This is a genomic window from Streptomyces sp. NPDC016677, assembly GCF_055562815.1.
Map to the genome: position 1 here is coordinate 57,672 of NZ_JBVHEO010000001.1, position 225,562 is coordinate 283,233.

196 protein-coding genes, 6 tRNA genes, 1 other RNA gene, 1 pseudogene and 1 riboswitch (2 of these 205 only partly in view) are annotated in these 225,562 nt (G+C 72.4%); of the genes and pseudogenes, 117 read left to right on the forward strand and 87 right to left on the reverse strand.

What is annotated here, in order from left to right; all coding sequences use genetic code 11:
- Positions 1 to 1,742, reverse strand: partial view of an FHA domain-containing protein gene (locus ACZ3IG_RS00200; protein WP_467429127.1) — the 5' portion only. Its footprint begins 1,924 nt before the window's first position; only the first 1,742 of its 3,666 coding nucleotides appear in the window; it begins with the start codon at positions 1,740 to 1,742; its stop codon lies off the left edge, out of view.
- 445 nt (positions 1,743 to 2,187) lie between these two features.
- On the opposite strand from ACZ3IG_RS00200, the gene ACZ3IG_RS00205 reads away from it, so the two are divergent.
- The 4 genes from ACZ3IG_RS00205 to ACZ3IG_RS00220 all read left to right on the forward strand — a co-directional run bounded on the left by ACZ3IG_RS00205 (position 2,188) and on the right by ACZ3IG_RS00220 (position 7,419).
- A complete protein-coding gene (locus ACZ3IG_RS00205; protein ID WP_467427595.1) occupies positions 2,188 to 3,882 on the forward strand; it encodes a serine/threonine-protein kinase in 1,695 nt (564 codons plus the stop codon).
- A gap of 132 nt (positions 3,883 to 4,014) precedes the next feature.
- Positions 4,015 to 5,283: a serine/threonine-protein kinase gene (locus ACZ3IG_RS00210; RefSeq protein WP_467427597.1), complete on the forward strand. Its 1,269-nt coding sequence runs from the start codon at positions 4,015 to 4,017 to the stop codon at positions 5,281 to 5,283.
- A gap of 72 nt (positions 5,284 to 5,355) precedes the next feature.
- The gene (prfB, locus tag ACZ3IG_RS00215) at positions 5,356 to 6,462 is read left to right on the forward strand and encodes a peptide chain release factor 2 (RefSeq protein WP_467427599.1); all 1,107 of its coding nucleotides are present in this window, start codon (positions 5,356 to 5,358) and stop codon (positions 6,460 to 6,462) included.
- Positions 6,463 to 6,783: 321 nt separating this feature from the next.
- Complete coding sequence (locus ACZ3IG_RS00220; RefSeq protein ID WP_467427601.1) at positions 6,784 to 7,419, forward strand: hypothetical protein; 636 nt, start codon at positions 6,784 to 6,786, stop codon at positions 7,417 to 7,419.
- Positions 7,420 to 7,524: 105 nt separating this feature from the next.
- On the opposite strand, the gene ACZ3IG_RS00225 is transcribed toward ACZ3IG_RS00220, so the two are convergent.
- Positions 7,525 to 7,725, reverse strand: coding sequence for a hypothetical protein (locus ACZ3IG_RS00225; RefSeq protein WP_467427603.1), 201 nt, complete (start codon positions 7,723 to 7,725; stop codon positions 7,525 to 7,527).
- A 280-nt stretch (positions 7,726 to 8,005) separates the two neighbouring features.
- Between ACZ3IG_RS00225 and ftsE the strand changes: the two genes are divergently transcribed.
- The 5 genes from ftsE (at position 8,006) to ssrA (ending at position 12,053) form a co-directional block, all read left to right on the forward strand.
- Complete coding sequence (ftsE, locus tag ACZ3IG_RS00230; protein WP_215166898.1) at positions 8,006 to 8,695, forward strand: cell division ATP-binding protein FtsE; 690 nt, start codon at positions 8,006 to 8,008, stop codon at positions 8,693 to 8,695.
- Positions 8,696 to 8,747: 52 nt separating this feature from the next.
- Positions 8,748 to 9,665 carry a permease-like cell division protein FtsX gene (gene ftsX, locus ACZ3IG_RS00235; protein WP_215166899.1) on the forward strand — a complete coding sequence of 306 codons (918 nt, stop codon included), beginning with the start codon at positions 8,748 to 8,750 and terminating at the stop codon, positions 9,663 to 9,665.
- Between the two features lie 68 nt (positions 9,666 to 9,733).
- Positions 9,734 to 10,945, forward strand: coding sequence for a S41 family peptidase (locus tag ACZ3IG_RS00240; RefSeq protein WP_467427605.1), 1,212 nt, complete (start codon positions 9,734 to 9,736; stop codon positions 10,943 to 10,945).
- Positions 10,946 to 11,019: 74 nt separating this feature from the next.
- A complete protein-coding gene (smpB, locus tag ACZ3IG_RS00245) occupies positions 11,020 to 11,562 on the forward strand; it encodes an SsrA-binding protein SmpB (RefSeq protein ID WP_251074993.1) in 543 nt (180 codons plus the stop codon).
- Positions 11,563 to 11,652: 90 nt separating this feature from the next.
- Positions 11,653 to 12,053: a transfer-messenger RNA gene (gene ssrA, locus ACZ3IG_RS00250) on the forward strand.
- A 71-nt stretch (positions 12,054 to 12,124) separates the two neighbouring features.
- Here ssrA and ACZ3IG_RS00255 read toward each other — a convergent pair.
- Complete coding sequence (locus tag ACZ3IG_RS00255) at positions 12,125 to 13,090, reverse strand: LacI family DNA-binding transcriptional regulator (RefSeq protein WP_467427607.1); 966 nt, start codon at positions 13,088 to 13,090, stop codon at positions 12,125 to 12,127.
- A 137-nt stretch (positions 13,091 to 13,227) separates the two neighbouring features.
- The gene (locus ACZ3IG_RS00260) at positions 13,228 to 14,565 is read right to left on the reverse strand and encodes an MFS transporter (RefSeq protein ID WP_467427608.1); all 1,338 of its coding nucleotides are present in this window, start codon (positions 14,563 to 14,565) and stop codon (positions 13,228 to 13,230) included.
- A gap of 84 nt (positions 14,566 to 14,649) precedes the next feature.
- Between ACZ3IG_RS00260 and ACZ3IG_RS00265 the strand changes: the two genes are divergently transcribed.
- From ACZ3IG_RS00265 to ACZ3IG_RS00280, 4 genes are all read left to right on the forward strand, one after another.
- Positions 14,650 to 15,615: a LysR family transcriptional regulator gene (locus tag ACZ3IG_RS00265; RefSeq protein WP_467427609.1), complete on the forward strand. Its 966-nt coding sequence runs from the start codon at positions 14,650 to 14,652 to the stop codon at positions 15,613 to 15,615.
- A 187-nt stretch (positions 15,616 to 15,802) separates the two neighbouring features.
- Positions 15,803 to 17,164: a hypothetical protein gene (locus ACZ3IG_RS00270; protein WP_467427612.1), complete on the forward strand. Its 1,362-nt coding sequence runs from the start codon at positions 15,803 to 15,805 to the stop codon at positions 17,162 to 17,164.
- Positions 17,164 to 19,353: a polysaccharide deacetylase family protein gene (locus tag ACZ3IG_RS00275; RefSeq protein WP_467427613.1), complete on the forward strand. Its 2,190-nt coding sequence runs from the start codon at positions 17,164 to 17,166 to the stop codon at positions 19,351 to 19,353. Before ACZ3IG_RS00270 ends, ACZ3IG_RS00275 begins: the two co-directional genes overlap by 1 nt.
- On the forward strand, positions 19,350 to 20,612 hold the full coding sequence (locus ACZ3IG_RS00280; protein ID WP_467427614.1) for an acyltransferase family protein: 1,263 nt from the start codon (positions 19,350 to 19,352) through the stop codon (positions 20,610 to 20,612). Before ACZ3IG_RS00275 ends, ACZ3IG_RS00280 begins: the two co-directional genes overlap by 4 nt.
- A gap of 104 nt (positions 20,613 to 20,716) precedes the next feature.
- On the opposite strand, the gene ACZ3IG_RS00285 is transcribed toward ACZ3IG_RS00280, so the two are convergent.
- Complete coding sequence (locus tag ACZ3IG_RS00285) at positions 20,717 to 21,001, reverse strand: DUF397 domain-containing protein (protein ID WP_467427616.1); 285 nt, start codon at positions 20,999 to 21,001, stop codon at positions 20,717 to 20,719.
- Positions 21,002 to 21,126: 125 nt separating this feature from the next.
- Between ACZ3IG_RS00285 and ACZ3IG_RS00290 the strand changes: the two genes are divergently transcribed.
- The 3 genes from ACZ3IG_RS00290 to ACZ3IG_RS00300 all read left to right on the forward strand — a co-directional run bounded on the left by ACZ3IG_RS00290 (position 21,127) and on the right by ACZ3IG_RS00300 (position 24,423).
- Positions 21,127 to 22,479: a nitrate/nitrite transporter gene (locus tag ACZ3IG_RS00290; RefSeq protein WP_467427617.1), complete on the forward strand. Its 1,353-nt coding sequence runs from the start codon at positions 21,127 to 21,129 to the stop codon at positions 22,477 to 22,479.
- Between the two features lie 98 nt (positions 22,480 to 22,577).
- Entirely contained in the window at positions 22,578 to 23,729 is a 1,152-nt protein-coding gene (locus tag ACZ3IG_RS00295; RefSeq protein WP_467427618.1) for a uroporphyrinogen-III synthase, read from the forward strand.
- Positions 23,730 to 23,856: 127 nt separating this feature from the next.
- Positions 23,857 to 24,423, forward strand: coding sequence for a CGNR zinc finger domain-containing protein (locus tag ACZ3IG_RS00300; protein ID WP_467427620.1), 567 nt, complete (start codon positions 23,857 to 23,859; stop codon positions 24,421 to 24,423).
- 18 nt (positions 24,424 to 24,441) lie between these two features.
- On the opposite strand, the gene ACZ3IG_RS00305 is transcribed toward ACZ3IG_RS00300, so the two are convergent.
- A complete protein-coding gene (locus ACZ3IG_RS00305; protein ID WP_467427622.1) occupies positions 24,442 to 25,128 on the reverse strand; it encodes an SCO4225 family membrane protein in 687 nt (228 codons plus the stop codon).
- A gap of 191 nt (positions 25,129 to 25,319) precedes the next feature.
- Between ACZ3IG_RS00305 and ACZ3IG_RS00310 the strand changes: the two genes are divergently transcribed.
- The 5 genes from ACZ3IG_RS00310 (at position 25,320) to ACZ3IG_RS00330 (ending at position 31,502) form a co-directional block, all read left to right on the forward strand.
- Positions 25,320 to 25,907 carry a sigma-70 family RNA polymerase sigma factor gene (locus tag ACZ3IG_RS00310; protein WP_361159840.1) on the forward strand — a complete coding sequence of 196 codons (588 nt, stop codon included), beginning with the start codon at positions 25,320 to 25,322 and terminating at the stop codon, positions 25,905 to 25,907.
- A gap of 41 nt (positions 25,908 to 25,948) precedes the next feature.
- The gene (locus ACZ3IG_RS00315; protein WP_467427624.1) at positions 25,949 to 26,779 is read left to right on the forward strand and encodes a zf-HC2 domain-containing protein; all 831 of its coding nucleotides are present in this window, start codon (positions 25,949 to 25,951) and stop codon (positions 26,777 to 26,779) included.
- A gap of 59 nt (positions 26,780 to 26,838) precedes the next feature.
- On the forward strand, positions 26,839 to 29,163 hold the full coding sequence (locus tag ACZ3IG_RS00320; protein WP_467427625.1) for a HelD family protein: 2,325 nt from the start codon (positions 26,839 to 26,841) through the stop codon (positions 29,161 to 29,163).
- A gap of 336 nt (positions 29,164 to 29,499) precedes the next feature.
- Positions 29,500 to 30,918 (forward strand): NAD-dependent malic enzyme, encoded by a 1,419-nt coding sequence (locus ACZ3IG_RS00325; RefSeq protein WP_467427626.1) that lies wholly within the window; start codon positions 29,500 to 29,502, stop codon positions 30,916 to 30,918.
- Positions 30,919 to 31,220: 302 nt separating this feature from the next.
- On the forward strand, positions 31,221 to 31,502 hold the full coding sequence (locus tag ACZ3IG_RS00330; RefSeq protein ID WP_004987462.1) for an HU family DNA-binding protein: 282 nt from the start codon (positions 31,221 to 31,223) through the stop codon (positions 31,500 to 31,502).
- A gap of 97 nt (positions 31,503 to 31,599) precedes the next feature.
- On the opposite strand, the gene murA is transcribed toward ACZ3IG_RS00330, so the two are convergent.
- A complete protein-coding gene (gene murA / locus ACZ3IG_RS00335; protein ID WP_467427629.1) occupies positions 31,600 to 32,946 on the reverse strand; it encodes a UDP-N-acetylglucosamine 1-carboxyvinyltransferase in 1,347 nt (448 codons plus the stop codon).
- A gap of 254 nt (positions 32,947 to 33,200) precedes the next feature.
- Between murA and ACZ3IG_RS00340 the strand changes: the two genes are divergently transcribed.
- From ACZ3IG_RS00340 to ACZ3IG_RS00385, 10 genes are all read left to right on the forward strand, one after another.
- Positions 33,201 to 33,767, forward strand: a complete 567-nt coding sequence (locus ACZ3IG_RS00340) for a YqgE/AlgH family protein (RefSeq protein ID WP_403538312.1) — start codon at positions 33,201 to 33,203, stop codon at positions 33,765 to 33,767.
- Positions 33,768 to 33,797: 30 nt separating this feature from the next.
- Positions 33,798 to 34,088 (forward strand): DUF3039 domain-containing protein, encoded by a 291-nt coding sequence (locus ACZ3IG_RS00345; RefSeq protein WP_215165489.1) that lies wholly within the window; start codon positions 33,798 to 33,800, stop codon positions 34,086 to 34,088.
- A gap of 192 nt (positions 34,089 to 34,280) precedes the next feature.
- Positions 34,281 to 35,546: an extracellular solute-binding protein gene (locus tag ACZ3IG_RS00350; RefSeq protein ID WP_467427633.1), complete on the forward strand. Its 1,266-nt coding sequence runs from the start codon at positions 34,281 to 34,283 to the stop codon at positions 35,544 to 35,546.
- Positions 35,547 to 35,566: 20 nt separating this feature from the next.
- A complete protein-coding gene (locus tag ACZ3IG_RS00355) occupies positions 35,567 to 36,508 on the forward strand; it encodes a carbohydrate ABC transporter permease (protein WP_467429131.1) in 942 nt (313 codons plus the stop codon).
- Entirely contained in the window at positions 36,505 to 37,329 is an 825-nt protein-coding gene (locus ACZ3IG_RS00360; protein ID WP_467427636.1) for a carbohydrate ABC transporter permease, read from the forward strand. Before ACZ3IG_RS00355 ends, ACZ3IG_RS00360 begins: the two co-directional genes overlap by 4 nt.
- 11 nt (positions 37,330 to 37,340) lie before the next feature.
- Entirely contained in the window at positions 37,341 to 38,972 is a 1,632-nt protein-coding gene (locus ACZ3IG_RS00365; protein WP_467427638.1) for a beta-N-acetylhexosaminidase, read from the forward strand.
- A 231-nt stretch (positions 38,973 to 39,203) separates the two neighbouring features.
- Positions 39,204 to 40,097: an FAD binding domain-containing protein gene (locus ACZ3IG_RS00370; RefSeq protein ID WP_403538303.1), complete on the forward strand. Its 894-nt coding sequence runs from the start codon at positions 39,204 to 39,206 to the stop codon at positions 40,095 to 40,097.
- Positions 40,094 to 42,475, forward strand: a complete 2,382-nt coding sequence (locus ACZ3IG_RS00375) for a (2Fe-2S)-binding protein (protein ID WP_467427639.1) — start codon at positions 40,094 to 40,096, stop codon at positions 42,473 to 42,475. Before ACZ3IG_RS00370 ends, ACZ3IG_RS00375 begins: the two co-directional genes overlap by 4 nt.
- Positions 42,472 to 44,787 carry a xanthine dehydrogenase family protein molybdopterin-binding subunit gene (locus ACZ3IG_RS00380; RefSeq protein ID WP_467427640.1) on the forward strand — a complete coding sequence of 772 codons (2,316 nt, stop codon included), beginning with the start codon at positions 42,472 to 42,474 and terminating at the stop codon, positions 44,785 to 44,787. Before ACZ3IG_RS00375 ends, ACZ3IG_RS00380 begins: the two co-directional genes overlap by 4 nt.
- A gap of 566 nt (positions 44,788 to 45,353) precedes the next feature.
- Complete coding sequence (locus ACZ3IG_RS00385; RefSeq protein ID WP_467427641.1) at positions 45,354 to 46,016, forward strand: SUKH-4 family immunity protein; 663 nt, start codon at positions 45,354 to 45,356, stop codon at positions 46,014 to 46,016.
- 14 nt (positions 46,017 to 46,030) lie between these two features.
- Here ACZ3IG_RS00385 and ACZ3IG_RS00390 read toward each other — a convergent pair whose 3' ends face one another.
- Both ACZ3IG_RS00390 and ACZ3IG_RS00395 read right to left on the reverse strand, forming a co-directional pair.
- Positions 46,031 to 46,543, reverse strand: a complete 513-nt coding sequence (locus ACZ3IG_RS00390) for a hypothetical protein (RefSeq protein WP_467429132.1) — start codon at positions 46,541 to 46,543, stop codon at positions 46,031 to 46,033.
- A gap of 84 nt (positions 46,544 to 46,627) precedes the next feature.
- A tRNA-Cys gene (locus ACZ3IG_RS00395) sits at positions 46,628 to 46,699 on the reverse strand.
- Between the two features lie 184 nt (positions 46,700 to 46,883).
- Here ACZ3IG_RS00395 and ACZ3IG_RS00400 point away from each other — a divergent pair.
- The 4 genes from ACZ3IG_RS00400 (at position 46,884) to ACZ3IG_RS00415 (ending at position 52,102) form a co-directional block, all read left to right on the forward strand.
- Positions 46,884 to 48,320 carry an MFS transporter gene (locus ACZ3IG_RS00400; RefSeq protein WP_467427643.1) on the forward strand — a complete coding sequence of 479 codons (1,437 nt, stop codon included), beginning with the start codon at positions 46,884 to 46,886 and terminating at the stop codon, positions 48,318 to 48,320.
- Positions 48,321 to 48,512: 192 nt separating this feature from the next.
- Positions 48,513 to 50,309 (forward strand): DEAD/DEAH box helicase, encoded by a 1,797-nt coding sequence (locus ACZ3IG_RS00405; RefSeq protein WP_215165508.1) that lies wholly within the window; start codon positions 48,513 to 48,515, stop codon positions 50,307 to 50,309.
- Positions 50,310 to 50,634: 325 nt separating this feature from the next.
- On the forward strand, positions 50,635 to 51,276 hold the full coding sequence (locus tag ACZ3IG_RS00410; RefSeq protein WP_403538289.1) for an IclR family transcriptional regulator: 642 nt from the start codon (positions 50,635 to 50,637) through the stop codon (positions 51,274 to 51,276).
- Between the two features lie 46 nt (positions 51,277 to 51,322).
- Entirely contained in the window at positions 51,323 to 52,102 is a 780-nt protein-coding gene (locus ACZ3IG_RS00415; protein WP_467427645.1) for a YlbL family protein, read from the forward strand.
- A gap of 10 nt (positions 52,103 to 52,112) precedes the next feature.
- Here the strand turns inward: ACZ3IG_RS00415 and ACZ3IG_RS00420 are convergent, their stop codons facing one another.
- From ACZ3IG_RS00420 to ACZ3IG_RS00440, 5 genes are read right to left on the reverse strand one after another with little or no spacing between them, the layout of a single operon-like run.
- The gene (locus tag ACZ3IG_RS00420) at positions 52,113 to 53,072 is read right to left on the reverse strand and encodes a glycine betaine ABC transporter substrate-binding protein (RefSeq protein WP_467427647.1); all 960 of its coding nucleotides are present in this window, start codon (positions 53,070 to 53,072) and stop codon (positions 52,113 to 52,115) included.
- A complete protein-coding gene (locus ACZ3IG_RS00425; protein ID WP_467427649.1) occupies positions 53,069 to 53,908 on the reverse strand; it encodes an ABC transporter permease in 840 nt (279 codons plus the stop codon). Before ACZ3IG_RS00425 ends, ACZ3IG_RS00420 begins: the two co-directional genes overlap by 4 nt.
- On the reverse strand, positions 53,905 to 55,149 hold the full coding sequence (locus tag ACZ3IG_RS00430) for a betaine/proline/choline family ABC transporter ATP-binding protein (RefSeq protein ID WP_467427651.1): 1,245 nt from the start codon (positions 55,147 to 55,149) through the stop codon (positions 53,905 to 53,907). The genes ACZ3IG_RS00425 and ACZ3IG_RS00430 overlap by 4 nt, the downstream gene beginning before the upstream one ends.
- On the reverse strand, positions 55,142 to 55,789 hold the full coding sequence (locus ACZ3IG_RS00435) for an ABC transporter permease (protein ID WP_467427653.1): 648 nt from the start codon (positions 55,787 to 55,789) through the stop codon (positions 55,142 to 55,144). The genes ACZ3IG_RS00430 and ACZ3IG_RS00435 overlap by 8 nt, the downstream gene beginning before the upstream one ends.
- A gap of 30 nt (positions 55,790 to 55,819) precedes the next feature.
- The gene (locus ACZ3IG_RS00440) at positions 55,820 to 56,290 is read right to left on the reverse strand and encodes an Lrp/AsnC family transcriptional regulator (protein WP_403538453.1); all 471 of its coding nucleotides are present in this window, start codon (positions 56,288 to 56,290) and stop codon (positions 55,820 to 55,822) included.
- Between the two features lie 125 nt (positions 56,291 to 56,415).
- On the opposite strand from ACZ3IG_RS00440, the gene hppD reads away from it, so the two are divergent.
- A complete protein-coding gene (gene hppD / locus ACZ3IG_RS00445) occupies positions 56,416 to 57,561 on the forward strand; it encodes a 4-hydroxyphenylpyruvate dioxygenase (protein WP_467427654.1) in 1,146 nt (381 codons plus the stop codon).
- 82 nt (positions 57,562 to 57,643) lie between these two features.
- Here the strand turns inward: hppD and ACZ3IG_RS00450 are convergent, their stop codons facing one another.
- Complete coding sequence (locus ACZ3IG_RS00450; protein WP_467427656.1) at positions 57,644 to 59,041, reverse strand: tetratricopeptide repeat protein; 1,398 nt, start codon at positions 59,039 to 59,041, stop codon at positions 57,644 to 57,646.
- A gap of 99 nt (positions 59,042 to 59,140) precedes the next feature.
- Between ACZ3IG_RS00450 and ACZ3IG_RS00455 the strand changes: the two genes are divergently transcribed.
- The 3 genes from ACZ3IG_RS00455 (at position 59,141) to ACZ3IG_RS00465 (ending at position 63,091) form a co-directional block, all read left to right on the forward strand.
- On the forward strand, positions 59,141 to 60,550 hold the full coding sequence (locus ACZ3IG_RS00455; RefSeq protein WP_467427658.1) for an FAD-binding oxidoreductase: 1,410 nt from the start codon (positions 59,141 to 59,143) through the stop codon (positions 60,548 to 60,550).
- Between the two features lie 154 nt (positions 60,551 to 60,704).
- Positions 60,705 to 62,285 carry an RDD family protein gene (locus ACZ3IG_RS00460; RefSeq protein WP_467427659.1) on the forward strand — a complete coding sequence of 527 codons (1,581 nt, stop codon included), beginning with the start codon at positions 60,705 to 60,707 and terminating at the stop codon, positions 62,283 to 62,285.
- Between the two features lie 89 nt (positions 62,286 to 62,374).
- Entirely contained in the window at positions 62,375 to 63,091 is a 717-nt protein-coding gene (locus tag ACZ3IG_RS00465; protein WP_467427661.1) for an RDD family protein, read from the forward strand.
- A 100-nt stretch (positions 63,092 to 63,191) separates the two neighbouring features.
- Here the strand turns inward: ACZ3IG_RS00465 and ACZ3IG_RS00470 are convergent, their stop codons facing one another.
- The gene (locus ACZ3IG_RS00470; RefSeq protein ID WP_467427662.1) at positions 63,192 to 63,482 is read right to left on the reverse strand and encodes a hypothetical protein; all 291 of its coding nucleotides are present in this window, start codon (positions 63,480 to 63,482) and stop codon (positions 63,192 to 63,194) included.
- 382 nt (positions 63,483 to 63,864) lie between these two features.
- Here ACZ3IG_RS00470 and ACZ3IG_RS00475 point away from each other — a divergent pair, with 382 nt between their 5' ends.
- Both ACZ3IG_RS00475 and ACZ3IG_RS00480 read left to right on the forward strand, forming a co-directional pair.
- Positions 63,865 to 66,216 carry an immune inhibitor A domain-containing protein gene (locus ACZ3IG_RS00475; RefSeq protein ID WP_467427663.1) on the forward strand — a complete coding sequence of 784 codons (2,352 nt, stop codon included), beginning with the start codon at positions 63,865 to 63,867 and terminating at the stop codon, positions 66,214 to 66,216.
- A gap of 122 nt (positions 66,217 to 66,338) precedes the next feature.
- Positions 66,339 to 66,665, forward strand: a complete 327-nt coding sequence (locus ACZ3IG_RS00480; RefSeq protein WP_467427664.1) for a hypothetical protein — start codon at positions 66,339 to 66,341, stop codon at positions 66,663 to 66,665.
- A 4-nt stretch (positions 66,666 to 66,669) separates the two neighbouring features.
- Here ACZ3IG_RS00480 and ACZ3IG_RS00485 read toward each other — a convergent pair whose 3' ends face one another.
- Together ACZ3IG_RS00485 and ACZ3IG_RS00490 are read right to left on the reverse strand one after the other, a co-directional pair.
- Positions 66,670 to 67,257 carry an isochorismatase family protein gene (locus ACZ3IG_RS00485; protein ID WP_467427665.1) on the reverse strand — a complete coding sequence of 196 codons (588 nt, stop codon included), beginning with the start codon at positions 67,255 to 67,257 and terminating at the stop codon, positions 66,670 to 66,672.
- A gap of 79 nt (positions 67,258 to 67,336) precedes the next feature.
- Entirely contained in the window at positions 67,337 to 68,683 is a 1,347-nt protein-coding gene (locus tag ACZ3IG_RS00490) for a nicotinate phosphoribosyltransferase (RefSeq protein ID WP_467427667.1), read from the reverse strand.
- An 88-nt stretch (positions 68,684 to 68,771) separates the two neighbouring features.
- Here ACZ3IG_RS00490 and clpS point away from each other — a divergent pair, with 88 nt between their 5' ends.
- The 7 genes from clpS to ACZ3IG_RS00525 all read left to right on the forward strand — a co-directional run bounded on the left by clpS (position 68,772) and on the right by ACZ3IG_RS00525 (position 73,566).
- On the forward strand, positions 68,772 to 69,089 hold the full coding sequence (gene clpS / locus ACZ3IG_RS00495) for an ATP-dependent Clp protease adapter ClpS (RefSeq protein WP_467427668.1): 318 nt from the start codon (positions 68,772 to 68,774) through the stop codon (positions 69,087 to 69,089).
- Between the two features lie 53 nt (positions 69,090 to 69,142).
- Positions 69,143 to 69,751 (forward strand): DUF2017 domain-containing protein, encoded by a 609-nt coding sequence (locus ACZ3IG_RS00500; RefSeq protein WP_467427670.1) that lies wholly within the window; start codon positions 69,143 to 69,145, stop codon positions 69,749 to 69,751.
- A gap of 327 nt (positions 69,752 to 70,078) precedes the next feature.
- Positions 70,079 to 71,530, forward strand: coding sequence for an amino acid permease (locus ACZ3IG_RS00505; RefSeq protein ID WP_467427671.1), 1,452 nt, complete (start codon positions 70,079 to 70,081; stop codon positions 71,528 to 71,530).
- Between the two features lie 94 nt (positions 71,531 to 71,624).
- Positions 71,625 to 72,047, forward strand: a complete 423-nt coding sequence (locus tag ACZ3IG_RS00510) for a M67 family metallopeptidase (RefSeq protein ID WP_467427672.1) — start codon at positions 71,625 to 71,627, stop codon at positions 72,045 to 72,047.
- Between the two features lie 99 nt (positions 72,048 to 72,146).
- Positions 72,147 to 72,242 (forward strand): putative leader peptide, encoded by a 96-nt coding sequence (locus ACZ3IG_RS00515; protein ID WP_374198371.1) that lies wholly within the window; start codon positions 72,147 to 72,149, stop codon positions 72,240 to 72,242.
- Positions 72,243 to 72,331: 89 nt separating this feature from the next.
- On the forward strand, positions 72,332 to 72,610 hold the full coding sequence (locus ACZ3IG_RS00520) for a MoaD/ThiS family protein (RefSeq protein WP_215166482.1): 279 nt from the start codon (positions 72,332 to 72,334) through the stop codon (positions 72,608 to 72,610).
- 5 nt (positions 72,611 to 72,615) lie between these two features.
- Positions 72,616 to 73,566: a PLP-dependent cysteine synthase family protein gene (locus ACZ3IG_RS00525; RefSeq protein WP_467427676.1), complete on the forward strand. Its 951-nt coding sequence runs from the start codon at positions 72,616 to 72,618 to the stop codon at positions 73,564 to 73,566.
- 4 nt (positions 73,567 to 73,570) lie between these two features.
- Here the strand turns inward: ACZ3IG_RS00525 and ACZ3IG_RS00530 are convergent, their stop codons facing one another.
- Positions 73,571 to 73,987 (reverse strand): type II toxin-antitoxin system PemK/MazF family toxin, encoded by a 417-nt coding sequence (locus ACZ3IG_RS00530; protein WP_467427678.1) that lies wholly within the window; start codon positions 73,985 to 73,987, stop codon positions 73,571 to 73,573.
- 206 nt (positions 73,988 to 74,193) lie between these two features.
- Between ACZ3IG_RS00530 and ACZ3IG_RS00535 the strand changes: the two genes are divergently transcribed.
- Positions 74,194 to 74,946, forward strand: coding sequence for an MBL fold metallo-hydrolase (locus ACZ3IG_RS00535; protein WP_467427679.1), 753 nt, complete (start codon positions 74,194 to 74,196; stop codon positions 74,944 to 74,946).
- A 63-nt stretch (positions 74,947 to 75,009) separates the two neighbouring features.
- On the opposite strand, the gene ACZ3IG_RS00540 is transcribed toward ACZ3IG_RS00535, so the two are convergent.
- A complete protein-coding gene (locus ACZ3IG_RS00540; protein ID WP_467427680.1) occupies positions 75,010 to 76,260 on the reverse strand; it encodes a PTS transporter subunit EIIC in 1,251 nt (416 codons plus the stop codon).
- Positions 76,261 to 76,478: 218 nt separating this feature from the next.
- Between ACZ3IG_RS00540 and ACZ3IG_RS00545 the strand changes: the two genes are divergently transcribed.
- From ACZ3IG_RS00545 to rdgB, 4 genes are all read left to right on the forward strand, one after another.
- The gene (locus tag ACZ3IG_RS00545; protein ID WP_215166487.1) at positions 76,479 to 76,712 is read left to right on the forward strand and encodes a PTS sugar transporter subunit IIB; all 234 of its coding nucleotides are present in this window, start codon (positions 76,479 to 76,481) and stop codon (positions 76,710 to 76,712) included.
- A 76-nt stretch (positions 76,713 to 76,788) separates the two neighbouring features.
- Positions 76,789 to 77,526: a ribonuclease PH gene (gene rph, locus ACZ3IG_RS00550; protein ID WP_215166488.1), complete on the forward strand. Its 738-nt coding sequence runs from the start codon at positions 76,789 to 76,791 to the stop codon at positions 77,524 to 77,526.
- A 159-nt stretch (positions 77,527 to 77,685) separates the two neighbouring features.
- Positions 77,686 to 78,096, forward strand: coding sequence for a hypothetical protein (locus ACZ3IG_RS00555; protein ID WP_467427682.1), 411 nt, complete (start codon positions 77,686 to 77,688; stop codon positions 78,094 to 78,096).
- Positions 78,097 to 78,150: 54 nt separating this feature from the next.
- Positions 78,151 to 78,753, forward strand: a complete 603-nt coding sequence (gene rdgB / locus ACZ3IG_RS00560) for an RdgB/HAM1 family non-canonical purine NTP pyrophosphatase (RefSeq protein WP_462707708.1) — start codon at positions 78,151 to 78,153, stop codon at positions 78,751 to 78,753.
- 54 nt (positions 78,754 to 78,807) lie between these two features.
- On the opposite strand, the gene ACZ3IG_RS00565 is transcribed toward rdgB, so the two are convergent.
- The 4 genes from ACZ3IG_RS00565 to bcp all read right to left on the reverse strand — a co-directional run bounded on the left by ACZ3IG_RS00565 (position 78,808) and on the right by bcp (position 80,822).
- Positions 78,808 to 78,882: transfer RNA gene (locus tag ACZ3IG_RS00565), tRNA-Leu, on the reverse strand.
- A gap of 14 nt (positions 78,883 to 78,896) precedes the next feature.
- Positions 78,897 to 79,556, reverse strand: a complete 660-nt coding sequence (locus tag ACZ3IG_RS00570) for an HNH endonuclease signature motif containing protein (protein ID WP_467427685.1) — start codon at positions 79,554 to 79,556, stop codon at positions 78,897 to 78,899.
- Positions 79,557 to 79,564: 8 nt separating this feature from the next.
- The gene (locus tag ACZ3IG_RS00575) at positions 79,565 to 80,215 is read right to left on the reverse strand and encodes an HNH endonuclease signature motif containing protein (RefSeq protein WP_467427686.1); all 651 of its coding nucleotides are present in this window, start codon (positions 80,213 to 80,215) and stop codon (positions 79,565 to 79,567) included.
- A gap of 139 nt (positions 80,216 to 80,354) precedes the next feature.
- Complete coding sequence (gene bcp, locus ACZ3IG_RS00580; protein ID WP_467427688.1) at positions 80,355 to 80,822, reverse strand: thioredoxin-dependent thiol peroxidase; 468 nt, start codon at positions 80,820 to 80,822, stop codon at positions 80,355 to 80,357.
- A 98-nt stretch (positions 80,823 to 80,920) separates the two neighbouring features.
- On the opposite strand from bcp, the gene ACZ3IG_RS00585 reads away from it, so the two are divergent.
- From ACZ3IG_RS00585 to ACZ3IG_RS00595, 3 genes are all read left to right on the forward strand, one after another.
- Entirely contained in the window at positions 80,921 to 81,250 is a 330-nt protein-coding gene (locus ACZ3IG_RS00585) for a DUF3618 domain-containing protein (RefSeq protein ID WP_467427690.1), read from the forward strand.
- A gap of 24 nt (positions 81,251 to 81,274) precedes the next feature.
- A complete protein-coding gene (locus ACZ3IG_RS00590; RefSeq protein ID WP_215166495.1) occupies positions 81,275 to 81,631 on the forward strand; it encodes a GroES family chaperonin in 357 nt (118 codons plus the stop codon).
- A 95-nt stretch (positions 81,632 to 81,726) separates the two neighbouring features.
- Positions 81,727 to 81,792: riboswitch (guanidine-III (ykkC-III) riboswitch) on the forward strand.
- 30 nt (positions 81,793 to 81,822) lie between these two features.
- Positions 81,823 to 82,143 (forward strand): DMT family transporter, encoded by a 321-nt coding sequence (locus tag ACZ3IG_RS00595; RefSeq protein ID WP_467427692.1) that lies wholly within the window; start codon positions 81,823 to 81,825, stop codon positions 82,141 to 82,143.
- Positions 82,144 to 82,181: 38 nt separating this feature from the next.
- Here ACZ3IG_RS00595 and ACZ3IG_RS00600 read toward each other — a convergent pair whose 3' ends face one another.
- Complete coding sequence (locus ACZ3IG_RS00600; protein WP_467427694.1) at positions 82,182 to 84,572, reverse strand: transglycosylase domain-containing protein; 2,391 nt, start codon at positions 84,570 to 84,572, stop codon at positions 82,182 to 82,184.
- A 284-nt stretch (positions 84,573 to 84,856) separates the two neighbouring features.
- Between ACZ3IG_RS00600 and ACZ3IG_RS00605 the strand changes: the two genes are divergently transcribed.
- From ACZ3IG_RS00605 to ACZ3IG_RS00620, 4 genes are read left to right on the forward strand one after another with little or no spacing between them, the layout of a single operon-like run.
- Positions 84,857 to 85,657, forward strand: a complete 801-nt coding sequence (locus ACZ3IG_RS00605; RefSeq protein ID WP_467429135.1) for an ABC transporter permease — start codon at positions 84,857 to 84,859, stop codon at positions 85,655 to 85,657.
- On the forward strand, positions 85,650 to 86,507 hold the full coding sequence (locus ACZ3IG_RS00610; protein WP_467427696.1) for an ABC transporter permease: 858 nt from the start codon (positions 85,650 to 85,652) through the stop codon (positions 86,505 to 86,507). Before ACZ3IG_RS00605 ends, ACZ3IG_RS00610 begins: the two co-directional genes overlap by 8 nt.
- Positions 86,504 to 87,541, forward strand: a complete 1,038-nt coding sequence (locus tag ACZ3IG_RS00615) for an ABC transporter ATP-binding protein (protein WP_467427698.1) — start codon at positions 86,504 to 86,506, stop codon at positions 87,539 to 87,541. The genes ACZ3IG_RS00610 and ACZ3IG_RS00615 overlap by 4 nt, the downstream gene beginning before the upstream one ends.
- A 10-nt stretch (positions 87,542 to 87,551) precedes the next feature.
- Positions 87,552 to 88,346, forward strand: a complete 795-nt coding sequence (locus ACZ3IG_RS00620) for a DUF1707 SHOCT-like domain-containing protein (RefSeq protein WP_467427700.1) — start codon at positions 87,552 to 87,554, stop codon at positions 88,344 to 88,346.
- A gap of 37 nt (positions 88,347 to 88,383) precedes the next feature.
- Here the strand turns inward: ACZ3IG_RS00620 and ACZ3IG_RS00625 are convergent, their stop codons facing one another.
- A complete protein-coding gene (locus ACZ3IG_RS00625; RefSeq protein WP_467427701.1) occupies positions 88,384 to 89,802 on the reverse strand; it encodes an SGNH/GDSL hydrolase family protein in 1,419 nt (472 codons plus the stop codon).
- Positions 89,803 to 90,357: 555 nt separating this feature from the next.
- Between ACZ3IG_RS00625 and ACZ3IG_RS00630 the strand changes: the two genes are divergently transcribed.
- Both ACZ3IG_RS00630 and ACZ3IG_RS00635 read left to right on the forward strand, forming a co-directional pair.
- Positions 90,358 to 91,620, forward strand: coding sequence for a DUF445 domain-containing protein (locus tag ACZ3IG_RS00630; protein WP_467427704.1), 1,263 nt, complete (start codon positions 90,358 to 90,360; stop codon positions 91,618 to 91,620).
- A gap of 77 nt (positions 91,621 to 91,697) precedes the next feature.
- Positions 91,698 to 93,242, forward strand: a complete 1,545-nt coding sequence (locus ACZ3IG_RS00635) for an MFS transporter (RefSeq protein WP_467427706.1) — start codon at positions 91,698 to 91,700, stop codon at positions 93,240 to 93,242.
- Between the two features lie 29 nt (positions 93,243 to 93,271).
- Here ACZ3IG_RS00635 and ACZ3IG_RS00640 read toward each other — a convergent pair whose 3' ends face one another.
- Positions 93,272 to 93,577 carry a hypothetical protein gene (locus ACZ3IG_RS00640; protein WP_467427708.1) on the reverse strand — a complete coding sequence of 102 codons (306 nt, stop codon included), beginning with the start codon at positions 93,575 to 93,577 and terminating at the stop codon, positions 93,272 to 93,274.
- Between the two features lie 142 nt (positions 93,578 to 93,719).
- On the opposite strand from ACZ3IG_RS00640, the gene ACZ3IG_RS00645 reads away from it, so the two are divergent.
- The 4 genes from ACZ3IG_RS00645 (at position 93,720) to ACZ3IG_RS00660 (ending at position 96,512) form a co-directional block, all read left to right on the forward strand.
- Positions 93,720 to 94,142 (forward strand): Hsp20/alpha crystallin family protein, encoded by a 423-nt coding sequence (locus ACZ3IG_RS00645; protein ID WP_467427710.1) that lies wholly within the window; start codon positions 93,720 to 93,722, stop codon positions 94,140 to 94,142.
- Between the two features lie 106 nt (positions 94,143 to 94,248).
- Positions 94,249 to 94,767: a DUF2267 domain-containing protein gene (locus ACZ3IG_RS00650; protein WP_467427711.1), complete on the forward strand. Its 519-nt coding sequence runs from the start codon at positions 94,249 to 94,251 to the stop codon at positions 94,765 to 94,767.
- Positions 94,768 to 95,022: 255 nt separating this feature from the next.
- On the forward strand, positions 95,023 to 95,961 hold the full coding sequence (locus tag ACZ3IG_RS00655; protein WP_467427713.1) for an alpha/beta fold hydrolase: 939 nt from the start codon (positions 95,023 to 95,025) through the stop codon (positions 95,959 to 95,961).
- Positions 95,962 to 96,035: 74 nt separating this feature from the next.
- A complete protein-coding gene (locus ACZ3IG_RS00660) occupies positions 96,036 to 96,512 on the forward strand; it encodes a carboxymuconolactone decarboxylase family protein (protein ID WP_467427715.1) in 477 nt (158 codons plus the stop codon).
- Positions 96,513 to 96,602: 90 nt separating this feature from the next.
- Here the strand turns inward: ACZ3IG_RS00660 and ACZ3IG_RS00665 are convergent, their stop codons facing one another.
- Together ACZ3IG_RS00665 and ACZ3IG_RS00670 are read right to left on the reverse strand one after the other, a co-directional pair.
- A complete protein-coding gene (locus tag ACZ3IG_RS00665) occupies positions 96,603 to 98,288 on the reverse strand; it encodes a hypothetical protein (protein WP_467427716.1) in 1,686 nt (561 codons plus the stop codon).
- A 187-nt stretch (positions 98,289 to 98,475) separates the two neighbouring features.
- Positions 98,476 to 99,420: an SDR family oxidoreductase gene (locus ACZ3IG_RS00670; RefSeq protein ID WP_467427717.1), complete on the reverse strand. Its 945-nt coding sequence runs from the start codon at positions 99,418 to 99,420 to the stop codon at positions 98,476 to 98,478.
- A gap of 170 nt (positions 99,421 to 99,590) precedes the next feature.
- Here ACZ3IG_RS00670 and ACZ3IG_RS00675 point away from each other — a divergent pair, with 170 nt between their 5' ends.
- Positions 99,591 to 100,436, forward strand: a complete 846-nt coding sequence (locus ACZ3IG_RS00675) for a helix-turn-helix transcriptional regulator (RefSeq protein ID WP_467427718.1) — start codon at positions 99,591 to 99,593, stop codon at positions 100,434 to 100,436.
- 74 nt (positions 100,437 to 100,510) lie between these two features.
- Here the strand turns inward: ACZ3IG_RS00675 and ACZ3IG_RS00680 are convergent, their stop codons facing one another.
- The gene (locus tag ACZ3IG_RS00680; RefSeq protein ID WP_467427719.1) at positions 100,511 to 101,110 is read right to left on the reverse strand and encodes a TetR/AcrR family transcriptional regulator; all 600 of its coding nucleotides are present in this window, start codon (positions 101,108 to 101,110) and stop codon (positions 100,511 to 100,513) included.
- Between the two features lie 115 nt (positions 101,111 to 101,225).
- Between ACZ3IG_RS00680 and ACZ3IG_RS00685 the strand changes: the two genes are divergently transcribed.
- The 4 genes from ACZ3IG_RS00685 to ACZ3IG_RS00700 all read left to right on the forward strand — a co-directional run bounded on the left by ACZ3IG_RS00685 (position 101,226) and on the right by ACZ3IG_RS00700 (position 105,932).
- Positions 101,226 to 101,975 (forward strand): SDR family NAD(P)-dependent oxidoreductase, encoded by a 750-nt coding sequence (locus tag ACZ3IG_RS00685; protein ID WP_467427721.1) that lies wholly within the window; start codon positions 101,226 to 101,228, stop codon positions 101,973 to 101,975.
- 56 nt (positions 101,976 to 102,031) lie between these two features.
- Positions 102,032 to 102,787, forward strand: a complete 756-nt coding sequence (locus ACZ3IG_RS00690) for an SDR family oxidoreductase (RefSeq protein WP_467427724.1) — start codon at positions 102,032 to 102,034, stop codon at positions 102,785 to 102,787.
- A 383-nt stretch (positions 102,788 to 103,170) separates the two neighbouring features.
- Positions 103,171 to 105,282 (forward strand): hypothetical protein, encoded by a 2,112-nt coding sequence (locus ACZ3IG_RS00695; protein WP_467427725.1) that lies wholly within the window; start codon positions 103,171 to 103,173, stop codon positions 105,280 to 105,282.
- A 263-nt stretch (positions 105,283 to 105,545) separates the two neighbouring features.
- The gene (locus tag ACZ3IG_RS00700) at positions 105,546 to 105,932 is read left to right on the forward strand and encodes a hypothetical protein (RefSeq protein ID WP_467427726.1); all 387 of its coding nucleotides are present in this window, start codon (positions 105,546 to 105,548) and stop codon (positions 105,930 to 105,932) included.
- Positions 105,933 to 105,987: 55 nt separating this feature from the next.
- Here ACZ3IG_RS00700 and ACZ3IG_RS00705 read toward each other — a convergent pair whose 3' ends face one another.
- Together ACZ3IG_RS00705 and ACZ3IG_RS00710 are read right to left on the reverse strand one after the other, a co-directional pair.
- The gene (locus ACZ3IG_RS00705) at positions 105,988 to 106,200 is read right to left on the reverse strand and encodes a DUF397 domain-containing protein (RefSeq protein ID WP_467427728.1); all 213 of its coding nucleotides are present in this window, start codon (positions 106,198 to 106,200) and stop codon (positions 105,988 to 105,990) included.
- Positions 106,197 to 107,045, reverse strand: coding sequence for a helix-turn-helix domain-containing protein (locus tag ACZ3IG_RS00710; RefSeq protein ID WP_467427729.1), 849 nt, complete (start codon positions 107,043 to 107,045; stop codon positions 106,197 to 106,199). Before ACZ3IG_RS00710 ends, ACZ3IG_RS00705 begins: the two co-directional genes overlap by 4 nt.
- Positions 107,046 to 107,217: 172 nt before the next feature.
- On the opposite strand from ACZ3IG_RS00710, the gene ACZ3IG_RS00715 reads away from it, so the two are divergent.
- Positions 107,218 to 107,862, forward strand: coding sequence for an ATP-binding protein (locus ACZ3IG_RS00715; RefSeq protein WP_467427730.1), 645 nt, complete (start codon positions 107,218 to 107,220; stop codon positions 107,860 to 107,862).
- 15 nt (positions 107,863 to 107,877) lie between these two features.
- Here the strand turns inward: ACZ3IG_RS00715 and drmB are convergent, their stop codons facing one another.
- The 5 genes from drmB to ACZ3IG_RS00740 all read right to left on the reverse strand — a co-directional run bounded on the left by drmB (position 107,878) and on the right by ACZ3IG_RS00740 (position 119,924).
- Positions 107,878 to 109,743, reverse strand: a complete 1,866-nt coding sequence (gene drmB / locus ACZ3IG_RS00720; RefSeq protein ID WP_467427731.1) for a DrmB family protein — start codon at positions 109,741 to 109,743, stop codon at positions 107,878 to 107,880.
- A complete protein-coding gene (locus tag ACZ3IG_RS00725) occupies positions 109,740 to 112,982 on the reverse strand; it encodes a helicase-related protein (RefSeq protein WP_467427733.1) in 3,243 nt (1,080 codons plus the stop codon). Before ACZ3IG_RS00725 ends, drmB begins: the two co-directional genes overlap by 4 nt.
- Positions 112,979 to 114,883 carry a UvrD-helicase domain-containing protein gene (locus ACZ3IG_RS00730; RefSeq protein WP_467427734.1) on the reverse strand — a complete coding sequence of 635 codons (1,905 nt, stop codon included), beginning with the start codon at positions 114,881 to 114,883 and terminating at the stop codon, positions 112,979 to 112,981. The genes ACZ3IG_RS00725 and ACZ3IG_RS00730 overlap by 4 nt, the downstream gene beginning before the upstream one ends.
- Entirely contained in the window at positions 114,880 to 119,631 is a 4,752-nt protein-coding gene (locus ACZ3IG_RS00735; RefSeq protein ID WP_467427737.1) for a DEAD/DEAH box helicase, read from the reverse strand. Before ACZ3IG_RS00735 ends, ACZ3IG_RS00730 begins: the two co-directional genes overlap by 4 nt.
- Before the next feature lie 95 nt (positions 119,632 to 119,726).
- A complete protein-coding gene (locus ACZ3IG_RS00740) occupies positions 119,727 to 119,924 on the reverse strand; it encodes a hypothetical protein (RefSeq protein ID WP_467427738.1) in 198 nt (65 codons plus the stop codon).
- Positions 119,925 to 120,342: 418 nt separating this feature from the next.
- Here ACZ3IG_RS00740 and ACZ3IG_RS00745 point away from each other — a divergent pair, with 418 nt between their 5' ends.
- The 3 genes from ACZ3IG_RS00745 to ACZ3IG_RS00755 are packed head-to-tail and all read left to right on the forward strand — an operon-like array spanning position 120,343 to position 124,358.
- The gene (locus ACZ3IG_RS00745; RefSeq protein ID WP_467427740.1) at positions 120,343 to 122,490 is read left to right on the forward strand and encodes a helix-turn-helix domain-containing protein; all 2,148 of its coding nucleotides are present in this window, start codon (positions 120,343 to 120,345) and stop codon (positions 122,488 to 122,490) included.
- Positions 122,491 to 122,493: 3 nt separating this feature from the next.
- The gene (locus ACZ3IG_RS00750; RefSeq protein ID WP_467427741.1) at positions 122,494 to 123,489 is read left to right on the forward strand and encodes a hypothetical protein; all 996 of its coding nucleotides are present in this window, start codon (positions 122,494 to 122,496) and stop codon (positions 123,487 to 123,489) included.
- Positions 123,486 to 124,358, forward strand: a complete 873-nt coding sequence (locus ACZ3IG_RS00755; RefSeq protein ID WP_467427744.1) for a DUF6339 family protein — start codon at positions 123,486 to 123,488, stop codon at positions 124,356 to 124,358. Before ACZ3IG_RS00750 ends, ACZ3IG_RS00755 begins: the two co-directional genes overlap by 4 nt.
- 9 nt (positions 124,359 to 124,367) lie before the next feature.
- Here ACZ3IG_RS00755 and ACZ3IG_RS00760 read toward each other — a convergent pair whose 3' ends face one another.
- The 5 genes from ACZ3IG_RS00760 to ACZ3IG_RS00780 all read right to left on the reverse strand — a co-directional run bounded on the left by ACZ3IG_RS00760 (position 124,368) and on the right by ACZ3IG_RS00780 (position 129,139).
- Positions 124,368 to 125,909 (reverse strand): DNA cytosine methyltransferase, encoded by a 1,542-nt coding sequence (locus tag ACZ3IG_RS00760; protein WP_467427745.1) that lies wholly within the window; start codon positions 125,907 to 125,909, stop codon positions 124,368 to 124,370.
- Between the two features lie 46 nt (positions 125,910 to 125,955).
- Positions 125,956 to 126,942 carry a DNA cytosine methyltransferase gene (locus tag ACZ3IG_RS00765; protein ID WP_467427746.1) on the reverse strand — a complete coding sequence of 329 codons (987 nt, stop codon included), beginning with the start codon at positions 126,940 to 126,942 and terminating at the stop codon, positions 125,956 to 125,958.
- Between the two features lie 23 nt (positions 126,943 to 126,965).
- Positions 126,966 to 127,388, reverse strand: coding sequence for a very short patch repair endonuclease (locus tag ACZ3IG_RS00770; RefSeq protein WP_467429137.1), 423 nt, complete (start codon positions 127,386 to 127,388; stop codon positions 126,966 to 126,968).
- A 115-nt stretch (positions 127,389 to 127,503) separates the two neighbouring features.
- A complete protein-coding gene (locus tag ACZ3IG_RS00775) occupies positions 127,504 to 128,523 on the reverse strand; it encodes a hypothetical protein (protein WP_467427749.1) in 1,020 nt (339 codons plus the stop codon).
- Between the two features lie 319 nt (positions 128,524 to 128,842).
- The gene (locus tag ACZ3IG_RS00780) at positions 128,843 to 129,139 is read right to left on the reverse strand and encodes an SRPBCC family protein (protein WP_467427750.1); all 297 of its coding nucleotides are present in this window, start codon (positions 129,137 to 129,139) and stop codon (positions 128,843 to 128,845) included.
- A gap of 191 nt (positions 129,140 to 129,330) precedes the next feature.
- On the opposite strand from ACZ3IG_RS00780, the gene ACZ3IG_RS00785 reads away from it, so the two are divergent.
- The 3 genes from ACZ3IG_RS00785 to ACZ3IG_RS00795 all read left to right on the forward strand — a co-directional run bounded on the left by ACZ3IG_RS00785 (position 129,331) and on the right by ACZ3IG_RS00795 (position 131,524).
- Positions 129,331 to 129,651 (forward strand): DUF6412 domain-containing protein, encoded by a 321-nt coding sequence (locus ACZ3IG_RS00785; RefSeq protein ID WP_467427751.1) that lies wholly within the window; start codon positions 129,331 to 129,333, stop codon positions 129,649 to 129,651.
- A 157-nt stretch (positions 129,652 to 129,808) separates the two neighbouring features.
- Positions 129,809 to 130,531 carry a YidC/Oxa1 family membrane protein insertase gene (locus ACZ3IG_RS00790; protein ID WP_467427753.1) on the forward strand — a complete coding sequence of 241 codons (723 nt, stop codon included), beginning with the start codon at positions 129,809 to 129,811 and terminating at the stop codon, positions 130,529 to 130,531.
- A 135-nt stretch (positions 130,532 to 130,666) separates the two neighbouring features.
- Positions 130,667 to 131,524 (forward strand): fumarylacetoacetate hydrolase family protein, encoded by an 858-nt coding sequence (locus tag ACZ3IG_RS00795; RefSeq protein ID WP_467427755.1) that lies wholly within the window; start codon positions 130,667 to 130,669, stop codon positions 131,522 to 131,524.
- 16 nt (positions 131,525 to 131,540) lie between these two features.
- On the opposite strand, the gene ACZ3IG_RS00800 is transcribed toward ACZ3IG_RS00795, so the two are convergent.
- The 3 genes from ACZ3IG_RS00800 to ACZ3IG_RS00810 all read right to left on the reverse strand — a co-directional run bounded on the left by ACZ3IG_RS00800 (position 131,541) and on the right by ACZ3IG_RS00810 (position 134,092).
- A complete protein-coding gene (locus tag ACZ3IG_RS00800; RefSeq protein WP_467427756.1) occupies positions 131,541 to 132,416 on the reverse strand; it encodes an LLM class F420-dependent oxidoreductase in 876 nt (291 codons plus the stop codon).
- A 129-nt stretch (positions 132,417 to 132,545) separates the two neighbouring features.
- Positions 132,546 to 133,025: a heme-degrading domain-containing protein gene (locus ACZ3IG_RS00805; protein ID WP_467427758.1), complete on the reverse strand. Its 480-nt coding sequence runs from the start codon at positions 133,023 to 133,025 to the stop codon at positions 132,546 to 132,548.
- Positions 133,022 to 134,092, reverse strand: a complete 1,071-nt coding sequence (locus ACZ3IG_RS00810) for a Gfo/Idh/MocA family oxidoreductase (RefSeq protein ID WP_467427760.1) — start codon at positions 134,090 to 134,092, stop codon at positions 133,022 to 133,024. The genes ACZ3IG_RS00805 and ACZ3IG_RS00810 overlap by 4 nt, the downstream gene beginning before the upstream one ends.
- Before the next feature lie 55 nt (positions 134,093 to 134,147).
- On the opposite strand from ACZ3IG_RS00810, the gene ACZ3IG_RS00815 reads away from it, so the two are divergent.
- From ACZ3IG_RS00815 to ACZ3IG_RS00855, 9 genes are all read left to right on the forward strand, one after another.
- Positions 134,148 to 135,263 carry an ROK family transcriptional regulator gene (locus ACZ3IG_RS00815; protein ID WP_467427761.1) on the forward strand — a complete coding sequence of 372 codons (1,116 nt, stop codon included), beginning with the start codon at positions 134,148 to 134,150 and terminating at the stop codon, positions 135,261 to 135,263.
- Positions 135,264 to 135,522: 259 nt separating this feature from the next.
- Entirely contained in the window at positions 135,523 to 136,293 is a 771-nt protein-coding gene (locus ACZ3IG_RS00820; protein ID WP_467427762.1) for a hypothetical protein, read from the forward strand.
- Positions 136,294 to 136,390: 97 nt separating this feature from the next.
- Positions 136,391 to 137,149 (forward strand): GntR family transcriptional regulator, encoded by a 759-nt coding sequence (locus tag ACZ3IG_RS00825; protein ID WP_467427764.1) that lies wholly within the window; start codon positions 136,391 to 136,393, stop codon positions 137,147 to 137,149.
- A gap of 92 nt (positions 137,150 to 137,241) precedes the next feature.
- Positions 137,242 to 138,366 carry a TIGR03364 family FAD-dependent oxidoreductase gene (locus ACZ3IG_RS00830; RefSeq protein WP_467429139.1) on the forward strand — a complete coding sequence of 375 codons (1,125 nt, stop codon included), beginning with the start codon at positions 137,242 to 137,244 and terminating at the stop codon, positions 138,364 to 138,366.
- 5 nt (positions 138,367 to 138,371) lie between these two features.
- Entirely contained in the window at positions 138,372 to 139,100 is a 729-nt protein-coding gene (locus ACZ3IG_RS00835) for an HAD family hydrolase (RefSeq protein WP_467427765.1), read from the forward strand.
- Positions 139,100 to 140,146, forward strand: a complete 1,047-nt coding sequence (locus ACZ3IG_RS00840; protein WP_467427766.1) for an ABC transporter ATP-binding protein — start codon at positions 139,100 to 139,102, stop codon at positions 140,144 to 140,146. Before ACZ3IG_RS00835 ends, ACZ3IG_RS00840 begins: the two co-directional genes overlap by 1 nt.
- Positions 140,139 to 141,017, forward strand: coding sequence for a 2-aminoethylphosphonate ABC transporter permease subunit (locus ACZ3IG_RS00845; RefSeq protein ID WP_467427768.1), 879 nt, complete (start codon positions 140,139 to 140,141; stop codon positions 141,015 to 141,017). Before ACZ3IG_RS00840 ends, ACZ3IG_RS00845 begins: the two co-directional genes overlap by 8 nt.
- Positions 141,004 to 141,801: an ABC transporter permease gene (locus tag ACZ3IG_RS00850; protein WP_467427770.1), complete on the forward strand. Its 798-nt coding sequence runs from the start codon at positions 141,004 to 141,006 to the stop codon at positions 141,799 to 141,801. Before ACZ3IG_RS00845 ends, ACZ3IG_RS00850 begins: the two co-directional genes overlap by 14 nt.
- Before the next feature lie 53 nt (positions 141,802 to 141,854).
- Entirely contained in the window at positions 141,855 to 142,907 is a 1,053-nt protein-coding gene (locus ACZ3IG_RS00855; RefSeq protein ID WP_467427771.1) for a 2-aminoethylphosphonate ABC transporter substrate-binding protein, read from the forward strand.
- Positions 142,908 to 142,932: 25 nt separating this feature from the next.
- Here ACZ3IG_RS00855 and ACZ3IG_RS00860 read toward each other — a convergent pair whose 3' ends face one another.
- Positions 142,933 to 143,712: an HAD-IIA family hydrolase gene (locus ACZ3IG_RS00860; protein ID WP_215166535.1), complete on the reverse strand. Its 780-nt coding sequence runs from the start codon at positions 143,710 to 143,712 to the stop codon at positions 142,933 to 142,935.
- Between the two features lie 179 nt (positions 143,713 to 143,891).
- On the opposite strand from ACZ3IG_RS00860, the gene ACZ3IG_RS00865 reads away from it, so the two are divergent.
- The 4 genes from ACZ3IG_RS00865 to ACZ3IG_RS00880 all read left to right on the forward strand — a co-directional run bounded on the left by ACZ3IG_RS00865 (position 143,892) and on the right by ACZ3IG_RS00880 (position 147,790).
- On the forward strand, positions 143,892 to 144,494 hold the full coding sequence (locus tag ACZ3IG_RS00865) for a hypothetical protein (RefSeq protein ID WP_467427773.1): 603 nt from the start codon (positions 143,892 to 143,894) through the stop codon (positions 144,492 to 144,494).
- Positions 144,495 to 144,499: 5 nt separating this feature from the next.
- Positions 144,500 to 145,234: a class F sortase gene (locus ACZ3IG_RS00870; protein ID WP_467427775.1), complete on the forward strand. Its 735-nt coding sequence runs from the start codon at positions 144,500 to 144,502 to the stop codon at positions 145,232 to 145,234.
- Positions 145,235 to 145,304: 70 nt separating this feature from the next.
- Positions 145,305 to 146,375, forward strand: a complete 1,071-nt coding sequence (locus ACZ3IG_RS00875) for a glycoside hydrolase family 6 protein (RefSeq protein WP_467427777.1) — start codon at positions 145,305 to 145,307, stop codon at positions 146,373 to 146,375.
- 146 nt (positions 146,376 to 146,521) lie between these two features.
- A complete protein-coding gene (locus tag ACZ3IG_RS00880) occupies positions 146,522 to 147,790 on the forward strand; it encodes a vanadium-dependent haloperoxidase (RefSeq protein WP_467427778.1) in 1,269 nt (422 codons plus the stop codon).
- A 46-nt stretch (positions 147,791 to 147,836) separates the two neighbouring features.
- Here ACZ3IG_RS00880 and glxA read toward each other — a convergent pair whose 3' ends face one another.
- From glxA to ACZ3IG_RS00895, 3 genes are all read right to left on the reverse strand, one after another.
- Complete coding sequence (glxA, locus tag ACZ3IG_RS00885; protein WP_467427780.1) at positions 147,837 to 149,774, reverse strand: radical copper oxidase GlxA; 1,938 nt, start codon at positions 149,772 to 149,774, stop codon at positions 147,837 to 147,839.
- A complete protein-coding gene (locus tag ACZ3IG_RS00890) occupies positions 149,771 to 151,786 on the reverse strand; it encodes a glycosyltransferase family 2 protein (RefSeq protein ID WP_467427782.1) in 2,016 nt (671 codons plus the stop codon). The genes glxA and ACZ3IG_RS00890 overlap by 4 nt, the downstream gene beginning before the upstream one ends.
- 383 nt (positions 151,787 to 152,169) lie before the next feature.
- A tRNA-Lys gene (locus ACZ3IG_RS00895) sits at positions 152,170 to 152,243 on the reverse strand.
- A 195-nt stretch (positions 152,244 to 152,438) separates the two neighbouring features.
- On the opposite strand from ACZ3IG_RS00895, the gene ACZ3IG_RS00900 reads away from it, so the two are divergent.
- The 3 genes from ACZ3IG_RS00900 (at position 152,439) to ACZ3IG_RS00910 (ending at position 155,485) form a co-directional block, all read left to right on the forward strand.
- Positions 152,439 to 153,521 carry a peptidoglycan-binding protein gene (locus ACZ3IG_RS00900; RefSeq protein ID WP_467427784.1) on the forward strand — a complete coding sequence of 361 codons (1,083 nt, stop codon included), beginning with the start codon at positions 152,439 to 152,441 and terminating at the stop codon, positions 153,519 to 153,521.
- Positions 153,522 to 153,574: 53 nt separating this feature from the next.
- Positions 153,575 to 154,705: an SPFH domain-containing protein gene (locus tag ACZ3IG_RS00905; protein ID WP_467427785.1), complete on the forward strand. Its 1,131-nt coding sequence runs from the start codon at positions 153,575 to 153,577 to the stop codon at positions 154,703 to 154,705.
- Positions 154,706 to 154,888: 183 nt separating this feature from the next.
- Positions 154,889 to 155,485 carry a lytic polysaccharide monooxygenase auxiliary activity family 9 protein gene (locus ACZ3IG_RS00910; RefSeq protein WP_467427786.1) on the forward strand — a complete coding sequence of 199 codons (597 nt, stop codon included), beginning with the start codon at positions 154,889 to 154,891 and terminating at the stop codon, positions 155,483 to 155,485.
- A 48-nt stretch (positions 155,486 to 155,533) separates the two neighbouring features.
- Here the strand turns inward: ACZ3IG_RS00910 and ACZ3IG_RS00915 are convergent.
- From ACZ3IG_RS00915 to ACZ3IG_RS00955, 9 genes and pseudogenes are all read right to left on the reverse strand, one after another.
- Positions 155,534 to 155,607, reverse strand: a tRNA-Lys gene (locus ACZ3IG_RS00915).
- Between the two features lie 84 nt (positions 155,608 to 155,691).
- Positions 155,692 to 156,450, reverse strand: a complete 759-nt coding sequence (locus tag ACZ3IG_RS00920) for an IclR family transcriptional regulator (RefSeq protein WP_467427787.1) — start codon at positions 156,448 to 156,450, stop codon at positions 155,692 to 155,694.
- A gap of 199 nt (positions 156,451 to 156,649) precedes the next feature.
- Positions 156,650 to 157,444, reverse strand: coding sequence for an ectoine/hydroxyectoine ABC transporter ATP-binding protein EhuA (gene ehuA / locus ACZ3IG_RS00925; RefSeq protein WP_467427788.1), 795 nt, complete (start codon positions 157,442 to 157,444; stop codon positions 156,650 to 156,652).
- A complete protein-coding gene (gene ehuD / locus ACZ3IG_RS00930) occupies positions 157,434 to 158,084 on the reverse strand; it encodes an ectoine/hydroxyectoine ABC transporter permease subunit EhuD (protein WP_467427789.1) in 651 nt (216 codons plus the stop codon). Before ehuD ends, ehuA begins: the two co-directional genes overlap by 11 nt.
- Positions 158,081 to 158,788 (reverse strand): ectoine/hydroxyectoine ABC transporter permease subunit EhuC, encoded by a 708-nt coding sequence (gene ehuC, locus ACZ3IG_RS00935; protein WP_467427790.1) that lies wholly within the window; start codon positions 158,786 to 158,788, stop codon positions 158,081 to 158,083. Before ehuC ends, ehuD begins: the two co-directional genes overlap by 4 nt.
- Positions 158,785 to 159,714, reverse strand: a complete 930-nt coding sequence (gene ehuB / locus ACZ3IG_RS00940; RefSeq protein ID WP_467427791.1) for an ectoine/hydroxyectoine ABC transporter substrate-binding protein EhuB — start codon at positions 159,712 to 159,714, stop codon at positions 158,785 to 158,787. Before ehuB ends, ehuC begins: the two co-directional genes overlap by 4 nt.
- 93 nt (positions 159,715 to 159,807) lie before the next feature.
- Positions 159,808 to 160,299: a hypothetical protein gene (locus ACZ3IG_RS00945; RefSeq protein ID WP_467427792.1), complete on the reverse strand. Its 492-nt coding sequence runs from the start codon at positions 160,297 to 160,299 to the stop codon at positions 159,808 to 159,810.
- Positions 160,300 to 160,315: 16 nt separating this feature from the next.
- A complete protein-coding gene (locus ACZ3IG_RS00950; RefSeq protein ID WP_467427793.1) occupies positions 160,316 to 161,701 on the reverse strand; it encodes an amidase in 1,386 nt (461 codons plus the stop codon).
- 15 nt (positions 161,702 to 161,716) lie between these two features.
- Positions 161,717 to 162,339, reverse strand: a pseudogene (locus ACZ3IG_RS00955) (NAD(P)-dependent oxidoreductase).
- Between the two features lie 312 nt (positions 162,340 to 162,651).
- Between ACZ3IG_RS00955 and ACZ3IG_RS00960 the strand changes: the two are divergent.
- From ACZ3IG_RS00960 to ACZ3IG_RS00970, 3 genes are all read left to right on the forward strand, one after another.
- The gene (locus ACZ3IG_RS00960; protein ID WP_467427794.1) at positions 162,652 to 163,383 is read left to right on the forward strand and encodes a maleate cis-trans isomerase family protein; all 732 of its coding nucleotides are present in this window, start codon (positions 162,652 to 162,654) and stop codon (positions 163,381 to 163,383) included.
- Positions 163,384 to 163,690: 307 nt separating this feature from the next.
- Positions 163,691 to 164,497 carry a hypothetical protein gene (locus ACZ3IG_RS00965; RefSeq protein WP_467427795.1) on the forward strand — a complete coding sequence of 269 codons (807 nt, stop codon included), beginning with the start codon at positions 163,691 to 163,693 and terminating at the stop codon, positions 164,495 to 164,497.
- A gap of 927 nt (positions 164,498 to 165,424) precedes the next feature.
- A complete protein-coding gene (locus ACZ3IG_RS00970; RefSeq protein ID WP_467429141.1) occupies positions 165,425 to 166,525 on the forward strand; it encodes an LLM class flavin-dependent oxidoreductase in 1,101 nt (366 codons plus the stop codon).
- Here ACZ3IG_RS00970 and ACZ3IG_RS00975 read toward each other — a convergent pair.
- Entirely contained in the window at positions 166,501 to 168,381 is a 1,881-nt protein-coding gene (locus tag ACZ3IG_RS00975) for a putative bifunctional diguanylate cyclase/phosphodiesterase (protein WP_467427797.1), read from the reverse strand. The two genes, ACZ3IG_RS00970 and ACZ3IG_RS00975, sit on opposite strands and share 25 nt — an antisense overlap.
- Positions 168,382 to 168,644: 263 nt before the next feature.
- Between ACZ3IG_RS00975 and ACZ3IG_RS00980 the strand changes: the two genes are divergently transcribed.
- The gene (locus ACZ3IG_RS00980; RefSeq protein ID WP_467427799.1) at positions 168,645 to 170,021 is read left to right on the forward strand and encodes a M6 family metalloprotease domain-containing protein; all 1,377 of its coding nucleotides are present in this window, start codon (positions 168,645 to 168,647) and stop codon (positions 170,019 to 170,021) included.
- Positions 170,022 to 170,098: 77 nt separating this feature from the next.
- Here ACZ3IG_RS00980 and ACZ3IG_RS00985 read toward each other — a convergent pair.
- The 7 genes from ACZ3IG_RS00985 to ACZ3IG_RS01015 form a co-directional block, all read right to left on the reverse strand.
- Positions 170,099 to 170,172, reverse strand: a tRNA-Lys gene (locus tag ACZ3IG_RS00985).
- Positions 170,163 to 170,750, reverse strand: coding sequence for a bifunctional DNA primase/polymerase (locus tag ACZ3IG_RS00990; protein ID WP_467427800.1), 588 nt, complete (start codon positions 170,748 to 170,750; stop codon positions 170,163 to 170,165). Before ACZ3IG_RS00990 ends, ACZ3IG_RS00985 begins: the two co-directional genes overlap by 10 nt.
- A gap of 185 nt (positions 170,751 to 170,935) precedes the next feature.
- Positions 170,936 to 171,304, reverse strand: coding sequence for a hypothetical protein (locus ACZ3IG_RS00995; RefSeq protein ID WP_215167742.1), 369 nt, complete (start codon positions 171,302 to 171,304; stop codon positions 170,936 to 170,938).
- Between the two features lie 101 nt (positions 171,305 to 171,405).
- Positions 171,406 to 172,689 (reverse strand): AAA family ATPase, encoded by a 1,284-nt coding sequence (locus ACZ3IG_RS01000; RefSeq protein ID WP_467429142.1) that lies wholly within the window; start codon positions 172,687 to 172,689, stop codon positions 171,406 to 171,408.
- 110 nt (positions 172,690 to 172,799) lie between these two features.
- Positions 172,800 to 174,395 carry a hypothetical protein gene (locus tag ACZ3IG_RS01005; protein WP_467427803.1) on the reverse strand — a complete coding sequence of 532 codons (1,596 nt, stop codon included), beginning with the start codon at positions 174,393 to 174,395 and terminating at the stop codon, positions 172,800 to 172,802.
- Complete coding sequence (locus ACZ3IG_RS01010) at positions 174,386 to 175,579, reverse strand: hypothetical protein (protein WP_467427805.1); 1,194 nt, start codon at positions 175,577 to 175,579, stop codon at positions 174,386 to 174,388. Before ACZ3IG_RS01010 ends, ACZ3IG_RS01005 begins: the two co-directional genes overlap by 10 nt.
- A complete protein-coding gene (locus ACZ3IG_RS01015; protein ID WP_467427806.1) occupies positions 175,476 to 176,441 on the reverse strand; it encodes a phosphatase PAP2 family protein in 966 nt (321 codons plus the stop codon). Before ACZ3IG_RS01015 ends, ACZ3IG_RS01010 begins: the two co-directional genes overlap by 104 nt.
- Before the next feature lie 229 nt (positions 176,442 to 176,670).
- Here ACZ3IG_RS01015 and ACZ3IG_RS01020 point away from each other — a divergent pair, with 229 nt between their 5' ends.
- Entirely contained in the window at positions 176,671 to 177,267 is a 597-nt protein-coding gene (locus ACZ3IG_RS01020) for a histidine phosphatase family protein (protein ID WP_467427807.1), read from the forward strand.
- A 30-nt stretch (positions 177,268 to 177,297) separates the two neighbouring features.
- Here ACZ3IG_RS01020 and ACZ3IG_RS01025 read toward each other — a convergent pair whose 3' ends face one another.
- Entirely contained in the window at positions 177,298 to 178,773 is a 1,476-nt protein-coding gene (locus ACZ3IG_RS01025; RefSeq protein WP_467427810.1) for a hypothetical protein, read from the reverse strand.
- A gap of 319 nt (positions 178,774 to 179,092) precedes the next feature.
- Between ACZ3IG_RS01025 and ACZ3IG_RS01030 the strand changes: the two genes are divergently transcribed.
- Complete coding sequence (locus tag ACZ3IG_RS01030; RefSeq protein ID WP_467429144.1) at positions 179,093 to 179,476, forward strand: hypothetical protein; 384 nt, start codon at positions 179,093 to 179,095, stop codon at positions 179,474 to 179,476.
- 105 nt (positions 179,477 to 179,581) lie between these two features.
- Complete coding sequence (locus ACZ3IG_RS01035; RefSeq protein WP_467427811.1) at positions 179,582 to 180,451, forward strand: spermidine synthase; 870 nt, start codon at positions 179,582 to 179,584, stop codon at positions 180,449 to 180,451.
- Between the two features lie 45 nt (positions 180,452 to 180,496).
- Here ACZ3IG_RS01035 and ACZ3IG_RS01040 read toward each other — a convergent pair whose 3' ends face one another.
- Entirely contained in the window at positions 180,497 to 181,054 is a 558-nt protein-coding gene (locus ACZ3IG_RS01040; RefSeq protein WP_467427813.1) for a hypothetical protein, read from the reverse strand.
- Positions 181,055 to 181,151: 97 nt separating this feature from the next.
- Here ACZ3IG_RS01040 and ACZ3IG_RS01045 point away from each other — a divergent pair, with 97 nt between their 5' ends.
- The 3 genes from ACZ3IG_RS01045 (at position 181,152) to ACZ3IG_RS01055 (ending at position 184,969) form a co-directional block, all read left to right on the forward strand.
- On the forward strand, positions 181,152 to 181,859 hold the full coding sequence (locus ACZ3IG_RS01045) for a response regulator transcription factor (protein ID WP_467427814.1): 708 nt from the start codon (positions 181,152 to 181,154) through the stop codon (positions 181,857 to 181,859).
- Positions 181,856 to 183,421: a sensor histidine kinase gene (locus ACZ3IG_RS01050; protein ID WP_467427815.1), complete on the forward strand. Its 1,566-nt coding sequence runs from the start codon at positions 181,856 to 181,858 to the stop codon at positions 183,419 to 183,421. The genes ACZ3IG_RS01045 and ACZ3IG_RS01050 overlap by 4 nt, the downstream gene beginning before the upstream one ends.
- A 111-nt stretch (positions 183,422 to 183,532) precedes the next feature.
- On the forward strand, positions 183,533 to 184,969 hold the full coding sequence (locus ACZ3IG_RS01055; RefSeq protein WP_467427817.1) for a glycoside hydrolase family 18 protein: 1,437 nt from the start codon (positions 183,533 to 183,535) through the stop codon (positions 184,967 to 184,969).
- 135 nt (positions 184,970 to 185,104) lie between these two features.
- Here ACZ3IG_RS01055 and ACZ3IG_RS01060 read toward each other — a convergent pair whose 3' ends face one another.
- Together ACZ3IG_RS01060 and ACZ3IG_RS01065 are read right to left on the reverse strand one after the other, a co-directional pair.
- A complete protein-coding gene (locus ACZ3IG_RS01060) occupies positions 185,105 to 186,532 on the reverse strand; it encodes a GH1 family beta-glucosidase (protein WP_467427819.1) in 1,428 nt (475 codons plus the stop codon).
- A gap of 222 nt (positions 186,533 to 186,754) precedes the next feature.
- On the reverse strand, positions 186,755 to 187,795 hold the full coding sequence (locus ACZ3IG_RS01065) for a LacI family DNA-binding transcriptional regulator (protein WP_467427821.1): 1,041 nt from the start codon (positions 187,793 to 187,795) through the stop codon (positions 186,755 to 186,757).
- Positions 187,796 to 188,320: 525 nt separating this feature from the next.
- Between ACZ3IG_RS01065 and ACZ3IG_RS01070 the strand changes: the two genes are divergently transcribed.
- The 5 genes from ACZ3IG_RS01070 (at position 188,321) to ACZ3IG_RS01090 (ending at position 195,025) form a co-directional block, all read left to right on the forward strand.
- Entirely contained in the window at positions 188,321 to 189,640 is a 1,320-nt protein-coding gene (locus ACZ3IG_RS01070) for an ABC transporter substrate-binding protein (RefSeq protein WP_467427822.1), read from the forward strand.
- Positions 189,641 to 190,173: 533 nt separating this feature from the next.
- Entirely contained in the window at positions 190,174 to 191,166 is a 993-nt protein-coding gene (locus ACZ3IG_RS01075) for a carbohydrate ABC transporter permease (RefSeq protein WP_467427823.1), read from the forward strand.
- A 14-nt stretch (positions 191,167 to 191,180) separates the two neighbouring features.
- Positions 191,181 to 192,101: a carbohydrate ABC transporter permease gene (locus tag ACZ3IG_RS01080; RefSeq protein ID WP_467427825.1), complete on the forward strand. Its 921-nt coding sequence runs from the start codon at positions 191,181 to 191,183 to the stop codon at positions 192,099 to 192,101.
- A gap of 337 nt (positions 192,102 to 192,438) precedes the next feature.
- Positions 192,439 to 193,896 carry a GH1 family beta-glucosidase gene (locus tag ACZ3IG_RS01085; protein ID WP_467427828.1) on the forward strand — a complete coding sequence of 486 codons (1,458 nt, stop codon included), beginning with the start codon at positions 192,439 to 192,441 and terminating at the stop codon, positions 193,894 to 193,896.
- 73 nt (positions 193,897 to 193,969) lie between these two features.
- Positions 193,970 to 195,025 (forward strand): LacI family DNA-binding transcriptional regulator, encoded by a 1,056-nt coding sequence (locus ACZ3IG_RS01090; protein WP_467427829.1) that lies wholly within the window; start codon positions 193,970 to 193,972, stop codon positions 195,023 to 195,025.
- A gap of 57 nt (positions 195,026 to 195,082) precedes the next feature.
- Here ACZ3IG_RS01090 and ACZ3IG_RS01095 read toward each other — a convergent pair whose 3' ends face one another.
- The 5 genes from ACZ3IG_RS01095 to ACZ3IG_RS01115 form a co-directional block, all read right to left on the reverse strand.
- The gene (locus ACZ3IG_RS01095; protein WP_467427831.1) at positions 195,083 to 196,486 is read right to left on the reverse strand and encodes an RICIN domain-containing protein; all 1,404 of its coding nucleotides are present in this window, start codon (positions 196,484 to 196,486) and stop codon (positions 195,083 to 195,085) included.
- A gap of 36 nt (positions 196,487 to 196,522) precedes the next feature.
- Positions 196,523 to 199,006, reverse strand: coding sequence for a hypothetical protein (locus ACZ3IG_RS01100; protein WP_467427832.1), 2,484 nt, complete (start codon positions 199,004 to 199,006; stop codon positions 196,523 to 196,525).
- A 353-nt stretch (positions 199,007 to 199,359) separates the two neighbouring features.
- Positions 199,360 to 199,432 (reverse strand) — tRNA-His (locus ACZ3IG_RS01105).
- Between the two features lie 97 nt (positions 199,433 to 199,529).
- Positions 199,530 to 200,132 (reverse strand): oligoribonuclease, encoded by a 603-nt coding sequence (gene orn / locus ACZ3IG_RS01110; protein WP_467427833.1) that lies wholly within the window; start codon positions 200,130 to 200,132, stop codon positions 199,530 to 199,532.
- Between the two features lie 286 nt (positions 200,133 to 200,418).
- Positions 200,419 to 201,639, reverse strand: a complete 1,221-nt coding sequence (locus ACZ3IG_RS01115) for a helix-turn-helix domain-containing protein (RefSeq protein ID WP_467427836.1) — start codon at positions 201,637 to 201,639, stop codon at positions 200,419 to 200,421.
- A 906-nt stretch (positions 201,640 to 202,545) separates the two neighbouring features.
- Between ACZ3IG_RS01115 and ACZ3IG_RS01120 the strand changes: the two genes are divergently transcribed.
- Entirely contained in the window at positions 202,546 to 203,073 is a 528-nt protein-coding gene (locus ACZ3IG_RS01120) for a universal stress protein (protein ID WP_467427837.1), read from the forward strand.
- 240 nt (positions 203,074 to 203,313) lie between these two features.
- Here ACZ3IG_RS01120 and glmS read toward each other — a convergent pair whose 3' ends face one another.
- Together glmS and ACZ3IG_RS01130 are read right to left on the reverse strand one after the other, a co-directional pair.
- A complete protein-coding gene (glmS, locus tag ACZ3IG_RS01125; protein ID WP_467427838.1) occupies positions 203,314 to 205,131 on the reverse strand; it encodes a glutamine--fructose-6-phosphate transaminase (isomerizing) in 1,818 nt (605 codons plus the stop codon).
- A gap of 14 nt (positions 205,132 to 205,145) precedes the next feature.
- Positions 205,146 to 205,403, reverse strand: coding sequence for a hypothetical protein (locus ACZ3IG_RS01130; protein WP_215167748.1), 258 nt, complete (start codon positions 205,401 to 205,403; stop codon positions 205,146 to 205,148).
- Positions 205,404 to 205,568: 165 nt separating this feature from the next.
- Between ACZ3IG_RS01130 and ACZ3IG_RS01135 the strand changes: the two genes are divergently transcribed.
- Entirely contained in the window at positions 205,569 to 207,134 is a 1,566-nt protein-coding gene (locus ACZ3IG_RS01135; RefSeq protein WP_467427840.1) for a purple acid phosphatase family protein, read from the forward strand.
- 3 nt (positions 207,135 to 207,137) lie between these two features.
- Here the strand turns inward: ACZ3IG_RS01135 and ACZ3IG_RS01140 are convergent, their stop codons facing one another.
- The 7 genes from ACZ3IG_RS01140 to ACZ3IG_RS01170 all read right to left on the reverse strand — a co-directional run bounded on the left by ACZ3IG_RS01140 (position 207,138) and on the right by ACZ3IG_RS01170 (position 215,528).
- Positions 207,138 to 208,022 (reverse strand): DUF4429 domain-containing protein, encoded by an 885-nt coding sequence (locus ACZ3IG_RS01140; RefSeq protein WP_467427841.1) that lies wholly within the window; start codon positions 208,020 to 208,022, stop codon positions 207,138 to 207,140.
- Between the two features lie 46 nt (positions 208,023 to 208,068).
- Positions 208,069 to 208,575 carry a GNAT family N-acetyltransferase gene (locus tag ACZ3IG_RS01145; protein WP_467427842.1) on the reverse strand — a complete coding sequence of 169 codons (507 nt, stop codon included), beginning with the start codon at positions 208,573 to 208,575 and terminating at the stop codon, positions 208,069 to 208,071.
- A 133-nt stretch (positions 208,576 to 208,708) separates the two neighbouring features.
- Entirely contained in the window at positions 208,709 to 209,749 is a 1,041-nt protein-coding gene (locus ACZ3IG_RS01150; RefSeq protein ID WP_467427843.1) for an ABC transporter substrate-binding protein, read from the reverse strand.
- 116 nt (positions 209,750 to 209,865) lie between these two features.
- A complete protein-coding gene (locus ACZ3IG_RS01155) occupies positions 209,866 to 211,026 on the reverse strand; it encodes an acyl-CoA dehydrogenase family protein (protein WP_467427845.1) in 1,161 nt (386 codons plus the stop codon).
- A 5-nt stretch (positions 211,027 to 211,031) separates the two neighbouring features.
- Positions 211,032 to 211,976, reverse strand: a complete 945-nt coding sequence (locus ACZ3IG_RS01160; RefSeq protein ID WP_467427847.1) for a hydroxymethylglutaryl-CoA lyase — start codon at positions 211,974 to 211,976, stop codon at positions 211,032 to 211,034.
- The gene (locus ACZ3IG_RS01165) at positions 211,973 to 213,886 is read right to left on the reverse strand and encodes an acetyl/propionyl/methylcrotonyl-CoA carboxylase subunit alpha (protein ID WP_467427848.1); all 1,914 of its coding nucleotides are present in this window, start codon (positions 213,884 to 213,886) and stop codon (positions 211,973 to 211,975) included. Before ACZ3IG_RS01165 ends, ACZ3IG_RS01160 begins: the two co-directional genes overlap by 4 nt.
- A 22-nt stretch (positions 213,887 to 213,908) precedes the next feature.
- Positions 213,909 to 215,528: a carboxyl transferase domain-containing protein gene (locus ACZ3IG_RS01170; RefSeq protein WP_467427849.1), complete on the reverse strand. Its 1,620-nt coding sequence runs from the start codon at positions 215,526 to 215,528 to the stop codon at positions 213,909 to 213,911.
- Positions 215,529 to 215,609: 81 nt separating this feature from the next.
- Here ACZ3IG_RS01170 and ACZ3IG_RS01175 point away from each other — a divergent pair, with 81 nt between their 5' ends.
- The 4 genes from ACZ3IG_RS01175 to ACZ3IG_RS01190 all read left to right on the forward strand — a co-directional run bounded on the left by ACZ3IG_RS01175 (position 215,610) and on the right by ACZ3IG_RS01190 (position 219,314).
- Positions 215,610 to 216,227, forward strand: coding sequence for an SACE_7040 family transcriptional regulator (locus ACZ3IG_RS01175; protein ID WP_467427851.1), 618 nt, complete (start codon positions 215,610 to 215,612; stop codon positions 216,225 to 216,227).
- Between the two features lie 89 nt (positions 216,228 to 216,316).
- Complete coding sequence (locus ACZ3IG_RS01180; RefSeq protein ID WP_467427852.1) at positions 216,317 to 217,474, forward strand: acyl-CoA dehydrogenase family protein; 1,158 nt, start codon at positions 216,317 to 216,319, stop codon at positions 217,472 to 217,474.
- Between the two features lie 11 nt (positions 217,475 to 217,485).
- On the forward strand, positions 217,486 to 218,358 hold the full coding sequence (locus ACZ3IG_RS01185) for an acyl-CoA thioesterase (protein ID WP_467427853.1): 873 nt from the start codon (positions 217,486 to 217,488) through the stop codon (positions 218,356 to 218,358).
- Between the two features lie 5 nt (positions 218,359 to 218,363).
- The gene (locus ACZ3IG_RS01190; protein WP_467427855.1) at positions 218,364 to 219,314 is read left to right on the forward strand and encodes a cation diffusion facilitator family transporter; all 951 of its coding nucleotides are present in this window, start codon (positions 218,364 to 218,366) and stop codon (positions 219,312 to 219,314) included.
- A 52-nt stretch (positions 219,315 to 219,366) separates the two neighbouring features.
- Here ACZ3IG_RS01190 and ACZ3IG_RS01195 read toward each other — a convergent pair whose 3' ends face one another.
- Complete coding sequence (locus ACZ3IG_RS01195; protein WP_437087748.1) at positions 219,367 to 220,155, reverse strand: phosphatase; 789 nt, start codon at positions 220,153 to 220,155, stop codon at positions 219,367 to 219,369.
- 120 nt (positions 220,156 to 220,275) lie between these two features.
- Here ACZ3IG_RS01195 and speB point away from each other — a divergent pair, with 120 nt between their 5' ends.
- Both speB and ACZ3IG_RS01205 read left to right on the forward strand, forming a co-directional pair.
- On the forward strand, positions 220,276 to 221,244 hold the full coding sequence (gene speB / locus ACZ3IG_RS01200; protein WP_467427860.1) for an agmatinase: 969 nt from the start codon (positions 220,276 to 220,278) through the stop codon (positions 221,242 to 221,244).
- Positions 221,241 to 222,884: a thiamine pyrophosphate-binding protein gene (locus tag ACZ3IG_RS01205; protein ID WP_467427861.1), complete on the forward strand. Its 1,644-nt coding sequence runs from the start codon at positions 221,241 to 221,243 to the stop codon at positions 222,882 to 222,884. The genes speB and ACZ3IG_RS01205 overlap by 4 nt, the downstream gene beginning before the upstream one ends.
- A gap of 17 nt (positions 222,885 to 222,901) precedes the next feature.
- On the opposite strand, the gene ACZ3IG_RS01210 is transcribed toward ACZ3IG_RS01205, so the two are convergent.
- On the reverse strand, positions 222,902 to 223,711 hold the full coding sequence (locus ACZ3IG_RS01210) for an endonuclease I family protein (protein ID WP_467427862.1): 810 nt from the start codon (positions 223,709 to 223,711) through the stop codon (positions 222,902 to 222,904).
- Positions 223,712 to 223,867: 156 nt separating this feature from the next.
- On the reverse strand, positions 223,868 to 225,562 hold the 3' portion of the coding sequence (locus tag ACZ3IG_RS01215) for an ArnT family glycosyltransferase (protein WP_467427864.1). 390 nt of this gene lie beyond the right edge of the window; the window shows 1,695 of its 2,085 coding nt (coding positions 391-2,085); its start codon lies beyond the right edge, outside the window; it ends in the stop codon at positions 223,868 to 223,870.

The window sequence follows — 225,562 nt, forward strand, 5'->3', positions numbered from 1 at the left end:
GCGCGGGCGAGCCCGGCCAGCCGCTCGCGCGGTCCGGCCAGCCCGAGCGCCCCGGCCTCGCGCAGCCCGGCGGTCACCGGCACCGCGGGCAGCGGGGCCGCGCCGCCCGGGGCCACCCGGTCGGCCGTGCCCAGCCGCACGGTGAGCGCCTCCGGGTGCCCCGGCCCGCGCTCCCACAGCCGGGGGCCCGGTCCCAGCGCCGTCAGCAGCAGGGCGGCGGGGTCCGGCCAGGTCTCCGGCGCGGGGGCGGGCGCGGGGGACGGTACGGCGGGCAGGCCGGCCGGCGGTGGGTCGTACGGTCCGGTCCCGGGGGCCGGTTCACCGCGTCCGCCGGTCAGCCGCCGTGCCCAGGCCGTGAGCCCGCCGCGCCGCCGCACGCCCGGCGGTACGTCGGTGCCGCGCAGCGGCGTTCCCTTGCGGCCGCTGCCGGCCTCGTCCGCGAAGGCGGTGTCGTGGGGGCCGACGCCCGACCGTCCCCCGTGGGTGACGCCGGAGGTGTCGGCCCGCACGGCCGCGGGGGCCGGGGCGTCGCCGCTCTGGCTCTCGGCGCGCGGGGCGCCGCCCTGCTCGGGGATCAGGGGCTCGGCGGCACGGTGGCCCGGTTTCTGCCCCTGTTTCTGTCCCTGTTCCTGTCCCCGGTGCCCGGGTCCGTGTTCCGGTCGCCGGTGCCCGGGTCCGTCGAAGCCCATCGTGCCGTGCGTGCCGTGCGTGTACCCGGTGGGCCGGTCCGGCCCGTCCGCCGTACCGTCGCCCCCGCGCGTGTCCACCGCGTCCGCCGCGTCGGCCACGCGCGCGTGCGCGTCCGCGGCGTGGTTCTCGTCGGCCGGGCCGCCTCCGGTCGCGCCGCCACCTGCCGGGCCGCCTCCGGCCGCGCCGCCGCCGGCCACGCCACCGCCGGTAGCGCCACTGCTGCCCGCGCCCCCGCCGCCCGCGCCCCTCCCGCCGCCCGTCGCATACATGCCGCCGGGAGTCGGCTGAGTACCGCCGGAAGCTCCCTGAACCCCAGTTCCCCCGAGCGCCTCACCGGCCCCGCCACCCCCTCCGGCCCGCACCCGCACCCGTACGCACCCCTCCCCGTCGGGTGCCGTCTCCACCCGTGCCGCCGTCACCGGCGCGGGCGCCAGCCGCAGGGCCGACTCGCCGATCCGCAGCAGCGCCCCCGCCGGGAAGCGCACCGCGCGGTCGCCCACGCGTGTGCCGTCCAGGGTGGTGCCGTTGGTGGAGCCGAGGTCGGCGACCGCGACCCGGCCGTCGGCGGCGACGGTCACCGCGCAGTGGGTCCGGGAGACGTCCGGGTCGTCGAGCGGCACGTCGGCGTCGGCGGAGCGCCCGATGCGGATCTGTCCGCCGTGCAGCAGATGGACGCCGCCCGCGTCGGGGCCCGCGACCACGTGGAGCTGGGCCGGGGCGCCGGCCGACTCGGGGTGCGGCTCGGGGTCGCCGGGGGCGCCGAGGAACAGCACCGCGCCGTCGACCAGCGGCGGCTCGCCCAGGGTGCAGCGCTGGGCGTCCAGGCGGCGCTCACCGGCGTACAGCACCACCGGCCCGGAGCCGGAACCGGAGCCCGCACCGGACGAACCGGTGCCGTCCGCGCCCGGGACCGCCGAGGCCAGCGCCGGCGCCACCGTGGCGAGGGCGGTGCCGGCGGGTGCCGTGACCAGCACGTCGCAGCGCGCGGGAAGGCCGGGCGCCGTGGGGGAGGACGGGCCCAGCGGGTCTACGACGGTCAGCCGGATCTGCATCGCCGTCAGCGGTCCCTTCTGCGCGGGCGCCCGCGCAGCCGGGGGGACGAAGCCGCCCCGCGGTCCCCCACCACGGATGTCACCACGGACTTCCCCCACCCGCCGCACGCGCACGTCGGCCAGTACTGCACGCATCCTCGCACCTGCCACTGACAACGCGCCCGCTCCCGGCTGTCAAATGATCTTGATTGGTCGGCTCTGCCCTTAAAAATGCCTGACCAGTGATCTCAAGATGATCGTTTGAATAGCGCTTGAGATCGGTCACGTTCGCGTCCGGCAACCGGGGGAGCAGGTCCCGCGTCTTTCCCTCGAACATCTTCCGGCATGTTCCGGACGGCTTCCGGAAGCAGCACAGCCGAACGACAGCCCGGTGCTGTACTCCTCGGCACTACAGTGGTCCGGACAGTGGGTCGGAACAGCCAGCAAGCAACAGGGAGCGCATGACGTGCGGCCGGTAGGCAGCAAGTACCTCCTGGAGGAGCCGCTCGGACGCGGTGCCACCGGCACCGTCTGGCGTGCCCGCCAGAGGGAGACCGCGGGCGCCGAGGCGGCCGTGCCCGGACAGCCCGGCGAGACCGTCGCGATCAAGGTCCTCAAGGAGGAGCTCGCGAACGACGCCGATGTCGTGATGCGCTTCCTGCGGGAGCGCTCCGTCCTGCTCCGGCTCACCCACCCCAACATCGTGCGGGTCCGCGACCTGGTCGTCGAGGGCGATCTCCTGGCCCTGGTCATGGACCTCGTCGACGGCCCCGACCTGCACCGCTACCTGCGGGAGAACGGCCCCTTCAGCCCCGTCGCCGCGGCCCTGCTCACCGCCCAGATCGCCGACGCGCTCGCCGCCAGCCACGCCGACGGCGTCGTCCACCGCGACCTGAAGCCGGCCAACGTGCTGCTCAAGCAGGACGGCGGCCAGATGCACCCGATGCTGACCGACTTCGGCATCGCCCGCCTCGCGGACTCGCCCGGTCTCACCCGCACCCACGAGTTCGTCGGCACGCCCGCGTACATCGCGCCGGAGTCCGCCGAGGGCCGCCCGCAGACCTCCGCCGTCGACATCTACGGCGCCGGCATCCTGCTGTACGAGCTGGTCACCGGCCGCCCGCCGTTCTCCGGCGGCTCCGCGCTCGAAGTACTGCACCAGCACCTGAGCGCCGAGCCGCGCCGCCCGTCCACCGTCCCCGACCCCCTGTGGACGGTCATCGAGCGCTGCCTGCGCAAGAACCCCGACGAACGCCCCAGCGCCGAGAACCTGGCGCGCGGCCTGCGCGTCGTCGCCGAGGGCATCGGCGTGCACGCGAACTCCGCGCAGATCGGCGCCGCCGAGAACGTCGGCGCGCTCCTCGTCCCCGACCCGGCGCCCGCCTCCGTCCCGGACACCCCCGGCGCCGCCGACCCGACGCAGGTGCTCCCGCAGAACCCGGGCGGCGCGTACGACCCCGACGGCGCCACCAGCGTCCTGCCGCACACCGGCCCGGCCGGCGCCGCCGACCCCACCGCCGTGCTCCCGCACACCGGCGGCCCCGCCGGCGCGGCCGATCCGACGGCCGTCATGCCGCCCGTACCGCCGGGCCAGTCCCCCCAGGGACAGAACCCCGACGACCCGCACCCCTGGCAGAACCAGCTGCGCGCCGCCCGCGACCGCAACGAGCAGACGCAGGTGCAGTACCTCGACCCGAACGAGGACCCGCTGCGCCGGCGCCCCCAGCGCCAGGTCGCCCGCCCCCCGCAGGAGCCCCGCCGCCAGCCCCAGCAGCCCCAGCAGCCCCCGCAGGGCTACGGCCGCCAGCCGCAGCAGCCGCAGCGCCGGTACGCCACCCCCCAGCCGCCGCAGCCCGCGCCGCCCCCGCAGCCCGCGCCGCAGCGGTACGCCCCGCCGCCCGCGCCCGAGCCGCAGCGCCCCCGGCGCGAGCCCCGGCAGCGCAGCGCCAACCCGATGCGCATCCCCGGCCTCGGCTGCCTCAAGGGCTGCCTGGTCACGATCGTCGTGCTGTTCGTGGCCGGCTGGCTGATCTGGGAGCTGAGCCCGCTCCAGGAGTGGATCGGCACGGGCAAGGGCTACTGGGAGCAGCTCACCGACTGGGTCGGCACCGCCACCGACTGGATCGGGGACCTGGGCGGCGGCTCCGGCGGCACCGGCTGACCGGACGTTCCGCCCGCTGAACGGCGGGTTCGGCGATTTGTCGACATCCCACGGGTGTTTTCCGGCTCGGAGGTGAAGGCCGGCTCCGCGGACGCGTAGCTTTGTCGGCAACACGCGTCGGTAGGAGCAGTCTTGGCACGGAAGATCGGCAGCCGGTACACCGCCCACCAGATCCTCGGTCGGGGCAGCGCCGGCACGGTGTGGCTGGGCGAGGGCCCCGAGGGACCCGTCGCGATCAAGCTGCTGCGCGAGGACCTCGCGTCCGACCAGGAGCTGGTCGGCCGCTTCGTGCAGGAGCGCACCGCCCTGCTCGGCCTGGAGCACCCGCACGTCGTCTCCGTGCGCGACCTGGTCGTCGACGGCAACGACCTCGCCCTCGTCATGGACCTGGTCCGCGGCACCGACCTGCGCACCCGGCTGGACCGCGAGCGGCGGCTGCCCCCCGAGGCCGCGGTGGCGATCACCGCCGACGTCGCCGACGGACTGGCCGCCGCGCACGCCGCCGGGGTCGTGCACCGCGACGTGAAACCGGAGAACGTCCTCCTCGACATGCAGGGCCCGCTCGGCCCCGGCGGCTCGCACCGCGCGCTGCTCACCGACTTCGGTGTGGCCAAGCTCATCGACACCCCGCGCCGCACCCGCGCCACGAAGATCATCGGCACCCCCGACTACCTCGCCCCGGAGATCGTCGAGGGCCTCCCGCCGCGCGCCTCGGTCGACATCTACGCCCTGGCCACGGTCCTGTACGAGCTGCTGGCCGGGTTCACGCCGTTCGGCGGCGGCCACCCCGGCGCCGTACTGCGCCGCCACGTCACCGAGACCGTCGTCCCGCTGCCCGGCATCCCCGACGAGCTGTGGCAGCTCCTGGTGCAGTGCCTGGCCAAGGCGCCGGCCTCCCGGCTGCGCGCCTCCGAGCTGGGCGCCCGGCTGCGCGAGCTGCTGCCGATGCTGGCCGGCATGTCCCCGCTCGACGTGGACGAGTCCGGCGGGGAGCAGCCGGAGGACGCGGCCGACGCCGACCGGGAGCCGTCCGCCGGGACCGGGCCGGGACGGGACGGCGACGAGGTCCGGCGGCGCGGCGCGGTCCCGCTGGTGCCCGGTGCCAAGCCCGCCGGCTCCAACCGGGACACCCACACCTCCATGCGCGTCCCCGCCCCCGACGAGCTGGCCGGCCCGGCCCACGGCACCGCCCGCGCCCCGCGCGCGCCGGGCGCCCGCCGCCCCGGCTCGGCGCGCAACCGGGCCGCCGCCCGCCGGCGCCGGGCCGCGGTCGGCGCGGGCGCCGTGGCGCTGCTGGCGGCCATCGGCGTCGGCACCTGGCTGGCCACCGCCGGCGACGACTCCGGCACGGGCCCCCAGGACACGAAGGACACCCGGAACTCGGCACCGGCGGCGCCCTAGGCGTGCCGCCCGGCGCGGCGGCGCCCGTACGGTCCGGCGTGGGCCGCCCGGCGGAGCCGTTACGCTGGAGGCGTGGCAGTCGTCGATGTATCCGAAGAGCTGAAGTCCCTCTCCTCGACCATGGAGTCGATCGAGGCCGTCCTGGACCTCGACAAGATGAGGGCAGACATCGCCGTGCTCGAGGAGCAGGCGGCCGCGCCGTCCCTGTGGGACAACCCGGACGAGGCGCAGAAGATCACCAGCAAGCTCTCCCACCTCCAGGCCGAGGTCAGGAAGGCGGAGGCGCTGCGCGGCCGGATCGACGACCTCGCGGTCCTCTTCGAGATGGCCGAGGAGGAGGACGACCCGGACACCCGCGCCGAGGCCGAGACGGAGCTGGCCTCCGTCCGCAAGGCCCTCGACGAGATGGAGGTCCGCACGCTGCTCTCCGGCGAGTACGACTCCCGTGAGGCGCTGGTCAACATCCGCGCCGAGGCGGGCGGCGTGGACGCCGCGGACTTCGCCGAGAAGCTCCAGCGGATGTACCTGCGCTGGGCCGAGCAGCACGGCTACAAGACCGAGATCTACGAGACGTCGTACGCGGAGGAGGCCGGCATCAAGTCGACCACCTTCGCCGTGCAGGTGCCGTACGCCTACGGGACGCTCTCCGTCGAGCAGGGCACGCACCGGCTGGTGCGGATCTCGCCCTTCGACAACCAGGGCCGCCGCCAGACCTCGTTCGCGGGCGTCGAGATCCTGCCGGTGGTCGAGCAGACCGACCACATCGAGATCGACGAGTCCGAACTGCGGGTCGACGTCTACCGTTCCTCCGGCCCCGGCGGCCAGGGCGTCAACACCACCGACTCGGCGGTGCGCCTCACCCACCTGCCCACCGGCATCGTGGTCTCCTGCCAGAACGAGCGGTCGCAGATCCAGAACAAGGCCACCGCGATGAACGTCCTCCAGGCCAAGCTGCTTGAGCGGCGCCGCCAGGAGGAGCAGGCCAAGATGGACGCGCTCAAGGGTGACGGCGGCAACTCCTGGGGCAACCAGATGCGTTCGTACGTGCTGCACCCCTACCAGATGGTCAAGGACCTGCGCACCGAGTACGAGGTGGGCAACCCCGAGGCCGTGTTCAACGGGGAGATCCAGGGCTTCCTGGAGGCCGGAATTCGCTGGCGCAAGCAGCAGGAGAAGTAACGGGAAGGAACGGCGTCGCGCGTACGCCGCTTTGTCGACAAGGCAACTGAAGCCCTCGTGGCGGCAGTTGCCTTTCCTTCGTGGCCGATGTCCGGCTTTTACATCACACTCACAGTCTTTGTATCCGGCATACCCCTCGTACCGGGACATCGTGTACGCAACGGCCTTGACGTTGCCTTTAAAAATGGGAAAGGTGATGCGCGGCATGCGTGTTTCTGGGGCGCATGTGAACCGGGGGGCTTCACAGAGCAGCTACTCCCGTCGATCACGGCCCCGAGACGCCGCCACACTGACGATTCAGCTACTGGGGGTAGCAACCATATGACCAAGAAGACGCGGGTCCGTGTCGCACGGGTCGCGGCCGGTGCCGTCATCGCCTTCGGCGCCTCGCTGACCGCTGCGGGTGCCGCCTCGGCGACGGAGGCCGAGGACTGCATCCTCGGCGTCCTGTGCGGCGACGAGACGCCGGAGCCGACCCCGACCCCGAGCGACACGCCTCCGACCGAGATCCCCAGCGAGGACCCCTCGACGGAGCAGCCGCCCACCGAGGAGCCTCCGACCGAGGAGCCGCCCACCGAGGACCCCACCGAGGGACCGACCGACCCGGGCACCACCGACCCGGTCGAGCCCAGTGACGACCCGAGCGAGGGCACGGGCAACGGCGGCGGCAACGGGAACGGGAACGGCAACGGGAACGCCGGCAACGGCAACACCGGTACCGACAACACCAACCCCGACGGCGGCTCCTCCGCCCAGGGCGCCGGTACCTCCTCCCTGACCGACACCGGCGCGGACACCACCGCCCAGACCTCGGCCCAGGGCAACGGCGAGGAGCTCGCCGAGACCGGTGCCGCCGAGACCACCTTCCTGATCATCGGTGCCGCCACGATGATCGCCGGAGGCATCGGCTTCCGCTTCCTGCCGCGCCTGGCGGCCGGCCGGGGCGCCGCTGCCTGACGGTGACCGTCCGCGTACGGGACGCCGTACGCGACACATCACGGCCGAGGGGCCCGGAGCGTACGTACGGCGCTCCGGGCCCCTCGGCCGTTGTCCACGCTTCTGTCAGGCGGTCTGGTGGGCCAGCAGGGCCACCGCCGCCACCAGCACCGCGAGCAGCGCGATCAGCGCCGTCGGGCTCAGGCCGTTCAGCCCGCCGAAGAAGCTCTCCTGCTGGAGCCGCTCGCGGTTCGCCCGGCACACCGGGCAGCGGCCCTCGCTCACGGGCGCCGCGCAGTTCGCGCACACCAACCGGTCGTACGTCATGCGCTCGCCCTCCTCGCACCGGTGTCCACCTGTACACAACGCCCGCGCCACCGCGAACGTTCCCTTCCACTGTGCCAGGTTCCGCGCGTCGCTGCGCGCGGTCCCGCCGGGGACGGTGTACGGGCCCGACCCGGAGCCCCGCCCGGATCACGCCCGCGTCCCGCGCGGGTAACGCGGACATAACGCGCAACCATGACGCAACCCCGACCGGTGACTGCGGTCCCATACCCACTTCGCGTATGGTCACGCTCATCTACCCCCGGCGACCCGTGGTGCACCCGTGATCCGATTCGACAACGTCTCCAAGGCCTACCCCAAACAGAACCGCCCCGCCCTCAGGGACGTCTCCCTGGAAGTGGAGAAGGGCGAGTTCGTCTTCCTGGTGGGGTCCTCCGGCTCCGGTAAGTCCACCTTCCTGCGGCTGGTCCTGCGCGAGGAGCGGGCGAGCCACGGCCAGGTGCACGTCCTGGGCAAGGACCTGGCCCGCCTGTCCAACTGGAAGGTGCCGCACATGCGGCGCCAGCTGGGGACGGTCTTCCAGGACTTCCGCCTGCTCCCCAACAAGACGGTCGGCGAGAACGTGGCCTTCGCCCAGGAGGTCATCGGCAAGTCCCGCGGCGAGATCCGCAAGTCCGTGCCCCAGGTGCTCGACCTCGTCGGGCTCGGCGGCAAGGAGGACCGCATGCCGGGCGAACTGTCCGGTGGTGAGCAGCAGCGCGTGGCCATCGCGCGGGCGTTCGTCAACCGGCCCAAGCTGCTCATCGCCGACGAGCCGACCGGCAACCTCGACCCGCAGACCTCCGTCGGCATCATGAAGCTGCTCGACCGCATCAACCGGACGGGCACCACCGTGATCATGGCGACGCACGACCAGAACATCGTGGACCAGATGCGCAAGCGCGTCATCGAGCTGGAGAAGGGGCGCCTCGTCCGCGACCAGGCGCGCGGTGTCTACGGCTACCAGCACTAGGGCTCAGACACGCAGCACGCCCGGCATCCACGGAAAGGCTTAACCAGACGCCATGCGCGCCCAGTTCGTCCTCTCGGAGATCGGTGTAGGTCTCCGCCGCAACCTGACGATGACCTTCGCGGTCATCGTCTCCGTCGCCCTCTCGCTGGCCCTGTTCGGCGGTTCGCTGCTGATGAGCGACCAGGTCAACACCATGAAGGGCTACTGGTACGACAAGGTCAACGTCTCCGTCTTCCTCTGCAACAAGAGCGACGCCGAGTCCGACCCCAACTGCGCCAAGGGCGCGGTGACCGAGGACCAGAAGAAGCAGATCCTCGCCGACCTCGACGAGATGTCGGTCGTCCAGGACGTGACGTACGAGTCACAGGACGAGGCGTACAAGCACTACAAGGAGCAGTTCGGCGACTCCCCGCTGGCCAGTTCCCTGACGCCGGACCAGATGCAGGAGTCGTACCGCATCAAGCTGAAGGACCCGGAGAAGTACCAGGTGATCGCCACCGCCTTCGACGGGCGGGACGGCGTGCAGTCCGTGCAGGACCAGAAGGGCATCCTGGACAACCTCTTCGAGCTGCTGAACCTGATGAACCGGGCGGCGCTCGGCGTCATGGTGCTCATGCTGGTCGTGGCCCTGCTGCTGATCGTCAACACGGTGCGCGTCTCCGCCTTCAGCCGCCGCCGCGAGACCGGCATCATGCGGCTGGTCGGCGCCTCCGGCTTCTACATCCAGGCCCCGTTCATCATGGAGGCCGCCGTCGCCGGCGCCATCGGCGGCGCCCTGGCGTGCGTGTTCCTCGTCGTGGGCCGGTACTTCACGATCGACCACGGCATGGCCCTGTCCAACAAGCTGACCCTCATCAACTTCGTGGGCTGGGACGCCGTACTGACCAAGCTGCCGCTCATCATCGCGGCCAGTGTGCTGATGCCGGCGTTGGCCGCGTTCTTCGCGCTGCGCAAGTATCTGAAGGTGTGACACATGCCAAGAGGGCCGCACGGGCAAGCTCCCGTGCGGCCCTCTTGCCGTGTCCTACACTCACCGGCATGTCAGGTCGTGACCGGTTGTGCCCGCCCCGCCGCCTCCGCCGCGGGGCCACCCTGACGTTGGTGTTCGCCGGTGTCCTCGCGGCCGGCGCGGCCACCGGCTCGCTGCCCGAGGCCGACCCGAACGCGGCGGCCGAGGCGGCCCGTACGGCCGCGGGGGCCGGCGGCTCGGCCGACGCCGCCGATGCCGCTGCTTCCGCTGTTTCGCGCCGGGAGGTGGCGCGGGCGGCGGCCGAGGCGATGGCCGACGGCACGTCCCCCGTGGAGGCCGCCGAGCGCGCGGTCAGCCGCAGCGGCGACCGCTGGGGCGCGGTCTACTCCCGGGGCGAGTACGAGGAGTTGGCGCAGGCCCTGGACGGCCGGTACACCGGCGTCGGGCTCTCCGCGCGGCGTGGGCGCGACGGTGCCATCGAGGTGACGAAGGTGCGGTCCGGCTCGCCCGCGGCCCGCGCCGGCGTCCGCGCGGGCGACCGGCTGCGCAGCGTCGACGGCGAGGAGGTCGACGGACGTCCCGTCACCGAGGTCGTCTCCCTGCTGCGCGGCGACGCCACCGACGCGCCCGCCGGCACCACCGTGCGGCTCGGCCTCCAGCGCGGCACGCGCGCGTGGACCGAGACGGTACGCCGGGCCAGGCTGAGCACCCAGCCGGTGACCGTGCGCCGGCTGGCGAGCGGCGCGAGCGTCGTCAGGATCGCCTCCTTCACCAAGGGCGCCGGCGACCAGGTCCGCGCCGCCGTCCGCGACACCCCGGCCGGTGCCGGGGTCGTCCTCGACCTGCGCGGCAACTCCGGCGGACTGGTCGCCGAGGCGGTCACCGCGGCCTCCGCCTTCCTCGACGGCGGCCTGGTCGCCACGTACGACGTCGACGGCGACCAGCGCGCCCTGCACGCCGAGGGCGGCGGCGACACCTCCAGCCCCCTGGTCGCGCTCGTCGACGGTGGCACGATGAGCGCCGCCGAACTCCTCGCCGGGGCCCTCCAGGACCGCGGCCGGGCGGTCGTCGTGGGCTCCCGTACCTTCGGCAAGGGCTCGGTCCAGATGCCGAGCCGGCTCCCCGACGGCTCGGTGGCCGAACTGACCGTCGGCCACTACCGCACCCCCTCCGGCCGCGGCGTCGACGGCACCGGCATCACCCCCGACCTGGAGATCGACCCGGCCCGGCCCACCGCCGTGGACCGGGCGGCGACGCTGCTGGGCGGACTGGGGCGGTGACCGCGCGGGCCGCGTAATCGGCTTTCCCCGGCCCCCCTCCGTAGTGCGAAAATGGGCGCACTATGAGCAAGGGAATGTACGTACCGAAGGAGTCCCAGCCCAAGCAGGGCGGCGGGGGCGGCGGCAAGGCCCGGGACGGCGAGAAGGGCGGCAAGCGCAAGATCGTCGCCCAGAACAAGAAGGCCCGGCACGACTACGCGATCATCGACACCTACGAGGCCGGGATGGTGCTCACCGGCACCGAGGTCAAGTCGCTGCGCGAGGGACGCACCTCGCTGGCCGACGGGTTCGTCCAGATCGACGGGGGCGAGGCGTGGCTGCACAACGCCCACATCCCCGAGTACCACCAGGGCAGCTGGACCAACCACTCCGCGCGCCGCAAGCGCAAGCTGCTGCTGCACCGGGAGGAGATCGACAAGCTGGAGGCCAAGTCCCAGGAGACCGGGCACACGATCGTCCCCCTCGCCCTGTACTTCAAGGACGGCCGGGCCAAGGCCGAGATCGCGCTCGCGCGCGGCAAGAAGGAGTACGACAAGCGCCAGACGCTGCGGGAGAAGCAGGACCGGCGGGAGGCGGAGCGGACGATCTCGGCGATCAAGCGCCGGGAGCGGGGCTGAGCCCCAGGAACAAGCTGGCACGGTCGTGCGTTGGTCACGTACGATGGCACTCGCGTCGCTCGCCGGTGCGGTGGTTTGAAAAATCAACATGGGGATGATCGGTTTCGACAGCGGCTGTCGAAGCAGGGGAAGCGTGTCGAGGAAGCGGCCATGATCTCGTAAACCACAGGCCGAAAAAAATAATCGCCAACACCAAGCGCGATTCCTCCCAGCAGGCCTTCGCCCTCGCTGCCTGATCTCAGGTAGCAGAGCGAGCCTCCTACTAAAGGGAGTGTCAGCCCGGGGCTGTTCCCGACCCGGATCCTGGCATCAGCTAGGGGACTAAACCTTGATCCCGGTCACGGGGTGAAGAGGGAAACCACACAGTGACTGGGCCCGTCGGAGACTTGTCCGCGTGATCTCCGGGGCCGAGAAAATCGAAGCGGACTGCACACGGAGAAGCCCTGGTTCCGCACCGTTGGACGCGGGTTCGATTCCCGCCATCTCCACAGTTCCCATGTGGGCGAAGGCCCCGTCGCTTCCGAGCGGCGGGGCCTTCGTCATGCGGTCGCGCCGGGGGCCGTCATGCCGGGGGTGCCGTGCTCGCGCGGTCGGTCAGGCGCGGCGGCAGCAGGTGCACGCCGGGAGCGGCGGGGCCGGCGAGGGCCCGTACCGCCAGGTCCACGGCCCGGCTGCCCAGCTCGGCGGACGGCACGGTGACCGAGGTGACCGGGGGCCGGGCCGCGAGGGCCACGTCGTCCGGGCAGACCGCCACGACGGACAGATCACCGGGGACCCGGCGGCCGAGGCGGTCGAAGGCGTCGAGCAGGGGTGCCAGCAGCGGATCGTTGTGGACGACGACGGCGGTGGGCGCCGGGCGCAGGCGCAGCAGCCGTTCGGCCGTGTCCCGGGCGGTGTCCGGCGCGGCGGCGCTCGGGTGCACGGACGGGACCAGTCCGGCACGGCGGGCGGCGGCCGTGAAGCCCCGTACCACCCGGTGGGCGGACGCGGTGTGCCGGGCGTACACCCCGGGCGGGCCGCCGACCAGCGCCACCACCCGGTGCCCCAGCTCCGCCAGCCGTGCGACGCACCGTTCACCGGCTGCCCGGAAGTCGAGGTCGACGCAGGTCAGCCCCTCGGGCTCGGCGGGCACCCCGACCAGCACGGCGGGCCGGCCGCGCAGCGACGGCAGCCGGGGATCGCGCAGCCCCACCTCCGTCACGATCAGCGCCTCGACCGCGCGGTGCGGGGAGCGTTCGCCCTTCTCCCCGGTGATCAGCAGTACGTCGTGACCGTGGGCGCGGGCGGCGGTGACCACCGACATCGCGCAGCCCATCGCCGCCGGCTCCCACGCCCCGCCGCGCAGCGGGAGCAGCAGCCCCAGCACGCCGGTCGGGGAACCGGCGTGCGGACGGTAGCCCAGTTCGCGGACGGCCGCCTCGACGCGCCGCCGGGTCTGAGCGGAGATCGGGCGCTTGCCGCTGAGGGCGTAGGAGACGGTGCTGGGGGAGACGCCGGCGCGTCGCGCCACGTCGGTGATCCTGGCCATCAGCCGGTGCCCGGCGCGGGCGGCGTGATCGGCATGGTCGGCTCCTCCGGAAACGGTCGGACGGAGGAAGGTAGGCGCGGTGGGCGAAGGCGTCAATGGGCCGGGCGCGACGCGGGGGGAGGCGCGCGGGGCGGGGCTCACGGGGCCGGTGCGCCGGGCCGGGGTGTACGGGTGCGGGCCGCTGCCGTCAGGGCCAGCAGCAGGGCCACCGCCGCCGCGGTGACCGGGACGCCGTACCCGGCCGTGGGCGAGACGTGCTCCACCGTCCAGCCGCCGACCGCGCTGCCGCAGGCGATGCCGCCGAGCAGGCCGGTCACCGCCAGGGTCATGCCCTCGTTGAGGCGGCCCTCGGGGGTGCGCCGCTGGACCAGCGTCATCGTGGTGACCATCGTCGGGGCGGTCGCCATGCCGGCCAGCAGCAGGGCCCCGGCCAGCAGCGGCAGCGAACCGGTGCCGGCCGCCGCGAGCAGGGGCAGCGTCATCAGGGCGGTCATCGCCGCGACACACCGGACCAGCCGGGACGCGGCGGGTCCGGCCGGTCTCAGCGTCCCGAACAGCAGCCCGGCCACGCACGACCCGCCCGCCTGCAGCGCCAGCACCGCACCGGCCGCCGCACCGTGCCCCCGCGCGTCCGCGAACGCGATCGTGACCACCTCCAGCGCGCCGAACACCGCGCCCGTCGCCAGGCACACGGCCAGCAGCGGCGGGATGCCGGGGGCGCGCAGCGGGGCCTTGCCGGCGGACGCGCCGGGACGGGCGGGCGGCTCGGTGGCGCGCTGGGCGGTGAACAGCAGGATGCCGGTCATCAGCAGCGTCGCGGCGACGAGCGTGCCCGCCTCCGGGAAGAACGCCGTGCACAGGAAGGCCGCCACCACCGGGCCGAGCATGTAGCACAGCTCGTCGGCGGCCTGTTCGAAGGAGTTGGCGGTGTGCAGGGCGGCGGGGTCGCCGCGCAGCAGGTGGTTCCAGCGGGCGCGGGCCATGCCGCCGGTGTTGGGGGTGGTGGCGGTGGCGATCTGCGCGGCGAACAGGGTCCAGTCCGGTGCGCCCCGGCGGACGCAGAGCGCCAGGGCGAGGGCGCCGAGAACGGCGATCAGGGTGGCGGGCACGGCCACCCGGGCCTGGCCGTGCCGGTCGACGAGCCGGGCGAGCAGCGGGGCGACCACCGTGGTCACGGCCAGCCCGGAGGCGACGACCGCGCCGGCCAGGGCGTACGAACCCCGGGTCCCGGAGATCATGACGACCGCGCTCACGCTGAACATGCCCTGCGGCAGGCGGGCGACGAGATTGCCGGCCGTGAACGCCCGCGCGCCGGGGACGGCGAGCAGCCGGCGGTAGGGGCCGGGCGGGCGGTCCCGGCGCTGTGGGCGGGCGCGGGGGCGGAAGTCGGCGGTGACCAGGGTGTCGGCGGTGACGGTCATGGTGACCGCGGGACGGTCGCGGGGGCGGCGGCGGGGAGAGGTGTGGTGCGGCATGGGCCTTACCGTCGCCCGTGGCCGGAGGCGGGGTCCAACACCTGCTGGGTCCCGATTCACGCACTCCTGTTGTAAATTCTCCGGATGCCCGTGCCGAGCCATCTCGACCCCCGCCTCCTGCGCGCCTTCGTCGCCGTCGCCGAGGAACTGCACTTCACGCGTGCCGCGCACCGGCTGTACGTCGCCCAGCAGGCGCTCAGCCGCGATGTGCGGCGCCTCGAACGCGAGCTGGGCGCCGAGCTGTTCGTCCGCTCCACGCGGCAGGTGACGCTGACGGCCGACGGTGCGCGGCTGCTGCCGTACGCGCGCCGCGCGCTCCAGGCGCAGGACGAGTTGCTGGCCGCTTTCGGACAGGTCCGCCCGCTGCTGGTGGACCTCAACTCGCCGGGGCTCGGCACCGGACGCCGGGTGCTGCACCGGGCCCGGACACTCGTCCCCGAGCTGGAGCTGATGGCCCGCTACGAGAGCGGGCTGACCTGGGCGGTCGCCGAGATGGCGGCCGGGCGCCTGGACGCCTCCTTCGGACGGTTCGCCGGTCTGGCACCGGCGCTGCGGGCGGACCTGGAGCAGCAGCCGGTGCGGTACGAGCCGATGGCCGTCATCCTGCCCGAGGACCATCCGCTGGCCCCGCTGCCCGAGGTGCCGCTGGCCGCGCTGGCCGGGGAGACCGTGTACGCCGGCGCGGGCAACGACCGTACGCCGGAGTGGACCGACCTCGCGCGCCGGCTCTTCGAGGGGCGCGGCATCGCGATGGCGCCGCCGGCTCCGCTGGCGGTGGGGGAGGAGGAGTTCGAGCGGCTGATGGCGAAGACGCGGCATCCGGTCCTCGCCGTGACGGAGTTTCCGGCCATGCCCGCGGCGGTGGTGCGGCCACTGGTCGATCCGGTGCCGCTGTCGCCGGTCTCCCTGGTCTGGCGAAAGGGGCTGGTCCACCCGGCGCTGGGGGCGCTGCGGCGGGCCGCGGACCGGGTCGCGGCCCAGGAGGGGTGGCTGCGGCGGCCTGCCGAGGGATGGATTCCAGCCGATGACGCGGACGTGATGACGTCTTGACGGACGTGTGATCCTGTCTTAACAGATGGGCACCTGGCCGACACACCGTGCGTCGGTGCGCTACATTCGTCCCCCGAGCACTGTGTGGTAATGGGGGCGCTCGAACCTGGTGGGGGCCGGGTTCGCTCGACGGGTGCTCGGAGTCGGAGCGCGCCCTGTACCTGCTCGTTGGGGGGAAGTGCGGCGCGTGAAAAACTGGCAGAAAGACGCCCAACCGGAGTGGCCCGAGGCCGCGTCCGGGACGCGGGAGTTCCCGAAGACGGAGGCGGGGGCGTCCACGGGGAGCGGCATCTCCTGGTTCGGCGCAGACGCCGCCGACGTCGGCCCCCTGGCTGATTCCGCCGACGTCACGGACGTGCTGCCGGCGGTGAGCGGACCGGCCGACGTCACGGACGTGCTGCCGGCCGTGGGCGGAGCCGCCGACGCCACCGCGGTCCTGCCGCCCGTGCACGCGCCGGCCGACCCCACCGCCGTGCTGCCCGCGCTGTCCGGTTCCGGTGGCCCGGCGGACGCGCCGCGCGAGGGCTCCGGCCCGGCCGCCGGCGCCCCCGGGGACGTACCGCCGTCCACGACACCCGCACCGGCACCGGCACCGGCACCCGCGCCCGCGTCCCCGTCCGGGACCGGCGTCGCGGACGGGCGCCCCGCCGCCCCCGGCGCCACGACGAGCGGCTGGCCCGAACTCCCCAGGCCGGCCACCGCCACCGCCACCGCCGCTGTCCCCGCCCCCACCGCCGTCACGGATGTACTGCCCAGCGCTCCCGCCCGCGTACGCGACCCCTGGCCGGAGGGCGACGGCGCCCTCGGTCCGGCCGCCACCGCTCCCGGCGCGGACGAGCCGGAGCAGCACGACCCGCACGAGGTCACCGTCCAGCTCGACGCCGTACAGCTCGGGGACGGGGTGCTGCGCCGGGCGGCGGGCGGGCCGGTGTCCGCCGACGCGGCCGACCGGCCGGTCTTCGTCGACGAGTCGGGCCGCCGCAGCCGCCTCTACCGCCGGATAGGCATAGCCGTCGGCCTCGCCTGCGCCGTCTACGCCGTCGTCATGGTCGTGACCCTCCTGTCGGGCACCTCCGACGCGCCCTGGCTGCCCGTGCCGGGCCAGGAGGACGGCAAGCCGGCCGGCAAGGTCGACACCACCCCGCTGCCCACCGGACCGGTGGACCCCTCCGTCACCGGCAGCCCCTCCCCGCAGACCACGCCCTCCGCCACCGGCGCGGAGGAGCAGTCGCCGACCGCCGGCGCCTCCGCGACCGACACCGCGCCCGCGACCGGACCGACGCCGACCGAGACCGACCCCGGCCCGGCCGTCACCGACACCGCGCCCGCTCAGGACGGCGACGAGACCGAGCCCGACCCGACCGGCACGGCCACGGAACCGGCCGCCGGCTCGCCCGACCCGTCCCCGACGGACACCGGCGGCATCACGCCCGACCCGACCGGGACCACCGGCGGCGACAGCGCGGGCACCGGCATCGGCTCCGACACCCTCGCCCAGGCCCCGGGCACCTCGTCCCCCCGCTCACCGCTCGTGGAGTACACCTACTGATGGCCGCCCCCACCCGTCGTCACGGCGCCGCACCCCGAGCCCGTGGCGGCTCCCGGCGGCGCCGTCTGCCGCTGCGCCTGTTGCTGCCGGTGCTCGTCCTCGTCGCCCTGATGGCGATGCTCATGCTGCGCGGCTACGTGCACAGCGAGATCCTCGCCGACCACCGCGTCCAGCCGCCCGCCGCCACCGACCGGGTGCCGGAGGAGATCCTGGAGGGCGGCCCGGTCATCGACACCCGGGCCGGCCGCACCGACTCGATGAGCGTGCCCGACCGCAGACTGGTCCTCACCTTCGACGACGGCCCCGACCCGACCTGGACCCCGAAGGTCCTGGACGTGCTGAAGAAGCACCACGCGCACGCCGTCTTCTTCGTCACCGGCACGATGGCCTCCCGCTACCCGGACCTGGTGCAGCGGATGGTCGACGAGGGCCACGAGGTGGGCCTGCACACCTTCAACCACCCCGACCTCTCCTACCAGTCGCAGGCCCGCATCGACTGGGAGCTGTCGCAGAACCAGCTCGCCCTCACCGGCGCCGCCGGCATCCGCACCTCCCTCTTCCGCCCGCCGTACTCCTCCTTCGCCGACGCGATGGACAACAAGTCCTGGCCGGTGACGGAGTACATCGGCTCCCGCGGCTACCTCACCGTCGTCAACAACACCGACAGCGAGGACTGGAAGAAGCCCGGCGTCGACGAGATCATCCGCCGCGCCACCCCGCACGGCGGCAAGGGCGCCATCGTCCTGATGCACGACTCCGGCGGCGACCGCCACCAGACCGTGCGGGCGCTGGACAGGTTCCTGCCCGGCCTCCAGGAGAAGGGGTACGAGTTCGACAACCTCTCCGAGGCCCTGGACCTGCCCAGCGCGCACTCCGAGGTCACCGGCGCGGACCTCTGGAAGGCCAAGGCGTGGATCTTCCTGGTCCAGGCGTCGGAGAAGGTCACGGACGCCCTGGTCGTCGGCCTCGCGGTCATCGGCACGCTGGTCATCGGCCGGTTCGGGCTGATGCTCCTGCTCTCGGCCGCGCACGCCCGCAAGGTGCGCCGCCGGAGCTTCGCCTGGGGGCCGCCGGTCACCGAACCGGTGTCGGTGCTGGTCCCGGCGTACAACGAGGCCAAGTGCATCGAGAACACCGTCCGTTCCCTGATGTCGAGCGACCACCCCATCGAGATCGTCGTCGTCGACGACGGCTCCACGGACGGCACCGCCCGCATCGTCGAGGCGATGGGCCTGCCGAACGTACGGGTCGTCCGCCAGCTCAACGCGGGCAAGCCGGCGGCCCTCAACCGGGGCCTGGCCAACGCCACTCACGACATCGTCGTGATGATGGACGGCGACACGGTCTTCGAGTCCTCCACCGTCCGTGAACTCGTCCAGCCCTTCGGCGACCCGAAGGTCGGCGCGGTGGCCGGCAATGCCAAGGTCGGCAACAAGGACAGCCTCATCGGCGCCTGGCAGCACATCGAGTACGTGATGGGCTTCAACCTGGACCGCCGTATGTACGACGTCCTGGGCTGCATGCCGACCATCCCCGGCGCGGTCGGCGCCTTCCGCCGCTCCGCCCTGGCGCGCGTCGGCGGCATGAGCGACGACACCCTCGCCGAGGACACCGACGTCACGATGGCCCTGCACCGCGACGGCTGGAAGGTCGTCTACGCGGAGAACGCCCGCGCCTGGACGGAGGCCCCCGAGACCGTCCAGCAGCTCTGGTCCCAGCGCTACCGCTGGTCCTACGGCACGATGCAGGCCATCTGGAAGCACCGCCGCGCGGTCATCGACAAGGGCCCCTCGGGCCGCTTCGGCCGCGTGGGCCTCCCCTTCGTGTCCCTGTTCATGGTCGTGGCCCCCCTCCTGGCCCCCCTGATCGACATCTTCCTCCTCTACGGCATCATCTTCGGCCCGACCGAGAAGACGATCGGCGCCTGGCTGGGCGTTCTGGCGCTCCAGGCGGTCTGCGCGGCGTACGCCTTCCGCCTGGACCGCGAACGCATGACCCATCTGATTTCGCTGCCCCTCCAGCAGATCCTCTACCGCCAGCTCATGTACGTCGTGCTGCTCCAGTCCTGGATCACCGCTCTCACCGGCGGCCGCCTGCGCTGGCAGAAGCTGCGGCGGACGGGTGTCGTCGAGGCGCCCGGCGCGATACCGGCGCAGCGCCGCAGTGATGATCGGAGGCCCGTGGCATGACCCACGGCTACACGACCGGCACCCCGGGAACGCCCGAGGCGTCGTACGACTTCCCGCAGCAGCGCTCGGCGGACTCCGCGCCGCCGCCGACGGCCCCCACCGCCCCCGCCAAGCCGGGCCGCGACCGCTACCTGGACCTGCTGCGCTCGCTGGCCCTGGTCCGCGTGGTCGTCTACCACCTGTTCGGCTGGGCCTGGCTGACCGTGGTGTTCCCGTCGATGGGCGTGATGTTCGCGCTGGCGGGCTCGCTGATGGCGAGGTCGCTCAAACGCCCCGCGCTGAGCGTGATCCGCGGCCGGGTCCGCCGGCTGCTGCCGCCGCTGTGGCTGTTCAGCGCGGTGCTGCTGGCGATGATGCTCGGTGCCGGCTGGAACCCGCTGAAGGACCCGGACCACGGCGGCACCTGGGGCCTGGTCGAGCTGTTCAACTACATCGTGCCGATCGGCGCCCCGCCCTTCCCCTGGCACCTCGGCTCCAAGTCGGGCGTACTGGAGGACACCTGGGCGGTGCAGGCGGCGGGCGTGCTCTGGTACCTGCGCGCCTACCTGTGGTTCGTCATCGCCTCCCCCCTCCTGCTGTGGGCGTTCCGCCGGGCACCGTGGCCGACGCTGCTCGCTCCGCTGGGCCTGACCGCGATCGTGGGCACCGGCCTGGTGACCATCCCGGGCGAGACCGGCAACGCGGTCACCGACTTCGCGATCTACGGCGGCTGCTGGGTGCTCGGATTCGCCCACCACGAGGGGCTGCTGAAGCAGATCCCGCGCTACCTCTCGGTCTCCTGCTCGGCGCTGGTCATGGCCTTCGGCCTGTGGTGGGCCTCGAACCACCAGGGCCCCGACGGCTGGGACCTCAACGACATCCCGCTCGCCCAGGCCACCTGGTCCTTCGGCTTCGTGGTGATCCTGCTCCAGTACTCCCCGTCCTGGCAGGAACTCCCCGGCGCCCTGAGGAAGTGGGACAAGCTGGTGACGCTCTCCAACAACCGGGCGGTCACCATCTACCTCTGGCACAACCTCCTGATCATGGCGACGGTCCCCCTCATCGACTGCCTCTACGAACTGCCCTTCACACAGAGCGAGCGCGCGATGAGCGCCCTGGACACCACGTACATGCTCTGGATGTTCACCCTGGTCTGGCCCCTGATCGGGCTGATGACCCTGGCGGTGGGCTGGGTGGAGGACCTCGCGGCGAAGCGGAAGCCCCGGCTGTGGCCGAACGGCGCGAAGCGGAGCGCGCGCAGGGCGGGTCATCGGGGCTGAGGGGAACCCCTCGCCCTTGAACCGTGAACACTCGGGGGCGAAGTGTTCACGGTTCTGGGGGGGGGTGTCCTGGACGGATGCCGACGGGTGAGGACCCGCGTGGATCAGACGTCCCGGAACCCGCCGCTCCCGACAGCGCTGACGAACGCGGCGAACGACGCCCGGCTGAAGACGAGGGCGGGCCCGTCCGGTGCCTTGCTGTCCCGGACGGGGGCGGTGCAGGGGAGGTTCGCGGCGACCTCCAGGCAGGCTTGCTCACCGCCATGATCTTCTTGATGGTCTCCCGTGAGACGGCAACGGGGAGTGCGGCGTCGAGGGGCTCGCGGCCCCGCGTCACCGTTCTGCCGGACGGGACCGGCAAGTCCGTCCGGGCCGAACTGGCACGCCACGACCTCTCATCCCCGCCCCCCGCAGGGTGAGAGCAACGTTCCCCACCGGTCACCCACAGCCACAGCGCCGAAACGCGGCCTGCCTACCTTCGGAAGTCCGAAGCCCGGAGGAGCGTGGAGGCGTCATGGCAGCAGGTCGCTGGATCGAGCACTGGGACCCCGAGGACGAGTCGTTCTGGCAGCGGACCGGCGCGAGGATCGCCAACCGGAACCTGTTCTTCTCCGTGCTCTCCGAGCACATCGGGTTCTCGGTGTGGACCCTGTGGTCGGTGCTCGTGCTCTTCATGGGGCCGGAGTACGGGCTCACCCCCGCCGACAAGTTCCTGCTCACGTCCGTGGTGACGCTGGTCGGCGCCGTCGTCCGCGTCCCCTACACCTTCGCCGTCGCGATCTTCGGCGGGCGGAACTGGACGATCATCTCCGCCAGTCTGCTGCTCGTGCCGACCGTCGCCGCGTTCGCCGTCATGGAGCCGGGGACGTCCTTCTCGACCTTCCTCCTGGTCGGGCTGCTGGCCGGCATCGGCGGCGGCAACTTCGCCTCCTCCATGACCAACATCAACGCCTTCTTCCCGCTCAGGAAGAAGGGCTGGGCGCTCGGCATGAACGCCGGCGGCGGGAACATCGGGGTGCCGGTCATCCAGCTGGCCGCGCTCGCCATCATCGGGGCCAGTGGGGGGCCGAGGGTGCTGCTCGGGATCTACATCCCGCTGATCGTCGTCGCCGCCGTCCTCTCCGCGCTGTTCATGGACAACATCGCGTCCGTGAAGAACGACACCGGCGCCGCCAAGGACGCCGCCCGCGACCGGCACACCTGGATCATGTCCTTCCTGTACGTGGGGACGTTCGGGTCGTTCATCGGGTACTCGTTCGCCTTCGGGCAGGTGCTGCAGAGCGGGTTCGGGCGGACGCCGCTCCAGGCCGCCTACCTGACCTTCATCGGTCCGCTGCTCGGCTCGCTGATCCGGCCCGTCGGCGGGAGGCTCGCCGACAAGTACGGCGGCGCGAAGATCACGCTGTGGAACTACGTCGCCATGGGCGCCGCCACCGCCGTGCTCATCGTCGCCAGCATGCGGGACTCGCTGGGGCTGTTCGTCACCGCGTTCGTCGTGCTCTTCGTGCTCAGCGGGCTCGGCAACGGATCGACGTTCAAGATGATCCCCGGCATCTTCCAGGCGAAGGCCGAGGCCAAGGGGCTGACGGGGGAGGCCGCCGCTTCCTACGGACGGCGGCTGTCCGGGGCCTCCATGGGGCTGATCGGCGCCGTGGGCGCCCTCGGCGGCGTCGGGATCAACCTCGCCTTCCGGCAGTCCTTCCTCTCCTACGGCTCCGGCACCGGCGCCTTCGTCGCCTTCCTCGCCTTCTACGCCGCCTGCTTCGCGCTCACCTGGTCGGTATACCTTCGGCGTACGGTCGCCGGCGCCCCGAAGGCCGCCGCCCGCACGGAGGAGAACGCGCAGCTCAGCTACTCCAACGTATGACGTAACACTGGTGACATACATCCGAACCGAGCCTGTCACGAGCCGTTGACAGGCTCGGTCGGCACGATGGGCGCAAGTGATCCAAGCGGGACGAGGCCATGGACGACGTACAGCAGCGAACCGACGACCACGGACCCCTGGCCGGCTTCACCGTCGGCGTGACCGCCGCCCGCCGGGCCGACGAGCTGGGGGCCCTGCTCACCCGGCGCGGCGCCGCCGTGCTGCACGCCCCGGCCATCCGGATCGTGCCGCTCGCCGACGACAGCGAGCTGCTCGCGGCCACCAAGGAACTCATCGACCAGGCGCCCGACGTCGTCATCGCCACCACCGCCATCGGGTTCCGGGGGTGGATCGAGGCCGCCGAGGGGTGGGGGCTCGGCGAGGCCCTGCTGGGGCGGCTGCGCACGGTGCAGCTGCTGGCGCGCGGCCCCAAGGTCAAGGGCGCGGTGCGGGCCGCCGGGCTGACCGAGGAGTGGTCGCCGTCGTCCGAGTCCATGGCGGAAGTACTGGACCGGCTGCTGGAGGAGGGCGTCGACGGGCGGCGGGTCGCCGTCCAGCTGCACGGGGAGCCGCTGCCGGGGTTCGTGGAGTCGCTGCGGGCGGGCGGCGCCGAAGTGGTCGGCGTACCGGTGTACCGGTGGATGCCTCCCGAGGACATCGGACCCGTCGACCGGCTGCTGGACGCCGCCGTCTCCCGCGGCCTGGACGCCGTCACCTTCACCAGCGCGCCCGCCGCCGCCTCCCTGCTCTCCCGCGCCGACGAACGCGGCCTGCTGCCCGAGCTGCTCACCGCCTTCGGCCACGACGTGCTCCCGGCCTGCGTCGGCCCGGTCACCGCGCTGCCGCTCCAGTCCCGCGGCATCGACACCGTCCAGCCGGAGCGGTTCCGGCTCGGGCCCCTGGTGCAGTCGCTGTGCCGGGAACTGCCCGCCCGCGCGCGGTCGCTGCCGGTCGCCGGGCACCGGGTCGAGATCCGCGGGCACGCCGTACTGGTGGACGGCGAGCTGAAACCCGTACCGCCCGCCGGGATGTCGCTGCTGCGTACGCTCTCCCGCCGCCCCGGCTGGGTGGTGCCCCGCGCCGAGCTGCTGCGCGCCCTGCCCGGCGCCGGACGCGACGAACACGCCGTCGAGACCGCGATGGCCCGGCTGCGCACCGCCCTGGGCACGCCGAAGCTGATCCAGACCGTCGTCAAGCGCGGCTACCGGCTCGCCCTGGACCCGTCGGCCGAGACCAAGTACGACGCCTAGCGTCACAGTCGGGCCGGTCGGGCCGGTCGGCCGGTCGGCCGGTACAGGGGGTTCCGGCGGCCCGCGCGGGCAGGCACTGTGGGAGGACGGTTCCCCCCAGTCCCAGAGCCCGGGCGGTGACAGGAACATGGCGCGCTTCGACACCGGACGACCCTGCCTGGACCTGCTCGCCACCGCCCATCCCGGCGAACGCCTCGACTCCGTCGACACCCTGCGCGCCTGGATCACCGGCTCCGGACTGGTCCCGCCGGGCACTCTCCTCGACCACGCCGACCGCGCCTGGCTCACCGGCTTCCGCGACCTGCGCGCCCACACCGCGCGCCTGGTACGCGACCGCCTCACCCCCGGCGCGCACCCGCACGCCCGCGCGCTCGCCCGCGTCAACGACCTCGCCCGCGCCGCGCCCCCGGCCCCCCGGGCGCTGCCCACCGAAGGCGGCGACCTCGTACGGCAGTTGACCGCGCCGCCCGAGTGCGCGGCACTGCTCGGCGCCCTCGCCCGGGACGCCGTGGAACTGCTCACCGACCCCGCCGCCCGCGCGTGCCTGCGCCAGTGCGAGGGCGACAACTGCCCGGTCGTCTACCTGGACACGTCCCGGGGCCGCCGCAGGCGCTGGTGCTCCAGCGAGATCTGCGGCAACCGGGAACGCGTCGCCCGCCACCGGCGCCGGGCCGCCGCGCCGGCCCGTGCCTGAGGGCGCCGTCCCGCGCGCTCAGGCCTTCCGAGGCCGCGCCGGCGGCTGCGGCAGCCTCGCCCCGCGCACCAGCCGGCCCAGCAGGACCGCGTTGAACAGCCCGGACAGGGTCACGCCGGCCGAGAAGGCCAGGGTCCCGAACCAGTCGGGTCCGGCCGGGGCCGCCAGCAGGGCGACGAAGCCGAGCGGCGCCGTGGCCAGCGTCGGCCAGACGCCCGCGAACCCCGGGTCCGGCGACAGGTACACGGCGTACAGGAAGAAGCCCAGCGAGGCCGCGACGAGGGCGAGGTAGCCGCGGGCGGGCCAGTTGTCCACGGCGGGGGTCAGCAGGGCGCGCGGCCGGTGGGCGCGGCCACCGGCCGAGGGCGCCGGCTCCGTCCGGGACGCCCCCGCGGCAGCCGGCCGGTCCTCGACGAGGGCCCCGACCACCGCGGCGTTCACCAAGGCGCACAGCACCAGCCACAGCAACCAGAGTCCGACGGCCGGCGTCAGGCCCGCCCCCTCCGCCGCGCTGCCCGGCCCGAAGGGCAGGGCCACCCCCGCGAACGACAGCGGTGCCGTGAGCAGCATGGGGTCCACGGGGAGGGCGAGGTCCGGGAACAGGAGCACGAGCAGCACGGAGACGGCGACGAGGGCCAGGTAGCCCCGGGCGGGCCAGTTGCCCGTGGCGAGCGTGAGGAACCGGCGCGGGCGCGGCGTCGACATCGTGAAGTCTCCCTGGTCGGACGGTGATCGAGGCAGGTCCAGCCTGGCCCCGCGCGCCCGCCCGGGCATGAGTACCCGTACTCAACGCCGGTACGGCACGTGAATCTGTCCGCTCCCTTTGAACGCCTCACCCTCCCCGTCCGTACCGAATGGGCGAGCGACCGACTCGGGGGAACCCCCGGACACCGGAGGTGGGCGTGCGCAAGGATCCCGTCGTGGCCAAGGAACGTGGTACGAGGGCCCGACACCGGATGTCCGCGAGGTCCTCCTCGGAACCCGACGAGGAGCTGATGCGGGCGCTCTACCGGGAACACGCCGGACCCCTGCTGGCGTACGTGCTGCGGCTGGTCGCGGGGGACCGGCAGCGCGCCGAGGACGTCGTGCAGGAGACACTCATCCGGGCCTGGAAGAACGCCGGTTCGCTCAACCGGGCGACCGGATCGGTACGCCCCTGGCTGGTGACGGTCGCCCGGCGCATCGTCATCGACGGCCATCGCAGCCGGCAGGCCCGGCCGCAGGAGGTCGATCCGTCGCCGCTGGAGGTCATCCCCGCGGAGGACGAGATCGACAAGGCGCTGTGGCTGATGACGCTGTCGGACGCGCTCGACGACCTGACCCCGGCCCACCGGGAAGTGCTCGTCGAGACGTACTTCAAAGGGCGTACCGTCAATGAGGCGGCCGAGACCCTGGGCATACCCAGCGGCACGGTCCGCTCCCGGGTGTTCTACGCCCTGCGGTCGATGAAGCTGGCACTGGAGGAGCGGGGGGTGACGGCGTGACGAACGGTGTGCACGGGGGATTCGGCGCGGGAGGTTCGGGTATGGCTGGCCCCATGCGGGAGCCCGAGGTGCCGAACGAGCACGAGACCGTCGGCGCCTACGCCCTCGGCATCCTCGACGAGGCCGAGGCCACCGCCTTCGAACGGCACCTGGCCGGCTGCGAGTGGTGCGCCCAGCAGCTCGACGAGCTGGCCGGCCTGGAGCCGATGATGGCCGCGCTCGCCGGTCTGCCGGGCGGCGCGACGGAGGGCGCGACGGGCGGCGTGACCGGCGGCGCGGCAGGCGGCGTGGGCACGCCCGCGCTCGGCGAGTCCCTGGCCGCCCGGCCCGCGCCGCGGCTGGCGGAGAAACTCGTCGACGAGGTCGCCGAGCGACGCGCCCGCAAGAAGCGCCGCAACCTCTACCTGGTGGGCACCGCCGCCGCGCTGATCGTCGGCGGCCCGTTCGCCGCCGTGGCGACCACCAGCGGGGACGGCGGCGGCCGGACCGGCGAGAGTCGGCAGAGCGCCGGCCCCGCCCAGGAGGCGTTCGGCGACATGACCGACCGGGTCAGCGCCACCGACCCCGCCACCCAGGTCAGCGCGACCGTGGCGGTGGAGAAGAAGGCGTGGGGCACGCACGCGGTCCTGGAGCTGAAGAACGTCAAGGGGCCGGAGAAGTGCGCCCTGATCGCCGTCGGGAAGAACGGCGAGCGCGAGACGGTCACGTCGTGGTCCGTCCCGGAGTGGGGGTACGGCATCCCGGACGCCACCACCGACAAGGCCAAACAGCCGCTCTACGTGCACGGCGGCGCCGCCTTCCAGCCGAACCAGATCGACCACTTCGAGGTCATGACCTTCGGCGGCGAGCGGCTGGTCGAGGTCGACGCGTAGCTTCACCGGCCCCCTTCGCGTACGGTTGACGGCTGCCCAGCACGTCAGAAGGGGGCCCGGTGGCCGCACAGGCACAACAGGATTCGGCCGTCGACTCGGACAGAGAGAACTCGGACGGAGAGAACTCTGCGCGAGACCGAGAGATCAGCGGGGAGCAGGCGCACCTGGACCGGGTGTACCTGCGGCTGGAGGAGAAGATCCACGAGGCGGAGTTCCTCATGGACGACGCCGCCCGGCGCGGCCAGGTCGGCACGCCCGGCGCGCTGGCCGAGCGGGACGCCCAGGTCTTCCGGGCGGGCGTCCATCTCAACCGGCTGAACAGCGAGTTCGAGGACTTCCTGTTCGGCCGGATCGACCTGCTGCGGGGCAAGGACGGCAAGAAGGGGCCGGACGGCGCCTACACGGCCGTGGAGCCCGCCGAGGGGGCGGTACGGCCGGACAACACCGCCGACATCGCCGAGACCCTGCACATCGGCCGGATCGGCGTCCTGGACGCGGAGTACGCCCCGCTGGTCATCGACTGGCGGGCGCCCGCCGCCGCGCCGTTCTACCGGTCCACCCCGGTCGCCCCGGGACGGGTCGTGCGCCGCCGCGTCATCCGTTCCAAGGGGCGGCGCGTCCTCGGCGTCGAGGACGACCTGATGCGCCCCGAGATCACCGCGTACCTGGACGGCCGGGAACTGCCGGTGATCGGCGACGGCGCCCTGATGGCCGCCCTCGGCCAGGCCCGTACCCACTCCATGCGGGACATCGTCGCCTCCATCCAGGCCGAGCAGGACCTGGTCATCCGCGCTCCCGCCGCCTCCGTGACCTACGTGGAGGGCGGCCCCGGCACCGGCAAGACCGCCGTCGCCCTGCACCGGGCGGCGTACCTGCTCTACCAGGACCGGCGCCGGTACGCGGGCGGCATCCTCATCGTCTCCCCGACCCCGCTGCTCGTCGCGTACACCGAGGGCGTCCTGCCCTCCCTCGGCGAGGAGGGCCAGGTCGCCATCCGCGCCATCGGCTCCCTGGCCGACGACGCGTCCGGTGCCGGGGCCACGCTCTACGACTCCCCGGCCACCGCCCGCGCCAAGGGCTCGGCCCGGATGCTGAAGGTGCTGCGCCGGGCCGCCCGCGGAGCCCTGGAGCTGAACGATTCACCGGCCCGGCTGCGGGTCGTCGCCTTCGGGCGCCGCCTCGAACTGGAGGCCGAGGAGCTGGCGGAGATCCGGCGCACCGCGCTCGGCGGCACCGCCCCCGTCAACCTGCTGCGTCCCCGCGCCCGCAAGCTGCTCCTGGACGCCCTGTGGGCGAAGTCCGGCGCCGGCACCCGGCACACCGACCCGGAACTCGCCGCCGAGCTGCGTTCCTCCTTCGACGAGGACGTGACCTCCGAGGACCCGTTCATCGCCTTCCTCGACGCCTGGTGGCCGGAGCTGACGCCGCGCTCGGTGCTGGCCGCCATGGCCGACGAGAAGCGGCTGGGCCGCTGGGCGCGGCGGGTGCTCAACCCCGGCGAGGTGCGCAAGGTGGCCCGCTCGCTGCGGCGCGAGGGGTACTCGGTGCACGACGTCGCCCTGCTCGACGAGCTCCAGGCGATCCTGGGCGCCCCGGCCCGCCCCCGGGGGCGCCGCGAACTGGACCCCCTGGACCAGCTCACCGGCCTGGAGGAGCTGATGCCGCAGCGCGAGGAGACCCGGCGGGAGCGGGCCGAGCGGCTGGCCGAGGAGCGCACCGAGTACGCCCACGTCATCGTCGACGAGGCGCAGGACCTCACGCCGATGCAGTGGCGCATGGTCGGCCGCCGCGGCCGGCACGCCACCTGGACGGTCGTCGGAGACCCGGCCCAGTCCTCCTGGTCCGACCCGGACGAGGCGGCGGCCGCCCGCGACGAGGCCCTCGGTAGCCGCCCGCGCCGCCGCTTCGAGCTGACCGTCAACTACCGCAACCCGGCCGAGATCGCCGAGCTGGCGGCCAAGGTGCTCGCCCTCGCCATGCCCGGGTCGCGGTCACCGCGGGCGGTCCGTTCCACCGGCGTCGAGCCCCGCTTCGCCGTCGTCCGCGGCTCCCTGGCCGACACCGTCCGCGAGGAGGCCGCGCGGCTCCTGGAGCGGGTCGACGGCACGGTCGGCGTCGTCGTCGCCATGAACCGCCGCGAGGAGGCCCGGCGCTGGCTGAAGGGGCTCGGGGAGCGAGTGGTGGCGCTGGGCAGCCTGGAGGCCAAGGGCCTGGAGTACGACGCCACGGTGGTCGTCTCCCCGGCCGAGATCGCCGACGAGTCACCGGCCGGACTGCGCGTCCTCTACGTCGCCCTGACCCGGGCCACCCAGCAGCTCACGGTCGTCTCCGGGGAGCGGGACGAACCGGACGCGGCGGGGGTGCCGGACCTGCTGCGCGACTGAGACGGCACGAGGCCCGCACCCTGGGGGTGCGGGCCTCGACCTACGCTCTGGTGACACCGACCCGCCATGCTCGCCTCGCGGCAAGTGGTCGCTCGTAGCGACGAAGGTTGGGCCCGGGGGCTTGGATCGGGCCGGTGCCACGTCCAAGGTAACAAACGATCCCCGCGAGACCATTCCCGTCCCGGACTTCTCTTCTCACGTTCACCTGATTCTCGTATGGTGGAACTCGTTTTCCGAAAGTGGGGGCGGCTACCACGTACTCAGGGGTAGGTGCGACCATCGGACGGCACGACCAAGCGACACGGTTCACGGTTTAAGCAGAGGAAGAAGTCGGCCATGGCTACGGCGCCCAGCGTCTCCTACTCGATGACCATCAGGCTGGAGGTGCCCGCGAGCGGAACCGCCGTCTCGCAGCTCACCACGGCCGTGGAGTCCTCCGGAGGCTCGGTGACCGGCCTCGACGTCACGGCGTCCGGCCACGACAAGCTCCGCATCGACGTCACCATCGCGGCCGGCTCGACCTCCCACGCCGACGAGATCGTGCAGGAACTGCGCGGCATCGAGGGCGTCACCCTGGGCAAGGTCTCCGACCGTACGTTCCTGATGCACCTCGGCGGCAAGATCGAGATGGCGTCGAAGCACCCCATCCGCAACCGTGACGACCTCTCCATGGTCTACACGCCGGGCGTCGCCCGCGTCTGCATGGCGATCGCCGAGAACCCCGAGGACGCGCGCCGCCTCACCATCAAGCGCAACTCCGTCGCGGTGGTCACCGACGGCTCGGCCGTCCTCGGCCTCGGCAACATCGGCCCCAAGGCCGCGCTGCCCGTCATGGAGGGCAAGGCGGCCCTCTTCAAGCGGTTCGCCGGCATCGACGCCTGGCCGATCTGCCTGGACACCCAGGACACCGACGCGATCGTCGAGATCGTCAAGGCGATCGCCCCGGGCTTCGCCGGCATCAACCTGGAGGACATCTCCGCGCCGCGCTGCTTCGAGATCGAGGCCCGGCTGCGCGAGGCCCTGGACATCCCCGTCTTCCACGACGACCAGCACGGCACCGCCATCGTCGTCCTCGCCGCCCTCACCAACGCCCTGCGCGTGGTCGACAAGGGCATCGAGAACGTGCGGGTGGTGATGTCCGGCGCGGGCGCGGCCGGTACGGCGATCCTGAAGCTGCTGCTGGCCGCCGGGGTGAAGAACGCCGTCGTCGCCGACATCCACGGCGTGGTGCACGCCGGCCGCGAGGACCTGGTCGGCGCCGCCCCCGAGTCGGCGCTGCGCTGGATCGCGGACAACACCAACCCCGAGGGCCTCACCGGCACCCTCAAGGAGGCCGTGCGCGGCGCCGACGTCTTCATCGGCGTCTCCGCCCCGAACGTCCTGGACGGCGACGACGTGGCCGCGATGGCGGACGGCGCGATCGTGTTCGCGCTGGCCAACCCCGACCCCGAGGTCGACCCCGCCGTCGCCCGCCGGACGGCCGCGGTGGTCGCCACCGGCCGCAGCGACTTCCCGAACCAGATCAACAACGTGCTGGTCTTCCCGGGCGTCTTCCGCGGCCTGCTGGACGCCCAGTCCCGCACCGTCAACACCGAGATGATGCTGGCCGCCGCGACCGCCCTGGCGGACGTGGTGACCGAGGACGAGCTGAACCCGAACTACATCGTCCCGTCCGTCTTCAACGACAAGGTCGCGGGCGCCGTGGCCGGCGCGGTGCGCGAGGCCGCGAAGGCGGCGGGCGCCACCGTCTCCTAGTTCCCGGGGACACCGCGCGCGCCGGTTGTGAGGATCGCCACGGAGGCGGGGCGGTTCTCACCGCGCGTCGCTGGTCCGGCGCCCTCCGGCGGCCCCTTAGGGTGGGCGGCCGGGCCCGGGCAGTCTCTTCGTGTGACTCCCGCGGGTGTTCTCGTGACTCCTGCGGGTGCCGGATTGGCTTTACCGCCGCAGGTAGAGGCAGGATGCCTCCCTGGGCGCGTGGGTCTGGCGACGGACCTGCCCAACATGCGGCTACGCCGCGTGCCACGCCTCAACGGCAAGAAGAACACGGGAGTAACAACATGAACCGCAGTGAGCTGGTGGCCGCGCTGGCCGACCGCGCCGAGGTGACCCGCAAGGACGCCGACGCCGTACTGGCCGCGTTCGCCGAGGTCGTCGGCGACATCGTCTCCAAGGGCGACGAGAAGGTCACCGTCCCCGGCTTCCTGACCTTCGAGCGCACCCACCGTGCCGCTCGCACCGCACGCAACCCGCAGACCGGCGAGCCGATCCAGATCCCGGCCGGCTACAGCGTGAAGGTCTCCGCGGGCTCCAAGCTCAAGGAAGCGGCCAAGGGCAAGTAAGCCGCCGGCGCCCCTCGCGGGGCGCTCAGCGCAACGCCGATGGGGCGGTCACCCGAGTCCGGGTGACCGCCCCATCGGCGTCGCGTCAGGCAGGGGCCTAGCCGAGCGCCTTGCCCGGCAGTTCCACCTTCGCGCCCAGTTCCACGAGCTTCTCCATGAAGTTCTCGTAGCCCCGGTTGATCAGGTCGATGCCGTGCACCCGGGACGTGCCCTGCGCGGCCAGGGCCGCGATCAGGTACGAGAAGCCGCCGCGCAGGTCGGGGATGACCAGGTCGGCGCCCTCCAGGCGGGTCGGGCCCGACACGACGGCCGAGTGCAGGAAGTTGCGCTGGCCGAAACGGCAGTCGGAGCCGCCCAGGCACTCGCGGTAGAGCTGGATGTGGGCGCCCATCTGGTTCAGCGCAGAGGTGAAGCCGAGCCGGGACTCGTAGACCGTCTCGTGGATGATGGACAGGCCCGTGGCCTGCGTGAGCGCCACCACCAGCGGCTGCTGCCAGTCGGTCTGGAAGCCGGGGTGCACGTCCGTCTCCAGGGCGATGGACTTGAGCCGTCCGCCCGGGTGCCAGAAGCGGATGCCCTCGTCGTCGATCTCGAAGGCGCCGCCCACCTTGCGGTAGGTGTTCAGGAACGTCATCATCGACCGCTGCTGGGCGCCGCGCACGTACACGTTGCCCTCGGTGGCCAGCGCCGCCGACGCCCAGGACGCCGCCTCCAGGCGGTCGGCGAGGGCGTGGTGGTTGTAGCCGCCCAGCTCGTCCACGCCGGTCACCCGGATGGTCCGGTCGGTGTCCATCGCGATGATCGCGCCCATCTTCTGCAGGACGCAGATCAGGTCCTCGATCTCCGGCTCGACGGCCGCGTTGGACAGCTCCGTGACGCCCTCGGCGAGCACCGCCGTCAGCAGCACCTGCTCGGTGGCGCCGACCGACGGGTACGGCAGCCGGATCTTGGTGCCGCGCAGCCGCTGCGGGGCCTCCAGGTACTGCCCGTCCGCCCGCTTCTCGATGGTCGCGCCGAACTGCCGCAGCACGTCGAAGTGGAAGTCGATGGGCCGCCCGCCGATGTCGCAGCCGCCCAGGCCCGGGATGAAGGCGTGGCCGAGCCGGTGCAGCAGCGGCCCGCAGAACAGGATCGGGATGCGGCTGGAGCCCGCGTGGGCGTCGATGTCGGCGACGTTGGCGCTCTCCACGTGCGTCGGGTCGAGCACCAGCTCGCCCGGTTCGTCGCCCGGACGGACCGTCACGCCGTGCAGTTGCAGCAGTCCGCGTACGACCCGCACGTCGCGGATGTCCGGAACATTGCGCAGCCGGCTCGGCGCGCTGCCGAGGAGGGCGGCCACCATGGCCTTCGGTACGAGGTTCTTCGCACCGCGGACACGGATCTCGCCCTCCAGCGGGGTTCCGCCGTGGACAAGCAGTACGTCATCAGCGCCGTTGACGGTCATGAATCTCGCGTTCCGTGGGGTGGGGCAGGGGCCAGAAGGGAAAGGGTAATCGTCCCCCGGCCCCGCGCTGTAAGCCCAGGGAGGGCACAGCCGTTTCACGGCCGCGTCACAACACGAGGCGTTCCCCGGCGGCCACATGGGGTCACGGTGGCGGGCGCGCGGCGGGGCGTGCCGGGGTACCGCCTGAGCTGCGTTCACTCCGGTGCCCCCGATTGCCTCCCCACCGTGCGGGAAGATGCGGGATCATGTCAGGCATGACCGAGGTGTCCTCGCTCACAGGGCGGTTGCTCGTGGCCACACCCGCCCTGACGGACCCGAATTTCGAGCGTGCGGTGGTGCTGCTCCTCGACCACGACGAGGAGGGTTCCCTCGGCGTCGTCCTCAACCGGCCCACGCCGGTCGGGGTGGGCGACATCCTGGACGGCTGGGCGGCGCTGGCCGGCGACCCCGGCGTCGTCTTCCAGGGCGGCCCGGTCTCCCTGGACTCCGCCCTCGGCGTGGCCGTGGTCCCCGGGGACGGCGACGGCGACCCGCTGGGCTGGCGCCGGGTGCACGGCGCGATCGGCCTGGTGGACCTGGAGGCACCCCCGGAACTGCTGGCGCCCGCCGTGGGCAGCCTGCGGATCTTCGCCGGGTACGCCGGCTGGGGACCGGGCCAGCTGGAGGACGAACTGGCCGAGGGCGCCTGGTACGTGGTCGAGTCCGAGCCCGGCGACGTCTCCTCGCCGCTGCCCGAGCGGCTCTGGCGCGAGGTGCTGCGCCGCCAGCGCAGCGAGCTGGCGATGGTGGCGACGTATCCGGACGACCCGTCGCTCAACTGAAGTGTGTGATCTTCAGTACCCTTGGCGGTTATGAGCACTCTTGAGCCCGAGCGCGGGACTGGTACGGGGACCCTCGTAGAGCCGACGCCACAGGTGTCCCACGGCGACGGTGACCACGAGCGCTTCGCCCACTACGTCCAGAAGGACAAGATCATGGCGAGCGCCCTCGACGGCACGCCCGTCGTGGCGCTGTGCGGCAAGGTCTGGGTGCCGGGCCGCGACCCGAAGAAGTACCCGGTCTGCCCCATGTGCAAGGAGATCTACGAGTCCATGAGCGGCGGCGGGGACGACGGCAAGGGCAAGGGCGGCGACAAGAAGTAGCCCGCCGCCCTTCCCGCAGGCCCCCTGAGCGCCCGTGCCGGCGCGCTTCGGGGGCCTTTGCGCTGTCCTGCCCGGCGGAAATGGTTCAGACCTCTTGTGGACATGTTCATGTAGTACTTAGCCTCCAGGGTGTTGTGCAGAGCGAAATCGCCATTGCGTATGTTGCAACGCCTGCTTGCGGAGGACCGCTGTATGAAGCTCCCCGTCCGACTGGTTCTGCTCCTCACCGTCCTCGCCGCCACCGCCTGCGCGCCGGGCACCTCCGGCGGCTCGTCCTCCGGCGCGGACGAGACCTCCGGCACCCTGCGCGTCTGGCTCTTCCAGGAGGTCGGCAACGAGCCGAAGGAGAAGGTCGTCGACGCGGCCGTGGCGGGCTTCGAGAAGGCCCACGACGACGTCGACGTCACCGTCGAGTACATCCCCGTGGAGACCCGCGCCCAGCGCGTCAAGGCCGCCTTCAACGACCCCGCCTCCGCGCCCGACCTCATCGAGTACGGCAACACCGACACCGCCGGCTACGTCGCCGACGGCGGACTCGCCGACGTCACCGCCGAGTTCGGCGCCTGGGACGAGGCGAAGGACACCGACCCGACGGCCCGCCGGTCGGTCACGGTGGACGGCAAGGTCTACGGAGCGCCGTTCTTCGTCGGCGTACGGGCCCTGTACTACCGCACCGACCTCTTCGCGGAACTGGACCTGGAACCGCCCCGGTCACTGGCCGAACTGGCCGCCACCGCGCGCAAGGTCCGCGCCGCCGAACCCGGCCTGTACGGCCTCGCCGTCGGCGGCGCCTACACCTACGGCGCGCTGCCCTTCCTGTGGGCCCACGGCGGCCAGCTGACCGACCTGGACAGCGCCGCCTCCCGCGCGGGCGTCGAGGCGTACACCGGCCTCTTCGGCGACGACAACTGCCCCGCGGCGAAGTGCGCCGGCATGGGCGGCAACGACACGGTGACGGCCTTCGCGGCCGGCAAGGCGGGGATGGCGATCGGCGGCGACTTCAGCCATGCCGCCGTGGAGGCGGGGGCGGTGAAGGGGAAGTACGCGGTCGTGCCGCTGCCGGGGGTGGAGCCCGGGTCGGTCGCGCCGGCCTTCGCGGGCGGCAACAACATCGGCGTCCTGAAGTCCACCTCGCACCGCACGCTCGCCGTGGACCTGATGAAGCGGCTCGCCTCGAAGGCGACGCAGCGGGAACTGTTCGACGCGATGGGGTTCCTGCCGACCTTCACGGACGTGCGGCGGGAGGCGGCGGAGTCGGAACCGTTCGTGCGGCCGTTCGTCGAGACGCTGGAGGCCGGGACGGAGTTCGTGCCGGTGTCGGCCGGGTGGGCGCGGATCGACTCGTCGGCGGTGCTGCCGACGATGTTCCAGGAGGTGGTGAGCGGGAAGAAGGGGGTCGCCGCGGCGGCGGAGGACGCCGGCCGGAAGATCGATGACGCGTTGGGTGCCGCGCGGTGACGGTGGGGTCGCGGGTGCGGGTGCGTGGTGGTTTTTCGCGCCCACGCGGCGGTAGCCGCACATCGAGCACAGCCCCGCGCCCTTATGGGGCGCGCTCCGCCACCCCCTGGATCTATCTCGCCCCCGCTCTCGTCGTCCTCGGCGGGCTGCTCGTCTACCCCGTCTACCAGCTCGGGCTGATCTCCTTCCTGGAGTACACCCAGGCCCAGGTCAGTGGTGGGGAGCCGACGTCCTTCCAGGGACTGGGGAACTACCGGGAACTGTTCGGGGACCCGGAGTTCTGGCGGGTGCTGCTGGCCACGGTCGTGTTCGCCGCCGCCTGCGTCGGGTCGACGCTGGCCGTCGGATGCGCGCTCGCCGTGCTGCTCACCCGGGTGCGGGCCGTGCCGCGGCTGGTGCTGATGCTCGCGGCGCTCGGGGCGTGGGCGACACCGGCGGTGACCGGGTCGACGGTGTGGCTGCTGCTGTTCGACCCGGACTTCGGGCCGGTCAACCGGTTTCTCGGCCTCGGCGACCACTCCTGGACGTACGGCCGGTACAGCGCCTTCCTGCTGGTCCTCCTCGAAGTGGTCTGGTGCTCCTTCCCGTTCGTGATGGTCACCGTCTACGCCGGCATCCGCGCCGTACCCGCCGAGGTGCTGGAGGCCGCCGCCCTGGACGGCGCCTCGCAGTGGCGGATCTGGCGGTCCGTACTGGCGCCGATGCTGCGGCCGATCCTGGCCGTCGTCACCATCCAGTCGGTGATCTGGGACTTCAAGGTCTTCACGCAGATCTACGTCATGACCAACGGCGGCGGCATCGCCGGGCAGAACCTCGTCCTCAACGTCTACGCGTACCAGAAGGCGTTCGCCTCCTCGCAGTACAGCCTGGGTTCGGCGATCGGCGTCGTGACGCTGCTGATCCTGCTCGCCGTGACCCTCGGCTACCTGCGGCTGCTGCGGCGCCAGGGGGAGGAACTGTGAGACGTCCGTGGAGGTTCGCCGCCGAGGCGTCGGCGGTGCTGATCGCGGCCGTCGTCGCGTTCCCGCTGTACTGGATGGTGCTGAGCGCGTTCCGGCCGGCCGGGGAGATCGAGTCGAGCACGCCCCGGCCGTGGACGCTGGAGCCGTCGCTGGACTCCTTCCGGCGGGTCTTCGGGCAGCAGGAATTCGGCCGTTACTTCCTCAACAGCCTTGTCGTGGCGGGTGTCGTGGTGGTCGCCTCGGCGTTCATCGCGTTTCTCGCCGCGACCGCCGTGACACGATTCCGGTTCCGTTTCCGGACCACCTTGCTGATCATGTTCCTGGTGGCCCAGATGGTGCCTGTGGAAGCGCTCACCATCCCCTTGTTCTTCCTCATGCGCGACCTCGGCCAGTTGAACACGCTGGGGTCCCTGATCCTGCCCCACATCGCCTTCTCGCTGCCCTTCGCGATCTGGATGCTCAGGGGTTTCGTGAAAGCCGTACCGGAGGCCCTGGAGGAGGCCGCGTACCTCGACGGGGCGAGCCGGGCCAGATTCCTCTGGCAGGTCCTTTTTCCGCTGGTCTTCCCGGGGCTGGTCGCCACCAGCGTGTTTTCCTTCATCTCGGCCTGGAACGACTTCCTGTTCGCCAAGTCGTTCATCATCAGCGACACCTCGCAGTCCACCCTCCCGATGGCACTGCTGGTCTTCTACAAACCGGACGACCCCGACTGGGGCGGTGTGATGGCCGCGTCCACGGTGATGACGATTCCGGTGCTGGTCTTCTTCGTACTCGTGCAACGACGACTCGTCTCCGGCCTCGGCGGAGCGGTGAAGGACTGAAAGGACTTGAGGTGACTGAGGTGACCAGGGACGTCGATCTGATCCCCGCGCCGCGTGAACTCCGTACGGGCGGGTCCGGGCGGGTCCGCCTGGGCCCCGGGACACGGCTGGCGGCCGGACCCGGCACCGAGGGCGTCGCCCGCTGGCTGCGGGCGACGCTCGGCGCGGCGACCGGGCTGCCGCTGGCCGACGGCGACGGCCCGCACCGGATCGAGCTGGGCATCGACCCGGACCTGCCGCCCGAGGGGTACCGCCTCGACACCGGGGAACACCCGGTACGGCTCGCGGGCGGCAGCGCGGCCGGCGTCTTCCGGGGCGCGCAGACCCTGCGGCAACTGCTCGGTCCGGACGCCTTCCGGCGTGCCCCGCTGCGCCCCGGCCGGGACTGGGAGCTGCCGCCCGTCACCGTCGAGGACGCCCCCCGCTTCCGCTGGCGCGGACTGATGCTGGACGTCGCCCGGCACTTCATGCCCAAGGACGGCGTCCTGCGTTATCTCGACCTGATGGCCGCGCACAAACTCAACGTCTTCCACTTCCACCTGACGGACGACCAGGGCTGGCGCGTCGAGATCACCCGGTACCCGAAGCTCACGGAGACCGGCTCCTGGCGGCCCCGCACCAAATTCGGCCACCGCGCCTCACCGCTGTGGGACGACAAGCCGCACGGCGGTTTCTACACCCAGGACGACATCCGCGAGATCGTCGCCTACGCCGCCGAACGGCACATCACCGTCGTCCCCGAAATCGACGTGCCCGGCCACTCGCAGGCCGCCGTCGCCGCGTATCCGGAACTCGGCAACACCGACGTCGTCGACACCGCCGCGCTCGGCGTCTGGGACACCTGGGGCATCTCCCCGAACGTCCTCGCCCCCACCGAGAACACCCTGCGTTTCTACGAGGGCGTCTTCGAGGAACTCCTGGATCTCTTCCCCTCGGAGTTCATTCACGTCGGCGGCGACGAATGCCCCAAGGAGCAGTGGCGCCGGTCGGCGACCGCGAAGGAGCGGATGGCGGATCTCGGACTCGCCAGCGAGGACGAGTTGCAGTCCTGGTTCATCGCGCACTTCGCCGGCTGGCTCGCCGCACGCGGGCGGCGCCTGATCGGCTGGGACGAGATCCTGGAGGGCGGTCTCGCGCCGGGCGCGGCGGTCTCCTCCTGGCGCGGCTACCAGGGCGGCATCGCCGCCGCGCGCGCCGGACACGACGTCGTCATGTGCCCCGAGCAGCACGTCTACCTGGACCACCGGCAGGACGGCGGCGCCGACGAGCCGGTGCCGATCGGGTTCGTGCGCACCCTGGAGGACGTGTACCGGTTTGAGCCGGTTCCACCGGAGTTGACGGAGGCCGAGGCCGGACGGGTCCTGGGTACCCAGGCCAACGTCTGGACCGAGGTGATGGAGAGCCCGGCCCGCGTGGACTACCAGACCTTCCCGCGGCTCGCCGCCTTCGCCGAGGTCGCCTGGAGCGCCCTGCCCGCCCCGGCGGAGCGGGACTTCGCCGGCTTCGAGCGCCGGATGACCGGCCATTACGCCCGACTCGACGCCCTGGGCGTCGCCTACCGGCCGCCCACCGGACCCCGGCCCTGGCAGCGGCGGCCCGGCGTCCTCGGCCGCCCGATCGACGGCCCGCCCCCGGACAAGTGACGAACAGGTGACCGCGGAGGGGCGGACGGCCGAACGACGAGCGGCCGACCGTGAACTCCGGTCACCCCCTCCCAAACCGCCCATCTCCCCGGCGAGGTGGGCGAATGCCTCCTAGCGGACCCCCGCGTCCGGGTGCTGCGATGATGTGCCAGAGTTGCCACGTCCGCCCTGTCAGCACGTACCGTACGGCGCACGGGCGGGACCAGTGGGACAGCGGGAAGGGGCAGCGGTTTGAGCACGCACGCACCGCAGGCGGCGCAGGTCGTCACGCTGCCCACAACACTGGACGAGGCCGTGGCGGCACTCGCCGAGCGGCCCGCCGCCGTGCCGGTCGCCGGCGGCACCGACCTCATGGCCGCCGTCAACTCCGGCCAGCTCAGGCCCGCCGCCCTGGTGGGCCTCGGCCGGATCAGCGAGATCCGCGGCTGGCAGTACCAGGACGGCCACGCGCTGCTCGGCGCCGGACTCACCCACGCGCGCATGGGCCGCCCCGACTTCGCCGCCCTCATCCCCGCGCTCGCCGCCGCCGCGCGCGCCGCCGGGCCGCCGCAGATCCGCAACGCGGGCACCCTCGGCGGCAACGTCGCCTCGGCCGCCCCCACCGGCGACGCGCTGCCCGTGCTGGCCGCGCTGGAGGCGACCCTGATCGTCGCGGGCCCGGGCGGGGCCCGCCGCGAGGTCCCGGTCTCCCACCTGCTGGCCGGGGTGGAGATGCTGGGCGCCGGCGAACTCATCGGCTACGTACGCGTTCCGCTGCTGCACGCCCCCCAGGTCTTCCTCAAGGCCACCGGGCGCACCGGGCCGGGGCGCGCGGTCGCCTCCGTGGCCCTGGTGCTGGACCCGGCCCGGCGCGGGGTGCGGTGCGCGGTCGGCGCCATAGCGCCCATGCCGCTGCGCCCGCTGGAGGCCGAGCAGTGGGTGGCGCAGCTCATCGACTGGGACAACAACCGCGCGATCGTCCCGGAGGCGCTGGCCGCCTTCGGCGAGTACGTCGCCGCGGCCTGCATCCCGGACCCCGCCCCCGCCGAGGACGGGTCCGTACCGCAGCTGCCGCCCGCCGTACTGCACCTGCGGCGCACCGTCGCCGCGCTGGCCCGACGAGCACTGGGGAGGGCGCTGTCGTGACCGACGACCAGCAGGGAGAGGGCACGCCCCAGGGCGGCGGACGCTGGGATCCGCTGCCCCAGGGCGACTACGACGACGGCGCCACCGCCTTCGTCCAGCTCCCCGAGGGCGGCATCGACGCGCTGCTGGACGCCCACGGGGGTGCCGGCAGTCCGCTGGCGGCACCCGGCCACGGCTTCGTGCCCCCGCCGATAACGGTCGCTCCCGCGACGGGCACCGACCCGGCGGCCACCGGCTCCTGGACGATGCCGTCGGCACCAGTCGACGGCACGCAGTGGCAGGCCCCGGAGACGGGACAGCAGCCGTACGCGGCTCCGGACGCGGAGCAGCCGTACGGTGCGGCGTTCCAGGACCCGTACGGGACGGCCGGGCAGTACGGCGGCGCGGGGCACGGCCAGTACGGCGCCGGGGCCCCCTACGCGGGGCAGTCAGGGCACGATCCGCACGCGGGGCAGGACGACCGGTTCGCCTACCACCCGGGGGCCACGAGCCAGTGGCACTTCGGCGAGGCCGTCGCCGCGGAGGAGACGACGGCTGCGCCGGGCCACGACGTGACCGGGCAGTGGTCCATCCCGGTCGCCGGGGGCGACCTGCCGGACGAGTCCGGCGAGTTCACCACGTCGTCCCTGGTCGAGCAGTGGGGCGGCACCCCGCCGGCCACCCTCCCGGGCGGCGCGCCCGCCCCGTGGGCGACCCAGGCGGCGGGCCGGCCGTGGGGCGACGGGCCCGGCGAGCCGGGGGCGGAGTACGGCACCGGTCACGACTCGGGTCACGGCGCGGGGCATGACGCCGGCCACGGGGTGGGGCACGACGCCGGTCACGGGGCGGCGTACGGCACGGAGTACGGCGCGGGCTACGGCGCGGAAACGGTTCAGGGCGGTGCTCCGGGGGGCGCGGAGGCGTTCCCGGAGGAGCGCGGGTACGCGGACCAGCAGACGTTCCCGGAAGGGCGTACGTACGCCGACGAGCAGGCGTTCCCGGAAGCGCGTACCTACGCCGACGAGCAGACGTACCCGGAAGAGCGCGCGTACGCGGACGAGCAGGCGTATCCGGAGGCGCGGCCGTTCACGGACGTACGGCCGTATGTGCGGCCTGCCGCCGGGCCGGTCGCGGACGCCGAGCCGGAACCCGAGCGGGAGCCGGCACCCGCGCCGGAGCCCGTCGCGGAGGACACCGGCCGTCCGGCCCAGCAGCCGGGCGCAGCGGCGGACGACGCGCAGGGAGGCCAGGACGCCCAGGTCGCCCAGGAGGCCGTCGAGGGCCCTGCTGAGCCGTCCGAGCCGTCCGAGGTGCCCGTCCCGGCCGACGGACCCGAGGGGCCCGAGGCCGCCGAGGAGCCCGTCGCCCCCGGGACCCCGGCCGAGGGCGACCCGGACCCCGCCTACGCGCCGGCCCCGGAGCCGCCGCACGACGGCACGCCCCCGGAGACGGCGCCCGGAGCCACGCCGGAGACCGAGGCGGAGGCGGAGGCGGTGCCCGAGGCAGTGGCAGACGCCGAGCCTGCGGATGATGCCGCGGCCGACGCACAGGCCGAAGCACAGGCCGACGCACAGGCCGAAGCGGATTCCGGGCCGGGTTCCGGCCCGGAATCCGAGCCCTCGGCACCGGAGTCGGAACCCCCGGCACCGGAGTCCCGGCCGGAGTCCGAACCCGCTCCGGAGGGCCCCGTGCCCGGGGAGTCCGGCGGCGCCGCCGGGCCGGGCGCGTCCCACGAGGAACACCCCCTCGCCTCCTACGTGCTGCGCGTCAACGGCACCGACCGGCCCGTCACCGACGCCTGGATCGGCGAGTCGCTGCTCTACGTGCTGCGTGAGCGGCTCGGCCTCGCGGGCGCCAAGGACGGCTGCTCGCAGGGCGAGTGCGGCGCCTGCAACGTGCAGGTCGACGGCCGGCTGGTCGCCTCCTGCCTGGTGCCCGCGGTGACCGCGGCCGGCAGCGAGGTCCGCACCGTCGAGGGCCTGGCCACCGACGGACAGCCCTCCGACGTCCAGCGGGCGCTGGCCCGGTGCGGCGCGGTGCAGTGCGGTTTCTGCGTGCCCGGCATGGCGATGACCGTGCACGACCTGCTGGAGGGCAACCCGGCCCCGACCGAGCTGGAGACCCGTCAGGCGCTCTGCGGCAACCTGTGCCGCTGCTCCGGCTACCGGGGCTTCCTGCGGGCCGTCGAGGAGGTCGTCGCCGAACGCGAGGCGACCGCCGAGGCCGAGGCCGAGGCGGACGCCGCGGAGGCGGACCCGGACGAACCGCGCATCCCGCACCAGGCGGGCCCCGGCGCCGGCGGCGTCGACCCGTCGGCGTTCGACCCGCAGGGCTCACCCGGCCCCCGCTCCCCGGACGGGCACGACCACCCCCACGGCCAGGAAGGAGGCCACGCGTGAGCAACGAGGCAGCCACCGCCCAGGCCGCGGTCACCGCGGAGCCGGGCCTCGCGCCCGAGCCCGTCGCGCACGGCCTCGGCGCCTCCCTGCACCCGGCCGACGCCCGCGCCAAGACGGAGGGCACCTTCCCCTACGCCGCCGACCTGTGGGCCGAGGGCCTGCTCTGGGCGGCCGTACTGCGCTCCCCGCACCCGCACGCGCGCGTGATCTCCGTCGACACCAGTCACGCCCGCGAGATGCCCGGCGTACGGGCCGTGATCACGCACGAGGACGTGCCCGGGACCCCGCTGCACGGACGCGGCAGAGCCGACCGGCCGGTCTTCGCCTCCGACGTCGTACGGCATCACGGCGAGCCCATCGCCGCCGTCGCCGCCGACCACCCGGACACCGCGCGCATGGCCGCCGCCGCCGTCATCGTCGAGTACGAGGTCCTCGACCCGGTCACCGACCCCGAGCAGGCCTTCGAGGCGGAGCCGTTGCACCCCGACGGCAACCTGATCCGGCACATCCCGCTGCGCCACGGCGACCCGGAGGCGGTCGGCGAGATCGTCGCCGAGGGCCTCTACCGCATCGGCCGCCAGGACCCGGCCCCGATCGGCGCCGAGGCCGGACTCGCCGTCCCGCGTCCGGACGGCGGCGTGGAGCTGTACCTGGCCTCCACCGACCCGCACACCGACCGCGACACCGCCGCCGCCGCCTTCGGACTGCCGCCCGAGCAGGTGAAGGTCGTCGTCACCGGCGTGCCCGGCGCCACCGCCGACCGCGAGGACCAGGGCTTCCAGCTGCCGCTGGGGCTGCTGGCGCTGAAGACCGGCTGCCCGGTGAAACTGACGGCCACGCGTGAGGAGTCCTTCCTCGGCCACGTCCACCGGCACCCGACGCTGCTGCGCTACCGCCACCACGCCGACGCCGAGGGCCGCCTGGTCAAGGTCGAGGCGCAGATCCTGCTCGACGCGGGCGCCTACGCGGACACGTCGTCGGAAGCGCTGGCCGCCGCGGTCGCCTTCGCCTGCGGCCCGTACGTCGTGCCGAACGCGTTCATCGAGGGATGGGCGGTGCGTACCAACAACCCGCCCTCCGGGCATGTGCGGGGCGAGGGCGCGATGCAGGTGTGCGCCGCGTACGAGGCGCAGATGGACAAGATCGCGAAGAAGCTGGGCATGGACCCGGCCGAGGTGCGCCTGCGCAACGTCCTGGCCACGGGGGACGTTCTCCCGACCGGCCAGACCGTGACCTGTCCGGCCCCGGTGGCGGAACTGCTGGAAGCCGTACGGGACTTCCCGCTCCCCGCGCTGCCCAAGGACACGCCCGAGGACGAGTGGCTGCTGCCCGGCGGTCCCGAGGGCGCGGGCGAACCGGGCGCGGTGCGCCGGGGCGTGGGCTACGGCATCGGCATGGTGCACATGCTGGGCGCGGAGGGCGCCGACGAGGTGTCCACGGCCACCGTGAAGGTGCAGGGCGGCGTGGCGACGGTGCTGTGCGCGGCGGTCGAGACCGGGCAGGGGTTCGCGACGCTGGCCCGGCAGATCGTGCAGGAGACGCTCGGGATCGACGAGGTGCACGTCGCGCCCGTCGACACCGACCAGCCGCCGGCCGGCGCCGGCTGCCGGGGGCGGCACACCTGGGTGTCGGGCGGTGCGGTGGAACGAGCCGCGAAGATGGTCCGCACACAGCTCCTGCAGCCGCTCGCGCACAAGTTCGGCATGTCCACCGAGCTGCTGCAGATCACCGACGGGAAGATCACGTCGTACGACGGTGTGCTGTCGACGACGGTCTCCGAGGCGCTCGACGGCAAGGAACTGTGGGCCACCGCGCAGTGCCGCCCGCACCCCACCGAGCCGCTGAACGAGTCCGGCCAGGGCGACGCCTTCGTCGGCATGTCCTTCTGCGCGATCCGCGCCGTGGTGGACGTGGACATAGAGCTGGGATCGGTGCGGGTGGTGGAGCTGGCGGTCGCGCAGGACGTCGGCCGGATCCTCAACCCCGCGCAGCTGGTCACCCGGATCGAGGCGGGCGTCACGCAGGGCGTGGGCATCGCGCTCACCGAGAACCTGCGCACGCCGCGCGGCCTGGTCCGCCACCCCGACCTGACCGGCTACGCCCTGCCGACGGCGCTGGACACCCCGGACATCCGGATCGTCAAGCTCGTGGAGGAGCGGGACGTGGTCGCGCCGTTCGGGGCGAAGGCGGTCAGCGCGGTGCCGGTGGTGGCGTCGCCGGCGGCTGTGGCGTCGGCGGTGCGGGCGGCGACGGGGCGGTCCGTGAACCGGCTTCCGATCCGTCCGCAGGCCGCGGTGGTCACCGAGAGCTGACGGTGGGCGTCGGGGCCGCTTGCTTCTTGCGCCGGGGCCGCTCGCTTCTTGGCAGTGTCGTGCTTCCACGGCCCGCGTCGAGGGCGCTGCGCGTCGCCTTCGGCGATGGGCCTGCGGCCCACCCTTGACCCGGGCCGTTCCAGCACGGGTGAGAAGCGAGCGAGCGGCCCGGAGAGGCGGGTGGCCGGGCCGTACTGTCCCTCGGGCTGACTTTTCCGTGCCCCGGCGTGCGGGGGCGCGGTCGCGTCTCGCAGGCACGCCGGGTCGGCCACGCGGCGAACGGTGAGTGGGTGGCAGGGGCGGCATGGGTGGCATGGGTGGGGCGTGGTGGGGTGGGGGCGGGGGTGGGCTCGGGAAACGTGAGCACTTGGGGGCGAAGTGTTCACGGTTGTGCGGGGTGGGGGCGGAGGCAACGTGTGGGGTGGTCGGTGCGTCTTGGTGGGGGACGGGGTTCGCGCGCGGGGGCGTTGTCAGTGGTGGCGCGTAGTGTGCGAAGCGGTGGGGGCGGCGTGGCCGGTCCTGTCCAGGGGCACGCACGACAATCGGGGGAGACCATGCGCGGGGCGATGAGCGATACGACGGTGACGGCGAGCGGTGTGTGCGCGGAGGGGCGGCGCGGCCGGTCCGCGGTGTCCCTGCTGACCTTGGTGCGCGCCGCGACGTCGGTGGAGGATCCGTCCTGGGCCCGGCGCGCAACGGCGGGGGGCGAGCTGTCGCTGCTGTGGAAGACGTCGGTGCTGATCGGCTGCCTGGCCCTGGCCACGGGGCGCCGTAGTGCCGTGCCGGCTCCGGACCTGCCGTACCGCTTCCTGGACCGTGAGTTCGGGCGGGGGCGGGTGACCCGTTTCGAGGAGGTCGACTTCCCGGCCTGCCTCACGCATGAGCCCACCCGCCGTTTCCTGAGCCGGACGGGTCTGCCCGAGGAGGCGTTCACCTTCCGGCTGGAGTCCGACGACGACATGCCCCTGCCGACGCTGGCGGAGTACTACGAGGACGAGGAGTGCCGTCCCGCCCTGCCCGAGCGGGCGGACCGTCTGGTCCGGCTGGGCCGCCTGGCGGACGGTGCCACGGTGACCGTGGACGCCGTCACGGGCACCGTCCTGACCTGGCACCCGACCACCGGCACCCTCGGCGCCCTGGCCCCGGACCTCCCCGCCTTCGCCCTCACCCTGTGGGCCCGGCACCGGGCGGCCCGACTGGAGGCCGTGGCGGGAATCGAGACCGCCTGACAGCCGACGGGTGGTCATTCCTCGGTGCCGAAGCAGCACCCGTACGTGCCGTTGTCGTACGTCATCCGTTCCGGCAGGAGTTCATCGCAGTTCGGGCAGACGAGGAGATCGGGCGGGTTGATGCGCATGACCGCGGCGTTCTTCATGGCGAACACGGACAGCACCGCGGACCTGCCGTGTTCTTCGATTCCTTGCTGGAGGAACTCGAACGCGCCGTACACGTGACCGCATTCGCACGCGATGCGGTTGCACCGGAACGAGCCGATGTCCTCGATGCCGAGCTCCTTGGCGATCTTGGCCTTCTCCTCGCTCGACACCTTCCTGATGCCGGTCTCCCTGACCCGGGCAGGCGTCCAGTACCAGGTCTTGACGGCCTTCGCCTGTGACAGGGACGTGTAGAACGTCGCTGACTTGCCGCTGGTGATCGCGTCCCGGACGGTGCTCACGATGGTGCAGTCGTCCGCCGCGATGACGGCCTTTCCGCTGGCTGCGACTCTTTCGACGTCGTCCAACGCAACTTTTTCCATGCGGGTCACTTTTCTTCCGTCGACCCGTGAACGCCAGACGGCACGCTGTCGCTCCGCTCGATCGGCTCAGGGCCGCGGAGAAAGAGGCCGTGGCGGGAATCGAACCCGCGTAACCCGCTTTGCAGGCGAGCCCCTCAACCACTCGGGCACACGGCCGTGTGCGTCGTTCGTGGACGACCGTAGGCGGGGGAGGAGGGCCGGCTCAAGGGAGGGGCGGGGGGTGCAACGGGACTGCCACACGCCGTTCATGAACGGGCCGGGGGGCGTAGGACCAAGGTCGTTGCCGAGTCCCGTCTCCGGACAGGAGTCAACCTCGCATTCGCCTCTTACGCTGACGGTCATGACCGTCTCCGAATCACGCGACACCGGCGTCGCCGCCGTCCCGCCCGGCAAGCCCGAGACCGTGCTCAGCCCCGCCCACCGGGCCCTGAGCATCGGCATCGTCTCCGTCATCGTGCTGATCGCCTTCGAGGCGACGGCGGTGGGCACGGCGATGCCGGTGGCGGCGCGGGAGCTGGACGGGGTGTCGCTGTACGCGTTCGCGTTCTCGGGGTACTTCACGACCAGCCTGTTCGGGATGGTGCTGTCGGGTCAGTGGTCGGACCGGCGCGGTCCGCTGGCGCCGCTCGCGTGGGGGATCGGCAGCTTCGCGGCCGGGCTGCTGGTGTCGGGGACGGCCCAGGCGATGTGGCTGTTCATCCTCGGGCGGGCCGTGCAGGGGCTCGGCGGCGGACTGGTGATCGTCGCCCTGTACGTGGTCGTGGGACGGGCGTATCCGGAACGGCTGCGCCCGGCGATCATGGCGGCGTTCGCGGCCGGGTGGATCGTGCCGTCCATCGTCGGGCCGCTGGCCTCGGGCGCGGTCACCGAACACCTGGGGTGGCGCTGGGTGTTCGTCGGGATCCCGGTCCTGGTGGTCGTCCCGCTGGCACTCGCGCTGCCGCGGATCCGGGAACGGGCGTCCGGGCCGGTGGCCCCGGGCGGGCCCGCCTCCTTCGACCGCCGCCGTATCCGGCTCGCCCTCGCGATCTCGCTCGGCGCCGGACTCCTCCAGTACGCCGCCCAGGACCTGCGGTGGATCTCCGTCGTGCCCGGTGCGGTGGGCGCCGCGCTGCTCGTCCCGGCCGTCCTCGGGCTGCTCCCGCGCGGCACCTGCCGGGCCGCCCGCGGCCTGCCCTCCGTCGTCCTGCTGCGCGGCGTCGCCGCCGGCTCCTTCATCGCCGCGGAGTCCTTCGTCCCGCTGATGCTGGTCACCCAGCGGGGGCTCAGCCCGACGCTGGCCGGGTTCTCGCTGGCGGCGGGCGGGCTGACCTGGGCCGGGGGCTCCTGGGTGCAGTCCCGGGCCCGGGTGGAGCCGTACCGGGAGCGCCTGATGGCCCTCGGCATGGTGCTGGTCGCCGCCGCCATCGCCACCGCGCCGAGCGTCCTCGTCGACGCCGTGCCCGCCTGGACGGTGGCCGTCGCCTGGGCCTTCGGCTGCTTCGGCATGGGCCTGGTGATCTCCTCCACCAGCGTGCTGCTGCTCAAGCTCTCCGCCCCCGAGGAGGCCGGTACCAACTCCGCCGCCCTCCAGATCTCCGACGGGCTCTCCAACGTCCTGCTGCTGGCGGCCGGGGGAGCGGCCTTCGCCGCCCTCGGCGGCGGCACGGTCACGCACGCGGCGACCGAGGCCGCGGGGTCCCGTCCGGGGGCGTTCGCCGCGGTCTTCCTGCCGATGGCGGGGGTGGCGCTGGTGGGGGCGTGGGTGGCGACCCGGCTGCGGACGGCCGAGCGGTGAGCGGTGCGGCGGGCTGCGCGGGCGGGTGCGAGGGCGTCTTCGGGAGGCCGTGAGGGCCGGCCGGGGCGGGGGTGTGACCTCTGTCCCACCCGGTGCCGACCCGCCTGCGTCCGGGCGTGGCCGGGTCCCGGCCGCCGGTAGGGTGGCCCGGTTGTCATACGTGGCCGAGCCGACCGACCCCCTTCGGAGACCGTGACTACCACCGCCAGTTCCAGCGCCTCGCACCACCTGTCGCCGGCCTTCCCCGGCCGTGCCCCCTGGGGCACCGCCGGCAAGCTGAGGGCCTGGCAGCAGGGGGCGATGGAGAAGTACATCCAGGAACAGCCCCGCGACTTCCTGGCGGTCGCCACACCCGGCGCCGGCAAGACGACCTTCGCGCTGACGCTGGCGTCCTGGCTGCTGCACCACCATGTCGTGCAGCAGGTGACCGTGGTGGCCCCGACCGAGCACCTGAAGAAGCAGTGGGCGGAGGCGGCGGCCCGGATCGGGATCAAGCTCGACCCCGAGTACAGCGCCGGACCGCTCGGCAAGGACTACCAGGGCGTCGCCGTCACCTACGCCGGTGTCGGCGTACGGCCCATGCTGCACCGCAACCGCGTCGAGCAGCGCAAGACGCTGGTCATCCTCGACGAGATCCACCACGCCGGTGACTCCAAGTCCTGGGGCGAGGCGTGTCTGGAGGCGTTCGAGCCGGCCACGCGGCGCCTCGCGCTGACCGGTACGCCGTTCCGGTCGGACACCAACCCCATCCCCTTCGTCACGTACGAGGAGGGCAACGACGGCATCCGGCGGTCCGCCGCCGACTACACGTACGGGTACGGGTCCGCGCTCGCGGACGGGGTCGTGCGTCCCGTCATCTTCATGAGCTACAGCGGCAACATGCGCTGGCGGACGAAGGCCGGTGACGAGATCGCGGCGCGGCTCGGCGAGCCGATGACCAAGGACGCGATCAGCCAGGCCTGGCGCACCGCCCTCGACCCGCGCGGCGAGTGGATGCCGTCCGTGCTGCGCGCCGCCGACCAGCGGCTCACGGAGGTCAGGAAGGCCATCCCGGACGCCGGGGCGCTCGTCATCGCCGCCGACCAGGACTCCGCCCGCGCCTACGCCAAGCTGATCCGGGAGATCACCGGCAGCAAGGCCACCCTCGTGCTGTCCGACGACGCCGGCGCCTCCAAGAACATCGACACCTTCAGCGGCAGCGACGACCGGTGGATGGTCGCCGTCCGGATGGTGTCGGAGGGCGTCGACGTGCCGCGGCTGGCGGTCGGGGTGTACGCCACGACCATTTCGACGCCGTTGTTCTTCGCCCAGGCCGTCGGGCGTTTCGTGCGGTCCCGGCGACGGGGCGAGACCGCGTCCGTGTTCCTGCCGACCGTGCCCGACCTGCTCTCCTTCGCCAACGAGATGGAGCGCGAGCGCGACCACGTCCTCGACAAGCCGAAGAAGGACGGCGAGGAGGACCCCTACGCCGAGTCCGAGAAGGAGATGGACGAGGCCAACAAGGAGCAGGACGAGGACACCGGCGAGCAGGAGCAGTTCTCGTTCGAGGCGCTGGAGTCGGAGGCCGTCTTCGACCGGGTCATGTACAACGGCGCCGAGTTCGGCATGCAGGCCCACCCGGGGAGCGAGGAGGAGCAGGACTACCTCGGCATCCCGGGGCTGCTGGAGCCCGACCAGGTGCAGCTGCTGCTCCAGAAGCGGCAGGCCCGGCAGATCGCGCACAGCCGCAAGAAGCCGGACGAGGAGGCCGACCTCCTCGAACTCCCCGCCGAGCGGCGGCCGGTGGTCTCCCACAAGGAGATGATGGAGCTGCGCAAGCAGCTCAACACGATGGTCGGCGCCTACGTCCACCAGAGCGGCAAGCCGCACGGGGTCATCCACACCGAACTGCGGCGCGTCTGCGGCGGACCGCCCAGCGCCGAGGCCACCGCCGGGCAACTGCGGCAGCGCATCGCCAAGGTGCAGGAGTGGGCCACGCGCATGAAGTGACCCTCGGGGCACGGGCGGTGGCGACGCGCGCGCGGCACGTGCGCGGCACGTGTGCGGTACGTATGCGGACAAACACAGGTAGTCCGTACCGCGCGGTGACCGGATTCTGGACGGAACCTTCCGCTGAGCGGAGCGGCTCGCTACTGTCACGCTACGCACACGCCCCGTGGCAGCGCCGCCGCGGAGCGCAGCCGTGAAGCGACTCGGGCCCGGACACGCCGGGCCGCCGGCCGATCGGCGGCCTCTGAAGCACGTCGCCGACGGGACTCGGTGACGCATCCGCCGCGAAGAGGCCGCAGACCTCACCACAAAAGGAGTGGGCGTCGTGACCGCGGAGACCTCTCAGACGCTCGACAGGGGACTGCGTGTCCTCAAGCTGCTCGCCGAAACCGACCACGGGCTGACCGTCACCGAGCTGTCCCACCGGCTGGGTGTGAACCGTACCGTCGTGTACCGGTTGCTGGCCACTCTGGAACAGCACGCCCTCGTCCGCCGTGACCTGGGCGGCCGTGCCCGGGTGGGGCTCGGGGTGCTGGGCCTGGGCCGCCAGGTGCACCCCCTGGTGCGGGAGGCGGCGATGCCGGCGCTGCGCGCGCTGGCCGAGGACATCGGGGCCACCGCCCACCTGACGCTGGTGGACGGGGCGGAGGCGCTGGCCGTCGCCGTCGTCGAACCGACCTGGACCGACTACCACGTGGCCTACCGCGCCGGGTACCGGCATCCGCTGGACCGGGGCGCCGCCGGCAAGGCGATCCTCGCCGCCCGGCAGCAGCCGGCCACCGACCCCGGCTTCACCCTGACCGAGGGCGAGCTGGAGGCCGGGGCGTGCGGGGCGGCGGCGCCGCTGGTGGGGGTGTCGGGCGTGGAGGGCAGCGTCGGCGTGGTCATGCTCTCCGACGTGGTGCCCGAACGGGTCGGCCCCCGTGTGATGGACGCGGCCCGGGAGGTGGCGGAGGCGCTGCGGTGACCCCGCCCGCGCCGGGCGTCGATCGGTGCCGCGTTAGATTGACCCCGTGCTCTCTCGTCTCACGCGCCCCCAGACCCTGGCCGTCTGCGCCCTGCCCGTCGTGGCGCTGTTCGCCACGGCGGTGTTCGCGCCGCTGCCGTTCTCCGTGGCGCAGCCCGGGATGACGGTGAACGTGCTCGGCGAGAACCGCGGCACCCCGGTGATCACGGTCTCCGGCGCCCCCGTCCGCGAGACCACCGGGCAGCTGCGGATGACGACCATCGTGGCGACCGGCCCGGACACGAGGGTCTCGCTCGGTGACGTCCTCGACAACTGGTTCGCCACCGACCGCGCGGTGATGCCGCGTGACGCGGTGTACCCGAGCGGCGACGACGAGCAGGAGATCGAGCGGTACAACAAGGAGCAGATGAAGGAGTCCCAGGACACGGCCACCGCCGCCGCCCTGGGCTATCTGGACCTCGACCCCGCCGACGTCGACGTCACCCTGACGCTGGCCGACGTCGGCGGCCCCAGCGCCGGGCTGCTGTTCTCCCTCGGCATCGTCGACAAGCTGGACGACTCCGACCTCACCGGCGGCCGGACCATCGCCGGCACCGGCACGATCAGCGCCGACGGCGAGGTCGGTGCCGTCGGCGGCGTACCGCTGAAGACCAAGGCCGCCCGGCGGGACGGCGCCACCGTCTTCCTCGTACCGAAGGACGAGTGCGCGGACGCGCGGGCCGAACTGCCCGAGGGGCTGCGGCTGATCCCGGTGACCACGCTGAAGGGCGCGGTCGACGCGCTGCACGCCCTGGACACCGGCGAGGGCGACGTCCCCCGCTGCTGAGCCGCCCGCCTCACCCCTCCTTCACGAACCCCTTCTCCTCCATCCAGTCCAGCGCCACCTGGTGCGGGTCCTCCCCGTCGACGTCGACCTTGGCGTTCAGCTCCCGCGCCACGTCGTTGGTCAGGGCCCGGGTCACCGGGTCGAGTACGTCGGCGATGGCCGGCCACTTCTTCATGGTGTCGGTGCGGATCATGGGCGCCGCGTTGTAGTTGGGGAAGAACTTCTTGTCGTCCTCCATCACCACCAGGTTCATGGACTCGATCCGCCCGTCGGTGGTGAACACCTCGCCGTAGGCGCAGGCGCCCTTCGCCGTCTGGGTGTAGATGATCCCGGTGTCCATCTGCGTGATGTTCCCGGCCGGCAGGTGCATCCCGTACGTCTTCTGCAGCCCCGGCAGTCCGTCGGCGCGGTTGGCGAACTCGCCCTCCACGCACAGCGTCACCGCGCCGGGGTCCTCCTTCGACAACGCGGCGACCTGGGACATCGTCCGGGTGCGGTACTTCTTGGCGTTCGCCTGGTTCATCGCCAGCGCGTACGTGTTGTTCATCGGGGCGGCCGGCAGCCAGGTCATGCCGTTGGCCGCGTCGGCCGCCTTCACCGCCGCCCACTGCCGGTGCGGGTCGGGGACCGGTTCGCTGTTGCCCAGGTAGGTGATCCAGGCGGTGCCGGTGTACTCGTAGGTGGCGTCGGCGTCGCCGTTCTCGACGGCCGCCCGGGTGCCGACGGAGCCCTGGATGCCGGTGCGGTCCAGCACCTCGGCGCCGGCCGCCTCGAAGGCGATGCCCATGATCGCGCCGAGGATCAGCTGTTCGGTGAACTCCTTGGAGACGACGGTGAGGTCGGCGCCCTCCAGTGGTCTGCCCCGCCCGACGGTGCCCGGTGCGACGTCGTCGGCCATGGGGGAGCCGCTGGTCAGGCCGCAGCCGGTGAGCAGGCTCGCGGTGAGCAGCAGGCAGACGGGCCGCCTCATGAGCCCGCCTCCAGACCCCGCGGCCGCAGCAGCAGTTCGGCCAGCGAGGCCAGCCAGTCCACCAGCAGGGCCAGGGCGACGGTGAGCACCGAGCCCAGCACCAGGACCGGCATCCGCTGGCTGGTGATGCCCGTGGTGATCAGCACACCGAGGCCGCCGCCCCCGCCGAACGTCGCCAGGGTGGCCGTACCGACGTTCAGGACGAGGGCCGTGCGCACCCCCGCCAGGATCAGCGGGACGGCGAGCGGGAGTTCGACGCGGGTGAGCACGCCGAAGGGGGACATGCCGATGCCGCGGGCCGCCTCCAGGAGGGTGGGGTCGTTGGCCTTCAGGCCCGCGATGGTGTTGGACAGCACCGGCAGGATCGCGTAGACGATGATGCCGATCAGGGCGGCGCGGCGGCCGATGCCGAGCCAGATCACCAGCAGCGCCAGCAGACCGATCGCCGGGGTGGCCTGGCCCGTGTTGGCGAAGGCGAGGGCGACCGGGGTGGCCTTGCGGAACATCCGGCGGGTGAGCAGGACGCCCAGCGGGATGGCGATGACCAGTACGAAGAAGGTGGAGATCACCGTGAGTTCGACGTGCTGCCACAGCGCCTTGGTGACCTGGCCGCCGGACAGGGCGTTCTCGCTCAGCGCGTCCAGGTCGGCCTGCCGGAACCACAGCCAGGTCGCCAGCAGCACGCAGACCAGCACCACCGGCAGGAAGGTCAGCTTCTGCCAGCCGATCCGGCGCCGGGTGGCGGCCGGGGACGGCGGGGGAGCGACGGTGTCCCGCTCGGTGGCGTCGTCGTCGGTGAGCGGTCCACCCGGGGGGAACCTGGACGAAGGGGTCATCGGCTGCCTCCCCCGCCGAACCCCTCCTGCTCGGCGTGGGTGCGGTCGGCCCGCGCCTCCTCCAGGTCGTGCTGGTGCTCCAGCGCGTCCAGCCGGTCCGCCTCCAGGAGTTCGTGCACGGAGTTCATCAGCGTCTCCATGTCGACCACGCCCTCGTACTGGCCGCGCCGCCCGGTGACCGCGACCCGCCCGGCGTTGTCGGTGAGCACCGCCTCCAGCGCGTCCCGCAGCGTCGCGTCCCGCGTCACCGTGTCGTGCACCAGCGCCCCGGCCCGCGCGAGCGACCCCTTGGCCCGCATCAGATCGCCGCGCCGCAGCCACTTGTAGGGGCGCCGCCGCTTGTCGAGGAGCAGGATCTCGTTGCTGCCGCTGTCGCGCAGCCGGTCGAAGATGTGCTGGAGCGGGTCGTCGATGGTGACCGTCGGGTAGTCGGTGATCCCGACGTCCCGTACGCGGGTGAGGTTGAGGCGTTTCAGGGCCGCCCCGGCGCCGACGAAGCCGGAGACGAAGTCGTCGGCCGGGTTGGTGAGGATCGCCTCCGGGGTGTCGAACTGAGCGATGTGCGACTGCTCGCGCAGTACCGCGATCCGGTCGCCGACCTTGATCGCCTCGTCGAAGTCGTGGGTGACGAAGACGATCGTCTTGTGCAGCTCCCGCTGGAGCCGGATCAGCTCGTCCTGGAGGTGGTCCCGGGTGATCGGGTCGACCGCGCCGAACGGCTCGTCCATCAGCAGCACCGGCGGATCGGCGGCCAGCGCCCGCGCCACGCCCACCCGCTGCTGCTGGCCGCCGGAGAGCTGGCGGGGGTAGCGGCCGTGGAACTCACCCGGGTCCAGGCCCACCAGGTCGAGCATCTCCTCCACCCGGTCCCGGATCCGCGCCTTCGACCAGCCGGTCATACGGGGCACGAGTGCGATGTTCTGGGCGACGGTCATGTGTGGGAAGAGACCGGAGGACTGGATGGCGTAGCCGACCTTGCGGCGCAGCCGCACCGGGTCGATGTCGGTGACGTCCTCGCCGTTGATGCGGATACGGCCGCCGGACGGCTCGATCAGCCGGTTGATCATCTTCAGGGTGGTGGACTTGCCGCAGCCCGAGGGGCCGACGAAGACGACCGTCTCGCCCGCCCCGATCTGCATGGAGACGTTGTCCACGGCGGGCTGCGGGGTGCCGTGGTAGCGCTTGGTGAGGTTCTCCAGCTCGATGGTGGCCCCCGTGGCGGCGGCGTTCGTCTCAGGCACGGATCCCCCTGGGAATGGTCAGCCGTCCCAGCAGGACGTAGGCGGCGTCGAACAGCAGCGCCAGGACGATGATCCCGAGTGTGCCCGAGAGCACCTGGTTGAGCGCGTTCTCGCTGCCCAGCGAGGCGATCCCGCGGAAGATCTCGTTGCCGAGCCCCGGCCCGGAGGCGTACGCGGCGATCGCCGCGATGCCCATCAGCATCTGCGTGGAGACCCGGATGCCGGTCAGGATCGGCGGCCAGGCCAGCGGCAGCTCCACCCGCAGCAGCCGGGCCGGGCGCGACATGCCGATGCCCTTGGCCGCGTCCACCAGCGCCGGGTCGACGCCGCGCAGCCCGACGATGGCGTTGCGCACGATCGGCAGCAGCCCGTACAGGGTCAGCGCGGTCACCGTCGGCGGCACGCCGAGCCCGACGACGGGGATGAGCAGACCGATCATGGCCAGCGACGGAATGGTCAGGATCGTCGAGGTGGCCAGGGTCGCCAGGTTCCCGGCCCACTCGCTGCGGTAGGTGACCACGCCGATCGCGACGCCCAGCACGGTCGCCACCACCATGCACTGGAGGACGGCGCTGGCGTGCTGCCCGGCGTCCGTGAGCAGCTGCTGGTGGCGGCTGCCGAGGAACTCCCAGAAGTTCACCGCCGCTCACCGCCTCGTCGTCCCGGTCGCTCACCGGTCCTCGGCCGCCTGCTCCACCAGCGGGATGACCCGCAGGGGGACGGGATTCTCCATGACGATCGCCGTGGCGGCCCGGACGATGCCATCAAAACCGACAACCCGGTCGATCACCCGTTGGAGATCGGCGTTGGAACGGGCCACCAGCCGGCACAGCATGTCGTTGGCGCCGGTGGTGGTGTGCAGCTCCAGCACCTCCGGCACGGACGCCAAGTGCGCCCGCACATCGGCCCCTTGGCCCTGCCGGATCTGCAGCGTGGCGAACGCGGTGACGGGGTAGCCGAGCGCCGCCGGGTCCACCTCCGGACCGAACCCGCGGATGACTCCGTTCGACTGAAGCCGCTCCAGCCGCGCCTGCGCGGTGCCCCGGGCGACCCCCAGCCGCCGGGACATCTCCAGCACCCCGATCCGCGGCTCCCGCGCCAGCAGCGCGATGATCCGCCCGTCCAGCCGGTCGATCCCCATCCGCCCCGCCTCCGACCTGGTCATGTTGTACAGATCGCCCGGCCCGACCGCCGTCGCACTGGTCAGGCTGCCCAGTGAAAACGCGAACTATTGCGCACCTTGCGGACCCGGAGGACCCTGCGACTATGACGCAGACCACACCTCGCACTCCCGACACCGCCCGGCAGGCCGACCCCTTCCCGGTCAAGGGAATGGACGCGGTCGTCTTCGCCGTGGGCAACGCCAAGCAGGCGGCGCACTACTACTCCACCGCCTTCGGCATGAAGCTGGTCGCCTACTCCGGACCGGAGAACGGCAGCCGCGAGACCGCCTCGTACGTCCTGGAGAACGGCTCCGCCCGCTTCGTGTTCACCTCCGTCATCAAACCGTCCACCGACCACGGCCGCTTCCTCGCGGCGCACGTGGCCGAGCACGGCGACGGCGTCATCGACCTCGCCATCGAGGTCCCCGACGCCCGCGCCGCGCACGCCTACGCCGTCGAGCACGGCGCCCGCTCGCTCGCCGAGCCGTACGAGGCCGAGGACGAGCACGGCACGGTCGTCCTCGCCGCCATCGCCACCTACGGCGAGACCCGCCACACCCTGGTCGAGCGCACCGGCTACGACGGCCCCTACCTCCCCGGCTACGCCGCCGCCGACCCGGTCGTCGAGCCGCCCGCCGCCCGCACCTTCCAGGCCGTCGACCACTGCGTCGGCAACGTCGAACTCGGCCGCATGAACGAATGGGTCGGCTTCTACCACCGGGTCATGGGCTTCACGAACATGAAGGAGTTCGTGGGCGACGACATCGCCACCGAGTACAGCGCCCTGATGTCCAAGGTGGTCGCCGACGGCACCCTCAAGGTCAAGTTCCCGATCAACGAGCCCGCCGTCGCCAGGAAGAAGTCCCAGATCGACGAGTACCTGGAGTTCTACGGCGGCGCGGGCGTCCAGCACATCGCGCTCAGCACCAACGACATCGTCCGCACCGTGCGCACCATGAAGGCGAACGGCGTCCAGTTCCTGGACACGCCCGACTCCTACTACGACACCCTCGGCGAGTGGGCGGGCGAGACCCGCGTCCCCGTGGACGTGCTGCGCGAGCTGAAGATCCTGGTCGACCGCGACGAGGACGGTTACCTGCTCCAGATCTTCACCAAGCCGGTCCAGGACCGCCCGACCGTCTTCTTCGAACTCATCGAACGCCACGGCTCCATGGGCTTCGGCAAGGGCAACTTCAAGGCCCTGTTCGAGGCGATCGAGCGGGAACAGGAGAAGCGCGGCAACCTCTGAACGCCCCGGGAGAAGCGCCCCAGAGGGGCGCGGGGAACTGCGCGACCTGCCACGACGCGGCGGCAGACGACCGACAACCGCGCTACCCCGCGGGCGGGCTCTCCACAGAGGGCTCGCCCAACTCCGCCAGCGCCCGCCGCAGGCGAGGCGCGTCCAGCGGCGAGAACCACGGATTGATCCGCAACGCCTCCTGAAGGTGCCGCCGAGCCGCCCCGTACCGCCCGGCCTCCCGCTCGATCAGCCCCCGGTGATACACGTACGCCGCACTCCGCACCCCGCCCCCGCGCTCCCCGTCCGTCGCCCGCACCGCGTACGCCAGCGCCTCCCCGGCCCGCCCGTCCCGGTACAGCGCCCACCCCAGCGCGTCCGCCACGGCGGTGGACGGCTGCCGCCGCCACTCGGCCCGCAGCCGCCGCACGGCCGCCGCCGGGTCCCCGTGCGCCGCCTCGAACCGCCCCAGCACCAGTTCCTCGTCCGCCCCGCCCGCGGCGGCGACCCGCACCCGTTCCCGCAGCAGGCCGTACTGGACCCGCGCGGCCCGCTCCAGCCCCAGCGACTCGTACAGCTCGCCCAGCTCCAGCGCGTCCTCGGGGCGCGGCTGCCGGTCCAGCGCCGCCTGGTACGCCGTGAGCGCTTCCGCAGTGCGCCCCAGCGCCGCCAGCGCACGCCCCTGCCCGGCCTGCGCGGCCCGCTGGTCGGGATCGGTGCGCAGCGCCTCCCGGAAGTACCGCAGCGCCTCCTCCCGCTCCCCGCGCTCGAACGCCAGCCGCCCGGCCTGTTCCAGGTACGCCGCCCGCTCGGCCGGTGTCCGGGCCACCGCCACCGCGTCGGTGATCTGCGCCACCGCGTCCTCCCGCCAGCCCCGGTCCCGGTAGACGGCCGCCTTGCGCGCCCGCACCGCCGCCGCGCCCGGCCGCAGCTTCACGAGCCGCTCCAGGGCCCGCCCCACCGCCTTGTGGTCGCCGAGCCCGGTGTACGCGTCGATCAGCACCGCCTGCGTGGTCCACCGCTTCGGCGCCAGCCGCCGCGCCGCCTCCCCCCACCGCTTCGCCCCGGGGAAGTCCCGTCGCGCCACCGCCAGCGCGGCCAGCCCCTCCAGGGCGGCGGGCGACTTCTCCAGCCGCAGCGCGGTGCGCAGCGCCGCCTCCGCCTTCGGGAAGCGCGCGGGGTCCGCCGTCCGCCGCCCCTGCTCGGTGTAGGCGGCCCCGAGCACCGCCCACGACCGCGCGTCCAGCGGGTGCGCCCGCAGATGGGCCTCCCGCTCGCCGATCAGCACCGCCAGACCGGGCAGCGCGGCCGGTGCCCCGGCGGCCACCGCGCCCCGCGCCAGGGCGGCCGGCCCCGGCGCCGCGACCGGGTCCGGCGGCCACAGCTCTCCCGGCAGCAGGGACGGCGCGACGCCGAGTACGGCGCACCCGGCCACCGAGGCGATCAGCCACCGCCGCCACCCGGCCCGACGCCGCTTAAGTCGGATTGTCATACCGCACACTGTGCGCCCGTACGGTCAGGACACCCGCGCAGGCGAAGGGCGGTGCCCGCGGGGTTCACACCGATGGCCCCCGGTGCCACCCTGAGGATCATGACCGGTATCGAAGCGCGTCACGACGAAGAGACCGCGGTGACGGGCAGCCTCCTCGACCGGCTGCTCGGCGCGCTGCCCGCCGACGCCGTCCTCGCCGACCCCGACGTCACGGCCTCCTACGCCCACGACATGGCGAGCTTCTGCCCGGCCGGCACCCCCGCCGCCGTCGTCCTGCCGCGCACCGTCGAAGAGGTCCAGCACGTCATGCGGGTCGCCACCGAGCTGCGCGTCCCCGTCGTCCCGCAGGGCGCCCGCACCGGACTGTCCGGCGGCGCCAACGCCCACGACGGCTGGATCGTGCTCTCCCTGACGAAGATGGACCGCGTCCTGGAGATCAACCCGGTCGACCGGATCGCCGTCGTCGAGCCCGGCGTCGTCAACGCCGCCCTCTCCCGCGCGGTCGAGGAGCACGGCCTCGCCTACCCGCCCGACCCCTCCAGCTGGGAGATGTGCACCATCGGCGGCAACATCGGCACCGCCTCCGGCGGCCTGTGCTGCGTCAAGTACGGGGTGACCGCCGAGTACGTCCTCGGTCTCGACGTCGTCCTCGCCGACGGCCGCCTCCTGAGGACCGGCCGCCGCACCGCCAAGGGCGTCGCCGGGTACGACCTCACCCGCCTCTTCGTCGGCTCCGAGGGCTCCCTCGGCATCGTCGTCCGCGCCGTCCTCGCCCTGCGCCCCAAGCCGCCCGCGCAGCTCGTGCTGGCCGCCGAGTTCGCCTCGGCGGGCGCCGCCTGCGACGCCGTGTGCCGGATCATGGAGGGCGGACACGTCCCCTCCCTCCTCGAACTGATGGACCGTACGACCGTCAAGGCCGTCAACGACATGGCCCGCATGGGACTGCCGGAGACCACCGAGGCCCTCCTCCTCGCCGCCTTCGACACCCCCGGCGCGGCCGGCGACCTCGCCGCCGTCGGCGCGCTGTGCGAGGCCGCCGGGGCCACCCAGGTGGTCCCCGCCGACGACGCCGCCGAGTCGGAACTGCTGCTCCAGGCGCGGCGGCTGTCGCTCACCGCCCTCGAAGCGGTCAAGGGCACCACGATGATCGACGACGTGTGCGTGCCCCGCTCCCGGCTCGGCGACCTCCTCGACGGCGTCGAGCGGATCGCCGGGAAGCACCGCCTGACCATCGGCGTCTGCGCCCACGCCGGCGACGGCAACACCCACCCCACGGTCTGCTTCGACGCCGCCGACCCCGACGAGTCCCGCCGCGCCCGCGCGTCCTTCGACGAGATCATGGCCCTCGGCCTGGAACTCGGCGGCACCATCACCGGCGAACACGGCGTCGGGGTCCTGAAGAAGGAGTGGCTCGCCCGCGAACTCGGCCCGGTGGGCCTGGAGATGCAGCGGGCGGTCAAACAGACCTTCGACCCGCTGGGCATCCTCAACCCCGGCAAGCTCTTCTGACGAGAGCACCGGGTTCCTCCCGGACGGGTGTGAAGCCCTTGCGTGAGATCGCCCGGAAAGGGGTGGGAAGGGCGGGACCGGCGGTGCGGGATGCGCCGGTCTGATAGATGTGGACCCCTCCATACCACCACCGAGCAGATACGGGACGACGGACATGAGCGCCCCAACCCCGGCCCCGGGCGACGACAAGCCCCGCGAAGGGTATTACCCGGACCCGTCCATTCCTGGATATGTCCGGTACTGGAACGGTGCCTCCTGGGTGCCGGGCACCAGCCGCCCGGCGCCCGGGGACGGCGAACCGCTCGCCCCGCCGCCCGGCGTGCGGCCCGCCGGCCCCTCGGTGGAGGAGACCGGCCCGCACTTCTTCGACGAGGACCCGGCCGACGAGCCCGCCCCGGTCGCCTCGACGCGGGCGGACCAGCACGGCAGCCGCCCCGAGGCCGCCTCGGCCTGGGGCGCCGACCCCGCCCGCCAGGCGGGCCCCGGCCCCGGCACCGGTCAGGAGCGGCAGCCCGCCTGGCCGTCCCCGCAGGGGACCGATCCGAGGGTGCCCCGGCCGTCGGCCCCCGTGGACGGTCCGGGCAGGGACGGTACGGCGACCGCGCCGGTCGGCGGGCCCGGTGAGGAGTCCGACGGCACGGTCCTGTTCCGGCGCCCCGGCGCCGCCGCCGCCGGACGGCAGCCGGCGCCCGCGCGGGGACCGGCCGCCGCCCCCGGGGGTGACGACGACCCGGGCACGATGAAGTTCCGGGCGGTCTCCCCGGGCGCCCCCCGACGCCCGGACCCGTCCCAGGCCCAGGCCCCGGCCGCGCCCCGCGACATCCCCGGCACGGGCGCCCCCGCCGCGCACCAGGGCCCCGCCGCCCAGCCGGCCCCGGCGCCCCATCAGCCCCTCCCCGCCCAGCAGACCCCCGCCCACCGCCAGCCCCCGACGGCCCCGTTCGGCCCCCAGCTGACCCCGGGCACCGTCCCGGCCCAGTCCCCGGCACCCGCCGCCCAGTCCCCGGCACCCGCTGCCTCTGCTCCCGCCCCGGCGCCCACGCCGGCGGCCCCGCACGCCGCCCAGACCCCGCCCGCCCCGCAGGCCCCCCAGGCCCCGCAGGCCCCCCTGACCTCCGGCCCCGGCGGCGGACAGTCCTCGTGGGCCCAGCAGGTGCACCAACTCGCCGGAGCCGGGGGCGAGGAGCAGCCCGTGGCGCCCTGGCGCCCGCCCGCCGAGGACATCTTCCAGGCCGCCGCCCGCCGCCAGGCCGCCGCCCGCCCCGCCGGGCTCGGCAAGCGACTGGCCGCCCGGCTGCTGGACACCGTCGTGCTGGCCGCCGTCACCGCCGCACCCGGCGTACCGCTCGGCATGAGGGCCGCCGACCACATCAACGGCAAGATCGACGAGGCGAAGCTCTCCGGCGAGACCGTCACCGTGTGGCTGCTGGACGGCATGACCTCCGTGTACCTCGGGATCGTCCTCGCCGTCCTCCTCCTGTTCGGCGTCGTCTACGAGGCGCTGCCCACCGCCAAGTGGGGCCGCACGCTGGGCAAGAAGCTGCTCGGCCTGGAGGTGCGGGACATCGAGGCGCACGAGCCGCCGTCGTTCGGCGCGGCCCTGCGCCGCTGGCTCGTCTACAGCGTCCCGGGCCTGCTGGCCATCGGGGTCGTCGGCGTCCTGTGGTGTCTGTTCGACCGGCCGTGGCACCAGTGCTGGCACGACAAGGCCGCGCGTACGTTCGTCGCGGGCTGACGTCCCGCGTCGAACGCCGTACGGAATTCCGTCGCCCGGACGGCCGCTCGCCGGATGCGCCGCCCGGGGGTTCGCGGTCCACTCGGGCCATGAGCAGTGAACCGCCTCCCGGCCCCGGCCGGCAGCCGCCGGAAGACGACCCGTTCAGGAAGCAGCCCCCGCCGTCCGGGACCGGTCCTGGCGCGGGCGGCACGGGCTCCCCGTACGACAACCCGCCCCCGCCCGGCGGCGGTCAGCCTCCTCCCTACGGCGGTGGCGGCGGCCCCTATGGCGGCGGCCCTTACGGCGGCGGCCCCCATGGCGGAGGCCCTTACGGCGGCGGCCCCTACGGCGGTGCCCCCGCCGACCCGCTCGCCGGGATGCCGCCGCTCGCCGACAGCGGCAAGCGCGTCCTCGCCCGCATCATCGACATGATCCTCGTCGGCCTCGTGGTCTGGCTGCTCACCTGGGCCTTCGACGTCCAGAACTACGACGTGGACAGCGACCAGGTCGGGGTCGGCAACTCCATCTGGCAGTCGGTGATCGCCGCCGTGCTCTACGTCGCCTACGACACCTTCCTGATCGGCGCGACGGGGCAGACGCTCGGCAAGAAGTGGCTCGGCCTGCGGGTCGCGAACCTGGACAACGGGTCCACGCCCTCGACGCAGAGTTCGCTGATCCGCGCGGCGGTGCTGTGGGTCCCGTTCGCGTTCTGCTGCGCCTGCGTGTGGACGATCATCTGCGGCGGCTGGAGCTTCTTCGACCGGCCCTACAAGCAGGGCCTGCACGACAAGGCGGCCAAGACGGTCGTGGTCAGCACCCGCTGAGCACTCGCCGAACGCCCGCCGAACACCTGCCCGGAACCCGTGACATGTCTGTGGGGCGGCCCTGAGGCCGCCCCACAGACATGTCACGCGATCGTGTGCCTCAGGCCGCGCGCTGGCCCACCGCCTCGCCGGCGGCGCGGGACGCCACGGGGACCGGCGCCGCGTCGGCGGCGGCGGTCGTGGCGGCCGGCCGGTGGACGGCGACCGTACGCGGCGTGGGCGTCGGTACGGTCATCGCCACCAGCAGTCCCAGGGCGAGCGCCACGACGGCGACGACGGCGATCCACCCGGCGGAGGTCGTCTGCGACAGCAGCAGCATGGCGAACGTCGAGAGGATCACGGTGAGGGAACCGTAGGCGAACTGTGCGACAGTCGGACGGGGCATGGCCATCGTGTCCTCGAAAAGGAGTGATCTCGGGGGTGAGACGGGCGGTCGGCCTGGCTTTCCGCCGACTCCCAAGCGTTCCGCCAGACGACTCTAATCGGTCGCATGCCCGAGGGGAACGAACGGTAAGCGTGACCTGACCTACAGTGCGCAGCACGGGGGGCGCACGGTGTCATGGCGTCCACCAAGTGGACAGTCATACGCGCCTGTCAGGTTTCTCCGCCATTTCCCCCACGTGTCCGTTAACCGGATCGCGCATCCGCATAACGCTCTTGACCTGTCCAAGTCAAGATCTGTCTTTTCTTCCGAACCTCTAGTCGAATGTCGTCACTTGACTACACGCGTTGAACACGAGTGCACCGCACGCGGACGCGGGGGAGGATCTCAAGTGACCAGCAGACCCTGGACCAGACCCTGGACGTTCCGGGTGACCGCGACAGCCGTAGCGCTCGCCGCCGCCACCGCCACGCTCTCCACGGCCGCGGCGGCCGAGGAGGCCCCGTCCGCCCGGCCCGCCGCCGTCGACCGGCACGACCCGCAGCCCACGAAGCAGCGGGAGCACGACCTCGACGGCCCGCTCAGCAAGACGCAGCGGGCGCAGCGCCAAGAGGCCCTGAACCAGCTGATATCCGGTGACGCCACCGCCAGGGACCGCGACGGTTCCAAGGTCGTCGCCCTCAAGGGCAAGAAGGGCGACACCAAGTACGTGGAACTGGGGCGGGAGAAGACCGACAAGATCTTCACCGTCCTGGTCGAGTTCGGCGATCAGGTCGACAGCCGCTACGGCGGCACCCCCGGCCCGCTGCACAACCGGATCGCCGAGCCGGACCGCTCCGTCGACAACAGCACCGACTGGCTGGCGGACTACGACCAGCAGCACTACGAGGACCTGTACTTCGGCACCGGCGCGGGCACCGAGTCGCTGAAGAAGTACTACGAGAAGCAGTCCTCGGGCCGGTACTCAGTCGACGGCGAGGTCACCGACTGGGTCAAGGTCCCCTACAACGAGGCCCGTTACGGCTCCAACGACTGCGACACCTGCGCCTGGAACGCGGTCCAGGACGGCGTCGCCGCCTGGGTCGCCGGCCAGGAGGCCGCGGGCCGCTCGGCCGCGGAGATCAAGGCGGACCTCTCCGAGTACGACCTCTGGGACCGCTACGACTTCGACGGCGACGGCGACTTCAACGAACCCGACGGCTACATCGACCACTTCCAGCTGGTGCACGCCGGCGAGGACGAGTCGGCCGGCGGCGGCGCGCAGGGCGAGGACGCGATCTGGGCGCACCGCTGGTACGCCTTCGGCACCGACGCCGGCTCCACCGGCCCGGCCGGCAACAAGCTCGGCGGCACCGAGATCGGCGGCACCGGCCTGTGGGTCGGCGACTACACCATCCAGCCGGAGAACGGCGGCCTGGGCGTCTTCGCCCACGAGTACGGCCACGACCTCGGCCTGCCCGACGAGTACGACACGGCCGGCGGCGAGAACTCCACCGGTTTCTGGACGCTGATGTCCTCCGGCTCCTGGCTCGGCCGGGGCGAGGACGCCATCGGTGACCTGCCCGGCGACATGAACGCCTGGGACAAGCTCCAGCTCGGCTGGCTCGACTACACCACCGCCGAGGCCGGCACCACGTCCCGGCACAGGCTGGGCGTCGCGGAGTACAACACCAGGAACGACCAGGCGCTGATCGTCACCCTGCCCGACAAGACCGTCACCACCGAGGTCGTCCAGCCCGCCGAGGGCGCGAGCCAGTGGTGGAGCGGCAGCGGCGACGACCTGCGCAACACCCTCACCCGCACCGTCGACCTCACCGGCAGGACCTCCGCCGAACTCACCCTCGACGGCTGGTGGGACATCGAGTCCGGCTACGACTACCTCTACACCGAGGTCTCCACCGACGCCGGCGCCTCCTGGACGCCCCTCGACGGCACCGCCGACGGCCAGGCGATCCCGCGCGACGGCAGCGACAAGCCGGCGCTCACCGGCTCGGTCGACGCCCACCGGGAACTGGCGTACTCCCTCGACGCCTACGCCGGCCGGCAGATCGACATCCGCTTCCGCTACCAGACCGACGGCGGCGTGGCGCAGAAGGGCTTCACCGCCGACGAGATCACGGTCACGGCCGACGGCGCGACCCTGTTCGGCGACGACGCCGAGACCGCGGACGCGGCCTGGGCCGCCACCGGCTTCTCCCGCGTCGGCGCGTCCTTCACCAAGGCGTACGCGCAGTACTACATCGCGGAGAACCGCCAGTACGTCTCCTACGACACGACGTTGCGGACGGGCCCGTACAACTTCGGCTTCTCCACGACCCGTCCGGACTGGGTGGAGCACTTCCCGTACCAGAACGGCCTGTTGATCTGGAAGTGGGACACCTCCCAGGCGGACGACAACACCAGCGTCCACCCGGGCACCGGCCTCATCCTCCCCGTCGACGCGCACCCCACGGCCCTGAAGTGGTCCGACGGCACGCTGATGCGCAACCGGTTCCAGGCGTACGACTCGCCCTTCAGCACCTACCGCACCGACGCCCTCACCCTGCACAACGCGGACGTCGTCACCCGCGTCCCGTCCGCGCGGGGGGTGCCGGTCTTCAACGATCACACCGGCGACTACTACGACGAGTCGAACCCGACCGGCGGCGTCCGGGTCACTGACACCAACACCAAGATCAAGATCACCAAGGAGGCCCGCGACGGCTCCACGATCGAGCTGGAAGTCGGCCCCGCGGTGAAATAATCCACGTTCTCGCAGGTCAGAGCATGATCGGCGGCGACCCTCTGGCGGGGCGCCGCCGATCCGTGTTTAGGTGCGTGGTGTGGTTCTCTTATTGACACCGGCTGGTACGGGGGTATGACCGCATGGCCACAGGAGGCTTCTGCAAGCTGCCGAACGGCACCGTGGTGGTGGCGCTGAACCTGCCGAGCCCCGCCGTCCGCGTCCTCGTCCACGCCGGCAACCGGGCGCGCGCCCTGACCAGGCTGCGCAACCTCGGCCTGCGCGCCGTCTACCTGCGGGGCAACGCCGCCCCGCCGACCCCCGACGAGATCACCGCCGTACTGCACCACCCGGACGGCCTGGTGTGGCGCACGGCCCCGACGGAGACCGCCGCCCGCGGCCCTGAGCGGGTCCAGGAGCTGTGGCACCCCATCCGGGCGCTGCTCAGACCCTCGACCGCCCCGATGTGACGGCTCACCGCACGACGGGCTTCCCGGACAGCTCCACGCCCGCCTCCCGCAGCTCCCGCAGCGCCCGCTCGGTGGTCGCGGCGGCCACCCCGGCGGTCAGGTCGAGCAGCACCTGCGTACGGAAGCCCTCCCGTACGGCGTCCAGCGCGGTGGCCCGGACGCAGTGGTCGGTGGCGATGCCGACCACGTCGACCTCGTCGATCTCCCGGTCGCGCAGCCAGTCCCCGAGCCGCACGCCGTTCTCGTCGGCGCCCTCGAAGCCGCTGTAGGCCGCCGCGTACGCCCCCTTGCTGAAGACGGCGTCGACCGCGCCGGAGGCGACGGCGGGGGCGAAGTTCGGGTGGAAGCCCACGCCCTCCGTCCCGGCGACGCAGTGCGGGGGCCAGGTGTGCTCGTAGTCGGGCTGGTCGGCGAAGTGGCCGCCGGGCGCGATGTGGTGGTCCCGGGTGGCCACCACATGGCGGTACCCGGCCGGCGCCTGCCCGATCAGCTCGGTGACGGCGGCGGCCACGTCGGCACCTCCGGCGACGGCGAGGCTGCCGCCCTCGCAGAAGTCGTTCTGCACGTCTACGACGATCAAGGCGCGGCGCATGGTCGGTGTCCTTCGGCTGTCGGAACGGCGATCACTGGGGTGGGCGGGGATCCGCCGGAAGTCTCGCTGCGCACTCGCTCTAGCTACCCGAGCCCTCGGCGGCGTACTCCGTCGGAATCACGGGTTCCCCCCGGGACAGCTGGGTGGCGGACAGCGGCAGGGCGGCGCGGGCCGCCGCGTGCCGGTCCCGGGCCACCTCCAGCGGCTCGCGGGCGACCACCGCGCCGCCCTTGACCAGCTCGACCAGGAGCTGCCGGCCGGCCAGCGCGGCGGGCACCGGACCGGTGCCGACCACCTCCGCCTCGGCGTACCCGTCCGCGTCCAGCCGGCGCGCGGCCCACTTGCGTCCCCCCACGGAGGTCTTGCCGCCGCTGGACTTCTTCGCCACCGGCACCAGCGGTGCCTTCGGGTCGTCGGACTCGGCGCGGGCGACCAGCTTGTAGACCATGGACGCGGTCGGGTGCCCGGAGCCGGTCACCAGCTGGGTGCCGACCCCGTAGGCGTCCACGGGCGCCGCCGCCAGCGAGGCGATGGCGTACTCGTCCAGGTCGGAGGTGACGACGATCTTCGTCTCCGTGGCGCCCAGCTCGTCCAGCTGCTGCCGCACCCGGTGCGCGACCAGCAGCAGGTCGCCGGAGTCGATGCGCACCGCGCCGAGCCCCCCACCGGCCACCTGCACGGCGGTGCGGACCGCCTCGGCCACGTCGTACGTGTCCACCAGCAGCGTCGTGCCCGAGCCGAGGGAGTCCACCTGGGCCCGGAAGGCGTCCCGCTCACTGTCGTGCAGCAGCGTGAAGGCGTGCGCCGAGGTGCCGACGGTCGGGATGCCGTAGCGGAAGCCGGCGGCCAGGTCGGAGGTGGTGGCGAAGCCGCCGACGTAGGCGGCGCGGGCGGCGGCCACGGCGGCCAGCTCGTGGGTGCGCCGGGCGCCCATCTCGATCAGCGGGCGGTCCCCGGCCGCGGAGGCCATCCGGGAGGCCGCGGCGGCGATCGCCGAGTCGTGGTTGAGGATGGACAGGATCACGGTCTCCAGCAGCACGCACTCGGCGAAGCTGCCCTCCACCCGCATGATCGGCGAGCCCGGGAAGTACACCTCGCCCTCCGGGTAGCCCCAGATGTCGCCGCTGAAGCGGTAGTCCGCGAGCCAGGCCAGGGTCGGCTCGTCGACGATCTCCCGCTCCCGCAGGAAGTCGAGGACGCCGGTGTCGAAGCGGAAGTTCTCGACGGCGTCGAGGACCCGCCCGGTGCCGGCCACCACGCCGTACCGGCGCCCGTCCGGCAGCCGCCGGGTGAAGACCTCGAACACGCTGCGGCGCCCGGCCGTGCCCGCCGCCAGGGCGGCCCGCAGCATCGTCAGCTCGTACTGGTCCGTGAAGAGCGCCGTCGAGGGAACGTCGACCGGCAGCCCGAGGTCCGCTGTGTTCATGGCGGAATCGTACCCCCATTTCGTCAGTCTGACGATTTTGATCCGCGTCACAGGCCCGTTTGTGCGACCGCCCCCCTGCGGTGGCAGCATGGGTGATGTGACGTCACCCGCTCCCGTAGAGATCGAACGCACCGACCCGGCCGAAGAAGCCTTCGCCGTGCCCGAGCCGGACGTCCCCTGGGTCACCATCGTCCACAACGACCCGGTCAACCTCATGAGCTATGTGACCTACGTCTTCCAGACGTACTTCGGCTACTCCAAGGACAAGGCCACCAAGCTCATGCTCGACGTCCACCACCAGGGCCGGGCGGTCGTCTCCAGCGGCAGCCGCGAGGAGATGGAACGCGATGTGCAGGCCATGCACGGCTACGGCCTGTGGGCCACCCTCCAGCAGGACCGGAAGTAGCCGGCGGCGCCGGACAGAAGCAGCCAGGACCGGGAAGTAGCTGACACGCCTTCATGCCAGGACAATTCGAACCGCTCCCCGGCGGCGGCGCGGCCGTCGCCCTCGACGACGTCGAGATCTCCATCATCCGGTCGCTGGCCGTGCAGCTCCTGGAGCTGATCGGCCCCGGACCCGGCGGGGACGCGCCCGACGACCCGCTCGCCGACCTCTTCGCCGAGGGCCCCAGCGAGCCGCCCGCCGACCCGGTGCTCAGGCGCCTGTTCCCGGACGCCTACATCGACCCCGAGGCCACCCCGCAGGCCGCCGAGGCCGAGGAGCAGCGGGCGCACTCCGCGGAGTTCCGCCGGTTCACCGAGAACGACCTCAGGGCCGGCAAACGGGAGAACGCGCTGGCGGTGGTCCGCTCCCTGGACGCCCTGGCCTCCGCCTGGGCCGGGGAGGGCGGCGCGGTGCTGAAGCTGTCGCCGGACGAGTCCCGGCAGTGGCTGAGCTGTCTGAACGACCTGCGCCTGGCCATCGGCTCCCGGCTGGACATCGCCGACGAGGACGACACCGACCTGCTCTACCGCCTCCCGGACTCGGACCCGCGCAAGCCGATGGTGATGGCGTACCTGTGGCTGGGCGGGCTCCAGGAGACGCTGGTCGCCACGCTCATGCCCTGAACCCGTTCAGTGGGGCCTCGCATCCGGATAACGATCCCGTCACCTTGGCGCCCTGCTGTGCACCCTTAGGTGCCCTTTTTCCGCCATTTAATCGTGGCGTGTGTCACAGAGCGCTCCTGTGGTCCCCGAGGCAGTCGTGGTAAATCTTCACGATCGCCCGGCCGACACCACCCGAATGTCGACCGGGTGCGCCACCGAGCCGGCGGATCGCCGGCCAGGCACGAGCGGGACGTCAGGCCCGCTCAGCTCCAGTATCCGGGGGGATCGAGATCCGGTCCGCGGCCACCGAGAGGGCCCGGGTCGGTTGTGGAGAAAGGCGCACCACACATGACCTCAGCGAAGGTCGACACGGACAAGGGCCCCGACCAGGCCCCCGAGGAGGGCTACGAGCGCGGGCTCGGCAGCCGCCAGGTCCAGATGATCGCGATCGGCGGCGCCATCGGCGTCGGCCTCTTCCTGGGCGCCGGGGCCAACATCGCCAAGGCCGGCCCCAGCCTCATCCTCATGTACGCCCTCGCGGGCCTGATCATCTTCTTCATCATGCGGGCCCTGGGCGAACTGCTGCTCTACCGCCCGGTCTCCGGCTCCTTCGCCGAGTACTCGCGTGAATTCCTCGGCCCCTTCTTCGGCTACTTCACCGGCTGGACGTACTGGCTGATGTGGGTGGTCACCGGCATGGCGGAGCTGACCGCCGCCGCCATCTACATCCACTACTGGTTCCCGGACATCCCGCAGTGGGTCTCCGCCCTCGTCTTCCTGGTCCTGCTGTTCGTCGCCAACCTGATCTCGGTGAAGCTCTTCGGCGAGATCGAGTTCTGGTTCTCGATGGTCAAGGTCACCGCCATCATCGGCATGATCGTGATCGGCATCGGCGTCCTCACCCTGGGCTTCAGCCAGGCCGGCGACACCGCGGCCGTCTCCAACCTGTGGGAGTTCGACGGCTTCTTCCCCAAGGGCATCGGCTCGTCCCTGATGACCCTCCAGGGCGTCATGTTCGCCTACCTCGCGGTCGAACTGGTCGGCGTCACCGCCGGCGAGTCGGAGAACCCGGAGAAGACCCTCCCCAAGGCGATCAACACCCTGCCCTGGCGCATCGCCCTCTTCTACGTCGGCGCCCTCACCGTCATCCTGGCCGTGGTCAAGTGGACCGAGTTCGCCGAGGGCGTCAGCCCCTTCGTGAAGGCCTTCGCGGTCATCGGCATCCCGGCCGGCGCCGGCATCGTCAACTTCGTCGTGCTCACCGCCGCCCTGTCGTCCTGCAACTCCGGCATGTACTCCACGGGCCGCATGCTGCGCACCCTCGCGGACAACGGTGAGGCCCCGAGGGTCTTCAACCGGCTGTCGTCGACCAAGACCCCGGCCATCGGCATCGGCGTCTCGGTGATCTTCATGGGCATCGGCGTGGTCCTGAACTACATCGTCCCGGAGAAGGCGTTCGGCTACGTCACCTCGGTCGCCACCGCCGCCGGCATCTGGACCTGGCTGATGATCCTGATCAGCCACGTCCTCTACCGCCGCCAGGTCGTCGCGGGCCGCCTGCCCGCCTCCTCCTTCCCGGCCCCCGGCGGCTCGGTCTGCTCCTACATCGCCATCGCCTTCCTGCTCTTCGTCACCGTCCTGATCGCGATGGACGCCGACGCCCGCGTCTGCCTGTACGTGATGGCCGGCTGGGCCGTCGCCCTCGGCATCGGCTGGGCGCTGCTCAAGAGCCGCAACCCCGAGGTCACCCAGCGGGGCGGCGAGCGCGGCGGAGAGCCGGAGTTCGAGAAGGTCGGCTGACCCCGTCCGCCTGCCGATACGGCTGCTGTCCGGCATATGGGCCGTCCCGTACCACCCATCGGTACGGGGCGGCCCTCTGCTTATCCTGCTTCTCATGCTGACCATCACCCAGACGCTGTACGACCAGATCGTGGCCCACTCCCGCGAGGACCACCCCGACGAGGCGTGCGGCGTGATCGCGGGCCCCGTCGGCGCCGGCCGCCCCGAGCGGTTCATCCCGATGCTGAACGCCGCTCGCTCGCCCACGTTCTACGAGTTCGACTCCCAGGACCTGCTCAAGCTCTACCGCGAGATGGACGACCGCGACGAGGAACCGGTGGTGATCTACCACTCCCACACGGCCACCGAGGCCTACCCCTCGCGCACCGACATCTCGTACGCGGGCGAGCCCGGCGCCCACTACGTCCTGGTCTCCACCGCCGACACCGACGGCGCCGGCGACTTCCAGTTCCGCTCCTTCCGCATCGTGGAGGGCGAGGTCACGGAGGAGGAAGTGAAGGTCGTCGACAGCTACTGATCTGGGTGGATTCCCGGGCTTCTCGCACTGCGGATGAACATCGTCCGAAGGGTGAGATCACCTTCCAGAACCCGGACCGGGAATCGATACGATGACCGCATGGTTTCCCACGACGTGAGCACGAAGACGCCGGGCACGCTGCTCGTGGCGCGGCTGCACGTCGACCTGTGCAGGCTCGCCAGCGCCATCTGTTGACCCCGCCCTGCCGCCGTACGGCCGTGAGCCGCGGCGTGCTGACGCGCGCCCTCCGAAACCCACGACACTTCCGACAGGAGCCCTGAGCCATGGCCATCGAGGTCCGCATCCCCACCATCCTCCGCACCTACACCGACGGTCAGAAGGCGGTGGAGGGCACCGGAGCAACCCTCGCCGACCTGTTCGCCGACCTCGACACCCGCCACCAGGGCATCCAGGCCCGCATCGTCGACGACGGCAAGCTGCGCCGCTTCGTCAACGTCTACCTCAACGACGAGGACGTCCGCTTCCTCGACGGCATCGACACCAAGCTCACCGACGGCGACAACGTCACGATCCTGCCGGCCGTCGCCGGCGGTATGGCCTGATACCCATGCGCTACGACTCCCCGCTGGCCGCGGTGGGCCACACCCCCCTGGTGCGCCTGCCGCGGCTGTCGCCCTCCGCCGACGTGTCGATCTGGGCCAAGCTGGAGGACCGCAACCCCACCGGCTCGATCAAGGACCGGCCCGCCCTGCACATGATCGAGCAGGCGGAGAAGGACGGCCGGCTCACCCCCGGCTGCACCATCCTGGAGCCGACCAGCGGCAACACCGGCATCTCGCTCGCCATGGCCGCCAAGCTCAAGGGCTACCGCATGGTCTGCGTCATGCCCGAGAACACCTCCCAGGAACGCCGCGACCTGCTCGGCATGTGGGGCGCCGAGATCATCGCCTCCCCGGCCGCCGGCGGCTCCAACACCGCCGTGCGCGTCGCCAAGGAACTGGCCGCCGAGCACCCCGACTGGGTCATGCTCTACCAGTACGGCAACCCCGACAACGCCGGCGCCCACTACGCCACGACCGGCCCGGAGATCCTCACCGACCTCCCGTCGATCACGCACTTCGTCGCGGGCCTCGGGACGACGGGCACCCTGATGGGCGTCGGCCGCTACCTGCGCGAGCACAGGCCGGACGTCAAGATCGTCGCCGCCGAGCCCCGCTACGACGACCTCGTCTACGGCCTGCGCAACCTCGACGAGGGCTTCGTCCCCGAGCTGTACGACGCCTCCGTCCTCACCACCCGCTACTCCGTCGGCTCGGCCGACGCCGTCACCCGCACCCGCGAACTCCTCGCCCAGGAGGGCATCTTCGCGGGCGTCTCCACCGGCGCCGCCCTGCACGCCGCGATCGGCGTCGCCACCAAGGCGCTCAAGGCCGGCGAGAGCGCCGATGTCGTCTTCGTCGTCGCCGACGGCGGCTGGAAGTACCTCTCCACCGGCGTCTACACCGCGGCCACCACCGAGGAGGCCATCGAGACCCTCCACGGCCAGCTCTGGGCCTGATCCGCTACGACGCGAGGTGACGGACCTGGTCCCACAGGGCCGGGTCCACCACCCCCACCCGCCGCCGGAAGTCGCCCACCCGGACCTTGCGCAGCTCACCGGTGTCCAGGAAGCTCGCCCGCCCCCGCGCGTCCCCCACCGATCCCGGCGGCAGCGCGATCACCCCGCCCCGCCCCTCCCGGTACCGGGTGGTGATCTTCGCGACGACCGCCCGCCGCCCCCGCACCGACAGCACCAGGCAGGGCCGGTCCTTCCCGCCCCCGCGCTCCTCGTAGGGCACGTTCGCCCACCAGATCTCCGCCGGCCGCGGCCGCGCCCGCACCCCCGGCGGCCGGTGCCCCCGGCCCCAGCCGTCCACGAGCGCCGCGACCAGCCCCAGCAGGGCCACCGCCGCGATCACCAGCCACCAGGACGCGTTCATACCCGCCGACGTTACCGGCGCACGCGGCATATGCGCGCCCCCTCGACGGTCCCGACCGCCCCCTCTTCCAGCCGAACCGGTGACACCGCAGGTGAGTTCGCCCACAACGGCCCCTGGCGGAGGAGCGACCCCAGGTTTTGCGCCTTACGCTCGGTGAACCGCACGACCCCCGTCTCTCCACACCCGCCAGCGGAGGTTTCTGCTCCATGAAGCTCACCGTCGTCGGCTGCTCGGGGTCGTTCCCGTCCGCGGAATCGGCCTGTTCGAGCTACCTCGTCGAGGCCGACGGCTTCCGGCTGCTCCTCGACATGGGCAACGGCGCCCTGGGCGAGCTGCAGCGCCACTGCGGTCTCTACGACCTCGACGCGATCTTCCTCAGCCATCTGCACGCCGACCACTGCATCGACATGTGCGCCTACTTCGTGGCGCGCTACTACCGGTACGACGGCGGCCGCTGCGCCCCCCTGCCGGTCTACGGCCCCGAGGGCACCGAGCACCGGCTCACCACCGCCTACGCCGACACGCCCTCCGCCTCCTCCATGAGCGAGGTCTTCGACTTCCACACGGTCAAGCCGTCCACCTTCGAGGTCGGCCCCTTCACCGTGCACACCGAGCGCGTCGCCCACCCCGTGGAGGCCTACGCCGTCCGCGTCGAGCACGCCGGACGCTCACTGACGTACTCCGGCGACACGGGCGTCACCCCCGTCCTCGACGAACTCGCCCGGGAGACCGACCTGTTCCTGTGCGAGGCCGCCTTCACCCACGGCAAGGAGGACATCCCCGACCTCCACCTCAACGGCCGCCAGGCCGGCGAGAGCGCCGCCCGCGCCGGCGCCCGCCGCCTCGTCCTCACCCACATCCCGCCGTGGACCGACCCCCGCGTCAACCTGGCCGACGCCCGCGCCGTCTACGGCGGCCCGTCGGAAGTGGCGGCGCCGGGAGCGACGTACGAGATCTGACGCCACGCACGAGGGCCCCCGGAACCAGGACGGTTCCGGGGGCCCTCGCACCGCGGCGGGCGGCTACGCCTTGGTGAGGTCCTCGACCTCCTCCTCGGGCTCGCGGCCCGGGGTCTTCAGGTCGAACTTGACGATGGCGAAGCGGAACACCACGTAGTAGAGCGCCGCGAAGACCAGTCCGATCGGAATGATCAGCCAGGGCTTGGTCGCCAGATGCCAGTTGAGCGCGTAGTCGATGAACCCGGCCGAGAAGTTGAAGCCGGCGTGCACCCCCAGGCCCCACGTCACCGCCATCGAGACCGCCGTGAGCACCGCGTGCAGCACGTACAGCAGCGGCGCGATGAACATGAACGAGAACTCGATCGGCTCGGTCACACCCGTGACGAACGACGTCGCCGCCAGCGAGACCATCATGCCCATCACGGCCTTGCGGCGCTCGGGACGGGCACAGTGCGCGATCGCGATCGCGGCGGCCGGCAGACCGAACATCATGATCGGGAAGAAGCCGGACTGGAAGATGCCGGCGGACGGGTCACCGGCCAGGAAGCGGGTGATGTCGCCGTGCACGATCTCACCGGAGGCGTTCTCGAAGTCGCCGAGCTGGAACCAGGCCACCGTGTTGACGAACTGGTGCATGCCGATCGGGATCAGCCCGCGGTTCACCGCGCCGAACAGCGCCGCGCCGCCCGCGCCCAGGCCCGTCATCCACTCACCGAAGGTGGAGATGCCCTCGCCGATGGGCTCCCAGACCAGACCGAAGAAGACACCGACCACGATGCCGACGAACGCCATGATGATCGGCACCAGCCGGCGGCCGTTGAAGAAGCCCAGCCAGTCCACCAGCTTCTTGCGGTGGTACCGCTGCCACAGCACCGCCGCCAGCAGACCCATGATGATGCCGCCGAGCACCCCGGGGTCGTTGTACGTCGCCGCGGTGTCCGCGCCCTCCTTCACCACCGCCTCGGTGACCGGGAACGCCTGGAGCACCTTGCTGTAGACGAGGAAGCCGACCACCGCGGCCAGCGCGGTCGAACCGTCCGCCTTCTTCGCGAAACCGATCGCCACACCGATGCAGAACAGGATCGGCAGCGAGCCGGTCAGCGCGCTGCCCGCGTTGTTGAAGACCGCGGCGACCTTGTCCCAGCCCAGGCCGTCCTTGCCGAAGATGTCGTCCTGGCCGAGCCGGACCATGATGCCCGCGGCCGGCAGTACGGCGATCGGGAGCTGCAAACTGCGGCCGACCTTCTGCAGGCCCTGGAACAGGCCTGATCCCCGCTTCTTCGCGGGAGCCGCCGAGGCGGTGGCGGTGCTCATCGTGCTTCCTCCAACACAGGTGGTGGTCTACACCACTCAGTGGTGCGGACCTGTTCTAACACGATGAAGGTGACATAAGGAACCCACGATTCCGTCAGTACGGCGGCACCCCGGCGCCGGTCACCGGGGGCGGGTGGTGTAGACCAGTCGGCGGGCTCGCGCAGACGGGCCGACTGTGGGTTACTGCGACAAAGCGGTTCGGATCAGGGAGAAGGAACATGGCCACCAAGGCTGAGAAGATCGTCGCCGGGCTCGGCGGCATCGACAACATCGACGAGATCGAAGGCTGCATCACCCGCCTCCGCACCGAGGTCCACGACCCCTCCCTCGTCGACGAAGCCGCCCTCAAGGCCGCCGGCGCCCACGGCGTCGTGAAGATGGGCAGCGCCATCCAGGTCGTCATCGGCACGGACGCGGACCCGATCGCCGCCGACATCGAAGACATGATGTAGCCGACACCGCACGCGCGAAGAGGGTCCCTTCCCGCCCCGGAAGGGACCCTCTTCCCGTACGGCTAGGCTCGTCCGCATGTCACGCATCGACGGCCGCACGCCCGAACAGCTCCGCCCCGTCACCATCGAACGCGGCTGGAGCAAGCACGCCGAGGGCTCCGTCCTCGTCTCCTTCGGCGACACCAGAGTCCTCTGCACCGCCTCCGTCACCGAAGGCGTCCCGCGCTGGCGCAAGGGCAGCGGCGAGGGCTGGGTCACCGCCGAGTACGCCATGCTGCCCCGCGCCACCAACACCCGCGGCGACCGCGAGTCCGTCAAGGGCCGCATCGGCGGCCGCACCCACGAGATCAGCCGCCTCATCGGCCGCTCCCTGCGCGCCGTCATCGACTTCAAGGCCCTCGGCGAGACGACGATCGTCCTGGACTGCGACGTGCTGCAGGCCGACGGCGGCACCCGCACCGCCGCCATCACCGGCGCCTACGTGGCCCTGGCCGACGCCATCACCTGGGGCCAGGCCAACAAGCTGATCCGCCCCAGCCGCAAGCCGCTGACCGGCACGGTCTCCGCCGTCTCCGTCGGCATCATCGACGGCACCCCCATGCTCGACCTCCGCTACGAGGAGGACGTCCGCGCCGACACCGACATGAACGTCGTCTGCACCGGCGACGGCCGCTTCGTCGAGGTCCAGGGCACCGCCGAGGCCGAACCCTTCGCCCGCGACGAGCTCAACACCCTCCTCGACCTCGCCACCGCCGGCTGCGCCGAACTCACCGACCTCCAGCGCAAGGCCCTCGACACGGTCCTCGAAAGGTAAAGACCGCGGAAAGAACGGCGGTCCGCGCAGGCAACTGGACCGCCCGCCCCCGCGTCCCTGCACATATACGGAGGTACGGGCTGCACCGCCGTACATCCGGCGCGACAGCACCGCCCAGAGGGCCGCACGGCCCTGTCCGTAAGGAAGGACCGCACTCTCATGGCCACGACCCGCCGACGCCGAAGTCGTCGCACCGCCCTCGCCACCGCCGCCGCCGTGGCGGCCGTCGGCCTGACGGCCGGGCTGACCACCGGCTGCGACGCCGTCGACAAGGCACTGGACTGCGTCCAGACCGCCGACGCCATCGCCGACAGCGTCACCGACCTCCAGCAGGCCGTCGAGGCCGCGGCGGACGACCCGACGCAGCTGGAGAAGTCCCTGAACAGCATCGACAAGAACCTCGACAAGCTCGGCGACAAGACCGACAACGCCGACGTCAACAAGGCCGTGGGCGACCTCGGCAAGGCCGTGGACAACGTCCGCACCTCCGTCGAGAACGGCGACGCGACGCCCGACATCAGCCCGGTCAGGGACGCGGCGGGCGAACTGACGAAGGTCTGCACGCCGTGACCGAGGGGTGAGCGGATGCGAGGGCAGCGGCGGGTCACCGGAATACTGGTCCCCATGACCCGCCTGATCCTCGCCACCCGCAACGCCGGAAAGATCACCGAACTCCGCGCCATCCTGGGGGAGGCCGGCCTCCCCCACGAACTGGTCGGCACCGACGCGTACCCCGAGATCCCGGACGTGAAGGAGACGGGGGTGACCTTCGCGGAGAACGCCCTGCTGAAGGCCCACGCCCTCGCCCGGGCCACCGGCCTGCCCGCCGTCGCCGACGACTCCGGCCTCTGCGTCGACGTCATGAACGGCGCCCCCGGCATCTTCTCCGCCCGCTGGTCCGGCCGCCACGGCGACGACCGGGCCAACCTGGACCTCCTCCTCGCCCAGCTCGCCGACATCGCGGACGAACACCGCGGCGCGTACTTCGCCTGCGCGGCGGCCCTCGCCCTCCCCGACGGCACGGAACGCGTCGTCGAGGGCAAGCTGATGGGCGTCCTGCGCCGCTCCCCGTCCGGCACGGGCGGCTTCGGCTACGACCCGATCCTCCAGCCGGAGGGCGAGACCCGCACCTGCGCGGAACTGACGGCCGCCGAGAAGAACGCGATCAGCCATCGGGGGAAGGCGTTCCGGGGGTTGGTGCCGGTGGTGCGGGAGTTGTTGGGCTGACTCCGCAAAACAGCTCTGCACCTTCGAAACGGAGGCGCAGAGCTGTTTTTCCTGTGGGCCCGGTGGGACTCGAACCCACGACACACCGGACCTAAACCGGCGCCCTCTTGCCAGCTGGGGTACGGGCCCGCAGCGCTTCTACTCTACTGGGCGGCGCGGGTCGCTCGTCCTCCTCCTCGGCACCAGGTGCTGGTGACGGCGTGGCAGTTGGGGCACAGGAGGCGGAGGTTCTCCCGTCGGTTGTCACGCCAGTCCCCGTTGACGTGGTCGATCTCGAGAGTTATCGGCTTGCCCAGCCACTGCGGAGCAGTTCCACACCTGGCGCACTGCTCGGGTACGCCGACTTCCCGAAGTGCTCGACGCAGCAGCGAAGTCGTACTTCGACGGTTGCTGTCGCTTCGCACCAGAATGTCCTCTGCGCGCTTGGCCGACGGGCTGCTCCGGCCCTGTTGGTGCGCTTGCCCGAGAAAGTGGGAGGTGTCGATATCGTGTTCCGTGACCCACTGCTGAAACAGCGCGCGCAGTCGGCCGTTGTTCGGCCGCCCCAGAGACTTCAGGGCGCCTGCGATGGAGACCGCCTCCGCGACCGCGCTGCGCAACTCGTGAGGGGGAGGCTTCGGAGAGGGGTTTCGGCCCCGTCGCCGTCGCGGGAAGTGTGAGACGTCGATGCCGAAATGGTCGAAGCGCTTGTACAGGTGCCGACGGAGATTGCGGTAGGGGCGCGCGCCGAAGAAGGCGATGACCTCGTCGATGTCGGCGCACTTCTCGGCTGCCTCGACCAGGCGGTCGCGGGTGTATCGCATACCGCAGCTCACGCGGCACGTCCCTTGCTCCGGCCTCGGTAGGTGTCTGTCGTCGAGTGGCAGTTGGGGCAGAGCATCCGTAGATTGTCGATCTGGTTGTTCCGCCAGTCGCCGTCGATGTGGTCGACCTCCAGGGGCAGTGGTTCCCCGAGCCACACCGGGCCGACTCCGCACAGAACGCAGCGTTCTTCGACGCCGAGCTCACGCATGGCCCGCTTGAGCCGGTTGCTCGGGACGCGCTTGGCGTGGTCCGACGCGTCCACGGTGAGGATCTCCTCGGCCGTCCTGCGACGCTGATTGTGGCGTTGCCGCTCCGTGCGGACCACTGGTGTGAAGTGCGAGGTGTCGATCCCGTAAGCCTTGATCCGCCGCGAGATGTGCGTGTGATGCCCGCCGACCAGATCGAGTCCCAGTCGGCGCAAGACGTCATTGACGCTCGCCGACGTGGCGACCGCCGATTCCAAGACCTCCCTCGTCCACTTCACGCCTTCTCGCTCGAAGTGCGAGACATCCACCCCCAGCTTCCTCATCCGGTCGAAGATGTACCGCCGCTGCCTACTCTGCGGATCCACCCCCAACCGCCCCAACGCCTCCGTGAGCGTCCGCGCCCCCCGGGCGGCCTCCTCCAGGCGCTCCCGCGTGTACGTACTGGTCCCCATCGAGCCGCCCCCTCCGATGTCCGGCCGCCTGTTCGTGGCCTCGTACGGAGTAACGAACCGGTTATCGGACCGTCACGCTCGATATGCGGAAGGGGCCGTTCCGGGGTGGTGTCCCGGTACGGCCCCTCGGGGAGGTGTCTCAGATGCCCAGATCCTTGATGATCTTGGCTACGTGGCCCGTCGCGCGGACGTTGTACAGGGCCTTCTCCACCTTGCCCTCCTCGTCCACCACGATCGTGGAGCGGATGACGCCCATATAGGTCTTGCCGTAGTTCTTCTTCTCGCCGAAGGCGCCGTACGCCTCCAGGACGGACTTGTCCGGGTCGGCGAGGAGGGTGACCTTCAGGGATTCCGTCTCGCGGAACCTGGCCAGCTTCTCGGGCTGGTCGGGGGAGATGCCGAGGACGTCGTAGCCGGCGCCGGCCAGCAGGTCGAGGTTGTCCGTGAAGTCGCACGCCTGCTTCGTGCAGCCGGGGGTGAGGGCCGCGGGGTAGAAGTAGACGATGACCTTGCGGCCCTTGTGGTCGGCCAGGGACACCTCGTTGCCGTCGGCGTCCTGGAGGGTGAAGGCGGGGGCCACGTCCCCGGGCTGGAGTCGCTCGCTCATCGGGACAGAGTAACCGGGGGTGCTGACAGTGCGGCGAGGCGCGGAGCTGACAGACTGTCCGGAACAGCACGCATCAGCATCACATCGGAGGCCGTACGGTGGCGGACACGTCGGACACGAGAACCCCGGCGCAGATCGAGGCGGACATCAAGCGCCGCCGCGAGGTGCTGGCCGAGACGCTCGACGAGATCGGGGTGCGGGTGCACCCGAAGACGATCATGGGTGACGCGAAGGCCAAGGTCGCGTCGAACATCGACCACACGCTCGGGCGGGCGTACGTCCAGGCCAACCGCGCCGTGAGCGAGGTGAAGGGCCGGTTCGTGGACGAGGACGGTTCGCCCCGGCTGGAGCGGATCGTGCCCGTGGCGCTCGTCGTCGTCGGGGTGGTGGGCCTGGTGGCCCTCGGGACCCGGCGGCGCGGGCGCTGAGGCGGAGCAGGTAGGTTCGGGGCCGTGAGCGTCAAGAGAAACGATCCCAGCACCCAGGACGACAAGCTGCCCATCCGCATGCTGCACGACCGGGTGCTCGTGCGGCAGGACACCAGCGAGGGCGAGCGGCGTTCCGGGGGTGGCATCCTGATTCCCGCCACCGCGGCCGTCGGCAAGCGGCTGGCCTGGGCCGAGGTCGTCGCCGTCGGGCAGAACGTCCGTACGGTGGAGCCGGGGGACCGGGTGCTCTACGACCCCGAGGACCGGGCCGAGGTCGAGGTGCGGGGTGTCGGCTACGTGCTGATGCGCGAGCGGGACCTGCACGCCGTCGCGGCGGACCGGTTCGAGGGGTCGGAGGACTCCACCGGGCTGTATCTCTGAATCTCCGGATCTCTGAGTCTCCGACCGCGTCTGCGACCGCGCGCCGAACACATGGGGAAGGGCTGGTGACCATGGTCACCAGCCCTTCCCCATGTCCTTTGCTACCTTGGGAATCCACCCGACGAGACGCGCCGTACCGGGTCACGCAAAGACGACGCACCACCGTTCAGTACGTTTTCGGAGGTGCCGTCATGGCCTGGGTTCTGTTGATCGTCGCCGGTCTGCTGGAGGTCGGCTGGTCGATCGGGATGAAGTACACGGACGGCTTCACCCGTCTCGTCCCGTCCCTGTTCACCGGCGCGGGGATCGTCGCCAGCATGCTGCTGCTGTCCTACGCGGCCCGGTCGCTGCCGATCGGTACGGCCTACGGCGTGTGGGTCGGGATCGGGGCGGCCGGTGCGGCGGTGCTCGGCATGGTGGTGCTGGGCGAGCCGGTGACCGCCGCCCGGATCTTCTTCGTCTGTCTGCTGCTGGTGGCCGTGGTGGGGCTCAAGGCGACCTCCGGGCACTGACCTCACCGCCCTCCCCGGCTTCACCGCCCTCCCCGGCTTCACTGTCCGGTGGTGTCGGAGCTGTCGGGGAACGGCCAGTCCGAGTCGTCGTCGCCCCCGGTGCCGTCGTCCGTGTCCTCGCCGCCGCCGGGCGGCGCCTCGTCGCCGGTCCCGGTATCGCCCCCGGCGCCGTCGTCCCCGCCGGGGCCGGTGCCGGGCGTCTCGCCGCCGGTGGTGCCGTCGCCGGGGGCGCCGTCGCCGGGGGTGGCGCCGGTGTCGCCGGTGCCGGGCGGGGTGACCTGCTGGGTGGCGCCCGGGGTCCGGCCGCTGCTCCGCGACGCGTCCGGGCTCGCCTCGTCGCCGGGGCCGCCGGTGCCGGTGGAGGAGGCCGACGGGCCGGTGGAGGGGGCCTCGCTCTCGGAGGCGCCGCGCTGCAGCCGCAGCTCGAAGCTGCCGACCGGTGCGCCCTCCAGGGCCTGGCGGGTGTACTGGCCCCAGATCTCCGCGGGGGCGCCACCGCCGTTGATGCGGGCGAGACCGGTCGCGCCGTAGAGCGGCTTGTGGGCGGCGGTCTCGGGGTCCTGGCCCATGACGGCGACGACGGTGGCCAGTTCCGGGGTGTACCCGGCGAACCAGGCGGCGGTGTCCTCCTCGGCGGTGCCGGTCTTGCCGGCGGCGGGGCGGCCCGCGGCCTGGGCGGCGGTGGCGGTGCCCTTCTGGACGACGCTGCGCAGCACGGAGGTGGTGGTGTCGGCGGCCTCGCGGCTGATGACCTGCCGTTCCTCGCGCTCGGGCAGCTTCAGTTCCCGGTCGCCGTCCTTCACGACCTTCTCGACCAGGGTGTACGTGCCGTGCTTGCCGTGGTTGGCGAGGGTGGCGTAGGCCTCGGCCATGTCCAGGACGCTGGCCTGGGCGACGCCGAGCGCGATGGAGGGGCTCTCGACCAGGTCGGGGGTGTCCTCGGGGAGTCCGAGGCCGACGGCGGTCTCCTTGACCTTGTCGGAGCCGACGTCGACGGCCAGCTGCGCGTAGACGGCGTTGACCGACTTGTCGGTGGCCTCGCGGACGGTGATCTGCCCGTAGGAGTGCTGGTCCTCGTTCTCGGGGGCGTAGTGGCCGCCGTCCCAGCCCTGGACGGCGCGCTTGTTGGTGCCGTCGTAGACGGTGTTGGGGGTGATGCGGCGGCCGTCCTGGGTCACGGAGGAGTTCTCGACGGCGGAGGCGAGGACGAACGGCTTGAAAGTGGAGCCGACCTGGAAGTCGCGGCGGGTGGCGTTGGGCGTGTACTGCTTGACGTAGTCGATGCCGTTGTACATCGCCACGACCTTGCCGGTCTTCGGGTCGACGGAGGCGCCGCCGGCCCGGACGTACGTGTCGACCTCGCGGTTCTTCTTGTCCAGCCGGGACATCAGCTTGTCATCGACGGCCTCGACGAAGGCGTCCTGCTTGTCCTTCTCCAGGGTGGTGGTGATGCGGTAGCCGCCCCGGTCGAGCTCCTCCTCGCCGACGATGCCGTGCTCGACGAGGTAGTCCTTGACGATGCCGACGACGTAGCCGCGCTGTCCGGACATGCCGGTGGAGGTGGTCGTCTCCTTCGGCATCGGGAACGTCAGCTCCGCGCGTTCGGCGGCGTCGAGCCAGCCCTGGTCGACCATGCCGTCCAGGACGTAGTTCCAGCGGGCGGTCACGGCGCCCTTGTTCTCGGGGTGGGCGACGACGTCGTACTGGCTGGGCGCGTTCAGCAGCGAGGCGAGGTAGGCGCCCTGGGCGGCGGTGAGGTCGGTGGCGTCGGTGCCGTAGTAGGCCTGGGCGGCGGCCTGGATGCCGTAGGCGCCGCGGCCGAAGAAGCTCGTGTTGAGGTAGCCCTCCAGGATGTCGCTCTTGCTCTTCTCCCGGTCGAGCTTGATGGAGATGAAGAACTCCTTGGCCTTGCGGGTGACCGTCTGTTCCTGGGCGAGGTAGTAGTTCTTCACGTACTGCTGGGTGATGGTGGAGCCGGACTGCTTGCCCTTGCCGGTGACGGTGTTCCAGCCGGCCCGGATCATGGCCTGGGGGTCGATCGCGGACTCGGTGTAGAAGTCGCGGTCCTCGGCGGCGAGGACGGCGTGCTGGGCGTCCTTCGAGATGGCGTCCAGGCCGACGTTCTCCCGGTTGACCTCGCCGTCGCGGGCGAGGACGGTGCCGTCGGCGTACAGGTAGACGTTGCTCTGCTGGGTCGCCAGGGCGTTGGCGGAGGGGATCTTGACCAGCGAGTAGCCGAGGAGGAAGCCGCCGACCAGCAGCACGGCGGCGATCAGCACGGTGCCGAGCGTCATGCGCCAGGAGGGGACGATCCGGCGCCAGCCGGTGCGCCTCGGGCGCTTCGGCCTGCCGCCCGAGGGGGCGGTGGTGTCCTGGCTGGGGGCGGACCGGCCCGGGGCCGGCTGTTTCGGCTGCGGCTCGTCGCTCATGGTGTGCGTATGGCTCCTGGGGTGCAGTGCGTGCGGTGCGTGCGGTGCTGCGGTGCGTGCGGTGCGTGCGGTGCGTGCGGTGCCTGCGGTGCGTCGTACGTGGGGGCCGTACGGCTTCGGCGTGATGCGCGCGCGCAGGGGACTCCTGTGACCCCTGTGAACAAGACTGTCGCATCCGTCGTTCAGTTCCCTCCGCACCGGCCTGCGGAAAACCCGTGGCATGCCTCCTTCGGCCGGTACTAGGCTCCTGCGCTTCGGTGCCGGGAGGAGGTCGGAGGGTGGGCGTGGGCGGGTGGCGGGTGTACGCGGCGGTCGTCGCGGGCGGGTTCCGCCGGTACGCGACGTACCGGGTGGCCACCGCGGCCGGGGTGTTCACCAACACCGTGTTCGGGCTGATCCTGGTCTACACGTACCTGGCGCTGTGGGACGAGCGGCCGTCGCTGGGCGGGTACGACCAGGCGCAGGCGGTCACCTTCGTGTGGGTGGGGCAGGCGCTGCTGGCGGCGCTGGCGCTCGGGGGCGGCGGCGTGGAGGGCGAGCTGACCGAGCGCATCCGTTCGGGTGACATCGCCATCGATCTGTACCGGCCGGTCGATTTCCAGCTGTGGTGGCTGGCGGCGGACCTGGGCCGGTGCCTGTTCCAGCTGGCGGGGCGCGGGGTGGTGCCGTTCGCGTTCGGGGCGCTGTTCTTCCCGGCCCACCTGCCGTCGGACGCGGGGACGTGGGCGGCGTTCCTGGTGGCGGTGGTGCTGGGGACGCTGGTGAGCTACGGCATCCGCTTCCTGGTGGCGCTGTCGGCGTTCTGGCTGCTGGACGGTACGGGGGTGCAGCAGATGGCGTGGATCGCCGGGTTCTTCTGCTCGGGGATGCTGCTGCCGCTGAACGTGTTCCCGGGGGCGCTCGGCGAGGTGGTGCGGCTGCTGCCGTGGTCGGCGCTGTTGCAGGCGCCGGCGGACGTGCTGCTGGGGGAGGCCGATCCCTGGGGCACGTTCGCGTTCCAGGCGGGCTGGGCGGTGGCGCTGGCGGCGGTGGGGCGGCTGGTGTGGGCGGCGGCCACGCGCAGGGTGGTGGTGCAGGGTGGGTGAGGACGGGGGGCGGGGGGTCGGCGGGCCGCCGCCGGACGGCGGTCGCGGGGTCGGCGGGCCGCGCGCCTACGGGATGATCGCCGCGATGTGGATCAGGTCGACGATGGCCTACCGGACGTCGTTCCTGATCACCACGGCGGCGAGTTTCGTGACGAGCGGGCTGGACTTCGTCGCGGTGCTGCTGATGTTCTCCCGGGTGGACGCGCTGGGCGGCTGGTCGCTGCCCGAGGTGGCGTTCCTGTACGGGCTGTCCGGTGTCGCCTTCGGGCTGGCGGACCTGGCGATCGGGTCGATGGAGCGGCTGGGCCGGCGGGTGCGGGACGGCACGCTGGACCTGCTGCTGGTGCGTCCGGCGCCGGTGCTGGCGCAGGTGGCGGCGGACCGGTTCGCCCCGCGCCGGGTGGGCCGGGTGATCCAGGGGGCGCTGGTGCTGGGCTTCGCGGTGTCCGCGCTGGACGTGGCGTGGACGCCGGCGAAGGTGGTGCTGGTGCCGGTGATGGTGGCCGCCGGCGGGGCGATCTTCTGCGCGGTGTTCGTGGCGGGCGCGGCGTTCCAGTTCCTGGCGCAGGACGCCTCCGAGGTGCAGAACGCGTTCACCTACGGGGGGACGACGCTGTTGCAGTATCCGCCGACGCTGTTCGCGCAGGAACTGGTGCGCGGGGTGACGTTCGTGCTGCCGCTGGCCTTCGTGAACTGGGTGCCGGCGTCGTATGTGCTGGGGCGGCCGTATCCGCTGGGCCTGCCGGGCTGGACGGCGTTCGTGTCGCCGCTGGTGGCGGCGGGCTGCTGTGCGCTGGCGGGGCTGGCGTGGCGGGCGGGGCTGCGTTCCTACCGGAGTACGGGGAGTTGACGGTGACGGCTTGGGCGGACGAGCGCTTCATCCATCTCGACGGGGTGGAGAAGGTCTTCGACGTACGCAGGAGGACCGGGTTCCTGCGCCGGGAGCGGCGGCGGGTGCGGGCGGTGGACGGGCTGTCGTTCACCGTGGCGCGCGGCGAGATGGTCGGGTACATCGGGCCGAACGGCGCCGGGAAGTCGACCACGGTCAAGATGCTCACCGGCATCCTCACGCCCAGCGGCGGCACGCTCCGGGTGGCCGGCATCGACCCGTCCCGGGAGCGCACCCGGCTGGCCCGCCGTATCGGCGTCGTCTTCGGGCAGCGCACGACGCTGTGGTGGGACCTGCCGCTGATCGACTCCTACCGGCTGGCGCACCGCATGTACCGCATCCCCGACGCCCGCTACCGCGAGAACCTCGACCGCTGCGTCGAACTCCTCGGACTGGGCGCCCTGCTGGACGTGCCGGTACGCCAGCTGTCGCTGGGCCAGCGGATGCGCGGCGACATCGCGGCGGCCCTGCTGCACGACCCGGAGGTCCTCTACCTCGACGAGCCGACCATCGGCCTGGACGTGATCTCCAAGGCCAGGGTGCGCGGCTTCCTGCGCGAGCTGAACGCCGAGCGCGGCACCACGGTGCTGCTGACGACGCACGACCTGACCGACATCGAGCAGCTCTGCTCCCGGGTGATGGTGATCGACCACGGCCGGCTGATGTACGACGGTCCGCTCGCCGGGCTGCACGAGGCGGGGGAGTCGGAGCGGACCCTGGTGGTCGACCTGGAGCGCGAACTGCCCCCGATCGAGGTGCCCGCGCCCGCGCGGGTGGTACGGGTGGAGGGGCCCCGCCAGTGGCTGGCCTTCCCGGCGTCGGCGTCGGCGGCCGAGCTGGTGGCGCGGGTCGCCGCCGCCCACCCGCTGGTGGACCTGTCGGTGCGGGAGCCCGACATCGAGGCGGTGATCGCCCGGATGTACGCGGAGCGGGCGAGCGCGTGGGGCGCCGGGCACGGCGGTCCAGGCATAGTGCCGGGCGCGGTGGACTCGTAGGCTGCTGTACATGACCGACGACGCCCCGGACCTCCGGGCATCCGACGCCGACCGTGAGCGAGTCGCCGAGGTCCTGCGGGACGCCCTCGCGGAGGGGCGGCTGGACATGGCGGAGTTCGAGGAGCGGCTGGACGCCACGTACGCGGCCCGTACCTACGGCGAGCTGGCCCCGATCACCAAGGACCTGCCGGTCGGTACGGCGGCGCCGGCGCCGAAGGTGTCGATGACCAAGGAACCGGCCGGGGCGGGGAGCTGGGCGGAGCGGATCACCGGCGGCGAGGCGACCTCGACGTGGGCCGTCGCCGTGATGTCCGGCTTCCAGCGCAAGGGGCGCTGGCGGGTGCCGAAGCGGTTCAACTCCTTCGCGTTCTGGGGCGGCGGGGAGATCGACCTGCGCGAGGCGGACTTCGCGGACCGCGAGGTCGTGATCAACTGCGTGGCGGTCATGGGCGGGATGAACGTGGTCGTGCCGCCCGGCGTCGAGGTGGTCGTCCGCGGTATCGGCGTCATGGGCGGCTTCGACCACCGTGAGGAGGGCGTGCCGGGCGACCCGGGCGCCCCGCGCGTGATCGTGACCGGCTTCGCCTTCTGGGGCGGGGTCGGGGTGGAGCGCAAGCCGACCCGGGCGGAGCGGCAGCGGCTGAAGGAGGAGCGGCGCCGGGAGCGGCTGGAGCGCAAGGAGGCGCGGAGGGAGCTGAACGCCTCCTTGCGCGATGACGTGATGGACGCCCACCGGCGGATGCTGGACGCCCACCGGGACGACCGCGACCGGCACGGGGAGCGCCGCCCGCGCCGGGAGGACTGAGCCGGGAGGACTGAGCCGGGCCGGGGGCCCGGTGTCCTCACAGCTGGGCCGGTGCCGCCCCCTCCAGGTCGTCCAGGTCGAGGACTTCGGCCATCCGCTCGTACCCCCGGTCGCTGGGGTGGAGGTTGTCGCCGCAGTCGTAGTCGGGGCGCAGCCGGCGCGGGTCGTACGGGTCGCGCAGCGCCTTGTCGAAGTCGGCGACCGCGTCGAACACCTCGCCGTCGCGGATCGCGGCGTTGATGTCCTGCCGCACCCCCTCGCGGACGTCGCTGTAGCCGCGGTGGCCGCCGAACGGCATCAGGGTCGCGCCGATCACCTTCAGCCCGCGGGCGTGGGCCCGCTCGACCAGGGCGCGCAGGCCGTCGAGGATGAGGTCCGGGTCGGTGACGCCGGGGTCGCGCAGGATGTCGTTGACGCCGAGGTCGATCACGACGACGCGGACGCCCGTGCGGCCCAGCACGTCCCGGTCGAACCGGTCCTGCGCGCTCGGGTTGTCCGGCGGGGTGCCCACGCCGCCGGTCAGCACGCGGTTGCCGCTGATGCCCTGGTTGACGACGCTGTAGCGCGGCACGTCCCGCCCCTCCTCGACCGCCGTGCGCAGCCGCGCGGCCAGCACGTCGGTCCACCGCCGGTTGGCGCCGACGGTGGAGGTGGCGCCGTCGGTGATGGAGTCGCCGATCGCCACGACGGTGCCCTCGGCCTCGTTGCTGAGCAGGTCGAGGGCGCTCAGGTAGCGCCAGTACGGCGTCGGGGTGTAGCCGGTGCCGGTGGTGTCCTCGACGCGGTCGCCGGTGGCCAGGTAGTTGGTCTGCCGGGCCTGCGAGTGGATGGTGGCCGGGCCGGACGGGGTGGGGGAGTAGGTGGTGACCAGGACGTCGGCGCCGTAGGGGACGGTGAGCCGTACGGCGTCGCTCATCACCTGGTCGCCGGCCGGGATGACGACCCGGGTGGCGCCGTCGAAGGTCAGCCGCCGCATGGTGCCGTCGGCCGCGGCGGCGGTGCCGGCGCCGTCGGCCAGCGCGAGGGAGGCGTGGCTGATGGTCAGCGGGGTGACGCCGTAGAGGTTGGACAGGGTGACGCGGGCGCTGGTGCCGCCGACGGCCGTGTGCACGACGTTGCGCACCGAGCGGCCGGCCAGGCCGGTGGCCCGGGTGCCCGGTTCGGCGCCGGAGGGGGAGGCGGACCAGGCGCCGACCCAGGCGCCGGCGGAGGCGGGCGCGGCGGCGCCGGGCGGGGCGTGGCCCGCGGCGCGCGAGGCACGGTTCCCGGTGGCGTCGTCGGCCGCGACCCCGACGTATATGGCGACGGCCAGGGCGAGTATCGACGCGAGGACGGCGGCGAGCAGGGCGCGCTGCTGCGAGGGGCGCCGGGTGGGCTGGGCGGAGGGTGCTGGGGGTACCGGAGGTACCGGGGGCAGCGGGGGCGTGTCCGGGCCCCCGTCATGACCGCGGGTCATGTGGTGCTGTTCTCCTCGGGAGATGGGAGCCCGGGGCTCCGGTCCGACGATCCCATGATGCGTCATGGGGTTGGGGGCGCGGACGGGGCCCCGCCGCCGTCCCCCTCCGGACAGACGCCGGGAACTCGTGTTCCGTTCCGGGAGTCGGTCAGGAAGGGACAATGTGTGAGGGATCACCGAACGGGTGGAGCGGAGCGGATGGAACGGACGAACGCGGGACGGCCGGAGGACGCGGGCGACGGCGAGGGCGAGAGCGCCGCCGAGGGGCGGCCCGCCCGCCCCGGCGCCCCGGCGAACGGCGCGACGAGAGCTGCCGGAGCGACGGCTCCGGACGGCGCGACGCCACCGAACCGAGCCACGCCACCGGAGGGCGCGGCGACGGCCGACCGTGCGGCGGCGCCGGAGGGGGCGACGCCACCCGACCGTGCCGGGGCAGCCGGTCCCGGGGCGGTGGCCGACCGCGTGGCGGCGCCGGACGGCGCGACGCCAGCGAACCGTGCCACGCCACCGGAGGGCGCCGCGGCAGCCGACCGTGCCGCGGCGCCTCACCGCGCCATGACGACGTTCAGCCCCGCCGACGAGGAGAAGCGGCGCGGCGTGCGCCGTATGAAGCTCACCGCCACCGGTCTGCTGCTCTTCGTCGCCCTGGTCTACGTCCTCGCCGAGTGGGCCTCCCACCACGGCGCCGGCGCCTGGGCCGGCTATGTCTCCGCCGCCGCCGAGGCCGGCATGGTCGGCGCGCTGGCCGACTGGTTCGCGGTGACGGCCCTCTTCCGCCACCCCCTCGGCCTGCCCATCCCGCACACCGCGATCATCCCGAAGAAGAAGGACCAGCTCGGCGTCTCCCTCGGGGAGTTCGTCGGCGAGAACTTCCTCTCCGAGGACGTCGTACGGCAGCGGCTGCGCGCCGTCGGCATCGGCTCCCGGCTCGGCGCCTGGCTGGCCGTCCCCGAACACGCCGACCGGGTCACCGCCGAGCTGTCCGCCGCGCTGCGCGGCGCCCTGACCGTGCTGCGCGACTCCGACGTCCAGGCGGTGGTCGGCGAGGCCATCACCCGCCGCGCCGACGCCCAGGAGATCGCGCCCGGCATCGGCAAGATGCTGGACCGGGTCGTCGCCGACGGCGGCCACCGCAGGGCCGTCGACCTGATCGTCACCCGCGCCCACGACTGGCTGGTCCTGCACGGCGACTCCGTGATGGACGCCGTGCAGGGCGGGGCGCCCGGCTGGACGCCCCGGTTCGTCGACAAGCGGGTCGGCGAGCGCGTCTACAAGGAACTGCTGCGCTTCGTCACCGAGATGCGCGACATGCCCGCCCACCCGGCGCGCGGCGCCCTGGACCGCTTCCTCACCGACTTCGCCGCCGACCTCCAGTCCGACACCGAGACCCGGGCCCGGGTGGAGCGGCTGAAGACGGACGTACTGGGCCGCGGCGAGGTCCAGGACCTGATCGCGTCCGCCTGGACGGCCGTACGATCCATGATCGTTTCGGCGGCCGAGGACGAGCGCAGCGAACTGCGCCTCAGGGTCCGTGCCTCGCTGCTGTCGCTGGGTGCCCGGATGGCCTCCGACACCAAGGTCCAGGGCAAGGTCGACCAGTGGGTGGAGGGCGCCGCCGTCTACGTCGTGACCACCTACCGGCGGGAGATCACCTCCCTGATCACCGACACGGTCGCGAGCTGGGACGCCGAGCACACCACCAGGAAGATCGAGGCCAACATCGGCCGCGACCTCCAGTTCATCCGCATCAACGGCACGGTGGTCGGCTCGCTCGCCGGGCTGCTGATCTACACGGTCTCGCGCATGCTGGGGGCGTGACCTCCCGGTGTGACCTCCCGGCGTGACTTCGAAGGACCAGGGCACAAGGGAGGCGTCGCTCGACGGAGAGGGAGCCCATGACAGCAGATTCGTCGCCGGCCCCGGTGCCCGCCTCCACCGGAACCGTCACCACGGCCGTCCCGGCCCGCCTGGACCGGCTGCCCTGGTCCCGCTGGCACTGGATGATCGTGATCGGCCTCGGCACCGTCTGGATCCTGGACGGACTGGAGGTCACGATCGTCGGCAACGTGGCCGGCCGGATCGCCGAGGAAGGCAGCGGCCTGGACATCAGCGCCGCGCAGATCACCGGCCTGGCCGCCGCCCTGTACGTGGCGGGCGCCTGCTCCGGCGCCCTGTTCTTCGGCTGGTTGACCGACCGCTACGGCCGCAAGAAGCTCTTCATGGCGACCCTGGTGGTCTACCTGGCGGCGACCGCGCTGACGGCGCTGTCCTTCGAGACCTGGTGGTTCTTCCTCTTCCGGTTCCTCACCGGGTTCGGCATCGGCGGCGAGTACGCGGCCATCAACTCCGCGATCGACGAGCTGATCCCGTCCCAGTACCGGGGCCGGGTCGACCTCATCATCAACGGCAGCTACTGGCTCGGCGCGATCGGCGGCTCCCTGCTGTCCATCGTCATGCTGGACACCGCGATCTTCCCCAAGGACCTCGGCTGGCGGCTGAGCTTCGCCCTCGGCGTCGTCCTCGGCCTGGTCATCCTGCTGGTCCGGCGGCACGTCCCGGAGAGTCCGCGCTGGCAGTTCATCCACGGATACGGCGATCAGGCCGACGGCCTGGTGACCTCCGTCGAGAAGGAGATCGAGCGGGAGAGGGGCGAGAAGCTGCCGCCGCCGGCCGGCGAGATCACCATCCACCAGCGCAAGAGCATCGGCTTCGGCCTGATCGCCAGGACGGTCTTCGCCAAGTACCCGCGCCGCGCCGTCCTCGGCCTCTCCCTCTTCATCGGCCAGGCGTTCCTCTACAACGCCATCACCTTCGGCTTCGGCACCATCCTCATCACCTTCTTCGACGTGCCGACCGGCCGGACCGGCTACTACTTCGCCGTCATCGCGGCGGGCAACTTCCTCGGCCCGCTGCTGCTCGGCAAGCTCTTCGACACGGTCGGCCGGCGGATCATGATCTCGTCGACGTACCTGCTGTCGGGCGTGCTCCTCTTCGGCACCGCCTGGCTCTTCGACCGGGGCTCGCTGACGGCGACGACGATGACGGCGTGCTGGTGCGTCGTCCTGTTCTTCGCCTCGGCCGGGGCGTCCAGCGCGTACCTGACCGTCTCCGAGATCTTCCCGATGGAGACCCGCGCGATGGCCATCGCCTTCTTCTACGCCCTCGGCACCGCCGCGGGCGGCATCAGCGGCCCGCTGCTCTTCGCGGACCTCACCGAGTCCGGCGTCGTCGGCGACACGGTGCTCGCCTTCCAGATCGGCGCCGGGCTGATGTGCGCGGCGGGCATCGTGGCCGCGTTCCTCGCGGTGAAGGCGGAACGGCGCTCCCTGGAGGACATCGCCGAGCCGCTGTCGGCGGCGGGGGCCAAGACGTCGGCCGGGACACCGGGGTCGCCGGGGACCCCGGGGTCGCCCGGGGCTTCCGGAGCGGCGGCGGTGTAGGACTACGCGGGAACCGCGACCGGCGGGGCTCAGCCCCGCCGGTCGGCCACCGCCCAGGACGCCAGCGCGACCGCGCCCGCGACGCCGCACACGGACGGCCAGGCGCCCACCTTCTTGGCCAGCGGGTGCGACCCGGCGAACGCCGCGACGTACGCGGCACCGAGCGCCCCCGCCGCCTTGCCGCCCGCCCGCCGCCGCCACTGCGCCGCCGCGACCGCCCCGGCGGCGGCGAGCACGACGCCCCCGAGCTGACGCTTCTCCGTCCAGCGGGCGACGCCGTACCCGCCGACGAGTCCGCCGGCGGCGACCAGTGCACTGGGAATCCTTGGAGTCATGCCCCGAGGCTAACCCCCACCTGCGACAACACCGACGGCAACCCCATACCTGAGCCCAGGCTTGTCAACTTTCCTCCCGCGAGCTATATAAGAAGACGTACCGAGGGCATCGCACAGACCCTGTGGAGAGGAGAGAACTGTGATGCTCATGCGCACGGACCCGTTCCGCGAGCTGGACCGGCTCGCCCAGCAGGTCTTCAGCACCGCTGCCCGCCCGTCGGCGATGCCGATGGACGCCTACCGGTCCGGAGACGACTTCGTCGTCCACTTCGACCTTCCCGGCATCGACCCCGAGTCGATCGAGCTGGACGTCGAACGCAACGTCCTCAACGTCCGCGCCGAGCGCCGGTCCCCCGCCCCCGAGGGCGCCGAGACCGTCGTCGCCGAGCGGCCCACCGGCACCTTCACCCGCCAGCTGTTCCTCGGCGAGACCCTCGACACGGACCGCATCGACGCCTCGTACGACGCGGGCGTCCTCACCCTGCGCGTCCCGGTCGCCGAGCAGGCCAAGCCGCGCCGCATCCAGATCACGGGCGGCGGCGACCGCAAGCAGATCAGCGGCTGACGACTCACGCGGCGTCCTGCGGGCACCCGACTCCTGGCGGCCCCGCGGGACGCCCCTTTGGTCTGTCTGTCCCCGCACCCGCCCGAAACGGAGGAGAAGCCCCCACATGACCGTGACGACGCTGCCGAGCACGACCCCGGCTCCGGCCCCGACCCCGTCCCCGACGGCCTCGGCCCCGTCCCCGACGGCCTCGGCCCCGGCGGTGACCGCACCCCCGTCGTCCCGCCCCGCCTGGGCCGACCTGGTCGAGGAGGTGCGCGAGGCCGGCCGCTACCCGAGCCGGCCGGAGGCGGAACGCGTCACCCGCATCGTCCTCTCCGCCCTCGGCGGCCACGTCGTCGGCGACGAACGGGTCGACCTGGCCCGGGCCCTGCCGGAGGAGGCCGCCAGAGTGGTCGCCTCGCAGATCCCGGCCACCCGCCCGCTGACCGCCGCCGAGTTCGTCGACTCGGTCGCCGCGCGCATCGAGGGCGCGACCCCGGCCACCGCCCGCTGGGACGTCAGCTCCGTGCTCAGCGTCCTGCCGCCCCTGATCGGCGACGACCTGACCACCCGCATCCTGGACCGCCTGCCGCCCGGCTACGCCCTCCTCTTCGGCCGGGCGGACCTGACCCCCGCCGCCTGAACCGGCTCCTCGGGAAACCGGCCACCGTTCACCCTCCGCGCACCGGGGGGCCGACGGTGGCCGCCCCCCGGTGCCGACGCGCACCCCACCACCCGTCCGCGCGCTGCCAAGCCCCGCCGAATCACCCGTACGAGTGAACAAGCGGGTGCGCAGCGCATCCCTTGATCGTTGAACCTTCGGCGCGTCCCTGTACCAGGACGTACGACGACGTACGAGGACCTATGGCGACGCCGTGTACGACGACGAGGAGGCGGCATGCCCGCGCAGGAGACCGACATGAACGCGAACAGGGAAGGGCAGTGGGACCGGGGAGAGGGAGAGCGCCGCACGGCCGTGGTCGACGGCGCCCGCGTCGCCTACTGGCAGGCCGGCCCGCCCGATGCCGAACCGATCCTCCTCCTGCACGGCTACCCCGCCAACCACCGCTGCTGGCGCCACCAGATCCCGCCCCTGGCCCGCACCCACCGGGTCATCGCCCCCGACCTCCTCGGCTGGGGCGCCTCCGACCACCCCTTCCACCTGTCCTTCGACTACGTCACGGAGGTCGCCCGCGTCGGCCGCCTCCTGGACGCCCTCGGCATCGACTCGGTCAACCTCTTCGGCCACGACTACGGCGGCTTCCTCGCCCTCGGCTTCACCCAGGCCCACCCCTCCCGGGTCCGCCGCCTGGCCCTCCTCAACAGCCGCGCCCACTCCTCCTTCACCACCCCCTGGTACACCGTCTTCACCCTGCTCACGCTGGCCGGCCGCGTCCCCGCCCTGCGCTCCGTCGCCCGCCACCTCCCCTTCGCGGCCCTGCACCGCCTCGCCCTCACCCCCCTCCGGCGCTCCGGTCACCTGGACGACGCGACGCTCGCCACCTACACCGACTGGATGCGCACCACCGAGGGCCGCCGCCGGCTCCTGCACTTCTTCGCCGACTACCGCACGGCCACCCGCCCCGGGCTGCGCCGCCGCCTCGGCGAGATCACCTGCCCGACCGCGATCGTCTGGGGCCGCGAGGACACCTACCTCAGCCCCGCCATCGCCACCGAACTCGCCGCCCGCATCCCCCGGGCCGACCTCACGATGCTGCACGGCACCGGCCACTGGCTCCTGGACGAACGCCCCGGAGAGACGACGGCGGCCCTGAACCGCCTCCTCGCCCGAGAGACCCGAGAGACCCGAGAGACCCGGGAAACCCGGGAAAACTGACGCGGCCTGTCACACTCCCCGCGTCCCCTCCGTCATGTGGGTGTACCGACGATGACACCGACCCGGAGGAACCCATGAACGCCGCCCGATTCGACCTGTTCGCCAACCCGGTCTCCAGGAAGCTCTTCGGCCACCTCAACGGGGCGGGCAAGGTCCTGACGGACTCGTCCCTCCCGCACACCACCCAGGAGCTGGTGAAGATCCGCGCCAGCCAGATCAACGGCTGCGGTTTCTGCACCGACATGCACACCAAGGACGCCACGGCGGCCGGCGAGACCCCGACCCGCCTCAACCTGATCGCCGCCTGGCGCGAGGCCACGGTCTTCACCGACGCCGAGCGCGCCGCCCTGGCCCTCACCGAGGAGGGCACCCGCCTCGCCGACTCGCCCACCGGCGTCAGCGACGGGACGTGGGCGGCGGCGGCCGAGCACTACGACGAGGACCAGTTGGCGGCGCTGATCTCGCTGATCGCGGTCATCAACGCGTACAACCGCTTCAACGTGATCGTCCGCCAGCCGGCCGGGAGTTACGAACCCGGCATGTTCGGCTGAGGCGACCGGTCGTCCACAACGCCTCGGGGGCGGCTCTCCTGATCGACGGGAGAGCCGCCCCCGAGGACGGCACGCGACGACCCTTCCGGGTCACCCGGAGGCCAGCTGCTCCGCGATCTCCTTGATCCAGTCGGCCTTCTTGTCCGGGTTGTTCAGGCTTTTCTCCCACTCGCCCTCGGACAGCTTGTGGTCGTCCGGACCGCACTTGAGCACCTTGAGGAGGGCCCGGGCGTCCGCCCGCGTCTGGGCGTCCGTGCCGGCGCTCCCGGGGACGCCGGGACCCGCCGCCAGACGGTAGATGTCGCGCGCCTTGGCCTGGCGTTCGCCCTTCTCCACCTTCCGCCAGAACGCGAGGGCGTGCTTCCACGCCTCCTTCTCGGACGCGGCCTCCGGGAACTGACCGTTCTCGTCCAGTTCCCCGTGCAGTTCGGGGTGGCGCTTCTCGTTGTAACGCCCCCTGGCCGCCTTGACCCCCTTGTAACCGGCGAGGAGGAGCAGGAGACCACCGCCGCCCGCGGCGAGACCCCAGCCGACCGGGGTGCTCGCCAGGGCCCCCGCCGCGGCGGCCACTCCCACGGCGCCGGCCGCGGCCTTGGTGGTCTCGCCCACGCCGCTGACCGTTTCCTTGGCCATCCGGTACCCCGTTTTCTTGCGCGCGTACTTCTGCGCCGAGTACAGCGTCTCCTCGTCCGCGCTGGCCGCCTCGGCGCTCTCCAGTGCCGCGGCGGCCTCACGCGCGCGGTCCAGTTCCTGGTTGAGCGCGTCTATGTCCGCGAAGTACGCGGAGAAGTCAGCGAAGAAGTCCTCCCCGTGCGGTTCGGAGCCGGTCGGCCTGGCCACCACCTTGGCGTACGCCGCGTCCACCCTGTCCTTGGACGCCCGCACGGCCTCCCGCAGCTCGGCCAGTGACGCCTCGTGGACGGTACGGGGATCTCCGAGCGCTTTCAGATCCTTGTACTTGCGGATGGCCCTCGTGACGCGCCGCGTCGAGCGGGCGCCCTTCGCCGTGCCGACGACCGCGCTGAGGGAACCGCTCGCCTCGGCGGACATCGCGGCGTTCGCCGCCTCCTTGAGCTTGTCCGCCTCCCGGACGATGGCCGCGGCGTAGCTGCCCGAGTTGACGGTGGCGATGGCCGCGTCGGTCCCCTTGACCTTGGCCTTCTTCATCGCCGTGTGGTACTTGGCCCCCTCCTTGGCCTTCTTGGCGTCCTCAAGGGCCAGCGCGGCGTCCAAGGTGCTGAGGCCGGCGTTGCCGAGCTCCGCGGCGAGGTTCTCCGACCCGGCGGAGACACCCGAGGCGGCGGAGCCGTGCGCGGCGGCGGCGTCGCCCGCGGCGGTGGCCGTCTGGCTGACGCCCGCGTTGGTGGGGGTCTGCACGCCCTTGACCCAGGCGTCGAGTTGCTCGGCGTACTTCTTGTACCTGTCGACGAGCGGCTTCGCCCAGTCGCGCTTCCGCTTCTTCTTCTTGCCGGCCGCGCCACCGGTCTCGGCCGCCTGGCTCTCCGCCGCCGCCACCTGGGTTCCCGGTGCCGCCACCGGTGTCTCCGGCGCCGGTGTCTCGGTCTCCACCGGACTCGTCTCCAGAGTCGCACCCCGGACGCGCTGCACCGCCACCGTCGCGGCCCGGTTGCCGGCGCTGGACTGCATCTGCAGCAGGGCGCGCTGCACCGGGTTCCCGGACGAACTCCCGTTCCGCTCCCGCTCCTCGCGCTGCCGGACCGCCGTCACGATGGCCGAGGACTGCCGTGTCGGGACACGATGGACCGGAGTGCTCATGGACATACCTCTCCTGTGCCGGACCGGGCGTGGCCGCGAAGGTAATCAGGTTCGGCTAACAGAAGCGGTGCGACGGGGAAACTCTTCACGGCTGCCGCGAGGCGTGTTGGCGCGGCCACCCTCCGTGCCGTGCCTCCTGGCCTGCCGTAACCCGTGCCCGTCTGCGGCCAGTCACCCTCACCCGCCCTCAACTGCCGGGACAGGCGACCCCCGTGAGCTCCTCGGAGACCCGCCACACCCGCCGCGCCTCCTCCGTGCCGCGCAGCCGCGAGTAGAGCTTCTGCTCCCCGGGCGCGCCGCCCAGGTGCCCCGGACCGCGCGGCCCGTAGAACCCGCCCCGCTCGGCGTCGGGCGAGGTGGCGGCGTAGAGGGCGGGGAGCTGGGCGGTGCGGACCGTGCCGACGACGATGCCGCGGGCGGACAGGACCCGGATCAGCCGTACGCCCAGGGTGTCCTTGGCGCGTCCGACCTCGGGGCGGGCGGCCAGCAGGCTGGTCGGGGCGACGCCGGGGTGGGAGAGGTTGCTGGTGATGCCCCAGCCGTGGGCCTGACTGAGCCGGTCGAGTTCCAGACCGAACAGCCCGAAGGCGATCTTCGACTGGCTGTACGCCTTCATGCCGTCGTAGGAGCGTTCCCAGTTCAGGTCGTCCCAGTTGATGGCGCCCTGGTTGGCCGCGACGCTGACCTGCGAGGTCACGCGTGCCCGACCCGCGCGCAGCAGCGGCAGCAGGTGGGCGACCAGGGCGAAGTGGCCGAGGTGGTTGGTGCCGAACTGCAGCTCGAACCCGTCGGCGGTCGTCCGCCGGTCGGGCGGGGTCATGACGCCGGCGTTGTTGACGAGGAGGTGGACCGGCCGGCCCTCCTCCCGCAGCGTGGTGCCGAGGGCGGCCACCGAGGCGAGCGAGGACAGGTCCAGCTCGCGCAGCGACACGTCCGCGTGCGGGACCGTACGGCGGATCGCGGCGAGCGCGGCCTCGCCCTTGCGCGGGTTGCGGACGGGCAGGACCACCTCGGCCCCGGCCGCCGCGAGCCGCGTCGCGATGCCGAGCCCGATGCCGTCGCTGGCTCCGGTGACGACGGCGCGCCTGCCGGACAGGTCGGGGACGGTGATGTCGATGGGGGTGCGTGGCATGGGCCCACTCCTGGCGCTCGGGTACGTCATCGAGCCTGGGACCGGCGCCGTGGCCGCGGCAACCGGTGAGAGGGGGATCGACGATCCGTGGCTGGCCGGGACGCGCGGGCGACAGAAGACGATAGAAAGAGGACGGAAGGACGTACGTACGGCGACGGAGGCGGGCACGCGTGGCGGCGATCGACCGGAGGGGACTGGCGGAGTTCCTGCGGCGCCGCCGGGAGGCGCTGCAACCCGAGGACGTCGGCCTGCCCCGCGGCCGGCGCCGCCGGACGAGCGGGCTGCGGCGGGAGGAGGTCGCCGCGCTGTGCCACATGTCGGCCGACTACTACGCGCGCCTCGAACGCGAGCGCGGCCCCCACCCCTCCGAGCAGATGATCGCCTCCATCGCACAGGGCCTGCACCTCTCCCTCGACGAGCGCGACCACCTCTTCCGCCTCGCCGGGCACACCCCGCCCCCGAGGGGCGCGGCCGGTGAGCACATCGCCCCCGGCCTCCTCCGCATCCTCGACCGCCTGCACGACACGCCCGCCGAGATCGTCACCGAGCTGGGCGAGACGCTGCGGCAGACCCCGCTCGGTGTCGCGCTCACCGGCGACCGGACCGTCCACAGCGGCCCGGCCCGCAGCCTCGGCTACCGCTGGTTCACCGACCCCGCCACCCGGCGGCTGTACGCCCCCGAGGAGCACGCCTTCCTCACCCGCATGTTCGTCTCGGGCCTGCGCGGGGTGGCCACGCTCCGGGGCCCCGGCTCCCGCGCGGCCCACTACGCCGACCTGCTGCTGGCGCGGAGCGAGGAGTTCCGCCGCGTCTGGGACGACCACGAGGTCGGCATCCGCCCCAGGGAGGTCAAACACTTCGTCCACCCCGAGGTCGGCCCCCTGGAGCTGACCTGCCAGACCCTCCTCGACCCGGACCAGTCGCACCTGCTGCTCGTCTACACCGCCGTCCCCGGCAGCGAGAGCCACGAGAAGCTGCGCCTGCTGTCCGTCATAGGGGCACAGGCGCTGCGCTGAGCCCGGACCCCGGGGGAGGGCAGGGACACCGCCGGACCGCAGCCGGACCGCCGCCGGACCGCAGCCGGGCCGGGTCAGGCCCGCAGCGCGTCGACCGCGGTGTCGATCGCGGCCAGCGCGGCGGCCCGGTCGAGACCGGCCCTCGATACGAGCGACAGGCCCTGGACGACGTAGAGCAGGAGCTGCGCCTGCGCCTCGGGGCGGGCGCTGTCGGTGACCTCCCCGGCGGCCTGCGCGCGGCGGAGCGCGTCGGTGACGATGTCGGTGAACCGGCGGTACGAGCGGGCGACGACGTCCGTGGCCTCGCCGTCGGCGGGTACGAGTTCGGCGGTGGTGTTGCCGACCAGGCAGCCCTGCGGCACGCCCGCCTCGGAGACCAGCTCGTCCAGGCGCGCCGGGTGGGTCAGGATCTCGCGCAGCGCCGGCAGCAGCGGGGTGGTGTCGAGCGCGGCGGTCAGGTGCCGCTCGTACACGTCCCAGTAGAGCCGGACGGCGTCGAGGTAGAAGCGGCGCTTGTCGCCGAACGCTCCGTAGAGGCTGCCGCGTTCGACGCCCAGCGCGTCGACCAGGTCCTGGATCGATGTCGCCCCGTAGCCACGGGACCAGAACAGCTCCAGCGCGCGCGTCAGCGTCTGGTCCTTGTCGAACTCGCGGGGTCGTCCGGTGCGTGCCACGGTCCGACCCTACGACTTCTTGACGAGGCGTTCAAGAAGTCGTAGCTTCCCTTCCGTACTTCTTGAACGGCTGCATAGAAGTCGGCCGTCCACCGGCCGGCGCGAAGGGCGACGCATGGAATTCGCAGGGAAGACAGCACTCATCACCGGGTCCGGTGCGATCGGCGGACTCGGGCACGCGACGGCGAAGATCCTGGCCTCGGCGGGCGCCGACCTGATCCTCACCGGCACCGACCCGGAGCGCGGCGCCCAGGTCGTGGCGGATCTGCGCGCCACCGGTGGCGGGTCCACCGGGACCGTGCGTTTCGTCGCGGCCGACCTCTCCGACCCGGCGGCCGTGCGGCGGCTGGCCGAGGAGGCCGGAGCCGTGGACGTCCTGATCAACAACGCGAGCCTCATGACGTTCGCCCCGACCACCGAGCAGGACCTCGCGGACTACGACGCCGCCTTCGAGGTCAATGTGCGCGCGCCGTTCCTGCTCACCGCCCTGCTCGCGCCGAAGATGGCCGCGGCCGGCGGCGGCAGCATCGTCAACGTCAGCTCCACCGCGGCCGGCCTCGGCATGCCGGGCATGGCCGTCTACGGCGCCACCAAGGCGGCGGTCGAGTCGCTGACCCGCACCTGGGCGGCGGAGTTCGCCGCGTCGGGCGTACGGGTCAACGCCGTCGCCCCCGGCCCGATGCGCACCGCGAAGGTGGTCGCCGCGATGGGCCCGGACATGGGCGGCATGGGCCTGACCACCGCGCTGAAGCGCACCTCCGACCCGGCCGAGGTGGCCCAGGTGATCGCCTTCGTCGCCGGCGACCGGGCCGGCTACATGACCGGCGCGACCGTGGCCGCCGACGGCGGCCGGACCGCGATATGAGCAGCGAGAGGAACGAAAGGACCGAGAGGAACGAGAGGAACGAGAGGAACGAGTCCATGGGCCGTCTGGCGGGAAAGCACGCACTGATCACCGGCGGAACGAGCGGCATCGGCTTCGCGACGGCCCGCGAGTTCCTCGCCGAGGGGGCGTCCGTCGCGATCACCGGCCGCTCACGGGAGCGACTGGACGAGGCCGCCCGGCAGCTGAAGGGCGAGGGCCCGCTGCTGACCGTCGTCAGCGACGCCGGCGACGTACCCACCCAAGCGGAACTCGCGGCGCGGCTGGGGGAGGAGTGGCCGAAGCTCGACATCCTGATGAGCAACGCCGCCGACCTCACCCACCTCCCGTTCGAGGCATGGACCGAGGAGGCGTTCGACCGGCTCCTGGCCACCAACCTCAAATCCCCCTTCTTCCTGATCCAATCCCTGCTGCCGCTCTTCTCCCCGCAGTCCTCGGTGATCCTCGTCGGCTCGGTCTCCGCCTTCATCGGCCACGAGAACGCCACGGTCTACGGCGCCGCCAAGGCCGGCCTGCTGTCCTACGCCCGCGGCCTGACCTACGAACTGAAGGACCGGGGCGTCCGCGTCAACGGCCTGAGCCCGGGCCCGACCGTCACCAACGCGTTCTCCCCCCTCGGCCCCGAACGCCAGGCCGCCCTCTACGAGGAACTCCGCAGCACCGTCCCCCTCCACCGCCTCGGCACCCCCACCGAGCTGGCGAAGGCGGCCGTCTACCTCGCCTCGGACGAGTCCGCCTACACGGCCGGCACGGTGCTGCGGGTGGACGGGGGGATCGGGGAGCTCGCTTACTAGAACGGGGGCCGCCGGCCCGCGTCGGCCACGGCGGCGGTCCTCGTCTCGTACCCCTGCGTTCACCCGTACCACCGGCACCACCGTGCACCCCGAGGCGTGTCACCGGAGCTTCTACGTCGGCGACACGCCCCTGAGGCCCGCACGGACCGGCGGAGCGCGGGCCCGGCACGGCGCGGGAGGCCGGCACCGCTGCCGTTGACCGGCCCGGCCGGCCGCACGAACGGGGCCGCGCCCCGGCCGCCGGCCCTTCGACACCGCGACCTGGCCAGGCGCTCACCGACGTCCGCACCCGGCCCGGGCGCGACGGTCCGCATGGCCGATCGAAGGACATGTCCGGTGATTGTCTGACACACTCCCGACAAGGTGGCGGGAGGGGAACGCACGTGATCGCCTTGGGGCTGTTGCTCATCGTCGTCGTCGTGTTCGTCGCCCTGGCGTTCGTCTTCCGATCCAATGACCGGGACTCGGCGGCCACGCTGGTCCAGGGGATCGGCGCCATCGTCGTTCCGGCCGCCAGCGCGGCGTTGTTCCTGACGAACCGCAGGCCCCGGACGGAACTCACTGAACCGGCACTGCGCGACTTCGCCGACGACCTCGCCGAGCGGGTGAAGGCGCAGTGGAGCGCCGCGGCGAGCGAACGGCGGCTGATACACCCGAGCCCTGTGCCGGTGCGCTGGAGGTGGTCGAGTCTGCCCGTGTCGGGGCCGGTGACCGACGCTGTGGGTATCGGAAACAGCTCATCGCGGTTCGAGCCCATGCCGGGCCTGGATCCGATCACCGTCGCGGACCTGGAGTCGGGTGCCGTCCGGGACCTGTTCCGCGTCTACGGTGCGTTGGACTCCGGCCGGATGGTGGTCGTCGGAGCAGGCGGTGCGGGCAAGAGCGGCGCCGTCATCAGGTTGCTGCTCGACGCCCTCGCGCACCGCGAGGCGCTCGACCCCGACGCGCGAGCGAGAGTTCCGGTCCCCGTGCTGCTGACGCTGAGCGGATGGGACCCCAGGACCCGGCGACTGCACGACTGGCTCGCCACTCGACTGGCCACCGACTACATGTTCAGGAAGTCCGAGGAACACGCGGGCGGTGTCGTCTCCCGACTCATCGGCGCCGGCCGGGTCGCCGTCCTCCTGGACGGGCTGGACGAGATCCCCGAGGCCGTACGCCCCGTGGCCCTGCGGGCGTTGGACGAGCAGGCGACCTTCCGCGTGGTCCTGTCGAGCCGCGTGGCGGAACTGCTGACGGCCGTTGCCGCGGCGGGCCCTCTGACCGGCTCCGCCGGACTCGAACTGCTACCGGTCAGCGCCGGGGACGCGGCGGACTACCTGACGCGCTGCCAGACGCAGCCGCTCCCGGACGCCTGGCGCCGTCTGGTGCGGCACATCCGTAGCCACCCATCGGACGCGGTCGCCCAGGCACTGGACACGCCCCTGATGCTCACGCTGATGCGCGACACCTACCGCGCCGACCAGAGCTTCGACCCCGCACGCTTCGTGGACAGGGCGGCGGTCGAGGACCACCTCCTCGCCCGAGTCCTGCCGGCCGCCTACGACGACGACCGGCCCGGACAACCGCGCAGTCGTTACAGCCTCGCCCAGGCCGAGCGCTGGCTCGGCGCCATAGCGCATCGGATGAACAGCGCGGGAAGCCGCGACCTCGCCTGGTGGCAGGTCCCCCAGTGGCGGCCGGCCTGGCCGAGAACGACGGCCAGTTGCGTGTTCCTCGGCCTCCTCGCCGCCGTGGCGGGCTTCTTCTGGAGCGGGCCGGTGGCCGGGCTCGGAGCCGGCGCGTCGGTGGCACTCTCCGTGACGCTGTCACTCACGTACGGACGGGCCGGGGACTCTCCCCAACTGCTGGGCCGTCTGCAATGGAGGGACTTCGTCGTCCGCGAGAACTTCCGCTTCGGGATGGTCGGTGGTGGGACGATCGGACTGGTACTGGGTGTGGCTCTGCTCCTCGTCCACGGCCGCGTCATCATGCTCGCCGTCGGCTTCGCGTTCGGTCTCCTCGCCGGTGTGGTGGGCGGGTTCGTCACGGGCCTCAGCAACCGCAGCGCCGACAGCCGGACTCCCATCGATCCCGTCTCCTGCTGGAGACAGGACCGCCGGTACACGCTGACCGCGGGGGTCGCCGGCGGACTGGTCGGCGGTCTCATCGGAGGGTCATGCCTGGGCCTGCTCGCCGAGCTGACGGACCAGCGCATCCTCGGACTCATCGACGGATACCTGTCCGGGCTCACGCTGGTGACGGCGGGCGGCCTGCTGCTCAGCCTGGCGCTGAGCCTGGTGGGATCGGTGACCTGGCGCGTCTTCCTGACGAGCCTCCAACTGCGCCGGCGCAACGAGGCTCCGCTCCGCCTGGTCAGGTTCCTTGAGGACGCTCGCGAACGCCACGTCCTGCGGACCGTCGGACCCGTCTTCCAGTTCCGTCACGCCAGACTGCAGGACCGCGTCGAGGCGGCGTTCACGGCACGCGACGGGGCCGGAACGGGCGGTCACTGAGGCCGCCCCCGTGGAGTCGCGGACGTGCCGCCTCGCCTGTGCTCCCCGCGCTCACGGACCCGGCGTTGTCGGTCCCCCTGCTGGGATGTGGCCACACGGTACGAAGGCACCCCGGAGAGGAGACATCGATGGTCACCTGGGGCAGCGGCAACTTCGATCCCGATGACCGACACCGCGATCCCGAGGCCCGTCGACGGCCTGTGCGCATCGGAACCCTCTCAGCCGCGCGCGGTCTCTGGTTCAGAGGAGGAGGCTTCACCACGATGGGATACGCGGCACACAACGCCCTAGCCGACGCCGACCTCAGCGTCAGCGCGTACAAGCTGTTCCACAAGATGTGCGCCCTCCAGAACCGCAAGGATCACGGCCTCGTCCTCGTCGAGAGTCAGGTGAAGTTCGCCGAGCTGGTGGGCATGTCGCAGGCATCCGTCTCGCGCGGCCTCAAACAGCTCGCCGCCCACGGCTTCATCTACCCCGAGGGCCGCAACTGGCGTATCCGGCCCGACTTCGTCTTCAACGGCAATGGCACGGCCCAGGGCCAGTCCGTGCAGAACATCCCCGACGGTACGCCCGACCCCTACGCCGCCGGGCGCACCGACTGGACGGTCATCGACGGCGGGGGCGAGGACCAGGCCGACGACCGGACCTGATCTCCCGGCGGCCCTGATGTCGTCGACAGCGCGCCGTGTCGCGCTCCAGTAGACCTCAGGCCATTCCCCGGCGCACCGCGTCCACGAAAGAGAGCCAGACCGGAGCCCGCACGCCCGTGACGAGCGCGTCCCCGGCCTTCGTGTCACGCAGCAGCACCTGGTCACCGACGCGGGCACACTCCACGCATTCGCCTCCCGCGCCGTTGCTGTACGACGACCTGATCCACGAGCCGGGCGCCACGGCCCCGGCGAGAGACCTGTTGCTCACCGCGCGTACTCCTTCACGACGTTCTTGACGAACTCGACCGTCCGTCGGGGACTCAGAGCCGCCGCCCTCAACTCGTCGAAGGCCCGCGTGTACTCGCGTACGTGCGGCTCTCCCTCCAAGTACATCGCATCGGTGATGCCGTCGCGGTACACGACGTCGGGGTCCTCGGGATCGGGAAAGCCGAGCATGGTGAACGGACCCGTGGTCGGACTGGTCCCGGCGTCGAAGGCGAGCACCTGCAGCGTCACGCTCGGCTGTTCCACGACGACCAGCACCCGCTCCAACTGGGCACGCATCACCTGCCGGTCGCCCACGACCCGACGCACCGCCCCCTCGCTCACGACGAACCAGCAGTCCGGCGCGTCCCGGCCGGCCAGTATGCCCTGGCGCTCCAGGCGGACGCGTACGGCGCGGTCGATGTCCTCAGGGGGAAAGTACGAGCCGCAGGTGTGCAGTTCACGCGCGTATTCCTCGGTCTGCATGAGACCGGGCAGCACTTCGCACTGGTACTGACGGATGGTCGAGGCGTCCTGCTCCAGGCCGATGTAGATGGAGAACCATTCCGGCACTCCCGACCCGTGCACCTGCCACCAGCCACGCGTCTTCGCCTGCCGGGCCAGTGACTTGAGGAACTCCCGCAGTTCGTCACCGGTCCCGTAGAACCGGCACAGCGCGTCGATGTCGGAGGGCTGGACCCGTCCGCTGCCGGTCTCCATGCGGTTGACCTTGGAGCCGCTCCAGTCCAAGGCGGCTCCGACCTGTGCGCAGGTCAGTCCCTTCTTCTCCCGGAGCTTCTTCAGCTCGATGGAGAGACGACGGCGTCGTGCCGTCGGTGATCCGGCCATCGGAACTCCCTTGTGCGGTAAGGCCTTCAGTCTCTTCCGCTCGCTCACCGATCACCAGTCACTCGATGGTGGGATTCTCTCCGTGCACATTGCACAGCGGGATTCGCTCACACCATCCTGGCGAGGACGGACCGGCGAGCGACGGAGGTCGCAAGTGATTCCAGGTACATGCGTGGCGCGGAAGCCGTGGGTCGTGGAGTTCCTGGCCACGGAGAGGGAGGTGCCGGTCCTGCGACGCGGAGTGCGGAGGCAGCTCGGCCAATGGGGCCTGGCGGAACTGGCGGACGACGCACAGCTCTGCGTGAGCGAACTGGTGGCCAACGTCATCGGCCACGTCGGCCCCGACACGCCGACCACGCTGACGATGCTGGTGAACGACACGTCCGTGCGCATCGAGGTCCACGACCCCGACCCTCGTGCGCTGCCCACGCTCGTGGCGGCGCACGTCGAGTCGGAAGCAGGCCGGGGCATGGCCATCGTCGCGGCCGTCACCGACCGGTGGGGCGTCCAACTCCTCACCGACCACAAGGTGACGTGGTGCGAGCTGGCCACGGTGCCCGAGCATTCCGCAGCACAGGAACAGGGCCCGGGACCGGGGACGGCGAAAGCCGAGGCGGTCATCGACCTCTACCAGCCGACGCCCCCGCCGCACCGGCACTTCGTCGGCAGGCTGGGCGCCGCGCACGCGGAGGAGGCGGCGATCACGGTCATCACCGACCTCCTCCACTGGCTCCGACTGCACGGGCGGGACGTGGACGACGTACTGGACCGGGCTCAGATGCGGTTCGAGAGCCAGGCGTCCGCCGTCCGTGGATGACGTCACATGGGTGCCTCAGTGCTCGAGGAGGGACCCGAAGTACCCGAGATCGGGGTCGTCCGGCGTTCCCACCAGAAGCGCGCGGTCCAACAGGATGTTGTTGTGCTCGCAACTCGTCTCGGGGAGCATCACGCAGGCGTGGCAGGCGGCGAGGTTCGTTCCACCGGTGCCGGACGCCTCGGTCTCCATGCAGAGAGGATCGGAGGAACACCATTCGGCACGGCGGACGGCCGATCGCACCGTCCGGTCGAGCAGTTCCGGTTCGCCCTGCGCGACGAGACCGCCGAGGCTGCCCGCCGAGTCGCTCGTCGCCGTGTATATCAACACTCCGGCCATGTCATCGGCGGCGTACAGGCGTTCGCGCAAGGACGCGGCCGGATAGCCCGCCTCCAGGCTCCACTCGTTGATGAGGACGTGGGCCAGGGTGTGCAGCAGCACCATGCGCGGCGTGACCGGTGAGGCCACGGCCCTGCTCGGATCGTCGGCCCGTTCCTCCAGGACCCGCTGGTGAGCGGTGAGTATCCGCTCGGCACGGGCGGCTACCGCCGGCGCCTTCTCCCAGGTGCCGAGCCGCTCCTCGTCCAGCCGCAGGAAGACTCCCTCCCCCCGGACCTCCATGGCCGGAAGCCAGCGCAGAGGAGTCTCGGAAAGCGGCATCTCCTTGGCGTCGGTCGTCGACTCGGCATCGACGAGCCGGGTGAACGCCTTCAGGGCGCGCACCTCGCGGAGCTTCTTGACCAGCATCGGACCGGTGATGCCGAGCGTGCCGAGCACGCTCTGGTCACCCAGGGGGGTCTCGCAGATGAACTGTTCGTCCCGAGAGTGCTCGCTCTCGTCGTTGCCGGAGCGGAGACGCTCGTACTCCTTGTTGCGCAGGGCGCGGTAGCGGTGGTCGAAGGTGGGAGCTTCCTCGCCGTCCGGGTCCTCCTCGCGTTCCGCGTCCAGGAGCGCCATGACCTCGTCGACCGGAACTGGGCTTTCACCTTTGAAGACGAACCTCAGACACATCTCGACTTCTGCACGGCTGTGCAACTGACGTAGTTGATCCCAGTGTTCGGCCAGTGGGTCGGCGCGCCGGTTGCTCCACGGCGGGATGGAGAGTGCCGACTTCTGCACCGGCTGCCACACCGACGAAGAACCGCGCTGGAGTGTGCGCAGGGGCAGCCCGCATTCCTGCTGGGGAGCGGACGTACCCAGCCACGGACGGTGGCCTCGGCACTTCAACCCCAGGTCCTTGAGAGCGCTCTTGCGGAAGGAGCCCTCCATCGAGACCTCGGGGGCCTTCCCGCAGGTGCAGGAGACGAGGATGGAGCGGAGCGACGACGTGCGCCCGGACGTACGCAGCCTGAGCCGGCCCCCGCACCTTCCGGCCGTCGCCGAACCACGGTCGGTCGAGCGATGCACCCACTGCCAGTAAGGGAACTCGCCGAGGTGTCCCGCCTCACAGGCGACGACGAAACGGGAGGGGACAAGGTCCACCTCGCACGTGCCGCAGACACTCCTACCGACGGGTGGATTGAAGTCGCGATGGAGCTGCAACTCGCTGCACTCGGGGCACGAGTGCATCAAGGGAAAGCGGCGAACCCTGAGACCGTCCTTGCTGGTGTCGTCGGACGCCGGTGGCAGCCGGAAACAGTCCACACCGAGCAGACGGGCCAGACGCCGTTCGTAGATCCGAGGGGACTCGTCGACGCTCCAGCTCCGGTCGGCCTCGTCCAGGCCGGACACGATGAACGACTCGTGGTCGACGGCGATGAGTGATCCGACACCGTACGTGGTGATCGCCTGGGCGCGACGGACCGCGCCGCGTCGGGGAAGGGTGCGGACGGGTGCGTTGCCTTGTGCTCCGGGCCGACGTCGGCGGGCGGGGGGCGGGGTCATCGGGTTCCCTCCATGAACAGGGCGGACTCGGCGTCGACATCGCGCAGGCTCCACAGCGTGGGCCACGCCTCGGCGCCCTCGGACTCGTCGTCGTACGCCTTCAGGAGCGAGGGGGCACGGTTTCCTCGTTTGGGTTCGAACAGCAGGGAACTGTTCTTGCTGGCTTCACTGAGCCAATCCTCGACGAACTCGTCGAAATCGGCGGACACGGCATGGGCCTCCTCCGGGGTGACCGCACGCACCCGCTCCAGGAGCAGGGGCTTGATGTCCTGTCGGAGAACGTCCTCGTAGGACTCGACTTTCCCGGCGTCCTCGTTGTTCCGCGCGGCCGGGATCAGGATGCGGGCGAGCGCGACGATCACCGCGTGCAGGCCGCGCTCGCGGGAACGGGCGGAGAACGGTGTCACGGACGTGGACTCGACCTCGCGGTAGAGGGCCGAGTGGAAGTGCTGGAAGCTCTCGTAGTGGGAGCGGTCCCGGGCCCGCGCCGAGTTGAGCATGACCGCGACCAGACCGGGGTGCGCGCGGCCGACCCGGCTCGTGGCCTGGATGTACTCGGCGGTCGTCTGCGGCTGGCCCGTCACGGCCATCAGCCCCAGGCGGTCCACGTCCACGCCCACCGCGATCATGTTGGTGGCGAGCAGGACATCCACGGTGTCCTCGTCGGGGAGCCTCTTCTCGATGCCCTTGAGGCGGGTGGGGATCTCGCTGGCGTCGATCCGGCTTGTCAGCTCGGAGTAGTTGGCGACCGACCGCACCGCCACACCCTCACGCTCGGCGAGCAGCTCCAGGTAGGCGACCACGTCGTCGTGGACCTGCAGTTCGGCCGCGGAGAGGAGTCGCAGACTGTTGAAGTAGCCGACGAGGCTCCAGTAGGCGTCGCGCACCTCGTCCTTGGTGTCCGCGTGCCTGGCCCGGTGCAGCAATGTGGCGTACGTGCGGATGAGCAGGGTGGACTGACTGGTGCCGGGGGCCAGAAGGCCGACGTAGCGGCGGCTCGCCTTCTCCTCGCGCGGTGTCTCCACGGCGAACCACGAGTCGCGGGAGTCCAGGCCGGCGGGCGGGAACTGGCGTACCTCGCGGGCGAAGAGGCGGCGGCTCTGGTCGGCGGCGCGACGGATGGTCGCGGTGGAGGCGATCACCTTGGGACGGTCGGCCAAGGCGTCCACGGCGGTCTCGTACAAGCCGGTCAGGGTTCCCAGCGGACCGGAGATCAGGTGCAGCTCGTCCTGGACGATCAGCTCCGGGGGAGGGGTGCTGTCGTTCGGGTCGTCGCGATTGAAGAGCGCGGAGGTCGCCGGCCGCCAGGGCATGGAGGCGAACTTGTCGACCGTGGCGATCACCAGCGTCGGTCGCGCGGCGTACACGGCCTCGTCGATCAGGTGGACGGGGAGGCCGTGCGTGAAGTCGCAGTCCTCACCGGGGCAACGGACGTGCATCCGCTTGGCGTCCTCGTCGGCCTCGTAGTCCCGGGCGTCGAGGCGGGTCCCGCACCAGGGGCAGGCGTGCAACTGGACGGGATTCTCGGTGGCGAGCCGCTTGTCGAGGTTCGCGCGCAGCTCCTCGAGCTTGTTGCCCGCCTCGGCCAACGTGTTGGGAGTGGCCGAGCGGCCCACCCACATGCCGACGGAGAACTCCTCCTCGCCCAGCTCGGGCGTGCGGCGCCGCATGTGCTCCATGGCACAGAGCAGGATCGCCGCGCGCTCGAACTGCTGGAGGGTGAGCAGCCGCAGGGTGTAGCGCATGAGGACGGTGACACCGCCGCCGTCCGCGCCCTTGCGGATACGGCGCAGGAAGGACGTGAACGCGATCAGCCCGAGGTACGCCTCCGTCTTGCCACCACCGGTGGGGAACCAGAGCAGGTCGGAGATCTTCCGGTCGTCGTGCCGGGGATCGTCGATACCGGCCACGCAGAGCAGCACGAACGCGATCTGGAAGGGGCGCCAGTTGCCGGCAGCCGGATCGGGCGTGCCGGTGCGCCCCTTCTTCACCCAGTCGCTACGGGCGCGCTGGTCGGCCATGGCCCGGTTGGCGAGCCGGAACGCCCTCATCAGGTCGGGCTTCGTGCCCAGCAGTTCGATGCCCTCACGGATCCGCCCGAGTGCCTCGCGGCAGGCCTTCACCTGATCCTGCGCGGGCTTCTCGTGGTGGGTGCCCGCCAGCGCGTCCGCCTCGGCCGCCTTCCGTTCGATCCAGCGTTCGTAACCGGTGGCGAGACCTTCCAGGGCAGCCAGGACTTCGGTGTCGGACTTCTCGGCCAGACCCAACATCGACAGCGCCGAACTGTCGATCTCGGGGTTGGAGTCGGTGAGCAGGACTTCCACGCTGGGCACGAACTCGCTGCGCACTTCCGTGACCGCGGCTTTCCCCTCGTCGGACACGCCTATCGGCGAGGGGTTCCAGTCCCACGTGGCGGCGCACCCGTGCCCGACCGCGAAGGTGGGGGCATGGCGGTGCAGCAGCCGGCTGGTGGCGATCTCCGGGTCGTGGGCGGCGGCCGGGGCCGGGCGTTCGACGAAGGCGGTGGAGCCGTCGGCGGCCCGGACCGTCAGACGGCACTGGAACAGGGAGAAGGCGTCCTGGAGGTCCCACTCGCCGACCGTCTGGGTGTTGATCAGCGTCACGGTGATCGTGACCGTGCTGCTGTCCGGGTCGAAACGGCGCACGTTGACGCGCAGTCGTGCTCTGTCGTCGAGATCCTTCCGCTTGTCGCTGTCAGGAACGGTGACGTCGACCGCGAAGTCGGGGAGATCGAGTTCCTTGCGGCGCCACCGCTCCCGCTGCTCGGCGGTGGTCCGGGCCTCGGCGCGGCGGGCCTCCACCGGGTTGCCCTCGGCGTCGGTGGGTTCGTAGATCGCCGCACGTGTCGAGATCACGATGGTGCCGCTTATGGTCGGGTCGACCGCGAAGGTCAGGCCCATGGACGAGGGCCGCCTGTCCCCCGAGGCGCCGACCTCCTGCGCGGTGCCGGACTCCTCGGCGTCCCGGCGGGAGAGTACGGGCTCGGCGTCCAGGCCGTCCTGTTCGGCCGCATTCTCGACCTTGCGCTCCTTCGAGGCACGCGGGTACAGCACGCCGGTGAGATAGCGGTCGATCGGCGCGTCCTGGGCGAGCACCTCGTCCCGGTCCTCCGGCGCGGCGTCCTCGGCGGGGCCGAACAGCTCACGGCGGAGCCCCACCAGAAGCTCCTCGTCCCGCACTCGATAGTGCTCGGAGTGCCGGCCTGCCACGTGCGTCATGCTCGCTGCTCCTCGTTGTCGTCGGCTCTGCGGTACCGGCCGATGCCGGTGATCCGTGGGGCTGTCCACACGCCCCGCTCGCCGAGCCCGGCGTTGGCACTGGCGGCCGGGCTGCCTGTCACGGTCTCCAGGGTGTCGATCCACAGGTCGTGGATCTCGTCGGGCCACCAGGGGTCCCACGTACGGTTCACCTTCTGCACCTGGAACAGAGCCTCGCGGAACCCTCGCGACGCTTCACCGATCTCCCGCCCGTCGTGCAACAGGGTGTACGGCGGGCTCTGGGCCTCGCCCATCGGCAGGTGGTGCCGCCTGCGCAGGACCACCCTCTGGCCGGGACGGACCTGTGCCAGGAGATACGCCTGGGTGGCGCCGGCGTCGGCCTCGTGACCGGGGGGATTGTCCCGGCACACGTCGCCCGCCTCGACGATGATCCCGTACCTGTCGTACGACCGCCACGACCCGAGGTAGCGACGGCCGTCGCGCCGGTGTCCCGCCCGCCGGAAGTGCGGCATTTCAGGAAGGGGCGCGTGGTACAGATCGTGCCGGACCCGCGTCATCGCCACGTACAGCGCCCGGGCCTCGGCGGGGAGGTCGAGTTCGGTCCCGTACCGCTTGCGCAGTTCCGCGACGCTCGGCGGGGCCAGGACGATCACCCGGTCGAACTCCAGACCCTTGGCCCGGTGCACGGTCGAGACGACGAGCCGGGCGGTCTCCGGGTCGGCGGCCTCGTCGGGAAACCTGCCGTCGGCGACCGCGCGGCGCAGCCGGTCCAGGTCGAGTGCACCGCGTCCGGGCCCGCGCGCGACCCGACGCAGGACCGTCCACAAGGCGTCGGTGTTCGGCTCGTGAGGCAGAGGGATGCCGGCGAGGAGGGAGCGGAACCGGTCCTCGGCGAGACCGGTCGCCTCGGTGCCGCGCAGCAGCTCGGCCACCCAGTACGGCACCGGGCGCTCTTCGAGCGGGCGCCGCAGCCGGTGCTCGACGCCGTGCGCGTGCAGCAGGCCGGAGACCACGAGGGCTTCCTGGTTGTCACGGGTGAGGATCGCGCACGTGTCGGTGAGGTCCCGCAGGCCGTCCAGGGTGAACTCGTCGCCGAGGTCGCCCGTAGCGTTCGTCGGGTCCAGGAGGAGGTCACGCAGCTCGTCGTAGAGCGTCGCCGCCTGGTCCGGGTCGGTGAGCCGCTGGAGACGGGGGCCGTGCGCCAGCGCGACCCGGGCCTCCTCGGTACCGGCCCGGAAGTTCTGGGTGAGGCGCAGTTCCACCAGGTCGTCGGGGTACGAGCAGCGCAGCCAGTCGAAGAACCGGCCGGTCTCGTCGGCGCGCTCGCCCGGGTCCGCGATCTGGAAGCCGTAGACGGACTGAGCGGCGTCTCCGACGACGGTGAAGCCGCAACTCTCCTGGTACCGGTCGAGGAGCGTCTCGACCAGTTCGCGGCGTCCGCCCAACAGGTCCTGGACCTCGTCGATCACGACATGCGCGGGCGGGACGGCGTCGCCGGCCTCCAGCGCGCCCTTCTCGATCGCCCGGGTCGCGGCGGCGATCCGCTCGTCGAAGCCGACCGCGCCCCACTCGCCGTCCGGATGCGCCTGGGAGAGCACCTCGTAGGCCCACGCGTCGAAGGTCCGCGCCCGTACCCGGTGCGCGCGATCACCGTGACGCGAGATCCGTTCGCGCAGTTCACGGGCGGCGGCCCGGGAAAAGGTGAGCACCAGGATCTCGGCGGCCTCCAACGCCTCCTCCGGGTCCCCGTGCCCGCACAGCGCGTCGAGTCGTCGCACCAGGGTGTGCGTCTTGCCCGCACCCGCTCCGGCGGTGACCAGTACACGCGCGTGCCAGGGCAGCTCGACCACGGCCTGCTGCTCGTCGGTGAGCGGAGGGCTGTCGAGATAGGCGTCGGTCACTTTCTGCTCCAGAGGTGCTCGAACTGGGTGAAGGCGAGCTGGGTGTCGAAGTTGGCGATGTTGTCGTCGACGTTGAGGATCAGGCAGGTCGGCTTGCCGCCGTTCTTGGGACCGCGCAGGCCGCGCCCGATCATCTGCTGGTAGACGTTGGTGCTGTAGACCGGACGGGCCACCACCACGACCCTGGTCGCGGGAGCGTCGAATCCCTGCGTCAGAACACCGTAGTTGGTGAGGACACGGATGCGTCCGTTGCGAAAATCCTCGATCCGCCGGCGACGGTCCTGGGCACTGGTGGTGGAGTCCACCGCCGCGGCCGGGATGCCCCGGTCGTTGAGCATGGCCGCCAGGTACTTGGCGTGATCCACGGAGGTGGCGAACAGCAGGGTCGGCCAGTCCTTCGGAAGACTCGCCACTTCGTCGACGATGCGGCGGCTGCGGGCGTGGTCGTCGGCGAGCCGCTGCTCGGCGGCGCGGGAGAGCATCGCCATGCGCTCGGCGTGCGTTTTCTCGTCCCGGGTCAGTTCGATCCGGCCGCCGGTGAGGGTGCGGTGCTCGACCTGGGCGAGCATCCGCCACTCCTGTAGGTCCCCGTACGGGTCGCCGGACGGGAAGACACCCTCGTCGAGCCGCCGGTTGCCGAAGCGGGTGACGAGGCGGCGGGTCTCGTCCTCGTTGGTGTTGCGGAACGGTGTGGCGGTCAGGCCGAGGAGGTGCCGTCCGGTCTCGTACTGGGTGAGTCCCAACCGGGACAGGATCTCGGTGTACCGCTTGGAGATGGCGGTGTGGGCCTCGTCCACGATCACCAGCATGGCCTGCCGCAGCCAGGCGTACTGGTCGGTCCCGAGACACCGCTCCAGTTTGGCGTCGGTGGCGACCACCAGGTGGGGATTCTCGACGACGTTCCCCACTTCGTGGCTGCTCCACAGCCGGCTGATGGTGAGCGGCCGCTCGGCACCGACCTTGCTCCATACGAACTTCCAGCTCTGCACGGCCTGTTCGCACAGTTCCTCGGTCTGCGCGATCCACAGCAGCGGGCCGCCCAGATCGCCGACGCGCTTCACCCAGCGGATCACGGCCTCGGACGTGACCCGGGTCTTGCCCGCCCCGGTGGGCAGCGACAGCATGGCGCGCTGCGGGGCCAGCCGGTCGAGGAGGGTGGTGATGTTGCGGACCAGGTCCTCCTGGTAGTCGTGGAGCCGGGGGAAGTCCCGGGGGCCGTCCACCGTCTCGAAGGCCGGAGGCGTCGGAGTCCTGGAGCCGGCGAAGGCCACCGGCAACCTCAGATCGGACACGAAGGCGACGGCGGCCGACGAACCCCCGTAGGAGACCGGGGCGTTCGGGAACCTCGCTTGGATGTCGCGTGCGTGGTGCTGGAGGACGCCGTCGCCGTGCGCGTTGAAGGCCATCTGCGCGATCCGGTGACCGGAGGGTTCCGCGCCGTCCGTCTCCTGCAGTTCGGCCTCCATCAGCCCGTCGGGCAGTCCGGTACGCAGGGCCTCGGCGCCGATCAGCAGCTCGATCTTGGCGACGACGTCCTCGGCGTCGCGGACGGCCTTCAGCGCGGCCTTGGTCTCGCTGTCGCGCGCCATGCGCTCCTGGTGTTCGAGCACCGCCCGGCAACCTGCGGCGCCGAGCCCGAGACCCAGTTCCCGGTCGATCAGCCGCAGCATCGGTTCGGGGGCCGAGGGGACGCGCACCTTGATCGTGTCGCCCTGACGTACCGCGTCCAGGGGACGGGGTTTGATGCCGTTCTCGGTCCGGGTCACCTCTTCCAGCTCGCTGCACCGCTGGACCACCGTGTTCCGGTTGGCGCTGTTGAGTCGTTGGCGCAGGGCGGGATACAGCTCCACGAGCGCGATCGGGTCCCCGTCGGAGACCTCGCGGGTCTCCTTGGTGATGGCGTCGGCGAAGCGCTTCATGGTCCACTTCTCGACCATCAGCTCGGCGTCCTCGGTGGTCGCCACCAGCAGGGCGGGAAGCTGCTCCGCGCGCAGAGCCCGGTATTCGGTCGCGCCGACCGCGACGGTGATCTCCTCGTCGGGGCGGGTGCCCCATGCGTCCCCGATCCGGCAACGGGTCAGCGAGTCCTCGGGGAACGCCGCGCCGAAGCGCGTCAGCATCACGTAGGTGTTGCCGACGAAGGCGTCGTCCTCGCTCCGGGTCACCTCGGAGAGGAGTGTCTCCCAGTGTTCTGGCGGGACTTCGTCGACGGTGGTCGGCAGCCGCAGTTTCCGGGCCTTCTCCGGGGAGATGTCGGCGACCGGCAGTACGTCCCGATAAGCGGCGAGCTGCGGTCCGACGGCTTCCGGCAGCGGCTTGATCCCCTTGGAGGTGGAGACGGTCCCGTACTTCCTGAGCATCCAGCGGATCGGTGACACCACGGCGCGACGCGTACTGGTCTGGGCGCCGATCTGCCGTGTCCAGTTGTCCACCACGGCCTCGTCCGGAAGTGCCTGCAGGAAGGCCGCGCGGGACTCTCGGGAGAGCGACCGGAAGAAGTGCAGCGGGCCGCCGATCGGCGACCCCTCCACCTTCATCCTGTTCAGGGCCGGGCGGGGAGTGCCAGGGCTCAGGGTGCGCAAGTAGGACGTGTGGACGGCCTCCCGGTACTCCTCGAACCACGCCTCGCCCTCCGGGCGCGTCGAGGTCGAAGGCCGTTCCCGCAGGCCGATGTCCCGGAAGAAGGCGAGGTCGTCGGAGTGAAACTTGGTGTCGACGGCGATGTTCGGTTCGCGTCCCGCGTCGACCACGACACCCGGCAGCATGCAGTCGCGCACCGGGCGGAACCTGCCGTCCGCCGTCCGGACGCGCAGCGTCTCGCGGGCGTCCGGCACGTGCTGGAGGACCGTGTGGGTCAGCCGACGGCCACCGGCCTGGCGGAACAGGTCCCAGAAGCGCTCCCACTCGGCGTCCGCGTAGCCCGTGAAGCCTCGGTCCAGGACGCTGATGAACCGGCCTTCGGCGTCCGCCTCACGGATGCCGAGGACGTTGAGCGCGGAGGCGAGTCCCGGGTCCTGACCGATCTCGCCGACCACGTACTTCAGGGACTCCCGCAGCCCGTCCTCGTCGGAACGGCGGAACACCTGGCCGGGCACCGGAGCGACCAGGCCGTGCTCCTCGGTGAGCACGATCTCCGCCTTGCGGGCCTCCTCGGTGTACGGAGACCTGGCCTCGACCATGTCGGAGAGGATGCGGATCGCCGTCGCCGAGGCCTCGGCCGTGCCGCAGTCGACCAGTGCCTCCAGCCAGGCCCGAACGTCTTCCCGCTTGTGTCCGGCCGCGCCGAGGACGTGCTCGACCTTGCCGGCGCGCAGGGTGTCGACCTCGGCGCTCGGGTGCAGCCAGTTCGACGGGCGGCCGGGGGACTCGTGCCACATCCGCAACCAACCGGCGCTCCGCTCCTTGTCCAGGCGAGGAGGTACGCGCAGCTCGGTCGGTACGCGCAGCGCGCCCTCCTGATCGGGCAGCGAGGGACGGGCCGCCGCCCGCTTCCAGATCTCCTCCGTGAGGAACGCGTCGGCCCAACTGATCGCCTCCTTCACACGGCCCGGCAGCAGCGGAAGATAGGCGGCGGGGTCCTCGGCAGGGGCGAGACGGGGGAGGGAGTCGACCACCAGTGCGGCGGAGACTCTGATCATCTCCTCGTTGAACGCCGAGGAGTCGAGCAGGTTCTGCCGGTCCTCGTTGGTCTTCCAGGCACCGTTGAGGATGCCGCTCAGGGACATCTCGTACTTGGTGGGGAAGAAGGACCAGAAGCGACCCCGTCCGCGCGCCTGCGGACTCACCCACAGCCCGCTCTTCGTGTCGCGCTCCAGCGCCGGGACCGCCCAGGCGAGGTCGAGGGCGAGCCGGTCGTGCAGCTCGCCGGCGTCGGCCCGCGCCGCCGGACCGGGTTCGTGCGTCGCGGAGAAGACACGCCACCGGGCGCTCGTGGTCGTCCGCCCCGTCCGCTCCTCGATCACGGTGTGCAGGTCACCGGCCTGCTCGGCGGTGAGCACCCGATGCACGGGCGGTTGCGGCCGACGGTCCTCGAGGATCACCTTCGCCACGTGCGGCGACAGGAGTTGGAAGCCGAGCGGGAACTCCTCCCGGGCCGATCCGCCCGTGGTCCGCCCGCCGTGCATGTCGAGCGCCAACCTGCCGGCGGCGCCAGGGAGCAACGGCAGGCGGACCACTGTGGTGGCCCATCCCAACAGCTCGTCGAGAACGGGGTCCTGCGCGCGCTCGACGTCGGCGTCGAGAGGACGGGCCATGCGCAGGACCGGGGCCTCGAACCCGTCGCCCAGTCGGTCCCGCACGCCGGGGACCGACCGGATCTGCTTCAAGGCCCATTCGCGATCGAAACCGAAGGAGCCGGAACTGCTGAAGAACTGAGGGGCGTCGGTGACCACCAGAACGGATTTCACGCCCACGCCGAAACGACCGATCTGGCCACCTCGCTTGCGCGACATGCTCATTCGGAGAATGGTTTCCGCGCCCTCGGGGGTCATCGGGTCGCCCTCGTTGGCACAGTAGAGGTGAGTGTCCGTGAGGACGACCTGGACACGACCACCGGGCTGAGCGGCGATTTCGTCGGCGGCGTTCTGTACGAGTTCGAAGAGCTGACGGTCGCCGTATCCGCCCTGAGTGATGCGTCGTTCGCCATTGGCGTGTTCCGGAATGAGTCCCGGGTCGACCTCGTAGGTCTGCAGAACTCGCGCGGACTGTTCGAGGACGGTACGGATGACTTGCGACGGGTGGGCGGACACTTCTTCCTCACTTCTCCTGCGGGATCAACGGTCCGAGAAAATTGTCGAGCGGCGCTCTTGAGTGGTCTGAACTGCGGTTATGTGTGTTTTGCGGGTCAGTTGTCGTCAAAGTCGGGATAGCCGCGGAAGAACTCCCGAGCGTCGTCCGTCGTCAATCCGTACTGGGTGAGGGTCTGCTTCTTCTCCGCTTCGGAACCGGCCGAGCACAGTTGCCAGTAGATGGACTCGAGTTCGCGACCCGAGTACGGGGGAAAGTCGTGCGAGGAGTCCGCCTCCTCGGGAGGGTCTCCCATGAGTGTGTCGATGTCTCCGATGTCTGGTCAACAGTCCCCGTATCGCGGATGCGTTCGAGGTCGAGCGGGCGGAAAAGGGTATGGATGTGCCCTTTCACACGGAGGTTCCGAGTGAGGTGGACAGTGCCGCCGCCGATGATCCTAGGGGGTTCACTCGATCGTGTCTACCGTCAACTTCGCGCCGATTAAGGGGAGTTACCGACTCCGCTTTGCGATTTATTTTGCGTCTGGGAATAGTCGTCGGGTGTATTACTGCTCGAAATCGCCCACGGGTCTGCGTATCGGACGAAGCGGGCAGGGAGGTTGGTGATGAAGCGAGGGTGCCTCGCGTCAAGTGGCTGTTGACGTGCCGTCGCGTGTCAAATTAGCCTGTGCGGGACTTGAGCACAACGAGGAACGGCGAGGAACGGGAGGCCAGATGGAGGCCGGTGAGGAGTTCGGGCCCTGGCTGGCCCGTCAGCTCAAGATCGCGGGCAAGACGCAGGCCGAGCTGGCGGAGGAGCTGGGACTCACCCGGGCCGCGGTCTCGGCGTGGATCACCAAGCGTTCGGTCCCGCGTCCGACGGTCATGGGCGAGATCGCCAAGGCGCTCGGCACGGACCTGGGCACCGTTCACACCCGCACCACCGACACGCAGGCCGGTCTTCCCGTCACCTGGTACCACCGCCCCGGCTACCAGGACGGCGGACGGGACGGTGGGAACGCCGCCGCCTTTGCCTTCGACGCGGACGTACAGGTGCTCGCGCGGGAGACCTGTCAGAACAGCCTCGACGAACGACTCGTGGAGAACGGGCGACCGGTCCGTGTGCGGTACACGATCCACGAGCTGACCGGCGAGGCGCTGGAGGCGTTCCGCGCCGCGATCCTCTGGGACGAACTCCAACCCCACTACCTGGCGGTCTCCGAGTCCGCCGCCGACCAGAAGGTCGGACGCGTCGTGGACGCCGGTGTGCGGGACATGTTCGAGAAGGGGCGCCTGATCCTTCTGCGCGTGGACGACTACAACGCCTCCGGGCTCACCGGCGACGACTACGGCGACGGCAAGTTCGCCGCCGTTGTGCGCCGGCAGCTGGAAAGCCTCAAGTCGGGCAGCGGAGCCGGAGGTTCGTACGGCCTGGGCAAGGCCACCCTCTGGGCCACCAGCGCACTCGGCATGGTCCTGATCAACTCCACGCTGTCCGTCCCGCACGAGGGCCGCACCGAGCGCCGTGTCATCGGGCGACTCGAACTCCCCTGGCGTTCCGTCGGCGGGAAGGAGTGGGCCGGCCCCGCCTGGTTGGGACGCCCGGACCCCGAGACCCCCGGCGCCGAGGTGGTCCGTTCCTGGTGGGCGGACGAGGAGACGGTGGAGCGGCTCCATCTCACCCGTGACAGCGACGAGCCGGGTACGTCCTTCCTGATCGTCGGGGCGCACGACGTGGCGAGCCTGGCCCCCGAGAAAGCCGATCCCGCGGTCGACGAGGACGAGACCGGCAGCGAGGACGACGGCACCCGTGACATCAAGGTCATGCACGACCGCCTGGTCGAGGCGCTGGGACGCGACTTCTGGGCGGCCATGACAGGAGGCGGCAGCAGACTGCCGCTGTTGGAAACGTCCGTCCGGACCCTGCGCAACGGAGAGGTCGTCGTCCCGGAGGAGACGGTCGACCCCGGTGACAAGCAGCCGTCGCGTACGCGGGCGCTGCGGGCCTTCTTCGAGGGGACGACCGTGGACCGGCTCACCCAGGCCGGTCAGGTGGCCCTCCGTACGGTTCCGCTCCGGCTGCCCCTGAGCGGAGGACGTCGGGGCACGCTCGGGACGCACCAAGGGGTGCTGCTGGTCACGGAAGCGGAGGACAAGGACGGCGTACCGAACCAGGTCCACTCGCTGCGCGGCAACCGGATGACCATCAAGAAGGCCGGGGTCAGTGGCCTGCCCCTGGGCGTCAACCAGTTCCAGGCCGTGCTCCTGGTCGGACATGCCGCCGGGGAGGCGGCACCGTTCGCGCGGGAGGCGGAGGAGTTCCTGCGCGCGGCCGAGCCGCCCGAGCACGACCGATGGGGACAGACCGAGGAGCTGACTCTCCGCTGGTCGCACACCGCGCACCATCGGATCTCCAGGTTGACCACCGAGGTCAACGCCGCCGTGAAGGAACTCGTGGTGCGGCCGAGGAGCGCCGGCTCGCAGGAGAGCGCCAAGCTGCGCAAGAAGCTCACCGTCCAGCGCAAGGCCACCCCTCCCAAGCGGGCCGCCGGTCCCACCCTGCCGGAACTGGACGGGTTGGAGGCCGAGATCGGCGCCGGTGGGGAGTGGAAGATCACCGCAGAGGTGAAGCTGCCGCGTGCCGACGAACTCCCCGCCATGAGCCCGGTCGTCCTCCTGGACGTCCGGTCCGGCAGCAGGCCGAGGCTCGACTGGGCCGAGTTGACCGCCGTGGAGGGGTGCGAGGTCGAGGACGGAGTGCTCCGGTTCACACCCCGTGCCCGCCGAGCCGTGTTCCAGGGGTCCACCGACGCCACCAGCCATCCGGTCCGCAGCGAGTACACGCGACTCGTTCTCGAACTCCGTGCCGGTTCAGGGGAGTGAGGCATGAAGTTCTACCCGTACAAGCGACTCAACCGACCGATCACCCTGCGGGTGACCTCGGTGTCCCTCAGGCTGCCCGACGACACGCGTGACCACCTGGACACCTCGGCCTACTCCGTCCCGCAACGGACGGTGGCTCTCGGGGTGGCACAGCACGAGGACTGGATCTCGGCGAGGATCGGGTTGTCGGCCACGCTGCCTCCCGGCGCCACCGACGCCGACGCCCCGTGGGGCGATCTGCGGGTCCTGGCGGTGCTCACCGACGGGGACACCAATCTCCGGACCACCGTGGATTTGCGGCAGGACGGTCCGGACAGCAAGGAGTGGTCCGGCCACATCGAGGTGTTCCGCGACGACCACGCGGGACGTGCCTCGCTGGCCGTGTACGCCGTCGCCACGATCGACGGGGTGCCGGGCCGCTCGATCACCGAGACGGACGCGGACTGGACCGTCGACGTCGTCGCCGAGGAGCCGCTCGGCGGTCTGCGTCTCGACGTGAAGCAGGCCGGCTTCTCCAAGAGCGCGCGAGAGTGGCTGCGCCCTTACGCGGACGCTCCCTGGGTGATCGACACGTCGGGCCGGCTGCCCCTGGTGATGATCAACACGGACGTCGAGGGATTCTCGGATCTTCTGGACGGCAACGGCGGTGGCATCGAGAACAAGGTGCACGAACTGCTGTTGTCCCAGATGGCCACGGACGTGTGGACGGCGGTGTTCCACAGCGCCGTGGGCGACCTGGAGGTCGAACCGGACGGCTCACCCGTCTTCCCCACCGACTGGAGGGGCGAGGTGCTGCGCGAGATGCTGCCCGACGTGGTGCCCGGTCTCCGCGTCGAGGAGGCACTCCGCCAGGTCCACCGGCGGCGCACCGATGACGCGGGATGGGTGGAACTGCAGACCCGCGTCCACTACGCCGCTGTGCGTCGTGCCGGTGCGAGCAAGGCGGTCGCCAACGCCCTGCGCGCGTTGCAGCAGATGAATCGAGAGGACAGCGCGTGATCGCGAAGCCGTACCACGTTCCCGAACGTCTCGGTCTGCTCTCGGCGACCGCCGCCGACCCCTTCCTCACCGAGGACCTCCTCAAGGGAGTGCAGGGGCACGGCGGCGTCGACGTGGCCAAGGTCGTCGAACCTCTGCCCGAGGACGATGCCCGGTGGGAGGTGGAACCGCTCAGGGACCTCGTGGACGACGCCAAGTTCAAGTTCCAGAACAACCGGACGGACGCCGACGGGTGGTTGGCACCCCGGCTGCACGCGACGCTGCGTCTCACCCGACGAGAAGCCGCCGACAGAAGGCTCTGGAACCACCTCGCGCTGGCGGTGGCGCCGGACTACGTGGCCTGGAGGCATCTTCCGGCCGCGTCGCAGGGGAAGGTTCCCCGTATCAATCCGGCCCGTTTCAAGGGGGCCCCCGACCGCCAGTGCTTCTCCCGCCTGTGGTGGGCCGCGGAGATGTTCCGCAACGGCTCGGACTACGCACCGGTGGTGACGGCCTGCTCCAACCAGGACCTCATCCACAACATGCGCATGGACCTGGTCGACCATCGCCCCACGGCACTGGCCCTGGTGCGCATTCTCGAGCGAGGAGTCGCCGGCACCGGCCGGGAGATCACCGGCCTCATGGCGGCGATCAACACCGCCGGCGCCACCCTGGTCTACGACGCGCTCGCCGAGGACGCGGTACGGGACCCCCAGGCACTCCGTCGGTGGATCGCGGAGGCCGAGTCCGCACCCCCGGTGCCGCGGCACGACCTGCCCGTCGGTCCGGACGAGGAAACGGTGCCGGAGGAGTCGGTGACCGTGCTCACCGACTACCTCACCGGGCTGTTCGAGACAGCACCGATCAGAGGGCGGACCACCGAGGTCTGACCGGGAGGGTCATCGGCCGGTGAGCGGATGACCCTCCCACTGCCCGTATTCACGCACCCGCACGGGCTCGCCGGGCTGCCACGCCTCCAGGTCCGCGACGGCCTTCTCCGTCCTGACGCGTGCTTCCTCATCGGTCAGCTCCGGTTCGAGGACGTGCCGCAGCACGTGCAGCGCGAGCCGGGGCGGCACGGCGTTGCCGATTTGCTGCGACTGGTCCTTGCCGCGCCACGGGTAGGCGACGGGGAAGGTCTGCAGCACCCCGGCCTCGGCGAGGGTGAAGCGGTCGCACTCGTCGGGGAGGTCCGTGTCCGTGCCCTTGTGGACCAGACGGTTCCGGGACACCTTTCCGGTGATCGTGGCGGACGGCATGTCGTGATCGCGTCGGCCGCGCGCGCCGGGATCGCCGCCTGTCCCGTAATTGGAGACGACCGTGAAGGCTGGACGGTCCGGCAGTTCGGGCATCAGGCTCCGTGCCTTCTTCAACGCCGTCTCCATGGACACCCAGGCCTCCTTCGGTGTCCCGTCGAGGTCGTTGTCCTCGGTGTCCCAGGGGAGTGTGTCCGCTCGGTCCGTCGTCGTCGAGGACCGGGCGGGCACGGTCCGAGGACGGTAGCGCTCGTGGGTCTCGCCGATCTCGGGGATGTCGGTCTCGCCGAGCCTGGCCATGAGCACCGCGCGCTTGCGGGTCTGCGGCACCCCGAACGCCTCGGTGTACATCAATTGCGTCCTCGTCCGGTAGCCGAGGGTGGCGAGCACGTGGGTGTACCTCTCCCAGACCGGCATCACGGCGGGGACCTGCTCCAGGATCACGGCCTCGTACGGTTCGAGCCCGGGGCGTCGGCTCCGTTCGATCACCCACCACAGCGGCTGGAGCACCAGCCCCGTCCGCTCGTCACCCAGCTTCTCGAGTTGCGCCTTGAGACCTTGCAGCACCGTGCCCAGAGAGTCGTGCTGCTCGGCCAGAGGCTCGATGTCCGCGTCCTCGGGAGCCAGGACTCTCGAGGCCCTCAGCGTCTTCAGAACACGCTCGATCTTCTGCCGAGAGCTGCGCCGCCTCTCGAGATGATCTTTGATCACCTTGCGTTCGGCGGACCGGAGGGCCTCGATCCTGCGCTTCTCGGCCCTGACCTTCTCCGCCTCGGCCGCTTTCTCCGCCAGCTCCCCGGTGATCCCCTGCCAGGTGCGCAGGATGTCCTCCCACTGCGCATCGGCTGGGCGCACGGCGGCGTGCAGGCGCTCGATGTACTGCAGCACGTCGTCCAGCGCCCTGCGACCGGCGCCGTGCCCGGCCACCGTGAAGGTCTGGCACGGCGGGCCCCCCGTCAGCACCTGCGCACGAGGGAAGAGCGCCGCGCTGTACTGCCGCACATCACCGTGGAACGTGTCCATCCCCGCCGCCGCGCGCGTGGTGCACGCGTCCGGGTCCCACTCGATTCCGGTGACCTGGTGGCCCAGGACGTCCGCTGCCACATCAAGCCCACCTGGTCCCGCGAAAAGGTCCAGTATGCGGAAACCCGCAGGTGAGGGCGGTGGGTTCTTGACGTGGCTCATGGGCTTGAAGTGTAGCCGGCGATGAGGGGTGCCTTTTCCGGCTTGCTCAAGCACGGGCGGGTGCCCGCAGCGCGGCCCCGATGGCCTCGCCGAGCGCTCTGCCCACCGGCGGCGGGGTCGCATGGCCGATCTGCCGGTATCGCGCCGTCTTCAGGCCGGTGATCCGCCACTCCGGTGGGAACGACTGGAGCACGGCCGCCTGGTCGACGGTGATCTTCAGCATCTCGGTGACGTCGTCCGAACGCGGCCACTTGTAGTCCGGCCCGGGCACTTCGTCGGCGAAGACGTTGCCGTTCACGCCCATGCGCGCGAAGGCCTTCTTGGTGCCGGTCGGGCCGACGTCCGGCCCGCCCCGGTTGTCCGAGCCCCCGACGAGGGTCGGCGCCACGGCTCGGGCCTGGTCGGCCCAGGCGTCGGCCTCCGACCAACCCCGCGCGCCCATGGAGCGGCGCAGCGCGTTGCCGAGCGAGACATGTTCCCTCACCGTCGGCACGGGCGGGACGAAGGCGTCGAACCATGGCTTCTTGATCGCCACGAGGACGCCCTGCAACCGTTCCTGGGGGACGCCGAAGTCCGCGGCGTTCAGCACGAACCAACGGTGTCCGTATCCGAGGTGAGCCAGCTCCTCCTCGACGAACGACCGGACCTCCGCGTACACGGGTGAGTCGACGAGCGCGGGCAGGTTCTCCAGGAGCAGGGCGCGCGGCTGGATGCCGTGCGCGAGGTAGACCGCGGCCTTGAGCAGTCGCAGTTCCGGCTCGCTGTCGACACGTGCCACGGCGGCCGACGACTTCACCCGCGGTAGCCCCGCCGAGAGCAGATCGACGTCCAACGTTTCCGGATACTCGTCCGGCACGAAGTCGAACAGGTCCTCGCAGACGACGTTCCACTGCGGCCGGTTGATCCGCAGCGTCTCGCACGCCTGCGGCTTGTTGTCGAGCAGCAGCACCGGCGCGAAGCCTGCGCTCTCCAGCCCCGACGCCAGGCCGCCCGCCCCCGAGCAGACGTCCACGAAAGCCAAATGGTCAGTCATGACCCCCCTCTTCTCTCTTCACCTCACGCGCGATCCTGCGACTGCGCGCTTCCCCCACGGCGCCCCCGCAGCCGCTTCTCCCTGTCGACGGCGGCCTGGACCGCCGCCGCCACCTCACCGGGTGGCCGATGCTCCCAGAACCGCAGTACCGTCCACCCCGCCGCCGTCAGATGGTCCGTGGTCTCCCGGTCCCGGGCCATGTTCCGGTCCAGTTTCCGACGCCACCATTCCGCGTTGGCCTTGGGCTGTGTGGCGTGTTGGGGACAGCCGTGCCAGAAGCACCCGTCGATCAGTACGGCCACCTTGGCCTTGGGAAAGGCCACGTCGATCCGTCGTCGGGGCATGCCCGGGACGGGGTACTCGATCCGGTAGCGCAGCCCGGCAGCATGCAGCAGCCGTCGTACGGCCAGCTCGACCCCGGTGTCCTTGCTCGCCTGCCTGCGCATGCGGGCGGAGACATCGGGAGAAGAGGGCGTCACGCTGTTCACTGTCCGGAGCCTCGCGCACTCAAGTGGTCACGATCGATGATCGTCCTTGCGGTGAAATCTACCGCTCTCGACCTCAGCTGTCCGGGGCGCCGTGACATTCCTGGTAGGAGATGCTCGATCCGCACCAGCACCCGGCCCCCCGCTGCGGCGGCCAGGCCACCGCCCGCCCCCGCGCACCCAAAGTCGTCGCGTACTGCGGCAACAGCGACGCGTCGGCCGGTGACGCGCCCTCCGACGCCGCGAACGCCTCGTAGGACGGGACCGTGCCCCGTACGACCCCCAGGTTCCGGGTCCCCGACGACTCCAGCTCCCTCAGCGCCTCCTCTATCGCCGACAGGTGCTCCTCGTACGACGGGTACTCGGCGGAGAGGGACGGGTAGGCGGTGAGCAGTTCCGTCAGTTCTTCGGCGGGCCAGTGGAGCATGGCGACCGGGAAGGGGCGGGAGAGGGCCTCGCGGTAGGCGCCGAGTTCGGCGCGGAGGCGGGAGATCTCGGCCTCCAGCTCGGCCGGGTTGTCCGAGCCGAGGGACCAGACGCGCTTGGGGTCGTGCAGCTCGTCCAGGGAGACCGGCATGGAGTGCAGGGTGTCGGCGAGGGTGTCCCAGTCGTCGTGGGGCAGGCCCAGCATGCGGCGGACGCGGTGGCGGCCGTAGAGGAGGGGGTGGGTCGGGCGCGGCGGCTCGGGGGCGTCGGCCAGGAGGAGGCGGGCGGCCTCGGTGAAGGTCTCGTGGGCCGCCTCCAGCTCGTCGTGGGACTCCAGGGACTCCGCGACGATGATCCAGGGGGCCGGGTCCCTCGGGGACGCCGCGCGGACGCCCTCGATGATGGCCCTGGCCTCGGCCTCGTGGCCGTACTCCCAGAGGTTGGACGCCTTGAGGGCGCGGACCAGGGCCGGGTTCTCCAGGGTGCCGGGGGCGGAGAGCAGACGGTCGTAGAAGGCCGTCGCGGCGGTCCGCTCGCCGGCCAGCTCCAGGTGGGCCGCGGCCCGCAGCAGCAGGGCCTCGGCGTCCTCGGGGTACAGGCCGGCGGTCCGCTCCAGGCGTGCCGCTTCGGCGGTGTGGTCGACGTTCTCGGCGGGCGTGTCGGGGCGCATGGGGGACACCGTACTGCGGCGTGGTGACAGGCGGGGTGCGGAGCCGTGGGGGCGCCGGCGGTCCCGTGACAGTCCCCGCGGACGATGGCCCGTTGTCCGTGCCACCAGTCACCGTGAACCGCGGTCATGTGCGGCACCGGACCCCGGACCAGGTGGGCCGACTCGGGCGGGGCCTTCGAGGGTCTGCCGGGCCGGGTTCAGGAAATCGGTCAGCGGCGGGCAGTACCCCTCCAGCAGGCGCGTGCCGCGGCCCCGGCGCGAGCACGCGCGCCGCCGCCGATGCCGCACGGCGGACGCGCGTCCCTACGCCCGCTCGTGATCAATACACCCAGCCGGCCAGGTACGCCGCCAGGCCGTCCAGCAGCATGGTGCTGCCCTGCCGCGCCATGTCGCGCTCCTCGGTGGAGTCGCAGGCCTGGGTCACGGTGATGCGCGTGCGCCCGCCGTCCGGTTCGGCGAGTTCGACGGTCATGGCCGCCGGAGCGGGCCTGCCGGGGACGTCCATGCCGACCACGAGGCGGCGGTTCCCCACGACCTCCAGGTCGGAGCCGGTCAGCGGGACCTGCCCGCCGTCCGGGGTGACCATCGTGGACTTCCACCTGCCGCGAGAGGGCAAGCGGAACCTGACCGCAGGCCTAAGGCGTCGGTGCTCAAGTCGGGCCCGGCGTCCCCGCGTTCCGGCCGGCGGCGGCCTCCGGAGACGTGGGTCACGGAACCGATCGCCGAGGGGCCGCGTCTTCTGCGACGGATGCGGTATAACCGGATGAGCGGAAGAGAGTCGTACAGGTGAGCGGGGAGGGGGCGTCGATGGGCGGTAGTCGTAGCGGCGTACGTTTCCGGGCCCTCACCGTGCTGCTCGTCGCGGTGGTGGTGCAGTTCGCCCTGGCCGATGCCGGAGGGCTCTCCGTCACCGTCGCGCTGGCCGCCACCGCCGCGGTCGGTTCCGCGCTCAGCCTCTGCGCCCTCGCCGCCGCGCGCTGCGCGCCCGTCGTGCCGCCCACCCGGGTCCGTACGGCCATCCGCGACCGCGACCGGCGTACGGCCTTCCTGCCGCAACGCGATCCCGACGCCGCCGGCCGCCGCCGGCCCCGAGCGCCCGGCCGCGCCCTCCCGGCGACCGCCGCGTAGGGCACACTTCCACCTCGCCTGCTCACCGACCGCTCATCCGAGCGCCCCCTGAGCACCCGGTGCGCTTCCGCTCACCGTTTTCCCCGCCCCTACCCGGCCCGCCGGTCCCGCCGTTCCCCTCACCCGGCACGACGAGACCCCCGGAGGGCTCCTCACCATGTCCGTATTCGCCGATCTGGTCGACGGCCTCGCCGACCTGCTCCAGCCGCTGTTCGGCGCCGGCGCCGCTGCCGCCGCCATCGTCCTGTTCACCGCGCTCGTACGGCTCCTGCTCCATCCCCTGTCCCGGGCCGCCGCCCGCGGCCAGAAGGCCCGCACCGCACTCCAGCCGAAGATCGCCGAACTGCGCCGCAAGTACGCCAAGCGTCCTGAGAAGTTCCAGCGGGCCGTACTCGACCTGCACGCGGAGGCGAAGGTGTCACCGCTGGCCGGTTGCCTGCCCGGCCTCGTGCAGCTGCCCGCCTTCTTCCTCCTCTACCACCTCTTCTCCAGCACTTCCCTCGGCGGACAGACCAACCATCTGCTCGGCCACCAGCTGTTCGCCGCCCCGCTGGGCGGGAACTGGGGCGACGCGCTGGCGGGCGGCGGGCCCTTCGGCGGCGCCGGGCTCGTCTACGCGGCACTGTTCGCGCTCGTCACCGCCGTGGCCGTGGTCAGCTACCGGCTCACCCGGCGCACGATGGGCGACCGGCCGGTGCTCCCCGCCACCGGGCAGGAGCAACTGCCGGGGGCGGGGGCCGTCACCGCGCTCACCCAGGTCATGCCGTTCATGTCCTTCCTCACCCTCGTCACCGTGGCCGTCGTCCCGCTCGCCGCCGCGCTCTACGTCGTCACCAGCACCACCTGGAGCGTCGTCGAACGGGCCGTCCTGTACCGGTGAGCCGCGGCGAGGTCTTGCGGAGCCGGACGTGACCTTGGAGGATCGACCAGTCCTCCGATGGATTGGCCGCCCGCCGCACCCGGGCGCCGCCCCGCTCCGCCGGACGGGCGGTCCGCGACCGAGGGAGAGAAGAACATGAAGCTGCTGCGAGTCGGTACGGCGGGGGCGGAGCGGCCCGCGCTGCTCGACGCCGACGGCACCCTGCGCGACCTGTCGGGCGTGGTGCCGGACGTCGACGGGACGCTGCTCGCCGACGAGGCGGCGCTCGCCCGGGTCCGGGCCGCCGCCGACGCCGGCGGCCTGCCCGTGCTCGACGGGGCGGGGCTGCGGATCGGGCCGCCGCTGGGCCGGATCGGCAAGGTCGTGTGCATCGGGCTCAACTACCACGACCACGCCCGGGAGACCGGGGCCGAACCGCCCGCCGAACCCGTCGTCTTCTTCAAGGCGGCGGACACCGTGGTCGGGCCGTACGACACCGTGCTCGTACCGCGCGGGTCCGTGAAGACCGACTGGGAGGTGGAGCTGGCGGTCGTGATCGGGCGTACGGCCCGCTACCTGGAGTCGGCGGCGGAAGGGCTCGCGTGCGTCGCGGGGTACGCGGTCGCGCACGACGTCTCCGAGCGGGAGTTCCAGATCGAGCGCGGCGGGACCTGGGACAAGGGCAAGAACTGCGAGACGTTCAACCCGCTCGGCCCGTGGCTGGTGACGGCGGACGAGGTGCCGGACCCGCAGGACCTGCGGCTGCGGCTGTGGGTCAACGGGGAGCTGAAGCAGGACGGGACGACCGCCGAGCAGATCTTCCCGGTGGCGGAGGTCGTCCGGTACGTCAGCCAGTTCATGACCCTGTATCCCGGTGACGTCATCAACACCGGGACACCGGCGGGGGTGGCCATGGGCCGGCCCGAGCCCAAGCCGTACCTGCGGGCCGGGGACGTCGTGGAGCTGGAGATCGAGGGGCTCGGGCGGCAGCGGCAGGAGCTGAAGGGCGCCTGAGCAGGGCGCCCCCCCGTCACCCGAGCAGAGCGGCCAGGCGGCGCCAGCCCTCCCTCGGCAGGGACGCCGCCGGGCCGTCCTCCACCAGCTGGAGGGCGACGTGGTCGGCGCCCGCCTCGTGGAACTCCGCGATCCGGCGGCGGACCGTGTCGTCGTCGCCCCAGGCGAACACCGCGTCGATCAGACGGTCGCTGCCGCCGTCCGCGACATCCGCGTCGGTGAAACCGAGACGGAGGAAGTTGTTGGTGTAGTTGGGGAGCTGGAGGTACCGGCCGAGGTAGCCGCGGGCCGTGGCACGCGCCCGCGCCGGGTCGGCCTCCAGGACCACCTTGAACTCCGGGGCCAGCAGCGGGCCGTCGCCGAGGATCTGCCGGGCCTTCGCGGTGTGCTCGGGCGTGACCAGGTACGGGATCGCGCCCGCCGCCCGGTCCCGGGACAGCTCCAGCATCTTCGGGCCGAGCGCGGCCAGCAGCCGGTGGTGGGCCGGCGCCCCGGCCCGGTCCAGCGCGTCGAGGTAGGCGACCATCGCCGAGTACGGACGCTCGTAGCCCTTCACCATCGGGCCGTGGCTGACGCCCAGGCCGAGCACGAAACGGCCGGGGTGGGCCACCTCCAGCTCGGCGAAGCGGGCGGCGGCCTCGGACGCCTCGTGCTCCCAGATGCTCTGGATGCTGGTGCCGACCACGATCCGCGAGGTCGCCTCGATCAGCGGGACGGCGTGCCCGGCGGAGCTGTTGCCGCCCAGCCACAGGGCGCCGAAACCCAGCTCCTCCAGTTCGGCCGCGGCCTCGGCGCGTGCGCCGCGCCCCTCGGCGTCCTCGGCGCGCAGGGCGGCGCTCCAGACGCCGTACCGTCCGACGGATTTCCTCAGGGCAGCCGCGGTGTCGCTCATCGGTTCCGGTCCCTCCGGTGGGGTGCGGTGACGATCATTCATCTACCGCGTGCCAACCACGGCGTACCGGAGGGGATTCCCGGCGGACGGCCGGACGGGTGAGCGGTTCCTGGAGCGGTCACCGCTCGGTCACCGCGCCAGGAACCGCTCCAGCGCCTCCACCACCAGCCGGTGGTCCTGGAGCTGCGGCAGCCCGGAGACCGTCACCGCGCCGACCACACCGGCACCCTCCACGGTGACCGGGAAGGAGCCGCCGTGCGCCGCGTAGGTGTCGGGGTCCAGCCGCGAGGACTCCTCGAACGTCGTGCCCTTGGCCCGGAACCGGGCGCCGACCAGGTACGACGCGTGGCCGTACCGCTCCACCACCCGGCGCTTGCGGGCGATCCAGGCGTCGTTGTCGGGTGTGGAGCCGGGCAGCGCGGCGTGGAAGAGCTGCTGTCCGGACCGGTGGATGTCGACGGCCACCGGCGCCTGGCGCTCACGGGCCAGCTCCACCAGGAGCGAACCCAGCGCCCACGCGTCGTCGTGGGTGAAGGAACGGAAGACCAGGCGGCGTTCCTGCGCCTCCAGCTCCTCCAGGCTCGGCGTCAGCTCGGGCCTCGTCGTCACAGCGCCACCACCGATCCGTCGCGGGCCGATCGCCGGGCCGCCTCCAGGACGTCCAGGGCGGCCGCCGCCTCCAGGGCGCCCACCGGCTGGGGACCGCCCTTCAGCAGGGCCTCGGCCACCGCCGCGTAGTAGGCGGGGTAGTCACCGGGCAGGGACGGCACGGCCTGCCCGCCGCCGGTCGCCGGGGACTCGCCGGAGCCCAGCCGGCCCCACAGCGACTCGTCCTCCTCGCCCCAGCCGGGCCCGGGCCGCTCGCCCGCGCGCAGCGCCGCCTCCTGCGGGTCCAGGCCGTACTTGACGTACCCGGCCTTCGAGCCCAGCACCCGGAAGCGGGGGCCGAGCTGGGCGGTGGTGGAGGAGACGTAGAGGTGGGAGCGGACCCCGTTCGCGTGGGTGAGCGCGAGGAACGTGTCGTCGTCGGCCTCCGCGCCCGCGCGCCGGACCAGGGACTCGGCGTACACCTGGGTGACCGGGCCGAACAGCACCAGCGCCTGGTCGACGACGTGGCTGCCGAGGTCGTACAGCAGACCTCCGATCTCTGCCGGGTCGCCGGACTCCCGCCAGCCGCCCTTGGGCTGGGGGCGCCAGCGTTCGAATCGGGACTCGAACCGCCATACGTCGCCCAGGGCGCCGTCGGCGAGGAGTCCCTTGAGGGTGAGGAAGTCGTTGTCCCAGCGGCGGTTCTGGAAGACCGAGAGCAGCAGGCCGCGCTCCTCGGCCAGCGACGCCAGCGCGCGTGCCTCGGCGGCGGTGCCCGCGAGGGGCTTGTCCACCACGACCGGCAGGCCGGCCTCCAGGGCCCGGGTGGCGAGCGGGACGTGCGTCTTGTTGGGGGAGGCGAGGACGACCAGGTCGAGTTCGCCGGCGCGGGCGAACAGCTCGTCCGGAGTGCCGGCGAGCCGTACGCCGGGGAACTCGGCGCGGGCCTGCCGCTGCCGCTCCGGGCTGGACGTGACCACCGTGTCCAGGGCGAGTCCCCCGGTGGCGGCGATCAGCGGGGCGTGGAAGACGGAGCCCGCGAGGCCGTAGCCGACGAGGCCGACGCGGAGGGGAGGAGTGCCAGTCATACGTCCACTTTGGCAACCGTGTTGCCAAAGTGCAAGCAGCGGCGACAATGGCGGGGTGAACAGGACGAACGGCCCCGGACCCGAAGCCGGCCCACCGGCCCCGCGCAGCCGCGGCACCGCCCTGGTGCTGGACCTGCTGCGCACGGCCGGGGCGGAGGGCATCAGCAGGCTGGAGCTGGCCGAGCGGACCGGGCTCACCCCGCAGGCGATCAGCAAGATCACCGCGCGGCTGCGGGCGGACGGCCTCGCCGCCGAGGCCGGACACCGGGCGTCCACGGGCGGCAAGCCGCGCACGGTCCTGCGGCTGCTGCCGGAGGCCGGGCACGCGGTCGGCGTCCACCTGGACCGCGACGAACTGCGGGCCGTCCTGGTCGACCTGGCGGGCACGGTGGCGGGGGAGCGGCGGGCCCCGCTCGACCTGGGCGCGGGCTCCGGGGCCGTGCTGAGGGACGTGGCCCGCGAGGTGACCGGCCTGGTCACGGACGTCCTCCGGGTGCCCGCTCCCCCCACCCTGCTCGGCGTCGGCGTCGCCCTCCCCGGCCCCCTCGACCACGCCCGGGGGGTGCTGCACCGGGTCACCGGTTTCCCCGAGTGGGACGGCTTCCCGCTGCGGGACGCGCTGGCCGGGCGGCTCGGCGCGCCGGTCGTCGTCGACAAGGACACCAACGCGGCGGCGCTCGGCCTCGCGGTCGGCGGCGAGCGCGGCTCCTTCGCCTACCTGCACCTGGGGACCGGGCTCGGCGCGGGGCTGGTGTTCGACGGGAGCGTGTACCGGGGGGCGCGGACGGGGGCGGGGGAGTTCGGGCACCAGGTGATCCAGCTCGACGGGCCGCCCTGCCCGTGCGGCGCCCGCGGCTGCGTCGAGGCACTCTGCCTGGCCGCCGTGGCACGCGGCGACCTCGCCGAGGCGGCCCGCGTCCTGGGCGCGGGCGCCGCCAACCTGGCCGGGCTGCTCGACATCGACCTGGTCCTCCTCGGCGGCCGTACGGTGTCCGGCGCGCCGGACGCGTTCGTCGGCGGGGTCGGCGCGGTGCTGGACGCCCGTGCCCGGCGCGAGGGCGGGCGGGAGACCGCCGTGCCGGTACGGGTCGCGCCCGGCGGGGCGCGCGCGATCGCGCGGGGCGCGGCCCACCTCGTACTGTCGCCGCTGTTCGGCCGGGGGGACGCGTGACGCGTGACGCCGTACGCGGGCCATGCGGCGCGGACGGGGGGTGCGTGACGCCGCACGCGGGCTACGCGGCGCGGACGGGGGTGCGTGACGCGTGACGCCGTACGCGGGCCATGCGGCGCCGGACGCGGTGCGGAGCGGTCGGCACCCCCACCGCCGGACGGCCCCCGCTGCGCCGGTCGGCGGCGCGCGGTACGCCCGTTCGGAGGGGGCGACGGAGTGGCACCGCCCATCCGTGCGCGTGCGGCACGCTCATGTGTTCATGCGACTGTGTGCACCCGTGTCACCCTGCCTGGTGGCGGCAGCCGCCCTCCTCGCCGGCCCTGCCTCCGCGCCGGCCCCGGCGTCCGCCGCCCCGGCCCCGGGACCCGCCCCCCTCCCCGCCTGCGCAGCCCCCGACGACCACACCTTCCCGCTCACCACCCGCGTCCACGGCGGCCCCGGCGGCTACGAGGCCGGCGGCGGCCCCGGCACCTGGTACCTGGACCTGACCAACACCACCGACCGCACCTGCGCGGGCATCCACCCCGTGGTCGTCCTCGTCGACGAACAGCGCGTGCTGAAGCCCGCCCAGCCCCGCATGGAGTTCCACGACGGCGACGGCCGCCCGCACGCCGTCCGGTTCGAGGCGACCGACGCGGACGAACTGGTCGGCGTCCTCGCCGCCGACGACGCCGGCTTCCCCGGCTTCACCGTCGAGGCCGGGCGCACGCTCACCGTGCGGATCCGGCTCGCGCTCACCCCGGACACCGCGCCCGGCCGGATCACCGCCAACGCCGCCGTCGTCCAGCGCCGCGAGGGCGACGGCGACTGGATCGGCCAGTCGAACGACTACCGCTTCCGCGTCACGCCCGGGGACCGCACCGGTACCGGCGAGCCCGGCACCGCGAGCCCGGCCCCCTCCGGCCGCCTGCCGTTCGCCGACGAACTCGCCGGTACGGGGCTGGGCCGGACCTACGCCGTACTGGCCGCCGCCGCGCTGCTGGCCGCCGCCGGCGCCACCGCCGTCGCGCTGGCCCGCCGACGCCGCTGACGGACGACCCGACCCGGCACGGACGCACCCGGCGCGGTCGCACCCGGCGCGGTCGCACCCCGCAGGGACGTACACCGACGTCTGCGACCATCCTCGCGTGGACTACCCGAACGACCAGGCCCCCGGCGCCCCCGTCCGCTCCGGCATCCCGGAGCACGGCCGCGTACCGAAGTACTACGCCGTCAAGGCGCGCATAGACCGACTCGTGGACGAACTGGGGGAGGGCGCCCCCATCCCGACCGAACGCGACCTCTCCGAGCGGTACGACGTCGCCCGCGAGACCGTCCGGCAGGCCCTGCGCGAACTGGTGCTGGAGGGCAAACTGCGCCGGCAGGGCCGCGGCACGGTGGTCGCCGGCCCCAAGCTGGCGCAGCCGCTGTCGCTGGCCAGCTACACCGAGGGCGTGCGCCGTCAGGGCCGTACCCCCGGCCGTTCCCTCGTCACCCTCGACCGCTTCCCCTGCCCCGAGGCCCTCGCCGCCGAGACCGGCCTGATACGCGGCGAGCCCGTCTGGCACCTGGAGCGCGTCCTGCTCGCCGACGACGAGCGGGTCGGCCTGGAGAGTACGTACGTCGCCGTGGCCAGGGTCCCGCGGCTGGACCGCGACTTCGACCCCGACTCCTCCTTCTACGCCTACCTGGACCGCCAGGGCATCGGTTTCGCCGGCGCCGACGAACGGATCGAGACCGTCCTCGCCACCCCGCGCGAGGCCCTGCTCATCGGCACCCCGCCCGCCCTGCCGATGCTCCTCATCCACCGCGTCTCCCGCGCCACCGACGGCGGCCCGCTGGAACGGGTGCGGACGCTGTACCGCGGCGACCGGTTCTCCTTCACCACCCACCTGGGTAACGGATAGATAACGGGTCTAGCCCAAACGTGATGGCCGGTTCACGCTCTCGTTGTCAGCCGGATTCCTCCGGTTCCCCGATGACGAGGAGCGTGACCGACGTGAGAGTGATAGTCGTCGGAGCCGGCGTGGTGGGCACCATGCACGCCTGGCACGCAATCAGCCGCGGCCATGAGGTCGTACAGATCGAGCGCGAGTCGGAGGCTCGCGGCGCCTCGTTGCGCAATTTCGGCCAGATATGGGTGAGCGGCCGGGCGGGCGGCGAGGAACTGGACACCGCCCTGCGGGCCCGGGAGCTGTGGGAGGAGATCGGCGGCCGGGTCCCGGCGCTGGGCTTCCGCCCCAACGGCTCCCTGACCCCCGTACGCGGCGAGCGGGAACGCGCCGTCGCCGAGGCCGCCGTGGCCCGCCCGGACGCCGCCGCCCGCGGGTACCGGCTGCTCGGCGCGGACGAGGCGCGGGCCGTGAACCCCGCCCTGCGCGGCGAGTTCGACGCCGCCCTGTACTGCGAACGGGACGCGGCCGTCGAGCCGCGCACCGCCCAGCTCGCCCTGCGGGCGGAACTGCGCAAGTCCCCGGCGTACACCTTCCTGCCCGGCCGCGAGGTCCGCGACGTCATCGGCGAGAACGCCGTCCGCGACGACCACGGCGACACCCACACCGGCGACGCCGTCGTCCTGTGCACCGGCGCCTGGCTCGGCGGCCTGGTGCGCGAACTGGCCGGCCCGGACCTGCCGGTGCGCCGGGTCCGCCTCCAGATGATGCAGACCGACCCCCTCGGCGAACCGCTCACCACCTCGGTCGCCGACGCCGACAGCTTCCGCTACTACCCGGCGTACGCCTCGCCCGCCCTGGACGAGCTGAACGCCGCCCAGCCGCAGCCGGCCACCGCCGCCGAGCACAGGATGCAGCTGCTGATGGTGCAGCGCGCCGACGGCGGCCTGACCATCGGCGACACCCACGAGTACGAGCACCCCTTCGCCTTCGACACCCTCGAAGACCCCTACGAGCACCTCGCCGGCGTCGTCGAGTCCCTCCTCGGCCGCCCGCTGCCGACGGTCCGGCGCCGCTGGGCCGGTGTGTACGCGCAGTGCGTCGACACCCGCCGCGTCGTGCACCGCCAGCGGGTCCGCGACGGCGTCTGGCTGGTCACCGGGCCCGGCGGGCGCGGCATGACCTGCTCGCCCGCGATAGCCGAGACCACCGCGAACGAACTGGGCTGGTGACACACGTGCCTTCCGACCTGCGTTCCGACCTGCGTTCCGACCTGCCTTCAGACCCCGTCCGCCTCGTCGTCCTCGACATGGCCGGCACCACCGTCGCCGACGGCGGCCTGGTCGAGCGCGCCTTCGACATCGCCGCCCGTGAACTGGGCGTCGAGCCCGGCAGCGACGACCACGCCGACAAGCTCGCCCACGTCCGCGCCACCATGGGCGAGTCCAAGATCTCCGTCTTCCGCCACCTGTTCGGCGCCGAGGACCGCGCCCAGCGGGCCAACGCCGCCTTCGAGAAGGCGTACGGCGAACTCGTCGGCGCCGGCCTGATCGCCCCCGTCCCCGGCGCCCGTGAGGCCGTCGAGGAACTCGCCGCCGACGGCCGCACCACCGTCCTGACCACCGGCTTCGCCCGCGTCACCCAGGACGCGATCCTCGACGCCCTCGGCTGGCGCGACCTGGTGCCGCTCACCCTGTGCCCCGCCGACGCGGGCGGGCGCGGACGGCCGTACCCGGACATGGTCCTGGAGGCGTTCCTGCGCACCAGGGCCGCCGACTCCCTGGCCCAGGTCGCCGTCGTCGGCGACACCTCCTACGACGTGCTCACCGGCGTACGCGCCGGGGCGGGCCTGGTCGCCGGCGTCCGCACCGGAGCCCACGGCGACGACGCCTTCCGCGCGGCCGGCGCCACCCACGTCCTGGACTCGGTCGCGGCCCTGCCCGCGCTCCTGCGGGGAGCGGGCTGATGGGCATCCGTTTCGACGGCGTGACCGTCGCCTACGACGGCAACGTGGTTCTGGACGCCCTCGACCTCACCGTCGCCCCCGGCGAGGTCATGGCGCTGCTCGGGCCGTCCGGCTCCGGCAAGACCACCGCGCTGCGGGCGGTCGCCGGGTTCGTGCGGCCCGCCGCCGGGCGGGTCTTCCTCGGCGACCGCGACGTCACCGACCTGCCGCCGCACCGGCGCGGGATCGGCATGGTCGTCCAGCAGTACGCCCTCTTCCCGCATCTGCGCGTCGAGGACAACGTCGCCTTCGGGCTGCGCGCCCGCAAGACCGCCAAGGCCGAGATCCGGACCCGGGTCGCCGAGGCGCTGGAGATGACCGGCATGGCCGCCTACGCCCGCCGCCACCCGCGCGAACTCTCCGGCGGCCAGCAGCAGCGCGTCGCCATCGCCCGCGCCCTCGCCGTCCGCCCGGACGTCCTCCTCCTCGACGAACCGCTCTCCGCCCTCGACGCCCGGCTCCGCTCCGGCATGCTCGCGGAACTCGCCCGGCTGCACCGGGAACTCCCCGACGTGACGATCCTGTACGTCACCCACGACCAGGTCGAGGCGCTGACCCTGGCCGACCGGATCGCGGTGATGGACCGGGCGCGACTGCGGGCGTGCGGGACACCGAGGGAGCTGTACCGGGCGCCGACGGACGCGTTCACGGCGTCCTTCGTGGGCGGCGCGAATCTGCTGCCGGTCACGGTGGGCACCGGGGCAGTGGTCCTCGGGGACGCCGAGATAGCGGTCGGCACGGCGGGGATCGCGCCGGGCGCGCAGGCCACGCTGTGCGTACGGCCGCATCTGATCGGCCTCGGTGACGGCCCCAACCGGATCACCGGCACGGTGTCGGAGATCCAGTGGCGGGGCGCGACGCACCGCCTGTACGTCGAGGCCGGCGGCCACCGGGTCATGGCGGATGTGCGGGAGCTGCGAGAGCCTCCGGCGCTCGGCGACGAGGTGACGTTGCACTTCGCGGCCGAGGACGCGGCGCTGCTGCCCGCGGGGGTGAGCGGTGACTGAGGCCAGGTCCGAGGCGCGGGCCGCCGGTGGCCGGCCGTACGGTTCCCCGCGCCCCTACGGGGCGCTGCTGTGGACGTTGCCTCCCGTCGCGCTGCTCGCCCTCGTCTTCCTCTACCCCCTCGCCCTCGTCGTCCAGCAGTCGTTCCAGCCGGACACCGGAGGGACGTCGGTCCAGCCGTACGCCGATGTCTTCGCCTCGGAGGCGTTCCGGGACGCGCTGTGGACCACCGTGTGGCTGGCGGTCGCGGCCACCGTCGGCTGCCTGGTCCTCGGGTTCGCGCTCGCCCTGGTGATCGCCTTCGTGCCGTTCCCGGGTGCCCGCGCCGTCTCCCGTTTCATCGACGTCTTCCTCTCCTTCCCGTCCTTCCTGATCACCCTCGCCCTGCTGTTCGTCTACGGCACGGCCGGCATGGCCAACGGCCTGTGGACGGACGTCACCGGGGCAGCCGAGGGACCGTTCCGGTTCCTCACCACCCCGTGGGGCGTACTGCTCGCGGAGATCACGTACTTCACCCCGTTCGTGATGCGCCCGCTGCTCGCCGCGTTCTCGCAGCTGGACACCGCCCAGCTGGAGGCGGCCGGCTCGCTCGGCGCCCGCGCGCCCCGCATCGTGCGGCAGGTCGTCCTGCCGGAGGCGCTGCCCGCGCTCGCGGCCGGCGGCAGCCTCGTCCTCGTCCTGTGCCTCAACGAGTTCGGCATCGTGCTGTTCACCGGCGCGAAGGGCGTCACGACCCTGCCCATGCTCGTGTACGGCAAGGCGATCCTGGAGTCCGACTACCCGGGCGCCTGCGTGGTCGCCGTCGTCAACGTCCTGATCTCCGTGGGCCTGTACGGCCTCTACCGGGTGGTGAGCCGCCGTGCTGGTGCATAGCCGCGGGGCCAGGTGGGCGGTGTGGGCCGTCTTCCTCGTCCTCTTCCTCCCCCTGTTCGCCCTCCCCCTCCTCGTCGTCCTCGGCGCCTCCTTCGCCACCCACTGGTCCAGCGTCCTGCCCTCCGGCCTCACCACCGCCCACTACCGGGCGGCCACCCGCGGCGAGTCCCTCCAGGCCCTGACCACCAGCCTGGTCACCGCCCTCACCGCCAGCCTCCTCGCCCTGGCCGCCGGCACCTGGGCGGCACTGGCGGCGGCGGCCCTCAGGAGCCGGTACCGCAAGGTCATGGACGCCCTGTTCGTCCTGCCGGTCGCCGTGCCCTCGGTGGTCGTCGGCCTCGCCACCCTGGTCGCCTTCTCGCAGCCGCCGTTCCTCCTCAACGGCACCCGCTGGATCGTGATCATCGCCCATACGGTCCTGGTCACCGCGTTCGCGTACCAGTCCGTCTCCGCCGCGATCACCCGCCTCGACCCGGCTTACGAACAGGCCGCCGCCTCCCTCGGCGCACGCCCCGCGTACGTCCTGCTGCGGGTGCGGCTCCCCCTGCTGCTGCCGTCCCTCAGCGCCGCCGCCGGCCTCTGCTTCGCCCTGTCGATGGGCGAACTGAGCGCCACGATGATGCTCTACCCGCCCGACTGGACCCCGCTGCCGGTCCTGATCTACGCCTCCACCGACCGCGGCGCCCTGTTCACCGGCTCGGCGATCGCCGTGGTCCTGATGACGGCGACCCTGCTGGTGCTGCTCGCCGTGTCCCGTATCCGCACCAAGGCGTCATACCGCTAGCCCACCCGATACCGCCGGCCCCCCCGATCACCCTGCAAGGAGTCCACCTCGCCATGCGCACAAAGCCCCTCCTGTCGCTCACCGCCCTCTGCCTCCTCGCCCTCCCGCTCACCGCCTGCGGCACCGGCACCGCCGCCTCCGACGAGAACGTCGTCACCGTCTACAGCGCCGACGGCCTGCGCGGCGAGAACGGCGACGGCTGGTACGACCAGGTCTTCGAGGACTTCGAGAAGGAGACCGGCATCGAGGTCGAGTACGTCGAGGGCGGCTCCGGCGAGATGGTGCAGCGCGTCGCCCGCGAGAAGAACAACCCGCAGGCCGACGTCCTCGTCACCCTCCCGCCGTTCATCCAGCAGGCCGACACCAAGGGCCTCCTCCAGAAGTACGCGCCCAAGGGCGCCGACCAGGTCGACGACGCCGGCAAGGCGGCGAACGGCACCTGGACCGCCGTCGTCAACAACTACTTCGGGTTCGTCTACAACAAGAAGGAACTGAAGCAGCCCCCCACCACCTGGCAGGACCTGCTCGACACGAAGTACGAGAACAAGCTCCAGTACTCCACCCCGGGCGTCGCCGGCGACGGCACCGCCGTCCTCATCAAGGCCATGCACGACTTCGGCGGCGAGCGGCCCGCCCTGGAGTACCTGAAGAAGCTCCAGGCCAACAACGTCGGCCCGTCCGCCTCCACCGGCAAGCTCGCCCCCAAGGTGGACAAGGGCGAACTGCTCGTCGCCAACGGCGACGTCCAGATGAACTACGCCCAGACCAAGTCGATGCCCCACCTCGGCATCTGGTTCCCGGCGGGGGCGGACGGCGAGCCCACCACCTTCGCCCTCCCCTACGCGGCCGGCCTGGTCACCAAGGCCCCGCACACCGAGAACGGCCGGAAGCTCCTCGACCACCTGCTGAGCGAGAAGGCCCAGCGGCAGGTCAGCGCGGTCGGCGGCGGCTTCGCCGCCCGCCGGGACATCGAGGCCGCCGACGCCGACGCCACCGCCCTGGCGCGGCTGATGGACGGCGTGCGGGTCTTCGAGCCGGACTGGACCGACATCGAGGAGAACCTGACCTCCTACGTCGACGCCTGGAAGGCGGCCACCGGCAGCTGAGCCCCGGACGAGGACGTCGAGGACGTCAGACGAGATCCACCAGATCCGCGATCGAGTCCACGATCTTCGTGGGCCGGTACGGGTACTGGTGGATGTCGGCCGTCGTCGTCAGCCCCGTCAGGACCAGGAAGGTCTCCATCCCGGCCTCCAGACCGGCCAGTACGTCGGTGTCCATCCGGTCACCGATCATGGCGCTGGACTCGGAGTGCGCGCCGATGACGTTCAGCCCGGTGCGCATCATCAGCGGGTTCGGCTTGCCGATGAAGTACGGGTCCTTCCCCGTGGCCTTGGTGATCAGCGCCGCCACCGAACCCGTGGCGGGCAGCGCGCCCTCCGGGGACGGCCCGGTGTTGTCGGGGTTGGTCGCGATGAACCGGGCACCCGCGTTGATCAGCCGGATCGCCTTGGTCAGCGCCTCGAAGGAGTACGTCCGCGTCTCGCCCAGCACCACGAAGTCGGGGTCGGTGTCCGTCATGACGTACCCCGCCTCGTGCAGGGCGGTGGTCAGACCGGCCTCGCCGATGACATAGGCGGTGCCGCCGGGGTGCTGCGTGTCCAGGAACTTCGCCGTGGCCAGCGCGGAGGTCCAGATGTTCTCGACCGGCACCTCCAGGCCGATCCGGTTCAGCCGGGCGTGCAGGTCGCGGGCGGTGTAGATCGAGTTGTTGGTGAGGACCAGGAACGGCCGCCCGGAGTCCCGCAGCTTCTTGATGAAGGCGTCGGCGCCGGGCACCGGCACGCCCTCGTGCATCAGCACCCCGTCCATGTCGGTGAGCCACGATTCGATGGGCTTGCGCTCTGTCATACGGGCGGACTCCTGCCGTGCGTGGACCGGGGACGGACCTGGGGACGGGCCCGTGGACGACCATGCTAAGCACCAAACCCGTCGCGGCCCGCCGTCCCCCGTTCGGAGCAGCCCCGCGCCCGCACCGGATGCGGCCGCCCGGCGCCCGGGGGAGTCTCCAAGGTGACTGGAGGTGCACGATGGGCTCACTGAAAGCCACCCTCTGCGCCGGGACCGCGCTGCTCGCCGCGCTCGCCCCGGCGACGGCGTACGCGCAGGACACCGGCCGGGTGTCGGTGACCCCCGCGCACCCCGCCCCCGGCACGGACGTCACCCTCCGCGTGCCCGGCTGCGCCGAGAGGTCCGCGGTGGCCGCCTCGGCGGCCTTCGAATCCGCCGTACGGCTCTCCCTGACCAGCAGCGACGGCGCGCTGGTCGGCGCCGCCCGGATCCGCGCCTCGGCCGCGGCCGGCGCCCACGGGGTCGAGGTCCGCTGCGGCTCCCAGCGGAGCGAGGGCCGCCTCACCGTCACCGAGCGCCCCCGGCAGCCGGAGAGCGGACGCCCCGAGGCCCCGGCGACGGCCACCGTCCACGCCTCGCCCGCCGCCCCCGTCGACGCGGGCGGCGGCGCCGCCGCGCACCGGCTGGCCGCCACCGGCGCCGGGAACGCCCGCGCCCCCCAGGGCGAGAGCCGCCCGGCCGGACCCGGCACGGCCCACGCCGTCACCGGCCTGGTGCTGGCCGGCGTCGCCGCCGTGGCCGTCGCGCTGCGCAGCGCCCGCCGGAGCCGCGGGACGGACTGACCGACATGTCCGACCGGAACGACCACGGGGAACCCCCCACCACTCCGGCCCGCCTCGTGACCGGCATCGCCTGGACGGTGCTGCTCCTCGGCCTGTGGCTGTGGGGCCGCGACGCCACCGACGGCATATCCGGGCCGGCCACCGGCGACATGGCGGCGGCCGGCCGGCCCCCGTACCTCTCCCTCCCGCCCGCCCACCACCCGCTGGCCGGCGACGCCGAGCCGCAGCGCCTCGACATACCCCGCCTCGGTGTCCGGGCCCCGGTGACCGGCCGCGGCCTCGACGCCCGGGGCGCCCTGGACCCCCCGCCGTTCACCAGCCCCGGCACGGTCGGCTGGTGGGCGGCCGGCACCACCCCGGGCGCGGCCGGCACCGCCCTGATGGTGGGCCACGTCGACACCGAGACCCGCCCCGCCGTCTTCTACCGGCTCAGCACCCTCGAACCCGGGGACACGATCAAGGTGCTCCGCACCGCCGCCGCCGACGCCGACGCCGAGTCGGCCGCGGACGTCGCCGAGTTCACCGTGGACGACGTCCAGGTCCTCCCCCGCGACGGCTTCGACGCCCGCCAGGCCTACGGCCCCCGCCGCTCCGGACGGGCCGAGCTGCGGCTGATCACCTGCGGCGGCACCTTCGACCGGGTCAGCGGCACCTACACGGCCAACGTGGTCGTCTCGGCCTACCTCACCGGCACCGGCCCCGGCACAGACCCCGGCACAGACCCCGGCGCCGGCACCTGACGGACACCTCGTGGGCGCCACTCCCGTATGTCAGGATTGACCCCTGGAACAGTGCACCCAGGGGGGTTGGATGTACGGCAGCAGGGGGGCCGGCGGTTTTGCCGGGACTTCCGCGGCGACACGCGTGTCCGCGGCGGTGCTGGGGGCGGCACTGCTGATCACGGGATGTTCGTCGGGCGACGACGGGAAGGACGGCGACCAAGGCCAGGGCAGGGACAAGGACGCCGGCGCCGGCGCCGGCATCACCCAACAGCCCAAGGAGACCGACCCGTTCTGGGTCAACCCGGACAGCACCGCGGCCCGGCAGCTCGCCGCCCTGGAGAAGGCCGGCAAGGACGCGGAGGCCGCGCGGGTCCGGAAGATCGCCGAGCAGCCGGTCGGCGAGTGGATCAGCCCGGAGAACCCCGAGGAACAGGCCCGCGGTTTCACCGAGGCCGCCGACGAGGCCGGCCGCACCGCGCTGCTCGTCCTCTACAACATCCCGCACCGCGACTGCGGTCAGTACTCCCAGGGCGGCGCCGCCGACGGCGACTCCTACCGCGCCTTCGTCGACGCCGTGGCCAAGGGCATCGGCGACCGCCCGGCCACCGTGATACTCGAACCGGACGCGGTCCTGCACCTGGTCGACGGCTGCACCCCCGAGGAGTTCCACGAGGAGCGCTACGACCTGCTGGGCGGCGCCGTCGACCAGCTCAAGGCGCTGAAGAACACCAAGGTCTACCTGGACGCGGGCAACGCCGGCTGGGGCAACCCCGACCAGATCCACGAGCCGCTGAAGTGGGCGGGCGTCGACCGGGCGGACGGCTTCGCGGTCAACGTCTCCAACTTCTACTCCACCGAGGACTCCACCGCCTACGGCAAGCAGCTCTCCGCCAAGGTCGGCGGCAAGCACTTCGTCATCGACACCAGCCGCAACGGCAACGGCCCCTACACCGGCGGCGACGAGGCCGAACGCTGGTGCAACCCGCCGGGCCGCGCCCTCGGCGAAACCCCGACGACCCGCACCGACGACCCGCTGGTCGACGCCTACCTGTGGGTCAAGCGGCCGGGTGAGTCCGACGGCGAGTGCAAGGGCGGCCCGAAGGCCGGGCAGTGGTGGGAGGAGTACGCCCTGGAACTGACCCGGGGCGCGGGCGGCTGACCCCCGGACGCCCCCACCGGTCGGGCGGGTGGTGCCGCCCGGATGGCCGGTTCCGCCCGCCGCGGCGTTTGTCCTCCTCCCTCGGCCGTCATACCTGTCGTTGACCATGTCGGCGGACGGCGGACGGCCAACGGAAGAGAGCTGCGGTGCGGATCGGAGAAAAGGCGGGCAGACGCGGGGCGGTGGCGACGGCGGCGCTGCTGCTGATCGGGGTGGCGGCCGGACGGCCCGCCGAGGCGGACACCGCGGCCCCGGCGTCGTCGGTGATCGCGCAATGGGCGCAGCGGGTGTCGGAAACCGTGGACCTCACGGGAGAACTGATCAACCCCGAGGAAGCGGTGTGGCACGCGTACGTCTCGCTGGCCATGTACAACGCGGTGGTGGGCGTCGAGGGGCGGTACGTCCCCTACCGCTGGCGCGGGGCGCGGGCCGCGCGCGGGGCGTCGGCCGAAGCGGCTGCCGCGACGGCGGCGTACCAGGTGCTGCGGGCCGGCTTCCCGCAGGCCGGAGCCGGCCTGGAGAAGGCGTGGCAGGCGTCCCTGGCCAAGGTTCCGGACGGCCCCGGCGAGAAGGCGGGCGTGGCGTTCGGACAGCGGTCGGCGCAGCACCTCATGGCGCTGCGCGCGAACGACGGACGCGGCGCCTTCGTGCCGTTCACGCCCGCGCCCGCGCCCGGGGTGTGGCGGCCGACGCCGCCCGCCCACCAGGGCTTCACCTCGGCGTGGGTCGGCCGGCTGCGCCCGTTCCTCCTGGACGCGCCCGACCGGTTCCGCCCCGGCCCGCCGCCCCGGCTGACCTCGGCCCGGTACGCGCGGGACCTGGCGGAGGTGAAGGCGTACGGCGCGAAGACCGGCTCGCGCCGCAGCGCCTGGCAGACGGAGACGGCGCGGTTCGTGGCCCGGGTGGAGGTCCAGTACCCGCTGGGCGACCACGCCGCACGGCACGGTTTCGACATCGTCGAGACGGCCCGGCTGTACGCCGCCGTGAACACCGTCGTCATGGACGCCACGATCACCGCCTGGGACGCCAAGCTCCACTACGGCACCTGGCGGCCGGTCACCGCCATCCGCGAGGCGGACACCGACGGCAACCCCGCGACCCGGGCCGACCCGACGTGGGAACCCCTGCTCAACACGCCCGCGCACCCCGACTACCTCAGCGGCCACGCCACCTGGTCGGCCGCCTGGATGCGCACGCTGGAGAAGCTGTTCGGCACCTCCCGCGTCGACCTCGACATGCGCTCGGCCGACACCGGCACCATCCGGCACTACGAGCACGCCGACGACTTCGTCCGTGACGTCGTCGACGCGCGGGTGTGGGCCGGCATCCACACCAGGACCGCGGACGTCGCCGGCGCCGTCACCGGCGAGCGGGTGGCCTCCTGGGCGATGAGACGCTACTTCCGGCACGCCTAGGAGGGCCAGGGGAGCACCGCTCGGTGCCCCCGGTGTCAGAAGACGCTCACGGCACCTGAACCCACTGCGCCGTGCTCGGCACCCCGTCCCCGTCGGTCACGAACATCATGTACCAGCCGGACTGCACGAGGTTCTTGCTCTCCGGCACGGTCACCGTCACCTTGTCACCGTCGACCTCGTAGTCCAGCGCGATGGACCGCTGATCGACATCCGTGACGTGCGTGGACGCGCTCGGCCGGATCAGCCGCACCTTCTTGATGGAGGCCGCCGCCTTCGAGGTGAACGTCCCCGACTCGCCCCGCTCGATGGTCCCCGGCCCGCCCGCGAGGTCGGGCCGCTCCCCGCCGTACAGATACGGCGGCGTGTAGATCTCGATGCGCTGCTCGAACTTGCCCGGCTTGGTGTTGGCCTTGTCGCCGTACAGCGAGTCCGACCCGAAGAACATCACCCGCCCGTCGGGCAGCAGGATCGAACCGGAGTGGTAGTTGCGCCCCACCAGCGGATCGGCGACCCGCTCGAAGGTGTTGTCCTCGGTGTCGTAGAGCCGCGCCTGGAGGATGTTGGAGTCGCTGCGCCCCCGGTAGTCCTGCGAACCGCCGGACACCAGCACGCTGTCGTCGGGCAGCACCGACGCCTGCGGGTACCGCGTCCCCTTCTCCAGCGAGGGTCCGTCCACGAACTGCGGACTGTCGGCCTTCAGGTCGACGATCCGTGTCTTCTCGCTCGACAGCCTGGACTCGCCGACCCCGCCGCCGCCGATCACCATGTACTTCTCGTCCTGCGCGGGCGGCAGCAGCACCGTGCCGGACGTCTCCATCATGTTCGCGTCGCTCAGCCCGGGGATCTCGTCGAACTCGTTGGTCTCCACGTCCCACACGCCCGGCTCACGCCCGACGTCGTCGGGCCCGTACCCCGCGTTCGAACCCGAGTAGAACACCTTGCCGTTCTGCATCAGGAACAGCGCCGGGTACGTCGGGAACTGACGGGTCTTGTCGGTGTAGGTCCACTTCTTGGTGTCCGGGTCGTAGATCTCGTTCTTGCCCGGGACGAGCTGGCCGATGTCGTCGAGGCCGGAGACGCTGAGGATCGTGCCGTCGCTCAGCGTGGTGAGCGTCGGGTACCAGCGGGCCTCGTGCATCGGGTCGACCTTGATGTACTTCTCGGCGACCGGGTCGAACTCGTAGGCGTCCCGGATGCCCTGGAAGTCCTTCTTGTCGAGGGCGAGCTTCTCCGCGATGCCGTACGTGTTGCGCGCGTCCGCCCCGGACAGCCCCTGCACGGTGTAGTTGTCCTGCGTCCCCGTCTCGTACTCCGAGCCGCTCTTCTGCGCCTCGACGTAGATCCGGCCGAGCCCCGGGTCGTTGCGCAGGAACGCGCCGGTCTCCTCGTCGAAGACCTTCTCGGCGCGCGGCACCAGCACCGGGTCCTTGGAGACGAAGGTCTTGCCGTTCTCCTTGCCGGTGAACTTGGTGCCCGCGGGCAGGGTGATCGGCTTGTCCGGGTTCTCGTTGTGCACCACCATCAGGCCGCCGGCCTTGGTGACGTCGCCCTTCAGCTTCTCGTACCGCTTGGTGCCGCCCGCGATCAGCAGATTGCCGTTGGCGAGCTGGGTGTGGCCGGTGCAGAACAGGTCGGTCGGGGTCGGCACCTTCTTGATCGTGCCCTTGACGGGGTCCCAGATCCGGGTGTCGAACCTCTTCGCGTCGAAGTTGTCCGCGTTGTTGCCCGACCCGGCGACGAGCAGCACCTTGCCGGTGCGCAGCAGCGCCGCGTGGATGGTGTTCTGCTTGTACTCGTCCGGGAAGTCGATGATCTCCCAGCGGCCGTTGGCGGCCTTGTACTCCGGCTGGTTGATCTTGTACTGGTGGTATTTCTCGGTGCCGAAGCGGTACAGCCACGGCCCGTTCATCCCGGCCAGCGCGAGTACCACCACCGTGCCTATCGCGAGTCGACGGGCCCGACGGCGGCCGGCCTGGTGCTTCATTCCTTACGTCCCCCAAGTCCGCCCAGGGCGATCTGCATGGTCTGGTCGTCGCCCCCGCCGGAGGCGGCCCACGTGGGGCGCTGCTGCGGGGCGTGCGGCCCCGGGTGCTGAGCCGGCGCCTGCGGCTCGGGCGCGGGAGCCGGGGCCGGCACCGGTGCCGACGGCTGCGGCCCGGCCGCGACGGGCGCCGGGGCGGGCTGCTCCCGCGCGGCGGAGCGCCTCGCCTTCCGCATCTGGTGCCGCCACGCGAACATCGGCGACGCGGTGATCAGCAGCGCGAACGTGGCCCAGGTGATCATCGCGGGGTGCGCGTGGCCGTACACGAACCCGGCGGCCATCGAGGCGGCGAAGACCAGGATGAAGTACCAGTGGTAGCGGAAGGTGCCGAACCAGGTGTCCGGGCTGGCCGAGTCGCCCTTCGGGGTCACCACGAACTTGCTCTTGCGGCGCAGCACCGAGTCGATCAGCGCCTTGGCGTACAGCGGTGCCGACAGCGCCGACATCACCATGCCCGCGACACCGCCGGAGCCCTCGGGCTCGTGCGGGGAGATGTTGTGGCGGCGGTTCCAGACGTACAGGCCGATCTGGAGCGCGGAGGCGTTGCCGTAGAGCATCAGCCAGACCGCCGGGTCGATGTTGACGCCCGACGCGCCCAGGCCCAGGAACAGGGCGCAGCTGAGCGCCGCGAGTATCCAGTTCATGGCCGACATCGGATAGAAGATGATCATCATCGTGTAGTTGAAGAGCTTGCTCGGCGGCAGCGAGTACCAGCCCTTCCAGTACTGCTTGAGGATCGTCTCGTACGTCCCGCGCGACCAGCGCATCTGCTGGGTGAAGAAGTCCGTCCAGGCGTTCGGGCCCTCGCCGACCGCGAGCACGTCGGGGGTGTAGACCGAGCGCCACTTGCGTCCCGTCGCGGGGTTGCGGTGCCGGTGGATCTCGAAGCCCGTCGCCATGTCCTCGGTGATCGAGTCGTACAGGCCGCCGATCTGCTTGAGCGCCTTGATGCGCACCGCGTTGGAGGTGCCCACGAACATGGGGGAGCCGTAGCGGTTGCCGGCCCGCTGGATCAGCGCGTGGAAGAGGAACTGCTGGGACTCGGCGGCCTTGGTGACCGGGTTGTCGTAGTTGCCGTAGACCTGCGGGCCGATGACGAAGCCGACGTCCGGGTCGCGGAAGTAACCGAGCATCCGCTCCAGGTAGTTCGGCAGCGGTACGTGGTCGGTGTCGACGGAGGCGAAGTAGTCGTAGTCGTCGCCGTGCGCGTCCAGCCAGGCGTTGTAGTTGCCGTGCTTGGTCTTGGCGCGGTGCGGGCCCTTGGCCTGGTTCCACTTGGCGACGCCCTTGCGGGAGAAGTGGTGCACGCCCAGGCGCGCGCAGACCTCCTTCACCTCCGGGTCGTCGCCCTCGTCGAGCAGCCAGACGTGCATCACGCCCCGGTGGCGGATCTTGACGGCCGCCTCCAGGGTCTTGGTCACCATCTCCAGCGGCTCCTTGCCGGGCACGAAGGAGGTGAGGAACGCGACCCGGGTGCCGGACTCGGGCACCACCGGGACGGGGTCGCGGGCGACCAGGGTGGCGTGCGCGTTGGACAGCACGTTCAGGCAGCGGAACAGCTCGATCAGACCGATCGAGACGAGCATCACGACGTCGAGCGCGGGCAGCCAGTCGAACGCCGGGTAGTCCCGCTCGGTCCAGTGTTCGGGCTGGAGCAGCCAGACCAGCAGGACCACCGACAGCAGCGGCGCCGCCGCCAGCATCAGCGCGACGCGGACGCGGTGCGGTTCCTGCGAGAGCAGCGAGCGGTAGCGGACCTGGTAGGGCCGGTCCGGGTCCTCGGGCTGGGTGAGGGGGCCGGCCAGCCGGCTGTAGTGCTCGTAGTCGTAGCGCGGCAGCGTCTTCTTTATCCGACGGAACGTGCCCGTGGTGGACATCCGGAGCGAGTCCACTCTCAGCTGGGTGGTCTCGGACGGATCGAAGTCCGGTCCGGCGCCCGGCGGCGTCGACGTCATGAGTCATCCCCCCACACGCAGGTCACGCGTGTTTCGTCGCGTACAGCGCCCGGTGCCGGTTCCCCTGGACCGTCACAGGCGTAACAGTGGTGGATCGCCGTCACCACATCGTCCACACCTTATAGACATGGAACGGCGTCCTTCCGGTTGCATGATGCCCCCTCGGCATCCGGGCCTCCTGCGGGCCCCTCACCCCGCAGTACCGCCAACCGGCTCCGTGCCCCCTCGACCGACCAGGGTTCTACGCCGTTCGGCATGATCGCAAGACGGGAAACGAGGTGTTTACCGGCCATACGCGTCGATTGTGGCGTCTGTGGAGATCGCGTGGAGGGCCCGGAAAGACCGAAGGCCCCTCGTTCGCACGAGGGGCCTTCGACTGTCGGTGCGCCGCCAGGGACTCGAACCCCGGACCCGCTGATTAAGAGTCAGCTGCTCTAACCAACTGAGCTAGCGGCGCCTGCTGACGTCATCAACTTTACCCGACCCCGAAGGGTGCTCCCGACCACCTCCCGGACGCCGGTCGCCGTTCAGGGGCGCGCGGGGGTGCCCGTACATCATTCGGACCGTCAACATGCGCGCCTCGCTGACCGTTGCGAAACTGACGCACGTGTACCGCAGCGGACACGTCCGGCCGGAGTGTGAGGGAGATCGCATGGAGACGCCGGTATTCGAGGAGATCGCCCCGGCGGGCGACTGCGACTGCCCCGGCTGCCGTCGCGGGGCCTTGCCGCTCTCCACCGCCGCCCCCGCCCGTCCGGCCGGCCGGCGTGCCCTCGTCGTGACGGCCACCGCCTCCGCCGCCATCGCTGCGGCGGCCTTCCCGGCGGCTGCCCACGCGCCGCAGCGCCCCGGCGCTCCGGCGGACGACACGCCCACCGCGCCCGCCCCCTCGGACCCGTCCGCCACCCCGGACGCCCCGGACGCCCGGGACACCCCGGATGCGCGGGACGTCCGGGACACCCCGCAGGGCAGGCGGGCCCCTCTGTACGGCCCCGGCAGCGCGCCGGCCGGCCCGGTGGCCGGCGCCCCCCTCCCCGAGGTCACCCGGGCGCAGATCATCGCCCGGGCCCAGAAATGGGTCGACGCGAAGGTGCCGTACAGCATGAGCGCCTACTGGTCCGACGGCTACCGGCAGGACTGCTCGGGCTACGTCTCGATGGCCTGGGGGCTGCCCGCCAACGAGTGGACCGGCAGCCTGGGGAAGTTCGCCGACCGCATCACCAAGGCGGAACTCCAGCCCGGCGACATCCTGCTGTTCCACAACGAGGCCGACCCCGAGAAGGGGTCCCACGTGGTGATCTTCGGCGGCTGGACGGACTCCGCGCACACCCAGTACGTCGCCTACGAGCAGACGCCCCCGCACACCCGCCGGCAGACCACGCCGTACGCCTACTGGAGCAACTCCGCCCGCTACCTGCCCTACCGCTACCAGGGCGTGGTGGCCGGCGTGACCGGCGGGGCGCCGGCCGCCGCCGGGGCCCCCGCCCCGTACGGGGTGCCCGGCTACCCGGGCCGGGCCGCGTTCCGTCCGGGCGCGCGGGGCGACCACGTCACCCGCCTCGGGGAGCAGTTGGTGAAGAAGGGGTACGGCAGGTTCTACCGGTCCGGTCCCGGCCCGCGCTGGGGCGTCGCGGACCGCAGGGCCGTCGAGGCGTTCCAGCGCGCCCAGGGCTGGCGCGGCGGCGCGGCGGACGGCTTCCCGGGGCCGGAGACCTGGCGGCGGCTGTTCGCCTGAGAACGTCACGTCATCACTGTCATGGCGCGTCTGGCGCGGAGGCTGGAGCACGCATGAGTACGACCTCTTCGACCACCACCCCACCCCCTCCCGAGCCGGCCGGCCCGCCGGAGGGCGCGGCCCGGCCGGTCCGGCTCATCCAGAACGAGGCCACCACCGAGATCCCCGTCCACCTGCTCTTCCGGGACGACCCCGAACCGGCGCCGGTGCCGCTGCGGCCCGCGGTCGTCGGCCGCCGGCACGGCACCGGGGAACAGCCCCGGGTGCGCCGCCCGGTCGCCAAACCCCGGCCCGCGCCGCAGGTCGACCCCGACCTCGCGGAACGCCCGGCCAGGGTGCTGCCCGGCGCCGCGGGCGTGCTGGCCGGGGTGTGCGGCGCGGCCGGCTGCGCGGCCACCTCCTGGTGGGCGGGCGTGCTGCCGGGGCCGGTGCTGGAGGCGCTGCGGCTGCCGGCGTACGGCGGGGCCGGGCTCGGGCCCGCCCAGTGGGCGGCGTACGCGGGCGCCGGGGCGCTGGGCCTGTTCGGCTTCGGCGGGCTGGCCCGGGGCCGGACCGGACGGGCCTGGGTGCTGGGCCTGTTCGGCCGCTACCGGGGGACGGTGCGGCGCACCGGCCTGATGTGGGTCAACCCGCTGCTGCTGCGCCGCCGGGTCGACGTACGGCTGCGGCACTGGCGCAGCGAGCCGATGCCCGCGGCCGACGGCAACGGGGTCGCGCTGCGGGCGGTGACGCTGGTGGTGTGGCGGGTGCGGGACACCGCGCGGGCCGTGCTCGGCGTCGAGGACCACGAGACGTATCTGCGGGAGTGCGTGGAGGCGGCGCTCGCCCGGGTGCCGGTGGAGCCGCCGGGCACCTCGCGGGCCTCGGCGGACACGGCGGGCGAGGCGCTGACCCGGCTGGTGGCGGCGGACGCGGCGGCGATCGGCGTCGAGGTGTTCGCGGTGCGGCCGGTGCGGGTGGAGTACGCGCCGGAGGTGGCCGCCGCGATGCACCGGCGCCGGATCGCCGCGCTGGACGCGGTGCAGCGGGCGAGTCTGCTCACCTCGGTCGTGGACTCGGTGGAGGACACGGTGACCCGGCTCACCACGCGCGGGCTGGTGGACCTCGACGACTACGAGCGCAAGGCCCTGGTGAAGGACCTCACGGTGGCGTTCTGTGCCGGGCGCGGCGAGACGGGACCCTGACGGTCCCGTTTTCGGCAGAGCATGTTTTTGGTATGGACATGTTCAATCCGCGACCATAATCTGGGACTTGGTCTAGACCTGCACGGCTCACTGCACTTCCCCCCACGTCCTCCAGGGAGCGGCAGCATGCGCGAGAAGACCACACGGAGAAGCGTCACGCGGAGAAGGATCACGCGGCGGCGGATGACGGCCTGTGCCGGGGCGGTGGGTCTGGCGACCACCGGCGCCCTCGTGCTCACCTCCGGCGGCACCGCCAGCGGCCACGGCTACACCGACCTGCCGGTCAGCCGGCAGAAGCTCTGCCAGAACGGCTCCGTCAGTAACTGCGGCTCGATCCAGTACGAGCCGCAGAGCGTCGAGGGCCCCAAGGGCTTCCCCTCCTCCGGGCCGGCGGACGGGCAGATATGTTCCGCGAACAACACGCGGTTCGCCCAGCTCGACGCCCCGAAGACCCCCGGCGGCGGCGCGTGGCCCGCCACGAAGGTGACGGGCGGCCAGAACTACAGCTTCCGCTGGCAGTTCACGGTCGGACACCGCACGACCGACTTCCGGTACTACATCACCAAACAGGGCTGGAACCAGAACCACAACCTGACCCGCTCCGACCTCAACCTCACCCCGTTCCTGACGGTGCCGTACAACAACGCCCAGCCGCCGGCCACGCTCTCGCACAGCGGGGCGCTGCCGACCGGGCTGAGCGGGCACCACGTCATCGTCGCGGTGTGGACGATCTCGGACACGGCCAACGCGTTCTACGCGTGCTCGGACGTCACGTTCTGAGGGAACGCGGAAGGGCCCCTCACTGAGGCGAGGGGCCCTTCCGTCCGGTGCGCCGCCAGGGACTCGAACCCCGGACCCGCTGATTAAGAGTCAGCTGCTCTAACCAACTGAGCTAGCGGCGCATGGGTCAATAGTACCTGGTCCGAGGGGGTGCTCCTGCCCACGCCCGGCCTCAGCGGACCCGTGGCTCCCGCGGCTGGCAGGACCTAGAGGGCCAAGGACAACAGCACCGGCGCCGCCTCCCGGTTCAACGCGTCCGCGGCCCGGCGCAGCCGGTGCGCGTGCTCCACCGGCAAGGACAACGCCAGGCAGCCCACCGTCGCCCCGGCCGTGATCGGCACCGCCGCGCACACCGTCCCCACCGCGTACTCCTGGAGGTCGAGCACCGGCACGGTCGGCGGCTGCGCCTCCAGCCGGGACAGCAGCAGCCGGTCGCTGGTGATGGTGCGCGAGGTGAGGCGGGCCATCCGGTGCCGGGCGAGGTGGTCGCGGCGCCCGGCGTGGTCCAGCTGGGTCAGCAGGCTCTTGCCGATCGCGGTGGCGTGCGCCGAGTGACGGAAGTCGACCCACTCGTTGACCTTGGGCGTGCCGGGACCGTCCGCGTACTGGGTGACGCTGACCTCGCCGTCGACGTACCGGCTGATGTAGACGGCGGCGCCGACCGCGTCGCGCAGCCGGTCCAGCGTCTGCTGGAGCTTCTCGCGCAGCGCCTCCTCGTGGCCGTGCGCCGAACTCAGCCGGGCGAGGGCCTCCCCGGTGGCGTACGTACCCTCGGCGGTCTGCTCGACGTACCCCTCGCGGCACAGCATCCGCAGGAGCGGGGTCAGTCGCTCCTGCCCGAGGCCCGTGCGCCGGGCGAGCTCGGTGTCGGTGACCGGGGTGGTCCGCCGCGCCATCGTCTCCAGCACGCGCAGGGCGTCCTGGACCGAGTGGTGCGGCGCGGTCGGCTCGTGTTGCAGCGCCACGGTGGTCTCCCCATGCGCTCGCTCCTGTGGCCGTGGCCCGGACGGCGAATACCCCTTCACGATAGCGGCCGGGCGGCCGGGAGGGGGCGGTTGTCGTCGATGTCCGCCGCTCCCAACTGGGCGGCTGACCTGCGGCATATGCCAAAGGGAAGCCCCGGCGCCCGCGGCCGCGGACGTCGGGGCAGGTGACGGTGGGTGGTCACAGGACCGCGCTGAGGAATTCCCGGGTGCGGTCGTGCTCCGGTTCGCTGAAGATCTTCTCCGGGGGACCGGCCTCGATGACCCGCCCCGAGTCGAACATCAGTACCTGGTCGGAGATGTCCCGGGCGAAGTTCATCTCGTGGGTCACGCAGAGCATCGTGATGTCCGTGGAGCGCGCGATGTCCCGCAGCACGTCCAGCACGCCCGCGACCAGCTCCGGGTCGAGCGCGGAGGTCACCTCGTCCAGGAGCAGCACCTGCGGGCGCATCGCCAGCGCCCGGGCGATCGCGACGCGCTGCTGCTGGCCGCCGGAGAGCCGGGTCGGGCGGGCGTCGCACTTGTCGGCCAGGCCCACCAGGTCCAGCAGCTCCCGCGCCCGCACCTCCGCCTCGTCCTTGGACATGCCGAGCACGGTGACCGGCGCCTCGGTGATGTTGCGCAGCACCGACATGTTCGGGAACAGGTTGAACTGCTGGAACACCATCCCGATCTTCTTGCGGACCTCGCGGACCTGCTTCTCGGGCGCCGGGAAGAGATGCTGCCCGTCCACGGTGATGGTGCCCTCGTCGGGCTTGAGCAGCGTCATCAGCAGCCGCAGGATCGTGGTCTTGCCCGACCCGGACGGCCCGATCAGGGTGACGTGCTTGCCGGCGTCGACGGAGAAGTCGAGGTCGTCCAGGACGGTGTTGGTCCCGAACCGCTTGGTGACCTTCTCCAGGCGGATGAGTTCACCGGACCCGGCCGGCTTCTTCTCGGGGCTCTTCTCGGGCTGGGGGAGGGTGTCAGTGGGCAAGGCGTCGCTCCAGGGCTCGCAGGGCAAGGGAGGCCAGGTAGGAGATGACGATGAAGGCGATGCCGATCACCGTCAGGGGCTCGGTGAAGCGGAAGGTCTCCTGGGAGAACAGCCGTGCCTCGCCGAGCATCTCCAGCACGGTGATCGCCATCAGCATCGGCGTGTCCTTCAGCATGGAGATCACGTAGTTGCCGAGGGCGGGCACCACCCGGCGCACGGCCTGCGGCAGGATCACCGCGGTCCAGGTCCGGCGCAGCGGCAGGTTCAGCGCCGTCGCGGCCTCCCACTGGCCGACGGGCACCGCCTCGATGCCGGCCCGGTAGACCTGCATCGTGTACGTCGAGTAGTGCAGGCCGATGCCGATGACACCGGTGGTCATCGCCGAGGCGGTGACGCCCCACTCGGGCAGCACGTAGAAGAGGAAGAACAGCTGCACCAGTAGCGGGGTGTTGCGGACGAACTCCGTCACCACCCCCACCGGCCAGGTCACCCAGCGCGAGGGCGTCCGCATCAGCAGCGCCCACACCAGGCCCAGCACGAACGAGATCACCGAGCCCAGGACCAGGATCTGCAAGGTGACCAGCAGACCGTCCCAGAAGTGCGGCATGAAGTCGGAGACGGCGCTCCAGTCCCAGTTCATCGCAGGCCCGCCTCGATCCCGGCCGGCTCGGGCACGACCGTCTTCCTCGTCCGCGGCGCCTTGCCGACACCCGCCTTCAGCTTCTTCTCCAGCCCGCGCATCACCCGCGTCAGCAGGAACGCGATCACGAAGTAGATCAGCAGGACGTACGTGTAGATCTCCGCGCTCTCCTGGAGCGCGAGGCGCACCAGGTTCCCGCTGAACGCCAGGTCACCCATGCCCATGACCGACACCAGGGCGGTGCCCTTGAGCAGTTCGACCAGCAGGTTGGAGAAGGGCGGGATCATCTCCGGCACCGCCTGCGGCAGCAGGATCAGCCGCATCCGCTGCCAGGGCGTGAAGCTGAGCGCGATGCCGCCCTCCTGCTGCGCCGGATCGACGGCACCGAGCCCGCCGCGCACGATCTCCGCGCCGTACGCCCCGTAGGTCAGACCGAGCGCCAGCGTGCCCGCCCACAGCGGCACCAGCTGCCAGCCGAAGGCCGGGGGCAGCACGAAGAACACCCAGAAGATCATCACCAGGGCCGAGGTCCCGCGGAACACCTCGGTGTAGAAGCCCGCCAGGAAGCGGACGACCCACAGCCGGTGGACGCGCGCGACGCCGGCCACGAACGACACGGCCGTCGCCAGCAGCGCCGAGCAGACGAGCAGCTGGACCGTGACCCAGACGCCCTGGAGCACCAGTTCCCACAGTCCCGAGGTCATCCGCCGCACAGCTCCTTCGCGGTCAGATCCGTCATCTCGTCCTCGGTGAACCCGAACGGCCGGAGGATGCGGAGCAGTTCACCGCTGTCCTTGAGCTTGTGGAGTTCCTCGTTGAAGGCGTCCCGGAGGTTGGTCTCGGTGGGCCGGAAGCAGAACCCGCCGCCGTCGACGTGCGGTTCGCCGTCCACGATCGGCTTGAACGCCTCGGTCACCTCGGCCTTGCTGGACTTCTTCACCACCTCGCGGGTGGTCAGCGCGGTCCCCGCGAACACGTCCACGCGCCCGGCCTCGACGGCGTTCAGTCCGGCCACCTGGTCGGGGACGATGAGGATCTCGCTCTCCTCGTACCCAGCCTCCACCGCGTAGGCGATCTCCGCGTACCCCGTGCCGGTGGCGAACCTGGCCTTCTTCTCGACGACGTCCCGGTAGTCGTGGAGGCCGAGCGGATTGCCCTTGCGCACGATGAAGGAGTCGAGCATCTGGTAGTCCGGGTCGGAGAAGATGACCTGCTCACAGCGGTCGGGGTTGATGTACATCCCGGCCGCCACGACGTCGAACTGCTGCGACGCCAGCCCCGGGATGAGCGAGCCGAACTCCGTCGGCACCGGCTGCACCCGGTCCACGCCGAGCCGCTTGAAGACGACCTTCGCCAGCTCCGGCGCCTCGCCGGTCAGCTCACCGTCCTTGTCGATGTACCCGAAGGGGATCTCACCGGCGATACCGAGCCGCGCCACGCCCTGCGCCCGGAGCCGGTCGAGGAGGTCACCGCCCTCGGTGTCCGACGCGGTGGCCACCCGCGAGCACCCGGCGGCACCCACTGCGCCGAGCGCCGCGACCCCCGCGAGCAGCGTTCGGCGACTGGGTCCGGATATCCCGGACTTACGGTCCGTTCGTCCCCGTGACGGGGTTCTGTGTGGTGGAGCCATGGGCGCGCGCCTTCCCGACTCCGGGAAAGTTATGCCGGTCTTTTCCGGCCCGTCCCCGCCGCCGGGCCCTTCCGGCCCCGGACGGGGAAGCGCTCAGTTTCCGGCGGCGGGCCTGGCCGACGTCACGAAGAAGCCCTCACCGCCGTACAACGACTCGTACTCGGCCTCGATGACGAGCCGCCGGTCGATCAGGCTCCAGAACTCCTGGAGCCGGCCGGTGTCGTCCCCGTCCAGGCGCACCAGGAACGTCTCCTGCCCGGCGAGCACGACGGAACCCGCCCGCAGGGAGTACGTCTTCGGCCACAGGCCGGGGGAGAAGAGGACCTCCTTGACCTCCCGGTTCCACTCCCCGGCCGCCACGCCGTCCAGCAGCACCGCGCTGCGGGTCACGACGGCCGGCCCCAGCCCGGCGTTGACCAGCTTCAGCCCGACCAGGCCGTCCTGCCGTATCCGCCGGATCCGCAGCAGCGGCCGGACCGACTGCCGGTTGTGCAGCCGGGTCGCCCTGGTCTGCGCCCAGCTGACCCAGAGCGACCCGAGCGCGATGACGGTGGCGGCGACCGCGACGACCGTCTCCGCGCTCACCCGGCTCTCCGCCCGGTCACGAGGCGGCGCCCGCCTCGTACAGGGCGTGGGCCACCCGCAGCACCAGGTCGTCGCGGTGCCGGGCGGCCACGATCTGCATCCCGACCGGCAGCCCGTCGCCGTCCCGGCCCACCGGGACCGTGGCGGCCGGCTGCTGGGTCAGGTTGAAGGGGTAGGTGAACGGCGTCCACCCCGTCCACCGCCGGTGCCCCGACCCCTTCGGCACCTCCGTGCCCGCCTCGAACGCCGTGATCGGCAGCGTCGGGGTGAGCAGCAGGTCGTACACCTCGTGGAAGCGGCCCATCCGCCGGCCCAGCTCCACCCGCACGTCCACCGCGGCGAGATACTCCAGCGCCGAGTACCGCGCGCCCTGCCCGCAGATCTCGCGCAGCCCCGGGTCGAGCAGCTCCCGCCGCCGCGGCCCCAGCCGCTGCGCCACCCGCGCCGCCCCGCTGAACCACAGCGTGTGGAAGGCGTCCACCGGGTCGGTGACGTCCGGGTCCGCCTCCGTCACGTACGCGCCCAGCTCCGCCAGCCGCTCCACCGCCCGCCGCACCGCCGCCGTCACCGCCGGCCGCACCGCCACCTGCCCGCCGAGCGTGGGGGAGTACGCCACCCGCAGCCCGCGCACCCCGTCCCGGAGCGCCTCCGTGTACGACCGCCCGGGCGGCGCCAGCGCCGACCAGTCCCGGGCGTCCGGCGCCCCGATGACGTCCAGCATCAGCGCCGCGTCGGCCGCGTCCCGGGTCATCGGGCCCACGTGGGCGAGGGTCCCGAAGGCGCTCGCCGGATACAGCGGGACCCTGCCGTACGTCGGTTTCAGCCCGAAGATCCCGCAGAACGACGCCGGGACACGGATACTGCCGCCGCCGTCCGTGCCCAGCGCCAGCGGCCCCGCGCCGAGCGCCACGGCCGCCGCCGCGCCCCCGCTGGAGCCGCCCGCGGTACGCGCGGGGTCGTGCGGGTTGCGGGTCACGCCGGAGAGCGGCGAGTCGGTCACGGCCTTCCAGCCGTACTCGGATGTCGTCGTCTTGCCGAGGAAGACGGCGCCGTGCTCGCGCAGCCGGGCCACCGACGGCGCGTCCTCGTCCCAGGAACCCTTCTCGGAGACGGTCCGGGACCCCTTGAGCGTCGGGTGGCCGCGCATCAGCAGGAGGTCCTTGACCGTGACCGGCACCCCGTCCAGCCGTCCGCGCGGCTCCCCGCGCCGCCACCGCTCCTCCGACTCCCGGGCCCGCGCCAGCGCCTCCTCGGCGGTGATGCGCACGAACGCGTTCACCTCCGCCCGCGCCCGCTCGGCCCGCGCGAGGGCCGCCCGGGTCACCTCCACGGGACTGAGGGCACCCGTACGGTAGCCGTCGAGAAGCCGCACTGCGGTGAGGTCGTGCTCGTGCTCGGTCATGCACCCTCCCGGGAGTCAGTGTCCGGGTACGTACCCGCGGTCCTCGTCGACCACGTTCGGCAGCGGCCGCCCCGCCGCCCACAGAACGGACAACCTCACGACCTGAGCGCCGAGTCCGTCCCGCCGGCCCACCGTGTCCCCGCTCGTGTGCGGGGAGACGATCAGACCGGGGACGTCCCCCAGCGGACTGTCGTCGGACAGCGGCTCGTGCGCGAACACGTCCAGCGCGGCCGCCGCGGCGCTGCCCGCCCCCGACACGGCGCTGACCAACGTGGGGGCGCTCGGTGTCAGGACGGCGCGGGTCGGCCGGTCCGCGCGCCCCGGGGTGCGCGGACCGGAGGATCTGGACCGGCTGCCGGCCCGTGCCGACCGGGCGGTGGCCGCGGCACCGCTGACCGGGCACATCAGGTGGTCCACGCCCGCGCTCGCGGTGTGCACCCAGCGCGGGCGCGGACCCTCGCCCGGCCAGGCCCGGCGCACGGCGTCCGACCGGAAGTCCCACGCCGGCAGCACATCGGCGGACGGCAGCCGCGCGCCGAGCCCGGCCCCGTCCACGTACTCGACGCTCGCGCGCCCGGCCAGCCGGCCGAGCCGGGCCGGGGCGAGGCGTCGGGGACGAGCACGGCGGGTCGGGCCATCGGCAGCGTGCCTCCGGGATCGGGGGATCAATCAGCTGTTGACCTCGCGGTGACGCGGGCGGATCAACCACGCTCGCACCGGAACATACCTTCGTCAACACGGCCGTGCGCGCGACGCGTTATCCGCTCGTCACTCGGCGTGACGCCGCGACCGGGGGCCGGCCGCCCCTCCCGGTGATCTCGGCCAACCAAGTGACGATGTGGGCGGCACTGCGCCGACTGGGTACCCGTGCCGTGGGGCCGTGTCAGGCGCCGGCCGATCCGGCGGCGCGGCCCGGCCCCCGTGGTGGAACGACAGCAGGAAGGGTGGACATGACAGCACTGGGATTCCTGTACCCGGGCCACTCCGGCGAGGACGACTACCCACGCATCGAGCAGCTCCTGGGCAGCGACATCCGGGTCGACCTGGTGCACACCGACATCGGAGAGGACGCGCACCGCGTGGACGCGCTGCTGGAGATGGGCTCGCCCGCGCGGCTCGCGGCGGGCGTGCAGGAACTGCGGCACGCCGGCGCCGAGGCCGTGGTGTGGGCCTGCACCAGCGGCAGCTTCGGGCACGGCTGGGACGGCGCCCACGAACAGGTCCGCGCCCTGGCGGCGACGGCCGGCATGCCGGCCTCCTCCACGTCCTTCGCCTTCGTCCACGCGGTACGGGAACTGCGGGCGCGCCGGGTCGCGATCGGCGCGACGTACCCGCAGGACGTGGCCGGTCTCTTCGCGGACTTCCTGCGCGCGGCCGGCCTGGAGGTCGTCGCCGTCAGCGGCGCGGGCGTCGTGACCGCGGCGGAGGTCGCCGCGTGGGGCGAGGCGGAGGTGCTGGCGCTGGCCCGCTCGGCCGACCATCCGGACGCGGAGGTACTGCTCCTCCCCGGCACGGCCCTGCGCACGGCCGCGTACATCCCGTCGCTGGAGGAGGAGTTGGGCAAGCCGGTCCTCACCGCCAACCAGGTCACGGTCTGGGAGGCCCTGCGCCTGGCGGACCGCAGGGTGAACGCGCCGGAACTGGGCGCGCTGTTCACACGGGAGCCGCTGGTCCAGGCGTGAGGTCACGTCAGCCCCTGTGACACGGAAGAACCCCGGTCCGCCGAGGCGGTACCGGGGTTCTGTCGTCTTGCTCTGGAGCGCCGGGCAGGCCTTGCACCTGCATCTCCCCGCAGGAAGCGGGGCGTCTTTCCTTGGACCACCAACGCAGTGCCGGTTGTTCGGAGTTGCTCCGTCGACCAGCGCATGATGATCGTATCGTACGAACGTCGAATGCGCACGCCGTACAACCTTGAACGGTTCATGGCGGTCTTGCCCGCGTGAACCCTGTGCCGAACCTGTGCACAGGGCATTGATCAGGGAGTGCACCATGCGAGCCACCGCCGTCCGCCGTACCGTCCTGTCCGCGTCCGCGGTCACGCTGACCCTGCTCGTCACCGCCTGCGGTGGCGGTGGCGGCGAGGACGGGGACAAGAAGGCGAAGGGGACCGCCGCGGCGTCCGAGAAGCCCGCCGCGAAGGCGCTGACCGCCGCCGAACTCGACAAGCTGGTGGTCACCACGGCCGACCTGAAGGGCGAGACGGCCGCGAAGCCGGGCAAGGACGACGTGGCCGACCCTGACGCGGTCTCCGCCGACAAGGCCGAGTGCGAGCCCGTCGCCAAGGTGCTCAGGGCGCTGCCCGTCGCGGAGCCCGCGGCGAGCACGCAGCGGCTGGTCACCCTGGAGTCCGCGGCGGCCAAGAAGGGCATGCCGTCGATGGAGGAACTCGCGCAGATGTCCGAGAAGGAGGCCGAGGAGGCGACGATCGACTCCCTCGACATCACCAAGACGATGACCTCCCTGTGGTCCTACGACGCCGACGGCGCCGAGCAGGCCCTCACCGCGATCCGCGAGGCCGGCGAGAAGTGCGCCGGGGGCTTCTCCCTGACGGACGACGGCGAGAAGGAGCAGGTCACCGGGATCGTCACCGACAAGATCTCCGCGGGCGAGGACGCCGTCGCCTGGACGGTCCAGGAGAAGGTGGACGGCGAGGAGATCGAGACCAAGGTCGCCGTCTTCCGCCAGGGCTCCACCCTCGCGGGCTTCTCGTCCTTCAACATCGCGGCCGTCACCCGGGGTGACGCCTTCGACCAGCCTACGGCGGTCATCGAGGCGCAGGCCGCGAAGCTCGGCTGACACGGAAGAACCCCGGTCCGCCGAGGCGGTACCGGGGTTCTGTCGTCTTGCTCTGGAGCGCCGGGCAGGCCTTGCACCTGCATCTCCCCGCAGGAAGCGGGGCGTCTTTCCTTGGACCACCAACGCAGTGCCGGTTGTTCGGAGTTGCTCCGTCGACCAGCGTGTGATGATCGTACCGAACCGCTGGCCGATCCGCACATCGAGTTGTGGGCGTCGGGGCCACTCGCTTCTTGGTCAGTGTCGTGCTTCCACGGGTGAGAAGCGAGCGAGCGGCCCGGGGAAAGCGGTCCCCCTCCCGGCAACGGGCCCAGCCGCTCCCTTGTCCCTCGCCCGGCGTGAGGGAAGCGCGACAGCACCTCACATGCACGCCGGGCCGTCTCGGCGACCACCGGCCCGTACGGGGTGTGCGGGGAGGTGGGGGGACAGCCGGTGGGGGTGCCGGGTACCTCTCCTGAAAATGGATGACACTTCGGCCCGAAGTGTCATCCATTTTCAGGAGAGGTACCCGGAGGACCGCCGCCACACCGCCGCCACGCCCCCCCCAGCCCGCACCCCGTACGGAGGGATGGCCGCCGAGACGGCCCGGCGTGCCGGCGAGGCGCGAGCGCGCACCCGCCACGTCGGGTACCAGGTAACCGGCGTCGGGGGACTCGCGGGTGGGGCCACCGGCTTTCTGGGCCGCTCGCTCGCTTCTGACCCGTGCTGGAGCGGGCCGGGTCAAGGGTGGGCCGCAGGCCCATCGGCGCAGCCGACGCGGAGCGTCAGCGGAGCGCCCTTGAGGCGGGCCGTGGAAGCACGACACTGACAAGAAGCGGGCGGCCCCCACGGCCACGCCTCCGACGCCGTAGGGAATACCCGGCCACCCCCTCCCGTTGAACCCCGGGCGAGTGAACGACCCCGAACAGCAGGAGGCACCCCACCATGTCCATGTCCACAGACGCCGCGGGGGAAATCCGGGGCACCACGCACGGCACCGCCCCCACCCCCCTCTCCGTCCTGGACCTGGTCACCGTCGGCGCCGGCCGCACCGCCTCCGACGCCCTGCGCACCAGCGTGGACATCGCCCGCCTCGCGGAGGCCCGCGGCTACCACCGGTACTGGGTCGCCGAGCACCACTCCATGCCCGGCGTCGCCTCCTCCTCGCCCGCCGTGATCCTCGCCCACCTCGCCGCGCACACCGACCGGATACGCCTCGGTTCGGGCGGTGTCATGCTGCCCAACCACGCCCCGCTCGTCATCGCGGAACAGTTCGGCACCCTCGAAGCCATGGCCCCGGGCCGCGTCGACCTCGGCCTCGGCCGCGCCCCCGGCACCGACGGCGCCACCGCCGCCGCCCTGCGCCGCAGCGACCGCCTCCACGAGGGCGCCGACGACTTCCCGCAGCAGCTCGTCGAGCTGACCCGGTTCCTCGACGACGACTTCCCCGACGGGCACCCCTACGGTCGTATCCACGCCGTACCCGGCCCCGTGCAGGCGACCTCGCCGGGCGGGGTGCAGTCCCCGCACCGCCCTCCGGTCTGGCTCCTCGGCTCCTCCGGCTTCAGCGCCCGCCTCGCCGCCACCCTGGGCCTGCCGTTCGCCTTCGCCCACCACTTCTCCGCGCAGAACACCCTCCCCGCGCTCGACCTGTACCGGGAGAACTTCCGGCCGAGCGAGGTCCTCGACGAGCCCTACGCGCTGATCGGCGTCTCCGCCCTCGCCACCGACGACGAGAAGGAGGCCCGCCGCCAGGTGCTCGCCGCCGCGCTGAACATGGTGCGGCTGCGCACCGGCCGGCCGGGCCTCGTGCCGACGCCGGAGGAGGCCGAGGCGTACGACTTCAGTCCGATGGAGCGGGAGTTCGTCGCGTCCTGGAACAGCAACGTCATCCACGGCACCCCGGACGCCGTCCGCGCGGGCCTCGACGACCTCCAGAAGCGGACCGGCGCCGACGAGCTGATGATCACCGCCAACGCGCACGGCGGCGACGTACGCCTGCGCAGCTACGAGCTGATCGCCGACGCCTACGGCTTGCCCGCGACCGCCTGAACCAGCAGTTCGGAGATGCGGTCGGGGGACACGGGGCGGGAGTACAGCCAGCCCTGTCCCGTGTCGCAGCCGATCCGGCGCAGCCGGGTGGCCTGGTCGGAGGTCTCCACGCATTCCGCGGTGACCGTCAGGCCGAGCCGGTGGGCGAGCTGGACCATCGCCTCGACGATGACCTCGTCGGCCGGACTCGTACCGTCCCGCTCCGGGTCCCCGTCCCGCTCGGCGCCGCGGGCGTCGTACTGGAAGCCGCGGACGAAGGAGCCGTCCAGCTTCAGGACGGAGACCGGCAGGCGGCTCAGATACGCCAGGTTCGAGTACCCCGTGCCGAAGTCGTCGATGGCGATCTGCACGCCCATGTCGCTGAGTGCCTTCAGGGCCTGCAGCGGCCGGCCGGCCGAGCCCATCACCGCGGACTCGGTCAGCTCCAGTTGCAGCAGCTCGGGGGCGAGCCCCGTGTCCGCCAGGGTGCGGGCCACGTCCGCCACCAGGTCGGAGTCCCAGACCTGACGGACGGCCACATTGACGCTGACGAAGATCGGTGGCTCGTCCGGGTGGTCGAGCTGCCAGCGTCGCGCCTGCTCGCACGCCGTGCGCAGCACCCAGCGGCCCAGCGGGACGATCGAGCCGTCCTCCTCCGCCAGTGCGATGAACCGATTCGGCGCCAGTACGCCGAACTGAGGATGTTTCCAGCGGATGAGCGCCTCGACGCCCCGCAGCCGGCCGTCCTCCATGCTGACCAGCGGCTGGTACTCCAGGGCGAACTCGCCGCGCTCGATCGCCGGGCGCAGCGTGGCGGCCAGGGCCTGGCGGGTCATGCGGTGGGCGTTGCGCTCGGGGTCGAAGAGGGTCCAGCGGGCCTTGCCGTCGGCCTTGGCCCAGTACAGCGTGGTGTCGGCGGCCTGCATCAGGGCGGTGGGGTCGGTACCGGCCGCGTGGCGTTCCACGACGCCGACCGATGCCGTGACCGAGACGAGACGGCCGGAGAGGTCGACGGGCTCGCGCAGCGCGGTCAGCGCCGACTCGGCGAGGTCGGCGAGCTGATCGGTACCCGTGGAGCCCTCCACCAGCAGGGCGAACTCGTCGCCGCCGAGCCGGGCCACCAGCGGCGCACCGGCACCGGTCCGGGGCTGCGCGGCCTGCTCGGCGCAGTGCGTCAGACGCTCGGCGACGGCTGCCAGCAGCCGGTCACCGGCGCGGTGGCCGAGGGTGTCGTTGACGGCCTTGAAGCCGTCCAGGTCGAGGTAGCACAGCCCGATCCGGCCGGTGCCGCCCTCGTAGGACTCCGGTTCCAGGGCGGCGGTGAGCCGTTCGAAGAACAGGGTCCGGTTGGGCAGCCGGGTCACCGGGTCGTGCATCTGCAAGTGCCGCAGCCGGGCCTGGAGTTCGTGCCGGGCGCTGATGTCGGCGACCGACAGCAGCAGCCCGGCGCCCCCGGTGAGGGGTTCCACGGTGATCTGCGCCCACAGGAACTCGCCGTCGGGGCGCTTCAGCCGGCGGGTGCAGCGCAGCCGGGGCCGGCGCCCGCACAGCACCTCGCGGTAGGCGCGCCAGGCCCGGGGGTCGCCGGCGAGGTCCACCAGGTCCGCCGCCGACCGTCCGGCCAGCGCCTGGGGCGGGGCGCCGAACAGGGCGCCGAGGGTGTCGTTGGCGCTGACGACGATCCCGTCGGGGTCGACGACGGCCATGGCGAGCGGCGCCGCCGTGAACGCCGAGCGGTAGGCCGGGGGTTCCGCACGGGCCGGGGGCTCCGTGCGACCCGCGTGCGCAGCACTGGGCGCCACTTCGATGTCACGCTCCGTGACGGCCGACCTGTCGAGGTCTGCCGCGGGCGCCGGCCCTTCGGACGTTCCGCTCACCGCTAGCTCCCGCAGTGCCTCGATCTCTGTCCGTGCAGGAAAGTGTGCCGATCATAGAGGGTGGCTCCCGGCCCTTCCAGCCGCACAGCGGTCACCGGTTCCCCCGGACCCTCCTGACAGATCGTTTCTGCTCGCAGCTGGCCGGGTTCTAAACACCCCCGACCAGTTGTGACGTTCCGTGAGTGGGGGGAACGGGCCACTTTCGGCAATTCCCCGACGGCTCACCCGTCCGGCCCATGCGAACAGGGCGCAGTACGACAAATATGCACAAGCTGGGTGCGGTGTTCCGCGAACCGCACCCGGAGGTCCATGTGCCGCGCCCGCTCCGCCCGAGGCGACTTCCCCGTGAGGCCCTCAAGGGTCTCGGCGCGGGCGGCCGGCCGGGCGGCGGAGCCTGGCCGAGACTGCGCCGTACCGCGGCCGTGGCCACCACCCTCTCGGCGCTGGCCGCGACCTCCCTGATCACCGCCCCCTCGGTGGCCGAACCCTTCTCGCCCGAGCCGTGCGCCCTGCAACGCACCGAGGCGCACCACTCCGAGGGCGTGGACACCTGGAACGCCGCCTATCCGCGGCCGGCCCGCGCGCTGGACGCGGTGATGGTGTTCCTGTCCTTCCCGGATTCCCGCCCCCTGGCCGCGCCCCGGGAGCTGGCCGCCGACCACTTCCCGGCCACCACCCGGTTCTTCCAGCGCGCCTCCTACGGCACGTTCACGCTGCGCCCGCACCCGCTGCGGAACTGGGTCCGGATGCCGCGCCCGTCGACGGCGTACGCCATACAGCGGGACTGGAGTGCCGGGCACCGCGCCGCCTATCTGCGCGACGCGCTGGCCGCGGCCGACGACCGGGTCGACTTCTCCCGCTACGACGTCGTGTACTTCGTCGCCGACCCGGACGCGCCCGGCGTGGACTCCGACGCCACGAAGGTCGTCAACCTGGAGACGCCGCTGCGCGCGGACGGCACCGACATCCGGCGGGTCGTCACGGTGTTCGAAAACCATCCGCCGGACCGGCTGGTCCTCGCCCATGAGACCGGACACGTCTTCGACCTGCCGGACCTGTACCACCGGCCCGTGGACGGCAAGGGGGACTGGGACACCCATGTCGGTGACTGGGACCTGATGGGCAGCCAGTTCGCGCTGGCGCCGGACCTGTTCGGCTGGCACAAGTGGAAGCTGGGGTGGTTGCAGCCCAGGCAGGTGGCGTGTGTGCGGGGCGCCGGACCGGTCCGGCTCACCCTGGAGCCGCTGGGCGCGGGGCCCGGGGTGCCGGTGACGGGGGCGGCGGGTGCGCCGGCCTTCGGTCTGGGCCGGGGCACCAAGCTCGCGGTCGTCCGCACCGGGGCCGACGAGGTCCTCGCCTTCGAGGCGCGCGGTCCGGTCGGCAACGACGTCGCCGCCTGCCGGGCGGGGGTGCTGGTGTACCGGGTGCGCAGCGGGGCGGAGTCCGGTGGCGGGCCGGTCGAGGTGATCGACGCCCACCCTCGCAGCGGGGCCTGCTGGGAGGACTCGGTCTACCCGCCGCTCGCCGACGCGCCGGTCGCCCTCGGCGAGAGCTTCACGGTGCCGGGGGAGGGCGTACGGGTGGAGGTGGAGGGGCGGACGGTGTCGGGGGCCTGGACGGTGAAGATCACGCCCGGATGAGGTGCCCCCGGCGCGCGAGAGGCTTGCGGGCACATGAAAAGGCCCCCCGCTCGCGCGGAGGGCCTTTTCACTGTCTGTGCGCCGCCAGGGACTCGAACCCCGGACCCGCTGATTAAGAGTCAGCTGCTCTAACCAACTGAGCTAGCGGCGCCTGCTGACGTCGTAGACATTAGCACCCACCTCGGCGGGAGGAAAAATCGATATCCGCACGGCCGCGCGGGCCGCCCGCACCGCCGCCCAGAGCAGCACCTCGGGGCCGGGCAGCCAGGGCCGGCGGGTGTCCGGGGCGACCAGCCAGCGGGCGGACGACCGGGCGGAACCGGCCGGCGCGGGGACGGTCACGGTGTCCCCGGTGCCGTGGCAGAGCAGGGGCGGCACGGCACCGGTACGGCTGTCACCGGCGGACCGCCCGCGTGTCCCCCACTCCTCCCACGCCAGCAGCGAGGGCAGCCGCTGCGCGGTGCCCGGCACGGCGAAGAGCAGTATCCGGCCGCGGCACTCCGCCACCGGCCCCGAGCCGGGGCCCTCGGCCCACATCCGGTCCAGCATCCGGCGTCCGAACATCGCCGGGGCGCTCACGACGTCGAACGCCGAGCCGCACGGCAGGACCACCGGGGCCTGGGGCCGCTCGGCCCAGAAGGCGAGCGTGTCGTGCGGACGGGCGGCGGCGGAGGCCAGCCAGGCGGCACCGGCCGGGGTGACATGGGAGATGTGCGGAGGGCTGCTCATGGGGGACATGTCTACCGGCTGTGAGGGATCGGTCTCCCTGGGTTGCCGGAACGCGGGACAGGGGGCGGACCGGGGAGGTATCTTGCCCACTCCCTTGGCATATGCCTCTCGCTCTTCGCCTCGTTCGGCTGCCGTGTGCCGTGTGCCGTGTGCCGTGCGCCCGTTCGTCGTTGTCGTGCGTCGTTTCAGACCGACTCGGCGGGGCCCAGGCCGCTCTCCCCTCCCCGCATCAGGTCCCGGCCGAACTCCACCATCTTCTTGGCGTAGTCCTCGGTCCACTCGGCCCGCTCCGCGATGTCCGCGGTGGTCAGCCGGTCGAACCGCCGCGGGTCCGCGAGCTGCGCCGCAGCCATCGCCTGGAACTCCACCGCCCGGTCCGCCGCCGCGCGGAACGCGTGGGTCAGCTCCGTCGCCCGCTCCAGCAGGTGCCGCGGGTCGTCGATCGACTCCAGATCGAAGAAGTGCTCCGGGTCGGCGGCGGCCGCCGCGGGCTCGAAGAGCAGGGGCGCGGGGCGTAGCCGCGGTTCGTGGTGACGCGGCGTGGGCTCCGCCATGTCTCTCCTCCTCGTACGTCGCACATGACCCGGTGGGGAGTGGGCCACCGTCCATTGTCCCGCGCCCACGCAAGAGTGCCTCGCGCCGGCCACGGGCGGTGTCAGGGCCGCCAGGCCACCCGGTGTCCGGACCAGTGCTCCCAGGTGGACATCACCGCCTCCCACCCATCGGGGAACTTCACGGTCGTGCCCAGCTGGACCGGCTCCGTGGACGGATACGCGTCCAGGAGTTCGTCGACGCCCGCGCGGCAGACGACCACGCACGCGTGCCGGTGCCGGGAGGCCAGGACGCACAGGCGGCCGGTCTCCAGGTGGAACGCCGTGGCGTCGGGGCGGCCGGAGAGGGGGTGCAGGACGACCGTCACGTCGTACTCCCGGCCCTGGAGCCGGTTGGCCGTGTCGACGGTGACGCCGGTGACACCGAGGCCGGCCAGCGCGGCGCGCACCGCCGCCGCCTGGTCGCGGTGGGCGGTGCCGACCGCGATCCGGCCGGGGGTGAGCGGCGCCGGGTCCGCCGAGCGCTCGGAGACCGCCGCGCCCTGCCGGTCCAGGAGCCGCCGGACGACCGCCGCCACCGCCCCCACCGCCTCCGGGTCCGTGCGCGGGGTGTGCCGGGCGGGCAGCTCCAGCAGGCCCCAGCCCGAGGCGGCGGCCTCGTCGATCACCCGGTCGGGGCCGGAACCGTCCGAGGGGACGGCGAAGGAGAGGGCGCGGTCGCCGTGGTCCGTGCCGCTGCGGAAGGGCGTGTAGGGGTAGAACGCGTCGGAGACCAGGGGCGCCGCCGACGCCGGGAGGCGCCAGGAGACGGGGAGGCGGTGCTGGGGGAGGTCCGGGTTGTGTGCGAGCAGCGTGGTGACGGCGGAGGCCGACGGGTCGTAGGACAGGCCCGCCCACTGCTCGCCGCCCACGATCGAGAACGGGTCCAGCTGCCCGGGGTCCCCCACGAACAGCGCCCGCTCGAACAGGCCGGCGACGGCGAGCAGCGAGTCCGAGCGCATCTGGTACGCCTCGTCGACGATCGCGTGCCGCCACGGCTCGTCCACCTTCACGTGCGCCCACTTCGCGGCCGTCGACAGCACCACCGCCAGCCCGGCCAGGTCGGCGGCCTTCGCCGACTTCCGTACGTTGTCCAGCCCGTCCAGCGCCTTGTCGTACGGGTCGGCGTCGCTGCTGTGCAGGCGGCCCACCGGCAGCTCGGGGTTCTTCTCGGCGAGGCGGAGGACGAGGTCGTCGACCTGGGCGTTGGTCTGCGCGACCACCATCAGCGGGCGGCCCGCCTCGGCCAGCTCCAGCGCCGCCCGCACGACCAGCGTCGACTTGCCGGCGCCCGGCGGGGAGTCGACGACCACGCCGCGGTGCGTGCCGTGCAGGGTGTCGGCGAGGATCGCGTCGGTGGCACGGGTGGCCGCGGCGCCCGGGTCGAAGGGGGCGGCCGGACTTCCGGTGGCGGGACCGCCGGTGGCCGGACCGCCGGTGGCGGGGAGCGCCTCGGTGGTCACAGGAGGTCCTCCTCGGTCAGCGGGTCGGGGGTTTCCGGTACGGCGGCCGTTTCGCCCGGCGGCCCGCCGTGGGTCCACGGCGTCGCCTCCGCGTCGGGCAGCTTCGCGCCGCCGCGCTGCTCGTGCTCGAAGAGGGTGAAGCAGAGCCGGTCGCCCTTCTCGGGCACGGACCCGGCCTCGGGTTCCTTGCCGCGGCCCATCTTGTCGACGATCCGCAGTACCAAGACACCCTCCCCGGCCTGCTCGACGTACTCGGCGGCCTGCGGTTTGCCGCCCAGCGACCGGTACACCTTGACCCGCTCGGCGAGCTGCGGCCGGTCGTCGGTGCGGACGGTGACCAGCGGGCGCGGGCTCGGCCGCTTGCCCTCGCTGTGGGCCATGACCACGTCCACGACCTCCCCGGTGAACGCCTCCCCGGCCAGCCGCCGCCCCGCCATCACCAGCGGGTCGTCCAGGGCCTCCTGGGCGTCCAGGCGGGCCTGCTCGCGCTCCCGGGTGGCCAGCTTGTTCGCCGCCGTCACCGCGTCGTCGCGGCGCGGCTGCGGGGGCTCGCCGGAGACGATCCGGTCCCGGTGCCCGGTGAACGACCAGCGGTCGCGGGTCCACCGCTCCTCGACGTGCGCCCCGGCGGGCAGCCGCCGCAGCAGGTCCAGGCCGTGCCACACCGCGTCCCAGGTGGGCCGTGTACGGCTGAGCACCAGGTCGCGGATCTCCCGCTCGGCGGCGCTCACCGCGCCGTACCGCTCGTCGGCCTCCAGGCCGTCCTCGGCGGCGGCGAGCGCGGTGCGGGCCCGGTCGTAGCGCTCGATGGCGGGGGCGAGCAGTCCGTTGTCGAACGCCGGGTCGGTGGCCGGGCCCGCGGGCGGGCACAGCAGCTGGCCGTCCGCGTCCCGGGCCAGCTCCGCCCGCAGCGCGGCCTCGGCACCGGAGGTGCCCTCCGGGGGGTCGATCCAGGCCAGCAGGGCGCCGAGGTGCTGGTCCTCCAGGGTGGACTGACCGGTCGCCCAGTGGCGGCCCAGCAGGTCGGTCATGGCCAGGAGGAGCGAGGAGCCGGGGACGCGGGCGCGTTCGCCGTAGTGGGTCAGCCAGCGGCCGAGCAGCGGCACCCGGGGCGGCGCGGGGTGCGGGGACTCCGGGTCCTGGTCGGCCGTACGCCGGAACCGCATGGAGCGGCCGAGCAGGCGGACCAGGTCGATGCCCGCGCGGCTCGGCACCACCAGCTGCGCGGCGTCCGCGCACAGCTCGACCTCCACCTTGACCCGCTTGCCGGTCTCCGGGTCGGTCTCGGTGCGCTCGGCGGCCTCGACGGCGTCGGCGTACGCGTCGATGTGCGGCAGGACGACGTCGGCCAGCTCGGCCAGGAACCCGAACCGCAGGTCGCGGTCGCGGGGCTGCGGCACGACCAGCAGGCGCGGGGCGTCGCGGTCCGTACCGACCAGGGCGCCGAGCGGGGCGCCGACCTCGCCGGCCGTGACCAGCGGGACGAGGACCAGGGGCCGGTCGGACAGGTGCCGGTGCCGGACGGTGGCGGCCGGCTGCGCGCGGCCGGCATGCACCGCCTCCAGTCGGGCGAGCGTGCCGATCAGCGACATGCCGCCTCCAGGGTCCCGGCCCGCGTCCCCAGCGCCTCGGCCCGCAGCTGCGCCGCCCGGCGCAGCGCCGCCACCGCCGGGTCGTCCGGGTCCCCGGCCGCGCCGTCGGCCGCCGCCAGTACGTCGTCCACCGTCGCCAGCCCGCCCAGCTCGGCCCGCGCCTGCCGGCCGAGGGTGGTCACCGCGCCGGCCGCCCGGGACCGGGCACGGCAGTGGAACGCCAGCTCGCACGCGGACAGGCACTCGGGCGCGTACGCCGCCGGGACCGCCTCGACCGCCGCCGTCAGCTCCTCGGCCGGCCGGTCCGGGGCGAAACACGTGCCCTCCGGCAGGGCGTCGGCGATCTCCTCGATCCGGGTGAGCCGGGCCAGCTGCCGGCCGGTCACCGCGCGCTGCTTGCGTACGTCGACGGCGGCGGCGGTGGGCAGGTTGGAGAAGTCCTTGGGGCAGACGAGCAGGACGCGGTGGCGCACGCGCGGGGCGGGCCGCAGCCGGGCCGCCAGCTCCTCCAGCGCCAGCACGTACACCGCGGCCTGCCGGGCGGCGGCGCCGACCTTCGCCGGGTCCGCCGAGCCGTCCAGCACCGGGAACGACTTGATCTCGACGACCGTCCAGCTGCCGTCCGGGTGCACCACCACCGCGTCCGGCTCCAGGAAGGCGGGGGAACCGGCCACGTCCAGGGCGAGCATCGGATGGTCGAGGAGGGTCCACGCGGCGGCCCCGGTGGCCTCCCGCAGCGCCAGCTCCGTGCGCGCCGTACGCCCCCGGGGGCCGTCGGCGGCCAGATCGGGCGCCCGGGTGTCCTGCGGCGGCTCGGCGCCCCGGTCCAGCTTCTCGTGCACCAGCCGCAGCAGCTCCGCGCCGCCGTCCGCCTTGACCCGGGCCTCGAACGCGTTGCCCCGCACGAAGGCGAACTGGGACTGGCCGAAGACCGACGGCGCGCCCAGCGCGCTCGCCAGGCTCGTCTTGTCCACCCCGGCGCCGTCCAGGATCGCGCGCCGTCTGCACCCGGGGTTGGCCGCGAGGGCGGCCAGGGCGCGGGCGTCCAGGGCCTTGGGCGGTACGTCGGGGCCGCGCAGCTCAGCGAGCCGGTGCCGGAGCGCCGTCTCCCGTGTCCGCGGGGGAGGCGTCCGGCCCGGCTCCGGGCCGGAGCCGCTCGTCGCGCTGGCGTGGAAATCGCTCACCCGCGGAAGTCTCGCACCCCCCACTGACAACAGGGGAGTCCGAGCCCGCGGAGCGCCGTGGGAACGCGGTGGCCACCGGGGCGAGTACGGCGGTGAGCGCGTCGCGCGCCCGCTCCGCGCCGCGCAGGACGTACGGCGTGAGCACCAGTCCCGCGCCCATCACCACCGCGCCCGCGACCGCGTCGAGCAGGTAGTGGTTGGCGGTGCCCATCACCACGACCGTGGTCACCAGCGGGTAGACCACGCCGGCCACCCGCGTCGCGCGCGTGGAGCCGAACCGCCACAGCAGCACCCCGCACCACAGCGCCCAGCCGACGTGCAGGCTCGGCATCGCGGCGTACTGGTTGGTCATCCCGCCCAGCCCGCGCGGCGCACTCGCCTCACCGCCCCACCAGCCGTACGCGCTGTAGTGGGCCATCGTGTCCACGAAACCGTGGGCCGGGGCGAGCAGCCGGGGCGGACAGGTCGGCAGCGCCGTGAAGCCGATCAGACCGATGGACGTGGACGTCAGCAGCCAGGTCCGGGCGGCGCGGTAGCGCACCGCGCGGGAGCGGAACACCCAGACCAGCACCAGGGGCGTCACCAGGTAGTGCAGGGACGCGTACCAGAAGTCGGCGGGCACGCCGAGCCAGGGTTCGCGGGTGAAGAGACGGTTCAGCGGGTGTTCCGCGTTGAGGTGGAGCACCTTCTCCACGCGCAGGACGGCCAGGCCGTGGTCGACGGCGTCGGAGACGTCGCCCCGCACCAGCAGCCGGCCGGCCGAGTAGCAGGCGTAGACGAGGAGGATCAGCGGCAGCTCCGTCCACCAGCGCGGACGGGCCCGGGGGGCCGTCTCGGTGCCTGGTGCGTCGGCGCGCGGCATCCGATCGCCCTCCCCTTCGTCCTCTTCTTTTTCTTCTTCCTCGCGTCCCGCCCCGGACACCAGCCGGTTCCGGGCGTGTCACTCTACGGCGGTGGGGACCCGCGGCGCGGGGCACCCCCGGCCCTGGAAGACGTCATGGTCGCCCCCCGGGTTGCCCCTGCGCGGCGTACGCGATGATGGAAGGGCTGCACCTCGCATTCACCCGCCATTCACCCCGAAAGGCCGCTTCATGGCACCGCGCATCCTGCTCGCCCGGCACGGACAGACGGAGTGGTCGCTGTCCGGCAGACACACGGGCCGGACCGATGTGCCCCTCCTGGAGGAGGGCCGGCGCGGCGCCAAGCTGCTCGGACAGCGGCTGCACCGGATGCCGTTCGACGGTCTGCCCGCGGCCGAGGTGCGCACCAGCCCGCTGGTACGCGCGCGTGAGACGTGCGAACTGGCCGGCTTCGGCGACCGGGCGCGGCACTGGGACGCGCTCATGGAGTGGGACTACGGGGCCTACGAGGGAATGACGCCGGCCGAGATCCAGGCGGTCCGGCCGGGCTGGCTGATCTGGCGGGACGGTGTCCCGGAGGGGGAGAGCACGGCGGACGTCACCGCGCGCGCGGACGAGGTCGTCGCCTGGGCCCGGGAGGCCGACCGTGACGTCCTGGTCTTCGCCCACGGCCACATCCTGCGGTCGATCGGCGCCCGCTGGCTCGGCCTGCCGCTGGAGTTCGGGGCCCGCATACGCCTGAACCCGACGTCCCTGTCGGTACTCGGCTGGGCCTACGGCGAACCGGCCGTCGAGAACTGGAACGACATCGGCCACCTGGCGGGGTGACGGGTTCCGCCGGGTCCCGGGGCCGTCGGATCACGCGGTGCGGGGCAGCGCCGCGTGGCGTTCCAGGAACGCGGCGACTCCTCTCGTCCGGCGATGCGGCAGCAGAACCCGGGCCGTGCCCGCCAGCATCCGCTGGACCCGGGTGGACTGGACCTCCCCGAGCAGGCCCAGTACCCGCAGTCCGGCCGCGGCCGCCGCGTCCGGGCGGCCGCCCCGGGCGTGGTCGTCGGCGAGTTCCGCCGAGTACAGGGCGATGTTGCGGGTGAAGTGCGGATCCTGCAGCTCGACCGCCCGGCGCGCGTGCCGGGCGGCCCGCGGCCAGTCGCCCAGCGCGGACCAGCACTGCGCCTCCAGCCCCTCCGCCTCGGCCTCGCCGTAGAAGCTCATCCACTCGGGGTCGGTGTCGGACGGACCCCGGTCGAACAGGGCCTGGGCCCGGGCCAGCGCCTGCTCGCAGCCGACCCGGTCGGCCAGCCCCGCCCAGCCGCCCGCCTCCCGCAGAGCCAGCAGCGACATCAGCCGGGCGGAGCCCAGCCCCCGTGCGGCCCGCTGCGCGGCCTGCGCGGCCCGGACCGCCTCCCGGGGCCGGCCCGCGTCGCGCGCGAGGAACGCCGTGTTGCAGAAGGCGTGCGCCTCCAGGGCCGCGTCCCCGGTCATCCGGGCGGTCGCCAGCGCCTCGGCGTAGTGGGAGCGGGCGTCGTCGAAGCGCCCCGAGTCATGGGCCAGCCAGCCCACGGAGAGCGCCAGTTCACCGGCGCCCGCGTAGAGCCGGTCCGCCGTCGCCTGCCGCATCGCACCGGCGTCCAGCAGCGCGTACGCGGCACGCAGCGGAGCCGCCGCGCGCCGGTAGAGTCCGTCGGCGCCGTGCCGGTCGTCGAGCAGCCGGATCCGGCGGACGGCTTCCTCCAGGGCGCCGGCGTCGCTCGCCCCGCAGCGGCGCACCGGGCGTTCGGCCGCCGCGGCGTCCAGGGCGAGCCCCAGCGGGCCCAGCGAGGCGGCGGCCACCGTGACGGTCCCGCCCCTCATGAATGCGCGACGCAGCACGTCGCTCTCCTCGTGGTCGTCGTGGGTGTACGGGTTTCCCGGGTCGTACGGCCGGACGGGCGCCGCCGCCGCACGGTCCGCGTCCGCCCGGCCAGGGTCCACGCGGCCCGCCTGCGCCGCGGCTGTCCGGGCCGGGCCCGCCGGAGCCGTGGCCGCACCGGTACGCGCGTGCCGGCCGCGGACCGACGAACGGGGCGCGAACCCCAGGTCGGTGAGCGTGCGGCCGGGGAACATGTGCAGGAACACCCGCTCGTACGCGTAGTTGGGGCAGCGGATCTCACCCGTCTCCACCCGGCCGACGTACCGCGCGTCACAGCTGACCCGCTCGCCGATCTCGCGCGCGGCCCGCCGCACCGCCGCCGCGAACTCGGCCGGTGAACGCCGGCCGCGCAACTGGCGGAAGACCAGGTTCGGCCGCGGTGGCCGGTCGGGCTGGGGTGGGGTCACCGTCGACGACGTCATGGCCGGTCCTCCCGTACGAACCGTCGAACCCAGCCGGACCCAGGGTGACTTGCCGGGAATGTTCCCTTTGGCTGCCTCGTGTCCGGCGATATGAAAGTACCGTCTGTGACAGGGTCGCCACGCACCGTTTGAGTACAAAAGCGGATAAGCCCTCCACGATCTGCCATGAAGTGCCATTCTTTGTGGCGCAATCACGCCGTAGCCGATACCGGTCCGGCGCGTTGAACCCCGTGGACCGGGGCCTGCCTCCCGGTCCGTCTGCTCGTCCGAGGAGTTTTCCGTGGAGTGTTCCGTGGTGGAGGCCGGGATGGAGACCGGGATGGAGACCAGTCGGATCAGCGACCCCCAGGCCCCGAGCGACGCCTGTGACGTCGTGACCGTGCCGACCCGGCAAGGGCTGGAAGCCGTCGACATTCTCAGACGGGGAGCCGCGGAGGCGGTGGGTCCGGTTCTGCACGACGACGGTCGCGACACCCTCGGCTTCCTGGTGCCGCCGGGCACCGCCGCCGCCTGGGACGTACCCGGAAGCACCTGTACGGGGACGGAGGAGCGGGGCGTGCCCCTGGGCCCGCGGACCCCGGTGCGCGGCCCCGGCTGGCTGCTGCCGCCGGAGGAGACGGACACCGCGACCGACCCGGCCGTCCTGCGCGCCGCGCTCGGCGAGGCGGCCCGGCTGATCGAGGCGGCGGACAACTGCCGCTGAGCCTCGGCGCCCGCACACGGACTCCGGCGCGCGGTGGCGCCGTAGTACAGGGACGCCGTAGCACGGTGGCGCAGGTCAGGCGGTCGCTGCGGCGATAATGGCCGTATGGGAAAGACCAGGAACCCCCGCCGCGGACGGGCCGGCAGGGAAGCCGTCGTCGAGGACGTCGACGGCGGACGCGCCGAACTGGTCCCCGACCGCGAGCGGCCCCGCGCCTGGACCCTGCTGATCGACGGCGCCCCGCAGTCACACGTCGACCTGGACGACCCGGCCCGCCTCTCCTTCGAGTACCAGCGCCGCTTCGGGCACGTCGTCGACCTCGCCGCACCGCCGGGACGGCCCCTGAACGCCGTGCACCTCGGGGGCGGAGCCCTCACCCTCGCCCGGTACGTCGCCGCCACCCGGCCCCGGTCCACCCAGCAGGTCGTCGAGCGGGACGCGGCCCTCGTCCAACTGGTCCGGCGGGAACTGCCGCTGGACCCCGGCGCCCGCATCCGCGTCCGGTCCGCCGACGCCCGCGCCGGACTCGCCAGAATGCCGCACGGCAAGGCCGACCTGGTCGTCGCCGACGTCTTCAGCGGCGCCCGTACCCCGGCCCACCTGACCTCGGCCGAGTTCCTGGACGAGGTCCGCCTCGCTCTCGCGCCCGACGGGATCTACACCGCCAACCTCGCCGACGGCCCGCCCCTGGCCCACCTGCGTGGCCAGATCGCCACCGCCGCCACCCGGTTCGCGCACCTCGCCGTCATGGCCGACCCGGCCGTCCTGCGGGGCAAACGGTTCGGCAACGCGGTCCTGGTCGCCGCCGACCGGCCGCTGCCGCTCGCCGAGCTGACCCGCCGCGCCGCCTCCGACCCCCAGCCCGCCCGGGTCGAACACGGCAAGGCGCTCACCGACTTCACCGGTGGCGCCGTCCCCGTCACGGACGCCGTGGCGGTGGCCTCCCCGGCGCCGCCGCCCTCCGTCTTCGGCTGACCCGGCCTGTCCGGCCGGCGCTCGGCGGCTCAGCCGGTCCGCTGCTCAGTAGGTCCCGATCTCCACCCGTGGCGGACCGTCGTGCCAGGTGCAGAACACCGACACCCGGTCCGCTCCCGAGGTGAACTCCACCCGGATCCACGACTGGGTCTTCCACACCTGCATCGACCAGCCCGCGCCCGGAGTCGCCGACACCAGCGACGCCGAGGCGGGACCCAGATCGAAGACCGCGCGGCCGCCCTTGGTGTCGTAGCTCTTGACCTGTCCGGAAGAGGCACCGGCTGAAGTGGGGGGCGGTGCGGGGGACTTCGGGGTGGTGGAGGCCGGGGTTCCGGAGGGTTCCGGGCTCGGTTCCCGGGAGGTCCGGGCCGTCTCGGTGGACTCGGGGGTCGGTGCCGGGCTGTCCGACGGCGCGGGCCGGCTGGTGGAGGACGCCAGCGACTGCGACGCCTGTGCCGTCTCCTCGACCGCCGTGATGGGCAGGGCGCGGGGCGGGTCGTACGCCGTGCCCGCCATGACCGTGTGCACGCCCCACCACGACAGGGTGACCGCCGCGCCCGTCGCGAGCAGCCAGGCCAGTACGTGTACGAGTCCTCTGCGCATCGCGGCCATACTGCCCCACCCGCCCCACGGGTGTCGCGCACACGAAGTTGTCCACAGGCCCGAACCGGTCTCGCCCGTATGGCGTACGGTGCCGCCCATGGCAAGTGTGCTCGTGGTCGAGGACGACCAGTTCGTACGCTCGGCGCTCATCCGGCATCTGACCGACGCCGCCCACACGGTGCGCAGCGTGGGCACCGCGCTGGAAGCGCTGCGCGAGGTCGCCCAACTCCCGTTCGACGTGGTGATACTGGACCTCGGGCTCCCCGACCTCGACGGGTCCGAGGCCCTGAAGATGCTGCGCGGCATCACGGACGTCCCGGTGATCGTCGCCACCGCCCGGGACGACGAGACGGAGATCGTCCGGTTGCTCAACGCCGGGGCGGACGACTACCTCACCAAGCCGTTCTCCGTGGAGCACCTGTCGGCCCGGATGGCCGCCGTCCTGCGCCGCGCCCGCACCGGCGCCGGGGAAGCGCCGCCGTCCACGGTGCTCCGGGTGGGCGGCCTCACCGTCGACCCGCTGCGCCGCCAGGCCGAACTGGACGGCGTACGGCTCGACCTGACCCGGCGCGAGTTCGACCTGCTCGCCTTCCTCGCCGCACGGCCCGGCGTGGTCGTCCCCCGCAAGGAGCTCCTCGCCGAGGTCTGGCAGCAGTCCTACGGCGACGATCAGACCATCGACGTCCATCTGTCCTGGTTGAGGCGGAAGCTGGGGGAGACCGCCGCGCGGCCCCGCTATCTGCACACCCTGCGCGGTGTCGGCGTGAAGCTGGAACCGCCCGCCGACCCGGAGCCGCCGCGATGAGGTGGGCGCTGGTCAAGGTGTCGCTGGCGGTGACCGCGATGGTCGTGGTCGCCTTCGCCGTCCCGCTCGGCCTGGTCGTCCGGGAGATGGCCCGCGACCGGGCGTTCTCCAACGCCGAGCGGGAGGCCGCGGCGGTCGCCCCCGCGCTGTCCATCACCACCGACCGCGAGCAACTGGAGCGCGTCGTCGCCTCCGCCGGCTCGGACGACGCGGCGATCGCCGTGCACATCCCGGCGGCCGGTGACGGTACGGGCGGCGGGGAGGGTACGGGCGCCGCGGACGGTACGGGCGGTGGGGAGGGTACGGAGGAAGGGGAGGGCACGGAGGGTGACGGGGCCGGTGACGCCACGGACGGTGGGGCCGGTGACGCGACCGGCGGAGCGACAGGCGGAGCGACCGGCGGCTTCGACATCGGGCCGGAGCGGGCCGCCGCCGAGGACATCGCCGCCGTACGGAGGCTGGGGCGTGCCTCCACCACCCAGGTGCCCGACGGTTCCGTGCTGCTCCAGCCGGTCGCGCTCAGCTCCGGCGCGATCGCCGTCGTCGAGGTCTACGTCCCCGAGTCCGAGGTCAGCAACGGCGTGGGCACGGCCTGGGCGGTGCTCGCCGCCGTCGGCGCCGCGCTGATCGTCGGCTCGGTCGCCGTCGCCGACCGCCTCGGCGTACGCATGGTGCAGCCCGCGCAGCGCCTGGCCGAAGGGGCCCAGGAACTGGGCGAGGGCAAGCTCGGCGCCCGGGTGCCGGAGGAGGGCCCGCCGGAACTGCGCTCCGCCGCCGTCGCGTTCAACTCCATGGCCGACCAGGTCGTCCAGCTCCTCGCCAACGAACGGGAACTGGCCGCCGACCTCTCCCACCGGCTGCGCACCCCGCTGACCGTGCTCCGCCTCAACGCGGCCTCGCTCGGCGAGGGGCCGGCCGCCGAGCAGACCCGGGCCGCCGTCGAGCAGTTGGAGCGCGAGGTCGACACCATCATCCGTACCGCCCGCGACGCCAGACCGCAGACGGCGGCGGGTCCCGGCGCGGGGTGCGACGCCGCCGAGGTGGTGCGCGAGCGGATGGGGTTCTGGTCGGCGCTGGCCGAGGACGAGGGCCGCAAGTGGCGGGTGGCCGGCGCCGACCGGCCGGTGCGAATACCCGTGGCCCGCGCCGACCTGGCGGCCGCCCTCGACGCGCTGCTCGGCAACGTCTTCCGGCACACCCCGGAGGGCACCGCCTTCGCGGTCGACGTGCACAACGCCGAGGACGCGGTGATCGTGCTGGTCTCGGACGCGGGCCCCGGCATACCCGACCCCGGCGCGGCGATGGCGCGCGGCCGGGGGTCGGGCAGCGACGGGTCGACCGGCCTGGGGCTGGACATCGTGCGCCGGCTCGCGGAGTCCACGGGCGGGGACGTGCGGATCGGCTCCTCCGTGCTCGGCGGGACCGAGGTGCGCATCTGGCTCCAGCTCGACGGCCGGGCGGCGCCCGTGCGGCGCGGGCACCGGGGGGCCGTACGCAGGCGCCGGCTGCGTGGTGCCGTGCGGACCGTCCGCACCTTTAATCGGTCCCGATCCCTTCCTTAAGCGCGCCCTAAGATCGCCGACTGCCGTCCGGATCAGGCTCTTTGCCCGGTTCGGCGTCGCTAGCGTGCTGCCGCACCCCCACCTCCGGCAAGCAGGGAAAGCAGGCACGCCATGAGTACCCACCGGCGCAGGATCAGCGGCAGGAACAAGGCGATCGGCGCGGTCGTGGCAGCGGCCGTCGCGGGCGGCGGCGCGCTGCTGTTCACCAGCGCGGCCCACGCGGCGGGAGTCGGCGCCGCGTACACCAGGACCAGCGCCTGGGAGACGGGATACACCGCGCAGTACGTCGTCACCAACGACGGCGCGGAGATGAAGGCGGACTGGACACTGGAGTTCGACCTGCCCTCGGGGACGAAGCTCGGCTCGCTGTGGAACGGCGAGTCCCGGGTGAGCGGACAGCACGTGACCGTGACCGCGCCGAAGTGGGACACCGACGGGCTGGCGGCCGGCGAGTCGGTCACCGTCGGCTTCGTCGTCCAGGGCACCGGCGACCCGCTCGGCTGCCGCGTCGACGGTGCCGCCTGTTCCACGGACGCGGGCGCCACCCCCGAGCCCAGTGGCCGGCCCACCGACACCCCGACGACCGCCCCGACCGGAGGCGCCACCCCCACGCCCACGGTCACCGCGACCGGGGACACCGGCAGCGGGACCACCGACAGCGCCGGCTTCGCCCCGTACGTCGACACCTCGCTCTACCCCGCCTACGACCTGCTGGCCAACGCCGAGGCGACGGGCGTCAAGGAGTACAACCTCGCCTTCGTCACCGACGGCGGGAGCTGCACCCCCAAGTGGGGCGGCGTCACCGACCTGGCGAGCGACGCGGTGGCCGCGCAGATAGGCGACCTGCGCGCGGCCGGCGGTGACGTCCGGGTCTCCTTCGGCGGCGCGGCCGGCTCCGAGCTGGCCACCACCTGCTCCTCGGCCGACGCGCTGGCGGCGGCGTACGAGAAGGTCGTGGCCGCCTACGACCTCACCAAGGTCGACTTCGACGTGGAGGGCGGCGCGCTGCCCGACACGGCCGCGAACACGCGCCGCGCCCAGGCCATCGCCCGGCTCCAGGCCGACCACCCCGACCTGGACGTCTCCTTCACCCTCCCGGTGATGCCGGAGGGCCTGACCCAGCCCGGCGTCGACCTGCTCGCCGACGCCGAGGAGAACGGGGTCACGGTCGACACCGTCAACATCATGGCGATGGACTACGGCGCCGCCTACAGCGGCGACATGGGCACCTACGCCGAACAGGCCGCCACCGCCACCCAGGCCCAGATCAAGGGTGTCCTCGGCCTCGACGACAGCGCGGCGTGGAAGGCGGTCGGGGTCACGCCGATGATCGGCGTCAACGACGTCGTCACCGAGGTGTTCACCGTGGCCGACGCCGGTCAGCTGGTCGAGTTCGCCGAGGCCAAGGGGCTCGGGAGCCTCTCCATGTGGTCCGCGACCCGTGACAAGGCCTGTCCCGGCGGCCCCAAGCAGCAGGCCGACGCCACGTGCAGTTCCATCGAGCAGACGGACGGCGCCTTCGCCGAGGCGTTCGCCCGCTACCAGTGACGGCGGTGGGGCGCGGCATCCCCGCCGGACGCCGCGCCCCGCTTCCCCGCTCCCCGTGACAGGCGGTCTTCCCGGACCAGTGGTCTTCCCGGACCAGTGGCCTTCTTGGGCCAGTGGTCTTCTCGGGCCAGTGGCCTACTCGGCCGCCGCCACCGGCGGGAGCGTGCCCGTTCGCGCCGCCTCGCCGTACCACAGGGCGCTCGACTTCGGCGTGCGCTCCAGGGTCACGTAGTCGACGTAGACCCCGCCGAACCGCTTCTCGTAGCCGTACGCCCACTCGAAGTTGTCCAGCAGGGACCACAGGTAGTAGCCGCGTACGTCCGCGCCGTCGGCGATGGCCCGGCGGACCGCGGACAGGTGGCCGTGCAGGTAGGCGACGCGCTCGGGGTCGTGGACCGTGCCGTCGGCGCCGGGCTTGTCGTCGTAGGCGGCGCCGTTCTCGGTGATGAACAGCTGGAGGCCGGGCGCCTCGCGGGAGTAGCGCATGATCAGGTCGTACAGACCGGTCGGGTCGACGGTCCAGCCCATCTCCGTCCGCTCGCCCGGCGACTGGTGGAAGGCCACGTCGTCGGCGGCCGGCCACGGCGAGAGGTCGCCGCCCCCGTGCCCGTCGGCGCGCGGGCCGGGGGCGTCCGGGTCGGCGGCCGACACCAGGGTCGGCGTGTAGTAGTTGAGGCCCAGCGCGTCCAGCGGCTGGTGGATCAGGGCGAGGTCGCCGTCCTGGACGTAGGACCAGTCGGTGACCGACGCCGTCGCCTCGAAGAGGTGCTCGGGGTAGGCGCCGTGCAGCACCGGGCCGTGGAAGATCCCGCCGGACAGGTCGTCGATCTTCCGCGCCGCCAGCAGGTCCTCCGGGCGCCGGGACAGCGGCCGGACGACGGAGGTGTTCAGGCTCAGCGCGATCGAGTTGCGGGCCGGCATCACCGAACGCAGGGCGGTCGTGGCCAGGCCGTGCGCCAGGTTGAGGTGGTGGGCCGCGCGCAGGACGGCCACGTGGTCGGTGCGGCCCGGGGCGTGCACGCCGGAGCCGTAGCCCAGGAAGGCGCTGCACCAGGGCTCGTTGAGCGTCATCCACTGCTCCACGCGGTCCCCGAGCGCCTCGCCGACGATCTGCGCGTACTCGGCGAACCGGTAGGCCGTCTCCCGCTCGGGCCAGCCGCCCGCGTCCTCCAGCTCCTGCGGCAGGTCCCAGTGGTAGAGGGTGAGGGCCGGCTTGATGCCCTTGTCCAGCAGCTCGTCGACCAGGCGCCGGTAGAAGTCCAGACCGCGCTGGACGGCCGGGCCGCGGCCGGTGGGCTGCACCCGGGACCAGGAGACGGAGAAGCGGTAGGCGTTCAGGCCCAGGTCCGCCATGAGCGCCACGTCGTCGCGGTAGCGGTGGTAGTGGTCGACCGCGATGTCACCGGTGTCGCCGCCGGCGGTCTTTCCCGGCGTATGGCTGAAGGTGTCCCAGATGGAGGGGGTGCGGCCGTCCTCCCGTACCGCGCCTTCGATCTGGTAGGCGGAGGTGGCGGCGCCCCAGAGGAAGGCGGGGGGAAAGGCGGCGGACGTCGGTTCCGGCATGAAAACGCTCCCACGGGTCGGGGGACCTCATTATGCATGGGAGCGCTCCCATAGGGGGAGTCCGAGAGCGGCGGGACTGAGACCGACCGGTACGCCGCCCGCGGGCGCGCCGTGCTTCGGGCCGACTCCCGCGCGGAAGGGGTGCCGTCGGCCGGGCCGACTCCCGCGCGGAAGGGGCGCCGTCGGCCGGGCCGACTCCCGCCCGGAAGGGGGCACCGTCGTTCAGGCCGACGCCCGGATCACCAGTTCCGTGGGCAGGACCACCTCGCGGTGACCGGTGCCGTGGTCGGCGATCTCGTCGAGCAGGAGGCGTGCCATGGTGCGGCCCATCTCCTCCAGCGGCTGCCGGACGCTGGTCAGCGGCGGATCGGTGTGCCGGGCCACGATCGAGTCGTCGAAGCCGATGACGGCCACGTCGTCGGGTGTCCGCCGCTCCGCTGCGCGCAGTTCCAGCAGCGCGCCGGCGGCCATCACGTCCGAGGCGACGAAGACGGCGTCCAGGGCGGGACGCCGGCGCAGAAGGTCCCGCATGGCCGCGCGGCCCCCCTCTTCCGTGAAGTCGCCGTACGCGACCAGTTCCTCGTCGAAGGGGACGCCCGCCTCCCGGAGCGCAGCCCGGTAGCCGTCGAGCCGGTCCTGCGCGGCCTCCATGTCCAGTGGTCCGGTGATGGTGCCGATGGTCCGGCGGCCCCGCGCCAGCAGATGCCGGACCGCGCTCCGGGCGCCGCCGCTGTTGTCCGCGCGGACGTGCCCGAGCGTCTCCTTGTCGCCGCGCCGGCCGGCCAGCACGGTCGGGATGGCGAGTTCGTCCAGCTGGTCGGGGAGGGTGTCCTCGCTGTGCACCGCGATCATCAGCACCCCGTCCACGCGGTGCGCCGCCAGGTACGGGGCGAGCCGCGCGTACTCCTTCTCGTCGCGCACCAGGACCAGCAGCAACTGCATTCCCGCGCTCGCCAGTCCGGCGGACACGCCCCGGATGATCTCCGAGAAGTACGGCTCGCTGAACAGCCGGGTATCGGCCTCGGGGACGACCAGCGCCACGGAGTCGGTGCGCCGGGTGACCAAGGAGCGGGCGGCCCGGTTGGGTACGTAGCCGAGCTCGGCGATCGCCTGCTCGACCGCCGCGCGGGAATGGGGACTCACCTTGGGCGAACCGTTGATGACCCGGGAGACCGTGCCGCGGCCGACGCCGGCGCGGGCGGCCACGGCGTTCAGGGTCGGACGCCGGACGTCCGCGGTCCTGGGCGGCTCGGCAGGGCTCATCGTTCACCTTCCGGCGTTCGCTGGGGGACTGCTTCATTCTGGCTCAGAAAGCCGGACCGTCGTTCCGCGAGGGCCCGCGGGCGGCCCAAGTGGCCGTCACCGCAGGGGAGATGGGGGAAGAACTGGCATGAAACCGGTTGGAAACAGGGCGGAAACCCAGGCAAAGCCGACACGGCCGTGGTCGGTCGACGGCCGCGGCGCGACACATTCACGTGACGTCCGGAACACGCTTGAGCAACAACGCCGTTTTCAACTCTTGACACTTGGGCCCGGCACCGAGGAGTCTTCGGGGCAAGCCGCGTGGGAGCGGTCCCACGGGAAAGCCGGGACGCCTCCCGTGTGGACCAACGCACCATCGGCCCTTCCCTCCGCTTGGCATGGCACACCTCTGACCAGCATCTTCGCACCGCACACCGCGTTGCCCAGGGCTGGCCGCTGCTCGAACCGAGAGGGCAGGTCGAAACCGTCGATCCCGGCGGTCTGATTCCTGAGGTCCCCGTTCCCACTGGAACAAGGAGTAGTGGAATGCGCATCACCCGTACCGTCGGCGGCCGAGGCCGCAGAGCAGCGGCCCTGACCACGTCGGTCCTGACGGCCTCGGCCCTGCTGTTGACCGGATGCAGCAGCGACAGCGACTCGGACGCCGCGGACTCCGACGGGAAGATCACCCTCAAGGTGTCCGACTACGGACAGTTCGGCTACAAGGAGGCCGACCTGTTCGCGAAGTACGAGAAGCTGCACCCGAACATCAACGTGGAGGAAGAGACCACCTCCAATGAGCAGGACTACTACCCGAAGCTCCTTCAGCAGCTGAACACGGGCAGTGGGCTGGGTGACGTCGTCGGTGTCGAGATCGCCCGCATCAAGGAGGTCGTCGACACCCAGGCGGACAAGTTCGTCGACCTGAAGGACACGATCGACGTCAGCCAGTGGGTCGACTGGAAGGCCAAGCAGGCCACCGCCGAGGACGGCAAGGTCATCGGCGCCGGCACCGACATCGGCCCGATGTCGCTGTGCTACCGCCGCGACCTCTTCGAGCAGGCGGGCCTGCCGACCGACCGCGAAGCCGTCGCCAAGGCGGTCTCGGGCGGCTGGGAGGACTACCTCAAGCTCGCCGAGCAGTACCAGAAGAAGGCGCCCGACGGCACCTTCTTCATGGACTCCGCGAGCGCGATGTTCAACGGTGTCGTCAGCTCCTCCGAGAGCCAGTACTACGACGCCGAGGGCAACGCCATCTACAAGGACAACCCGGCGGTGCAGAAGGGCTGGGACCTGGCCGCCGATGCCGCGGCCAAGAAGCTGACCCAGGGTCTGCCCCAGTTCCAGGACCCCTGGAAGGCGGCGCTGCGCAAGGGCAGCGTGGCCACGGTGGTGTGCCCCGCCTGGATGGCCAACCAGATCTCGCTCTACTCCGGTGACGACTACAAGGGCAAGTGGGACATCACCAGCGCGCCCGGTGAGACCGCGGCGAACTGGGGCGGCTCCTTCCTGACCGTGCCGAAGACCGGCAAGCACGTCAAGGAGGCCCAGGAGCTGGTCAAGTGGCTGACCGCGCCCGAGCAGCAGGCCGCCGTGTTCAAGGCGGTCGGCATCTTCCCGTCCAACCAGGGCGCCTATGACCTGCCCGACGTGAAGAACGCCAAGCTCCCGTACTTCAACAACGCCCCCATCGGCCAGCTCTACGCCGAGGAGGCCCAGAGCATCCCGGTGGCCGTGCTCGGCCCGAAGGACGGCGTGATCAAGGACACGATCTCCACGCAGATCAACAACATGGAACAGCGCGGTACCGACCCCGACGAGGCGTGGGACGCGGCGACCGAGACGATCGACAAGGCCATCGGCTGACCCGGCGGTGCGGGCGGCCCCACCGGCCGCCCGCGCCCCTTCCACGCCGGGACCGCACCGCAGCCGTACGGCGGTCAGGGCCCGTCGGCGTGGGGGCGTCCGCAGCAGATCCGGCCGTACGCGGCGGGTCTGCTCCGTGGCGTCCGGCACACGCTCCTCCAACCGGCTCTTGACGGACCGGCGCACGTTCCTCCAACCGGACCGTCCCGGACCGGCGCACGTCCTTCGAACCGGCTCCTGACGGACCGGCGCACGTCTCTCGCACCGGACCGTCCCGGACCGGCGCACGTCTCTCGCACCGGACCCCCGCGGACCGGCGCACGTTCCTCGAACCCGCCCGTCACGGACCGCCACCCGCTCCTCGGACCGGCACCCGCTGCACAGCCGGACCGGCACACGCTCCTCAGGACCGCCGCGCGGGCCGCCCGACGCCGGGCCGGTCCGCGCGGGGAGGGAACGACGGGACGGTGGCCCGGCCCGGCGACCCGCCTCCCGCCCCACCCGGCCAGACCTCCCAGGGAAGGACTCCCTCCGTGGCAACCACAACCCCCACACGGGGTGCCGACAAGCCGTCCGCCGGCGGCTCCGGCGCCGCGTCGAAAGCACCCAGCGCGTGGCGCACGCGGCTGTGGCGCTTCGACGACAAGGCGTCGCCGTACGCGTACATCGCTCCCTTCTTCCTCGTCTTCGGTGCCTTCGGGCTCTACCCGCTCCTCTACACCGGCTGGATCGCCCTGCACCGGGTGGAGATGACGAGTCTCGACCAGTCCGAGTGGGTGGGCTTCGAGAACTTCTCCACGATCCTCCAGGACTCCGAGTTCTGGACGTCCGTCTCCAACACCTTCATCATCGGCGTCCTGTCGACCGTCCCGCAGCTGCTGGTCGCGCTGGGCCTGGCCCACCTGCTCAACTACAAGCTGCGCGCCAGCACCTTCTGGCGCACGGTGATCCTCACCCCGTACGCCACCTCGGTGGCGACCGCCGCCCTCGTCTTCGCCCTGGTGTTCCGGGCCGACGGCGGCCTCCTCAACTGGCTGCTGAGCTTCGTCGGGGTCGACAACATCAACTGGGGCAACGGCGAATGGTCGTCCAAGATCGCGATCTCGGTCATCGTGATCTGGCGCTGGACCGGCTACAACGCCCTGATCTACCTGGCGGCCATGCAGGCCGTGCCGTCCGACCTGTACGAGGCGGCGTCGATCGACGGGGCCTCGCGCTGGCAGCAGTTCCGCAAGGTGACCATCCCCTCGCTGCGGCCGACGATCCTGTTCACCATCGTCATCTCGACGATCGGCTCCATGCAGCTGTTCGGTGAGCCGCTGCTGCTCCAGGGCGGCACGCTCGGCGCCGTCGGCGGCAGCGAGCACCAGTACGAGACGCTCAGCATCTACCTCTACAACTACGGCTGGAAGCTGCAACACCTCGGCCCGGCCGCGGCGGTGGCCTGGGCCATGCTCGTCCTGCTGCTGCTCATCGCCCTGATCAACTGGATCGTCAGCCGGTTCGTGCGCAAGAGCGCGGCCTGACGGGAGCGACTTCGATGACCACGACCAGTAGTCCCACCAAGACCGCGCCGGGCGTGCCCCCGGCTCCGCTCCCCGCCCCCGGCGGCAAGGGCCGCCGCCTCAAGCTCGGCGCCGGCGAGCAGCTCAAGGGCGGCCCGTACACCTACCTCGCGCTGATCATCGTCGGCCTGGGGTCCGTCTTCCCGTTGTACTGGACGCTGGTGGCCGCCTCGCACGACCAGCAGCGGGTCCTCGACAGCCCACCGCCGTTCATCCCCGGCGGCAGGCTGTGGAACAACCTGGAGGCGGCCTGGGAACAGGCCAACCTCGGCAAGGCCATCGTCAACAGCGTCATCGTGTCCGGCAGCATCACCGTGGCCACGCTGTTCTTCTGCACCCTGGCCGGCTACGCCTTCGCCAAGATGCGCTTCCGCGGCCGGGGTGTGCTGATGACCGCGGTCATCGCCACGCTGACGATCCCGCCGCAGCTCAGCGTCGTACCGCTGTTCATGATGATGGCGGACATCGGCTGGGGCGGAAAGCTGGAGTCGGTGATCTTCCCGACCCTGGTCGGCGCCTTCGGTGTCTTCTTCATGCGCCAGTACCTGCTGGAGGCCCTGCCGTACGAACTCATCGAGGCGGCCAAGGTGGACGGGGCGAACAACCTCCGCATCGTGTGGAGCATCGTCCTGCCCGCAGCCCGGCCCGCGATGATGGTGCTCGGCATGCTCACCTTCGTCCAGGCCTGGAACGACTTCTTCTGGCCCTTCCTCTCGCTGTCCGCGGAGAACCCGACGCTCCAGGTGGCGCTCGGCCAGCTCAGCGCCTCCTACACCCCCGACCAGAGCATCGTCATGGCGGGAGCGCTGATCAGCACGCTGCCGCTGCTGGTGGTCTTCGTGGTCTTCGGCAAGCAGATCGTCGGAGGCATCATGGCGGGCGCGGTCAAGGGCTGACCTACAGCGGCCACAGCGGCCACAGCGGTCGACCGCGGCCCATCGCGGCCCGTCGCGGCCCGTCGCGACCCACAGTGGCCGACCGCGGCACCGGCTCGACGGCCGTCGGTTCGACGGCCGTTGGACATAGGCCTCGGCCATCGGCCATCGGCCATCGGCCGTCGAACCGCCGGCAGAGCCCGCCCCGTAAGCGGGCCCTGCCGGCCCCCGGCCCTCCTCCCCGCCTCGGCCGCCCCTGCCTGCCGTACTCGCTTCCCGTACTCGTCCGCCCGCACCGCCGCACCTCGCTGCCGGACCTCCCCACCCGACTCCTTCTCACCCTTGGGAGCGCTCTCACATGACCGCCGTACGACCCGAGACCACTGCCCGGTCGGCCTCCGACGCCTCCTTCCCGGCGGGCTTCGTCTGGGGCACCGCCACCGCCGCGTACCAGGTGGAGGGCGCCGCCGCCGAGGACGGCCGCACGCCCTCCATCTGGGACACCTTCAGCCACACCCCCGGCAAGGTCCGCAACGGGGACACCGGTGACATCGCCGCCGACCACTACCACCGGTACCGCGACGACGTGGCCCTGATGAAGGACCTCGGTCTCAAGGCGTACCGCTTCTCGGTCTCCTGGTCCCGGGTCCAGCCCACCGGCCGCGGGCCCGCCGTCGAACGCGGCCTGGACTTCTACCGCCGGCTCACCGACGAACTGCTGGAGGCGGGCATCACCCCCGTCGCCACCCTCTACCACTGGGACCTGCCCCAGGAGCTGGAGGACGCGGGTGGCTGGCCGCAGCGCGACACCGCCGACCGGTTCGCCGAGTACGCCGACATCATGGCCCGTGCCCTGGGCGACCGCGTCGGCGTGTGGACCACCCTCAACGAGCCCTGGTGCAGCGCCTTCCTCGGCTACGGCTCCGGCGTGCACGCCCCGGGCCGCACCGACCCGGCCGCCACCCTGCGCGCCGCCCACCACCTCAACCTGGCGCACGGCAAGGCGATCGGAGCGCTGCGCGCGTCGCTGCCGACGACCGCGCAGACCTCCATCACCCTCAACCTCCACCAGGTGCGCCCCCTCACCGACAGCCCCGAGGACGCCGAGGCGGCCCGCCGCATCGACGCGGTCGGCAACCGCGTCTTCACCGGCCCCCTCCTCGACGGCGCCTACCCCGAGGACCTGCTCGCCGACACCGCGCACATCGTCGACTGGGGCCAGCTGGTGCGCGACGGCGACCTGGCCGAGATCTCCCGCCCCATCGACGTGCTCGGCGTCAACTACTACGCGCCGACCGTGGTCTCGCTGCCCGCCGACGGCACCGGCAGCACCGGCAACGACGGCCACGGCGCCAGCGACCACTCCCCGTGGACGGGCTCCGGCCACGTCTCCTTCCACCTCGCCAACGACAACCTCACGGCGATGAACTGGGCCATCGACCCGGACGGGCTGCACACCCTGCTGACCGGCCTGGCCAAGGCCCACCCCGGTCTGCCGCTGATGGTCACCGAGAACGGCGCCGCCTTCGACGACTACGTCTCCCCCGAGGGCGTGGTGAACGACCCGGAGCGGATCGCCTACCTGCACGCCCACCTGGAGGCGGTCCGGCGGGCCGTCGCCGACGGCGCGGACGTCCGGGGCTACTTCCTGTGGTCCCTGCTGGACAACTTCGAATGGGCCTACGGCTACTCGAAGCGCTTCGGCACCGTGTACGTCGACTACGCCACCCAGCGCCGCATCCCCAAGGCGAGCGCCCACTGGTACGCCGACGTGATCCGGCGCAACGCCCTGCCGGCCGCCGGCGAGCAGGGATAACACCTCCGGGTTCCACCATGGCCGCGGCTGTTACATTCCTGGCCTGACAGCGGCGAAAGGGAAGGCGGCGACCATGGTGGTCAGCGGTGGGCGGAGCCGGGGCGTCCGGCGCCCGACCCTGGAGGAGGTCGCCGCCCGCGCCGGAGTCGGCCGCGGCACCGTCTCCCGGGTGATCAACGGCTCCCCCCGGGTGAGCGACGCGACCCGCGCGGCCGTCGAGGCGGCGGTCGCCGAACTCGGCTACGTCCCGAACACGGCCGCCCGTGCCCTGGCCGCCAACCGCACCGACGCCATCGCCCTGGTCGTCCCCGAGCCGGAGACCCGGTTCTTCTCCGAACCGTACTTCTCCGCCATCCTGCGCGGCGTCGGCGCCGAGCTGGCCGACACCGAGATGCAGCTGCTGCTGATCTTCGCGGGCAGCGACCGGGAGCGGCAGCGGCTCGCCCAGTACCTCGCCGCCCACCGGGTGGACGGTGTCCTGCTGGTCTCCGTGCACGCCGACGACCCGCTGCCCGACCTGCTCGCCCAGCTGGAGATCCCCGCGGTGATCAGCGGCCCGCGCTCCGCCACCGAGTCCCTCGCCTCCGTCGACTCCGACAACTACGGCGGCGCCCGCTCGGCCGTCGAGCACCTGCTGGCCCGGGGCCGGCGCCGGATCGCCCACATCACCGGCCGCCTGGACGTCTACGGCGCCCAGCGCCGTGCCGACGGCTACCGCGACGCCCTGCGCGAGGCCGGCCTGGAGGGGGACGAGCGGCTCGTCGAGCCGGGCGACTTCACCGAGGAGGGCGGGCGCCGCGCGATGGCCGAGCTGCTGCGCCGCCGCCCCCGCCTGGACGCGGTGTTCTGCGGCTCCGACGTGATGGCGGCCGGCGCCCGCCAGGTCCTGCGCGAGGCCGGCCTGCGCATCCCCGAGGACGTGGCGCTGGTCGGCTACGACGACTCGGCCATCGCCCGCCACATGGACCCGCCGCTGACCAGCGTCCGCCAGCCCATCGTGGAGATGGGCCGCGCGATGATCGACCTGCTGCTCACCGAGATCGCCGACCGCCGCCCGGCCGCGTCCCGGGGGCCGGCGCGGCAGCAGGCGGTACTGGCGACACAGCTGGTGGAGCGGAAGTCCTCCTGACCACCTCCTGGCCCCGGCGTGGCACGGCCCGCCGGGGCCAGGACCGTCACGGAAGGGTCAGGAGAAGACCCAGCGCTGCGCGGTGTACTGGTTCTCCCCGCAGGTCATCACCTGGAGCTCGGCGTCGTCGCCGGCGGTCTTGCCGCCGTTCACGCCCAGGCACAGGTTGGCGACGAGATTGCGCAGCGCGTACGTGCCGCCCGCGCGGGGTTCCAGGTACCAGAGGTGGTTGTCCGACCGGGTGGTGTTGCAGGGGTACTCGGTGACCTGGGTCCCCTTTCCGACACTGCCGTACTTGGGCAGGTCGAAGCAGAGCCCGTCCTTGACGTTCTTGATGACGAACAGGCTCGCCCCGCCGGGGCCGCCCGACGCCGATACGACGTTCAGGTCCCACTGCTGGTTGTCGGAGCCGCCGTCCCGGCAGATGTACTGCCGCACCGGACCGTCGACGGACCCGTTCCCGTAGCCGGGCACATCGGCGCACTTGCCCGTCGCGGTGTTCTTCAGCAGGACGGCCGACTGGCTGGAGGCGGCGTTGGCCAGCTCACGGGCGGTGGGCCCGGACGCCTTCTTCGTCGTGGCCTTCTTCTCCGTCCGCGCGGCCTTGGTGGTCTTCTCGGCGGCCGGCTCCTTCGTCTTCTTCTCCTCCGCCCCCGTCTTCTCCTCCGCCCCGTGCGGCGCTGCCTTCACCTCGGCGGGAGAGGGGGACTTCGCCGAGGGGGAGGCCTTCGACGGGCTCGGCGAGGGAGACGGGGACTCGGCCGCGTAGTCGGCGGGCAGCTCGTCGTCCGACGTGCCGGGGCCGAGCGTCGTACCGCCGACGGGCGCCGTGGCGATCGACCGTTCGTCGTCGTCCCCGATCGCGGCCAGCACCAGGAACGGTACGGAGATCAGCAGCGCGCCCGCTATGCCGGCGGCGGCGAGCAGGGGGCCGCGGGGGCGGGAGGGGTGCTGGTCGGCGGGCTCGGACGCGCCGGCGGCGGTGGCGGTGGCTTCGGCTTCGGCGGCGGTCGCGACTGCGGCCGCGGCGAGCGGGCTCGGGACGGCTGCGGGCTCTGCCTTGGCCTCCGCTTCGGGCTCGGCCTTGGGTTCTGCCTTCGGCTTGGCCTCGGAGGCCGCCTTGGACTCCGCCTTGGGCTCTGCCTTGGCCTCCGCCTTGGACTTGGCTTCGGGCTCCGCCTTGGACTCCGCCTCGGGCTGCCGCTCCCGGGCTGCCGAGCGGGGCTTGCCGAAACGTTTCCCAGCGGAGGCGGTCGGCGCGGGGACCACGGGAGCGGGGTCAGGGGCTGAAGCGGGTTCCGGGACGGGAGCGGGTTCCGGGACGGGAGCGGGTTCCGGAGCGGGGACGCGCGGGCCGAGGGCGGCGCCGGGGTCCTGGGCCGGCCCCGGGACGGCCACCGCCCGCCGGACGGTGACGGGGGACGCCGTGTCGGAGGAGGGCGGTTCGTTCTGACGTGGCATGAACGCTGCTCCTTGTCGAGGGGTGGGAGGTGCGGTTCAGTGGTCGCCGACGGGTCCGGCGCAGCGGTCCGGCCAGTCGCCCGCACCGGGCGACGTGCGGTCGGCCAGGGCGTGGTCCAGGCGGGTGAGCGCGGTCTCGTCCGCGTCCTCCAGCACGGTGGACGCGGTGGGGACGTCGGGCAGCTGGCGCAGCAGGACCAGGGGAGCCGAGTCGTCGGCCGCCCGTACGCCGAGGACCTTGAAGGCGGTGCCCGGGGCGAAGACGACCTCGTCGCCGTCCGCTGCCGGCAGGTGCCGGACCCGGCGGCCGGTGAGGGACCAAATCGCGAAGCCCACGCCCGCGACCCGCTCCTTCCCGTCCGGATCGAACGGCAGCCCGCTCAACGGCGCCGGGTCCCGCAGCACCTGCCCCGGCCGCAGCCCGTCGAGCCCGGCCGCGCCGCCTCGTCCGCGCAGTACGGCACCGCGGTACGACGGCAGTCGCGCGAGCCCGGACGCCAGACAGCGGGCGTACGGGACGAGGCGCTCCTCGCCCGACCGCAGGGACTGCGCCAGTTCCGCGTGGCCCAGCGGTCCGTCATCGTCCTGGAGGTACAGCAGCAACGCGGTCAGGTCGGCCCGTGCCGCGTCCTGCTGCTCCCCGTGCGGCGCGGGCATGCCCGCCAGCGCCCGGTCCACCGCCGCGCTCTGCCGCTCCCACACGGGTGCGGCCAGCGCGCGGAAGGCGGTGCGTTCCGGGACGGTGCTGCGGTGCCGGGGGGAGACCGGCACGTCCGGGAGCGGTGCCCGCGGGGCGGCGGCCGGGGAGGCGGGGCCTGAGCGGCCCTCGCGTACGTCCGGCCCGCGTGGCGCGCTCGGTACGGCCGACGCCGACGCCGACGCCGACGCTGACGCCGTGGCCGTGGCCGTGGCCGTGGCCGTGATGGCCGTGGCGGCGGTGGCGGTGGTGAGCGCGGTGGGACCTGTCGTCGGGGTGGCCGCCGGGGTGGCCCCGGAGACGCTGTTCACCGGTGCCGGTCGCGGCACGGCGGCCGGGGCCGTCGGCCCGGTCGCGGTAGACGGCCGGGGCTTCGACTCCGTGGGCACCGCGCCGGAGCCGCGCGGGGCACCCGCGGCACCCGCGGCACCCGCGGCACTCACGGTGCCGACGGTGCCGCTGCGGGGCGCCGGTCGCGTCCGTGGCGCCGTGGCGAAGCGGATGACGCGCAGGGCGCGGTCGGCCGCCAGGGTGCGCAGGGCGAGGCCGCCGTCGGGCGGGGTGGCGTGGACGTGGAGGGCGGTGCGGGTGCGCAGGTCGGCCGGGAGGCGGTCGAGGAGGCGGGACAGCACCGGCCAGAGCGAGGCGTCGAGCCGGTCGCCGGGGAGACCGATCTCGATGGTCGGGCCGTCGATGCTCACCGGGCGGGCGCTCCAGGGCGGCGGGGGACCGTCCCGGCGGTCCACCCACAGCCCGGCCCGGGTGACCGTGGCCCGCCAGGTGTCGGAGAGGAGGAGGACGCCGTCCTCGGGGCCCCGGGGGTCCGGCAGCGGTGAGGTCCAGCGGAGCAGCCGGGGGTCCGGGGCGGCGGGTTCCGGCGCGGCGGCGGCCGGGTCGTCGGGCTCCGGTCCGGGACGGGTCTCTTCCGGGGGCGGGCACAGCACGGCGTCCACGAAGGGCAGCCAGCGCGGCGCCCCGTCCGGACCGGCCAGCACGGACCGTACGCCGTACGTGCCCAGCGGGCTGTCGGCGGCGAAGAGCGGGAGTCCGGTGGTGACCTCCACCTCCGTCTTCAGCCGCGCGGCCACGGCGCGGCCCAGCGGCAGCAGGTCGCGCCGCCCGCCCGGGGAGAGCCGGACGCCGGAGCGGACGGCGGCCGGCAGTGCCGCGAGCACGTCGGCGACCTCGCTCGCCAGGACGTCCTCGCCCCACGGCACGCCGACGACCACGGCGGGACGCCGGGGGTCGACGGGGACGGCGTGGAACAGGTCACCGGGCCTGGGCGCGGTCGCCTCGGCGGGGCGGATCAGCAGGCCCGCCGGTATCCGGTCCACGACGCAGCCGTCCGAGGTCCGCTCCGGCGCCCGGCGCAGCGCGGTCTGCCAGCGCGGGGCGGGGGTGAGCGGCCCGAGCGCCTCGGGAGGCTCACCGGGGGCGAAGCGCCACCAGCCGCCGTCGCCGGGCGGTACGAAGACCGAGCCGCCCGGCACCACGAGCACCGGTCCGTCGGGGGCCTCGACCGTCAGGTCCCAGGCGTCGGCGATCCGGCGGGCCGGGGCGGGACGGTCCGGACGGTCGAGTCCGGCGCCGGACATCACCAGCCGCACGGACCGGGTGCCGGACTCCCGCAGTGAGTCGAGCGTCTCGCTCAGCCGGGGCCAGAGCGACGCCGCCGCCTCCTCCCCGGCGACGGCGACGATCGTGACGGTGTCCTGGTCCGCGGCGCGCAGGGCGCGGGCGAGGTCGGCGACGTCGGGGGCGAGCAGGGTGTCGTCCGTGGGCGGGCGGAGCAGGAGCAGACCGTCGTGGTCCTCGACGAGCACGCGCGGTCCGGAGGGCTCGCCGTTCCCGGGGCCGGCGGGGTGCCCGGTCCGCCGGTCCGGCGCCGGCCCGGCCGACCGCCTTCTGGCCCGGCGACCGCTCCAGAGGCTCACGAGGCCTCACCCATCAGATCCGTCCGACGCACCCGAACCCCACTCCAGTCCCACCAGGATGGTCATTCACTCGATCAACTCTGGACACTACTCGTTGCGTACGAGATGCGAACCGGTGAACTGCTTCTCTCGTTCCCGGGGTTGGCGAGAAAGGACCGGGAGAGGGCGGCCGGGCGGCCGGGGCGGAACGACGACGAAGCCCCTGGTCCGCGTCATCCGCGTACCAGGGGCTTCCCTGTCAGGGTGAGTGACGGGACTTGAACCCGCGACTTCCTGGACCACAACCAGGTGCTCTACCAGCTGAGCTACACCCACCATGACCGGTGCTGGGATTCCGTCTGGTTTCCCCGACCGGCCGAGAAAAAGTGTACAGGGTCCGAAGGGGTGCTCGCGCCACGCTTCCGTGGCGCCCCTATTCGGCGCGCACGATGTGCTTCGCGGCGATGGCCTTGGCGGTCTCGGAGTCGGGTCCGGGCTGCGGTACGAAGACGGCTTCGCGGTAGTAGCGCAGCTCGGCGATGGACTCGCGGATGTCGGCGAGCGCGCGGTGGTTGCCGTTCTTCTCGGGGCTGTTGAAATAGGCCCTCGGGTACCAGCGGCGGGCCAGCTCCTTGATCGAGGACACATCGACGATCCGGTAGTGGAGGTAGTCCTCCAGGGTCGGCATGTCACGGAGCAGGAAGCCGCGGTCGGTGCCGACGGAGTTGCCGCACAGCGGAGCCTTGCCGGGCTCCTTGACGTGCTCCTTCACGTACGCCAGGACCCGCTCCTCGGCGTCGGCCAGCGTCGTGCCGTGCTCCAGTTCGGCGAGGAGGCCGGAGGCGGTGTGCATCTGGCGCACCACGTCCGGCATGGTCTCCAGGGCCTGCTCCGGGGGGCGGACGACGATGTCCACGCCGTCGCCGAGGATGTTCAGCTCGGAATCGGTGACGAGGGCGGCCACCTCGATGAGCGCGTCGTCGGACAGCGAGAGGCCGGTCATCTCGCAGTCGATCCACACCATGCGATCGTTCATGCGAACACCCTACGGCTGACGTCGCCCGTTCAGGCCCCCGGCGTCGGTGCGGGCCCCAGGGCCCCACCGGGGGCCGCCGCCCCCGGACCCCTGTCTTCGGCCCGGACCCCCGCCTCCGGCCCGGACGGCCTCGTCCCCGAGCGTCGGGCGGGCTGGAGGGGCGACGTCCGCCGCGTCGGCCCCCGGCGTCGGTGCGGTCGTCTCGGTCTCCCAGGGCCGCCCTCCCCGACGTCCGCCCCCTCGGTCGCCGGGCGGGCCCTGGGAGCCGCCCGGCGTGCGGGGGACGTCAGGGGGCGCTGCGCTGGCCCGGGAGGCTGGGGCGGGGGCCCGCGTAGGCCTCGCGGTCGGGTTCCGCGGGGGCGAGGTGCGGGGCGGGGCGGCGGGTCTGGAACGGGACGCCGCCCTCCGGGTGCAGCGGGGCCGGGTGCTGACCGGCCGCCTCGGCCGGGGCCGGGGCCCGCTCACCGCCCTCCGCCGGGCGGTCGCCCTGCGGCCGGCGGGCGCGGTAGGCGGCGCGGTACGCGGCCGGGGAGGAGCCGAGCTGGCGGCGGAAGTGGCCGCGCAGCGCCACCGGCGACCGGAAGCCGCAGCGGCCGGCGACCTCGTCCACCGAGTAGTCCGACGTCTCCAGCAGCCGCTGCGCCTGGAGCACCCGCTGGGTGATCAGCCACTGGAGCGGCGCCGAGCCCGTCAGCGAGCGGAAGCGCCGGTCGAAGGTCCGGCGCGACATGTACGCGCGCGCGGCGAGCGTCTCCACGTCGAACTGCTCGTGGAGGTGCTCCAGCGCCCAGGCGACGACCTCGGCGAGCGGGTCGGCGCCGATCTCCTCCGGTAAAGAGCGGTCCAGGTAGCGCTCCTGGCCGCCGCTGCGGCGCGGCGGCACCACCAGGCGCCGGGCGAGCGCGCCGGCCGCCTCGTTGCCGTGGTCCGTGCGCACGATGTGCAGGCAGAGATCGATCCCGGCGGCGGTGCCCGCCGAGGTCAGCACGTCGCCGTCGTCGACGAACAGCTCCCGCGGGTCGACGTGCACCGACGGGTAGCGCTTGGCGAGCGTCGGCGCGTACATCCAGTGGGTGGTGGCCGGACGGCCGTCCAGCAGCCCCGCCGCGGCCAGCACGAACGCGCCGGTGCACAGGCCGACGATGCGCGCGCCCTCCTCGTGCGCCCGGCGCAGCGCGTCCAGCGCCTCCTCCGGGGGCGGTGAGGTGATCGACCGCCAGGCGGGCACCACCACGGTGCCGGCCCGGGAGATCGCCTCAAGACCCTGCGGCGCGGTCAGCTCCAGACCTCCCGTGGTCCTGAGCGGGCCGTCCTCCCCGGCACACACCAGCAGCCGGTAGCGCGGCACGCCGGCGTCCTGTCGGTCGATGCCGAACACCGACAGCGGTATGGAACTCTCGAAGATGGGGCCGCCGCTGAACAGCAGCACCGCGACGATCTCCTTGCGGCGTCGCCCGGAGAGCTTCCGGGTCGCGGCTTCCGGCGCGGCAGCGGAGTCGTGGCTCATACTGCTAAGCCCCCCTCGGTGGTCGCGGCGCCCCTAACTTGTCGGGCCTGTCGCTCCAGCACGTTTCCCCTCGGTCCTGCACTTGTCCCCCGCCGTAGACAATCAAGATCGAATCTACTGCGTCCCGTCGTGCCGGGGTGGCCGGTTCGGCACTTGGGACATTGTCGACATGGCAACTTGGCGTGAAGCATTCGATCACGAAGCGTTGCACTCCGGGGCGCCGCAGGGAAGTACGCCTTGTGGCAGTGGCCAATCCCCGTAGGGTGCGCAGGGCCCTCGAGACCCTTTCCGTGCAGGTGGAACGGGGATTGGGGGGTGGTTCCCGGCAGGGATGCGCCATGCGCCGAAGTTGGCCGAAAAGGAACGGGCGCGTGTACGGAAACCGGTCAGGCGACCGGTGTGCCCCCGGCGGTGCTCCGTCCGCTCCCGCGCGCTCCCGTCCCGCCGCCGGCACCCGCGGGGAAGTCTCGGCCCCGCCGGGGGTCGGAGGCCCCCCGGCGGGGCCGGGGAAACCGGGAGAGTCCGGGTGGCCGGTGCGGGGGAAGGGTGGTCCGGTCCGGACGCGCGTGCTCCCTGAAGGGGGTTCACCGGGGGTCGATGTCCGTACGGGCGGACGGGCGCCCCAGGTCGGGCCGGCCTACCCGGGCTTCCGTACGAGAGGCGTACGCGCGCGTGAATCCTGTGCGAACCGCCTGTACAGCGCAGCAACCATTGCGTAACGGGCGCCCCCTCGTGCATGCTCCGGGGAACCCCGTCGGGGAGCCCGCCGGGAACTGGGCGAAGGAGGCGTGCCGCCGTACCCTTGGGGGTATGGGGTTGGGAAGATGATTCCCGGACACTGATTCGGACACAGCTCCGCCGCACCCTGTCGGTCCACCCATAAAGGATCAAAACGCCGAGACAGCCATGGCCGGTCACGAATTCTTCGAACCCGCGGACCGCAAGCGGCCGGTCGCCGATCCGACGGCGGCCGATCCCCTGGCGGAGTCCGAGCCGCGTCAAGCGTGCGACCCCGCCTTCAAGCACGGTGTCGTCGTGGGCTTCGACGGCTCCACGTCCAGTGAACGCGCCCTCGCCTACGCCATCGGCATGGCACGGCGGCAGGCACAGGGCCTGATCATCGTCCATGTGGCCAACAGGCTGCCCACCACCGTCTGGGCGGGCTGTGAGCCGCCCGTCTTCGTGGACGTGCCCGACCACCGCACCGAGGTCCTCGGGCTGGAACTGGCCTGCGCGGACTATCTCACCGAGGTCCCCTGGATCCTGGTCGAGCGCGGCGGCGACATCTGCCACGAACTCGAAGAGGTGGGGCGGGAGTACGAGGCCGACGCCATCGTCGTGGGGTCCACCCACGGCCTCGTGGGGCGTCTCTTCGGCTCGGTCGCCGGGCGGCTCGCCAAGCGGGCCCAGCGGCCCGTGGTGGTCATTCCCTGACGGTCCGCCAGTCCGCCGGAACCTACCGCCGCGTAGAGGTGTTCGTGCCCTTGTGAAGGGCATAAAGGGGGCATCGACCGGGGAGTGACGGCCGCCGGTCGGCAGCGTCGGCCGGGAGTCGGGCGGCTTCCCGGCGACCCGGAACGGCCCCCCGCGTGCCGTGGGCACACGTGAGGGGCCGTCTGCTGTGCGGGAGTCCGCGCGTAGGGACGCGTGGGGGCGGGAGGCCCCGCTCCTGCCCTACTCCACCGTCACCGACTTGGCCAGGTTGCGCGGCTTGTCGATGTCCCGGCCCAGGGCCAACGCGGTGTGGTAGGCGAGGAGTTGCAGGGGGATGCCCATCAGGATGGGGTCGAGTTCGTCCTCGTTCTTCGGGACGACGATCGTGTGGTCGGCCTTCTCCTGCTCCTGGTGGGCGACCGCGAGGATCTGGCCGCTGCGGGCCTTGATCTCCTCCATCGCGGCGCGGTTCTTCTCCAGCAGGTCGTCGTCGGGGACGATCGCCACCGTGGGCAGGGCCGGCTCGATCAGCGCGAGCGGGCCGTGCTTCAGCTCGGAGGCCGGGTACGCCTCGGCGTGGATGTACGAGACCTCCTTGAGCTTCAACGACGCCTCGCGGGCCACCGGGTAGCCCCGCACCCGGCCGATGAAGAGCATCGAGCGGGCGTCGGCGTACTGCGCGGCCAGCTTCTTGATGTCCTCCTCCTGCTCCAGCATCTCGGAGATCTGCGCGGGCAGCTTGCGCAGCCCCTCGATGATCCGCTTGCCGTCCCGCACGGACAGGTCACGGGTGCGGCCGAGGTGCAGGGCGAGCAGCGCGAAGGCGACCGTCGTGTTGGTGAAGCACTTGGTGGAGACGACGCAGACCTCGGGCCCGGCGTGCACGTACATGCCGCCGTCCGCCTCGCGGGCGATGGCCGAGCCGACCACGTTGACGATGCCGAGCACCCGCGCGCCCTTGCGCTTCAGCTCCTGTACGGCGGCCAGTACGTCGTACGTCTCACCGGACTGGGACACGGCGACGTAGAGGGTGTCGGGGTCGACGACGGCGTTGCGGTAGCGGAACTCGGAGGCGGGCTCGGCGTCGGCGGGGATGCGGGCCAGCTCCTCGATCATCTGGGCGCCGATCATGCCCGCGTGGTACGAGGTGCCGCAGCCGAGGATCTTCACGCGGCGGATGCGGCGGGCCTCGCGGGCGTCCAGGTTGAGGCCGCCGAGGTGCACCGTGGAGAAGCGGTCGTCGATCCGGCCGCGCAGGACGCGGTCGACCGCCTCGGCCTGCTCGTGGATCTCCTTGTGCATGTAGGTGTCGTGGCCGCCCATGTCGTAGGAGGCGGCCTCCCACTCCACGGTGGTCGGCTCGGCGGTGGTGCGGGTGCCCTCGGTGGTGTACGTGCGGAAGTCGTCGGCCTTGAGGGTGGCCATCTCGCCGTCGTCGAGGGTGACTATCTGCCGGGTGTGGGTGACCAGCGCGGCGATGTCGGAGGCGACGAACATCTCCTTCTCGCCGATGCCGAGGACGACCGGGGAGCCGTTGCGGGCGACCACGATGCGGTCGGGGAAGTCGGCGTGCATCACCGCGATGCCGTAGGTGCCCTCGATCAGGCGGAGGGTCTCGCGGACGCGGTCCTCCAGCTCCTCGGCGCCCGAACGGGCGATGAGGTGGACGAGGACCTCGGTGTCGGTCTCGGAGAGGAACTCGACGCCCTCTGCCTCCAGCTTGCGGCGCAGCTCGGCGGCGTTGTCGATGATGCCGTTGTGGACGACGGCGACCCGGTCGTCGGCCGACATGTGCGGGTGGGCGTTGACGTCGGAGGGGGCGCCGTGGGTGGCCCAGCGGGTGTGGGCGATGCCGGTGGTGCCCTTGAAGCGCGCCGGGACCTTGGCCTCCAGGTCGCGGACCCGGCCCTTGGCCTTGACCATCTTCAGGCCGGCCGCCTTCGGCGAGGTCACCACGATGCCCGCCGAGTCGTAGCCCCGGTACTCCAGGCGCTGGAGGCCCTCCAGGAGCAGGGGCGCCACGTCGCGCCTGCCGATGTATCCGACGATTCCGCACATAGAAACGCTGTCCCTCAGCCGTAGACGATGCGGCGCAGCTGGCGGAGCGTCAGCTCCGGCGGTGCGACCGCCCGGTAAGTGAGTTCCGCCTTGATCCGTTCGAAGATCGTCGCGTTCACCAGGCCCTGGGCCTGGAGTTCGCGGTGGCGGCGACGGACGAATTCCTCGGTCGTCTCGTCGAAGTAGGCGAGCACGTCCTGGACCACGCGCAGCGCCTCGCCCCGGTTGAGGGGCGTGGACCGCGTCAGATGATCAACGAGTTCGTCGTGCACCCGGTAGATCCTGGGGGACAGTCGGCGTCCGCGCAAGAATCCTGCCCGATTTCGGGCACGTACCTGTTGAAACTCTCATGAGGGGCTGTTTGCCGGCTGTCCATCCCGCAGCCGGAAATTCGTTGCCTCGGGAGACCAGTTTCAAGCGCCATGGATATTCCTCGTATGGGCGTTCCCGAGCGGCTGGCCGCGCGGATGAGCATGGCCGAGCAGCACGAGTACCTGCGGGCCAGGTTCTCGCGCCGCACGCTGGTGCGGGGCGGGGCGGTCACGCTCGGGGCCGTGGCCGGCGGCACCTTCGTGGCGGGCGGCACGGCCCAGGCCGCCGTACCGACGCGGCACACGGCTCCGGCCACCGAGACCGTCGACGGCGCCCTGGTCGCCCCCTTCGGCCGCCACCTCGCCTACGGCAACGACCCGCGCACCGAGATGACCGTCTCCTGGCAGGTCCCGGTCGCCGTCAGGAAGCCGTTCATCCGGATCGGCGCCCACCCCTGGGACCTCTCCCGCAAGATCGACGCCGAGGTCCGCGCCCTCCACACGCCCGCCGGGGTCGGCGCCAGCGGCGACCACACCCAGTACTACCTGCACGCCAGGCTCAGCCGGCTCAAGCCGGGCCGCACCTACTACTACGGTGTCGGCCACGCCGGTTTCGACCCGGCCGAGGCCCACCTCGCCGGCACCCTCGGCACCTTCACCACGGCCCCCGCCAAGGCGGAGCCGTTCACCTTCACCGCCTTCGGCGACCAGGGCGTCAGCTACCACGGCCTCGCCAACGACGCCCTGATCCTCGCCCAGAACCCCGCCTTCCACCTGCACGCCGGCGACATCGCCTACGGCGACCCGGCCGGGCAGGGCAAGACCTCCGACACCGGCTTCGACTCCCGGGTGTGGGACCAGTTCCTGCACCAGACCGAGTCGGTCGCCAAGTCGGTCCCGTGGATGGTCGCGTACGGCAACCACGACATGGAGGCCTGGTACTCGCCCAACGGCTACGGCGGCGAGGAGGCCCGCTGGGAGCTGCCCGACAACGGCCCGGACAAGGCCAGCCTCCCCGGCGTCTACTCCTTCACGCACGGCAACACGGCGGTCGTCTCGCTGGACGCCAACGACATCTCCTTCGAGATCCCGGCCAACCTCGGCATCTCCGGCGGCACCCAGACGACCTGGCTGGAGCGGCGGCTGAAGGCCTACCGGGCCGACAAGGACATCGACTTCATCGTCGTCTTCTTCCACCACTGCGCCTACTGCACCGCCACCGCCCACGCCTCCGAGGGCGGGGTGCGTGACGAGTGGGTGCCGCTCTTCGAGAAGTACACCGTCGACCTGGTCATCAACGGCCACAACCACGTCTACGAGCGCACCGACGTCCTCAAGGGCGGCGAGGTCGCCAAGGAACTGCCCATCGGCGGCACCGCCTACCCCGAGACCGAGGGCGTCGTCTACGTCACCGCGGGCGCGGCCGGCAAGAGCCTGTACGCCTTCAGCGCCGACGAGTCCTACGAGGGCGCCGTCAAGGACGACGAGTCCGTCTCGTCGTTCGTCTGCGTCGACGGCGGCAGGCGAAGCGAGACCGTCGCCTGGTCCCGGGTGCGCTACCTCGACTACTCCTTCCTGCGCGTCGACGTCACCCCGGCCGCCAAGGGCCGCACGGCCACGCTGAAGGTGCGGGGCATCGCCGAGACCGGCGAGCAGGTCGACCACTTCACGGTGGCCCGCCGGTCCCGGTGAGCGTCACATCCGTTTGAGCAGGGCCGCCTTGGCCAGGGCGAACTCGTCGTCGGTCAGGACCCCGTCGCGGTGCAGCTCGCCCAGCTCCCGCAGCCGCCGCAGCAGCGCGTCGTGGTCGTCCTCGACGGGGGCCGGGGCCGCCGCGGCGGGGAGGGCCGGGACGCCGGGCGCGGCCTCGGCCTGGCGGCCGGAGGGGTGCGGGAGGCGGGCCTGCACGGCCGCGGCGACCAGGGCCATCAGCGGGTCCTTCTTGAACCCCCACAGCTCGACGGCGTTCGGGTCGTACTTGGGCGGGGCCTTGGTCGGCGCCCCGCGGACGGTGAACCGCAGGTGGCCGTTTTCCAGGCCGACCGACGGCAGCCATTCGACGGCGGTGATGTCGGCCAGGGGCAGGACGCGGGAGCCGGCGGCGGCCTTGGCGTCCTCCGTCTTCCAGTTCCACTCCAGGCGGACCCGCTCGCCGTCGAAGGCGGCGGTGCCGTCCCCGGCGGAGACGGAGAGGGGGACGGGCGGGCCCGGCAGCAGGTACTCGCGGACCGGGTCGGCCGGCACCTCGTCCAGGAGCAGCGCGGTGCGGATCTCCTCGGTGAAGTACTCGGCCACGCCGTAGCGGTCGGCCTCGACGATCAGCTGGTACGGGTCGTGCGGCTCGGTGAGCCGGCCGCCGGTGGCGTGCAGCAGCGGGTCGGCGCCGTCGCGCAGTCTCAGCCGCAGCCGTCCGGCCTTCTTGCCCTTCTCGAAGGAGATGCCCGCCAACGCGCCGAGCGGCACGACGAGTTCGCCCAGCTCCCTGCGGAGCAGGCCGACGCTCCGGTCCCGGCCGGGTGTCAGGCGCAGGGCGTCCCCGTCGAAGGCCCAGGTGCCGTCCTTCTGGATGATTTCCGCCATGCGGGGATTGTCCCCCGGCGCGTGCCCCGCGGGGGAGGGCGCCCGCTCACGCGGCCATCGGGGTCGTGGTGGTCGTGGCGGTCTTCGCGGTCTTCGGGGACACCGCGGGAGCCGGGGCCGCCGCGTAGAACTCTTCCCGGGTGCGGAAGGCGAGAGGGGCTTTGTGCTCCGTCGCCGGGCCGGCCGCGTCCGGGGCGAGGACGACGCGGCGGACGGCCGGGTCCGCGAACAGGTGGGTCAGGGCGGCCCTGAGCAGCAGACCGGGTACGGGGTTGTAGGCCGGGGAGGCCAGGAGGTGCAGGCCGATGTCGCCGGGCTCGGACTCGTGCAGTACGGCCGGGTCGTAGGTCTCCATGAGGAAGACGGGCACGCCGCGGCGCAGGCCCAGCAGGGCGTGGTGGCGCTCGTCGGCGGCGATCCGCATGCAGGCGCGCTCGACGTCCACCAGTTTCGCGTCCCGCGCCAGCCAGAAGGCGGCCTGCGGGTGCGTGACCCACCGGTGCACCAACGCGGCGTCCTTCAGCGGGTCCAGGGGACGGAAGGTGAAGGTCACGGGAGCCTCCTCCGGTCGATTTACTTAGGTAAGGCTAACCTAACTAAATCTCGGAAGTGTGGCAACAGGCGTCCGGAACGCGCCGAGCCGCCACGTCCAGGGGGACGGGCGGCTCGAACGGAGGAGGGGCGGGTCAGCTGACCTTCTTGGCCTTCTCGATGGCTTCCGCGAGGTTCGTCAGCAGCGGCGTGCACTTGTCGTAGGACAGGATCGGCTCGGGGGAGCGGGAGATGACCTGGCCGGCCTTGACCGCGGGCAGCTTCTTCCAGGTGCCCTCGGCGATGTCGGCCGGCTGGGTCGCCGAGGTGCGGTCGTCCATGACGATGACGTCCGCCGCGTACTTGTCGACGTTCTCCCAGCTCAGCGACTCGTACCAGCCGCCGGTCGCCTTCTTGGCGGCCTCGGAGGGCTCGACGAAGTTCACGCCGAGGGCCTTGAAGTACTCCAGGTCGACCGAGAGGTTGGTGCCGGAGACGTAGAACAGGTCGGGGCTCGCGGAGCCCGCCAGCACCTTGATCTCGGGGCGGGACCTGGCCGCCTTGCGCAGCCGCTCGGCGGCGGCCTCGAAGTCCTTCTTGGCCTGGACGGTCTTGTCCGCCTTCATGTCGGCGCCCAGTGACTCGGCCAGCTCCCACATCCGCTGGAGCGGCTCGGTGAGCTGACGGTCGAAGACGGAGACGGCGACGCTCGGGGCCAGCTTGGCGATCTTGTCCTTGGACTCCTCCGGGACCGACCACAGGGTGCCCGCGTCGTCGAACGTCGTGGTGATCAGCACCTCGGGGGCGAGGGCGGCGTACTTCTCGACGTTGAACTTGCCCCAGGCGTTGCCGAGGACGGTCACCTTGCTGACGTCCATGTCGCCGGCCTGGACGTCGGCCTTGCCGTCCTTCGTCGTCGTCGGCCCGAAGACGCCCTCGACCTGGACGCCGTAGTCCCACAGCGCGGCGGCGACGCCGGTGAAGGCGACGATGCCCGTGGGGACCCGGTCCAGCTCCACCGTGGTGCCGCGGTCGTCCTCGAAGGACCAGGGGCCGGACGCCGCGGAGGCTTTCCCGTCCGCCGAGCCACCGTTCTCGTCGCCGCCGCAGGCCGTGAGCGCGGCGCCGAGGCCGAGGGCGCCGCCGGCCGCGAGGACGCCGCGACGGGTCAGATGGATGGCTCTGGCGTTGGACATGGGTGGCTCGTTTCGAACGGGGCGGAGCGTCCGCCGGACAATTCGGAGGTAGGTTAGCCTAACCTCAGATCGTTTTGTCCAGGGTTCCGCTCCACGTTCCGCGTCCGCGGCCAGCCTCAGCTCACCAGGCCCAGCTCCCGCGCGATCAGCATCCGCTGCACCTCACTGGTCCCCTCGCCGATCTCCAGGATCTTGGAGTCCCGCCACATCCGGGCGACCGGGTACTCGTTCATGAATCCGTACCCGCCGTGGATCTGCGTGGCGTCCCGGGCGTTGTCCACCGCGACGGTCGACGAGTACAGCTTGGCCAGTGCCGCCTCCTTCTTGAACGGCTCGCCCGCCACCAGCCGCGACGCCGCGTCCCGCCAGGCAAGCCGGGCGGTGTGCGCCTTCATCTCCATGTCCGCGATCTTGAACTGGATGGCCTGGTTGGCCCCGATGGGCCGCCCGAAGGCGTGCCGCTCCCTGGCGTACTTCACCGACTCGTCCACACAGCCCTGGGCCAGGCCCGTGGCCAGCGCGGCGATCGCGATCCGGCCCTCGTCGAGGATGCGCAGGAACTGGGCGTAGCCCCGGCCCTGTTCGCCCAGCAGGTTGCCGGCCGGCACCCGGACGTCCTCGAAGGACAGCTCCCGGGTGTCCGAGGCGTTCCAGCCGACCTTGGAGTACGGCGGGGCGACGGTGAAGCCGGGGGTGCCCGACGGCACGATGAGCGCGGAGATGCGCGGGGAGCCGTCCGGTGCGCGGCCGGTGACCGCCGTGACCGTGACCAGGCCGGTGATGTCGGTGCCGGAGTTGGTGATGAAGCACTTGGTGCCGTTGATCACCCACTCGCCGGACGCCTCGTCCAGCCGGGCCGTCGTCCGGGTCGCGCCCGCGTCCGAGCCGCCGTCCGGCTCGGTCAGCCCGAAGGCGCCGAGGATCTCGCCGGAGCACAGCTTCGGCAGCCAGGTCCGCTTCTGCTCCTCGGTGCCGAACAGGTGGACCGGCATCGCGCCCAGCGAGACGCCGGCCTCCAGGGTGATGGCCACCGAGGAGTCCACCCGGGCCAGTTCCTCCAGGGCGATGCCGAGGGCGAGGTAGTCGCCGCCCATCCCGCCGTACTCCTCGGGGAAGGGCAGGCCGAACAGGCCCATCCGGGCCATCTCGCGGACGATCTCGTACGGGAACGCGTGCCGCTCGTAGAAGTCGCCGATCTTGGGGGCCACCACGTCGTGCGCGAACTCCTCGACGGTGCGGCGCAGTTCTTCCAGTTCGGGGGAGAGCCGGTGGTCCATCCTGATCACTGGTCCTTGTGGGAGAGGGCGCGGACGGTGCGGGACGGGCTGGGGCGGTCGAGGTGCGCGGCCATCCAGACGCTGGTGGCGACCAGGCGGTCGAGGTCGACGCCGGTGTCGACGCCGAGGCCGCGCAGCATCCACACCAGGTCCTCGGTGGCCAGGTTGCCGGTGGCGGACCTGGCGAACGGGCAGCCGCCGAGGCCGCCGGCGGAGGCGTCGACCGTGGTGACGCCGTGCTGGAGCGCGGCGAGGGTGTTGGCCAGTGCCTGGCCGTAGGTGTCGTGGAAGTGGACGCCGATCGCCTCCACGGGGACGCCCCGGCCGGTCAGCTCGTCCAGCAGGGCGGTGACGTGTCCGGGTGTCGCGACGCCGATGGTGTCGCCGAGGCTCAGCTCGTCGCAGCCGAGGTCCAGCAGGGCCCGGCAGACCCGGACGACCCCCGGGACGGGGACCGCGCCCTCCCAGGGGTCGCCGAAACACATCGACAGATAGCCGCGCACGTGCACGCCGGCGGCCTTGGCGCGGGCCACCACCGGCGCGAACATGGCCAGCGACTCGTCCACCGAGCGGTTGAGGTTGGCCTGGGCGAAGGACTCGGTGGCGCTGGCGAAGACGGCGACCCGGCGGGCGCCGAGGGCGAGGGCCCGGTCCAGGCCGCGTTCGTTGGGGACCAGGACGGGAAGGGCGGCCGGGAGGGCGGAGACCTGCGCGAACAGGTCCTCCGCGTCCGCCAGTTGGGGCACCCACTTCGGGTGGACGAAGCTCGTCGCCTCGATGGTCGTCAGGCCGGTGGCGGCCAGGCGGCGCACGAACTCGGCCTTGACCTCCGTCGGGACGGTCGCCTTCTCGTTCTGGAGGCCGTCGCGGGGGCCGACCTCGTGGATGCGGACCCGGGCGGGCAGGCCGGGCGCCGGGACGGTCATGGGGAGCGGCATGGGGAGCGTCATGGGGTGTCCTCCGCGGGGGCGATGACCGCCAGTACCTGGTCCATGGCGACCGTGGCGCCGGGGGAGACGTCGAGTTCGGTGACCGTGCCGGCGTGCGGGGCGGAGATGACGTGCTCCATCTTCATCGCCTCGACCACCAGCAGGCTCTGCCCGGCGGCCACCTCGTCGCCGACGGCGGCCTTCACCACCGTCACCGTCCCCGGCATGGGCGCGGTGAGCGAGTCGGCGCCCGCGTGCGCCGCCCGGGTGAGGGAGGCGGCGACCGGGTCGTGGTCGCGCACCTGCCAGGCGTCGCCGTCGCGGCCGAGCCAGTCGCCGGCCCGGTGGAAGGTGTGCCGGACGCCGTCCAGGGTGACGGTGACGGTGTCGTCGGTGACGGTGTGGGTGCCGCGCGGGGTGTACTCGACCGGGTCGGTCACCCGCAGGTGGAAGGAGGGCGGCTTCGGCTCCCCACCCAGCCGCCACCCGCTCGGCACCGAGAACGGGTCCGTCCAGCCGTCGCCCTCCGGCGTCAGCGCGTCCAGCCGTACGGCCGCCGCCGCCTCGTACACCTCCTCCGGTACGCCGTCAGGGGTCAGGCCGGCCGTCTCGCGCTCCACCAGCCCGGTGTCCAGCTCGCCCGCCACCACCGCCGGGTGCGCCAGCAGCCGCCGCAGGAACCCGGCGTTGGTCGCCACCCCCAGCGTCACCGTCCCGGCGAGGGCGGCGCGCAGCTTGCGCAGGGCCGTCTCCCGGTCCGGGCCGTGGGCGATCACCTTCGCCAGCATCGGGTCGTAGCGGCTGCCGACCTCGGTGCCCTCGCTCAGCCCGGAGTCGGTGCGCACGCCGTCGCCGCGCGGTTCGCGCAGCCGCAGCACCGTGCCGCCGGTCGGCAGGAAGCCCCGCGCGGGGTCCTCGGCGCTCAGCCGGGCCTCCACCGCGTGCCCGGTGAGCCGGACATCGGCCTGGCCGAAGCCGAGCTTCTCCCCGGCCGCGACCCTGAGCTGCCACTCCACCAGGTCCAGGCCGGTGACGTACTCGGTGACCGGGTGCTCCACCTGGAGGCGGGTGTTCATCTCCATGAAGCAGTACGCGGACGGATCGGCGCCGGGGACGATGAACTCCACCGTGCCCGCGCCCCGGTAGCCGCAGGAACGGGCCGCCCGCACGGCCGCCTCGCCCATCGCGGCCCGTGTCGCCTCGTCGAGGAGCACGCTGGGCGCCTCCTCGACGATCTTCTGGTGCCGGCGCTGGAGGGAGCACTCCCGCTCGCCGAGATGGACGACGTTGCCGTGGCCGTCGGCCAGCACCTGGATCTCGATGTGCCGGGGCCGGTCGATCCACCGCTCCACCAGCAGTGTGTCGTCCCCGAAGGAGGCGCGGGCCTCCCGGCGGGCCGCGGCGATCTCCTCGTCCAGCACGGCCAGGTCCCGCACCAGCCGCATGCCCTTGCCGCCGCCGCCCGCCGACGGCTTGAGCAGCACGGGCGCGCCGAGCGCGCGGGCGGCCTCGGTGAGGGACGGGTCCCGTCCGCCCGGGACCACCGGGACACCGGCCGCCGCGACCGTCTCCTTGGCCCGGATCTTGTCGCCCATCAGGGCGATCGCGTCGGCGGGCGGCCCGATGAAGACCAGCCCCGCCGCCGTGCAGGCCCCGGCGAAACCGGCGTTCTCCGCCAGGAAGCCGTACCCCGGGTGGACGGCCTGCGCGCCCGTCCGCTCGGCGGCCTCCAGCAGCCGCTCGACGGACAGATAGCTCTCCGCCGCCGGCGCCGGGCCGATCCGTACGGCCTCGTCGGCCTCCCGGACGTGCCGGGCGCCCGCGTCCGCGTCGGAGAAGACGGCCACCGAGCGCACGCCCAGCGCGCGCAGCGTGCGGATCACGCGGACGGCGATCTCGCCCCGGTTGGCCACGAGCACGGTGTCGAACATCGTCGTTCTCCCCCTCACATCCTCACATCCGGAAGACGCCGAACCGGGGTTCACCCAGCGGCGCCCGGGCACACGCGGTCAGGGCCAGCCCCAGCACCTGCCGGGTCTCCAGCGGGTCGATGACCCCGTCGTCCCACAGCCGGGCGGTGGCGTAGTAGGCGTTGCCCTGCCGCTCGTACTGCGCGCGCACCGGCGCCTTGAACGCCTCTTCCTCCTCGGCCGGCCACTGTTCGCCGCGCGCCTGGAGCTGGTCCCGTTTGACCGTCGCCAGCACGGAGGCGGCCTGCTCGCCGCCCATCACGGAGATCTTGGCGCCGGGCCACATCCACAGGAAGCGGGGCGAGTAGGCCCGGCCGCACATCGAGTAGTTCCCGGCGCCGTACGACCCGCCGATCACCACCGTCAGCTTCGGCACGCGCGTGCACGCCACCGCCGTGACCATCTTGGCGCCGTGCTTGGCGATGCCGCCCGCCTCGTAGTCCTTGCCGACCATGAACCCCGAGATGTTCTGGAGGAAGAGGAGCGGGATGCCGCGCTGGTCGCACAGCTCGATGAAGTGGGCGCCCTTCTGGGCGGACTCGGAGAACAGGATGCCGTTGTTGGCGACGACGCCGACCGGATGGCCGTGGACGTGGGCGAACCCGGTCACCAGGGTCTGCCCGAACTCGGCCTTGAACTCCGCGAACCGCGAGCCGTCCACCACCCGGGCGATGACCTCGCGTACGTCGTAGGGCGTGCGGGAGTCGGCGGGCACCACCCCGTACAGCCCGTACGGGTCCACCTTGGGCTCGGTGACCGGCCGGACCTCCCAGGGCGGCGCCCCGCGCGCGGGCAGCGTGTCCACGATGGTCCGCACGATGCGCAGGGCGTGCGCGTCGTCCTCCGCGAGGTGGTCGGCGACACCCGACACCCGCGCGTGCACCTCGCCGCCGCCCAGTTCCTCCGCCGTCACCACTTCGCCGGTGGCCGCCTTCACCAGCGGCGGACCGCCCAGGAAGATCGTGCCCTGGCCGCGCACGATGACCGCCTCGTCGCTCATCGCCGGGACGTACGCCCCGCCCGCCGTGCAGGACCCGAGGACGGCGGCGATCTGCGGGACGCCCGCGCCGGACATCCGGGCCTGGTTGTAGAAGATCCGCCCGAAGTGGTCCCGGTCCGGGAAGACCTCGTCCTGCATCGGCAGGAAGGCGCCGCCCGAGTCCACCAGGTAGAGACACGGCAGCCGGTTCTCCAGGGCCACCTCCTGGGCGCGCAGGTGCTTCTTCACGGTCATCGGGTAGTACGTGCCCCCCTTGACCGTGGCGTCGTTGGCGACGATCACGCACTCCCGGCCGCTGACCCGGCCGATCCCGGCGATCACCCCGGCGGCCGGGGCCTGCCCGTCGTACATCCCCTCCGCCGCCAGCGGCGCCAGCTCCAGGAACGGGGAGCCGGCGTCGAGGAGGCGGTCCACGCGCTCGCGCGGGAGCAGCTTGCCGCGCGCGGTGTGCCGGGCGCGGGCCTTCTCGCCGCCGCCGAGACGGGCCGCCGCCAGTCTGCTCCGCAGCTCCTCGACGAGGGCGCGCTGTGCCGCGTCGTTGGCCTGGAACGCCTCCGACGCGGGGTCGGCCGCGGTGGTCAGCTCCGGCGCCTCGTCGCGCATCTCACGCCCCTTGGTTAATGACCGTTAACACGTATGTTCCACAGGTTAACGAGCGCTAACCTCGCTGTCTAGAATCGATGCATGGCCACCAGAACCGACGCCCCCACCCGCCGCGAGCAGATCCTCAAGGAGGCCGCGCGGCTCTTCGCCGAGCGCGGGTTCCACGGGGTGGGCGTGGACGAGATAGGAGCGGCGGTCGGCATCAGCGGGCCGGGTCTGTACCGGCACTTCGCCGGCAAGGACGCGATGCTCGCCGAGCTGCTGGTCGGCATCAGCGGTCAGCTCCTGACGGGTGCGAAACGGCGGCTGGCCGAGGCCGGTGACGGCGCCCCGGAGGCGGTCCTCGACTCGCTCATCGAGGGCCACATCGACTTCGCGCTCGACGACCGCCCGCTCATCACCCTGCACGACCGCGAGCTGGACCGCCTTCGGGACAGCGACCGCAAGCTGGTGCGGCAGCTGCAGCGGCAGTACGTGGAGCTGTGGGTGGGGGTGCTCCGGGAGGTGTACCCGGCGGCCGGCGAGCCCGTCGCGCGCTCGGCGGTGCACGCGGTGTTCGGGTTGCTCAACTCGACCCCGCACCTGGGGAGGTTCTCGCGGGCGGTGGCGGCGGGGTTGCTGCACCGGATGGCGCGGGGTGCCTTCGCGGCGGCGGGAGAGGGTGCCCGGGGGGCGGCCCCGCGTGACGAGCGTTACTGAGGGACGTCTCTGGACTCCCGTCCCTACCCGCCGGTACCGTTGGGTCTGAGCAAGCGCTTAGATGTACGTACCCGTGGAGGTGGGCGCCCGTGCGCCGTACGGTGTTCAACGAGGATCACGAGGCGTTCCGGGAGACCCTGCGCGCCTTCATCGAGGCCGAGGTCGTGCCGGAGTACGACAAGTGGTTCACCGAGGGCATCGTGCCCCGGGAGTTCTACTACAAGCTCGCCGAGCTGGGCCTGTTCGGCATCAACGTGCCGGAGGAGTTCGGCGGCGCCGGGCTGGAGACCCACAAATTCGAGGCGGTCCAGTACGAGGAGACCGCCCGCGCCGGCGTCACCTTCGGCGGCTCCGGCGTGCACGTGCTGCTCGCCCTGCCGTACATCAAGATGCTCGCCACCGAGGAGCAGAAGAAGCGGTTCCTGCCCAAGTTCGTCTCCGCCGAGGAGATGTGGGCGATAGCGATGACCGAGCCGGGCACCGGCTCCGACCTCGCGGGCATGAAGTCCACCGCCAGGCTGAGCGAGGACGGCACGCACTACGTCCTCAACGGCGCCAAGACCTTCATCACCGGCGGCGTCCACGCCGACCGCGTCATCGTCTGCGCCCGCACCGCCGCCCCGACGCCCGAGGACCGCCGCCACGGCATCTCCCTCTTCGCCGTCGACACCAAGTCCGAGGGCTACTCGGTCGGCCGCAAGCTCGACAAGCTCGGCCTGAAGACCTCCGACACCGCCGAGCTGGCCTTCGTCGACGTCAAGGTGCCGGTGGAAGACCTCCTCGGCGAGGAGAACAAGGGCTTCTCCTACCTCGGCGCCAACCTGCCCTCCGAGCGCTGGGGCATCGCCTACGGCGCGTACGCGCAGGCCAAGGCGGCGGTGCGGTTCGCCAAGGAGTACGTCCAGGACCGGACCGTCTTCGGCAAGACCGTCGCGTCCTTCCAGAACACCAAGTTCGAACTGGCCGCCTGCCAGGCCGAGGTGGACGCCGCCGAGGCGGTCGCCGACCGCGCCCTGGAGGCCCTGGACGCCGGTGAGCTGACCGCCGCCGAGGCCGCCGGCGCCAAGCTGTTCTGCACCGAGGTCGCCCACCGCGTCATCGACCGCTGCCTCCAGTTGCACGGCGGCTACGGCTACATGAACGAGTACCCGATCGCCCGCCTGTACGCCGACAACCGTGTCAACCGCATCTACGGCGGCACCAGCGAGGTCATGAAGATGATCATCGCGAAGGACATGGGCCTGTAGCAGCCACCGACATGAGCGAGGCACTCCAGAGCCTGCTCGATCTGCTCGACCTGGAGCGGATCGAGCAGGACATCTTCCGCGGCCGGTCCCGGTCCGCCGTCGTCCCCCGGGTCTTCGGCGGGCAGGTGGCCGCCCAGGCGATGGTCGCCGCCGGGCGCACGGTCCCCGCCGACCGGCACGCGCACTCCCTGCACGCGTACTTCCTGCGCCCCGGCGACCCGGACGCCCCCATCGTCTACGAGGTCGACCGGCTCCGCGACGGCCGCTCCTTCACCACCCGCCGCGTCGTCGCCGTCCAGCACGGCAAGCCGATCTTCACCCTGTCGGCGTCCTTCCAGACGTACGAGGACGGCCTCGACCACCAGGCGCCGATGCCGCCCGCCCCGGACCCGGCGACGCTGCCCACCCACGCCGACCGGCTGCGCTCCTACCCGCACCTGCCCGCCGAGACCGTCGAACGGTTCCTGGAAGCCCGCGCCGCCGTCGACCTGCGCCACGTCGACGACCCGCCCTACGGCGACTACGGCACCCCGCGCGAACCGCACTCCCAGGTCTGGTTCCGCACCGACGGCAAACTCGCCGACGACCCCCTCCTGCACGTCGTCCTCGCCACCTACGTCTCCGACATGACCCTGCTCGACTCCGTGCTCCTCGCGCACGGCCGGGGCGGCTGGGCCGTCGGTGACGTCGTCGGCGCCTCCCTGGACCACGCCATGTGGTTCCACCGCCCGTTCCGCGCCGACGAATGGCTGCTCTACGACCAGCAGTCGCCGTCGGCCTCCGGCGGCCGGGGCCTGGGCCAGGCCCGGATCTACACCCGGGACGGGCACCTCGCGCTGACGGTCATCCAGGAAGGCGTGATCCGCGTCCCTCGGGAACACTGAGAGGCATGGCGCGACCGGAACGGGACGAGACCACGGGCGGCGGCGAGAGCACCTTCACGGTGATCGTCGCCGCCCTCGCCAATCTGGGCATCGCCCTCGCCAAGGCGGTGGCCGGCGTGATCAGCGGCTCCAGCGCGATGCTGTCGGAGGCCGCGCACTCGCTCGCCGACACCGTCACCGAGGTGCTGCTGCTGACCTCCCTGAAACGCAGCGTCCGCCCCGCCGACGAGGACCACCCCCTCGGCCACGGCCCCGAACGCTACATCTGGGCCCTGCTCGCCGCCGTCGCCACCTTCGTCGGCGGTGCCGTCTTCTCCTTCTACGACGGCCTGCACACCCTCACCCACGGCGAGGAACCCGGCGACCCGCTCATCGCGTACATCGTCCTGGCCCTCGCCTTCCTGCTGGAGGGCTACTCCCTGCGCACCGGCCTCCGGCAGGCCCGTGGCGCGGCCGCCCGCGCCCGGGTGCCGTTCGGACGGTACCTGCGCCGCACCCCCGACACCGCCGTGAAGGCCGTCGTCATGGAGGACTCCGCCGCCCTGATCGGCCTCGTCCTGGCCGCCGGCGGACTGCTCGGCGGACAGCTCACCGGCTCCGGCGTCTTCGACGGCGTCGCGTCCCTGTGCATCGGCGCCCTGCTGCTCTACGTCGCCTGGGTGCTCGGCCGCTCCAACGCGGAGTTCCTCATCGGCCGCCCGCTGCCCCCGGCCGTGCGGGAACGCGTCCGGGCCGAGCTGCTGGCCGAGGACGACATCGAGGCCGTCCTGGAACTGACCACCCTCGTCCAGGGACCGCGGGAGGCCCTGGTCGCCGCCAAGGTCGACTTCCGGGACGGGGCGACCGCCGACCGGATCGAGTGGACCTGCGAACGGGCCGAGCGGCGGCTGCGGGCCGAGCTGCCGATGGTGCGCCGGGTCTATCTGGACCCGACGCCCGGCGCACGCAAGCCCTGAGAAAGCCCTGGGGCAGCCCTCTGAGGAAGCCCTGGGGCAGCCCGGGGCAGCCTCAGGCCAGCCCCGCCTCCGCCAGCAGATACGCCGTCATCGGGTCGTAGTAGCGCGGACTGAGGACGTGGTCGTCGAGCGGGACGGTGACCTGTACGGTCCCCTCGGCCTCGGCGAGGAACAGCGCCGGGTCGTTGCAGTCGGCGTACCCGCAGGAGTCGACGCCGTGCTGCCCGGCGTAGCCCGCCCAGCCGTGGTCGGCGACGACCAGGTCGGGCAGCGGGCGGCCCGCGCGCTCCAGGCCGGTGAGGATCGCCTTCATCGGTTCGCCCGAGTGGGTGTGCCACAGCGTGGCGCCGTGCTCCAGCACCGCCACGTCCGCGAACTGCATGACGTACCCCTCGTCCGTCTGCAGCCCCTCCGGGATGACGACGATCTCGCAGCCGGCGGCGCGCAGCGCGGCGGCCGTCGCCCGGTGCACGTCCAGCAGGCCGCCGGGGTGGCCGGTGGCGAACAGCACCCGCTGCGCGCTGTCGGCGGCCTTGCGCAGCCGCCCGGCCAGCCGCTCCAGCGCGGCCACGGTCAGCTCGGGGTCGATGGTGTCCTGGCCGTGGCGGAACTCGGCGTCGTCGACGACGCCCACCCGCTCCGCCATCACCGCGAGCACGTCCTGCTCGTCACTCCAGCGGTCGCCCAGCTCCAGGCCGAGCCAGTAGTGGCGGTCGCCGTTCGCGAGCTTCCGGTAGTGCGCGAGGTTGTTCTCGCGGGGGGTGGCGACATCGCCCGCGATACGGGTACGGACAAGGTGATCGACGAGTTCGGCACGGCTGGGTGTCCCGGGTATCGGCATGACTCCCATTGTGGGGCAGCCGTCTGTGGGCGTCTGCGCCATGTCACCCGCTGGGACGGAGCACCCGGGCGCACCGGACGTGCACTTCGCTGTCGCTTTCCGGCCACTTACAGTCTGGGTATGAGCAACAACGACACCCCTCGCGGCCCCGTCGACTCCTCCCGCGTCCCGCGCTACGCGGGCCCCGCGACCTTCGCCCGGCTGCCCCGTCTGGACGAGGTCGGCCGCGCGGACGTCGCCGTGGTGGGCGTGCCGTTCGACTCCGGCGTCTCCTACCGTCCCGGCGCCCGGTTCGGCGGCAACGCCATCCGCGAGGCGTCCCGGCTGCTGCGCCCCTACAACCCGGCGCAGGACGCCTCGCCCTTCGCCCTCGCCCAGGTCGCGGACGCCGGTGACATAGCCGTCAACCCGTTCGACATCCATGAGGCCGTGGAGACCGTCGAGGCGGCGGCCGACGACCTGCTCGCCACCGGCGCCCGGCTGATGACCCTCGGCGGCGACCACACCATCGCGCTGCCCCTGCTGCGCGCCGTCGCCCGGAAGCACGGCCCCGTCGCCCTGCTCCACTTCGACGCCCACCTCGACACCTGGGACACCTACTTCGGCGCCGAGTACACCCACGGCACCCCTTTCCGCCGGGCCGTCGAGGAAGGCATCCTCGACACCTCCGCCCTCTCCCACGTCGGCACCCGCGGCCCGCTCTACGGCAAGCAGGACCTCACCGACGACGAGAAGATGGGCTTCGGCATCGTCACGTCGGCGGACGTCATGCGGCGCGGCGTGGACGAGGTCGCCGACCAGCTCCGCCGGCGTGTCGGCGACCGCCCGCTCTACGTCTCCGTCGACATCGACTGCCTCGACCCGGCCCACGCGCCCGGCACCGGCACCCCCGAGGCCGGCGGCATGACCTCCCGCGAACTGCTGGAGATCCTGCGCGGCCTGGCGTCGTGCGACCTGGTGTCGGCGGACGTCGTCGAGGTGGCCCCCGCGTACGACCACGCGGAGATCACGTCGGTGGCGGCCTCCCACACCGCGTACGAACTGACCACGCTCATGTCCCGCCGGATCGCGAAGGGCCGCTCCAAGTGACGCACGACCACGACGTGGTACTCGGCCCGACCCCCGCCCAGACACGGGCCGCGCTGCACCCGCCCGCCGGCCGCACCGGCTCGGACCTGGTCCTGGAGACCCTCGCCGGGCTCGGCGCGACCACCGTCTTCGGCCTGCCCGGCCGGCAGGCGCCCGGCGTCCTCGACGCGCTGCGCCGCTCCGGCCTGCGCCACATCGGCCTGCGGGTGGAGAACAGCGCCGGTTTCGCCGCCGACGCCTACGGCCGGATCACCGGTGAGGCCGCCCCGCTGCTGCTGCCCGCCGGCCCGGGCGCGCTGCTGTCGCTGGCCGCGCTCCAGGAGGCGCGGGCGGCCTCCGCACCCGTCCTGGCGATCGGCGCCCAGGTCCCGGCAGCCGGCCTGGGCGGCGGACGCCTCGGCCACCCGCGCGAACTCCCTGGCCAGGCCGCCTCCTTCCGGGGCGTGGTGAAGTCCGTCCACACCGCGCGCGCCCAGTCCCAGATCCCGTCCGCGATCGCGGAGGCATGGCGGTCGGCGCTGACCGCCCCGCACGGTCCCGTCTGGGTGGAGATCCCGGCCGACGTGCTGAGCGCCGAGACACCGCTGCCGGTGGTGACGGGCGTCGACGCCACCCCCGAGGAACTTGTCCCCCGGGTGGAGCTGACGGCCGTCGCCGCCGACCTGCTGACCCGCGCCGAACGCCCGGCGGTCGTCGCGGGCGGGGGAGTGGTCCGCGCCGACGCCGCGCGCAAGCTCCGCCGGCTCGCGGAACGCCTCGACGCCCCCGTCGTCACCACCCCCGGCGGCAAGGGCGCCTTCCCCTGGACCCACCCGCTGTCCCTCCGGTCCTGGCCGGCGGGCCGGCACACGACCGACTTCCTGGAGGACGCCGACGTCCTGCTCGTCGTCGGCTCGGGCCTGGGCGGACTCTCCTGCGACCACCACACCTTCCGTCCCCGCGGCCGGGTCGTCCAGATCGAGGCCGACCTCGCCAAACTGGAGTCCGGCCACCCCGCCCTCGGCATCCACGCCGACGCCCGCCTCGCCCTCCAGGCCCTCCTGGAGACGACCGGCGAACGCACCGACCCGACCGCCCCCGCACGGGTACGGGCCCTGCTCGCCCGGGTCCACGACCGCCTCGCCGCCCAGGAACTGACCCTGGAACAGGACGTCCTGGCCGCCGTACGCCGCGCCCTGCCCGCCGCCGCGCCCTCCTTCTGGGACAGGACGGCCCTCACCCACTGGGCCTGGTCGGCCTTCGACGCCAAGGCGCCGGGCGCCATGCACTCCGCCCAGGGCGCCGGCGGCCTCGGCTACGCCTTCCCCGCCGCCCTCGGCGCGGCGGCGGCCGACCCGACCCGCCCGGTGCTGGCGGTGTCGGACGACGACGGCGCGCTCCGCTCCCTCGCCGAACTGGCCACGGCCCGGCAGTACGGCCTGGACGTCACCTGGCTGATCGTCGACGACGGCGGTCACGGCATCCCGCGCGCGTACCCGGCCGACTTCGTGGCCCTGGCCGGGTCCTTCGGCGTCCCGGGCGTACGGACCTCGCCCGGAACGCTGGAGGCCGACCTCGCCGGGGCCCTGGCGACGCCCGGACCGTCGGTGGTCGTCCTCCCGGCGGCCCTGCGGATGTTCGCGCCGACCGACCTGGCCTGAACGGACCGGTCAGGCTCCTACCAGATCGCCTCGACCCACTCCGGGTGGTCGATGAACGGGTTCCGGTTGTGCTGGTAGGAGTCGTAGATGACCTCGTTGCGGCGCTCCTCGAAGGCGTCCGGCGGGTCCTCGTCGCTCCATGCCTTCAGGACGGAGAGCTTGCCGATGTACGGGTTGCTCCCGTTGTTGACGCTGCTGTTGACCTCCAGGTCGGGCCAGCTGTCGTCGCCCTCGTAGCGGACCGCCATGTAGAAGATCATGCGGGCCACGTCGCCCTTGACGGCGTCGCGGGGCTCGAAGGAGTCGGAGTCGGTGAGGCTGCCGCCGCCGCCCGACACGGTGCTGCCGCCGTTGTCGAAGTCCTTGTTGCCCCGGACGCTGTTGACCTGGACGTCCTCCGGGCGCAGGTGGTGCAGGTCGGTGCCGGGGCCGGTGGCGGTACCGAAGTCGCCGTGGGACTTGGCCCACACGTGCTCGCGGTTCCAGTCGCCGGAGTCCCCGCCGTTGAGGGACTTGCTGCGGGAGGCCCCGGAGTAGAGCAGGATCACGTTGCCGCTGTTGGCGGGGTCCTGGTCGGTGGCCTTCAGCGCGTCCCAGACCGCCGAGTACGAGAGCTTCGTCTGCGAGCTGATGATCGTGTGCAGCGAGGACTTCAGGCTCGTCCCCGTCTTGCCGATCGCGTTCTTGTAGTACGTCGTGTCGTAGTCCGTCGTCGTGGCCGTGGCCTCGGCCGCCGTCAGGGCGGGGGCGGCGAGAGCGGTGAGGACGGCGGCCGTGGCGAGGGCGACGGCCTTGCGGCGGCGTCCGGGAAGGCGTATCGCGAGCATGGCGGGTGTCCGATCTACGCGGGTTGCATGGATGGATACCCTGAGAGTGGCATGGACATGTAGTGCATGCGGTGTACATGACGTGTCGATCGCGTGACGACGGCCCCCCGGCCTGGGGGTCGGGGGGCCGTACGGTCATCCGCTGCGCGGCGGCGGTCAGTTCACGTCGGACGCGTCCAGCCGGTAGACGCCCGAGGCGTCGTCGACGGCCGTGACCTCGGTGCCGTTCTTCCGCACCCACTCCGTGACCTCGGTGCTCAGCGACGCGTCGCCGCCCATGCCCCCGCCCATGCCACCACTGGAGATCTGGATGTAGTGCAACTGCCCGCTCTTCACCAGCTCCTTGAGCTTGGCGAGGGTCATGGCCTTGTCGCTGCCGGACCAGCCCCACATGGAGATGACCGGCTCACCGCTGCTGAGGATGAGCTGCGCGGCGCTCTGCGAGCTGGAGACGGCGAGCAGCCATGTGGCGCCGTCCTGGTGCTTCTTGAGGTAGGAGATCAGCTCGCTACTGGCACTGCCGCCCATGCCGCCGCCCCTGCCGGTCGGGGGTGTGCCGCCCGCATCCGCCGTACCGCCGGGAGCCGTACCGCCGGCCTGCGGCATCTCGCCGCCGCCCGGTATCTCGCCGCCGGGGAAACCGCCGGCCGCCCGGCCGCCCTGCTCGGAGCCGCCCGGCGGCTGACCGCCGGGGCCGCCGCCCTGGCCGCCGCCTCCACCGCCTCCACCGCCCGGACCGCCCATGCCGCTGCCCGTCGTCGGACCGGCGGTCGGGTTGGTGCCGCCCATGCCGCCGCCCGAACCGGACGGCACCGACCAGGCGTACGCCGCCGGACCCGCCACCGAGGCGATCACGGCCGCGGCGACGGAGACCGCCAGCAGCCGGATCCGCCGGCCGGAGCGGAAGACCAGCAGACCGGTGATGGCCAGCGCCATCACCACCGCGATCGCCGGCCACAGCCAGGTGTTCCAGCCGGAGGCCCGGCGCAGCAGCACGATCGCCCAGATTCCGGTGACCCCGAGGGCCAGCGGCAGCACCCACACCCACCTCCGCTCCGCGCGGAAGGCGCGCAGCAGCATCACGCCGCCGCCCCCGCACAGCGCCGCGATGCCGGGCGCGAGCGCGGTCGTGTAGTACGGGTGCATGGTGCCCTCGGCCATGCTGAAGGTCAGGAAGTGCAGGACCGTCCAGCCGCCCCACAGCACCAGCGCGGCCCGCGTGAGGTCGGTGCGCGGGGCCCGTCCGCACAGCACCAGGCCGGCGACGAGCGCGATGCCCGCGAAGGGCAGCAGCCAGGAGATCTGGCCGCCGAGCACGTCGTTGAACATCCGTCCGATCCCGGCGGTCCCGGCGAAACTGCCCCCGCCCCCGCCGCCCCCGCCGTTGCCCTCGCCGCCGAAGACCCGGCCGAGGCCGTTGTAGCCCATGATCAGGTCCCAGGCCGTGCCGTCCGTCGAACCGCCGATGTAGGGCCGGTCGCCGGCGGGCACCAGCGAGACGGCCGCCGCCCACCAGAAACTGGCGACGGCGAGCGCGACCGCGGCCAGCACCAGGTTCCGCGCCCGCTTCACCCAGCCGAGCCGGGAGGCGTACACGTACACCAGGAACACGGCGGGCAGGGCGATGTAGCCCTGGAGCATCTTGGTGTTGAAGGCGAGCCCGAAGCAGACCGCGGCGCCCAGCAGGGGCGGCAGCCGGTCGGTACGCGTCGCCCGCAGCCCGAGGGCCGCGCCGCTCACCATCAGGAACACCAGCAGCGTGTCCGGGTTGTTGTCCCGGTTGATGGCGACGGTGATCGGGGTGAGGGCGAGCACCAGCGCGGCGACCGTCGCCGCGCCGTGGCCCCACAC

Excerpts from the sequence above, each read along its gene's own strand:
- ACZ3IG_RS00390 (WP_467429132.1), bottom strand. The coding sequence starts at position 46,543 with ATGGAAAAAGTTGCGTTGGACGACGTCGAAAGAGTCGCAGCCAGCGGA.
- ACZ3IG_RS00860 (WP_215166535.1), bottom strand. The coding sequence starts at position 143,712 with ATGACAGAGCGCAAGCCCATCGAATCGTGGCTCACCGACATGGACGGG.
- ACZ3IG_RS00220 (WP_467427601.1), top strand. The coding sequence starts at position 6,784 with ATGACCAAGAAGACGCGGGTCCGTGTCGCACGGGTCGCGGCCGGTGCC.
- ACZ3IG_RS01135 (WP_467427840.1), top strand. The coding sequence starts at position 205,569 with ATGGGCGTTCCCGAGCGGCTGGCCGCGCGGATGAGCATGGCCGAGCAG.
- ACZ3IG_RS01120 (WP_467427837.1), top strand. The coding sequence starts at position 202,546 with ATGGCCGGTCACGAATTCTTCGAACCCGCGGACCGCAAGCGGCCGGTC.
- ACZ3IG_RS01160 (WP_467427847.1), bottom strand. The coding sequence starts at position 211,976 with ATGACGCTCCCCATGCCGCTCCCCATGACCGTCCCGGCGCCCGGCCTG.
- ACZ3IG_RS00420 (WP_467427647.1), bottom strand. The coding sequence starts at position 53,072 with ATGAGGCGGCCCGTCTGCCTGCTGCTCACCGCGAGCCTGCTCACCGGC.
- ACZ3IG_RS00490 (WP_467427667.1), bottom strand. The coding sequence starts at position 68,683 with ATGAACACAGCGGACCTCGGGCTGCCGGTCGACGTTCCCTCGACGGCG.
- ACZ3IG_RS00890 (WP_467427782.1), bottom strand. The coding sequence starts at position 151,786 with ATGACGTCGACGCCGCCGGGCGCCGGACCGGACTTCGATCCGTCCGAG.
- ACZ3IG_RS01165 (WP_467427848.1), bottom strand. The coding sequence starts at position 213,886 with ATGTTCGACACCGTGCTCGTGGCCAACCGGGGCGAGATCGCCGTCCGC.
- ACZ3IG_RS00785 (WP_467427751.1), top strand. The coding sequence starts at position 129,331 with ATGGGCGGTAGTCGTAGCGGCGTACGTTTCCGGGCCCTCACCGTGCTG.
- ACZ3IG_RS00740 (WP_467427738.1), bottom strand. The coding sequence starts at position 119,924 with ATGGGAGACCCTCCCGAGGAGGCGGACTCCTCGCACGACTTTCCCCCG.
- ACZ3IG_RS01065 (WP_467427821.1), bottom strand. The coding sequence starts at position 187,795 with ATGAGCCCTGCCGAGCCGCCCAGGACCGCGGACGTCCGGCGTCCGACC.
- smpB (WP_251074993.1), top strand. The coding sequence starts at position 11,020 with ATGTACGTACCGAAGGAGTCCCAGCCCAAGCAGGGCGGCGGGGGCGGC.
- ACZ3IG_RS01175 (WP_467427851.1), top strand. The coding sequence starts at position 215,610 with ATGGCCACCAGAACCGACGCCCCCACCCGCCGCGAGCAGATCCTCAAG.
- ACZ3IG_RS01035 (WP_467427811.1), top strand. The coding sequence starts at position 179,582 with ATGGGAAAGACCAGGAACCCCCGCCGCGGACGGGCCGGCAGGGAAGCC.
- hppD (WP_467427654.1), top strand. The coding sequence starts at position 56,416 with ATGACGCAGACCACACCTCGCACTCCCGACACCGCCCGGCAGGCCGAC.
- ACZ3IG_RS00595 (WP_467427692.1), top strand. The coding sequence starts at position 81,823 with ATGGCCTGGGTTCTGTTGATCGTCGCCGGTCTGCTGGAGGTCGGCTGG.
- drmB (WP_467427731.1), bottom strand. The coding sequence starts at position 109,743 with ATGACCCCGCCCCCCGCCCGCCGACGTCGGCCCGGAGCACAAGGCAAC.
- ACZ3IG_RS00630 (WP_467427704.1), top strand. The coding sequence starts at position 90,358 with ATGACGACGTTCAGCCCCGCCGACGAGGAGAAGCGGCGCGGCGTGCGC.
- ACZ3IG_RS01045 (WP_467427814.1), top strand. The coding sequence starts at position 181,152 with ATGGCAAGTGTGCTCGTGGTCGAGGACGACCAGTTCGTACGCTCGGCG.
- ACZ3IG_RS00840 (WP_467427766.1), top strand. The coding sequence starts at position 139,100 with ATGGGCATCCGTTTCGACGGCGTGACCGTCGCCTACGACGGCAACGTG.
- ACZ3IG_RS00790 (WP_467427753.1), top strand. The coding sequence starts at position 129,809 with ATGTCCGTATTCGCCGATCTGGTCGACGGCCTCGCCGACCTGCTCCAG.
- ACZ3IG_RS01090 (WP_467427829.1), top strand. The coding sequence starts at position 193,970 with ATGGTGGTCAGCGGTGGGCGGAGCCGGGGCGTCCGGCGCCCGACCCTG.
- ACZ3IG_RS00440 (WP_403538453.1), bottom strand. The coding sequence starts at position 56,290 with ATGGGGATCGACCGGCTGGACGGGCGGATCATCGCGCTGCTGGCGCGG.
- ACZ3IG_RS00600 (WP_467427694.1), bottom strand. The coding sequence starts at position 84,572 with ATGAGCGACGAGCCGCAGCCGAAACAGCCGGCCCCGGGCCGGTCCGCC.
- ACZ3IG_RS01040 (WP_467427813.1), bottom strand. The coding sequence starts at position 181,054 with ATGCGCAGAGGACTCGTACACGTACTGGCCTGGCTGCTCGCGACGGGC.
- ACZ3IG_RS01190 (WP_467427855.1), top strand. The coding sequence starts at position 218,364 with ATGGCGCGACCGGAACGGGACGAGACCACGGGCGGCGGCGAGAGCACC.
- ACZ3IG_RS00795 (WP_467427755.1), top strand. The coding sequence starts at position 130,667 with ATGAAGCTGCTGCGAGTCGGTACGGCGGGGGCGGAGCGGCCCGCGCTG.
- ACZ3IG_RS00240 (WP_467427605.1), top strand. The coding sequence starts at position 9,734 with ATGTCAGGTCGTGACCGGTTGTGCCCGCCCCGCCGCCTCCGCCGCGGG.
- ACZ3IG_RS00500 (WP_467427670.1), top strand. The coding sequence starts at position 69,143 with ATGCCAGGACAATTCGAACCGCTCCCCGGCGGCGGCGCGGCCGTCGCC.
- glmS (WP_467427838.1), bottom strand. The coding sequence starts at position 205,131 with ATGTGCGGAATCGTCGGATACATCGGCAGGCGCGACGTGGCGCCCCTG.
- ACZ3IG_RS00620 (WP_467427700.1), top strand. The coding sequence starts at position 87,552 with ATGACCGACGACGCCCCGGACCTCCGGGCATCCGACGCCGACCGTGAG.
- ACZ3IG_RS00505 (WP_467427671.1), top strand. The coding sequence starts at position 70,079 with ATGACCTCAGCGAAGGTCGACACGGACAAGGGCCCCGACCAGGCCCCC.
- ACZ3IG_RS00425 (WP_467427649.1), bottom strand. The coding sequence starts at position 53,908 with ATGACCCCTTCGTCCAGGTTCCCCCCGGGTGGACCGCTCACCGACGAC.
- rdgB (WP_462707708.1), top strand. The coding sequence starts at position 78,151 with ATGACCCGCCTGATCCTCGCCACCCGCAACGCCGGAAAGATCACCGAA.
- orn (WP_467427833.1), bottom strand. The coding sequence starts at position 200,132 with ATGAACGATCGCATGGTGTGGATCGACTGCGAGATGACCGGCCTCTCG.
- ACZ3IG_RS00305 (WP_467427622.1), bottom strand. The coding sequence starts at position 25,128 with ATGTCGACGCCGCGCCCGCGCCGGTTCCTCACGCTCGCCACGGGCAAC.
- ACZ3IG_RS00295 (WP_467427618.1), top strand. The coding sequence starts at position 22,578 with ATGGACGACGTACAGCAGCGAACCGACGACCACGGACCCCTGGCCGGC.
- ACZ3IG_RS00765 (WP_467427746.1), bottom strand. The coding sequence starts at position 126,942 with ATGACTGACCATTTGGCTTTCGTGGACGTCTGCTCGGGGGCGGGCGGC.
- ACZ3IG_RS00465 (WP_467427661.1), top strand. The coding sequence starts at position 62,375 with ATGAGCAGTGAACCGCCTCCCGGCCCCGGCCGGCAGCCGCCGGAAGAC.
- ACZ3IG_RS00340 (WP_403538312.1), top strand. The coding sequence starts at position 33,201 with ATGACCGAGGTGTCCTCGCTCACAGGGCGGTTGCTCGTGGCCACACCC.
- ACZ3IG_RS00855 (WP_467427771.1), top strand. The coding sequence starts at position 141,855 with ATGCGCACAAAGCCCCTCCTGTCGCTCACCGCCCTCTGCCTCCTCGCC.
- ACZ3IG_RS01050 (WP_467427815.1), top strand. The coding sequence starts at position 181,856 with ATGAGGTGGGCGCTGGTCAAGGTGTCGCTGGCGGTGACCGCGATGGTC.
- ACZ3IG_RS00910 (WP_467427786.1), top strand. The coding sequence starts at position 154,889 with ATGACGGCCTGTGCCGGGGCGGTGGGTCTGGCGACCACCGGCGCCCTC.
- ACZ3IG_RS00685 (WP_467427721.1), top strand. The coding sequence starts at position 101,226 with ATGGAATTCGCAGGGAAGACAGCACTCATCACCGGGTCCGGTGCGATC.
- ACZ3IG_RS00905 (WP_467427785.1), top strand. The coding sequence starts at position 153,575 with ATGAGTACGACCTCTTCGACCACCACCCCACCCCCTCCCGAGCCGGCC.
- ACZ3IG_RS00775 (WP_467427749.1), bottom strand. The coding sequence starts at position 128,523 with ATGCGCCCCGACACGCCCGCCGAGAACGTCGACCACACCGCCGAAGCG.
- ACZ3IG_RS01060 (WP_467427819.1), bottom strand. The coding sequence starts at position 186,532 with ATGCCGGAACCGACGTCCGCCGCCTTTCCCCCCGCCTTCCTCTGGGGC.
- ACZ3IG_RS00485 (WP_467427665.1), bottom strand. The coding sequence starts at position 67,257 with ATGCGCCGCGCCTTGATCGTCGTAGACGTGCAGAACGACTTCTGCGAG.
- ACZ3IG_RS00960 (WP_467427794.1), top strand. The coding sequence starts at position 162,652 with ATGACAGCACTGGGATTCCTGTACCCGGGCCACTCCGGCGAGGACGAC.
- ACZ3IG_RS01150 (WP_467427843.1), bottom strand. The coding sequence starts at position 209,749 with ATGTCCAACGCCAGAGCCATCCATCTGACCCGTCGCGGCGTCCTCGCG.
- ACZ3IG_RS00530 (WP_467427678.1), bottom strand. The coding sequence starts at position 73,987 with ATGAACGCGTCCTGGTGGCTGGTGATCGCGGCGGTGGCCCTGCTGGGG.
- ACZ3IG_RS01210 (WP_467427862.1), bottom strand. The coding sequence starts at position 223,711 with ATGCTCGCGATACGCCTTCCCGGACGCCGCCGCAAGGCCGTCGCCCTC.
- ACZ3IG_RS00900 (WP_467427784.1), top strand. The coding sequence starts at position 152,439 with ATGGAGACGCCGGTATTCGAGGAGATCGCCCCGGCGGGCGACTGCGAC.
- ACZ3IG_RS00660 (WP_467427715.1), top strand. The coding sequence starts at position 96,036 with ATGAACGCCGCCCGATTCGACCTGTTCGCCAACCCGGTCTCCAGGAAG.
- ACZ3IG_RS01095 (WP_467427831.1), bottom strand. The coding sequence starts at position 196,486 with ATGCCACGTCAGAACGAACCGCCCTCCTCCGACACGGCGTCCCCCGTC.
- ACZ3IG_RS00625 (WP_467427701.1), bottom strand. The coding sequence starts at position 89,802 with ATGACCCGCGGTCATGACGGGGGCCCGGACACGCCCCCGCTGCCCCCG.
- ACZ3IG_RS00260 (WP_467427608.1), bottom strand. The coding sequence starts at position 14,565 with ATGCCGCACCACACCTCTCCCCGCCGCCGCCCCCGCGACCGTCCCGCG.
- ACZ3IG_RS00525 (WP_467427676.1), top strand. The coding sequence starts at position 72,616 with ATGCGCTACGACTCCCCGCTGGCCGCGGTGGGCCACACCCCCCTGGTG.
- ACZ3IG_RS00865 (WP_467427773.1), top strand. The coding sequence starts at position 143,892 with ATGGGCTCACTGAAAGCCACCCTCTGCGCCGGGACCGCGCTGCTCGCC.
- bcp (WP_467427688.1), bottom strand. The coding sequence starts at position 80,822 with ATGAGCGAGCGACTCCAGCCCGGGGACGTGGCCCCCGCCTTCACCCTC.
- ACZ3IG_RS00645 (WP_467427710.1), top strand. The coding sequence starts at position 93,720 with ATGCTCATGCGCACGGACCCGTTCCGCGAGCTGGACCGGCTCGCCCAG.
- ACZ3IG_RS00575 (WP_467427686.1), bottom strand. The coding sequence starts at position 80,215 with ATGGGGACCAGTACGTACACGCGGGAGCGCCTGGAGGAGGCCGCCCGG.
- ACZ3IG_RS00325 (WP_467427626.1), top strand. The coding sequence starts at position 29,500 with ATGGCTACGGCGCCCAGCGTCTCCTACTCGATGACCATCAGGCTGGAG.
- murA (WP_467427629.1), bottom strand. The coding sequence starts at position 32,946 with ATGACCGTCAACGGCGCTGATGACGTACTGCTTGTCCACGGCGGAACC.
- ACZ3IG_RS00520 (WP_215166482.1), top strand. The coding sequence starts at position 72,332 with ATGGCCATCGAGGTCCGCATCCCCACCATCCTCCGCACCTACACCGAC.
- ACZ3IG_RS00770 (WP_467429137.1), bottom strand. The coding sequence starts at position 127,388 with ATGCGCAGGCAGGCGAGCAAGGACACCGGGGTCGAGCTGGCCGTACGA.
- ACZ3IG_RS00330 (WP_004987462.1), top strand. The coding sequence starts at position 31,221 with ATGAACCGCAGTGAGCTGGTGGCCGCGCTGGCCGACCGCGCCGAGGTG.
- ACZ3IG_RS00255 (WP_467427607.1), bottom strand. The coding sequence starts at position 13,090 with ATGGCCAGGATCACCGACGTGGCGCGACGCGCCGGCGTCTCCCCCAGC.
- ACZ3IG_RS00725 (WP_467427733.1), bottom strand. The coding sequence starts at position 112,982 with ATGACGCACGTGGCAGGCCGGCACTCCGAGCACTATCGAGTGCGGGAC.
- ACZ3IG_RS00970 (WP_467429141.1), top strand. The coding sequence starts at position 165,425 with ATGTCCACAGACGCCGCGGGGGAAATCCGGGGCACCACGCACGGCACC.
- ACZ3IG_RS00510 (WP_467427672.1), top strand. The coding sequence starts at position 71,625 with ATGCTGACCATCACCCAGACGCTGTACGACCAGATCGTGGCCCACTCC.
- ACZ3IG_RS00655 (WP_467427713.1), top strand. The coding sequence starts at position 95,023 with ATGCCCGCGCAGGAGACCGACATGAACGCGAACAGGGAAGGGCAGTGG.
- ACZ3IG_RS00265 (WP_467427609.1), top strand. The coding sequence starts at position 14,650 with ATGCCCGTGCCGAGCCATCTCGACCCCCGCCTCCTGCGCGCCTTCGTC.
- ACZ3IG_RS00745 (WP_467427740.1), top strand. The coding sequence starts at position 120,343 with ATGGAGGCCGGTGAGGAGTTCGGGCCCTGGCTGGCCCGTCAGCTCAAG.
- ACZ3IG_RS00665 (WP_467427716.1), bottom strand. The coding sequence starts at position 98,288 with ATGAGCACTCCGGTCCATCGTGTCCCGACACGGCAGTCCTCGGCCATC.
- ACZ3IG_RS00635 (WP_467427706.1), top strand. The coding sequence starts at position 91,698 with ATGACAGCAGATTCGTCGCCGGCCCCGGTGCCCGCCTCCACCGGAACC.
- ACZ3IG_RS01055 (WP_467427817.1), top strand. The coding sequence starts at position 183,533 with ATGAGTACCCACCGGCGCAGGATCAGCGGCAGGAACAAGGCGATCGGC.
- ACZ3IG_RS00965 (WP_467427795.1), top strand. The coding sequence starts at position 163,691 with ATGCGAGCCACCGCCGTCCGCCGTACCGTCCTGTCCGCGTCCGCGGTC.
- ACZ3IG_RS00315 (WP_467427624.1), top strand. The coding sequence starts at position 25,949 with ATGGCTGGCCCCATGCGGGAGCCCGAGGTGCCGAACGAGCACGAGACC.
- ACZ3IG_RS00650 (WP_467427711.1), top strand. The coding sequence starts at position 94,249 with ATGACCGTGACGACGCTGCCGAGCACGACCCCGGCTCCGGCCCCGACC.
- clpS (WP_467427668.1), top strand. The coding sequence starts at position 68,772 with ATGGGTGATGTGACGTCACCCGCTCCCGTAGAGATCGAACGCACCGAC.
- ACZ3IG_RS00980 (WP_467427799.1), top strand. The coding sequence starts at position 168,645 with ATGCACAAGCTGGGTGCGGTGTTCCGCGAACCGCACCCGGAGGTCCAT.
- ACZ3IG_RS01155 (WP_467427845.1), bottom strand. The coding sequence starts at position 211,026 with ATGGACCACCGGCTCTCCCCCGAACTGGAAGAACTGCGCCGCACCGTC.
- ACZ3IG_RS00570 (WP_467427685.1), bottom strand. The coding sequence starts at position 79,556 with ATGCGATACACCCGCGACCGCCTGGTCGAGGCAGCCGAGAAGTGCGCC.
- ACZ3IG_RS00995 (WP_215167742.1), bottom strand. The coding sequence starts at position 171,304 with ATGGCGGAGCCCACGCCGCGTCACCACGAACCGCGGCTACGCCCCGCG.
- ACZ3IG_RS00280 (WP_467427614.1), top strand. The coding sequence starts at position 19,350 with ATGACCCACGGCTACACGACCGGCACCCCGGGAACGCCCGAGGCGTCG.
- ACZ3IG_RS00385 (WP_467427641.1), top strand. The coding sequence starts at position 45,354 with ATGAGCGATACGACGGTGACGGCGAGCGGTGTGTGCGCGGAGGGGCGG.
- ACZ3IG_RS01070 (WP_467427822.1), top strand. The coding sequence starts at position 188,321 with ATGCGCATCACCCGTACCGTCGGCGGCCGAGGCCGCAGAGCAGCGGCC.
- ACZ3IG_RS00950 (WP_467427793.1), bottom strand. The coding sequence starts at position 161,701 with ATGACCGAGCACGAGCACGACCTCACCGCAGTGCGGCTTCTCGACGGC.
- ACZ3IG_RS00455 (WP_467427658.1), top strand. The coding sequence starts at position 59,141 with ATGACCGGTATCGAAGCGCGTCACGACGAAGAGACCGCGGTGACGGGC.
- ACZ3IG_RS00290 (WP_467427617.1), top strand. The coding sequence starts at position 21,127 with ATGGCAGCAGGTCGCTGGATCGAGCACTGGGACCCCGAGGACGAGTCG.
- ehuC (WP_467427790.1), bottom strand. The coding sequence starts at position 158,788 with ATGACCTCGGGACTGTGGGAACTGGTGCTCCAGGGCGTCTGGGTCACG.
- ACZ3IG_RS01115 (WP_467427836.1), bottom strand. The coding sequence starts at position 201,639 with ATGAGCCACGACTCCGCTGCCGCGCCGGAAGCCGCGACCCGGAAGCTC.
- ACZ3IG_RS00515 (WP_374198371.1), top strand. The coding sequence starts at position 72,147 with ATGGTTTCCCACGACGTGAGCACGAAGACGCCGGGCACGCTGCTCGTG.
- ACZ3IG_RS00540 (WP_467427680.1), bottom strand. The coding sequence starts at position 76,260 with ATGAGCACCGCCACCGCCTCGGCGGCTCCCGCGAAGAAGCGGGGATCA.
- glxA (WP_467427780.1), bottom strand. The coding sequence starts at position 149,774 with ATGAAGCACCAGGCCGGCCGCCGTCGGGCCCGTCGACTCGCGATAGGC.
- ACZ3IG_RS01030 (WP_467429144.1), top strand. The coding sequence starts at position 179,093 with ATGGAGACCAGTCGGATCAGCGACCCCCAGGCCCCGAGCGACGCCTGT.
- speB (WP_467427860.1), top strand. The coding sequence starts at position 220,276 with ATGAGCAACAACGACACCCCTCGCGGCCCCGTCGACTCCTCCCGCGTC.
- ACZ3IG_RS00820 (WP_467427762.1), top strand. The coding sequence starts at position 135,523 with ATGCGACTGTGTGCACCCGTGTCACCCTGCCTGGTGGCGGCAGCCGCC.
- ACZ3IG_RS01025 (WP_467427810.1), bottom strand. The coding sequence starts at position 178,773 with ATGACGTCGTCGACGGTGACCCCACCCCAGCCCGACCGGCCACCGCGG.
- ACZ3IG_RS00690 (WP_467427724.1), top strand. The coding sequence starts at position 102,032 with ATGGGCCGTCTGGCGGGAAAGCACGCACTGATCACCGGCGGAACGAGC.
- ACZ3IG_RS00640 (WP_467427708.1), bottom strand. The coding sequence starts at position 93,577 with ATGACTCCAAGGATTCCCAGTGCACTGGTCGCCGCCGGCGGACTCGTC.
- ACZ3IG_RS01080 (WP_467427825.1), top strand. The coding sequence starts at position 191,181 with ATGACCACGACCAGTAGTCCCACCAAGACCGCGCCGGGCGTGCCCCCG.
- ACZ3IG_RS01020 (WP_467427807.1), top strand. The coding sequence starts at position 176,671 with ATGGCACCGCGCATCCTGCTCGCCCGGCACGGACAGACGGAGTGGTCG.
- ACZ3IG_RS00750 (WP_467427741.1), top strand. The coding sequence starts at position 122,494 with ATGAAGTTCTACCCGTACAAGCGACTCAACCGACCGATCACCCTGCGG.
- ACZ3IG_RS00710 (WP_467427729.1), bottom strand. The coding sequence starts at position 107,045 with ATGGCCGGATCACCGACGGCACGACGCCGTCGTCTCTCCATCGAGCTG.
- ACZ3IG_RS00350 (WP_467427633.1), top strand. The coding sequence starts at position 34,281 with ATGAAGCTCCCCGTCCGACTGGTTCTGCTCCTCACCGTCCTCGCCGCC.
- ACZ3IG_RS00400 (WP_467427643.1), top strand. The coding sequence starts at position 46,884 with ATGACCGTCTCCGAATCACGCGACACCGGCGTCGCCGCCGTCCCGCCC.
- ACZ3IG_RS00345 (WP_215165489.1), top strand. The coding sequence starts at position 33,798 with ATGAGCACTCTTGAGCCCGAGCGCGGGACTGGTACGGGGACCCTCGTA.
- ACZ3IG_RS01005 (WP_467427803.1), bottom strand. The coding sequence starts at position 174,395 with ATGTCGCTGATCGGCACGCTCGCCCGACTGGAGGCGGTGCATGCCGGC.
- ACZ3IG_RS00555 (WP_467427682.1), top strand. The coding sequence starts at position 77,686 with ATGGCCACGACCCGCCGACGCCGAAGTCGTCGCACCGCCCTCGCCACC.
- ACZ3IG_RS01185 (WP_467427853.1), top strand. The coding sequence starts at position 217,486 with ATGAGCGAGGCACTCCAGAGCCTGCTCGATCTGCTCGACCTGGAGCGG.
- ACZ3IG_RS00460 (WP_467427659.1), top strand. The coding sequence starts at position 60,705 with ATGAGCGCCCCAACCCCGGCCCCGGGCGACGACAAGCCCCGCGAAGGG.
- ACZ3IG_RS00300 (WP_467427620.1), top strand. The coding sequence starts at position 23,857 with ATGGCGCGCTTCGACACCGGACGACCCTGCCTGGACCTGCTCGCCACC.
- ACZ3IG_RS00535 (WP_467427679.1), top strand. The coding sequence starts at position 74,194 with ATGAAGCTCACCGTCGTCGGCTGCTCGGGGTCGTTCCCGTCCGCGGAA.
- ACZ3IG_RS00870 (WP_467427775.1), top strand. The coding sequence starts at position 144,500 with ATGTCCGACCGGAACGACCACGGGGAACCCCCCACCACTCCGGCCCGC.
- ACZ3IG_RS00450 (WP_467427656.1), bottom strand. The coding sequence starts at position 59,041 with ATGACAATCCGACTTAAGCGGCGTCGGGCCGGGTGGCGGCGGTGGCTG.
- ftsX (WP_215166899.1), top strand. The coding sequence starts at position 8,748 with ATGCGCGCCCAGTTCGTCCTCTCGGAGATCGGTGTAGGTCTCCGCCGC.
- ehuD (WP_467427789.1), bottom strand. The coding sequence starts at position 158,084 with ATGAACTGGGACTGGAGCGCCGTCTCCGACTTCATGCCGCACTTCTGG.
- ACZ3IG_RS00670 (WP_467427717.1), bottom strand. The coding sequence starts at position 99,420 with ATGCCACGCACCCCCATCGACATCACCGTCCCCGACCTGTCCGGCAGG.
- ACZ3IG_RS00275 (WP_467427613.1), top strand. The coding sequence starts at position 17,164 with ATGGCCGCCCCCACCCGTCGTCACGGCGCCGCACCCCGAGCCCGTGGC.
- ACZ3IG_RS00760 (WP_467427745.1), bottom strand. The coding sequence starts at position 125,909 with ATGAGCCACGTCAAGAACCCACCGCCCTCACCTGCGGGTTTCCGCATA.
- ACZ3IG_RS00470 (WP_467427662.1), bottom strand. The coding sequence starts at position 63,482 with ATGGCCATGCCCCGTCCGACTGTCGCACAGTTCGCCTACGGTTCCCTC.
- ACZ3IG_RS01015 (WP_467427806.1), bottom strand. The coding sequence starts at position 176,441 with ATGCCGCGCGCCGACGCACCAGGCACCGAGACGGCCCCCCGGGCCCGT.
- ACZ3IG_RS01140 (WP_467427841.1), bottom strand. The coding sequence starts at position 208,022 with ATGGCGGAAATCATCCAGAAGGACGGCACCTGGGCCTTCGACGGGGAC.
- ACZ3IG_RS00810 (WP_467427760.1), bottom strand. The coding sequence starts at position 134,092 with ATGACTGGCACTCCTCCCCTCCGCGTCGGCCTCGTCGGCTACGGCCTC.
- ACZ3IG_RS00700 (WP_467427726.1), top strand. The coding sequence starts at position 105,546 with ATGGGATACGCGGCACACAACGCCCTAGCCGACGCCGACCTCAGCGTC.
- rph (WP_215166488.1), top strand. The coding sequence starts at position 76,789 with ATGTCACGCATCGACGGCCGCACGCCCGAACAGCTCCGCCCCGTCACC.
- ACZ3IG_RS01195 (WP_437087748.1), bottom strand. The coding sequence starts at position 220,155 with ATGCCGATACCCGGGACACCCAGCCGTGCCGAACTCGTCGATCACCTT.
- ACZ3IG_RS00225 (WP_467427603.1), bottom strand. The coding sequence starts at position 7,725 with ATGACGTACGACCGGTTGGTGTGCGCGAACTGCGCGGCGCCCGTGAGC.
- ACZ3IG_RS01170 (WP_467427849.1), bottom strand. The coding sequence starts at position 215,528 with ATGCGCGACGAGGCGCCGGAGCTGACCACCGCGGCCGACCCCGCGTCG.
- ACZ3IG_RS00545 (WP_215166487.1), top strand. The coding sequence starts at position 76,479 with ATGGCCACCAAGGCTGAGAAGATCGTCGCCGGGCTCGGCGGCATCGAC.
- ehuB (WP_467427791.1), bottom strand. The coding sequence starts at position 159,714 with ATGGCTCCACCACACAGAACCCCGTCACGGGGACGAACGGACCGTAAG.
- ACZ3IG_RS00480 (WP_467427664.1), top strand. The coding sequence starts at position 66,339 with ATGGCCACAGGAGGCTTCTGCAAGCTGCCGAACGGCACCGTGGTGGTG.
- ACZ3IG_RS01085 (WP_467427828.1), top strand. The coding sequence starts at position 192,439 with ATGACCGCCGTACGACCCGAGACCACTGCCCGGTCGGCCTCCGACGCC.
- ACZ3IG_RS00875 (WP_467427777.1), top strand. The coding sequence starts at position 145,305 with ATGTACGGCAGCAGGGGGGCCGGCGGTTTTGCCGGGACTTCCGCGGCG.
- ACZ3IG_RS00800 (WP_467427756.1), bottom strand. The coding sequence starts at position 132,416 with ATGAGCGACACCGCGGCTGCCCTGAGGAAATCCGTCGGACGGTACGGC.
- ACZ3IG_RS00990 (WP_467427800.1), bottom strand. The coding sequence starts at position 170,750 with ATGAGCAGCCCTCCGCACATCTCCCATGTCACCCCGGCCGGTGCCGCC.